This window comes from Amycolatopsis sp. lyj-23 (assembly GCF_046549135.1).
In the GTDB taxonomy this organism is placed as follows: domain Bacteria; phylum Actinomycetota; class Actinomycetes; order Mycobacteriales; family Pseudonocardiaceae; genus Amycolatopsis.
Genome location: NZ_JAJPWN010000014.1, coordinates 1 through 224,838, shown reverse-complemented (window position 1 = coordinate 224,838; position 224,838 = coordinate 1). Strand labels below are relative to the sequence as shown.

Genomic DNA, 224,838 nt, shown 5'->3' with positions numbered 1-224,838 from the left:
CTCGCCGTAGCGCCGGGTCAGCGTCGCGCTGTCGGGCTCCATCTCGTAGGCGAAGCTGCCCGAGGCGTCGAACTCGTGCCCGGCGACCTTGAGGCCGAGGCCGCCGTACTCGCCGTCGACCGCCGCCCGCGTCCCGGACTGCGCGGGCGTGCCGGGCCCGGTGTAGGTGTGGTCGTCGTAGATGTCACCCTTGCCGCTGTCCGGTTCGGACCGGCAGCAGTTGACGCCGGATTCGGCGTTCACCAGGCGCGAGGGATCCCACGACTTGACCTCGTCGGCGATCCGGCCGACCTCGTAGTCACCCCAGCCCTCGTTGAACGGCACCCACGTGACGATCGACGGGAAGCTGCGGTGCTGGTCGATCATCCGCTTCATCTCGGACTCGTAGTTGACGCGCGCGGCCGCGGACGGCTCGACGTCGTCCTTCATCGCCGGCATGTCCTGCCACACGAGCAGACCGAGCTTGTCGGCGTAGTAGTACCAGCGGTCCGGCTCGACCTTGATGTGCTTGCGCACCATGTTGAAACCGAGCGCCTTCTCCTGCTCCAGGTCGAACTTCAGGGCCGTGTCGGTCGGCGCGGTGTAGATGCCGTCCGGCCAGAAGCCCTGGTCGAGCGGGCCGACCTGCATGACGAACTTGCCGTTGAGCAGCATCCGCTGCTTGCCGTCGGCGGTCTTGCCGAGGCCGATCGTGCGCAGCCCGAAGTACGAGCCGACTTCGTCGCCGCCCGAGAGCTTCACGCGCAGCTCGTAGAGGAACGGGTCGTCCGGCGACCACAGGTGCGGCCGGTCCACCTTGAGCTTCAACGGCTGGTTCGCGTCGCCGCTCACGCGCCCGACCGGGCGGCCGTGGTCGTAGGCGACGGCTTCGACGCGCTGCTTCACCGGCCCGCCGACGACCGCGTTCACCGTCACCGAACCGAGGTCCGGCGTGACGTCCAGGCGGTCGATGCGCGCGGAGGCCACCGGCTCCAGCCAGACGGTCTGCCAGATGCCCGAGGACGGCGTGTAGAAGATGCCGTCACCGGGGGAGCGCTGCTTGCCGATCGGCTGCCCGCCCTGGTCGTTCGGGTCGGCGACGCCGACGACGACCTCCTGGCCGGCCTTCGTGGTCAGCGCGTCGGTGACATCCACCGACCAGGCGTCGTAGCCGCCGGTGTGGTGGCCGACGGTCTTGCCGTTGACGATCACCGTCGTTTCGTAGTCGACGGCCTGGAAGTGCAGCAGCAGCCGCTGCCCGTTCTTGCCGACCTGCCAGTTCTTCGGGACCTCGAACGTGCGGCGGTACCACATGTTCGTCTCGTGGCGCATGATCCCGGACAGCGCGGACTCCACCGGGTAGGGCACGAGGATGCGCTCGGCGAGGGTCTTGCCCACCGGCGCGGCCTCACCCGGGGTCGCCTTGGCGAACTCCCAGACACCGTTGAGGTTCTGCCACTTGTCCCGGGTCAGCTGTGGCCGGGGGTAGTCGGGAAGGGCGTTCGTGGGGGAGACGTCCTTCGTCCACGGCGTGGACAGCGGCGGGGTGAGCCGCTGCCACTGTGGCGTCTGCGGGGTGTCGGCGGCACTCGCGGCGGGTGCGGTGCCGAGGCCGGCCACCGCGACCGCGAACGCGGCGGCCGCGGTCAGCCATCTCCGGGATTTTCGGGCAGGGTGGAGCATCGTTGAACCTCCTGGTAGGGGAGCAGGGGTCAGCGGGTTCGGGAGCGCGCGAGCAGGCGCTGGATCACCACGACGACGAGCAGGAAGGCCCCGCTCACCACGGTCTGGTAGTTGGAGTCGAGGGTGCCGATCTGGTTGATGACGTTCTGGATCAGCGTGCGCAGCAGCACGCCGACGAGCGTGCCGACGATGGTCCCGGCGCCGCCGGTGAGCAGCGTGCCGCCGATGACGACGACGGAGATCGCGTCCAGTTCGGTGCCGACGCCGATCACCGTGACGCCGGACTGCAGGTACGCGGCGGTGAGGATGCCCGCGAACCCGGCGAGGGCGCCGCTGAGCGTGTAGAGGCTGATCTTGGTGCGCGCCACCGGAAGTCCCATCAGCAACGCCGACTGTTCGGCGCCGCCGATGGCGAACACGGACTGCCCGAACCGGGTGCGGCGCAGCAGCAGGCCGCCGAGGGCGAACAGGACCAGCGTCAGGTAGACCGGGACGCCGATGCCGAAGACCGTGCCCTGGCCCAGCCAGAGGAACGCCGAGCCGGCGGCCACTTTGTACGTCGTCGCGCCTTCGGACGTCAGCGCCAGCAGGAGCCCCCTGGCGAACAACAGCGACGCCAGCGTGACGATGAACGGCGCCATCCCGGTACGGGCGATGAGCACGCCGTTGACGAACCCGATCAGCGAACACACCGCCAGCGGCAGCAGGATCGCCACGACCAGCCCGTACTGCGCGCCGTACGCGGCCAGGACGCCGCCGAGCGCGTAGTTCGAGCCGACCGAGAGGTCGATGCCGCCGGAGATGATCACGAACGTCATGCCGAGCGCGATCACCGCGAGGAACGAGCTCTGCAGGACCAGGTCGCGCAGGTTGTCCGCGGACCCGAAGCGCGGGAAGGCGAACCACGCGGCGGCGATGCCGAGCACGAGCACGACGGCCGCACCCTGGCGTTGCAGAACCCCGGCGAAGGCCGCGTTGCGGGCGGTGATCGGGGTTGCGGACGGGGTTGTCGTCACTGGCTGCTCCGCTCGCGGGCGACGTAGACGGCGACGACGATGATGGCCGCCTGGACCATCTGCGCGGTCGAGTCCGGCAGGTTGTGCTTGATCAGGGTGGCGTGCACCAGCTGCATGAGCAGCGCGCCGAACACGGTGCCGAGCACGCGGACCCGGCCGCCGGTCAGCGGCGTGCCGCCGACGACCACGGCGGTGATCGCGGACAGCTCCATGAGCAGCCCGAGGTCGTTGGGGTCGCTGGCGCCCAGCCGCGACGTCGCCAGCACGCCGGCCACCGCGGCCAGCGCCCCGGAGATGACGTAGACGCCGACGAGCACGCGTTTCACCGGCAGCCCGGCCAGGGTGCTCGCGGCCCGGTTGCCGCCGACGGCGACCAGGTGCCGCCCGAACGTCGTGCGCTGCACGACCAGCCCGGCCAGGACCGCGAGAACCCCCGCGACCACGACCATGACCGGGACGCCGAGGACGTCACCGGTGCCCAGCTCCAGGAAGTCCCGGTTGTGCAGCTGGATGAGCTGGCCGTGGGCGATGACGAGCGCGAGTCCCCGGCCGCCGACGAGCAGCGCCAGGGTCGCGATGATCGGCTGGATGCCCAGGTAAGCCACCAGGTAGCCGCTGAACAGGCCGGACACGATCCCGGCGATGACGGCGACGACGATCGCCGTCGCCGAGCCCGCGCCGAGGTAGAGCGGGATGAGCGCGGCGGCGATCGACATCACCGAGCCGACCGACAGGTCGATGCCCTCGGTGCCGATCACCAGCGCCATGCCGAGCGCGACGATGCAGACCGGGGCGGCCTGCACCAGCTGGGTGCGGAAGTTGGCCGCGGACAGGAAGTTCTCGGTGAACACCACGTTGAACAGCAGCAGCACGACGACGGCCAGGTAGACGCCGTAGTTCTGCAGCCACGCGGTGACTTTCGCCCGGTCGGGACTCCGGGTCAGGGTGGCGCTAGACATCGTTGTCACCCTCGGCTGCGATGGCGGTCAGGACGTTCTCCTCGGTGATGCGGTCGCCGGTCAGCTCGCCGGCGACCGAGCCGTCGCGCAGGACGACCACGCGGTCGGAGCCGTCGATCAGTTCCTCCAGTTCGGACGAGATGAGCAGCACGCCGAGCCCTTCCTGCGCGAGTTCGTCGATCAGCGCCTGGACCTCGGCCTTCGCGCCGACGTCGATGCCGCGGGTCGGCTCGTCGAGCAGCAGGATCTTCGGGCCGGTGGCCAGCCACCGGGCCAGCAGTACTTTTTGCTGGTTGCCGCCCGACAGCTCCGACACCTTCTGCTCGGGACTGGCCGCCTTGATCCGCAGGCGCTCCATGAAGATCTTGACGATCCGGTCCTGCTTGGCCTTGCTGACCAGGCCGAACGGCGACAGCGTCGGCAGCGCGGCCAGCACGATGTTCTCCCGGACGGACAAGTTCGGGATGATCCCGTCGGTCTTGCGGTCCTCGGCCAGCAGCGCGATCCCGGCCCGCATGGCCGCCTTGATCTTGCCGCGCTTGAGCGGTTTCCCGGCCAGGAGGACACTTCCCCCGTCGAGGGGGAACGCGCCGACGATGGCCCGTGCGGTCTCGCTGCGGCCCGAGCCGAGCAGGCCGGCCAGGCCGACGACCTCGCCGGGCCGGATGCTCACCGAGACGTCGTGCAGCTTCCGCAGGCCGGACAGCCCTTCGGCCTTCAGCAGCGGCTCCCGCTCGACCTCGTGCTCCTCGCCGAACGCCGTGACGCCTTCCTCGCGGATCTGCTTGATCTCCCGGCCGAGCATCTTCGAGACGAGCTCGATCCGCGGCAGCGGCTTCAGCGGTCCACTGTGGACGACCCGGCCGTCGCGCAGGACGGTGACGCTGTCGCACACCCGGTACAGCTCGTCCATCCGGTGGCTGACGTAGACGATCGCGATGCCCTGCGCGTGCAGCCGGTGCAGCACCTCGAACAGCGTCTCGACCTCACGCGGCTCGAGCGACGACGTCGGTTCGTCCATGATGACGACCTTGGCGTCGGTCGAGACCGCGCGGGCGAGCGCGACCATCTGCTGCGCGCCGACACCGAGGGTGTGCAGCGGGCGCTTGACGTCGTCGTCGATGCCGTAGCCCTTGAGCAGCTCGCGGGCGTCGGCGTACATCTTCGACCAGTCCACGAGCCCGGCCTTGGTGCGCGGCTCGCGGCCGAGGAAGACGTTGCCGGCGATGCTCATCAGCGGGACGAGGTTGACCTCCTGGTAGATCGTGGAGATCCCGGCCCGCTGCGCGTCGATCGGCCGCTTGAACGTCACCGGCTCGCCGAGGTGGCGCACCTCGCCCTCGTCGGGCTGGTAGACGCCGGTGAGCACCTTGATCAGCGTGGACTTGCCGGCGCCGTTCTCGCCGACCAGGGCGTGCACCTCGCCGGGCGCCAGCGCGAAGCTGACGTCGTCGAGCGCGAGGGTGCCGGGGAACCGCTTGGTCACCCCGGACACCTCGAGCACCGGTGCGGTCGTCATGGCGACGTCCTCTTCGGTCGCTGCCGTCATCAGTACGCGTTCCCGACCTTCTGCGCGGCGTTGGTTTCGTCGTACTGGTCGTCGCTGATCACGATGCTCGCCGGGATGGCCTCGCCGCTCTCGAACTTCTGCAGCGTCTGGAAGGCCAGCGGGCCGAAGCGCGGGTTGGACTCGATCACGGCGTTGTAGCTGCCGTCCGCGATGAGCTGCACGGCGTTGCGCGTGCCGTCGATGGAGACGACCTTGACGTCCTTGCCCGGCGTCTTGCCCGCCGTCTTCAGCGCGTTGACCGCGCCGACACCCATCTCGTCGTTCTCGGCGTAGACGGCGGTGACGTCGGGGTGGCTCTGGATGAGCTGCTCCATCACGGACTGGCCCTTGGAGCGGTCGAACTCGCCGGTCTGCTCGGCGACCACGGACAGCCCGGGCGTCTTCGCGAGCTCGTCCTTGAAGCCCTGGGTGCGGTCGGTGGTCACGTTGTTGCCGGACGAGCCGAGCAGGATGACGACCTTGCCGGTGCCGCCGGTCGCCTTCACCATCGCCTGCGCGGCGCGCTTGCCCTGTTCGACGAAGTTGGAGCCGATGAAGGTCAGGTAGTCGGTGCACGGCTGGGACGTCACCTTGCGGTCGATGGTGACGACCGGGACCTTCTTGGCCTTCGCCGCGTCCAGCGCGGGCTGGAGGCCGTCGGAGTTCAGCGGCGCGACGACCAGCAGCTGGGCGCCGCGGTCGAGCATCGACTTGATGTCGCTGATCTGCCGGTTCAGGTCGCTCTGGGCGTTGGTGACGAGCAGCTTGTCCTTCGCGATGCCGAGCTTGGCGGCTTCGTCGCGAATGGACTGCGTCTCGGCGATCCGGAAGGGGTTGGCCTCCTTTTCGGACTGTGAGAAACCCACCACCGCGGTCTTGAGGTCGACCTTGGGGTAACCGGTCTTGTCAAGGGTGCAGCCGTCGGCGGACGGCGCCGCCGACTGGGCGCTGGCGGCGGGACCGCCGCCGCTGGAGGGGGCGGCCGGGGTCTCTTCCCGGCTGGTGCAGGAGCTGAGGGTCAGCGCGGCGGCGGCCGCGGTGGCCAGGACCAGGAGGGGACGGGTGGACAGCGGCACGGTGACTCCTCGGGCAGCGACGGTGGGGCCCGCTCACCGGGGTGATCGGGGTCACCGCGGGAGCCTTGGGATACTTTTTACATCGTTGGAACAACGTTGTAAACCGGCAAATCATCGCTATGCTTCGGTCTCACTATCCCGAAGGAGCCGCCCGTGACCGTGACGCTCAAGGACGTCGCCACGCTCGCCGGAGTGTCGGTGAAGACGGTGTCGAACGTCGTGAACGGCTACGCCTTCGTCAAGCCGGAGAACCGCCGGCGCGTCGAAGAGGCCCTGGCGGCGACCGGTTACCGGCCGAACGTCGGGGCCCGCAACCTGCGCCGCGGCCGCACCGGGTTCCTGGCGCTGATGGTGCCGGAGCTGTCCATCCCGTACTTCGGCGAGCTGGCCGGCCTGGTCATCACGGCGGCGCAGAAGCGCGGCTGGAGCGTCCTGATCGAACAGACGCAGGGGACGCGGCCGCGGGAGCGCGAGACGCTGTCGTCACTGGGGCCGCACCTGGTCGACGGGGCCCTGGTGCACCCGGAAGCCCTGGAGGCGGCGGACTTCCCCACGGATCCCGGCGGGATCCCGCTGGTCATGCTGGGCGAGCACGCGGTGGACGTCCCGATCGACCACGTGGCGATCGACAACGTCCTGGCGGCGCGCACGGCGGTGTCGCACCTGGCCTCGCTGGGGCGGAAGCGGATCGCGGCGATCGGGCGGAACCCGGCGCGCGGGACGTCGTCACAGCGGCTCGCGGGGTACCGCTCGGCGCTGACCGAGGCCGGTTTGTCCTATTCGGACGCTTTGGTGGCCCCGGCGGAGAAGTGGCACCGCTCGGTGGGCTCGGCGGCGATGAAGTCGCTGCTGGCCCTGCCTTCGCCGCCGGACGCGGTGTTCTGCTTCAACGACCTGCTGGCCATCGGCGCTCTGCGCGCGGTGGCCGAACTCGGGCTGCGGGTGCCCCAGGACGTGGCGATCGTGGGGTTCGACAACAACGAAGAGAGCGCATTCTCCCTGCCTTCGCTGACGACGATCGCCCCGGACAAGACGGCGCTGGCGGAGGCGGCGGTGGACCTCGTGCACCGGCGGATCACCGGGGACACGACGGCACCGCCGCAGGACATCCAGACCCCGTTCGCGCTGGAGGTCCGCGAAAGCACCGGCGGCCGCTGAGGCCCGGTCAGCGGGCGGGCCAGTGCCAGGACGGCCGGTCCAGCAGGCGCTGGCCGGCCACTTTCGTCTCGCCGTACTCCTTCTCCAGCTCCACCGTGGCCACGTCGGCCACCTCCTCGAGCGCGCGGATCAGGGGCCGGGCGTGGGACACCACCACCAGCTGGGTCTCCTTCGCCGCCGTCGCGATCAGCGTGGCCAGGGCCGGGAGCAGATCGGGGTGGAGGCTCGTCTCCGGTTCGTTCAGCACCAGCAGTTCCGGCGGGCGCGGGGTCAGCAGGGCCGCCACCCACAGCAGGAAGCGCAGCGTCCCGTCCGAAAGCTCCGCCGCCGACAACGGGCGCAGCAAGCCGTGCTGGTGGAACGAAACCGACAGCAGGCCTTCCTGGGACGTCGCTTCGACGGTCGAACCCGGGAAAGCCGCGTCGACCACCTCCGCGAGCTCCGCCGCGCGGCCGATTTCGATGATCGTCTGCAGGGCCGCCGCCAGGTCGGCACCGTCGTGGGACAGCACGGGCGTGCGGGTTCCGATGCGGGCTTGGCGGGCCGGGGCGTCGGCGTCGGTGCGGAACTGGTCGTAGAACCGCCACGACCGGATGCGCTCGCGCAGCACCACCAGCTCCGGGCACGCGCGCGGGTCCGCGAACTCGCTCAGCATGCTGTCGGTCAGCCGGATCTCGAACCGCTCGTCACCCCAGGCACCCGAGGCGACGCGCGTGCGGACCGACGGGCCGGCGCGGTCCGCCAGCAGGGCCGAGGGCCGCAGCGCCGGTCCCGACCACACGGCTTCCCGCTTGAACTCCGGGTCGAGGTTGAACGCCGTCTTCCTGCCCGGCACCGGCAGGCCGAGGTCGAGCGCGTAGCCGAACTCGTCGCCCGCGAAGCCGAGCCGCAGCCCGACGGCCTTCGTGTGCACCTTGCCCTCGACCCGCGTGGTGCCCCGCCGCACGCCGTTCTCCGGGCCGGCCCACAGCGTCGACGGCAGCCCGCCCTCCCGCGCCAGCGCGGCCACGGCGCCGTTGCGGGACGCGTCCGCCAGCAGCCGCAGGGCCCGGTACAGGCTCGACTTGCCGCTGCCGTTGGGCCCGGTGACGACGGTCAGACCGGCCAGCGGCAGCACCAGGTCGCGCAGCGAGCGGTAGTTCGCGACGGCCAGCGTGGTGAGCATCCCCAGAACTTAACCGCGCCCGGATATCACCCGTGTCGGGGAGGGCATCACACGTGACTGGGAGGGCCTCACTCGTGATCCGAGAGGCATCACGTGTGATTCGAGGGGCATCACGGCTGATGCCCGTCCGATCACGGGTGATGCCTCTCCGAACACGGGTGATGCCCGTCTGATCACGGGTGATGCCTGGTCTTGCTTGGCCGGGATCGTGGCTTCGGAGGTGTGGGTCGGTCAGGCGACTGGCTCGGCCAGCGGGACTTCTCCGTCGCTGAGCCACGAACCGCGCCACGCGAGGTCGCCCCTGGCCAGCGGCTTTCCGCACGCGTCGCACTTCGCGCCCGGCGCGGTCGCCTGGTCGCAGCGGGTGTGGATCAGTGTTGTCGGCTCGGCGTCCGATGCGGTGTGGTTGTGCCCCCACGTGCCGAGGGCGTGCAGCACCGGCAGCGCGTCCGAGCCGGCCTGCGTCAGGCGGTACTCGTGGCGGGTCCGGCCGCCGTCGCGGTAGGGGAGCTTGGTCAGCAGGCCGCGGTCGACGAGCTTGGCCAGCCGGGTCGTCAGCACGTTGTCGGCGATGCCGAGCTGGGCGCGGAAGTCCTCGAACCGGGTGGTGCCCGCGGTGGCGTTGCGCAGGATCAGCAGCGTCCACGGCTCGCCGAGGACGTCGGCGGCGCGGGCGATCGGGCAAGCGGCGTCCGCCCACGTGATGCGTCGGCTCATCTGTGACCCCTTCCACCTGACTTGCTCCAAGCAAGTTTACGCCGTACTGTCGTCCGTAGCTAACTTGCAACGAGCAAGCCAGGTGTGAGAGGAGTTCGTCATGGACATCACGGGTGCGGTGGCGCTGGTCACCGGAGCGAACCGGGGTCTCGGGCGGCGGTTCGCCGCGGCCCTGCTGGAGCGCGGGGCGGCCAAGGTGTACGCCGCCGCGCGGAACCCGGAGTCGATCGACCTGCCGGGCGTCGTCCCGCTGCGGCTGGACGTCACCGACCCGGAGTCGATCCGCGCGGCCGCCCGGACCGCCGGCGACGTCACGCTGCTGGTGAACAACGCCGGTTCGTCCACCGGCGCGTCCCTGCTCGGCGGGTCCCTCGAGGACATCCGGCTGGAAATGGACACGCACTACTTCGGCACGCTGGCCGTCACGCGCGAGTTCGCGCCGGTCCTCGAGCGCAACGGCGGCGGCGCGGTGCTCAACGTCCTGTCGGTGCTCTCCTGGTTCACCGCCCCGCAGGTGGCGGCGTACTCCGCGGCGAAGTCGGCGGCCTGGTCGCTGACCAACGCGCTGCGCCTGGAGCTGGCGCCGCAGAAGACGCAGGTGACGGCGCTGCACGTGGGGTACATGGACACCGACATGGCCAAGGACGTCGACGGCCCGAAGATCGACCCGGCGATCGTGGCGGGGCTCGCTTTGGACGGTGTCGAGCAGGGACGGTTCGAGGTGCTCGCCGACGACGTCAGCCGGAACGTGCGGGCCGGGCTCTCCGGTGACGTGACCGGGTTGTACCCGGCGCTGGTTTCCTGAAGGCGTTTTCTCGACCCCGGAATACCGCGGTCGCACCCGCGGGCGTATGAATGGACGGGTGGCGGAACGCGTCAAAGCGGGAATGGGCCGAACGAGGAACCGCTGGGGTGAAGGCGAACGGTTGCGCGGTGAGATCCTGGCCGCGGCCGGGCGGTTGCTCGCCGAGCTCGGCGGCGAGGACGGCCTGACGATCCGCGGCGTCGCCCGCGCCGTCGGCATCGCCCCGGCGAGCATCTACCAGCATTTCTCCGATCGTGCGGAATTGGTCCGCGGTTTGCTCGACCACGAATACGCCCGGCTGGCCGATTCCATGCGCGCGGCGGAGGCGGCAATCGGCGAATCCGACCCCGTCGGCCGGATCCGCGCGCAGATTCACGCGTACTGCGCGTTCGCGATGCAGAATCCGGGGCATTACCGGCTGATGCTCGCGAACGGCGCGTCCAATGTGGAGCCCGGCGCCCGCCCGGAAGGCCCGCTCCTCGACGTGATCGACCGGCTGACGGCCGGGTTCGAGCGGTGCGTCGAGGCGGGCCACGAGCTGCGGGTGACGCCGGGCCGCGCGGCGGCGGTCGTGTTCGTCGGCGCGCACGGGCGGGTCGCGCTGTTCCACAGCGCACTGAACCGGACCGGGGCCGAGCTGGTGGAGCCGTTCGTCGACGAACTCGTGTCGCTCGTGTTCGCCTGATCGGACGGTGGTGCGCGGCCCTCGGAATGCTTAGCATTGCTATGTAAATTTCCGGCAGCTCCGGGAGGTTCCGGTGGACGGCGTGCCCGCGTTTCCGATGACCCGGCGGTGTCCGTTCGACCCGCCCGCCGAACTGCGCGAGCTGCCCGGAGTGTCCCGGGTGCGCTTGTGGAACGACAGCACGCCGTGGCTGGTGACCCGCTACGCCGACGTCCGCGCGCTGCTGCGGGACCCGCGCGTCAGCGCCGACTCCGACCACCCGGGCTACCCGCACCAGAGCGCGGCTTCGGCGGCCCGCCGCCACCGGGCCAAGTCGTTCATCACCATGGACGGCGCCGAGCACGCCGGCCGGCGCAAGCTGCTGACCGGCGACTTCCTGGTGAAGAAGATGGAGGCGCTGCGCCCGGCGGTCCAGCGGATCGTCGACGACCTGGTCGACGGCTTGCTGGCCGGTCCGAAGCCGGTCGACCTGGTGACGGCGTTCGCGTTGCCGGTGCCGTCGCTGGTGATCTGCGAACTGCTCGGCGTGCCGTACGAAGACCGCGAGCTGTTCCAGGACATCACGAAGATCATGGTGTCGAGGACGGCGACCCCGGCGGAGGCGGTGCAGGCCACCGAGGAGCTGCTGGCGTACCTCGGCGCTCTGGTCGAGCGCAAGGTGTCCGCGCCGGGTGCGGACGTGCTGAGCAAGCTGGCGCGCACGCAGTACGCGACCGGGAAGATGACCGCCGAAGAGGTCGCGTCGACGGGCCAGCTGCTCCTGGTGGCCGGCCACGAGACGACGGCGAACATGATCGCCCTCGGCACGGTCGCGCTGCTGGCGCACCCGGACCAGCTGGAGCTGGTGCGCTCGGGCGACGCGGACCTGCTGCGCCGCGCGGTCGAAGAGCTGTTGCGCTACCTGAACATCACGCACACGGGCCGCCGCCGGGTGGCGACCGCGGACATCGAGCTGGGCGGCGAGACCATCCGCGCGGGCGAAGGCATCATCGCGGCCGGCGACGCGGCCAACCGCGACGAATCGGTGTTCGAGGACCCCGACCGCCTCGACGTGACGCGCGAGGCCCGCCACCACGTGGCGTTCGGCTACGGCGTGCACCAGTGCCTCGGCCAGACGCTGGCGCGGGTCGAGCTCCAGGTCGTCTACGGAACGCTGTACCGCCGGATTCCGGGACTGCGGCTTGCGGTGCCGATGGAGGAATTGGCGTTCAAGGACGACATGCTGGTGTACGGCGTGCACAGCCTGCCGGTCACCTGGTGATCACACCGCCCGCTGGGCCGCGTCGAGGTTCTCCGCCAGCCACTCCGAGACGAACCGCGCCCGGTCGGCGTCCGTGTCGTGGCGCGGCACCATTTCCACCAGCATGATCAGGCCCAGGTACACCCGGTACAACGTGAGCCGGCGGCGGGCGGGCGCGTCGAAGCGGGCCCGGCCGTACCCCTCGAGCAGGGGCGCGTCCAGGTCGTGGAACAGCGTCAGCGAGACGAACTCCGCCACCGGGTCGCCCCAGAACGCCCGCTCGGCGTCCACGATGCCCGAGACGCGGTCGCCGTCCACCAGGATGTTGCCCCGCCACAGGTCGAAGTGGACCAGGACCGGCGTGGTGACCAGCTCCAGCAGCGGCTCGTGGCGCCGCACGAGGTGGGCGATCTCCGCGGCCGGGCGCGGCAGGCGCACGCCGTACCGGACGGCGTCGGCCAGGATCGCGTCCACCATCGCCGTGAACGCCGAAAACCACGTCGGGTGCAGCGGGTCCTGGAGGTAGCCGAACCCGGCGCCGGTCGTCTCGTGCAGCGCCGCCACGATCGCGCCCAGTTCGCGGCGCAGGTGCGGGCCGGTGCCGGGCACCTGCGACCACGGCGTCCCCGGCACCTCCGTCATCAGCAGGAACCCCGGGCCCGCGCCCACCACCGACGGCAGCGGCCCGGACGCCAGGCGGTAGTAGGCCGCCTCCGTCGCCAGCAGGTCGTGCTCGTAGGTCAGGCCGGGCACGGACGGCGCGATCTTGAGCACCAGCCGCCGTCCGTCCGCCAGGCGCAGCCGGACCGCCCGGTTGTACGTCCCGCCGCCCAGGTCCTCGGCCGCCACCACCGAAGCCGGGTCGATGCCCGATGCCCTCAGTTGCCCCTCCACCCGGCCGAGTCTCCCAGCTTCTCCGCCGCGTCGGCCAGGTCTTCCGGGGTCGGGGCGTCGTCCTGGGTCAGCCTGCGCCGCCAGTAGCCGGTGAATTCGATGTCGCTCTTGGCCAGCCCGCGCTCCACGAGGTGCCGCCGCAGCGCGCGGACCGTCGACGCCTCCCCGGCCAGCCACGCCGCCGAGCCCGCCGGCAGCGTCACGCCGCGCACGGCCGCCAGCAGACGGCTCCCGTGTTCGGCGCCGTCGCGGTGCACCCACCGCACCCCGGGCAGCGGCTGCTCCTCGGCCGTGTCCGCGACCTCGACGAAGACCACGGCATTGTCCACTTCGGACAGAAGAGAGGCGATCGCGGGGATGGCCGTCTCGTCGCCCGCGCACAGCAGCGTGTCTGCTGTGGACAGTGGACGGCGGTAGGCCGGGTCCGGGCCGTACCGGCCGAGGACGTCCCCCGGGGCAGCCTGGAACGCCCACGCCGTGGCCGGTCCCGCCGGACCCGGGTGCAGCACGAAGTCGACGTTGATGGTCTCCCGCGTCCGGCCGCGCACGGTGTAGCTGCGCATGACCGGGCGTTCCTCGGCCGGGATCGCCAGGTACGCCTGGTACCAGCGCATGACGTCGTCGTCGGCCGACGGCAGCCGGACCGGGTGGCCCGGTGGCGGGAACAGGAGCTTGAGCTGCTGGTCCGGCCACGGCTGCAGGTCGGCCAGCCCGTCGCCGGTGAACGTCACGCGCACCACGCGCGGGGTCACCCGCCGGACCGCCGTCACTTCGAGCAGACCGGTCGGGTTCACGGCTTCCCCAGGTATTCGCGCAGGTGGCGGGCGGTCAACGTGGTGGCGTCGGCCACCAGCGAAGCCGGCGTGCCTTCGAAGACGACCCGGCCGCCGTCGTGACCGGCGCCCGGACCGAGGTCGATCAGCCAGTCGGCGTGGGCCATCACGGCCTGGTGGTGCTCGATGACGATCACCGTGTTGCCCGCGTCGACGATCCGGTCGAGCAGCGCCAGCAGCTGGTCGACGTCGGCCAGGTGCAAACCGGTCGTCGGCTCGTCGAGGATGTACGTCGACCCGCGTTCCGCCATCCGGATCGCCAGCTTCAGCCGCTGCCGCTCGCCGCCGGAGAGCGTGGTCAGCGGCTGCCCGAGCGTGAGGTAGCCGAGGCCGACGTCGGCGAGGCGGTCGAGGACCGTCCGCGCGTTGCCGCCGGCGAAGAACTCGCGTGCCTCGGCGACGGACATCGCCAGCACCTCGCCGATGTTCTTGCCGCGCAGCTCGTAGGTCAGCACCTTCGGGGTGAACCGCCGTCCCTCGCACTCTTCGCACACGGACGCGACCCCGGCCATCATCGCCAGGTCGGTGTAGAGCACGCCGAGGCCCTTGCACTTCGGGCAGGCGCCCTCGGAGTTGGCGCTGAACAGGCTGGCCTTGACCCCGTTGGCCTTGGCGAACGCCGCGCGGATCGGGTCGAGCAGGCCGGTGTAGGTCGCCGGGTTGGACCGGCGGGACCCGCGGATCGCCGACTGGTCGACCACGACGACGTCGTCGCGGTGGGCCAAGGAGCCGTGGACCAGCGACGACTTCCCGGAGCCGGCCACGCCGGTGACGACGGTCAGGACGCCGAGCGGCACGTCGACGCTGACGTCCCGCAGGTTGTGCAGTTTCGCGCCGGTGATGGACACGTGCCCGGTCGGCGTGCGGACCTCGTCCCGCAGCGTGACCCGGTGGTCGAGGTGGCGCCCGGTGAGCGTGCCGGACGCGCGCAGGCCGTCGACGCTGCCGGTGTAGCAGAGCCGCCCGCCGTCGGCGCCCGCGCCGGGACCGAGGTCGACGACGTGGTCGGCGATCCGGATGGTCTCCGGCTTGTGCTCGACGACCAGGATCGTGTTCCCCTTGTCCCGCAGGCACAACAGGAGGTTGTTCATCCGCTCGATGTCGTGCGGGTGCAGCCCGACGGTCGGCTCGTCGAAGACGTAGGTGACGTCGGTGAGGCTGGAACCCAGGTGCCGCACCATCTTCACGCGCTGGGCCTCGCCGCCCGACAGCGTCGCGGATTCGCGGTCGAGCGAGAGGTAGCCGAGGCCGATTTCGACCAGCGAGTCGAGCGTGTCACGCAGGTTGCCCAGCAGCGGCCGGATCGACGGCGCGTCGAGGGTGCGCACGAACTCGGCGAGGTCGCTGATCTGCATGGCGGCGCAGTCGGCGATGTTCCGGCCGTCGATCTTCGCCGACAGCGCGGCCTGGTTCAGCCGCGCGCCCCCGCACTCGCCGCAGGTGGCGAAGGTGGCGGCCTTCTCGATGAAGGCGCGCAGCTTGGGCTGCAGCGACTCGACGTCCTTGTGCAGGTAGAGCCGCCGGACCTTCACCGCGAGACCTTCGTAGGTGACGTTGGTCTTGCCGACCTTCACCTTGCAGGAGTCGCGGTGCAGCAGGGCGTCGAGCTGCTCCGGCGTGAAGTCCCGGATCTTCGTGTCCGGGTCGTAGAAGCCGGAGGAGAGGTAGGTCTGCACGTACCAGGTGTCCGGCGTGAACCCCGGCACCTGGATCGCGCCCTCGTTGAGGGAGCGGTCGAAGTCGAGGAGCGCGGTCACGTCGAGGTCCGAGACCCGGCCGAGGCCCTCGCAGGCCGGGCACATGCCTTCGGGCAGGTTGAAGCTGAACGCCCCGGACGTGCCGACGTACGGATCGCCGAGCCGGGAGAAGGCGATCCGCAGCATCGCGTAGGCGTCGGTCGCGGTGCCGACCGTCGACCGCGAGTTCGCGCCCATCCGTTCCTGGTCGACGACGATGGCGGCGCTCAGGTTCTCCAGCAGGTCGACGTCCGGGCGCGAGAGGCTCGGCATGAACGACTGGAGGAAGGCGCTGTAGGTCTCGTTGATCATCCGCTGCGACTCGGCCGCGATGGTGCCGAAGACCAGCGACGACTTGCCGGAGCCCGAGACGCCGGTGAACACCGTCAGCCGTCGCTTCGGGATGTCCAGGTCGACGCCGGTCAGGTTGTTCTCCCGGGCGCCCCGGACCTGGATCACGTCGTGGGTGTCGGCGGCCCGCCTGGGTGAGGTCATACCGTCCTTCTTTGATACTTTAGGCTGTAAAGTGATTCTTCAGGCTACATTACTTTAGGGTGTAAGGAGTCGGCAAGGTGGTCGTCTTCGCGGGTCAGGGCGACGCCCGGCGGTCCATGGAGCTGCTGTGGGGGCCGCGGGTGGTGGCCCCGCGCACGGGACCGGGCCCCAAACCGGGGCTGTCGGTCGAGGCGATCGTGGCGGCGGCGATCGAAATCGCCGACGCCGAAGGCATGGCGGCGCTGTCCATGCGCGCGGTGGGCGAACGCCTCGGCCGCACCGCGATGGCGCTGTACACGTACGTGCCGGGCAAGACCGAGCTCGTCGACCTCATGTACGACCGGACGCTGGGCGAGTTGCCGTCGTCGTACCCGGACGCCGCGGGCTGGCGCTCGGCGGCGCTGTCGCTGGCCGACGCGTTGTGGGACCTGCACCTGCGCCACCCGTGGCTGCTGCAGGTCTCGCCGGCGCGGCCGGTGCTCGGGCCGGGGGAGTTCCACGTCCAGGAGACGCTGCTGTCGGTCCTGGCGCCGACCGGGCTCCCGCTGCCGCGGGTGCGCTGGGTGGTGGCGGCGCTGTTCAACGTCGTCCGCGGCTCGGTCCAGGCGGCCGCGGAGTCCCGCCAGGCGGCGCGGGAGACGGGACTGTCCGAAGAGGACTGGTGGTACGCGCGTTCGGCCCTGCTGGAGGAACTGGTCCCGGACCTCCCGGCCCGGTTCCCGACGGTGGCCCGGCTGGGCGCCGAAGGGGCCTACGAACCGTCCGAGGAGCCGTATTTGGAGCGCGAAGCGCGGCTGTCGTTCGAGGCGGGCCTGGAGCTGCTGTTGGACGGCGTCGAAGCGGCGATCGTCAAGGCTTCCGGGCCTCGATGAGGAACCTCGTCGTGTGGGCGACGAACGGGCCGTCGCGCTCGATCAGCTCGTGCAGCTCACGCAGCTTGCCGCGGTACCGCTCGACCGTGAAGCCCGGGACCATCCAGATCACCTTGCGCAGGAAGTAGACCACCGCGCCGATGTCGAAGAACTCGGTGCGCAGCGACTCCGAGCGCAGGTCCGTCACCTCCAGGCCGGCCTGCGTGGCCGCCGCCACCGCCCGGTCCGGGTGGCGGCTGTTGCGGCCCTCTTCAGGTTGCGGACCGAGGAAGAACTCGACCAGCTCGAACACGCTCGCCGGGCCGACCTGCTGGGAGAAGTAGCTCCCGCCCGGGCGCAGGACGCGGGCGATCTCGCGCCAGTCGGTCGTCACCGGGTGGCGGCTGCTGACGAGGTCGAACGCGTTGTCCGCGAAGGGGAAGCCCGCGGTGGCCACGACGGTGGCTCCGCGCGGCCGCAGCCGGGCCGCCGCGCGGGGGACGTTCGGGGGCCAGGACTCGGTCGCGACCGTCAGCGGCGGCAGGGCCGGGCAGCCGTCCAGGACCTCGCCGCCGCCCGTCTCGAGGTCGAGGGCGGCCCGCACCAGGCCGAGGCGTTCGCCCAGCAGCCGCTGGTAGCCCCAGGACGGGCGGGCTTCGGTGGCCCGGCCGTCGAGCCAGGAGAAGTCCCAGCCGTCGACGGACACCGCGTCGGCCTCGGCCACCAGTTCGTCGAACATGCTCCGATGGTCACTCAGCCGGCGGTGGGCCGCCACCCGATTTCCGCACCGGCGGCGGCGGGACGGGCTTGGCGAGGGTCACGGCGGCCAACGCCACCACGACCGGGCCGCGCCTGGTGTCCACCGTGCACGTCGATTCGTCTCGGGCGACCAGGTCGCCGAGTGCGTCGGTGAAGCCGCCCTCGACGCGGTAGCGCACCACGACCCGCGTGCCCAGCGGCAGTTCCCGCAGCAGCTTCACAGGCGCGCGCTCAGCTCGGCGTCCGACGGCTCGACCAGGAACGAACCGTCCTCCCACACGATGGTCGGGATCCGGCGCGCGCCGTCCTGCAGCTCGCGGACCCGCTGCTCCGCGGCCGCGTCCGCTTCGACGTCCACATAGGAGTATTCGACGCCTTCGCGGTCGAGCAGCGCGCGGCTGCGCTTGACGTCCGGGCACCAGCTCGCGCCGTACACTGTCAGCTTCACGAAACCACCTCCGAGATTTCCGGCGACGGCGCCGGGTGGCCCAACTCTGCCAGCCAGCCGCGGAACACCCGGTGCAGGGCTTCGGCGCCCACGACCTCGCCCGGGAACGCCAGCTCGCGCGGGTGCACCACGAACCCGCGTTGCTGCGGCCCGCCCAGCCCGCCGTGCGAGCCCACGTGCGTCTCGAACGGCGATGCCTGGTCGGAGTCCGGGTCGTAGCGGCTGTTGATCATCACGTCCGCGCAGTGCGGGAACGTGTCGACCCGCCGGATCAGGTCCGCCGCGTGCGGGCCGTACGGCAGCAGCGGGTCTTCGCCGATGACGACGCCCGACGCCAGCCGGTGCAGGCCGTCGCGGCCCAGCACCACCGGGCCGAACTCGCGGCTCGAGACCAGCAGGAACCCGACACCCGGGTGGTCCACCAGGGACGGCAGCAGGTCGGGGAACTCCCGCTCGATCGTCTCCAGCTCGACGCGGCCTTCGTGCTCGGTGAACGAGACCATCGCCAGGTGCCCGGACACGACCACGACCACGCCGGGCGCCACGCGGGTGACCGCGCCGGGGGAGCCGGACGTCGTGCGCGGCGAGTCTCCGGCGCACTCGGCGTCCTCCACGCGGGCGCGCAGCCGGCGCGCGATCAGGCCGCCGCTCGTCGTCGCCTCCGCCAGGGCGGCGTTGATCTGCCAGCTCTCGGCCTGCCGCCGCTTCCCCGCCGACGGCGGCGGCGAACCACCGCACAGCCGTCCGACGTACGCCTCGATCGTCTCGCCGAACCGCTGCGAGAACGCCTGGCCCTGGGTCTGGCCGTGGTCCGACAGGACGACCAGGTGGTAGCGGCGCGGAGCCAGCCGGCTCGCCCGGTGCAGCCGGGCGATCTGCTGGTCGATCGAGCGCAGCACCGACAGCGTGTCGAACCGCTCGATGCCGGAGTGGTGCGCGACCTCGTCGTAGCCGAGGAAGTCCGCGTACACCACCGGCCGCCCGGCGAGCATGTCGCCGAGGATGGCCGACACGACGACGTCACGCGCGATCACCGTCGTGCCCGGCCGGGCCAGCGGGTACCAGCCGCCGCGCGGGATCCGCGGGACGACGCCGGCGCGGCGCTGGCGCACGGACGCGCTGATCTCGCGGAAGACGTCGGCGAGCGCGACGGCGAACGTGCGCAGCGCGTTGACCGGGTTCGCGAAGTAGGCGTAGTAGCCCGCGCCGAGCCGGTCGCGGTGGCGGCGCAGCAGCTTCTTCGGCACCAGCACCGGGATCGAGCTCATGGTGAGGCTGACGTGGGCGGCGTCGCCGGAGAACAGGTTGCCGCGGCTCGCGCCGTCGCCGGACAGCAGGCCGCGCCCGTCGGAGTGCCGCCGCTCGATCTCGGCCGCGTCGGCCGGGTGCGCGCACGCCATCACGTGGTCGCGGTCCTTTTCGTACCAGCGGAACCCGAGGATGTCGTGGTTGGAGCCGTGCAGGATGCCGCAGACGCTCGCGCCGGTCTGCGAGCTCCAGTCGGTGTGCCACCGGGTCAGCGCGTGGCTGTCCTCGGCGAGCCAGGCGGCGAACGTCGGCATGTCGCCGTCGCGGACCGCGCGGCGGACGGTGTCGTACCCGAGGCCGTCGATCTGCAGGAACAGCACGCCGGGCGGCTGGTCCGCGGCCTCGGCGGCGGGGGTGTGGCGGCGGTGGCGCCGTCGACGGCGGGCGGCGCGGCGGAAGAAGATCTCGTCTTCGTCGACGGCCAGCAGGCTGGAGATGAGCGCGCCGACGGCGGCCATGGCGAGGGTGACGATCACCGCCGTCCGGAACCCCGCGACCTCGACGCCGGGCACGGTCCGGAAGACGGCGAGGGTGCCGGCGCCGAGCAGCAGGAACCCGAAGAGGCCGAAGGTGAAGAACGCCAGCGGGTAGGCGATCCGCATGACCAGCGGCCAGCCGACGGCGGCGAGCAGGCCGAGCAGCAGCGCGCAGACCGCCGGCTGCCACCAGTGCGTCATCCGGAAGCCGGGCAGCAGCGCGTCGAGCAGGCGCAGGGCGCCGGTCACCGCGATCCACACCCCGACCGCGCGGGCGACGGCCCGGCCGCCGCGCAGCAGCCGGCCCTTCGGGGCGGACGTCGTCACACGCGCTCCTTGGTCCTGCGCCGCCACCGGGCGGCCAGATTCAGCAGCACGGTGACCAGCAGGACCAGCACCGTCGCCAGCAGCGTCGCGATGACGGGCGAGTCGAAGATGCCGCCGCTGACGATGCCGAGCACGGCGTACGCGCACGCCCAGAGCACGCACGCGCCGAGCGCGGCGGGCAGCAGGCGCCGCCACGGGTAGCTCAGCGCGGCCGCCGCGAGCAGCACCGGGATGCGCCCGGCCGGGACGAGCCTGCCGATCACCACGAGCTGCCAGCCGCGGCGGGCGAACTGCTCGCGGGCCTTCTCGAGCCGTTCGGCGGGCTGGCGGCGGCTGATCCAGCGGAACGCGGCTTCGCTGCCCAGGCGCGGGATGCCGAACGTCACGACGTCGCCGACGTAGGCGCCCAGGGTGGCGAGCACGATCACCAGCGGCAGGGACAGGTGGCCGGTGGTGGTGGCGACGGCGGCCGCGGCGCCGACCACCGCACCGGTGGGCACGACGGGGACGATCGAGCCGAGCAGCACGCCACCGAACACGGCCGGGTAGCCGATGGCGGCGGGGTCGGTCCAGTTCACGCGCGGTCCCGCGGCGCGGGCAGGGCGACGGCGGCGCCGGGTTCGGTGAAGAGCACTTCGGTGTCGCCGTCGGCTTCGGCGGCGAACACGCGCGGCGGGTCGGCGAGCAGCCGCCGCATCCGCGTGGTGCGCCGGAGGCCGGGGAGGGCGAGGGTGCCCCAGTGCACCGGGACGGCGGCCCGGGCCCGGACCAGCGCGGCGGCCCGCGCGGCGCGGGCGGGGTCGAGGTGGCCGGGGCCGAGGTTCGGCCCCCAGCCCCAGACGGGCAGCAGGGCGACGTCGACCGGGCCGAGGTCCCGCATGCCGTCGAAGAGGTCGGTGTCGCCGGCGTTGTAGACCTTGCGGCCGTCGCTCTCCAGCAGGTGGCCGAGGGCCGGGCTCTGCGGGCCGTGGGTCAGCCGCGGGCCCCACCGGTGTCCGGAGTGGACGGCCTCGGTGGCGGTGACGGTGAGGCCGCCGTCGGTGAGCGTCTCGCCGGGCGCGATCTCTTCGACGTGGGGGAAACCCTTCTTGGCGAGCCACTTCCCGGCGCCGCGCGGGACGACGATCCGGGTGCGCCTGCCCAGCAGCTTCAGCGACGGCAGGTGCAAGTGGTCGCCGTGCAGGTGCGAGAGCAGGACGAGGTCGACGTCGGCGTAGGTCTCGCGTGGCGGCGGCGGAACGATCCGGACGAGCCCGCCGACGCGCTTGGTGAGCACGGGGTCGGTCAGCACGACCCGGCCGCCGAGTTCCAGGCGGACGGTCGAATGGCCGAGGAACCGAAGGCTGAAGCCGCTCACGCCCCGAGTATCACCTCCGCCGGCCCCGAACGCCCGGCGGAGTGGCCAGGGCAACGCCCGCGTGTGACGGGCGGGTCGGCTCGCGTACTCGGACGGTCGGCTTGCGTACCTGGCGGGTCGGCTTGCGTGCCTGGAGGGTCGGATCGGTCAGTGACCGGTGGGCAGCAGGGCCGAGATGCGCAGCGAGGACGTGCCTAGGCCGGTCGGGCCGCCGAAAACCGTGTCGCGGACCGGGACCGGGACCGGCGCCGGGTGGTAGCCCAGTTCCGGCTCGGTGTAGCGGCCGGAGTTCTCGTGCCAGTGCACGGTCCCGGCCATCCAGTCGCGCAGCTCCCGGACGAACCCGAGCAGCGTTGCCTCGGTGGCCTCGTCGCGGTACAGGGCCGGGAGCTCGGTCGCCGCCGTGTGGTCGAACTCCGCCGAGCGGGCGTGGATCAGGTCGGTCACCACCTCGGCCGCGCGCTCTTCCGTGCAGTCCAGGAAGTTGCGCACCACCAGCACCGCGTTGTGCAGCTCGCCTTCGTACTGGATCTCCTTGCGGTAGGAGTACAGGTCGTTGGCCAGGGCCGCCACGTCCGCCGCCGCGTGCTCGAGCGTCTGCACCGGGCGCGTCCGGTGCAGCTCCGGCGGCACCGCGTGGCCGCGCGAGAGGCTCATCGTGAGGTCGGCGCCGAACGTCCGGCGGCGCATCTCGACGTAGTCGATCGGGTCCGGGATGCGGTTCTGGGCCTGGTTCGCCAGCTCCCAGAGCCAGCTCGACGTCATCGTCTCGACCGCCTGGCGCACGGCGGGCCGGCGCCCCGGCGCGGTCCGCGGCCAGAGGTCGGCCAAGCCCGCTTCCAGCGGCGTCGACGGCGTGGGCAGCGGCCCGCCGGCCACCGGCATGAACGCCGGCAACCGGAAGTTGGCCGCCTTCGCGCCCGCGAGGTCGCGGGTCGCGCCGAACACCAGGGGGAAGTAGTCGTCGGCGTAGGTGCGCCAGGTCAGCCAGTCGCTCGTGAGGTCGAGGTCGCCGGCCGTCGCGTCCGGGTGGATGCCCGCCGCGTACAGCGGCAGGTCGGCGGCCCGCAGCTTGCGCTCGTCCCACACCACGCCGTCGAGGAAGCCCTGCTGCCGCGCCCAGTCGACGTTGCGGGCGCGGGCCTCGGAGAGGTGCGGGCTGAGCCGCGGCGGCCACGGCAGTTCGAGCGACGCCCGCGGCACGTCCACCGCGGAAAACGGCGTCGAGCTGTAGGCCCGCAGCCGTTGCGGCGCGGTCGAGAGCGCCGAGGAGAAGATCCGCGCCGCCGACGTGCCCAGGCTCTCGGTACCCCCGAGATCCGGGCCGCCGCGGCCGGCCAGGGCGCCTTCGTTCATGTACCGGCTGGACCGCAGGTGCCATTCGTGCCCGCCGGCCTGCCAGTCCTGCAGGCCCTTGACGTAGGCGAACGTGGCCGCCCGCGCGGCCGGGTCGACGCAGTGGTCGTCCAGCAGCGCGGGCACCTCGGTGAGCGCCGTGTGCTCGAACTGGTGCAGCCGCGAGGTGATCAGGTCGTTGACCGCGTCGGCCGCCTGCTGGGTGCTCAGCCCGAGGAACTCCTCGAACACGAGCACGCCGTTGGACAGCTCGCCTTCGTCCTGCACTTCCCGCTGGTAGGAGAACAGGTCGTTGCGCAGGTGGACGCTGTCGGCGAAGCAGTCACGCAGGACCTCCATCGGCCGGGACGCGGCGATCCCGGCCGGGACCTCGGCGTGCACGGAGTGCTCGACCAGGTTCGCCGACCACGGCGCGCCGCCGACCTTCCGCCGCATCGCGACGTACTCGATCGGGTTCGCGAGCCGGCCTTCGTTGATGTTGGCCAGCTCCCACAGCGACTCGTCGAGCAGCGCCTTCGTGCTTTCGGCGAACCGGCGCCGCCAGCCCGCCGACCGGTGTGGGACCGTCCGGCCCCACAGGTCGGCGAGGCCGCGCTCGACCGGGTTTTCCGGCGTCGCGGTGATCTCGCCTTCGGCGGGCATGAACAGCTCGAGCCGGTCGAGGTAGCCGCGCGCGCTGTCGATGTCGCCGGTGCGCTTGTACAGCTCGAGGAAGTGGTCGTCGAAGTAGAAGACCCAGACGTACCAGTCGGTGATCAGGTCCAGCTCTTCGGCGCCGGCGTCGGGGTGGGTGTACGCGCAGAGCAGCGCGTAGTCGTGGGCATCGAGGTCGTGCTCGGTCCAGATCACGGTGCCGTGCTGCGGCACGTCGATCATGTCGAGCTCGCGCGCCCACGCCTTGCTGTGCTCGCGGGCCCGGTCCAGGTGCGGGTTCAGCCGCGCCGGGTGGGGCATGTAGAACTCGGGGAGGACGAACGGCTGCTCGGGCACACCGCGAGGCAACCAGCCGGCCGCGGTGTCCGCCAAGGGGAACAGCCGCGATGCACACGAACGGGACAGGTGCTTCCCCCGGCCGGCCCAGCGCGGCCCGGGTCCGATCGGCACGCGGTGGCGGGCCGTCGCACGATGGGGGAAGTCCCCGAGCGAGGAGCGCAGATGACCGACGAGAACCGGGTGGTCGACAACCCGGACGAAAACCGCTACGAGCTGTGGGCGGGGGAGAAGCTGGCCGGGATCGCGCGGTACGACCGGCGCGGTGACCTCACGGTGTTCACCCACACCGAGGTCGACGACGCGTTCTCCGGGCAGGGCCTCGGCAAGGTGCTGGCGGCGGGCGCGCTCGACGACGTCGTCGCCCACGGCCGGACGATCGTGCCGGTCTGCCCGTTCATCGCCGGGTACCTGCGGAAGAACCCGGGCTACGAGGACCACGTCCGCTGGCCGCGCGAGTAGGCCGGAAGCGGGACGACCGTTGGGCCGTCCGGGTGATCTGAGCGGTATGTCCGGTTCCCTTGGTTATTAACCAACCTTCGTCGGTAGTGCGTTGGTTGCCTGGCAACGAAAGTGTCGGCACAGGCTCCGAACGCCCACCCTGGAGGAAGTTTGATGACTCCCCGGAAGACCGCCCTCAGGACCCTCGCCGTCTTGTCGGCCGCCGCGCTGACCAGCGGTGTTTGTGCCTCGGCGGCCACCGCGTCCCCCCTGGCCCCCGCGGAACTGCAGGCCCGCGCGATCGCCGGCGCCACCCAGGTGGCGGACGCGCTCGGCGCCGCTTCGGGCGGCGTCTACCTGGAAAACGGCAAGGCCGTCGTGAACGTCGTCGACGACGCCGCCCTCCAGCGCGTGCAGGCCGCCGGCTTCACCGCGAAGAAGGTCAAGCACACCTTCGCCGCGCTCACGAGCGTCAAGGACCAGCTGGACGCGGTGAAGGACGTGCCGCAGACCGCGTGGGGCATCGACACGAAGAACAACCAGGTCGTGGTGAAGGTCTACGACGCGGCCAGCAAGGAGACCGCCGGCAAGGTCACCGCGGCCGCCGCGAAGTACGGCGACAGCGTCCGCGTCGAGCACCGCGCCGGCAAGCTGTCGCTGTACATCGCCGACGGCGACGCCATCCAGAACAGCCAGGGCCGCTGCTCGCTGGGCTTCAACGTGACTCGCGGCGGTGCGCCGTTCCTGCTCACCGCGGGTCACTGCACGAACCTCGGCGGCACCTGGTCCGGCGGTGACGTCTCGGGCGCCCAGGTCGTCGAAAGCGACTGCCCCGGCGCCGACTCCGGCCTGCTGACCCGTCCGAACGGCACCGGACCCGGCGAGATCAACACCGGCCAGCCGATTACGTCGGCGGCGGCCCCGACCGTCGGTGAGCAGATCCAGAAGCAGGGCTCGACCACCGGTGGCGGCAGCGGCGAGGTGACCTCGGTCGACGAGTCGGTCAACTTCGACGTCGGCGTGCTCGACCACGAGTTCGGCACCACCGCCCACACCGACCACGGCGACTCCGGCGGCCCGGCCTACGACGGCTCCACGGGCCTGGGCACGCTCTCCGGCGGCGACACCGTGACCAGCTACTTCTACCCGCTCACCCGCGAACTGCAGGCGTACGGCCTCGAGCTCGCCTGACCCGGGACGAGGGCCCGCGCACCTTCCGTCGGGGGAGGTGGGCGGGCCCTCGCGCGTTCACGCCTCGAGCCGCCGCGCGCGGTAGACGGCGTCGGTGTGGTGGCCCTCGCCGCGTGTCTCGCACGTCTCGACCACCCACTGCCAGGCGTCGCCGAGGTAGCCGGTGATCTCCTCGGGCTCGAAGTACAGCTCCTCCGGCGGCTTCTGGCCGTCGAACTGCCGCATGGCCCGCGGCGAGTGCCCGACGACCAGCAGCGAGCCACCCGGGCGGATGGCCGCCGCGGCCGCCGTGAAGACGTCGCGGCGCAGGTCGGGCGGGAGGTGCATGTACTGCGCCGAGACGAGGTCGTACTGCGCTTCCGGCTGCCATTCGAGGATGTTGCGGTGCCGCCAGTTCACCGTCACGCCCGCCTCGGCGGCGGCTTCTTCCGCGCGGGCGAGCGCGGTGGTCGAGATGTCGACACCGTCGACCGTCCAGCCCTGCTTCGCGAGCCAGATCGCGTCACCGCCTTCGCCGCTGCCGAGGTCGAGTGCGTGCCCGGGTTTCAGCCCTTCGACCTCGGTGCGCAGGTTGGCGTTGACGTTCCCGCTCCAGATCCGGTGCTCGTCACGCTGGTACATCGCTTCCCAGAAGTCCTGCTTGAGCATGGCGTCGACGGTCATCGGGTGGTCGTGGGGCATGGTTCCTCCTCAAGGACGTCCTCCGAGCATGCGGAAGACGTCCCCGAGAAGGCAAACTCCGTTGCCGGAATGGCAACTCCGCCGTCCGAACTACGCCGTGCCATACACCTGCAGCTCGTACAGCGAGTAGCCGTACGACGTGCCGCGCGTGACACCGTTCATCCGCACGTACCGGCCGCTGCCGGTCAGCCCGGTGAGGTCGTCCGTGCCGCCGTTGCCGGTCGTGGTGCTGTAGATCGTCGTCCAGGTCGAGCCGTCGGCGGACGTCTGGATGCTGTACGCCTTCCCGTACGCGGCTTCCCAGGTCAGCTTGACGTGGGTGACCGAAGCCGTGGCGCCCAGATCGACGCGCAGCCACTCCGCGTTGCTGCCTTCCTTGGACGCCCAGCGCGTGCTCGTCAGGTTGCCGTCGAAGGCCGCGCCGGCGGGGTAGGACGACGACTCGGTCGACGACGCCGTCGCGGGTTTGCCTTGCGACAGCAGGGTTTCCTGGCCACCGCTGCCGGTCACCGTGACGCCGAGGGAAGCCGTCTTCGTGCCGCCGGTGAGCGTGAGCGTCGCCGAGCCGGGGGACGCCGTGGCCGCGGCGGTGACCGTGACCGTCGAGGTCCCGCCGGCGGGCACCGACGCCGGGGAGAAGGCGACGGTGACGCCCGCGGGCGCGCCGCTCGCCGCCAGCGTGACGGCGTCGGTGGAGGTGACGGTGGCCGTCGCCGAAGCGCCCGGCGCGACCGACACCGACGACGGCGTCACGCTGAGGCCCGCGGTGCCGGCCGCGGTGAACGTCCAGCGGGCGGCGGTGCCGGAGCAGCTGCCCGCGGTGAGCGTGGTGCCCGCCGCGCGGAAGCACTTGCTGCTGGTCTGGATGTCGGAGATGGTGCCGTCGGGGTTGATCGACCACTGCTGGGCCGGGCCGCCGGTGCAGGTCTGCAGCACGATCGAGCTGCCGGAGATGCCGGCGCACTTGTCGTCGATGACGAGGAAGGCGCCGTGGAAGGTGAACCGCTGCGCGGCGCTTCCGGTGCACGCGGCCACTTTCAGCGTCGTGCCGCTGCCCGGGGCTTCGAGGCAGGTGCCGGTGGAGTTGTTCTTGTACTGGCCGACCGTGGTGTTGGGCTTCGCGCCGCCGTAGCACTCACCGGTGGTGGTGTCGAAGATCGGCGTGGCGTCGTACGGCTCGTTCGAGGGCGGATCGACGACGACCGGTTCCAGCACCGGCGTGTTGTCCGGGTTGTAGTGCGTGAGCGCGTCTTCGCAGTCGATCGCGTCGAAGGCGCTGCCGCCCTTGCCGCCGAGCCAGAGGTCGATGTGGCGCAGGCCGGGTCCGCCGTTCGGGCCCTTGCTGTTCCAGTCGTCGGAACACTCGTCGCAGCCGTCCTCCATGATGAAGTACTTCTTCACCCGCGGGACCCAGACCTTGGTGCCGGGCTTGAGTTCGTCGCTGCTGGTGGCGAAGGTGACCGGGTCGGCGTAGGTGCCCTTGCCGCCGGCCGTGCCGTGGATCTGCGGGTAGGAGATGTCCCCGCCGGGCGGGGTGTTGTCCCACCAGCCGTAGAAGGTGAGGAAGGTCGGCTGGGTGGTGGCCGCGTTCGCCGTGGCCGCACCGGCGAGGGCGGCGGCGACGGCGAGGAACAGGGTCACGACGAGCACGAGCGCGCGCCGGGTCATGCTGCCTCCGGGAGGGCTGGGGCGGACAACGACTGCGGCGTCGCTCCAGGTTCGCCGGGCGGCGGCGGCCCGTCAAGACCTATTCGTAAAGTTTCCTAACGAACCGGGGTTCGGTGTCCCGCTCGGCGGGAAAACCCGGTGCGGCGGGGAGTTCCTCGGTGAAGATGGCGGCATGAGCGAACAGCGGGAAATCGTGGTCACCGGGGGCGGCACCGGTATCGGGCTGGCGATCGCCGCCCGGTTCGCGGCGGCGGGCGAGCAGGTGACCGTCACCGGGCGGCGCACGGACGTCCTCGAAGCGGCCGCGGAGAAGATCGGCGCGCGGGCGGTGGCGTTCGACGCGAGCGACCCGGCGGCCGTGCAGGCCGCGCTGGCGGACCTGCCGGCCCGGGTGGACGTCCTGGTCAACAACGCCGGCGGCAACACCGACCGGGTCCGGGAGGCGCCCGCACCGGGTGACCTGAAGGGCCTCGCCGACGCGTGGCAGGCGAACTTCGAGGCCAACGTGCTGTCCGCCGTGCTCGTCACCGCGGCGCTGAAGCCGCGCTTCGCGGACAACGTGCGTGTAGTGACTCTCGGTTCCATCGCGGCGAAGCAGGGTTCCGGCTCGTACGGCGCGGCGAAGGCGGCGATCGAGGCGTGGAACACCGACCTCGCCCGGCAGCTGGGCGCCGGCGGGACGGCGAACGTCGTCGCGCCCGGCGTGGTCCTCGACACGGAGTTCTTCCACGGCACGGTGACCGAGGAGTGGGTGCAGGCCCGGGTTTCGGTGGCGGTCAACCAGCGGGCCGGCCGTCCCGAGGAGATCGCGGGCACCGTGCTGTTCCTGGCCGCGGCGGAATCCGCGCACCTCACCGGCCAGGTCGTGCACGTGAACGGCGGTGCCTACGGCGCCCGCTAGGTGTACTGCTAGGCCATCCGGGTCGCAAGTGGCGCGGCCGCCCCACGGCGGCCGCGGTCCTCTCCATGGTGGAAGTGACAGACCACCGGAAGAGAGAGGTGATCCGCCGTGACGGCCGCTCCCGCAAGCCCGGCCCTCCCGACCACCCGGACGGCAGGCTGCCCGTTCGACCCGCCCGGCGAGTACGCGTCCCTCCGGGAAACCGCGCCCACCTCCACCGTGCGCTGCCCGGCGGGCATGGACGCGCACCTCGTGACGCGGTACGCCGACGTCCGCGCGGTCCTCGCCGACCGCACGATGAGCTCGCGCGGCGCGTCTTCGGTGCACGTGAACCCCAACGCGGACCTGGACTTCGAGGTCAGCCCCGGGTCGATCATCCAGCTCGACGGCGCGGCCCACGCGCGGCTGCGCAAGAAGGTGATCGCGGAGTTCACCGTGCGGCGGGTGGAGGCGCTGCGCGGGTACGTCCGGCAGCTGGTGGACAGCCACCTCGACGCGATGCTCGCGCAGGGCTCGCCGGCCGATCTGGTGCAGCACTTCGCGTTGCCGATCCCGTCGCTGGTGATCTGCGAGCTGCTCGGCGTCCCGTACGCCGACCGATCGCACTTCCAGCAGCAGAGCACGACGCTGGTCAGCACGGACGCGACGCGGGAGGAAGGCGAGCAGGCGTACGACGCGCTTTCCGGCTACCTGGCCGAGTTGTTCGTCGCGAAGCAGCGGAATCCGCAGGACGACCTGTTCAGCAGGCTGTCTTCCGCCGAGGACGCCCTGACGATGGAGGAGCTGGTCGTGCTCGGCCTGAGCCTGCTGGTCGCCGGGCACGAGACGACGGCCAACATGATCGCGCTGAGCACGCTGGTGCTGCTGGAGCACCCGGAGCAGCGCGCGGGGGTGCTCGCCGCGCCGGAGCGGGCGGTGGAGGAGCTGCTGCGGTACCTGTCGGTGGTCCAGTTCGGCGTGCTGCGGTACGCGACCGCGGACGTCCGGGTCGGCTCGCGCGCGGTCCGGGCGGGGGAGTGGGTCGTGGCGGCGCTGAACTCGGCCAACCGCGACGAGTCGGTGTTCCCGCGCGCGGACGAGCTCGACTTCGGCCGCGAGTCGCCGCGGACGCACGTGGCGTTCGGGTTCGGGGCGCACCAGTGCGTCGGGCAGCAGCTGGCGCGGGTGGAGCTGCAGGAGGCGTTGACGGGGCTGGTGCGCCGGGTGCCGGACCTGCGGCTCGCGGTGCCGCGGGAGCAGCTGGCGTACAAGCACAACACGCTGGTGTACGGAGTTCGTGAGCTGCCGGTCGCCTGGGGTTGAATGGCCGGGTGTCTCAGGTCGTGACAGCTCGCCGCCTTTGGGCCGCCGTGGAACCGTTGCACGCCGTCGTCTACTTCGCGCCCGAGACGGCCGAAGCGGCGAAGGCGGCCGGCTTGCGCGGGTACTGGATGGGGTACTTCGCCGGGCGCCTGGCGCCGCTGGGCCCGATCGGTCCCGGCCCGGCGACGGCGGTGCTGTTCGGCTTCGCACCGGCGATGGTGGCACGGGCGCTGCCGGACGCGTGGTCGTTCGCCTCGCCGCCGGAGGTCGTCCGCACCCGGCTCGAGGCGGTCTCGTCGGCGCTGAGCCGGGTGGCGGGCGACGTCTCGGAACTGAACGCGCTGCTGTGGCGGGCGGTGGCCGCGTGCGAGTTCGGCGGCCGCCCGCTGGCGGCGGCGTGGGCGGCGGTGGCGGAACCGGCCGACCCACTGGCGAGGTTGTGGCTGGCGGCGACGATCCTGCGCGAGCACCGCGGCGACGGGCACGTCCTGGCGGCGGTCCACGCCGGGTTGGCCGGCCTGGAGACGACGCTGACCCACATCGGTGACGGAGTGATCGGCCGCCCGGACATCCAGCCCCACCGCGGCTGGTCGGACACCGAGTGGGAGGCCGCGGTGGACCGGTTGCGGACGCGCGGGATCCTCGACGCCGGTGGGGCTCTGACGGACGCGGGACGCGAGCTGCGCCGCAGGGTCGAGGCGGACACGGACCGCCTGGCGGCGGCGCCGGTGGTGGCGCTGGGCGCGGAGGTCGAGCGGCTGCTGGAGCTGGCGGTCCCGCTGAGCCGGGCGGTCATCGACAGCGGCGTGGTGCCGGTGCCGAACCCGATGGGGGTGCCGCGGCCCTGAGCCGTCGATTCCGGCCCCGGCCGTTCGACGCACCGGTGCACGCACCCGGACATCGGAGGACTCCATGAGTTTGCTCGACGGCAAGAACGCGATCGTCTACGGCGCCGCGGGGCGGATCGGCACGGCCGTCGCCACCGCGTTCGCCGGGGAAGGTGCGCGGGTGTTCGTGGCCGGCCGAACCCGGTCCCGCCTGGCCGAGCTGGCCGGCGGCATCCGGGCGGCGGGCGGCCGCGCCGAGGTGGCGGTGGTCGACGCCCTCGACGAACGCGCGGTCGACGAGCACGCGGCCGCCGTGGCGGCCGAGGGCGGCATCGACGTCTCGATCAACCTCATCGGCCACGGCGACGTGCAGGGGACACCGCTGGTGGAGATGGCGCTCGCGGACTACGAGCGCCCGGTGGTGACGGCGGTGCGCACCCAGTTCCTGACCGCCCGCGCGGCGGCCCGGCACATGATTCCCCGCCGGTCCGGGGCGATCCTGTTCTTCGGAGGCGCGGCCGAGCCGGTCCGCGAGTTCGCGGTCGGCGGGCTGCAGGTGGCGTTCCACGCGCTCGAAGCGATGCGCCGCCAGCTCGCGGCGGAGCTGGGCCCGCACGGGATCCGCACGGTGACGCTCCGGACGGGCGGCATCCCGGAGACGCTCCCGGCGGACTTCCCGGGCCGGGCGGAGCTGGAGGAGAACATCGCGGGCAAGACGATGCTCGGCCGCGCGGCCACCCTGGCCGACGTGGGTGCGGTGGCGGCCTTCGTGGCTTCGGACCGCGCCCGCACGATGACGGCGGCCACCGTCAACATCAGCTGCGGCGCCCTGGTGGACTGACGGACGTTCGTGACAGCCGGGCGGTCCGGTCGTCGGGAGCGGTGAGAGCTGCTCGAATCCGAGTGATTGTGTATTAATACTTTCGGGGGAATTGCAGATAGAGGTGAGCTCGAGGTCTTTTGATCAGGCACCATGGCGGGTTCGAACCGTCACGCGGGGAGCGGGAATGAACGGACCGAACGACTGGTTCCAGCAAAATCAAGATCGGTACAGACGGGAACAGTACGAACGTCAGCAGGCCTACTTGCGGCAGCCGCAAAGGCCGACGGGGCCGCCGGTCCGCCAACGACGGGCGGGCAGACGAGGCCCTTCGCCGCTGGTCGTGTTCGTCTTCAGTGCCGTGGGTCTGCTCGTCGGCGAAGCGGTCAACTGGTTCAAGGACGTCGGTCCGGTGTTCTCCTCGGTTTGTACCGTTGTCGCGGGCCTGATCCCCCTGCTGCTCGATTACTGGAAATCGGTTGCTGAAGAACCGGCCCCGGGCCGGGGCCGAGCGGGCGCTCCTTCGTACGACCGAGGCGGAACCGCGGCGGGCCGGGTTCTGGGAGTGCTGGTTTTCATCGTCGTAGCCGGAGCCGCGGCGTACGGGATCTCGTGGGGCGTCGGCTACGTGACCGGCAACGAGACCGTCCGGGCCGAGCGTCTCGTTTCTCCGGTCGCCGGCCGTGCTGATTCGATGACGATCACCGTCGAAGGCGTCGGCGTGACCGACCATTACACGAAGGTGCGGATATCCGCCGTCAGCCGAGCCCCGACCGCCGTGGATGTCGGAGTGGGCCACGATTGTCAACTGGTCGATGACGGCGGCCAGACCCTGCAGCCATCCACCGTTGCCAATGATCAAACCCTGCTCGTCCCGGCAAACGGCGTTACCGTCAGAGCGGTGATCACGTTCACGGGCAGGCCGGCGCCGACGGCCACAACGCTGACCCTCGATTTTTCCTGGTTCCTCGCGCACGACTTCGGGTTCGGTGCTCACTCGCTTCAAGTGCACGAAATAAAGCTCAAGGCGGATCCCGCCTGATTTGACGAGCCGGTCGGCGCTATTCCGCGAGGTCGGAGGTGAGCCGGTGCCCCTGGCTCGCCCGTGCTGTGCCGAGCCCGATCGTTGGTCGGCGCATCACCCGCCTCCTCCGCGCTGCTCCACCACCAGCCGCTGGTGCCGCGCCGCCCGGACCCGGTCTCCGCACGTCGTCGAACACCAGCGGCGGCGGGCGTGCTCCCGCACGTAGTACCTGATGCACCCGTGCGCCTCGCACGCGCGCACCATCGCCCCCAGTTCCCCGCTCACCACCTCGATCGCGTCGCGCGCCACCGCGCCCACCGCCGCGTCCAGGCCGCCCGGCCGGCTGCTGTGCCACTCGCGCGCAGGACCGTCGGCCCAGGTCAGCGTCAAGGCCGCCGTGTCCGCGCGGGCTTCCGCGTTCACCGTCTCCAGTGCCGTTGCCGCCGGGGTGCGGTCCTCCGCCAATGCCGCCAGCAGCTCGCGGACCGCCGCGCGCAGCTCCGTCAAGCGGCTCAGCGACGCCGCGTCGGGGACCTCCGCCGCCAGGCCGCGCTCGCGCAACCAGTCCGCCGCCGCGCCCGGGGAGACGAGGTCGTCCGCCTCCACTCGGCGGGTGTTGACCAGTGCCAGTGCGGGCGAGCGGTCCTCGCCGGGTGCCGCCGTGACCATGTCCGCCTCCCGTGTCCGTCCCCGAAGTGTCCCTGACGGTTGACAGCTTACGCGGTCTCATGGATAACTAACAAAATAACCATGAGACAGGAGATCACGATGGTCACCGTGCACCACCGCTACGCCACCGTCGCCGGGCACCGGCTCTTCTACCGGGAGGCCGGACCCGCCGACGCCCCCACGATCGTGCTGCTCCACGGCTTCCCGACGAGCTCGCACATGTTCCGCCACCTCATCCCCGCGCTGGCCGACCGCTACCACGTCGTCGCGCCGGACTACCTCGGCTCGGGCGCCTCCGACGCGCCGCTCACCGGCGAGTTCACCTACACCTTCGACGCGCTCGCCGAACTCACCCTCGCCCTGCTCGACCAGCTCGGCCTCGGCCGCTTCGCCCTCTACATCCAGGACTTCGGCGCGCCGGTGGGCCTCCGCATCGCCGCCGGGAACCCCGGCCGGGTGACGGCGATCGTCACGCAGAACGGCAACGCCTACGTCGACGGCCTCGGTGCCGGCCTGCCGCAGAAGCTCGCCGCCGGCACGCTGTCCGACGACGACCTGCGCGCCATGGTCACCCTCGAGGCCACCAAGGCGCAGTACCTCGACGGCGTGCCCGATCCGGCGCTGGTCAGCCCGGACGTCTGGATCCACGACCAGGCGCTGCTCGACCGGCCCGGCGCGGCGGCGATCCAGCAGGCGCTGCTCGCGGACTACCACCACAACATCGGCCGGTACCCGGAGTTCCACGAGTACTTCCGGACCAGCCGGGTCCCGCTGCTGGCCGTCTGGGGCGGCAACGACGAGATCTTCGTCGCCGACGGCGCCCGCGCCTACGCCCGCGACCTGCCGGACGCCGAGATCCACCTGCTCGACTCCGGCCACTTCGCCCTGGAAACGCACCTGGACGCGATCGCCGGGTACATCCGGGGCTTCCTCGGGCGCGTCCTGCCCGTTGACCGGGACGCCCGTTGACCACCGGGCCGGCGCGCTCGTAGGGTTTTCCCGACTCCGCCGTCGTCATCAGCCATGGAGGACGGTATGCGCAGATGGATTCTGGCGGGGGCGGTCGCGGTTGCGCTCGCCGTCGGGACGAGCACGCCGGCGGTGGCCGCGGATCCCTTGCTGTCACAGGGAAAACCGGTCACGGCCTCGTCGTCGGGTGGGTGCTGCCCGGCGGCGAACGCGGTGGACGGCGACTCCGCGACCCGCTGGGCCAGCGCGCCCGGCGTCGATCCACAGTGGATGTACGTCGATCTCGGCGCGGCCGTGCACGTGAGCCGCGTCCGCCTCCAGTGGGACGCTTCCTGCGCCACCGCCTACGAAATCGACACCTCGGCCGACCACGTCACCTGGACGAAGATCTACGCGACGGACGCGGGCAAGGGCGGCGTCGAGGACTTGACGGCCCTCGACGGCACCGGCCGCTACGTCCGGGTGTACGGCACGAAACGCTGCCGCACCGACGCCTCGAAGGGTTACTCCCTGCAGGAATTCGGCGTCTACGGCTCGGCGGGGGACGTCCGGCCGCCGTCACCGCCCGGCACGCCGACGCTCGCCGGGGTCACGCCCACCAGCGCGACCATCTCCTGGACCGCGGCCACCGACGACGTCGGCGTCACGGGCTACGACGTCTACCGCGACGGCCAGCTGTGCGCGAGCACGACCGGCGCGCTCACGGCGACCTGCGGCAACCTCGCCCCGAACGGCAGCTACGGCTTCTACGTCAACGCCCGCGACGCCGCTGGGAACGTGTCGCAGGCCAGCGGCACGCTGACGGTCAAGACGCCGCCGTCCGACGACCACACGCCGCCGTCCACGCCGGCGGACGTGCACACGACCGCGGTGAACAGCACTTCGATCGGCCTGGCGTGGACGGCCTCGACCGACGACGTCGGCGTCACCGGCTACCGGATCTACGACGGCAGCACGCAGATCGGGACGTCCGACACGGCGAGCACGACGCTCGGCGGGCTGACCCCGGCCACCACCTACCACCTGCAGGTGCGGGCGGTCGACGGGAACGGCAACCTCAGCGCGCCGAGCACGCCGGTCCTGGACGTCACGACCCCGGGCGGGTCGGGCTGTACGCCGTCGCAAGGGGTCTGCGGCGCCACCCAGGTCGGCACCGACGACGACGTCGTGTGGGGCCTGGTGACCCTGCCCGACGGCACGATCCTCTACAACGAGCGCGACGCGCACGACGTCGTCCACCTGAACCCGAAGACCGGCGCCAAGAAGACGATCGGGACCGTGCCGAACGTGCAGAGCACCGACGGCGAAGGCGGCCTGACCGGGCTGGAGATCGACCCGGTGTCGTTCGCGTCCGACCACTGGCTCTACCTGATGCACACCTCGCCGAGCGACAACCGGATCGTGCGGATCAAGTACGACCCGGCCGCCGACTCGCTGAGCACGGGCACCGAGCAGGTCCTGCTGACCGGCATCGCGCGCAACAAGTTCCACAACGGCGGCCGGCTGCGGTTCAGCCCGGACGGCCGTTACCTGTTCGCCGGAACGGGTGACGCGCAGAACGGCGCCAACGCGTCGAACACCAGCAGCCTCAACGGGAAGGTGCTGCGGATCAGCCCGGACGGCTCGATCCCCGCGGACAACCCGTTCCACAACGCCGTGTGGAGCTACGGGCACCGCAACGTCCAGGGCCTGGCGTTCGACTCGCAGGGCCGGCTGTGGGAGCAGGAGTTCGGCAACAGCGTCATGGACGAGACGAACCTGATCGTGAAGGGCGGCAACTACGGCTGGCCGTCGTGCGAAGGGACGTCGGGGTCGTGCGACGGGTTCATCGCGCCGAAGAAGACGTACCCGGTGGCGCAGGGCTCGTGCAGCGGCATCACGATCATCCGCGACGCCCTGTACGTGGCCTGCGAGCGCGGGGCGCGGCTCTACCGGGCGGTGCTCAGCGGCAGCTCGCTGACGAACTTCCAGGCGTTCTTCACCGGCACGTACGGCAGGCTGCGCACGGTCGAGCCGGCCCCGGACGGCCGGATGTGGCTGGCGACCAGCGTGGACGGTGACAAGGACAGCACGCCGCACAACAGCCACAACAAGATCCTGCGGGTGACGGTCGGTTAGGTCCGGCCGGCACGGTGGCCGGCGGAGCGTGGCACACTTCGTCGACCACCAAGCCCGGCAGGGGAGCACCGCGCATGACCGATCGTCCGGCGAGGCGAACGCAGGAGCAACGACGCGCCGAGACCGAGCGGCGCGTGCTGGACGCGGCCATGGCGCTCATCGCGCGCAGCGGGTCCCGCGCCGTCACGCTCGCCGAGGTCGGGGAGGCCGCCGGCTACAGCCGCGGCATCGTCTACCACCACTTCGGCAGCCGGGAACGGCTGCTGGAAGCCGTGCTCGACGCGGCGCAGCGGTTCGACGTCCCCGCCTACGACGGGGACGGCCTGGACCACCTGGTGCGGATCGTCGAGGCGTACCTGCGCAACGTCGTGCGGCGAACGCCGTCCGCGCGCGCCTTCCTGCAGCTGTGGGGCGAGGCGATCGCGGCCGACCCCCTGCTGGCGCCGCTGTTCGCCCGCCGGGACGCCGACTTCCGGCAGCTGCTGGCGGACGTGGTCCGCCAGGGCGTCGCCGACGGGTCCGTCCGGTCCGACGCGAACCCGGCCGCGGCCGCCGTGCTGGTCGTCGCCTTGGTCCGCGGGACCGGGCTGCAGCTCATCGCGCAACCGCCGGTGCGCAACGTCCCCACCCTCATCCGCGAGGCGACGCGCTCGGTGCGCGCGGCGTTCGCCGTCACGCCGTAGCTTCCGGGCGTGGTCGCCCGCCCCGGCCGCTGCTACACTTACTTGCATACATGCACGCAAGTTAGGAGTGGAGATGCCTGTTCCCCTGGTACTCGTGCACGGCAACCCGGAGAACTCGGGCGTGTGGGGACCGCTGATCGCCGCCCTGGGCCGCGACGACGCGGTGACGCTTTCCCCGCCCGGCTTCGGGGTGCCCGCGTCCGACGGCTTCTCCGCCACCGTCGAGGGCTACGGCGAGTGGCTCACCGCGCGGCTGGAGCAGTTCAAGGAACCGGTCGACCTCGTCGGCCACGACTGGGGCGGCGCGCACGTCGCCCGGATCGCGATGACCCGCCCGGACCTGGTCCGCAGCTGGGCGTCGGACGCACTCGGCCTCTTCGCGCCGGACTACGTCTGGCACGCGCGGGCGCAGGTGTGGCAACAGGAAGGAGCGGGCGAGGCCTCGGTGAAGGAGATCTTCGGCGGCTCGTTCGAGCAGCGGCTGGCGGTCGTCACCGCGCTCGGGATGACCGGCCCGGTCGCGGAGCGCGTGGCCGCCGGGATGGACGACGGCATGGGCCGGGCGGTGCTCTCACTGCTGCGGTCGGCCGCCCAGCCGGTGATGGCCGAGGCGGGCCGCGACCTCGCGAAGGCCCGGCAGCGGCCCGGCCTGGCCCTGATCGCGCTCGCGGACATCGACCAGGCCAGCGGAACGCCCGCGCAGCACCGGTTCGCGGGCGAGGCCGCCGGGGCCGAGATCGCCGAACTCCCCGGTACCGGGCACTGGTGGCCGGTGACCGACCCGCACCCGGTGGCGCACGCCCTGACCGCGTTCTGGTCCCGTTTGGACGGTCAGCCGGCGGCCGCTCGCTAGCCGTCGAGCAGACGCGAGAGCGCATCTCGCGCTCTCGCGTCGTTCTCCGCCAGTGCTGTCAGCTCACGCGCCAGCGCCGTCAGCCAGTCGTCGACCGCGGTCTCCTTGCGGCTGATCACCACTCCCCGGACCACCTGGTGGATCTCCGCCGCGACCCCGCCGTGCTTCCCGGCGCTCAGCACCAGCACGCGGTCCGGCGTCCGCACGCGCACCGCCGTCGCCTGCCCGTCGCGGCCGGCCACCCGGTCGGCGAACGTCCGGTGCCGGTCGACCTCGACCATGCCCGGCGGCAGCGCGCTGCCCAGCGTCTCCGACAGGACCCGGTGGTAGGACTCGACGTCCGCGCGGTCCGTGCGCAGGGCCGCCGCCACCAGGTGGAAGTCCAGCTCGGCGCCCATCAGTCGGTCAGGGGCAGCACGAGCTGCGGCTTGGCGATGTGGTGGTCGGCCCGCAACGGCTTCACGGCCGTGCCGATCGCGAAGAACTCCGTCGTGTGGCCGCCCCAGCGGTGCGGCAGCGACCGCAGCTGCACCCCGACGATGCCTTCCGCCTCCAGCTGCTCGGCCTCGGCCTGCATGCGTGACATCGCGAGCTCGCGCGCGTCGTACAGCGCTTCCGTGTACTGCGGGATCTCGACGTTCTGGCCGACGTTGCCCATCACCTGCCGGAACCGCTGGTGCGCGATGTGGTAGACGCACGTGCCCATCACCATGCCCAGCGGCGCGTACCCGGCCTGCACCAGCGTCCAGAAGTCCTGACCGGACAGGTCGCTGGTGAACGGCTTCCCCGTGTTGTTGCGCCATTCGCCGGGCTCGTCGGCCTTCACGGCGGTGCCGACGGCGACGAACTCGGCGAGGTCGCTGCCGAACTCCTTGAACTCGATCTCCAGCCGGACCGCGACGATCCCGTCGGCGCCGAGGACGTCCGCCTCCGCCTCCATCCGGGACATCGCGAGCTCGCGGGCGTGGTACATCGCCTGCGAAAGCCGGTCCAGCTCCTGGTTCTTGCTCCACCGCCCCAGCTGGAACCCGACGTGGTAGATGCTCGAGCCGAGCACCAGCCCGAGCGGCCGGAACCCGGCTTCCCGCACGAGGAGGAACTCGTTGACGCTCAGGTCCGAGGTGAACAGGCTGGTCTTCTGGCCCGGTCGCATCTCGGCGAGCCGGCGCATCGCATCCTCGGGGATGTGCTGCGCGGCGGGGTCCGCGGTGGTCACGAAGCCTCCTCAGTGGCGGTTCAACGGCAGGATCTTGAGCGCGCCGGCCGGCGCGGCCGGGCCTTCGCGGAAGCGGGCGATCGCGGTGCCGGTCACGGTGGCGAGCGCGATGACCGCGAACTCCTGCACCGGCCAGGCGGCCACGCGCAGGTCCGACACGATGCCGCCGTCGGCGCCGCAGTCGCGGATCGCGCGGCCGAACTCGGCGCGCGCGGCCGCCCGGGCGTCGGTAACGGCTTTCGTGGGTGCGTCGACTTCGACGTTGACCGCCCACGAGGTCGTTTGCCGGCTCATGTACGGGTCCCGCACCGCCCGGCCGGCGACGCCGATCGCGACGCGGGCCGGCACCCAGCCCGCCTGCACCAGCTTGCCGACGTCCTGGCCCGGCAGGTCGGTGGTGAACAGCCGCCGCGGCCGCTGCTCGGTCCGGGCGCGCACGGCGGTGCCCAGTGCGACGAACTCCTGGGTGACCTCGTCGAGGTCGGTGACCGTGAGCCCGATGCCGAGCACGCCGTCGGCGCCCAGCGCCTTGGCTTCCGCGGCGAGCCGCTCGAGCGCGGTCGCGTAGCCCCGGCGCAGGACGTCCTCCTGCACCCGGATGCTGTCGATGGCCCACCAGTTCGGGCCGCCCCAGCCGACCTGCTGCACGACGCAGCCCATGACCTCACCGACCGGCGTGAAGCCGGCGACCTCGGCCCCGACCGCGCCCGGCACGCTCAGCAGCGACGTCTTCGACCCGGACGCCTCGAAGCGCGCGATGCGAGCCCGCGCGGCCGGAGGCAGGTCCTGAACGTCCCGTTTGGGCACCGGGCCTCCTTCCGTCGCCGCTCTTCCCATCGTGGCACGGATTCACCTCCGGCGAGGCGAAGCCGGAAGATGTCCGGAAGGTCGTGATCGGGGGGTCCCTAACGCCAGCTGTCGTCGCCGAAGCCGAGGGTCACCGGGCCGCGGCGGGTGCCCGCCACCGTCTCCGACGGCAGCACCTCGTCCAGGAACGCGTAGTCCGGGCTGCGGGTGCGCGCGTGCCACTGGGCGATCTCGTGCCAGCCCGGTGCGGCCAGCGCGCCGCCGAAGTGCTGGACCGACAGGCTCGCCGTCAGGCAGGCGAACCGGAGGCGCTCCACCAGCGGCCAGCCCGTCAGCGTCGCGGCCACGAAACCCGCGCCGAACACGTCACCCGCGCCGGTCGCGTCCAGCACATCGACGGGAAGCGCCGGGACCGCCGCCGTCTCGCCGGTCGTGCCGTCCACCGCCAGCACCCCCTCGCCGCCGCGGGTGATGACCGCGATCGGGACCAGCTCCGCCAGCCTGCTCAGCGCCGCCTCCGGCGTGTCCGTGCGGGTGTAGCGCAGGGCTTCGACCTCGTTCGGCAGGAACGCGTGGCAGCAGGCCAGCTGCTCCAGCAGCGCCGGCGACCACGCCTCGGACGGGTCCCAGCCGACGTCGGCGAACACGAGGCTGCCCGACTGGTGCGCGGTGTGGACCCACTCGGCCGTGTCGAGGCCGATGTGCGCGACCGTCGCCCGGCTCGGCGGCGGCGAACCGGCCAGCTCCGCGACCGGGACGGGCGGCGGGTGGCCGTGGGTGACCATCGCCCGGTCGCCCGCGTATGCGAGGGAGACCGTCACCGGCGAGTGCCACTCCGGGAACTGCCGCGACCGGGACAGGTCGATGTGCTCCTGACGGGCCAGCACGTCCCAGCAGTAGCGCCCGTAGACGTCGGTGCCGAACGCCGCCGCCAGCGACGTCCGCAGGCCGAGGCGGCTCAGCGCGACGGCGAAGTTCGCGATGCCGCCCGGCCCCGAGCCCATGCCGCCCGTCCACACCTCGGTGCCCGGCGCCGGCGGGTGTTCGAGACCGGTGAACACCAGGTCGAAGAACAGCAGGCCGGACAGGAAGACATCGATGTCGGGTGCGGGCTCGGCCGGCACGGGCACCTCCACGTCGATCACTCGGGCCGCTCACTCGGGCCGATCATTCGGGCGGTCGGCCCGAGCCTGCGTCAGCGGCGCGCGATCCGCAAGAGGGGCGCGGCTTCGGCCACGGATCGCGTGGTGGCGGCTGCTAGGGTCGCCGGATGCGGCACAGCAGTCGTCCGGAGCCGCCCTCGGGGCCGGGGGCTCCGCCACCCGGAAACCCGGCGGGTCACCCGATCGGGGCCCGGCGATGAGGCTGGCGATCCTCGGCGGCGGCGGGTTCCGCGTGCCGCTGGTGCACGGGGCGCTGCTGGCCGGCGGCGAGGTCACCGAGCTCGTCCTGCACGACGTCGACGCCGGCCGCCTCGCCGCGGTCGAACGCGTCCTGGCCGAGCAGGCCGCCGGCGCGAGCGCCGCGCCGCGGGTGCGGACCACCACCGACCTCGCCACCGCCGTGTCCGATGTGGACTTCGTGTTCTCGGCCGTCCGCGTCGGCGGCCTGCGCGGACGGCGGCTGGACGAGACGATCGCGCACGCGGAGGGCGTGCTGGGCCAGGAAACCGCCGGTGCGGGCGGGATCGCCTACGGGCTGCGGACGGTCCCGGTCGCGATCGCCCTCGCGCGGCTCATCGGCGAGCGGGCGCCGCGCGCGTGGGTCATCAACTTCACCAACCCCGCCGGCCTGGTCACCGAGGCGATGGCCGCGCACCTCGGCGGCCGGGTGATCGGCATCTGCGACTCCCCGGTCGGGTTGTGCCGCCGCGTCGCCCGCGCCCTCGGGATCGACCCGGCGACGGCGAAGTTCGGCTACGCGGGGCTGAACCACCTCGGCTGGCTCCGCTCGGTCCGCGTCGGCGGCGAGGACGTCCTGCCCCGGCTGCTGGCCGACACCGCCGCGTGCGAGTCGTTCGAAGAGGGGAAGCTCTTCGGCGCGGACTGGCTGCGCACGCTCGGCGCGATCCCGAACGAATACCTGCACTACTACTACTTTCCCGAGGCCGCCGGTTCCGCGTCACGCGGGGAGTTCCTGCTGGAACAGCAACGCGGTTTCTACGCGGAACCTTCGCTGGCGTCGTGGGAACGCACGCGCCTGGAACGCGAAGCGACGTACATGGCCGAGACCCGCGAAGGGGAGCGCGACGACCTCGAAGGCGGCGGCTACGAGAAGGTCGCGCTGGCCCTGGTGCGGGCCCTCGCGCACGGCGAGCGCACGACGTTGATCCTCAACGTCCGCAACGGGTCCGCGCTCCCGGGCGTGCCGGGCGACGCCGTCGTCGAGGTGCCCTGCACGGTCGACGCCGAAGGAGCCCGCCCGCTCGCCACCGGACCGCTGGCGGACCACGCGCTGGGCCTGGTGACGACGGTCAAGGCCGTCGAGCGCGCGGTGCTCGAAGCGGCGGTGACGGGTTCGCGGGCGGCGGCGTTGCGGGCGTTCGCGCTCCACCCGCTGGTCGGCTCGGTGCCGGTCGCGCGGCGGCTGCTCGACGCCTACGTCGCCGCGCACCCGGAACTCGCCTACCTCGCCTGAGCGGCCGCCATCGCGTTGAACTCCGCTTCGGCTTCCCGCTCGACGTGGAGCTGCCACGCCCGGTCGGCGATGGCGTCCGGATCGAGCGTGCCCACGGTGAAGCCGTGGTCCTGCGCGGTGAAGACGCGGTGGATGTCGCCGCGCTCGATGAGGCCGCCGATGGTGAGGATCCCGGCGTGGACACCCGTTTCGCGCAGGGCCGCGTGCAGCGTCAGTACGTACATCCGCAGCGCCGCCGACGCCGGGGCGAGGCTGCCGAGCAGCGGCATCGGGTACTTGCCGCTCAGGCCGCCGGCGAACAGCAGCGACCCGGAACCGCGCGCCAGCAGGTCCGGCAGCACGGCCTGGACGAGGTTCGCCGCCGGCAGCACGGCGGAGTCGAACGACGCGCGCAGCGTGCCGGCGCCGGCTTCGGTGAGCGGCGTGATGCCCGGACCGGAAGTGGCGTCGGCGGGCCCGAAGTACACGGTGTCGAGCTCGCCGGCGTCGGCCGCGATGCGGGCGAGCACGTCGCGGAGCCGGGTTTCGTCGGTGACGTCGGCCGTGTAGGTGCGGACGTCGATTCCGGCCAGCGACGCGCGGTAAGCCGCGTGCCGGGTGTCGGTGCGGGAAACGAGCGCCGTTGTGAAGCCTTCGCGGCCGAAGCGGTGGGCGATCGACAGGCCGAGCCCGGGGCCGACCCCCAGGACGGCGAGCACTTTCGGCAAGGGTACCTCCTCAAGTTGAGTAAGTCCTCAACTTAGCCGCAAGTTGAGCGTGCCGTCAACTTGCGGTTCTTGTCCACAAAGGACGTCGTGCGGGTGAGGCCGTCCGGGCGGTTTCCGGCGGCCGGACGGGTTTCCCGTGGTCACGCACCTTCCGGGCCGCCCGGAGCGGCGCTCATCATCGGCGGCATGACCGCTGCCTACCCCGCCGAGAAGGACCACCCCGCCGTCCCGATGGGGGCGATCTACGCCGGGCACCCGCCGGCGTCCCGGATCGTGTTCCCCAGCGGCCACGAAGGCTGGCTGGTGACGCGCTACGACGACGTCCGCACGGTCTTTTCCGACCCGCGGTTCAGCCGCAACCTGCTGTACCCGGGCGCGCCGTGCGTGATCGAGCCGGGCGATTTCTCGACGGGCGAGCACAGCATCCTCAACATGGACCCACCCGACCACACCCGCCTGCGGCGGCTGTCGGCGCAGGCGTTCACCGCTCGCCGCATCGCGGCGCTACGGCCGCGGATCGAGGAGATCGCCGTCGACCTGCTCGAGACGATGGTTGCGCACGGCCCGCCGGTGAACCTGGTCGAGAAGTTCGCCTTCCCGCTGCCGACGGCGGTGATGTGCGAGCTGCTCGGCGTCCCGTTCGCCGGCCGCGAACGGTTCCGGCGGTGGTCGCTGGTGATCGTGACACCGATGCAGCACGAGCCCGCCGAGGTCGAGCAGGCCCGGCGCGACGGCGCCGAGGACATGGCGGCGCTGGTGGCGGAGAAGCGGGCGCGCCCCGCGGAGGATTTCTTGAGCGCGCTGGTGCAGGCCCGCGACGAAGACGGCGACCGCCTCACCGAGCCGGAGCTGATCGACCTCGCCACGCAGCTGCTGCTCGCCGGCCACGAGACGACGGTGAGCCTGATCGCGTGCGGGATCGTCCTGCTGTGCGGGCACCCGGAGCAGCTGGCGGCGTTGCGCGCCGACCCGTCGCTGACCCCTGGCGCGGTCGAGGAGATCATGCGCTACGACGGACCGGTGGACTCGTCCCTGCTGCGCGTGGCGCTCGAGGACGTGCGCCTGGGCGGGGTGCTGGTGCGTCGGGGAGAGGCGGTGCTGGCCCACGTCGGAGCGGCGAACCGCGACGAGAACGTGTTCCGATCGGCGGCGAAGTTCGACATCCGCCGCAGGGACGCCGCGCAGCTGGGTTTCGGCCACGGAATCCACTTCTGCCTGGGCGCGGCGTTGGCCCGGTTGGAGGGCGAGATCGCCCTGCGGACGCTGGTGGACCGCCTGCCGGGACTGGACCTGGCGGTCCCGGCCGAGACGATCGCTTGGCGGCCGCCGTTGTCGGTGCGCGGACCGGAGGAGGTCCCGGTGACCTGGCGGACCTGAACCCACGCGGCGGCTGGTGTCGGGCGCTCCGCTGCAAGGAGAAGCCCGGCGGCGGGTGTGCGGGTCGGCCCGCGGTCGGTTACACGGCTGCCCCCGGCGAAAGGTGCCGGCCGTGGGGGCGCTGGTCGGCCCGGTGTCGAAGGTGGCCTGGCGGGTCCAGCCGGTGCGGTGGTCGGGGCCCGGGGTGGTCGCTGGTGCCGGGCGGCCCGCGGGTCGTCCGGCGGCGGGCTGCCCGCGGTCGGTGGCGTGGCCGGTTCGGGTCTGCGCCGAATGCCCGTTCGCATTGGCGCCGCCGGGCGAGTGGCCCGGTCCGCGACTGCTCCAAGCGGGTAGAACATGTTCCAGTTCTGCGTCCCGTGTGGAGACCATGACCCTCGCCGTTCCCGCGAGCGAGGAGTCGCCATGGATGCCGACCTGACCCGCCGTCAGCTCCTCCGCGGCGGTGCCGCCGGTGTGGGCCTCGCGGTCGCCGCCGGGCTTGCCACCCCGGCCGCCGCGACGCCGGCCCGTGCCGCCGCCGCGCTTGGGGCTCCCGCCGCGGTCGCGCCGGTCGGTGAGTACGACGTCGTCGTGGTCGGGTCCGGGGCCGCCGGCATGACCGCCGCGCTGACCGCCGCCAAGCGCGGGTTGAGCGTCGTCGTGCTCGAGAAAGCGCCGACCTTCGGCGGGTCCGCCGCCCGGTCCGGGGCCGGCATCTGGATCCCCAACAACCAGGTGCTGCTCGCCGCCGGCGTGCCGGACACGCCCGCGAAAGCCGCGCAGTACCTCGCCGCCGTCGTCGGGGCGGATGTTCCGGCCGCGCGGCAGGAGGCGTTCCTGCGCAACGGCCCCGCCATGATCGACTTCGTCCTGGCGAACAGCCCGCTGCGGTTCCGCTTCATGGCGGGCTACAGCGACTACTACCCGGAGCTGCCGGGCGGCCTGCCGAACGGCCGGTCGATCGAACCGGACCAGTTCGACGGCAACCTGCTCGGCGCCGAGCTCGCCCACCTCAACCCGCCCTACCTCGCCACGCCGCCCGGGCTCGTCGTCTTCAGCGCCGACTACAAGTGGCTGAACCTCGCCCTGGTGAACGCCAAGGGTGCCGCGGTCGCCGCCGAGTGCCTCGCTCGCGGCACGGCCGCCGCGCTGGCCGGGCAGAAGCCGCTCACCATGGGGCAGGCGCTCGCCGCCGGGCTGCGCGTGGGCCTGCTCCGCGCGAACGTCCCGGTGCTGCTGAACACCCCGCTCGTCGACCTGAACGTCGAAAACGGCGCGGTCACCGGCGTCGTCGTGCCGCAGGGGCTGGTGCGGGCGCGGCGCGGGGTGATCGTCGGCTCGGGCGGGTTCGAGCACAACGCGGCGATGCGGGCGCAGTACCAGCGGCAGCCCATCGGCACCGACTGGACGGTCGGCGCGAAGGAGAACACCGGCGACGGCCACCGCGCCGGGCAGCGCGCCGGCGCCGCCCTCGACCTGATGGACGACGCCTGGTGGGGCCCGGCCATCCCGACCCCCGGCGACCCCTACTTCTGCCTGGCCGAACGCACCCTGCCCGGCGGCCTGATCGTGAACCAGGCCGGGCAGCGGTTCGTCAACGAAGCCGCGCCCTACAGCGACGTCGTGCACACGATGTACGACAAGAACCCGGCGGCGCCGGACATCCCGGCGTGGCTGATCGTCGACCAGAACTACCGCAACCGCTACCTGTTCCGCGACATCGCGCCGCTGCTGCCGTTCCCGGACGCCTGGTACGCGGCCGGCGCGGTCTTCAAGGCGTCGACGATCCAGGACCTCGGCACGCAGATCGGCGTCCCGCCAACTGTGCTCAAGTCCACAGTGGACCGCTTCAACGGCTTCGCCCGGTCCGGTGTGGACAGTGAGTTCCACCGCGGCGCCAGCGCGTACGACCACTACTACACGGACCCGGCGGTGACGCCGAACTCCTGCCTGGCGCCGCTGTGGGCGGCGCCGTACTACGCGCTGCGGCTCGTCCCCGGCGACCTCGGCACGAAGGGCGGCATGCGCACGGACGCCCGGGCGCGGGTGCTGCGCCCGGACGGCTCGGTGATCCCCGGCCTGTACGCGGCCGGCAACGCGAGCGCGGCGGTGATGGGACACAGCTACGCCGGTGCGGGCTCGACCATCGGCCCGGCGATGACGTTCGGCTACATCGCCGGGAACGACGTCTAGAACTCCTTTTCGACCAGTGGAAGCACCTCGGTGCCGAGCAGTTCGATCGCGCGCATGACTTCAGCGTGCGGGACGCCGGACCAGTCCATCTGCATGGCGTACCGGTCCGCGCCGGTGAGCTTGCCGACGGCGATCAGCCGCTCGGCGATCTCCTGCGGGCTGCCGACGAACAACGCGTTCGCGTCGCGGGTGAATTCGTCGTACTCCGCCCGCGTCGGGACTGCCCAGCCGCGGGCGCGGGCGCCGTACTTCATCGTCTCGAGCCAGTACGGGTAGAAGGTTTCCTTGGCGTCCTGAGACTTCTCGGCGACGAAGCCGATCGCGCCCATGGTGACGTGCAGGTCTTGTTGCTCTCCCGCTTCCCCGGCCCGGCGGTAGAGGTCGACCAGCGGGGCGAAGCGCTCGGGCTGCCCGCCGATCACCGCGTACACCACCGGCAGGCCGAGCAACCCGGCGCGGATCGACGACTCCGGGTTGCCGCCGGTGCCGACCGAGATGCGCAGGCGCCTGCCGTAGGGCCGCGGCAGGATCCGCGCGTTCTCCAGCGGCGGGCGGAACTTGCCCGACCAGGTCAGCGGGTCCTCGCGGTCGATGCGCAGCAGCAGGGCGAGCTTCTCCTCGAAGAGCTCGTCGTAGTCGCCGAGGTCGTGACCGAAGAGCGGGAACGACTCGGTGAACGACCCACGCCCGGCGAGCAGCTCGGCGCGGCCGTGGCTGAGCTGGTCGAGCGTCGTGAACTGCTGGTAGAGGCGGACCGGGTCCTCGGTGCTCAGCACGGTGACGGCGGAGCTGAGCGTGATCTGGTTCGTGACGCTCGCGGCGGCGGCCAGCACGGTGCCCGGGTTGGAAATCGCGTACTGGTCGAGGTGGTGCTCGCCGAGGCCGTAGAAGCCGAGGCCCAGCTCGTCGGCGAGCTTGATCCGCTCCAGGGTGTTGGCCAGCGTCCGCGCGACGGTGGGCTGCTCGCCGGTGCGCGGGTCCGGCGCGCGGTCGCCGAAGCTGTAGATGCCGAGTTTCATACAACGCTCAACTATCTCGGGGCCGGATTCGTTCCCCGGCGCTCAGCCGAGTCGGGCCCGGAGGTGCTTCTCCGAGGGCTCTCCGCCAGGAACCGCCTGCCGTGGAATCTGCCTGCCGCCGGCACCTGCTGCCTCGGGAACCGCCTGCCGCCTTGAACCGCCTCCACCTGACTCCCGGCAAGAGCTGGCTGCTTCCGGAGAACCGCCTCCGGAACCGGCTGCCCTGGGCAGGGATCGCCGCACCCGCCGCGGTCCGGCAGTCCCGGTGCCTTCCTCACACCGTCCACTCGGGATCGCGTCCGAGGTACCGCAGCAATGTCGCCACCGCGTCATCACCGGGGGCCGTCGGCAGAGCCGGTGCGTACGCGAAGCCGCGCAGGGGCTCGGCCAGGTGTCGGGCCACCGGGAGCAGTTGCTCGGCCAACTCCGGCGTCAGCGGGGACTTCCCGCCTGTGGCCTTGGCGATGTCCCACGCGTGCACCGCCGCGTCCAGGGCTGCCGCTCCGGCCGCCAGTGGGGCCGGGAGGGCTCCCTGCGGCAACGGCGTCGGGACCTCCGTCGCGTCGCTGGACACCGTTGCGAAGGCTGCCGCCGCTGCGGTCAGGGTCGGCTCCAAGAACTCCGCGGGTGCCACCTCCAGGGCACCCGACGGGGCGAACGGGTTGAAGTCCGGGCCGCCCGAACCCGTGATCGCCGCCGCGTAGCCCAGCTGGTCGCCCGCTGCGTGCTGGAGGACCTGGGTCACGTTCCACTCCGCGCACGGCGTCGGGGCCGTCCAGTCTTGAACGCCCGCGATCGCCGAGCGCAGGGCCTCGTGGGCCGACGTCAAGATCGGCCAGGACGAGCCGCTCGCCAGGCCGGCGAAGAACCGGCGGATGTCGCCCACCAGGACCTCGGTGGCCTCGTGTGCCGCGTAGTGGCCCGCCGCGTTGCGGGGGCCGCCGGAGGCTGCCGCCGGGTCGTAGCTGTTCCAGCTGACGATGTTCGCGTGGTCGCGGTCGGCGAACCGCCTGATCGACCGGAAGTCGCCCGCGAACATCGCCAGGGCCGTCGGGACCGTCGTCGGGCCCTCCGGGCGCGGGTTCGTGTGCGCGTTCTCGTAGTAGAAGCGGATCGACGAGCCCGCCGTGCGGGTCAGCCAGTACAGCGCCACGTTCGCCAGCACGAACTCCGGGTCCAGGTGCTCGCCGAACAGCTGCGCGTTCCACGCCAGCAAGCCGAGCGGCGAGTCGGCGAGCGCGAACGCCAGCGTGTGCGGCTGCTGGCTGTGCAGGACGTTGAAGGAGAACATGTTCTCCATGAACCACTGCAGGTGCGCCAGCGCGGCCTGGTCGGCTTCGCTCAGGTCCGCCAGCTCGGCCGGGTCGCCGGACGGGAACGAGAACAGCTGCGTGACGTGCACGCCGACCACCTTCTCCGGCGCGAGCCTGCCGATCTCCGGCGAGATCATCGACCCCGCGTCGTTGCCCACCGCGCCGTAGGACTCGTAGCCCAGGCGGCTCATCAGCTCGGCCCACGCCGCCGCCGTGCGGTGCGTGCCCCAGCCCGCCGACCGGGTCGGGCCCGAGAAGCCGAACCCGGGCAGCGATGGGATCACCAGGTGGAACGCCGGCTCGTCCGCCGACTCCGGCTCGGTCAGCGGGCCGATCACGTCGAGGTACTCGACGATCGAGCCCGGCCAGCCGTGCGTCAGCACCAGCGGGGTCGCCTCCGCCCGCGACGAGCGGACGTGCAGGAAGTGGATCGGCTCGCCGTCGATCTCGGTCACGAACTGCGGGTACGCGTTGAGCCGCGCCTCGAACGCCCGCCAGTCGAACTCCTCCAGCCAGTACTCCGCCAGCGCGCGGACGCGCTCGTTCGTGACGCCGTACTCCGCGGGCAGCTCGTCCGGCCACAGCGCCCCGCGCAGGCGGTTCGCCAGGTCGTCGAGAGCCGCCTGGGGGACTTCGGCGCGGAACGGGCGGAGAGCGGGGGTGGTCATGACTGGCTCCTTCGTATTGGAACGGAATGCTTCGTTCCGAACAGTACCAGACCGGAATGATCCGTTCCAGTGCTAATCTCGTGCCATGTCCGAGACAGCCCCGCCGGAGACAGCACCGCCGGAGACAGCTCTGCCCGGCCGCCGCGGCCAGGCCGCCCGCAACAACATCGTCATCCTCGACGCCGCCCGCCACGTCTTCCTCGGTGACCCGAAGGCGCCGATCTCGCAGGTCGCCGAGCGCGCCGGCGTCGGTATCAGCGCCCTCTACCGCCGCTACCCGAGCAAGGAAGCTCTGCTCTGCCGCATCTGCCACGACGGGCTCCTCATGTACATCGGCGAAGCCGAGTTCGCCGCGGAGGAGCGGGACGGCTGGACGGCGCTGACCAAGTTCCTCACCCGGGTCGTCGACCTCGACGTGCACTCGCTGACCGTCCACCTCGCCGGCACGTTCACCCCGACCGACGAGATGAGCCGGGACGCGCGGCGGGCGGGCGAGCTGACGAAGCAGCTGGTCGAGCGGGCGCGCGAAACCGGGCGCCTGCGCCCGGACGCCGTCGCCGAAGACATCGGCATGATCCTCGAGTGCTGCGCCGCGATCCGCGTCGATGACGAAGAGCGCACGGCCCAGTTACGCGGCCGGTACCTGGCGCTGCTCATCGAAGGCTTGTCGGCGCACGGTCCGGAACTACCCGGCCCGCCGCCGCGCCCGGGTGAGATGAACGGGCGCTGGCGTCCCTCCTGACGGCGGTGCCGCAACGCGTCCGGATGGCGGTAACGAATTCTCCTGGCGCGACGACTGATCAGCGTCGGCTGTCCACAAAAGACCTACGCGAGATCTGTCAGAGCGGCATTCCCCGGACCGGAACAGCGAGATGACGACTATGCAAAGAAGCTGGCGACGGACCACGATCCTGTCCTCGGTGGCCGCACTGGCCACGGCGTTCATCGCAATCGCCCCCGCCGCCCAGGCGGACACGCCCACCAGTTCCGTCGGAGTCAGTCCGACGACGGTGCTGCCGGGGCAGACTTTCACGGTCACGCAAACCATTCACAACCCCACCGATTTCACGGTGACTTTCGCGAAGGGCGCCATTTACGGCACCCCGACCGCGATCACCGACGTCGTCGACATCGTGTCCTGCACCAACACGACTTCGGTCGGCTGCTTCCAGGCCGGCAGCAGTTACCGGGCCGCGTTCGGCGATCTCGAAGCCGGCGGCACGAAGACCACGGTGTGGACCTTGCGCGTCAAGGACACCGCGGCACCGGGGCAGTTCACGCTGCAGCACCAGTTCGTCGGTGACAACTACGCTTTCGACATCCTCGACGGCCCGGTGATCACCATCGCGAACCCGGTCACGCAGGCCGACGTCAAGGTCGCGCTGGGCGCCACCGGGCACGGCGGGCTGAACGCGCGCATCGACTACACGGTGACCGTGACGAACTCCGGCCCGTCCGCCGCGACCGGGATCCGGGTCGTGGCCACGTATCCCGCGGGGCTTTCGTTCGCGAGCGGCTCCGGCTGCACCCCCGTCGGCGGTACCCGGACCGTGAACTGTGACGTCGCTTCGCTGGCCAGCGGCGCGTCGGCGACGCCGAAGTTCTCGGTGAACGGCGGCCTGCTCGCGCTCGGTTCGTACACCACGACGGCGGTGCGGACGGCGAGCTCGCCCGCGGACCCCAACGCCGCCAACGACAGCGCGTCGAAGACGTGCTCGGCGCTCACCGGGCTCATCGTGACCTGCTGAAGGTTCGCGAGAGGCGAACCGGGCTCGTGTCCTCCGCCAGGGACGCGGGCCCGGTTTCGCATTCCGGGAACTAGCCCGTCACCGACGCGTACAGCTTCGCGATGTCGTCGTCGAAATAGGCGCTGTAGGAAACGTCCGGGGTGTCGCCGCCGAGCTGGTAACCGCCGATCACGCCGATGACCGCGCCGTCGGTCACCCACGGCCCGCCGCTGGTCCCGTCCGGGAAACCGGCGCACGCCACGCGCATCTGGTAGGTGTCGGACTGCGTGGTGTTCCCGTCGCAGACCACCGGGGAATCGGTCGTGTCGGGGTAGCCCGTGAGGGTGATCCGGTGCTCGAACCCGCGGTTCGTGCCGAGCACGTTCGCGCCGGTGAGGCTCTCCAGAGACGCCGTGCTTCCCGCCTGCCGGACGGTGAGGAACGCGAAATCGAGGTCCGGGTCCGCCGAGGCCTTCCAGCCGTCGGCGACGGCCACCGAAGTCACCGTCCAGCTCCCGAACGGCGAGACACCGTCGTGGTAGCCGGGTGCGAAGCTCATGCCGTCCTTGACGCAGTGCGCGGCGGTCAGCACGAGGTCCCCGGCTGCCGAGTGCACGACGCTCGCCGTGCAGTAGTGGCTTCCGCCCGCGAACAGCGCCCCCACCGCGGAAGTAGCGGACTTCGCCGGCGCGGCGGGAGCGACAGGAGCGGCGGGAGCGGCCGGAGCGATCGAAGCAGCGGGAGCGGGCGCCGCGGTGGTGACCGGGGCCGCCGTGCCCGCGGCGTAGGCGTCGTCGCTCGTCGTGCCGGTGCCGAGGACCAGCCCGGTCCCCATGACCAGCAACGTCGCCGCGGTCGTCAGCGCGGTGCGGGGAAACTTGATCGCCACCAATCCAGGTCACCACAGCGGCGCCGGTTCCGCAGCGCGCGGAGCCCGATGCACAGCCCGCTCATAGTGACCTCACAGCGCCGCACAGCACCCGAGAACTCCGCCGGCAGCCGCCGGCCGCGGCTCAGCCCGCAGCGGCCGCGAACCCGGCGACCGCGGCCACGGCCTCCCGCGTCTCCCGGACGTTGTGGGCCCGGAACACCGCGGCACCCGCGTGCGCCGCGATCGCCGTCGCCGCCAGGGTGCCCGCCAGGCGGTCGTGGGCTTCGACGTCCAGCGTCTCGCCGATCAGGTCCTTGTTCGACAGCGCGACCAGCACCGGCCAGCCGGTCGCCACCAGGCGGTCGAAGTGGCGCAGCAGCTGCAGGCCGTGGCGGGTGCTCTTGCCGAAGTCGAACGTCGGGTCGATGAGCACTCCGCCGCGCGGCACCCCCGCGGCGACCGTCCGCTCGGCCGCCGCCGTCAGCTCGGCGACCACGTCCGCGACGACGTCGTCGTAGCGGGGCCAGAACGGCCGCTCCGGGGTCGGCGCCGGGTACGGGTCGGTGCGCAGCGGCATGCCCCCGACGTGCGAGCACACGTACCCCGCGCCGAACTCCGCGGCCACCTCGACCAGCTTCGGGTCGGCGCCGGCCCAGGTGTCGTTGAGCAGGTCGGCGCCCGCTTCGCAGACCTGGCGGCCGACCTCGTGGCGCCAGGTGTCCACGCTGATGACCAGCTCCGGGTGGCGCCGGCGCACTTCGGCGACGAACGGCACCACCCGCCGGCTCTCCTCGTCGACGCCGACCTCGGGGCCCTCGCCCGCCTTCACCCCGCCGATGTCCACGATGTCGGCGCCCGCGGCGACCGCGCGGTCCACCGCGGCCATGGCCGCGGTGCCGGCGAAGGTGGCGCCCTTGTCGTAGAACGAGTCGGGCGTGCGGTTGACGATGGCCATGACCAGGGCGCGGTCGCCGGGCATGCGACGGCCCCGGAAGACCACCTCCGGCCGGTGTGACGTCATGCGCCCAACCCTGCCAGGTCACGGCCCGGTCCGGAACGCCGCGTCCGCGCCCCGCGCCGGTTATCCTCGGGCGCGAACCGATCAGGGGGGCGAAGATGAGCGAGGAACCAGGCCGCGGCGACGCCGAAGCGATGGTCGCGGAGGCCAAGAAGGCCCTGTGGGTGATGGTCGGCCTGCTGGCCGTGCTGTGGGTGGTCCAGCTCGTCAACGCCCCGGGTGGCTACGACCTGAGCCGCGAGTTCGGCATCGAAGCGCGCAACCCGGCGTCGCTGCCGGAGATCCTCAGCTCGCCCTTCCTGCACTACAGCTGGGGCCACATCGAAGGCAACTCCGGGCCGCTGTTCGTGTTCGGGTTCCTCGCCGCCTACCGCGGGGTGAAGAAGTGGCTCTGGGTGAGCCTGCTGATCATCGTCGCCAGCGGACTGGGCGTCTGGTTCATCTCGCCGTCGAACTCGGTCACCGTCGGCGCCAGCGGCCTGGTCTTCGGCTACTTCGGCTACATCATCGTGCGCGGGCTGTTCGACCGGCACCTGATCGACATCGTCATCGGGCTGGTGATGGCGTTGTGCTTCGCCTACCAGTTCACGTCGCTGCTGCCGACCCAGGAAGGCGTCAGCTGGCAGGGCCACCTGTTCGGCTTCGCCGGCGGCATCATCGGCGGCTGGCTGTTCCGCGACCGGCGGCCGAGGGTGGCCGCCGCCCCCGACCCGGCGACCGTCCTGCTGCCGAAGAACCCCGGCTAGCGTCGCGCGGCTGAAGGTCGGTTGACAGCGGCCGGGCTCAAGCGCCCCAAGGCGGCCTTGGTTGCTCCATCCATGCCCCCGCCGCCACCCTCAACGGAGGCGCTTCGCGTCGCAGTGCTGATTCAACGCACCGAAGGCCACATGGGGCGCTCGGGACCTGTGCTGTCCACTGTGGATGAACGCGGCGGAGGGATCCGCGAGCGGGGGACCGGCTCGGCGGAGCGGGTCACCCTTTCGACCTCGGCCGCGAACCGCGGGCCATGGCGTACAAAGGACGAAGAGGTGATGCCGGATGACGCCCTCGGTGGTGCGGCACGAGAAGCGGCGCCGATGGGCGGTCGTCGCCGTCGTGGCCGCGGTGCTCGTTTCCGCGCCCTCGGTCGTCGCCGCGCTCGCGCCGGCCGGGGCCGCCGCGGACCCGGGCCGGCTGCGCGCGCTCGTCCTGGAATCCGCCGGACGGCCGTACCAGGGTTACGCCGAAAGCACCGGCTCGCTAGCCCTTCCGGAGCTGCCGAACCTTTCCGCCGTCACCGCGCTCTTCTCCATGCGGACGCCGATGCGGGCCTGGTACGCCGGGCCCGACCGCTACCGCGTCGACATCCTCGGCACCGCCGGCGAGCACGACGTCTACCGCCTCCCGGACGGCGAATACACGTGGGACTACGGCGACAACACGCTGACCGAGCTGATCGGCGAGCCGGGCCTGCGGCTGCCGCGGGCCGGTGACCTGCTGCCGCCCGAGCTCGCGCGGCGGGTCCTGCGCGCGGCCGGCGGCGACGAGGTGAGTGCGCTGCCGGGGCGGAACGTCGCCGGGGTCGCCGCGTCCGGCCTGCGGCTCGTCCCCGCCGATCCGGACACGACCATCGGGCGCGTCGACGTCTGGGCCGATCCGGTGACCGGTGTCGCGGTTCGCGTCGAGGTGACCGCGCGCGGGCAGGAAGCGCCGATCCTGGTCACCGAGTTCCGGCAGCTCGAGCAGACGACCCCGGTCGTCGAGGCCCCGCGGCCGGTGCTCGGGTCCGGGTTCGGCGTCACCAGCGCCCCGGACGTCGCCGACACGCTCGGCGCGTTCAGCCAGGTCCCGCTGCCGTCGTCGCTGGCCGGGCGGCCGGTGGTGTCGGAGAACTTCGGTGGCGTGCAGGGCGCGGCGCTCTACGGCCGCGGGCTGGCCGCCTTCGCCGTGATCGCCGTGCCGCGGACCGTGGCCAACGCGGCGGGCGACGCCGCCGGGAAGGCCGGTGCGGTGCAGGTCAAGCTGGCCGCGGGCAGCGTCGTGCAGCTGTCGATCACGCCGCTGTCGCTGGGCATCGTGCGGTCTTCGGTGTCCCGGCGCTCCTACCTGCTGGCCGGGACGGTCACGCCCGGCGTCCTGAAGTCCGTGGCCGACGAGCTGTCCCGGCTGCGCCGGAGCGGCCCGTGATCGTCACGCGCGCGCTGACCAAGCGCTACGGCCGCACGGTGGCCGTCGACGGGGTCGACCTCGAAGTCCGCGAGGGCGACCGCTACGGCTTCCTCGGCCCCAACGGCTCGGGCAAGACCACGCTCGTCCGGATGCTGCTCGGCCTGGTCTACGCGACCGCCGGCGAGATCGAGGTGCTCGGCAAGCCGGTGCCGAAGCGGGTCGCCGAGGTGCTGCCGGACGTCGGCGCGCTCGTCGAGGGCCCGGCCGCGTACCCGCACCTGTCCGGGCGCCGGAACCTGGCGCTGCTCGACGCGGCCGGCCGCGGCGGTGGCCGGCGCACCCGGCGCCGTCGCGTCGACGAAGCACTCGAACAGGTCGGCCTGGGCGGCGTCGACCAGCGGCCGGTGAAGGCGTACTCGCTCGGCATGCGGCAACGGCTCGGGCTGGCCGGCGCGCTGCTGCGGCGGCCGCGGCTGCTGATCCTCGACGAACCGACCAACGGGCTCGACCCGCAGGGCATCAAGGAGATCCGGGAGCTGCTGGTGGCGCTGAACGCGGGCGGCACCACGGTGTTCCTCTCCAGCCACCTGCTGGCCGAGGTGGAGCAGCTGTGCACCCGCGTCGGCGTCGTCGACCGCGGTCGGCTGGTGCTGGAGGAGGACCTGGCCACGCTGCGGGCGGCCACCGGCCGGGTCCTCGTCGGCACGCCGGACGCGGCGGCGGCCGCCGCGGTCCTCGACGGGCAGCTCGAAGCCCGTGACGGCGACCGGCTGGTCATCCGGCACGGCGACCCGGCGGCGCTGAACGCGCTGCTCGTCGAGGCGGGGGTGCGCGTGACGTCGATCCAGGCCGAACAGCGGACGCTGGAACAGGTCGTCCTCGACGTGACGGGTCCGGGGTCGGACCGGTTCGGGGCGGCTCGGTGATCGGCGTCGAGCTGCGCAAGCTCGCGCTGCGGCCGCGCGTGTGGTTCAGCGTGCTGCTGCTGTGCCTGCTGCCCGCGATCGTCGGCGTCTTCCTCGCCACGGCCGACTTCGCGCCGCCGCCGGGGCAGGGCGGGGCGTTCCTCTCGGCGGTCGTCAACGACGGCGCGCTGTACCCGGCCGCCGCGCTCGCCCTGGTGCTGCCGCTGTTCCTGCCGATCGCGGTCGCCGTCACCGCGGGCGACGCGATCGCGGGCGAGGCCTCGGCCGGCACCCTGCGCTACCTGCTGGTGCGCCCGGTCGGCCGGACCCGGTTGCTGGCGGCCAAAATGGTGGCGCTGGCCGTGTACGTCACCGCGGCGATCGTCATCGTCGTGCTGACGTCGCTGGTGCTCGGGGTGATCCTGTTCGGCACCGGCGGCACCCCCGGCGTGGCGGGGCCGGGCGGGCAGCCGACCGGCGTGACGTCGTTGTCCGGGCAGTCGCTGAGCTCGTCCGCGCTGGGCTTGCGGCTGCTGGGCGCGGTGTCCTACATCGTCGTGTCGATGCTGGGGTTCGCCGCGATCACGGTGTTCCTCTCGACGGTGTCCGACTCGGCGCTGGGAGCCGCGCTGGGCGGGCTCGCCGTGCTCATCACCAGCACGGTGCTGGAAACCCTCGACGCGGCCGCGTCCGTGCGGCCCTACCTGCCGACGCACTACTGGCTGTCCTGGATCGACTTCTTCCGCGATCCGGTGCTGTGGCGCAACATCGACCACGGGCTGCTGCTCCAGGCCGGCTACATCGTGGTGTTCTTCGGGGCGGCGTGGGCGAACTTCGCGACGAAGGACGTCACGAGCTGAGGCACTCCGCGGGCGCTTCGAGCGGGGTGGTACCGAGGGCCTGCAGGACGATCTCGGTGACGGCGGGGTCGGTGGGCAGGTCGCCGTGGCCGGCCGGGTTGCCGGGGCAGACCTGCTGGAGGGAGACGTTGACGGCGCCGTCGAGGCGGGCGGAGTCCGGCGGGGTCACGGTTTCGTCGTGGTCGGTCCAGAGCGACAGCCACGGCAGGCCCGGCGGGAGCGGCTGCTTGGCCAGCTCCTGCAGGAGGCTGCTGCCCGGCGCGAGCTGGACGCAGGCGGTCGGGCAGCCGCCCGGCACCAGCGCGCCGCCCGCCGTCGCGAGGCCGGTGCCGTGCATCGGCGCGCCGAGCGTCACGACCCGGCGGGCCTGGTGGCCGCCGCCCTCGCGGTCGACCCACAGCCGGGCCACGACGCCGCCCGCGGAGTACCCGACGACGTCGACCGAAGGCGCGCCCTGTTCGTAGGCCTTCTCGACGGCTTCGGCGAGGACGGCGGCCTGTTCGACGAGGTCGCCGGTGCCGTCGCCGGCCAGCGCGAGGACTTCGGCGGGCCGCCCGGTGGCCTGCCGGATCCGCTCGGCGAGGGTGTCCAGCGCGTCCCGGCCGCCGCCGTAGCCGGGGACGAGCAGGACGGGACCGGGCTTGTTCTGGTCCGGCGTCCCGGTGTCGGGCGCGGCTTTCGCCCCGGCGGAGACGATGGCGGTGGCGACGACGACCGCGGCGACGACGGCGGCGACGCTGCTCAGCATCAGCCGCCGCCGCGGGCTGAGCCCGCCCCACCAAGCCGTGATCCGCACCCCTCCATGATGCCCCGGCCCCGTGACGGAACCCCGAACTCGCGTGATCGAGCCCGTAACTCGCGTGATTGGGCCCGGTACGGCTTGAATCACGCGAGTTACGTCTCCGATCACGCGAGTTACGGGGTCAGCCGGCGCCGTAGCAGACGTAACTGGAGGCGGCGGGGGAGTCCGGGAGCTCGGACTGGGCGCGGGCCAGTGCCGCGGCCGGCGTGAGGCCTGCCGCGAAGTGGCGGTGATGGCGGACCATCAGGGCGCGGCCCGCGTCGTCGGGGATCGGGAGGACCGTGGCCACCAGGCTCGTCGTGCCCAGGGCCAGCAGCGCCGACGCCAGGCCGAGCAGTTCGTCGCCCGCGTGGACGGCCGAGCGGCCCGAGTCGCAGCCCGACAGCACCACCTGACGCGGCGGGCGGGCCAGCCGTTCGAGGTCGTACACCGTCAGCGGCCCGTCGGCGAGCCGCAGCGCCGAAAACAGCGGGTTGTCCGTGCGGAACACCCCGTGCGCGGCGATGTGCCCGAGCGCGGCGCCGTCGAGCGCGGCGAGCACCGGCTCGACCCGGGCCGTGCGGCCGGTGAACCGCCGGGCGCCCGGGTAGCGCCGGGCGAGCGCGGCGGCTTCCGCGGCCGCGTGCGGCAGCCCCGGACCGGCCACGACGACGTGGTCGCCGCCCGCGTGCCCGGGGGCGGTCGCCGCGCGGTGCCACAGCGCCGCCGACGGCGCCAGCGACACCGGACGCCCGTGGCAGCCCGGCAGCGCCGGCCACGGCAGCTCGTGCAGCCGCCCGGTCGGCACGACGACCAGCGGGCCGTTGCCCAGGGCCAGCGGCCCCAGCAGGAGGTCGTCGAGCCGGCGGGCCGTCCGCGCGGCGAGGCCGGCGAAGGAACCGAGGCCGAACGCCGTCCGCCGCAGGGCGAACCGCAGTTCCTCCAGGCGTTCCGCGGCTTCGGCCGCCGGACCCAGCTCGCGGCGCCGCAGCCGGCCGCCGGCCAGGACGAGCGCCGTCAGCCGCCCGTCCAGTTCGAGGTACTCCACCAGCGTCGCCGGGCCCAGCGCCGCGGCGAGCTCCGCGCGCGACGGGATCCGCGTGTCCGAAGTGGACACTCCGGGCGCGTGCCGGGCGCGGTCGCGCACCGCCTTCTCGAGCCGGGCCTGCCGGCGCAGCAGGGCCGGCGCCTGCCCGGTGCCTTCGGCGAGGTCGACGGCGGTCTGGCGGAGGGCGGCGAGGTCCGCGGCCAGTCCTTCGTCGTCCGGCGGCCGTGCGGGCCGCAGCCGCAACGCGCCGGCGTGCCGGTGCTCCGCCCAGCGCAGCACGGCTTCCGGGTGGCCCGCTTCGACGGCGAGCCGCAGTCCCAGCCCGGTCAGCTCGCTCGCGTGACCGGACGCGTGGGCGCGCAGTTCGCTGGCGCCCAGCCCGGCCCGGAACCGGCCGATCACCCGGACCCCGGCGCGCACCGCGGCGCCGGCGCCCCGGCGGTCGCCGTGGACCAGCCGCAGCAACGCCGTCGCGTACCAGGCGCGGGCCCGCAGCTCGGCCGGCCCGCCGCGCCCGGCCCGGCCGACGGCCGTCAGTTCCGCCTCCGCGAGCGCGGGACGCCCCAGCTCCAGGGCCAGCGACGCGACGATCAGCCGCGCGTCCAGCGCCGCGACCACCCAGCCCGCGTCGGTCAGCGCCGCCACCGTGCGCTGCCCGGACCGGAGCATCGCCGTCGTCCGGAGCCCGCTGTCGCGGCGGGCCCGCAGCGCCAGGTAGCCGCCGAGCGCGGCCCAGCCCGGCCGGTGCTGCCGGGCCGCGGACCGCCGGGCCGCGGAGGCCTCGCGCAACGCCGTTTCCGGGTCGTCGTCGAGCAACGCCACCTTGGCCAGCAGCAGCCGCGCCTGGACGAGGTCGACGGCGTTGCGTCGCCGTTCGTAGTCCGCGACGGCGGCCGTCGCGGCTTCGCGGGCTTCGGCGATCAGCCGGACGGACAGCAGCGTTTCGGCGCGTTCGATCGGCAGCAGTCCCGGGTCGGTTCCGGCCTCTTCGTAGCGCGAAGCGGCTTCGTCGTAAGCGGCGAGCGCGGCCGGGACGTCGCCGCGGACGGTGGCGGCGAGCCCGCGGTTCTGCCACACCATCGCCGTGCGGCCGAGGTGGCCGGTCGCGGCGAACCCGCGCTCGGCCCGGCGCAGGTCGTCCTCGGCACCCCGCCAGTCGCCGAGCCGGGCCAGCACGATGCTGCGGTTGGTGCGGATGGTGGCGTCGATCAGGGCGTCCCCGCCCGCCGCGTGCAGGGCGTCCAGCGCGGCCGCGAACTCCGCGGCGGCGTCACCGAACCGGCTGATTTCGGTGAGCACGACGGCCCGCTGCATGCGCAGCCGCGCCGCCGCCGTCCCGGTCAGTTCCGGCATCGCGCGGTCCAGCTCCCGCAGCGCCTCGGCGGTGCGCCCGGTGAGCGTCAGCACGTAGCCGAGCACCCCGCGGGTCTGGGCGGCCCGCGCGCGCAGCCCGGCGCCGTCGGCCAGCCGGACGGCGGCCCGCAGCCGGGTCTCGGCGTCGGCGAGCCGCCCCGTGGACACCCCGGCGAGGCCGAGCGCGTGCTCGGCGACCGCGGCGGCCTCGGCGTGGCCGTTCGCCTCCGCGAGCGCGGCTCCGGCGAGCGCCCGCGCCTTGGCGGGCGCGGTGAAGGCGAGGTCGGCCGCGGCGACGGCTTTGGCCAGTGCACCGGTCGTCACCGCTGGTGCCCGTTCCGGTGGCCGGGTGGCGATCCGGCCGGAAGCGGACCGGTCCCCGCGCGACACGCAACCGTCGTCGCGGAGCCATCCGGCCGTGGCTGTGGTCGGATGGCTCCCGATCGGCGCGACATCTCCCGGAGTCGTTCGCCGATCGGGTTTCCGACCCGTTCACCCATGACCGGTCCCGGAGGGGAACGCATGACCCGATACCGCCATCGAGCCGGCGAACTGCTGGTCCATGCCGACGATTGTGCCGCGCTCGGTCCCGAACTGGCACGGTTCGGCTACCACCCGGCCGGCGCCGCGGGGACGCTGCGCCGCTTCACCGGCACGCGCCCGGTCCCGGAGGTGCTCGCCGCACTGCGCGAGCCGCACCGCGCGGGGCCGAACCACCTGTTCGGGGCCGACCGCATCATCTGGGGCGACCTGCGCCCGAGGCCGACGGACAAGGACCTGACCCCGGTGCCGGCGGGCGACATCCGGCACTGGGCCGGCGTGATCGACACCGGGATCGTGCTCCGGGAGGGCCGCCCGCACGAGTTCCTCGGCGGACGCGTCCGCTACGACCCGGAGGACACGGTCCGGGTCGTCCGCGGCGAAGACGGGAACCCGGCCGGTTCCGCCGGGCACGGGACCTTCGTCGCCGGAGTGGTGCTGAAGCAGGTCGGGCCGGCCGTGGGCGTCCGGATGAAGGGGGTGGTCGACGAGCAGAGCGGCGACACCGAAGACCTCGCGGTGGCGAACGCGCTCGACGACCTGCGCGAGGAGGGGATCACGCTGATCAACATGTCGTTCTCGGGTGAGACCTTCGAAGACACGCCGCCGAAGGCGATCGAGGCCGCGCTGCAGCGGCTTTCCCCGGACACCGTCGTGGTCGCCTCCGCGGGCAACCGGGGGATGCGGCAGCGGGTCTACCCGGCCGGGATCAGACCGGCGCCCACGGTCCCCGGCCAGGTCGACGACGAGCACGCGCTGGTGCTGCCGGTCGGCTCGGCCGACTCCTCGCTCACGCCCCGCGTCGCGGACTTCAGCAACTTCGGCCCGTGGATCGCGGCCTACGCCGACGGGGTCGACGTGGTCGGCCCGTACTTCCACGCGGGCTACCCGGGGCAACCGCCGCAAGAAGTACCGAAGTTCAACGGATACGCGGTCTGGAGCGGCACCTCGTTCTCGGCCGCGGTCGTCACCGGCCGGATCGCCGCGGTTATGGCGACCGGGAAGAGCGCCCGGGACGCGGCGGGCGAAGTGCTCGGGGCCGCCGGCCGGATCACCGTGTTCGATGTGAACGGCAGCAGCGAAGTGCCGCACGTCCAGGGGAACTAGAGGCTCGCCCAGCCGGTGGTGACCGTCGTGCCGTCCGCGGCGGTCACCGTCACCCGGGTCGCGCCCCGGGGCAGGTCCGTCGCCGTGAACCAGCCTTCCGGGCCGATCGGGCTCGGGTGCCGCTCGCCCGCCACCTCGATCACCGCCTCGCCCGTCGCGCCGGTGATCAGGCCGCGCAGCGAGACGCGGCCGCCCGCGTACTCCACCTGCAGCTCCACCGACACCCGCGGCGACTCGAACGACAGCAGCCGGACGTCGTCGCCGTCGGCGCGGACCGAGCCCGCCTCTGCCAGGTCCGAATCGAAGGCCAGCTCCGCCAGTTCGGCGTCGAGGTCGCGGGTGGTCAGCGCCGCGCGGGCCTGGCGCAGGACGAGGTCCGGCACCGGGTCCGCCCGGTCCGCGGCCGCGCGCAGGAGGTCCATGAGCTCGTCGTCGGCGGTCACGCCCGGTCCTCCGTCCCGAGTCCGGCCTGGCCGGCCCGCTCGCGCAATCGGCCGAGACAGCGTTGCCGGGTCGGGCCGATGCTGCCGACCGGCATGTCGAGGGCGTCCGCCACTTCCGCGTACGACGGCGGGGGCGTCGCCATGAGCACGCGCAGCAGCCGGCGGCACTGGTCCGGCAGCTTGTCCAGCGCGCGCCAGAGCGCGGCGTCGCGCTCGCCGAGCAGCAGGGCCGCGTCGACGGCCGGTCCGGGCGCCGGCTCGCTCTGCCAGACCTGCTCGTCGGCCGGCCGCTCCCGGTCGGTGCGGCGCAGCTGGCGCAGGCACTCGTGCCGGGCGGTCGTGGCCAGCCAGCCGGGCAGCCGCTCCGGGTCCTTGATCCGCCCGAGGTTCTCGACGAGCTTCAGCCACGTCGTCTGGACGACGTCGGCCGCGTCGGCGTCGGACAGCCGGTGCGCGCGGGCGACCGACCAGAGCAGGCTGGCGTACCGGTCGACCAGGGCGTCCCAGGCCGTCTGGTCGCCGCGCGCGGCCGACTCCAGCAGGGTCGTGGTGTCCACTTCACCTCCGGTTGACCCGCTCAGCCTAGCCAACAGCAGCCCTTCGGACCCGCACGCCATCGGGGAACTCCTTCGCGTCTTCCCCCCGCTCAGCCGATCCGGTGAGAGCGCGGGAAATACCTGAACCGGGCCGCCGTCCCCGCTCGTGTGCCCGGTGGGAGTGGTGGAGACGGATCGGGGTGAGCCGGTCATGCGGCTGCGGCTGGTGCTCGTCGCGGGGGTGTTCGTGGTGGAACTGGTCGCTCACGGGCAGCCGGTGGTGGTGACGGGGCGGGCGGTGCCGGTGCCGTCCGGCACCGGCGCGCCGGGGTGCGCGTTGCTCGGGGAGACACCGGTGGCGCCGGAGGGCGGCCGCCGCTGGGCGGCCACGACGGCGGACAGCACGACCGCGGCGCCGAGCAGCTGCCACGCCGTCAGCCGCTGGCCGAGGACGAGCCAGCCGAGCAGGGTGGCGACCAGCGGGCTCAGCAGCCCGAGGAACGTCACGTGCGTGGCGGACAGCGCGCGGATCCCGCGGAACCACAGGGCGTACGCGAACGCGGCGCCGATCAGCGCGAGGTAGGCGTAGCCCGCGAGGTTCGCGCCGGACAGCGACGCGGGCGGCGCGCCTTCGACGGCCAGCGCGACGGGCACGAGCACCAGCCCGCCCGCGACGAGCTGCCAGCCGGTCGTCGCCAGCAGCGGAGCGGGAGACGTCCAGCGCTTGCTCAGCACGACGCCGGTGGCCATCACGACCGCGCCACCGGCCGCGGCGGCGACGCCGATCCCGTCGAGGCGCGCGGAGGACTGCAGGACCAGCAGGCTGACGCCGGCGACCCCCGCGACTCCCGCGAGCACGGTCCGCCGGGTCAGGCGTTCGCCGAGCAGGCCGGTGGACAGCCCCGCGACCAGCAGCGGCTGCAGGGCGCCGAGGGTGGCGGCGACCCCGCCGGGCAGCCGGTAGGCGGCGACGAACAGCAGGGCCAGGAACGCGCCGATGTTCAGCGTGCCGAGCACGAGCGACCGCCACCACCAGTCGCCCTTGGGCAGGCGGCGGGTGATGGCGACCAGCAGCAGCCCGGCGGGCAGCGCCCGGACGACCGCGGCGAGCAGCGGCCGGTCCGGCGGCAGGAACTCGGTGGTGACGAGGTAGGTGGTGCCCCAGATGGCCGGGGCGAGCGCGGTGAGGAGCAGCTGTTTGTTTAGCACTAAGACAGATTACCTCAGTGCTAAGGTAACTGGCTACCCGTTCACTTACCGCTAAGGCAGCGGCTACGCTGGGACGATGGCCGACCACGTGGACCGGGTACTGGCGCAGTGGCACGCCGAGCGCCCCGACCTCGACGTGTCCCCGATGGCGGTGATCGGCCGGCTGTCGCGGCTCAGCGCCCTGGTCGACGCGGAACTGCGCCGCACCTTCGCCCGCCACGGGCTCGACCGGGCGACGTTCGACGTCCTGGCGACCTTGCGCCGCAGCGGGCCGCCGTACCGGCTGACGCCGACGGAGCTGATGCGCTCGGCCATGGTGACGTCGGGGGCGATCACCCAGCGGCTGGACAAGATGGAGGCGCGCGGCCTGGTCGAGCGCACGCCGGACGAGTCGGACGGCCGCGGCGTGCGGGTGCGGCTGACCGAGGCCGGCGGGGAGCTGGTCGACCGGGCGCTGCCCGAGCACGTCGAGACCGAACACCGGATCCTGGCCGCGCTGGACGCGGGGGAGCGGGCGGAGCTGGCCGCGACGCTGCGGACGCTCCTGGAAAGCCTGGGCGGCGCCGGTTCCTGAAGCACGCCACATTGGGTGCGTGCGACGCACCGAAAGGCCGCCTTGGGGCGCTTGAGGCGGGGCGGGCTAGGAGATCTGCCGGACCGGTTCGCTGCCCAGCAAGGAATCGAGGTCGATGCGGCCGCCCGCGGCCGCCAGGACCGCGTCGATCGCCAGGTCGACGTCGAGCTTGCGGCCGTGCTGGTCCGCGTACGCGCGCATCAGGTTGCCGATGTGCCGCTCCGGGTTGCGCCACGACGGCCACCGCAGGGACGCCTGCTTCGCCAGCGTCGCGAAGTTGGACTGGCGCACCGTGGCCGCCAGCAGCCACTCCAGGTAGACGCGCATCGCGTGGAACGCCGTGTGCGCGGGCGTCGCCACCGGGCCGTGGCCGGGGACCACGGTGCGGGGGCGGAAGGTGTCCTGGAGCCAGTCGAGCGCGTCGAGCCAGCCCGGGATCGAGCCGTGCACGGCCATCGGGGTGTCGCCGATGTACACCAGGTCGCCGGTGAACAGCGTGCCCGACCGCCGCTCGTGCACCACCAGGTCGCCCGCCGTGTGCGCGACGCCCGGCACCGCCACCACGTCCGCCGTCGCGCCGCCCAGGTCCAGCTCCTGCCAGCCCGGCACCGGGCGGACCGACTCCGGTTCGGGCGGCTCCAGCACGCCCCAGCGCGTGTAGGTGAAGACGTTGCCGTACGTCTGCGGCCCGGCTTTGACCAGGTCGAGGCTGCCCGGGGCGGCCAGTGCGGTGCCGCCGTCGCGCAGGGCGACGCCGACCCCGTTGTGGTGCTCGCCGTGCGCGTGCGTGACCACGACCGTCAGCTCCTGGCCGCCCGCGTACTTGCGGACGTCGCGCAGCAGTTCCAGGGTGGCCTGCTCGGTGCCGCAGGTGTCGATCAGCGCGACGCCGTCGGTGCCCTGGATCCAGCCGCTGTTCGCGACGAACCACTCGGCCGGGCTCTTCACGTACGCCACCACGCCGGGCCGCGCGTGCCGGAGCGGGACGATGTTCGATCTGACGGCCGGCATGTTTCCTCCCCTGGACGGACGATGCGGTTAACGACGCCGGCCGGGTCAGGTTGCGGACGTTCCCGCGGAATGTTCCCGCCCATTTCTGTCGGCTGACCGGTCGAAGATTTTTCGGATTCTCTGCGCCGGAAGGTCTTGACAGTCGATCACGACCGTCCATACTGGTATATACCTTTATGGGAGGGTCCGGGAGAAAAATCCAGGGGGACTTCGCGCTCGTGGGCCGACGGAAGGTCTGAGGGGTCCGTCCGTCGGCCGCGCGAAGGCCCGCCCACCGGCCGTGTTGACACAGATACTGGTACGAACCAGTATGACTTCTGCCGGCCGGGAGGAGAGACATGACTGGGGCGCATCTCCGGATCGACAACCGGCTGATCCACGGGCAGGTCACCCTCGCGTGGACCCGCCGCCTCGGCGTGCGCCGGCTGGTCGTCTGCAACGACGACGTCGCCGCCGACGACCTCCAGCGGGCCCTGCTCCCGCAGGCCGCCCGCGGACTGCCCACGGACGTGCTGTCGGTCGAGGCCGCGCTGGCCGCCGAAGCCGGGGCGGGCGTCATGATCATCGCCAAGGACCCCGGCGACGCCTTCCGCCTCGTCGAGGGCGGGCTCCGGCCCGAGGTCGTCAACGTCGGCAACGTCGCGCCCCGGCCGGGCGCGGCGTACACGATGGTCACCCGCTCGGTCGCGGTCACCGCCGACGAGGCCGACGCCTACCGCAAGCTCGCCGCCACCGGCGTCGCGCTGGTCACGCAGCTGCTGCCGCACGACAAGCCCGCCGATTTCGTCCCGCTGCTCGACCGGAAAGGGCTCTAGCTCCAGCATGCTCGTCGCGTTGGCCCTGACCCTGTGGGCGATCTACTGCACCTACGACGGGCTCGGCCCGTTCCTCGTCTACGCCCAGCGCCCGCTGATCGCCGGCTCGGTGGCCGGCCTGATCGTCGGGCACCCGCTGCTCGGCCTGCTGGTCGGCGCCACGCTGGAGCTGGCCGCCCTGGGTGTCTACACCTACGGCGGCGCCACGATCCCGGACTACCAGACCGGCGCGATCGTCGGCACCGCGCTGGCCGCGGGCGCCGCCGGGGACGCGGCCGCGCAGGCCGCGATCGGCATCGGCGTCGGGCTGCCGGCGGCGATCCTGCTCTCGGCGCTGGACCCGGTCGGCAAGATGGTGACCACCGGGCTGGTGCACCGCGCCGACGGCTACGCCGCCGACGGCAACGCGCGCGGCCTGGCGATGATCCACTGGGTGAGCCTGGTCCCGTGGGTGGCCGTGCGCGCGATCCCGACGTTCCTCGCCGCGCTCGCCGCGTCCGGCGGGCTGGTCAAGGACATCACCGCGAGCATCCCGGCCGGGTTCGTCCACGGCATGACGCTGGCCGGCTCGCTGCTGCCGGCGGTCGGCTTCGCGCTGCTGCTCGGCATGATGGAGCTGTCGCGCTACTGGTACCTGCTGCTCATCGGGTTCGTCGGGTTCGCCTACCTGCACCTGCCGGTGCTGGGCATCGCGCTGATCGGCGTCGCGGTCGCGATGCTGTTCGTGACGCTGAAGCGCGACGAACCGGTGCTCGTGGTCCCCGAAGCCGCGGACGCGGCCGCCGACGAGTCCCTCGCGGATCCGCGGCTGACCAAGCAGGACCTGCGGCGGGTGTTCCGCCGGTACTTCTGGTCGAGCCAGATCTCCTGGAACTACGAGCGGATGCAGGCGCTCGGGTTCGCGTACTCGATGGAGCCGGTGCTGCGCCGGCTCTACCCCGAGAAGGCCGACTACGTCGCCGGCCTGCAGCGGCACCTGCAGTTCTTCAACACCTCGGTGCTGGTCGGCGGCCCGCTGATCCTCGGCTCCAGCGTCGCGCTGGAGGAAGCCGGGACGCCGAAGTCGGCGGCGAGCACGAAGGTCGCGCTGATGGGGCCGATGGCCGGCATCGGCGACACCGTCGTCTTCGCGCTCTACAACAGCATCGTCTTCACCATGGGCGCATCCTGGGCGCTGCAGGGCAACTGGCTCGGCCCGGCGTTCGCCGCCGTCATGGTGCTCGTGCCGTACGCGCTGGTGCGGCGCTGGCAGTTCTCCTTCGCCTACCGCGAGGGCAAGCGGCTGGCCGGCCACCTCGCCGCCGGGGCGCTCGCCCGCGTCGCCCAGGGGGCGACCGTGCTCGGGTTCGTCGTGCTCGGCGGGTTCATCCCGTCGATCGTCAAGGTCGTCACCACGCTCACCTACCGGCAGACCACCACGGTCCAAGGGCAGCCGGTGACGCAGTCGGTGGCGATCCAGGACCGGCTCGACGACCTGCTGCCGTTCCTGCTCCCGGTGCTCGTCACCGCCGGGGTGTACCTGCTGACGGTCAAGGCCCGGCTGCGGCCGGTCTGGGTCATCGGCATCGTCGTCGTCGCCGGGGTCGTCCTGGGGTGGCTCGGCTGGTTCGCGCCATCGGCCCCCGCGAAGAGTTAGGAGTCCGCCATGTCCGTTCCGATCATCCTCGCCGGCCACGGCAGCCTGCCCTCCGGCGTCGGGGAAGCCGCCGAGATGATCCTCGGCCCGCAGGCCCGGCTGAAGGTCTGCGAGCTGAGCCCGCGCGACAGCCCGGAGGAGTTCGGCGCCCGCGTGCTCGCGCTGGCCGGCGCCGCCGAGGGCGTGCTGGTGCTGGCCGACCTGCACGGCGGCTCGCCGTTCAACGCCGTCCGCACGCTCGCGGCCGGGCACCCGCGCCTGCAGCTGGTGTCCGGGCTGAACCTGCCGATGCTGCTGGAGGTCCTGCTGCACACGACCGACGACGTCACCGAGCTCGCCGGGGTGGCCCGCGCCGCCGGCCGCGACGGCGTCGTCGACGTCCTGGAATCGACCTGGTGACCGCCGCGCTCCTGCTCGCCGCGCAGGACGTCCGGATCACGCCGGGGCCCGGGCACCCGCTCGGCGGCTACCTGGCCCGGCACGGCGTCGCGACCGGCACGCACGACGACCTCGAGGCGTCGCTGATCTGGCTGTCCACCGAGGACGACCCCGGCGTGGTGTGGGTGGCGCTGGACGCCCTCGCCGTCGACGCCGGCCTGACCCGCACCCTGGCCGACGCGGTCGCCGCGGCGGTGGGCATCGACCCGGACCGGGTGCTCGTCTGCGCGTCGCACACGCACTCCGGCCCCGAGGGCTGGACCGGCCAGCTGCACCCCGGCCTGCCGGGGCGGCGCGACGCCGGGCTCGTCGGCGGCATGGCGGAGAAGGTGACCGGCGCCGCGCTGCGGCTGCGCGCCGGCCGCGGCCGCGTCCGGGCCCGCTGGCACGCGGGTTCGACCGAAGCCGTCGGCGGCAACCGCTACCGGCCCGACGGGCCGCACGACACGTCGTTCGGCGTGCTCGAGCTGCGCCGCGACGACGGCACCCCGGCCGCGCTGCTGTTCGACTACGCCAGCCACCCCACGGTGCTGGGCCCCGACAACCTCGCGTGGTCGGCGGACTGGCCGGGCGCGACCCGCCGCGAGCTGGCCACGCTGGTCGGCCAGCCGGTGGCGGCGTTCCTCCAGGGCGCGGCGGGCGACGCGAGCTCCCGGTTCGTCCGCCGCGGCCGCGACCACGCCGAGGTCCGCACGCTCGGCGGCCACCTGGCGACGTCGATCGCGCGCACGCTGGCGACGGTGTCGTCCCCGCCCGCGACGGCCGGTCCGGTCCGGCTGACGCGCTCGACGCTGCACCTGCCGTACCGGGAAATCCCGTCGCTGGAGGACAGCCTCCAGCTGCGGCAGACGGCCGAGGCGGAGTGGCAGCGCGAGCTGGCCCACCACGGCGAGGACCACCCGGCGGTCCGGATCGCGCAGACCCGCTACGAGGGCTGCGCGATGCTGGCGACGATGGCGGCGACCGGGCGGCCGACGGGCTGCGCGGACGTGCCGGTCAGCGTCGTGTCGTTGGGCGAGATCGCGTGGCTGCACACGCCGTTCGAGCTGTTCGCGTCCCTGGGCCTGCGCATCCGGCAGGGCAGCCCGTTCCGCCACACCCGGGTCATCGGCTACACGGACGGGTACCTGGGCTACCTGCCGGACGCGGCCGGCCACCGCGACGGGATCTACGAGTCGTACGTGACGTTGTTCGGCCCGGAGGCGGCGGACGAGCTGGTGGAGCACTGCCTGAAGGTGCTGCGGGCGCACCAGGGCGGGCTCAGGACGCCGCGCTGCGCCGAGCCTGCGTGAACACCGTGTAGCGGTCCGCCCGGTACAGGGACCGGCCCGCTTCGATGACGCCGCCGTTCTGGTCGTGCAGCGTGCCCTCGATGATCAGGCACGGCTGGGTGGCTTCGATGCCGAGCAGGGCGGCGTCGTGGCTGTTCGGCAGGACCGCGGAGATGGCGGTGTCGTTCCACTCCGGGCGCACGCCCCAGCGTTCCTCGATCGTGCGGTGCAGGGACTGGGTTTCCCAGTCGAACAGCTCGATGTCCGGGAACCGGTCGACGGACAGGTTGGTGCGCTCCACCGCGAACGGCTCGTCTTCGACGTACCGGAGCCGTTCGAGCCGGAACACCCGGGCACCGGGCGGCACGTTCAGCCGTCCGGCGATCCGCGGGCCGGCGCTCTCGACCTCGGCGTGCAGCACCTTCGTCTTCGGGACGACGCCGCGGGCCTGCATGTCCTCGGTGAACGAGGTCAGCATGTCGATGTGCGCCGCCTGCCGCTCGGCGGTGAAGGTGGCGGTGCCGTGCTGGCGGTACAGGACACCGTCGGCGACCAGCCGGTTGACCTCCTGCCGCACGGTGCCGCGCGCGACGCCGAAGTGCTCGGCGAGGAACCGTTCGGACGGCATCAGCCGCCCGGGCCCGGCCTCGGTGGCGACGCTTTCCAGGATTTCCCGCAGCTGGTCGCCCTTCGGCCGCCCCGGCTGCAGCGCGTCCGGGAGGCGCAGATCGCTCGCGGGAACGTGTTTCGGACGGGGCATGGCTTCAGTATGTCCCGCGGCGGCTGAGGAGGTAACACCCGGCGGGTCCGTTGCGGGCGCGGGGAATGGCGGGGGAGACGCCGGGGCCGGTGCGGTGGTGGGGGGTGCGGTGGGGTGACGCGGCTGGTGGGCGGGCCGGGAGGTGCGGGGGAGCGCGCGGCTGGTGCAGTGGTCGTTCAGCCTGTCGGGCGGCAGGCCGCCGCCGTTCGGCCGCTCGGCGCTCGTTTCGGCGCCGCGAGGTCGCCGCCGTCCAGCCTGCGGCGTGGCCTTTCGGTACCGCGAGCACCAAAACCGCGGCACCCGACTCCCCGCCGCTGCCCGTTCAGCGCGGCCACCCGGCTGGCCTTTCGGCACCGCGGGCACCGAAAACCGGGCCCTACCCCGAGCCCGCCACACCTCAGCCCGTGGCGCGGTTGCTCAACCTGGCCAGGAACTCCGCCGCCACCGCCTGGCCCGTCACGTGGCCCACCGCGCCGTACAGCGCCTCCGACTCCCGGGCCGTTCCCTCCGCCAGCATCGAGCGGCCCGCCGCCGCCTGGACCGCCGCCAGTCCCAGCAGGGCCTCCGCCTCCACCACGCGGAACCCGCCCGCCCGGGCCGCGTCCAGTGCCGTGCGGGCGGGTTCGCCCGCCTCGGCCGCGCGGCCGTCCGCGGCCAGGACCCGGGCCAGCGTGGCCGCCGCTTCCGCCAGCTGGCCGCGCAGGCCCGATTCCGCCGTCAGCGACCGGGCCTCGCGCAGGACGCGCTCCGCCGCGCCGAGGTCGCCGCGGGCTTCCTCCGCGCGGCCCAGCGCGATCAGGGCCGCCGCCTCCACCTGGCGGTCGCCGTCGCGGCGGACGGCCGCCAGGGCCGCCTCCGCCGTGGCCGCCGCCGTGGCCGCGTCGCCGCGGGCGATCTGCAGGGCGCTCACCACGTTCAGCGCCGTTGCCTCGCCGAAGCTGGAGCCGAGCTCGCGGAACACCCGCAACGCCTGGTCGAGGACCTCGCCGGACTCCGCCAGCCGGCCCGCGGCGAGCAGGATCGAGCCGAGGTCGGCGAGGTTGGCCGCCTCCCAGAACGCCAGGTCCTCCTTGCGGGCCAGCGCGATCGCCTCGACCAGGCAGTCCTCCGCCTGCTCCAGCCGGCCCAGCTGCCGGTAGTGGCAGCTCAGCGAGTTCAGCGCCAGTGCCTCGCCCGACCGGTTGCCCAGCTCGCGGAACAGCTGGATCGCGCGCCGGCTGTGCTCGACGGCCTCCGACAGCCGTCCCGTCCACTCGAGCATCGCCCCGAGGTTCGCCACCGCCGTCGCCTCGCACTGCCGCCAGCCGCACGCCCGGCTGGCCAGCACCGCCTTCTCCGAGTGCCGGATGCCCGCTTCGTGCTGCCCTTCGCGGAAGTACGCGCCGCCGATGGACAGCTGGACCAGGGCCTCCGCGGGCCGGGCGCCGCGGTCCTGCGCCGCGCGCAGCACGATCGGGGCCAGCTCGAGCCACTCCGCGCGACGGCCGTGGTCGTGGAAGAACCGCCGCAACGCGTCGGCGAGGTACCAGGCGCCGGGGTACGGCCCGCGTGCCGCGGCCTGGCGCAGCGCCGCCGACAGGTTCGGCACCTCGACGTCCAGCCAGGCCACGGCCGAGGCGGCGTCGGCGAAGACGACCGGGCTCGGCGCCGAAGGTGCGTCCTCGCGGGGCAGGGCGACGATCCGCGCGCCCAGCAGCGCGACCGCCGCGTCCGCCGCCGCGCAGTAGCCGGTGAACAGCCGCTCCCACGCCTGTTCGCGCGCGGGCTCGTCCTCCTCGGCGCGGACGCACTGCTCGGCGTAGCGGCGGGCGAGGTCGTGGAACCGGTAGCGGCGGGGTGCGTGCGCCTCGAGGAGGTTCGCCGCGGTCAGCCCGCGCAGCCGCCGGGTCGCCTCCCCGGCCGGGACGTCGAGCAGCGCCGCCGCGTCGACCGCGGTGAAGTCGGCCCCCGGCACCAGCGCGAGCAGCCGGAACGCCTGCCGCAGCCCGGGCGGCAGCGCCTGGTACGACACCGAAAACGCCTTGGCGACGGCACTCTCGCCGTCGAAGCCGAGGTGGGCCAGCGGGTCGCCGCGCAGCTCGTCGACCAGCTCGCCGATGCTGGCGACACCGGTGTTCGCTGCGGCGATCCGCAGCGCCAGCGGGTGGTGGCCGCAGAGCCGGGCCAGCTCGGCGGCCGCTTCCGGCTCGGCGGCGGTCCGGTCGCCGAGCAGGGCGGTCAGCAGCGCCCGGGAGTCCTCCTCGCGCAGCTGCGCCAGGACCAGCGACCGCGCGCCGACGCGGGCGACGAGCTCGTCGAGCCGGTGCCGGCTGGTCACCAGCACCCGGCCCGACGACGGCAGCAGCGGCAGCACCTGCGCGGTGTCGCGGGCGTTGTCCAGCACCACCAGGGCCTGCCGGTCGGCCAGCAGCGAGCGGTAGAGCTTGCTCTGGTCGTCCAGGCCCGGCGGCACGTCCCGCAGGTCGACGCCGAGGGTGCGCAGCAGCTGCGCGAGCGCGGCGGCGGGGGTGAGCGGCTCGTCTTCGGCGTCGAAGCCGCGCAGGTTCACGTACAGCTGCCCGTCCGGGTAGCGCGCCCGCGCGGTGTGGGCCCAGTGCACGGCCAGCGCGGTCTTGCCGACGCCGGCGGTGCCGGTGATCACCCAGACGTCCCCGGGCTCGTCGAGCGCGGCCAGCTCGGGTGCCCGGCCGGCGAATCCGCGGACGTCCAGCGGCAGCTCGGCGGGCTTCGGGGTGGCCGCGGGCGGGGCCGGTTCCCCTTCGCCGCGCAGGATCCGCAGCCGCAGGTCCTGCAGGGCCTGGCCCGGCTCGATGCCGAGCTCGTCGACCAGCAGGTCGTGCACTCGCGCGTACGTTTCCAGGGCTTCGGGGGTGCGGCCGCAGCGGTGCAGCGCGAGCATCAGCGCGGCCCGCAGGCGCTCGCGGAACGGGTGCTCGTCGACGAGCCGCCGCAGTTCCCCGGCCACCTCGCCGTGCCGTCCGGCGGCGAGTTCCTGCTCGTACAGCTCCTCCAGCGCGACGAGCCGGCGTTCGGCCAGCGCCGGCCCCTCGTACTCCGCCAGCGCCTCGCTGACGCCGCCGAGCGGGGTGCCCTCCCACAGCGCCAGCGCGGCCCGCAGGTGCGCGACGGCGTCCGCCCCGGAGGTGGCCCTGGCCTTGGCGACCTCCTCGTCGAAGACGTCGAGGTCGCGATCGCCCGGTGCGACTTCGATGAGGTAGCCGGGCGCCCGCCGCACGATCGCGTCCCGGCCGAGCAGCTTCCGCAGTTCCGAGACGTGCACCTGCAGCCGCCCGCGCACGCTCGGCGGCGCGTTCTCGCCCCAGGTCAGGTCGATGAGCCGGTCTTCGGTGACCACGCGGTTGGGGTTCAGCAGCAACGCGGCGAGCACGGAGGTCTGCTTCTGGCCACCGGGCCGGACCAGGCCCCGGTCGCCGAGGATCGTCACCGGTCCGAGCAGGCGGTAGCGCACGTATTGCCCCCGAAGGCGGACCGAAGCGAAACGGAAGTGCCGTGATCAATTCTACTGTGCCGGTGGTTGCCGATCCGACCGGCAGTCACGGCGGAACAAGGTGCCGGTGAGCGGTCGACTCCGGTCCGTTTCCGCCTGCTTTCGGCCGGATCGGCAACGGCGGGCAGGTCGAAGGGGAGGCCACGGGTGGACCGAGACGACGTCGAGCGTCTGTTGTTCGTCTGCTTCCCGGACGCCGGGGAAGCCGCCGGGCGCTACCGGGCCTGGCGCGATCCGCGGATCGCCGTGCAGGTCGTGGAGCTGCCCGGCCGGGGCGAGCGCCGGGACGAACACCCGTACCGGGACATGTGGCTGCTCGTCGAGGCCTTGGCCGCGGAACTGGCCGGGGTGCTCGAGAGCCCGCACGTGCTGTTCGGCGCGGGGCTCGGCGCCCTGGTCGCCTACCGGCTGGCCCAGCGGCGGGTGGCCGCGGGACTGGGGGTCTCGCGGGCACTCGTCGTGGCGCACCAGGCGCCGCCGGACCGGGCCGCGCGGGCGGTGCCGGAGCAGGCGGACCGCGCCGACGTCAGCCTGCTCGGCAGCGACGCACACTTGCCGGTGGCGCCGCCGCTGCCGTGCCCGATCCGCGGGTTCGGCGAGCCGCACGTGATGACCGGCTGGGGCGAGCACACGAGCGCCGGGTTCGTGCTGACGCCGGCGCGGGCGCGGGACAACGCCGCCCTGCTGCGGGACGCCGTGCTGCGGTCGGCGCACCTGATCACCGCACTGGCGGGGCAGGTGCGTGCCCCGAAGCCGGCCGGGGCATAACCGCCGCCGACCACAGGCCGGATATCCATAAGCGCTGTTATAATTCCGGCGTGAGCCGGCCATGCCCCTGACCCACGCCTTCGTCGACCTCGCCCCGCTGCGCACCTCGCGGCCGTTCCGGCGGCTGTGGCTCGGCCGGGTCTTCTCCGGCTTCGGCAGCCAGATGACGCTCGTCGCCGTGATGTTCCAGGTCTGGGAACAGACCCGCAGCACCGTGTGGACCGGGGCCGTCGGGCTCGCGCAGGCGCTTCCCATCGTCGTGTTCGGGTTGTTCGCCGGTTCGCTCGTCGACCGCGCCGACCGGCGGAAGGTCGCCCTCGTCGCCACGACCGGCCAGGCCGTCTGCTCGGTTCTGCTCGCCGTCCAAGGGTTTCTCGGTGCCGTGCCGGTGGCCGCGGTGCTGGGCCTGGTGGCCGTCCAGTCCGGGTTCGTCGCGTGCGGCGGGCCCGCCGCACGCACCTTCGTCCCGCGGCTGCTGCCGCCGGCGCAGTTGCCCGCCGGGCTCGCGCTGAACCGGATCGCCTTCCAGGGCGCGATGCTGCTCGGCCCGGCGCTGGGCGGGCTCGTCCTCGGGCGGTTCGGTGCCGGCGGCTGCTACGTCGTCGACGCCCTCACCTTCTGCCTGGCGTTCTACGGCCTCTTCGGCCTTCCGGCGATGCGGCCCGAAGGCGGCGAACCGTCCCGGCCGGGGCTGTCCGGCGTGCTCGACGGGCTCGCCTTCCTCGTCCGGACCCCCGTCGTCCGCGGTGCGCTGCTCACCGACCTGGCCGCCACGGTGCTGGCCATGCCGCTCAGCCTGTTCCCGCTGATCAACGCCGCGCGCTTCGGCGGCGACCCGCGCACGCTCGGGCTGTTCCTCTCGGCCGTCGCGGTCGGCGGGGTCGTGGCGTCGGTCTTCTCCGGGACGTTCACCCGGCGGTCGCGGCCGGGCCGGGTGATGCTCGCGGGCTCGGCCGGCTGGGGTGCCGCGTTGACGGCGTTCGGCCTGGCGCCGGACGCGTGGCTCGGCTTGGCCTGCCTGGTCGTCGCCGGCGCGGCCGACACGGTTTCGGTCGTCTCGCGCAGTGCGCTGGTCCAGCTGGCGACCCCCGACGCCCTGCTCGGCCGGGTGGCCGCCGCCGAGCAGATCGTCGGCCAGGCGGGCCCCGATGTCGGCAACCTGCGCGGCGGCCTCGTCGCCGGAGTGACGTCCGGCGCGTTCGCGCTGGTCAGCGGGGGCCTGCTGAGCGTGGCGGCGGTCGCGGCGATCGGCGCGGCCACGCCCGGCCTGCGACGGTTCCGGACCCCGGCGGAGACCGCCGCGAGCTGATTCTCCGCGGCCGTCGTCGATTTCGGCGAATGCACGCGGGGTGCCGCCGGAGCGCCGCGAGGAATCGTTCTCCGAGGCGGACCGGCTCCGGTTGTCGCCACCCGGCTTTCGTTGTCGCGCGGCTGGTTTGCCGTGATGAGCCGATCGGCCGCTCATGCGTACGGCCGGATGGACCTGCGGGTGGGCGGCCGTGAATGGCGGTTCCCGGCACCGGGATTCTCGAATTCGAATCGTCCGACGCGTATTTATTGATCAATTCCGGGCGTCTCGTCTTCCGGCGCTTATTACGGGGCGGAAATCGATTTTACGGCCGGACGGGTGGAAACAAACGGGATGTTCGCGACCGAGTGGACTTTCTCGCCGGAGTGGGCCGCCGTCGTACCGAGGCCGCAAGGTGAGGGTCACGAAGGTGTCACAGCGGTCACTACCTGGGGTGGCAAGATCACGAAACCCCGGCGGCTGACGTAGGTTTCTTTCCGTCGACCGTGGCGACCCTGTGAGTGGGTAACCCGTTGACCCTCTTGTCACTCTTTCGCGTGAACATGTCGTGACATATTTCTCGGCAACGTATTTGCGACCCGGGAAATCGTCATCTACAGTCCGGCTGATCACGGCCGAACGAGCCGTATTCCGTGATCCCCAGAATCTTCTCCGAGGAGTGGCATGCTTCATCGCGCCTCGACACGCCGGCTCGCCGTGCTCGCTCTGGTCGCCGTCCTGCTGACCGGGTGCAGCCAGCTCAAGGGCTCCACCACCGCCGGCGCCGTCGAAAAGCCGTCGATCCGGGTGGCCATCCTGACCACCGTCGACCTCGCGCCGCTGTGGCTGGCGCAGGAGGGCGGGTACTTCAAGGCCGAAGGTCTCCAGGTGCAGACCGACGTCGGGGCCAGCGGCCAGGAAACGCTGAGCCGGATGGCCAGTGGCCAGGACGACCTCGCGCTCTCGACGTACACGCTGTTCTTCCTGGCCAAGAGCAGCGGTTCCGCGGACGTGAAGCTGGTGACCGACGGCACGTCGGCGAGCCCGCGCAGCAACGAGGTCGTCACCGTGCCGAACTCGCCGGTGAAGACGGTGGGCGACCTGCAGGGCAAGCGGATCGCCATCAGTTCGAAGAACGCCGCGTCGGACGTGCTGACCCGGTCGGTGATGCGCGACCACGGCGTCGACCCCGGCAAGGTGCAGTGGGTGCCGATGCCGCTGCCGGAGATGAGCGCCGCGCTGGCGCAGGGCCGGGTGGACGCGGCCTACCAGCCGGAACCGTTCCTGACCCAGGCCGCCCGGACGGCCGGGGCCTACCCGGTCATCGACGCGGCCAGCGGCAGCACCCAGAACTTCCCCCTCACCGGCTACGGCGCCACCGCGAAGTGGGTCCAGGACCACCCGAAGACCATGCAGGCGTTCCAGCGCGCGATGCTCAACGCCACGCGCGCGGCGGTCGACCGGGCCCGGATCGAACCGCTCGTCGTCCGCAACGCCAAGGTCGACCAGGACATCGCCAGCCTGATGGTGATGCCGACCTTCGGGTCCAACCTGGACGCCCGCCGCATCCAGCGGGTGCCGGACCTGCTGCAGCAGCTGGGCGTGGTCCAGACGCGGATCGACGCCTCTTCGATGATCGCCCCGCAGACCGGTACCGGCTGAGCCCGGCCCCAGTGGAGAAGGGCGGGCGCGCTTCGGCGTGCCCGCCCTTTCCCGTGCCGCCGGAACTTCCCTGAACGGAAGCGGTTTTCGAAATTTTCAGACCGGTGGCCGCCGGTCCGGTTTCGGTGATTCGCACCTTGACACGACCGCCGCCGCAGCCCACCCTCTTCATACCGACCGCGCGGTACGGTCCGGTCCACATGGTGGGATAGGAGAGTCATCGATGACGCTTCCCGGTGCAGGCCTGCTCGTGGTGGACGGGCTCACCGTGCGCTTCGGCGGGCTCACCGCCCTGCACGACGTCCACCTGAGCGTCGACGCCGGCACGGTCGTCGGGGTCATCGGGCCCAACGGCGCGGGCAAGACGACGCTGTTCAACGTCGTCTGCGGGTTCGTCCGGCCCCAGGCGGGCCGCGTGCTGTGGCGCGGGGAGCACCTCTCCCGGCACCGCCCGGAACACCTCGCCCGGCTCGGGATCGTCCGGACGCTGCAGGGCCTCGGGCTCTTCCCCGGGCTGACGGTCCTGGAGAACGTGCTGGCCGGCGCGGGCCGCCACGCCCGCACGGGCCTGCTCCCGGCCCTCGCCGGCGCCGGCCGCGCGGCCCGCGACGAGGCCGACCTGGCCGCCCGGGCCCGGGAGACCCTGGGCGAACTCGGGATCGCCGACCTCGCCGGCCGCCTGCCGGGCGTCCTGCCCTACGGCGTCCGGAAACGGGTGGCGCTGGCCAGGGCCCTGGTGGCCGAGCCGGATCTGCTGCTGCTCGACGAACCCGCGAGCGGGCTGTCGGCCGCGGAGCTGGTCGAGCTGTCGACGTTGATCCTCTCGCTGCGCCGCCACATGGCGGTGGTGCTGGTCGAGCACCACATGGACCTGGTGATGCAGGTCTGCGACCGCGTGGTGGTCCTGAACTTCGGCGAGGTGATCGCCACGGGTACGCCGGCGCAGATCCAGGCCGACCCCCGGGTGGCCGAGGCCTACCTCGGCGACCCCGCCGAGGAGGTGTCCGGTGCTTGAGATCGCAGAGCTGTCCGTGGCCTACGGCGCCGTCCAGGCGCTGGACGGGGTCGGCCTCAGCGTCGAACGCGGCGGGATCACCGCCGTGCTCGGGGCCAACGGCGCCGGGAAGACCACCCTGCTGCGCACCATCAGCGGCCTCCAGCCCGCCCGCAGCGGCCGGATCGTCTGGGACAACAGGGAACTCACCGGGCTCGCGCCGGACCGGATCGCGCGCGGCGGGGTTGCCCTCGTGCCCGAAGGCGGTGGGGTCATCACCGAGCTGACCGTCGACGAGAACCTGCGGCTGGGCGCGCTGTGGCGGCGGGACCGGGCCGATCGGGCCGCCGCGCGGAAGGAGGTGTACGAGCTCTTCCCCGCGCTGGAAGAACGTTCGGCGAAACCCGCCGCCACGCTCTCCGGTGGCGAACGGCAGATGCTCGCCATCGGCCGGGCGCTGATGAGCCGGCCGTCGCTGCTGCTGCTCGACGAACCGTCGCTGGGCCTCGCGCCGCTGATCACCGCGCGGATCATGGGGATCCTGCGCGACCTGCGCGCGGCCACCGGGCTCACCGTCGTGCTCGTCGAGCAGAACGCGCACTCCGCGCTGTCCATCGCCGACTGCGGGTACGTCCTCGCGCTCGGCCGGGTCGTGGCCGTCGACACCGCGGCGGAACTGCTGGCCGACGACGGCCTCCGCCACGCCTACCTCGGTTTCTGACCGTCCAAAATGGAGGTGAACGGTTCGGTATGCAGGACTTCTTCGACCTGACCCTCGGCGGGATCTCGGCCGGCGCGGTGTACGCGGCGCTCGGGCTCGCCCTGGTCATCATCTACCGGGCCACCCGGGTGGTGAACTTCGCGCAACCCGCCCTCGCCCTGATCTCGACCTACCTCGCGTACTCGGTGACGAAGGCGACGGGCAGCTACTGGCTCGGCTTCGCCGTCGCGATCGGCGCCGGAACCGTGCTGGGTGTCGCCACCGAACGGCTGCTCATCCGGCCGCTGCGGCACCGCTCCGAGCTGAGCTCGATCATCGTCACCCTCGGGCTCCTGCTGGTGCTGCAGGCGGTCGCGGGCATGATCTGGTCCAACGAGCCGCTGGCGTTCCCGTACGCCTTCGACTTCCGCGGCCGGTTCTCCGCCAACGACCTGTTCGTCGTGCTGGTCGTGCTCGCCATCGCCGCGCTCGTGCTGGTGCTGTTCAAGTACACGCCGCTGGGCCTGCGGATGCGCGCGGCCGCGTTCGCCCCCGAAGTCGCGCGGACGCTCGGGGTCCGGGTCGGGCTGATGCTCACCGCCGGCTGGGGACTGGCCGCCGCCGTCGGGTCGCTGGCCGGGCTGCTCGCCACCCCGCCGTTCCTCTTCCCGAACGTGCTCGACGGCGTCTTCGTCTACGCGCTCACCGCGGCGGTGCTCGGCGGCCTCGACAACCCCCTGGGCACCATCGCCGGCGGGTTCGTCCTCGGCGTCGGACTGTCCTATGTGTCCGGCTACTTCGGACCGGAGATGGTGACGATCGCCGCGCTCGCCATCCTGGTCGTCGTGCTGACGCTGCGGCCCAGCGGGCTGTTCGGCCGGGCCAAGGTGAGGCGGGTATGACCGTGCGCACGAAACCGGCGGTGACCCGGGAGACGCCGGTGAAGCGGCGCCGCACGCTGCCGCCGTTGCTCGTCCACGCGCTCGCCGCGCTGGCCGCGCTCGTGGTGGTCGTGCTGCTGACCCTGGTCACCGACGAGTTCACCAACCTGCGCATCGCGACCATCGGGTACTACCTGATCGCGGTGGCCGGGCTGACCCTGTTGACCGGCCTCACCGGGCAGGTGTCGCTGGGCCATGGCGCCTTCGTGTTCATCGGCGCCTACACGGTGGCCTTGCTGGTGAAGCACGTGCCGTCGTTGCCGCTGTGGGCCGATCTGCTGCTGGCCTCGGCGGCCGGCGGGCTCGCCGGGCTGCTCGCCGGTGCGGCGGCGGCTCGGCTCCGCGGCCCGTACCTGGCCGGGGCGACCCTCGCGCTGGCCGTCGGGCTGCCCGCGCTGACCCGGAAGTTCCCGGACTTCCTGGGCGGCAGCAACGGGCTCAGCTTCACCGTCCACAGCAGACCGGCCGGCGTCGGCGTCCCGGAGCTGCGCTGGCAGACCTGGATCGTCTGGCTCAGCGTGCTGCTGGCCCTGGTGCTGGTGGTGAACATCGTCCGCGGCCGGCTCGGCCGGGACTTCCGCGCGGTCCGCGACGACGAGGTCGCCGCCGCGCTGAGCGGGATCGCCGTCGGGCGCACGAAAATCCTCGCGTTCCTGGTCAGCGCGGTGTGCGGCGGGCTCGCCGGTGGCCTGCAAGCGTTCCTGCTCGGCACCGCCGCACCCGGCTCGTTCACGCCCGCGCTGTCGCTGAGCCTGCTGGCCGCGGTGGTGCTCGGCGGGCTCGGCTCGCTGTGGGGCGCGCTGTGGGGCGCGGTCGCGCTCGTCTACTTCCAGGCGTGGTCCGAAGACCTCGCCGACGTCCTGCACCTGAACACCGACGTGGCCAACAACCTCCCGCTCGCGGTGTACGGCGTGATCCTCATCGTCGTCGTGCTCGCCTTCCCGCGCGGCATCCAGGGCGGGTTCCACCGGCTTCGCGCACTTCTCCGCAAGCCCGCCGAGAAAAAGGAGAACCATGAGAACCACTAGGTACGGCGCCGGGTTGCTCGCCCTCGCCTTGGCGCTGACCGCGTGCGGCGGCGCGGGGGAGAGCGACGGCGGCGGGCAGCAGGCCGCCGATTCGGCCGTCGGCGTCACGAAGGACACCGTCGTCATCGGCACCCACCAGCCGCTCACCGGCCCGGCCGCGCCCGGGTACAGCAAGATCTCCGTCGGCGCCCGGGCGGTGTACCAGGCGATCAACGACGGCGGCGGGATCAACGGCCGCAAGATCGATTACAAGGTCGAGGACGACGGCTACAACCCGACGAAGACCGTCGAGGTCGTCAAGAAGCTCGTCCTGCAGGACAAGGTGTTCGCGATCGTCGGCGGGCTGGGCACGCCGACGCACTCCAAGGTCGTCGACTACCTGAACTCCGAAGGCGTGCCCGACCTGCTGGTCTCCTCGGGCGCGCTCGCCTGGGACAACCCGCAGAAGGACCCTATGACCTTCGGGTACCAGGTGGACTACACCCGGGAAGGCAAGATCCAGGGCCAGTACGTCAAGGAGAACTTCGCCGGCAAGAAGGTCGGCTACTTCACGCAGAACGACGACGTCGGCCGCGACACCCAGGCCGGGCTGGACCGGTTCGTCAAGGACCAGGTCGTCGTGCGGCAGGGCTACGACAGCGCGAACACCGACGTCACGCCCCAGCTGTCCGCGTTGAAGGGCGCCGGCGCCGAGGTCGTCGTCTGCGCCTGCATCCCGGCGTTCACCGCGCTGGCCATCCTGGCCGCGGCGAAGATCGGCTACCACCCGCAGTTCGTGGTCAGCAGCATCGGCGCGGACCCCGCGACGCTGTCCGGGCTGCTGCAGGACTTCGCCAAGCGCGGGGGCGTCAGCGTCTCCGGCGGGCAGCTGCTGGCCGGCCTGATCGGCACCGGCTACCTGCCGGACGTCGCCCAGACGGCCGACCCGTGGGTCGCCTACTTCAAGGGCATCCACGACAAGTACATCGCGAAGGAGCCGTTCACCAACACCGTGCTGTTCGGCATGGTGCAGGCCTACACCTTCGGGCAGGCGCTGAAGGCGGCCGGGCCGGACCCGACGCGGCAGAAGGTCGTCGACGCGATGAGCTCCGGCGCGCTCAAGGGCCCGGGCCTGACGCCGTTCGGGTTCTCGAAGGAGTCGCACTCCGGTTACACGGGCGCGTACGTGTTCAAGATCAACCCGGACGTCACGACGACGGTGGTCCAGCCACCCGCCGTCACCGACCGTGGCACCGGTGCGATCACGCCGTACTCCGGTGAACGGGCCACTCCGGAGCAGGTCGGCCTGGTGGGCAAGTGACGACCGGGCCGGTCCGTGGGCGCCACGGGCCGGCCCGCCCGCTCACCTAGGGTGGTCACATGAACGTCAGGGAGAAGGTCGTGCGGGCGGCGGTCCGGCTGTTCGCCGAGAAGGGCTTCGAGGCGACGACGGTCCGCGAGATCGTCGAGGAAGCCGGCGTCACCAAGGGCGGGCTGTACCACTACTTCGAGTCCAAGGACGACCTGCTCTTCGAGATCTACGCGGCGATGCTGCGGATGCAGACGCGGCGGATGGTGACGATCGCGGAGTCGGACCTGCCGCTGCCGGAGCGGCTGCACGCGATCATCGCCGACGTCGTCGTGACGAGCATCGCCGACCTCGACGCGGCGACGGTGTTCTTCCAGTCGTTCCCGCTGCTGGAGAAGTCCAAGCAGGTCCAGGTGCGCGCGGAGCGGCGGACCTACCACGAGCGGGTGCGCGACCTGGTCGCCGAGGGCCAGCGAGCCGGCCTCTTCCGCGCCGACGTCCCGGCCGACCTGGTGATCAACTACCACTTCGGCGCCATCCACCGGCTCGGCATGTGGTACCACGACGGCGGCGAGCTGTCGGGGGAGCAGGTCGGGAAGCACTTCGCGGACCTGATGCTGAGCAGCCTCCGTCCTTAGTGGACTCCGGCCGCGGCCGGTGTTTGACTTCGCCGCCCCCGTGGTACTGACCGGGTTCAACGCTGTCCCGCTCTTGGAGGGTGCTCGTGCAGATCCAGGTCAACACCGACCACAACATCCACGGTGGCGAACGGCTGGCCGGCTTCGTGTCCACCGACCTGGAACAAAGCCTGTCCCGGTTCGGCACGTGGCTGACCCGGGTGGAGGTGCACCTCAGCGAGGACGGCGGCGCCGGACCCGAGGACAAGAAGTGCGTCATCGAGGCGCGGCCCGGCGGCAAGCAGCCGGTGGCGGTCACCCACCACGCGGCCACTGTGGACGACGCCTACGCCGGGGCGTCGCACAAGCTGGTGCGGGCGCTGGAGACCCGGTACGACCGCGCCCACGACCACAAGGGTGCCGAAAGCATCCGGCACATGCCCGCGCCCGTAGACGCGGGCCCGGCCGAAGACCCGCAGGACGCGACGCCGGGGATCGGCTAGCGGGCGAAGACGCCGCGGGCCCGCTCACGGCCTACGTCCGCCGGCGCCGGACGTAGTGGGCGATCAGCAGCCCGATGGCCACCACCGCGACGGCACCGGCGACCATCCGCACCGGCGTTCCCAGGTTCACCAGCGGGCCGGCCGCGTTGACCGCGCCGCTGACCACCAGGACCAGCCACAGCAGGACCGGGCTCGAAGAACGTGTCGAAACGTTGTCGTTGTTCATGTCTGCAACGCTAAAGCCCGGCCGGGACGGCGAGAATGCCGTGCGCACCCGGATGCGGGGTAGTGCCTGCGCTACCCCGCATCCCGGCCCAGGTACGCCAGCACCGCCAGCACCCGGCGGTGGCCGGCGCCTTCGTCGGACGGCAGCCCGAGCTTGGCGAAGATGTTCCGGATGTGCTTGAGCACGGCGCCGTCGCTGACGACCAGGAGCTCGGCGATCGTGCTGTTGTTGTAGCCCTCGGCCATCAACGCGAGGACTTCGCGCTCCCGGGCGGTCAGCGATTCTAGGGGGTCCGCGGTGCGGCGGCGGGCCATCAGCTGGCCGATCACCTCGGGGTCCATCGCCGTGCCGCCCTTCGCGACCCGCCGGAGGGCGTCGAGGAACCGCTCGACCTTCCCGACGCGCTCCTTGAGCAGGTAACCGACTCCGCCGACGCCGTCGGCGAGCAGCTCGACCGCGTAGCTCGTCTCCACGTGCGCCGAGAGCACCAGCACCGGCAGCGCCGGGTGGATCTCGCGGGCGCGGACCGCCGCCCGCAGCCCCTCGTCGCGGTGGGTCGGCGGCATGCGCACGTCCATCACCACCGCGTCCGGGCGGTCCTGCTCGACGAACGCCAGGAAGTCCTCGGCGTTGTCGACCGCCTTCACCACCTCGATGCCCGCCGTCTTCAGCAGCAGGGCGAGGCCTTCGCGCAGCAACGCGTCGTCCTCGGCGATCACGACCCGCATGGCAGCTCCACTCGCAGCACGGTCGGCCCACCGGGTGGGCTGGACAAGGTCAGGGTTCCGTCGAAGGCCTCGGCGCGGCGGCGGATGCCGGCCAGCCCGCTGCCGCGGGACTCGTCCGCGCCGCCGCGGCCGTCGTCGCGGATCTCCAGGCGCAGCAGTGACGCCGTGCCGCCGAGGGTGACGTCCACCTGGGACGCGTCGGCGTGCTTGGTGACGTTGGCCAGCACTTCGGCGACGACGAAGTACGCGGCGGCCTCGACCGCGGCCGGGCGGCCCGCCTCGTATTCGACGTCGACGGCGACCGGGACCGGGCTGCGCTCGGCGAGCGCGCGCACCGCCCCGGCCAGCCCGCGCTCGCTCAGCAGCGGCGGGTAGATGCTGCGGACGACCGTGCGCAGCTCGGCCAGCGCGTCGGTCGCCGTGTCCTGGGCTTTGACCAGCAGGTCGCGCGCGGTGGCCGGGTCGCGGTCGTACAGCTGACCGGCGATGCCGAGCTGGAGCACGACCGCCGCGATCCGCGCCTGCGTGCCGTCGTGCAGGTCACGCTCGATGCGCCGCAGTTCGGCGCCGTGCGCTTCCAGCGCCGCGGCCCGGGTCGCGGTCAGTTCGGCGACGCGGTCGGCCAGCACGACGCCGGGGGCGGGCGCGAGCAGCTTGCGCGCGGTGCGGGCCTGCCACCGGGCCACGCGCGGCAGCTGCAGGGTCGCCGCGATCATGGCGGCGGCCACCAGGAGGTCCAGCCCGGCCCGCGGCCAGGAGTCCACCACGATCCCGACCGAGCCCTCGATCCCGCCGGGGACCAGCGGCCAGACGAAGGACGTGATGACCTGCTGGACCGCGCCCAGCGGCAGGCCGAACGCGAGCACGCCGATGATCGTCCCGGTCGCCGCGTGCAGCGCGAGCCACGCGAGGTCGCGGCGGGTGGCCGGGTCCTTCAGCGGCGAGCCGTCGCGGTACGGCTCGGGGATCGGCTCGCCGAGCCTGCGCGCGGCCCGGCGGCGGTCGAGCCGCACCGGCCACCGCGACAGCCGGATCATCGGCACCAGCGACGGGATCCCGACGCCGAACGGGCACAGCAGCACGACGGCGAACAGCCCGGCGAGGGCGAAGAGCGAAAGCATCGAGGTGCCGGCGCCGACCACCAGGTAGCGAACCGCCGACCAGCACTGACGCAGGCGGGTCGTCACGCCGACAGTCTCCCACCCCACCACCGTGGTGGTGCTGGCGCTACCCCCGATCCACCTCTCCACGGGATCGAACCCGGGCCCGCGCCGACCTAGTTTTCTCTCTGACGCGAGAAACAGTCTTAAGGGGACAGTGAGATGACCACAGCGAGCGCGTACGCGCTGGAGCTGACCGGGGTGCGGAAGGTGTACGGCTCCGGCGACGGTGCCGTCACCGCGCTGGACGGGGTGTCCGCGGGGGTGGCGCGGGGCACGTTCACCGCCGTGATGGGCCCGTCCGGCTCGGGCAAGAGCACCTTTCTGCACTGCGCGGCCGGCCTCGACCGGCCGACGTCGGGGCGGGTGCTGCTCGGCGGCACCGAGATCGGCCGCCTGAAAGAAGCGGAGCTGACCCGGCTGCGGCGCACCCGGATCGGGTTCGTCTTCCAGGCCTACAACCTGCTGCCGTCGCTGAACGTGCTGCAGAACATCACGCTGCCGCTGCGGCTGGCCGGGCGGAAGCCGGACCCGCAGTGGCTGCGGGAGATCGTCGAAGGCGTCGGGATCGCGAAGCGGCTGGAGCACCGCCCGGCGGAGCTGTCCGGCGGCCAGCAGCAGCGCGTCGCGATCGCCCGGGCGCTCGTCACCCGGCCCGAGGTGGTGCTGGCCGACGAGCCGACCGGCGCCCTCGACACGCGTACCGGGCGGCAGGTGCTGGACCTGCTCCGGGCGATCGTCGAGCAGATGGGCCAGACCGTGCTGATGGTGACCCACGACCCGGTCGCGGCGTCGGCCGCGCACGGCGTCCTCTTCCTGGCCGACGGCAAGCTGGCCGGGCACCTGCCGCACCCCACGCCCGAGCGGGTGGCGGAGCGCATGACGCACCTCGGGGAGTGGTGAGCGTGCTGACCCTCGCCTGGCAGACCATCCGGACCCGGCTCGGCGGGTTCGCCGGCGCCTTCATCGCGATCCTGTGCGGCACCGCACTGGTGGCCGCCTGCGGGGTCCTCATGGAATCCGGCCTGCGGGCCGGCGTCCCCACCCAGCGGTACGCGGCCGCGGCCGTCGTCGTCGGCGGGGCCCGGTCGGTGCACCCGCCCGGGGCCGACGCGCTGTCGACCGAGCAGGTCGGCGAGCAGCCGCCGGTGCCGGCGTCGCTGGCCGGGCGGATCGCCGCGGTGCCCGGGGTGCGCGCGGCGGTCCCGGAACAGAGCTTCCCCGCCCACGTCGTGACCCGCGACGGGCGGGTGCTCGCCGACCGGGAGTCGCTGGGGCACAACTGGGACGCGGCCGTGCTGGCGCCGTTCACCCTGCGCGGCGGCACCGCACCCGCGGCCGCCGACGAGGTCGTGCTGGACGCCGACCTGGCGCGCCGGGCCGACGTCGGCATCGGCGGGCAGGTGCGGATCACCACCCGGTCGGGTCCGGTGCCGTTCAAGGTCAGCGGCGTCGTCGACGGCCTCTCGCGGCAGTCGGCGATGTTCTTCGCCCCCGGCCGGGCCGCGGAGCTGGCCGCGCAGCCGGGCCGGGTCCACGCGATCGGTGTCCTCGCCGATCCCGGCGTGGCGCCGGAGACGCTCGCCGAGCGGATCCGCGGGGTCGCCGGCGACGCCGAGGTGGCCACCGGCGTCGAACGCAGCAGCGTCGAGTTCCTCGACGTCGGCCAGACGCGGGTGCTGCTGCTGGCCATCGCCGGCTCGTTCGGCGGGTTCGCGCTGCTCGTCGCGGTGTTCGTGGTGGCGAGCACGCTGGCGCTGACGATCAACCAGCGGCGCCGGGAGTTCGCGCTGCTGCGTGCGGTCGCGGCCACCCCGCGGCAGATCCGCAAGCTCATCGGCACCGAGACGACGCTGGTCGCGCTGGTCGCCGGCGTGCTGGGGAGCGTGCTCGGGCTGTCGGTCGCGTCCGGGCTGCGGGACGCGTTCGCCGCGATCGGCGTGGTCCCGGCCGACTTCGGCCTGGCGATCAGCCCGTTGCCGCTGGCGGCCGCGGTCGTGCTCGGCCTGGGCGCGGCCCGGCTGGCGGCCTGGGCGGCGGCGCGGCGGCCGTCGTCGATCCGGCCCGTCGAGGCGCTGGGCGAGGCCGCGGTGGAACGCCGCGAGCTCGGCCGCGGGCGCCTGCTCACCGGCTGGGGCCTGGTGGCGGCCGGTGCCGGCGGCGCGCTCGTCCCGCTCTTCGTGCGCGGTGAAGCCGCCGCCGCGGTCTCGACGATGGCCACCCTCGTCGTCGTCATCGGGCTGGCGGTGGTGGGCCCGCAGGTGACCGGGCTGGTGACGCGGGTCCTGGTGCCCGTGCTCGCGCGGACCTGGCGGATCAGCGGGTACCTCGCGGGCGCGAACGCCCACGCCAACGCCCGGCGCGTCGCCGCGGCGGTGACCCCGCTGATGCTGGCGGTGGCGTTCGCGCTGGCCACGTTCTACGGGCCGACGGCCATGACGTCGGCGGCGCAGCAGGAGTCGGCGCGGTCGACGACCGCCGACTACGTGCTGACCGCGCCGGGCGGTGTCCCGCCCGAGGTCGCCGCGGCGGCCGGCCGGGTGCCCGGGGTCGCGGCGGCGACGCCGGTGGTCCGCACGTCCGTGGTCACCGCGACGAAGGTGAGCGACAGCGTGGAGGTCCAGCGGACCCCCGCGCAGGGCCTGGCGGGCGACCGGGCCGGCGCCGCCCTCGAGCTGGGTGTCGACGCCGGGCGGCTGACCGACCTGACCGGGAACGCGGTGGCGCTGAGCCGCTCGGAAGCGGACTGGCTGGACAAGAAGCTCGGCGACGAAGTGGAGTTCTACTTCGGCGACGGCGTCCCGGCGAAGCTGCGGCTGGTCGCCACCTACACGCACGACCTGGCCTTCGGTGACTTCGTGCTGCCGGTCGCGCTGGCCCGCGAGCACATCGGCGGCCGGCTCGACGACTCGGTGCTGGTCCGGCGGGAGCCCGGCGCCGACGCGAGTGCGGTGGCTTCGGCGCTGAAGGCCGTGTCCTACCCGGGTCTGGTGGTGGCCCCGGCGGCCGCCGCCGCGTCCGGGGCGGGCGGGGAACAGCAGGCGCAGTTCTACCTCAACCTGGTGGCGGCCGGCGTGATCGTCGGGTACCTGGCGATTTCGGTGGCCAACACGCTGGTCCTGACGACCGCGCAGCGCGGCCGCGAGTTCGCGCTGCTGCGGCTGGTGGGCACGACCCGCCGTCAGGTGACCCGCATGATGCGGCTCGAAGCACTGACCACGGTGGGGATCGCGGTGGTCATGGGGACGCTGGTGGCGCTGGTTCCGTTGGCCCTGCTGAACTTCGGGCTGCGGGGCAGCCTGGTGCCGGCCGGCTCGCCGCTCGTCTACGCCGGAACCATCTCCGGCGCGGCCGCGCTCGGGATGGTGGCGATCGGGGTGGCGACGTCGGTGGCGCTGCGGGCCCGGCCGATCGACGCCATCGGCTTGCGGGAATAGGGGGTGCGGGGTGGCTCCGGCCACCCCGCACCCGTTTCGCGAAACCGGGAAAATTCCGGGAACCGTCCGGCGAATCCGGTGCGGGGCAACGAAACTTTCCGAAAGTTATTGCCGGACCAGCGGGACTGCTCGCATGCTTTTGCCACCCTGGCTCGCCTGCCAGCCTCGACGAGGAGGAAGCATGCTCACCAAGAAACGCGGCCGCAGCAGGATGTTCGCCGGCGGCGCCGTCCTTGCGCTGATCGCCGCATTCCTGCCCGGCACCGCCTGGGCCGACACGGTCGTCACGGCCAACCAGACCGGCTACAACAACGGGTACTACTACTCGTTCTGGAGCGCCGGCGGCGGCTCGGTCTCCATGACGCTCGGTTCCGGCGGGAACTACCGCACGAACTGGAGCAACGTCAACAACTTCGTCGCCGGCAAGGGCTGGGGCAACGGCAGCCGGCGGACGGTGAACTACTCCGGCAGCTTCAACCCCTCCGGCAACAGCTACCTGTCGCTCTACGGCTGGACGTCCAACCCGCTCGTCGAGTACTACATCGTCGACAACTGGGGCAGCTGGCGGCCGACCGGGACGTACAAGGGCACCGTGACCAGCGACGGCGGCACGTACGACATCTACGAGACGACCCGCTACAACGCGCCGTCCGTCGAGGGCAACAAGACGTTCAACCAGTACTGGAGCGTCCGGCAGCAGCGGCGGACCGGCGGCAGCATCACCACCGGCAACCACTTCGACGCGTGGGGCCGTGCCGGCATGCCGCTCGGCAGCTTCAACTACTACATGATCCTCGCGACCGAGGGCTACCAGAGCAGCGGCAACTCGAACATCAACGTGGGGTGACCATGCGCCGGCTGAGCACTTTCCTGGCCACGGCGGCCATCGCCGTGGCGAGCACGATCGCCGTGGGCGCGCCGGCGCAGGCCGCCGCGTGCGGCGGGTACGTCGGCCTGACCTTCGACGACGGACCGTCGAACGCCCACACCCCGGCCATCCTGAACGCGTTGCGGCAGAACGGGTTGCGGGCCACGATGTTCAACGAGGGCCAGTACGCGGCCGCGTACCCGGCCCAGGTCCGCGCCGAGGTGAGCGCGGGGATGTGGGTGGGCAACCACAGTTACACGCACCCGCACCTGACCCAGCTGAGCCAGGCCCAGGTGGATTCCGAGGTTTCCCGGACCCAGCAGGCGATCGCGGCCGCCGGCGGTGGCACGCCCCGACTGTTCCGCCCGCCGTACGGCGAAACGAACGCGACGGTCCAGGCGGTGGAGGCCAAGTACGGCCTGCGCCAGATCATCTGGGACGTCGATTCGGGCGACTGGAACAACGCGAGCGTCGACGCGATCGTCGCGGCGAACGCCCGGCTGACGAACGGCCAGGTCATCCTGATGCACGAATGGCCGGCCAACACGCTGTCCGCCATCCCGCGCATCGCGCAGACGCTGGCGAGCCGCGGGCTCTGCGCCGGGATGATCTCGCCGCAGACGGGGCGGGCGGTCGCCCCGGGCTGAGGCGGGCGGTGGCGCGGCGGTTGCACCCCGCCGCGCCACCTCTACTCGACGTACCACTCCACGGGGGCCGAGTCCGCGGCCTGCTCTGCGGTCAGCACCCTCGGCATTGTGCCGGTCAGTTGTGGATTTCATGGAGATTCCGCGACATTTTTCCGGAATGGCGGGGAATAGGAGCTCGATTTCGGCTGAGGTTTTTACCGGGATTGCGCTCGTCGCGAAGGCAAGCTAGCGGTTAACTCGGACATTTCACCGTCGCGGCGACGGCCGGTCGGCTCGCGTTCCCGCAGCGTTCACTTCGCGCGCCCGCCGCCTTCATTTGCGGTGCCTAAGTTTCTCCGCGTGGACGCACCTTTGGCAGTGAGAGCCCGCGGGATCACCAAGTGCTTCGGTGACGTCGTCGCGCTCGACGGCATCGACTTCGACGTGGCGCCGGGGCGGATCCACGGCCTGGCCGGCCCGAACGGCGCCGGCAAGACGACGCTGCTCGGCCTGCTGCTGAGCCTGGCCGTCGCCGACGAAGGGCGGCTGGAGGTCCTCGGGACACCCGTCGGCCGGGCGCTCGCCGCGCCCGCCGGGGTCGCGGGGTTCGTGGACGGGCCCGGGCTCTACCCGTCGCTCACGGCGCGGCAGAACCTCACCGCGCTGGCCAAGCTGGGCGGTCACCGCGTCGGCAACGTCCTGGCGGAGGTGGGGCTCGCCGACGTCGCCGACGACCGGGTGCGCGGCTTCTCCCTCGGCATGCGCCAGCGGCTCGGCCTCGCGGCGGCGTTGCTGACCGAACCGTGGCTGCTGGTGCTCGACGAGCCGGCCAACGGCCTGGACCCGGCGGGCAAGAAGCACGTCCACGGGGTCCTGGAGCGCCTGGCGGCGGCCGGCACGGCGGTGGTGCTGTCCAGCCACCGGATGGACGACCTCGAGGCGCTGTGCGCCGAGGTGACGATCCTGTCGGCCGGCCGCGTGGTCTTCACCGGCCCGCTCGCGAAGCTCTCGGCGGAGAACGGCGAGCTGGAGTACCGCCTGCGCACTTCGGACCCGGACGCGGCCCGCCGGGTGATCGCGGACACGCGCGGGATCCGGCCGGTCGAGGCCCCGCGGCCCGACCCGGAAGTGCTGGTGGTCCGCGCGCAGGTGCCCGCCCTCGATGAACTGGTCCGCGGCCTGGTGCAGGCGCAGGTGGCGGTGCGGGAGCTCGCACCCGTCGTGTCGCCGCTGGAATCGGCTTTCCTCGCACTGACCGGGCAGGAGGCCCGCCGATGACCGCGACCCTCTCCGCCGCGCCGGCCCGGCCCGTGCCGCTGGCCCGGGCCTACCGCTTCGAGCTCGTCAAGCTCTTCGCCGCCTGGCGGATCCGGCTGCTCGTGCTCGCCTGCTGGCTGGCCCCCGCCGTCTTCGTCGCCGCCGTCAGCGAACAGAGCTCGCTGCCCGTCGACACGCTCTTCGGCCGGTGGATGAACGCCAGCGGGTGGGCCGGTCCCCTCGTCATGCTCGGCTTCGCCGGGACCTACGCCTTGCCGCTGCTCACCTCCGTCGTCGCCGGGGACGTGTTCGCGGCCGAAGACCGGCTCGGGACCTGGCGGCACCTGCTGGTCGCCGTGCGGTCCGCGAGGCGGCTCTTCGCCGCGAAAGCGCTGGCCAGCCTCACCGTCCTCGTCGTGCTCGTCGCCGGGATGGCCGTCTCCGGCACCGCCGGCGGGCTTCTCACCGCCGGCCACCGGGCCCTCGTCGGCTTCGACGGGCACCTGCTCAGCCCGGGTGACGCCGCCGGGCGCGTCCTGCTCGCCTGGGTGAGCGTGCTCGCCCCGACCCTCGCGCTGGCCGCGATCGGGCTGCTCGGGTCCGTCCTCTGGGGACGGTCGCCGATGGGGCTGCTGCTGCCCGCCGTCGTCGCGCTCGCGATGGCGCTCGCCCAGCTGCTGCCGCTGCCCGTCGCCGTCCGCCTCGCCCTGCCCAGCTACGCCTTCATCGCGTGGAACGGCCTGTTCACCGACCCCGCGCAGCTCGGGCCGCTGCTCATCGCGGCCGGCGTCAGCCTGGTGTGGGCGGTAGCCGCGACGGCGCTCGCGTACCGGCTGTTCGTGCGCCGCGACTTCACCAACCCGGCCCACGACGACTCGGGGCGCCGGGCGCTCGCCGTGCTGCCGCTGGCCGCCCTCTTCGCCGTCACCGCCGGGATCATCGCCGCGGCGACACCCGCGCTGGGGTCCGGGATCACCCAGGACAAGGTGCAGCAGTCGGTCGCCACCGCGTTCGCGCACCTCTACCGCCTGCAGGCCGGGCAGCTGCACCGCCCCGACGTCACCGAAGCGCAGCTGGCCGCCACGGCCGCCTGCACCAAGGGCGACGGCCTCGTCGACTCCGCCGGGCCCGGCAACGACTGGCGCTGCGTCGTCACGTGGCACCTGCCCGGCGTCGCGGCCACCGGCACCGCGATCTACCAGCTGGACGTCACCGCGGACGGGCGGTACGTCGCCGACGGCGACGGCCCGAAGGAGGTCAACGGCTACTTCCGGGTGCGGACCCCCGACGGGGACCAGCCCAACCCCCTCTGGCAGTTCGACGCCAACGTCGAGCTGCTCCCCACCACGAAGGGATGAATCCCATGCAGGTAACACGCCGCAGGCGGCGGCCCGGGAAGGACGGCCGCCTCGCCCACCGGTTCCGGTTCGCGACGGCGGGCTCGATCACGCTCGTGCTCGTCGCGGCCGGCACCGGCGTCGGCGTCGCGTCCACGCGGCAGTTCGGCGAGGACCAGGTCGGCCAGGTGACTGCGGACGGCCAGGTCGTCGCGGCCGACCAGTACCTCGACCCGATCGGCGACCGGCTGGTCGTGAACAACGGCAAGATCATGGCGTCCTCGGTCAGCCCGGACGGCAGCCACCTCGCCGCGCTGACCACCGACGGCGGGATCGCGCTCACCGTCGTCGACCTGAAGAGCTGGAAGGTGCAGCAGCTCGTCGGCAACTCGGCGACGGCGAACCTGCGCATCGCCGGCAACGACGTCGGCCAGGAAGGCCCGTCGTACTCGCCGGACGGCAAAACCCTGTGGCTGGCCCAGACCGACGGCTACACCAAGTTCACGGTGAACCCGGACGGCAGTGTCGCGGCTCCGGTGTCGGTCAAGATCCCGGCCGACGGCGAGAAGCACGCGCTGGTGGCCCAGGCCGTCTTCTCGGCCGACGGGTCCACTGTGTACTCCGCGGTCAACGGCCAGAACCGGGTGGTCGCGCTCGACGCGGCGACCGGGGCGGTCAAGCAGAGCTGGGCCGTCGGCAACGCGCCGCGCGACCTGGTCCGCGTCGGCGGCAAGCTGTACGTCAGCAACGAAGGCGGGCGCCCGGCGCGGCCCGGCGAGCCGACGCTGAACTCCTACAACACCCAGGTGCCCGCCAGCCGGTTCACCGGCGCCACCACGAGCGGCACGGTCAGCGTGATCGACCTGGCGAACGCGGGCGCCGCGCCGAAGAGCATCGACGTCGGCCTGCACCCGACCGCGGTGTACGCCAAGGACGGTGCACTGTTCGTCACGAACACCGCGAGCAACACGGTCTCGGTCATCGACACCGGCCGCGACCAGGTCGTCCAGACCATCGCGACCCAGCCGTGGCCGGAAGCGACGGTCGGGTACGAGCCGGACGGCGTCACCCTCACCGGCGACGGCCACCTGCTGGTGACGCTCGGGCGCGCCAACGCCGTCGCCGTCTACCGCTACCACCGGGCGCAGGAGCCGGTGAGCTACGTCGGCCTGCTGCCGACGGACTACTTCCCGACGGCGATCGCCACCGTCGGCCCCGACGTCCTGGTCTCCAACACCCGCGGCATCGACGCCCGCCGCCCGACCACCGCGGCCGGGCACGGCACCCACGACACGACGTCGAGCCTGCAGAAGTTCCGGCTGCCGAACGACCCGGCGATCCGCGGCTACACGGCGAAGGTGTTCCGGCAGAACGGCTGGACGCCCGGCTCGGTCCAGGTGGCGCACGACAACGGTCACCGCAGCCCGGTGCCGGTCCCGGCGCGGCTCGGCGACCCCTCGACGATCAAGCACGTCTTCCTGCTGGTCAAGGAAAACCGCACCTACGACCAGGTGTTCGGGGATGACTCGCGCGGCAACGGCGACCCGTCGGTGACGCAGTTCGGCGAGAACGTCACGCCGAACCAGCACGCGCTCGAGCGGCAGTTCGGCCTGTACGACAACACCTACGACATCGGCACGAACTCCGCCGAGGGCCACAACTGGCTGATGCAGGCCGACAACCCGGAGTACACCGAGTCGTCGGCGGGGGAGTACCTGCGCAGCTACGACACCGAGGACGACGCGCTCGGCCACCAGAGCTCCGGGTTCCTCTGGACCGGCGCGCAGGCGGCCGGGAAGTCGGTGCGGGACTTCGGCGAGTTCCAGCAGTTCCTGACCAAGCCGGCCGGCGCGAGCTGGCAGAACCTGTACTGCGACGCCAAGAACATGGCCGCCACCGGCGAGCCGACGGCGTACCCGCTGGTGTCGTCCTCGCCGATCCCGTCGCTGAACGACGTTTCGGTGCCGGGCTTCCCGAAGTTCGACACCTCGGTGCCGGACGTCTACCGCTACCAGATCTGGAAGGACGACTTCGAGAAGCACGGGCCGGCGAACCTGAACATGTTCTGGCTCTCCAGCGACCACACCGGCGGCCCGCCGAACGCGGCCGCCCAGGTCGCCGACAACGACCTCGCGGTCGGCCGGATCGTCGACACGATCTCGCACAGCCCGTACTGGAAGGATTCGGCGATCTTCGTCGTCGAGGACGACTCGCAGGCCGGGCTGGACCACGTCGACGGTCACCGGGCGCCGGTGCAGATCATCAGCCCGTACGCCCGCCACGGCGTCGTCGACAGCCACTACTACTCGCAGATCACGATGATCCGCACGATCGAGCAGATCCTCGGGGTCAAGCCGATGAACCAGAAGGACAGCGCGGCGACGCCGATGAGCGCGGCCTTCCAGCAGAAGCCGGACTTCACGCCGTTCACCGCGCTGCCGAACCGGACGTCCTTGACGGACGGCCTGAAGTCCCTGCCCTCCTGCGGCGCCGACACCCCGGCGGCGCCGAACCCGGCCGCGGCCCCGGTGCCGTCGTCGGCGGTGGCGGCGGGCAAGGAGCAGGTGGCGGCCCAGTGGCAGGAGTGGACGACGCACCAGCGCCTCACCGGCCCGGACGCCGTCGCCGACTACGCCAACCCCGCGCAGATGAACCACTTCACGTGGTACCAGACGCACGGGTGGCAGCTGCCCTACCCGGGTGAGAAGCAGGTGTACGCCCCGGAGCAGGTGCCGGGCGCGTTCCTCCCGTCCGCGGAATCGGACGGCTGACCGGTGCACCGGGAGGCTCCCTCGCGGGGCCTCCCGGTGCTTGCTCAGCGGGCCGGTCGCAGGTGTTCGGTGCGCCAGTGGCGGCCCCGCCGCGGCTCCCGCCAGTGGCGTCCCCGCAACGGGCGCGCCGGGCCGCGGGCCGCGTTGAACGCCGGCTGGTGCGCCGCGAACGCCGCCGCCGTGAGGCCCATCAGCACGGGGTAGCGGACCTCGCCGCGGCGCAGTTCGGTGTCGCGGGGGCGGCCCTCCTCGCGGAAGCCCACCTCGCCGTGCAGCGCCAGCGAGGCGAAGTTGCTGCCGTTGATGCTGACCTCGCACTTGCGGTACCGCCGCAGCTCGAACATGAACGCCAGCAGGACCGTGACGGCGTCGGCGGCGTACCCGCACCGGCGGTACTGCGGGCCGATCCCGATCCCGTAGCTGAAGTGGCCGGTGGCCGGGTCGGCCTGGATCCAGATCGACCCGACCAGCGTCCGGTTGTGCAGGGTTTCGATCGCGAAGTGGAAGTCGTCGCCCGCCGTGTCGCGGTGCGTCGCCCAGTGGCGGTAGCCGCCGATCTGCCGGTCCGAGTCGCGGTCGAACCCGATCAGGGTGCGCCGGTCCGCCGGGCGGACCTCCCGCAACCGCACTTTCCACCCCGCCCAGCTCATCGGCAGTGATGGTACAGCCCGGTCACCAGTAGCACTGGGTGGTCATGTCGTCGAGCCGCACGAACCGGGACGAACCGCTCGCCCCGACGATCGCCCCGACGATCGCCTTGACGAACACCGGGTTGACGCCGTTGAGGTTCCAGCGCGCGGTGTTGACCGCCTGGTAGGCGCCGCTGCCGTTGAGCCAGGGGTAGGTGCTGTAGAGCAGGTGGGCGTTGGCGTCCCAGATCTCGATGCCGACCTGCGCGCCACCCGCCGTCTGCATGTAAAACTGCGAAGCGCATTGGGCGTAGGCGGGCACCGAGTTGGTCGGCACCCAGTAGCCCTCGAACGCCCAGCCGTTGCTGGCGAACAGCCAGCCGTTGTTCCGCCCGGAGCGGGCGGTCCCGGCCCCGACGTCGAACCCGGCCGACGCCGACCCGCCGGTCGCCACCAGCCACGAGCCCTGCGGGTTGACCTCGAAGCCGTCCTGCACCTGCGAGAGGGAGGCGTGCGCCACCCCGGACGTGGCGGCCAGCAGCGTGGCGGACAGGGCGGTGGCCAGCGTGACGCCGCGCAAGCGACGCCGGAGCGTGGAAAACGTAGTGGACATCTCGGTTCCTTCCCTCGATCCGTTGCACTCCTGGAGAGCGCGCGGGACCGGGCGGTGATACGTCCGGCACCGGCTTCGCCGAACCGGCTGTCACAACCGCCGTCCCGCCGGTGTCTGGAGGTCGTTCCCCCCGACGACACAGTGAGGACGAAGCCATGGACACCCGCCTCGACCTGTTCGGCACCGACACCGGCGCCCGGCTGACCAAGCGGTTCGCGAGCCTCGGGCAGGTCATCGACCGGTCGCCGCTGCCCGCTCGGACCCGGGAGCTGGTCAGCCTGCGGGCCAGCCAGATCAACGGGTGCGGCTGGTGCCTCGACATGCACGCCAAGGAGGCCGCCGCGGCCGGGGAGTCGGCCGTCCGGCTCGCGCTCGTCGCCGCGTGGCGGGAGTCGACCGTGTTCAGCGAGGCCGAGCGGGCCGCGCTCGCGCTGGCCGAGGAAGGCACCCGGCTCGCCGACGCCGCCGGAGGCGTCTCCGACGAGACCTGGGCCCGCGTGCGCGAGCACTACGACGACGAGCAGGCCGCCGCGCTGGTCGCGTTGGTCGCGCTGATCAACGCCGCCAACCGGCTCGCCGTGATCGTGCACCAGAAGGGCGGTTCCTACGAGGCCGGGATGTTCGCCGCCGCGGCCGGACGCGGCTGAGCGCGCCCGATCAGCGCGGCGAGGGCCGTGCCGAGCACGACGAGAGGGGTGATCGCGAGGAACGCCCCGCCGATGTGCCCGGCCACGTCCTCGCCGAGCAGGCTGCCGAACACGGCGACCCCGAACGCGGCGCCGATCGACCGGGCGAAGGTGACCACCGCGCTCGCCGCCCCGAGGTCGGACGGCGGCACTGCGTTCTGCGCTGCCGTCAGCACCACCATCGGGACCATGCCGATCCCGGCGCCGGTGACGGCGAAGTACGCGATCAGCGCGAGCTGCGCCGTGCCCGGAGCCAGCGTGCTCAGCAGGAGCAGCCCGGCGACGTTCACGGCCATGCCGGTCACCAGGACGGCCCGCAGCCGGGCCGGGTCGGCGACCCAGCGCCCGGCCAGCGACTGGGTCACCACCAGCCCCAGCACCAGCGGCAGCAGGTGCACGCCGGAGAGCGTCGCCGAGACGCCGTCGACGACCTGCAGGTACGTCGGCAGGTAGACCAGCGCGCTGAACATCGCGACGTTGGCGAGGAACCCGACGGAGGCGGCGACGACGACCGTGCGCGAAGCGAACATCGCCGGTGGCAGCACCGGTGCCGCGGCCCGGCGCTCGACCGGGACCACCAGTCCGATCAGGACGATCGCGCCGGCCGCGAGGGCCACTGTGCCCGGGGACGTCCAGCCCCACCGCGGGCCGAAGGAGGTGATCAGCACCAGTGCCGTGGCCGCGCCGGCCAGCAGAAGCGCGCCGGCGTAGTCGATGCGGGCGCGCGGCCGCCGGACCGTGGCGGGCAGCGCCCGCGCGGCGAGCACGAGCGCCACCAGCCCGACGGGCACGTTGACCAGGAAGGCCCACCGCCAGGAAAGGGGGTCGGTGAACAGGCCACCGAGCAGCGGCCCGGCGATACTGGCGACGCCGTAGACCGAGCCGAACCGGCCCTGGTAGCGCCCGCGCTCGGCGGGCGCGGCGATGTCGCCGACCAGCGCGAACGTCAGGACGATCATCCCACCGCCGGCCAGGCCCTGCAGGGTGCGCGCGGCGACCAGCTGGGGCAGGTTCCCGGCGAGGCCGCAGAGCGCGGACGCGACCAGGAACGCCGTCGTGGCGAGGAGGTAGAGGCGCTTGCGCCCCAGCATGTCGCCGAGCATGCCCCACAGCGGCGTCGCGGCGGTCGAGGCGAGCAGGTAGGACGCGGTGATCCAGGCGATGTCGCGGAACCCGCCGAGGTCGCGGGCGATCCGCGGCAGCGCCGTGGCGACGATGGTCTGGTCCAGCGCGGCCAGCAGGACCGCGAGGACCAGTGCCGCCATCGCCGGCCGCGCCGCGGGTCTGAGCGGGACGTCGAGGGTCATCGGGCGGCCGGAACCGTGATGGTCTTGTACTCGGTGTAGGTGCCGAGCCCGACAGCGCCGTACTCGCGCCCGAGACCGCTGGCCTTGAACCCGCCGAAGGGGCCGTCGAAGCCGATCGGGGCGCCGTTGACCGTGACGGTGCCGGTCCGCACGCGCCGCGCGACGGCGAGCGCGTGCGCCGGGTCCGCCGACCACACCCCGCCGGACAGGCCGTACTCGGAGTCGTTGGAGATGCGGACGGCGTCGTCCTCGTCGTCGTAGGCGATGACGACCAGGACCGGGCCGAAGATCTCCTCCTGCGCGATGCGCATCGAGTTGTCGACGTCGGCGAACAGCGTCGGTGTGACGTAGTTGCCCGCTTCCAGTCCCGCCGGCACTTCCGGGCCGCCGGTGACGAGCCGTGCGCCTTCTTCGATGCCGGTGCGGATGTAGCCGCGGACGCGCTCCTGCTGGTCGCGGCGGATCATCGGGCCGATGAACGTCCCGTCGTCGGCCGGGTCGCCGACGCCGAGGGACTCGATCAGCTCCTTCAGGCCGGCGACCACCTCTTCGTAGCGGCTGCGCGGCGCGAGGACGCGGGTCTGGGCGATGCACGACTCGGCGTTGTTGAGCAGGGAACCGAACTTCAGGCCCCGGACCGCCGCGTCGAGGTCGGCGTCGGGGAGGATGATCGCGGCCGACTTGCCGCCGAGTTCGAGGCTGACCCGCTTGAGCTGCGCCCCGGCCAGCGACGCGATGCGGCGCCCGGCGCGGGTGGACCCGGTGAAGGCGATCTTGTCGACGTCGGCGTGCTCGACCAGGTACTCGCTCGTCTCGCGGTCGGCGGGCAGGACGCTGATGACGCCTTCGGGCAGGCCGGCGTCGGCGAGCAGTTCGGCGAGGAGGTTCATGCTCAGCGTGTTCTCGGGCGAAACCTTGAGGACGACGGTGTTGCCGGCGAGCAGCGCGGGGATGATCTTGGCCGAGGCCGAGGAGAACGGCGAGTTCCACGGGATGATCGCGGCGACCACGCCGATCGCCTCGCGGCGCACGACGGACCGGAACGGCGCGGCCGGATCCGACGGTTCGAGGGTCTCCTCCCAGCCGAATGCCTCGGCCGCCTTGAGGTAGGCGTCGGCCTGCCGGGTCAGGCTCGGCTGACCGGCCTTGGTGAACCAGAGCGCGGACCCGTTCTCGGCGGAGATGAGGGCCGCGATCTCGTCGGCGCGCTCCTCGCGCAGCGCGGCCAGCTTGCGGATGACGGCGATCCGCTCCGCGGGCGAGGTGTGCGGCCACGGGCCGTCGTCGAAGGCCCGCCGCGCGGCGGCGACCGCCCGGTCGACGTCCGCGGGCTGCGCCTGCACCGCGCGGCCGATGACCGCATTGTCGTGCGGGGAACGGATGTCCAGCAGCTCCGGGCTGCTCGGGGTCGTCCACGTGCCGCCGATGAAGAGTTCTTCGTGCGTGATCACTGGGTGCCTCCTGGACTGGTATCTGCCACATAAAAGTAGCACTTGAGTGCTGCAAAGAGCGCACGTGTGAGTCACTGCACAGGGACGGTAGCTTCGAGGAATGTCTCAACGCTGTGGCGGTATGGTGGGGGAGTGAGAGCCGACGCCGCGCGCAACCTCGAACTGCTGCTGACCACGGGCGCCCGCATGCTCGCCGAAGACCCGGCCACGAGCATCGCGGCGATCGCGGCGGAAGCCGGCGTGGACCGGCGCACGGTCTACCGGCGGTTCACCGGCCGCGAAGAACTGCTGGCGGCGGTCTACCAGGCCCGCCTGGACGCGATCGAAACGGCGATCGAGGCGGCCCGCCTGCGGGAGGCGCCGGTGCCGGTGGCCCTGCACCGGTACGTCGAGGGCATCGTCGGGGTCAACCGCACCTGGCCGGCCGAGATCAGCAGGATGCGCTCGGACCCGGAGATCTGGGCCCGGCGCCTGCGGGCGGTCGAGGAGGTGGACCGGTTCCTCCAGCGGGCCACGGACGAAGGGTTCCTCCGGCCGGGCCTGCCCGACCGCTGGCCGGGCAACGTGCTCGGCTCCCTGGTGCACCTGTCCACCCGGGACCTCCCGGACCTGAGCGACGCCCAGGCGGCCGACGTCATCGTCGACACGTTCCTGCGCGCCTTCGGCAAACCCGAGCCCTCCTGACGCACTGCGGCATACCCGAAGGGTCGGTCCGCGTACCCGGACGGTCGGCTTGCGTACCTGGCCCGTCGGTTTGCGTACCTGGACGGTCGGTTTGCGTACCTGGACGGTCGGTTCGCGTACCCGATGGGTCAGTTCGCGTGCCTGCCCGGTCGGATCACCCGTCCGCCCAGGCCGACCCTCCAGGTACGCAGGCCGACTTCCTGGGTACGCAAGCCGACCCTCCAGGTACGCAGGCCGACCGTCTGGGTACGCAGGCCGACCCTCGGGGTACGCGGGCCGACTCTTCGGGTGCGGCGTGGGTCAGGAGCGCTGGTTCTCGCCCGGGGCGTTGGTGCCGGTGTCGGAACCCGAGAGGTGGCGTGCGGTGTTGACCAGCCCGACCATGCTGAACGCCTGCGGTGTGTTGCCCACCTGGCGGCGCGCGTCGGTGTCGTACTCCTCCGACAGCAGCCCGACGTCGTTGCGCAGCCCCAGCAGCTGCTCGAACAGCCCGCGCGCCTCGGCCGTGCGGCCGGTCGCGTGGAGTGCGTCGGCGAGCCAGAAGCTGCACGCCAGGAAGCTGCCTTCGCCGCCGGGCAGCCCGTCGACACCGCCGTCGGCTTCGGCGTCGTAGCGCCGGACGAACCCGCCGTGGGCCAGCTCGGCCCGGACCGCGTCCACCGTCCCGCGGACCCGGGGGTCGTCGGCGGGCAGGAAGCCGACGCGGGGGATGAGCAGCAGCGCCGCGTCGAGGCCGCGGGAGCCGTAGAACTGGGTGAACGTGTTGCGGTCGGCGTCGTACCCGTGCGCGCAGACGTCCTGGTGGATCTTCTCGCGCAGCGCCCGCCAGTCGTCGACCGGCCCGTCGAGGCCGTGGGCGCGCACGGTGTGCACCGCGCGGTCGACGCCGGCCCAGGCCATCACCTTGGAGTGCACGAAGTGCCGGCGCGGCCCGCGGACCTCCCACAGGCTGTTGTCCGGCTGGTCCCAGTGGCCTTCGAGGAAGTCGAGCAGCCCGCGCTGCAGGTCCCAGGCCGGGTGGAACGTCGGGAGCCCGGCTTCGCGGACCAGGTGCAGCCCGTCGAGGACCTCGCCCCAGACGTCGAGCTGGAACTGGTCCGCCGCGGCGTTGCCGACCCGGACCGGCGTGGAACCTTCGTAGCCCGACAGCCAGTCGAGCGTCGATTCCGACAGCCGGCGGGTGCCGTCGAGGCCGTACACGATCCGCAGGTCGGCGGGGTTGCCCGCGACGGCGCGGACGAGCCATTCGCGCCACGCCTTGGCTTCGTCGTGGTAGCCGGTGCCGATCAGGGCCTGCAGGGTGAAGGTCGAGTCGCGCAGCCAGCAGTAGCGGTAGTCCCAGTTGCGCGGGCCGCCCAGCTGTTCCGGCAGCGACGTCGTCGCCGCGGCGACGATCCCGCCGGTCGGGGCGTAGGTGAGGGCCTTGAGGGTGATCAGGGCGCGCCGGACCGCGGGCTGCCATTGCCCGTCGTAGCGGCAGCGGCCGATCCAGTCCGCCCAGAAGCGTTCGGTGCCGGCCAGCGCGGCCTCGGCGTCGGCGAACCGTGGGCGCGGCCGGTAGGACGCGCTGTGGGTGAGCACGAACGGCACCCGCTCCCCGGCGGAGACGGTGAACTCGGCGCGCGTGGCCAGGTCTTCGCCGTGCAGTGGCACCGGGGTGCGGACCCAGATGGCGTCGGGCCCGGCGACCGCCACGAACTCGCCGTTTTCGTTGCGCACCCACGGGATGACGGAGCCGTAGTCGAGCCGCAGCCGCAGCAGCATGCGCATCGGCACCCGCCCGGACACGCCTTCGACGATCCGGACGACGTCGGCGGCTTCCCCGCGCGGCGGCATGAAGTCCAGGACGCGGACCGTGCCGTCGGGCGTGTCCCACTCGGTCGACATGACCAGCGAGTCGCCGCGGTACGAGCGCCGGGTCGCGGGGCCGCCGCTCGCCGGCGCGAGCCGCCAGGTGCCGGCGTGCTCGTCGCCCAGCAGCGCGGCGAAGCAGGCCGGGGAGTCGAAGCGCGGCAGGCACAGCCAGTCGATCGCGCCCTCGCGCGACAGCAGGGCGGCCGTGTGCAGGTCGCCCAGCAGGGCGTAGTCCTCGATCGGGGCCATCTCAGCGCCCGCCTTCGAGGTCGATGACGACCTTGACGTCGTCGTCGGAGGCTTCGAAGGTGTCGGCGGGCCGGGCCAGGGGCACCCGGCCGAGTGATTCGTGCCCCAGGACCAGGCGGTCCCGGCCGGGTGGCGCCCAGCCGTACTCGCCGCGGGCGGGGCCCCGCACGAGCAGTTCGCCGGGCGTCGGCTGCGGGTCTTCGATCGTGTCGACCCGCAGGGAGCCCTTCTGCTCCGGCTCAACGGTCAGTGCTCGCATTGCTCCGCTCCTTTCCGCGACGGCGTGGCCGCCGGACCGTTCGCCCACGGTTTGCCCGAGTTGCGTTGCGCAACACCTGCACGGTGGCAGCAATCAACGGGCAAACCCGGCGATCGGTGCGGAAAGGCCCGGGTGGGGCCGGGACGCGGCCCCACCCGGGCGGGCTCAGCCGGCGGCGACGATGCGCCACCGCTGGTTCGCGCTGCTGCTGTCGCCGTACTGGGCGAGGTCGGTGCCGCTGCCGGTGCGGCCCATGCCGTCGAGGTACTCGCCCGTGCTGCTGTTGCGGATGCGGACGTTGTTCGCGTCCGTCACCACCGACCACTGCTGGTTGCCGCTGCCGCTGCTGTCGTACTGGCCCACCGCGGCGCCGTTGGTGGTCCGGCCGGCGCCGTCGAGGTACAGGCCGGTGGCGCGGTTCTTGATGCGCACCCGGTTGCCGGCGTTCTCGATGACCCACTGCTGGTCGAAGCGGGCGGGGTCGCCGCTCGCCTGCCCCGCCGCGGAGCCGGTGGCGGTGCGCCCGAGGCCGTCGACGTAGAGACCGGTGGCGGCGTTGACGATCCGGACGTACGTGCCGCCGCCGGTGCCGATGCCCCACGCGTACTGCAGCCGGGTCAGGCCGCTGGGGTTCGACAGCGTCAGCCGGATGCCGGCGCCCGTCCCGGTCTTGGTCGTCAGGCTGTACCAGTCGCCGTCGCGCAGGCCCGGCCAGTACACGCTGCCGACGCCGAGGCTCCGCAGTTTCGCGCTGACGCCCCGGATGTAGTCGGCGAAGAACGAGCCGCTCGGGACGCTGTAGTCGATCGTGTCGTAGTGGACGCCGTTCTTGCTGCCGGGCGACATCGGGCCGCCCCACTCGGTGACCACGGTCCGGTCGGCGTACGCGCCGATGTAGCCGCCGAGGTGGTCGGCCCACTCGGTTTCGCTTTCGTAGCCGGCGAAGAAGGAGTAGTCGTGGGCGGCCAGCAGCGTTCCGTCGAGCCGCCGGTCACCGCCGACCGCGGGGACGTTCTGGGCGTCCCCGGTGCCGTCGAGGATCACCCGGCCGCGCGGCACGCCGGGGTAGCGCGCCAGCCAGGCGGTGTAGAAGTCGTCCAGGGCGCTCGCGCTGTAGGCGTACGGCTCGTTGACGACCTCGAAGTAGGCGTTCGGGTTGCTGCCGTACTTGGCGACGATCGTGTCCCACATCTGCTGGAAGCGAGCCGTGTCCGGCGGCTTGCCGCCGGTGTAGGCCCAGTACGCCAGGATGACCTTGCCCTTGGCGAGCGCGGTGTCGATCGCCCCGGTGTAGGTGCCCCAGTAGCCGGCGACGGTCGGTTCGTTGACCGGCATCCGGACCGTGTCGGCGCCGGTGATCGAGTACAGCTGGCCGACCACCTGGTTCGCCGTCGCGGCGGCCGAGGCGTAGGTGTCCGACGCGCCGAGCCCGGACACGTAGAGCTCGCCGTTGACGAAGTTGTCCCGCGGGTCGGCCCAGTTGACGCCCTTGAAGGCGGCGGTGGACGCCTGGGCCTGCGGCGGGACGGCGCTCAGCAGGCCCGCGGCCAGCGTGGTCAGCGCCACCAGCCGGAACGCTTTCTGCAGCGTCCTGCGGAACGCGGAGTGGGTCGGTCTCATCGGTTCGTTCCTTCCCGGATCCCTGCGCAGCTCGCAACACTGGTAACACCTCGCGCGGGGAATCGGCCAGAGTTCCGAAGCGAAACGCTCAGGATCGGTCAGGAAAGAACACGCGCCGCATCGGACAGCGGCCCGCTGTCCGATGCGGCACGCGTTCGCCGCGTCAGCCGAAGTTCACGTCACTGCACCACATGTACGTCTGGTCCTGGTGCGAAGCCTGCCAAATCGTGAAGAGGACGTGGTGGCCCCGGTAGGCGCCGGACGTCTGGACGGTGAAGGTGATGTCCTTCGCCGGGGCGTAGCGGCCGGTCTGCGTGACCTGGTCGAGGTTGCCCCAGCCGAGCCGCTGGGTGGTGGGGTCGTAGCCGTTCTTGCTGACGTAGACCCGGATGAAGTCGGCGCCGTGGCTGGCCTGGTCGTACAGGTGCATCGAGAAGGTGCTGCCGATGCCGGTGGTCCGCCACGCGCCGGGGGTGTTCAGGGAGTTGTTGCGCGCCAGGCCGTTGCTGCACAGCTGCCCGTCGGGCGTCGAACCCTGGAAGTTGCCGTGCAGCCCGTCCCGCAGGGCGCTCATCCAGTTCCACATGGTGTCGGCGTTGGCCTGGAAAGCCTGGTAGCACATCGGATCCTGCTGCTGCATGGCCGGGTTGGTGTGCTGGCTGCCCCAGTCCCGCCAGCACTGGTAGGCGCGGGTGGCGGGATCGACGATGGTGCCGTGCGCCGAGGCCGCCGGGACGCCGGCGAACAGGCAGGCCAGCCCGGCGGCGACGAGGGCGACGAGCCCTCGCCGTCCGGCTCCGGAGAAAGTGCGCTTGCGCATGGATGAGCCTCCATTCTCGGGATGAGCGAGCGGTGGTGGTTCATCTGGGAGCGCTCCCAAGATATCGGCAGCCTATCCCCGATCCGGACAAACTTCAACCAACTGCCGAAAAGGTTCCGCGGTTTTTCCCGGCCGTCCGATGAGAAAGGGTGCCGGTTTCGAAAAGAACGGATTTCCCGGCGAAACTTTCGGTTCTCCGGTCAGCCGCGGTCGTGGAGGGTGATCCGGTAGCCGTCGGGGTCGGCGAAGGTGAACGTCCGGCCGAAGGGGCCGTCGACCGGTGCGGAAACGATGGGGTGGCCGTCGGCGGCCAGTGCGTCGTGGATGGCCTGGACGTCCGTGGCGTGGAGCCAGATCGCGGCCCCGATGCCGGGCTGCGGCACGGAAGCGAGGTCGGTGCCGGGGACGACGTCCCGCAGGGCGAACGCGATCGGCTTCGTCTCGAAGACGACGGCGTGCGGCGGTCCGGCCGGCGAGCGGACGAGACCGAGGTACTGCTCGTAGAACGCCTGCGAAGCGGCGAGGTCGCTCGCCTGGAGGGAGAGGAAGTCGGGGCCGGTGACGGGCATGGGGTGCTCCTTTCGTGTCAGGTTCCTGACAAACACAGCGTATGTCAGGAACCTGACACAAGTCAACCGGCGGAGCCGCTCGACCGGGCCGCCGTGGCCCGCGCCGAGGCTGTCGGTCCTAGGCGGTCAGCTCCAGCAGCCGGCCGGTGAGGTCCAGCTGCTGCTCGACGCTGTCGGTCAGGTACGTCAGATCGACGAACGTGTGGTCCGGGGCCACCAGTTCGACGATCCGGTTGACCGCCTCCGCGATGGCCTCCACCTTCGTGCCGGCTTCGGCGTTCACGCGCAGGGCGACGCCGAGCGCCTGGGGGTCGCGGCCGGCGCGCTCGGTGTCGGCGCGGAGCTTCGCCAGGGTCGAGGTGATCACGTCCGCCGGGAACTGTTCGGGCACCGACCACACCGGCAGCCAGCCGTCGGCCCGCTCGGCGACGCGGCGCAGCGACCGCTCGCCGAAGCCCGCCAGGTGGATCGGCGGCTTGCGCACCGGCTTGAGGTTCACGTGGGACTCCGCGATGGTGTAGCCGGCGCCTTCGTGGGTCACCGTGTCCTGCGACCACCACTTCTCGAGCAGGTCCAGCAGGTCGTCGAGCCGCTTGCCGCGCTCGGACATCGGGACGCCGACGGCGTCGTACTCGTCCGGCGACCAGCCGATGCCGAGCCCGGGAAGCAGCCTGCCGTTGCCGGCCACGTCGATGCTGGTCAGCAGCCTGGCGAAGTTCGCGGGCTGGTACTGGGTCGCGTTGATGGTGCTGGAGCCGAGCACCGCGGTCTCGGTCACGGCGGCGGCGATGGCCAGTGCGGTGAACGGGTCCTGTGCCGTGTGGAACTCTTCGGGCATGGTCTCGTAGCCCGGGTACGGCACGACCGGGGCGACCGGCGACAGCAGCCGGTCGCCGACCCAGAGGCCGGCGGCGCCGGCCCGTTCTGCTTCGCGCGCGTACCGCGCGATCCCGCCCGGTGTGGTCGCTGCCTTGCCGAAGACCGGAAGGTTGAACCCGAGTGGCATTGCTTCTCCCCTGAAGAGTGAACGGACGCGGTCGGTCCTGCTGCCACAACTACCCGGATTCGGTTGCTTGGGCAAGCAGTCTCGTGTCTGTCGCCGGGAGCCGGGATGGCCTATGCTGGGGGCAACGGTCGAGCCGACGGCCGCAACGACTTCCCCCTGCGCTCGGGGCATCAGTTGTCGCGCGGTCCTCTCCGCGATTTCACGTCAGCGTTGTACCTAGGGTGTGGCCGACGAAAAGCAGGCCACCATGACCACCTGTCCTCCCGCGCTGCCCGCAGTCGCCGCCACGGTCGAACTGCCGGACGCGCTCCGCCTGACCACCCACCGGCCCGCCCCGGGCGTCGCCGTCGTCGAAGTCGCCGGGGACCTGGACCTCGCCACCGCCCCGCGGTTGCGCGAGCTGCTCGACCTCACCGCCCTTAGCACCCGCACCCACCTGGTGATCGACCTGCGCGGCGTGCAGTTCCTCAGCGCGACCGGCCTGGCCGCGGTCGAGCACGGCTACCTGCTCGCCACCGGGCGCGGCATCGCCTGCACCGTGCGGGTCAGCCCGGACGGCGGGGCGCTGCGCCTCATCCGCCTGCTGCCGCCGCGCTTCGCCGAGGCGCTCGAAGCGGCCTGACCCGGACGGACCGGGGCTCGCCCGACTCACCGTAACGGACACGACTCGCTGCGCGACTGACCGGACGCGGGTATCCGCACTTTCCCGCCGACGTCGGTTCCGACGAAGTGGGGGAACGCCGTGCGAGCACCGGGTCCGGAACTCCAGCCGCTGGTCGACCGGCTTTCGCGCCGCCTGCCCGGTGTCGCGGTCACCGCCTACGACGGCAGCCGGAGCGGGCCCGCCGACGCGTCGACGACGATCGCGATCCGCACGCCCGCGGCGTTCGCGCGGGTGCTGCGCGCGCCGCGCGGGCTCGGCCTGGCGCGCGCCTGGGTGGCGGGCGACATCGAGATCTCCGGCGACATCGCCCCGGTGGCGGACCACGAAACCGACCTCCACGACCCGGCCGTCGCCGCCGTCGTGCTGACGACCGCCGTGCGCGTGACGGCCCGGCGCGGGTTCCGCGACCTGGTCGCGGCCGGCGCGACGGCGAGCGAGTACCGCGCGGCGCGCCCGGGACGGCACACCGTCGGCCGCGACCGGGCCGAACTCGATTTCCACTACGGCCTGACCGCCGATTTCTACGCCCTGCTGCTCGGCCCGTCGATGACGTATTCCGGGGCGATGTTCGCCGGTCCGGGTGATTCCCTCGAAGCCGCCCAAGCCCGCAAACACGCGCGGATCGGCGAAAAACTCGAACTCGGCCCGCATTCGACCGTCCTCGACATCGGCTGCGGCTGGGGCAGCTTCCTCGACCACGCCGCCACCGCGTACGGTTCGGCCGGAATCGGGTTCACCGCTTCACGGGAACAATTTTCCTACGCCTCCCGGCGATTTTCCGATCGCGCCGGGATCGAGATCGGCTACGGCGATTACCGGCAGCTGCTGCCGCGGCCCGGGATCACCGCGGCGGCCGGCGTCGGGATGTACGAACACGTCGGGCAGCGCCGTTCGCCCGCGTTCTTCTCGCTCGTCCGCCGCTCGCTGCCGGCCGGTGGCCGGTACCTCAACCAGGCGATCACCCGCCGGGAAACCGGGCCGCGCCGGTTGCGCGCCAACGCCTTCGCGCAGCGGTACGTGTTCCCGAACGGGCAGCTGCTCCCGCTGTCGCGCCAGCTCGCCGACCTCGACCGGGCCGGGTTCCGGGTGCTGTCCACCGAGAGCTTCGGCGAGAGCTACGCGCGGACCACCGGCGCCTGGCTGGACAACCTGGAACGGAACTGGGACGCCTGCGTCGCGGCCGCCGGGCTGCAGCGGGCGCGCGCCTGGCGGGCCTACCTCGCGGGGTCCCGGCGGCGGTTCGAGGACGGCACCATCGACGTCACCCAGGTCCTCGCGGAGGCGAGGTGACGGCGTGCCGGTGTCGCTGGACAGCCTCAAACCGCAGCTGATCGGGCGGTCGTTCGGCCGCAACCGCCTGCTCACCGGATCGACGCGGCCGCTGCGCGCGAAGGCCGGGTTCAACTCCTTCGGCGTGCTCGCGAGCCTGGTGGTCCTTGCGGTGGCGGGGCAGCAGCAGGTGCTGATCAGCACGTCGGACGAGCCGTCGGCGATCACCGCCGTCCTGCGGGCCCCGGCGCGGTTCGACGGCATCGGGATGCCGCTGCTGCAGGACCCGGTGGCGCTCGTCGTCCTCTTCACGGCGCTGGCCACGCCGTTGTTCTGCCTCGAGCAGGTCGAGTCCATCCGCGACTTCATCCCGATGACCGTGCGCAACGTCGGCGACGGCGTCCCGCACTTCGACCCGCGCGAAGTCCAGGTCCTCATCATGCGGGCCAACCGGCGGTTCCGGCGGATCGGCGCGAAGAAGGTGTCGCTCTCGCTGTTCCTGCTCAGCTGCGTCGGCGCGTACTTCCTGCTGAACTACCTCCGCGCGAGCGGGCTGCTGGCCGGGTGGAACCCGGTGCCGGGGCGCACGGAGCCGTGGCGCGCGGCCGTCTACGCGGGCTGGTGGGCGAACGCCGAAGCGCACCCGGTGATGGCCGTGCTCCTCTGGCTGCTGGGCGCGTACATGTTCTACTTCGTGCTCAAACAGCTGCTCATGGGCCTGATCTTCGCGATCTTCGCGCAGACGGCGACCACGGTCGGCTTCGGCGTCACACCCAACCTGCGCGCGAACAACGACGGCTACTGGGGCCTGCGGACGCTGCGGCGGTTCATGCAGTGGACGTACGGCTCGACGCTCGCGCACTTCGTGACGACGCTCGGCGTGTGCATCGTGTGGCTGCCGTTCACGCAGTGGACGTTCTTCATCGTCACCGCGGTGATGGTCGTCAACAGCGCGCTCGTCATCTACCCGACGATGATCGCGCACAAATCGGTGCTGCAGGCGAAACAGAATTACGTCGACGACCGCCTCCTTTCCGCGCAAACAGCGGAGGAGCAGAAAGAAGCGGCCGAAGAAGCGGAAAAGGTCTGGCAGAACCCGGATCTGCCGTTCCGGACACGGGCGACGTTGACGGCGGTATTCGTCTACCTGCTCGCCCCGATCGTGCTCGCGCTTGTTTCGTGGCTGTTGAAGCGTTAGGATCCGGCAAACGCCGGCGAGGAGGCGGGTCGTGGCCGAAATTCCCAGCCTGCTGGAGCCGATCACCGAATTCCGCCCCGGCCGTCCGCTGGTGTTGTTCCTGCCGGGAATGAGCGGCAACAAAAAGCAATGGGACTTCGTGCTCCGCCGGCTCGACGGCGTGGCGGCCGACCTGGCCTACGGCGCCCCGGTGCTGGCCCACGCGGCCTTCGGCAACGCCCGCCCGACGGTCTCCCGGCTGGGCCGCGCGCTGGCCGGAGAGCTGGCGGCGGCCGGCCGCGACCGCGTCACGGTGGTGTCCCACTCCGTCGGGGCGTTCGTGGCGCTGGCCGTCGCCTACGAGCTCCCGGCGGCGGTGCGGGCGGCGGTCCTGGTCAACGGCGGCCTCTCGAGCGTGGCGCGGTTCATCGACGAACCGCTGCGCCGGGTCCCCGGCGCCACGACGTCACGGCTGTCCTACCTGCGGTTGTTCGCGCTGGTCGGCACGCCGGTGCCCGGGCCGGTCAAGCGGGCGATCGCGAGCCGCGAATGGTCGAGCAGGCTCGTCGTCGGCCGCCGGCTCGTCTCCCGCCCGGCGCTGGCGTCCCGCGAGGCCCGGGATTCGCTGATGGAGGAGGCGGGCAACCTGCAGACGGTCGCGGGCCTGTGGCAGAACCGCCACTACTGGCGGGAATTCGAGCGCACGGCGGCGGAGATCCCGGCCAAGGTCGTCTTCCTGGTCGGCGGCCAGGACCCGATGACGAGCGCCGCGGACACCGGCGTGATGGCGGACCTGCTGCCGCACACCGAGATCCGCGTCCTGCCGGGCGTGGGCCACGCGGCACCGCTGGAAGCACCCGACGCGGTGGCGGCGGCGGTCGAGGACGCCTTGGCGCTGTCGTGACGCCGCTGGTGGTGACCCTGGCGGTCGACGAGCGGGCCCAGGCCGCGTGGAACGCCCTGCGCCGCCGGTGGTTCCCGCCGGAGCGCCTCCAGGTCGACGCCCACCTGACGCTGTTCCACGCGCTGCCGGGCGAGCACCTGGCGGCGATCCTCACCGGCAGCGCGGAAGTGGCGGGCGGCACGGCGCCGTTCGAGCTCACGGTGACCGGCGCGCGGTCGCTCGGCCGCGGCGTCGCGCTGGAGGTCGGGTCGCCGATCCTGCTGCGGGTGCACGCCGCGTTGCGGACGCGCTGGTCGCCGTGGCTGACCGCGCAGGACGCCCAGCCGCTGAAGCCGCACGTGACGGTCCAGAACAAAGTGGACCCGGAGACCGCGGCGGAGACCCTCCGCGCGGTGCGGCGCGACCCCGGACCACCCACGGCGACCGCGACCGGCCTGACCGTCTGGCGGTACGTCGGCGGCCCGTGGGAGTTCGCGGCCGCGGTGCCGTTCGCCGGGGCGCGTCGATTTCCGCGGTCGCCGTTCGACGCGTAGCCGAGACAGCGGCACACCGGGAGATCGAGGACGAAGACCATGACCAGCTGACCCCCGACCGTGCCGCGGCAAGCGATCGTCGGGCACACCCGCCGCCTGGCGGAGGCGGCCACGGCGGCCGGTCCCGGCGCCGCCGTCCCGACCGCTCCGAAGTGGACCGTCGCCGATCTGGTCGCGCACCTGGGCCGGACGCAGCACTGGGTCGCGGAGATCATCGAGCGCCGCATCACCGATCCGGCGCGCCTGCCCACGGAACTGGCCGCGGTCCCCGCCGGCTCCGGCGAGTGGGAGGCGTGGCTGACGGAGTCCGCGCAGCGGGTCGCCGCCGCGTGCTCCGCCGAAGCGCTCGAGGCCCCGGTGTTCAACGCGTCGGGCGACGAGCGCTCCGGAACGCAGTTCTGGTTGACGACGATGCTCAACGAGGCGGTCGTCCACGGCGCCGACGCGGCCATCGCGGCGGCCCGGCCGCCCGCCGTCGAAGCCGACGTCGCCGCCGCGCTCATCACCAACCACTTCTCGATGCTGACCTCGCCCACGTGGGGAACGCAGCGCCCGGAGTCCGCGCAGGCCCTGCGAGGCACGGGCCAGACCCTGCAGTGGCAGGCCACCGACCGCATCGGCGCGTGGTCCGTCGAACGCGGCCCCGAGGGAGCGAAGTGGCGCCCCGGAAGCGGCCCGGCCGACGTGACGGTGACGGGCCCGGCCGCGGCACTGCTGCTGACGTTGACCCGCCGGCTGCCCCTCACCGAGGTTGGCGTGGAGGGTGACACCGGTCTGGCCGAGCACTGGCTCGACAACACCGCTCACGTCAGCGGCTGAGCCGGTGGGGCGGATGTAGCGATCGTGTAGCCGTGGCCAGCACGCTTTCCCCATCCGTGCTGGACGAGGAGGGACGTGAGCAGGTCACCTTTACCGCCGGTGCCGGCCGGGCGGCAGGACATCGACGTCGACGTCGACGTGCTGTTCGGGTCGGTGCCGAGCCGGCAGCTCGACGCGTCGCTCGAGGCCGCCGCCGCGTTGCACGCCAAACACCGGATCCGGCGGGGGCTGGTCTGCTCGTTGCGGGGGGCGTTGTTCGACGCCTGCTCCGGCAACGACGAGACGCGCAAAGCCGGTGAACGCGAGGCGCTCGTGCCGGTCGGTGCCGTCGACGTGCGCGACGCGCTGACCGCCGAGACCGAGATCGGGCGGCTGGCCTCCTCCGGGGTGCGGCTGCTGCGGCTCTTCCCGCCCGAACAGTGGGTCGAACCGGACTCACCCGGCCTCGCGCACGTCGTGGACGTTGCGGTCGCGCACGGGATGGTGCTGCTCACCAGCGGCGACTTCAGCCGGTTCTGGCGGCCGTTCGCCGGGCGGGGCGCGCGGGTCTGCTTCCTCGACGTCCACGCCTACCGGGTGGCGGACTTCGTCGTGCTCGCCCGGCGCGAACCCGGGTTCGTGGCCTCGACGCGGATGCTGTGCGGCCCCGACTCCATCGAGCGGATCGCCGGCGAGGTCGGTGCCCACCACCTCGCCTACGGGTCGCGGGCGCCGCTGCACGACGTCTGGTCCTCGGCGCTGCGGCTGCGCACGGCCGGGCTCGACGAGCAGGCGTGGCGGCAGGTGGCGGGCGGCACCGCCACGGCGTGGCTGGCGGACCCGGCGTGATCATCGACGTGCACGCCCACGCCGGGCCGTGGTTCTTCAGCACCGACGTGGGGAGCGTCGAGCTGAACCTCGCCCTGATGGACCGCTACGGCATCGACCGGCAGATCGTCTCCGCGTCCGAGGCAGTCACCTACGACATGGTGGCGGGCAACCGCTGGCTGGCGGAGGTGCTCCAGACCCAGCCGCGGCTGCTCGGCTACGTCGTGCTCAACCCCAACGACCTCGCCGCCGCCGCGCGGGAACTGGAGGAGTACCGGCCCACCGGCCGGTTCGTCGGGGTCAAGGTGCACACGACCTACCCGGAGCAGCCGCTGCTGTCCGGGGCGGTCCGGGACGCGCTGGCGCTGGCCGCCGACGCCGGGCTGCCGGTGCTCGTGCACACCTGGGACGAAAGCGTCCTGGGCCTGGTCGACGTCCTGGAGCGGCTGCCGCGGCTGCGGGTGATCGCCGGGCACATGGGCGGCCCGGCGTGGCGGGCAGCCGTCGAAGCGGCCCGCCGCAGCGATAGGCTCTACCTGGAACCGTGCTGCTCGATCACCGATCGTGGCCGGTTCCGGTACGCACTCGACCGGGTCCCCCTCGCGCAGCTGCTGTTCGGCACGGACAGCACCCTGGTCGACCCCGCGATCGCGATGGGCGTGGTGCTGGAGGCCGACCTGACCGACGAGGAGTACGAGCACGTGATGTGGCGCAACGCGGCCCGCCTCTTCGGCATCGGCACCGGACCGGGAGCCACCGCGTGAGGACGCCGGCGCTGCTCATGACGGCCGTGCTGACCGCGGCCGCCGTCGTGGCCTGCGGGTCCGGCGACAGCGCCGCGGTGACGCTGTGGATGTACCCGGTCATCACCGACCAGGCCCGCAGCGTGGCCTTCTGGCACCGGGTCGAAACCGGCTTCGAACGCGAGACCGGCATCGACCTGGACGTCGAACTGCAGCCGTGGGCGAGCCGGCAGGAAAAGCTGGGTGCCGCCCTGATGGCGGGCAACGGCCCCGACGTCGTCCTGCTGCAGCCGGACATGATCCCGCAGTACGTCGGGGAAAAGGCGCTGCTGCCGGTGTCCGACGTGCTCGCGGGCAGCAAGCCGCCGTTCCCGCCGCGGGTGGTCGAGGCGCTCACGGTCGACGGGCAGGCGTACGGCGTGCCGCTGTACCGGACCGTGACGACGACCGTCTACAACCGGAAGCTGTTCGCGGAAGCGGGGATCACGGACCTGCCGCGGACGTGGGACGAGGTGAAGGCGGCCGCGCCGAAGCTCGCCGCCCGCGGCGTCCCGGTGCTCGACTACGCCGGGTCCACCGAGGAGACGCTGAACCTCACCTTCTACCCGCTGCTGTGGCAGGCGGGCGGCCGCGTGTTCACCCCGGACGGCCGCAAGAGCGCGTTCGCCTCGCCGGAAGGTGTTGCGGCGCTGCGGTTCCTGGTCGACCTCGGGCGGGTGCACGGCCTGCCGCCGGACGCCGCGACCCGGCGCAGCGCGGTGGCCGGCGACGCCGTGGCGACCGGCCGGGCGGCGATGGCCCACGCCATGACCGAGTCGGCCGCGCGCGGGGTCATCGCCGCGTTCGGCGCGCAGAACGTCGCGATCGGGCTGCCGCTTCAGGACAAGTCCCGCGTGACCTTCGGGACACCCGGCGGGTTGTCGTTGCTGCGCCGGGCCAAGAACCCCGACGCGGCCCGGAAACTGCTCTCCTACCTGAGGTCGCCGTCCGTCGTCGGCGAGCTGTGCGCCGAATCCGGCTACTTCCCGCCCTGGGACGGCTCCTCGCCGCCGGCCGACCAGGTGGACCAGGACTTCGCGCAGGCGCTCCCGTTCGCCTCCGCCGGGGACAACCACCCGCAGGCGCGCAAGGTGATGGGCCTGCTCGCGCCGCACCTGCAGGCCGCGCTCCTGGGCCGCGCGACCCCGGAACAGGCGCTCGCCGACGCCGCCGGAGAGGCCGACGCCCTGCTCGGCAGCGGCCGATGAGGCGGTGGCGCGAGCCGCTGACGGTGCTCGTCTTCCTGCTCCCGGTGCTCGTGCTGTTCGCGATGTTCCGGTTCGTGCCGATGCTGGGCGCGGCCGGGCTGAGCCTGACCGACTACCACCCCGGCGGGGACTGGCGGTTCGTGGGCGCGGAGAACTACCGCAGCCTCGCCCGGGACGCCGTCTTCCTGGGCAGCCTGCGCACCACGCTCGGCTACGCCGCCCTCTACGTGCCGCTGACCGTGGCCGTGGCACTGGGCACGGCGTTGCTGCTGCACGCCGTGCCACGCGGCCGCGGTCTCTTCCGCGCCGCGTTGTTCGCGCCCTACGCCACCAGCCTGGTGCTTTCCGCCGTCGTCTGGCGGTGGGTGCTCGAACCCACCGGCTTCCTCGAACGGCCGTCGCTCGTGCTGCCCGTGCTGGCCGTGGTGGGCGCCTGGAAGGGGTTCGGCTACGCGATGCTGATCCTGTTCGCGGGGATCCGCAACGCGCCGGCCGACTGCCTGGAGGCGGCGAAGGTCGACGGCGCCAGCGCCGGGCAGCGCTTCCGGCACGTGCTGCTGCCCGCGCTGCGGCCGGCCTTGTTCTTCGTCGTCGTGGTGGAAACCGTGGGGGCGCTCCAGGTCTTCGACACCGTCTACGTGCTGACCGGCGGCGGCCCGGTCCGGGCGAGCTACACGCTGGGCTACGCGGTGTACGACTTCGGTTTCCGCTACTTCGACGTCGGCCGCGCCGCGGCGGCCGAGGTGGCGCTGTGGGCCATCGTCCTGCTGGTGTCGCTCACCCAGCGCCGGGCCTTCGGCCGGAACCCGTGACGCGCCGCCTCGGGCCCGCCGTCCTGCTGGCGCTGGCCTCACTGGTGGCGATCGGCCCGTTCGCGCTGATGCTGCTCGTGGCGCTCTCGCCGCCCAACGCCCCGACGCTCCCGGACCGGCTGCCCGCCTCGCTCACCCTCGGCAACCTCACCGCGGTGCTGTCGACCGGGAGCATCCTGCGCTGGACGGCGAACACGGTGGTCTACTCGGTGGTGTCGGTCGCGGCCGTGCTGCTTTCGGCGTCGATGGCCGCGTACGTGTTCGCCCGCAAGCGCTTCGCCGGCCGGGACGTGCTGCTGTGGTCGTTGCTGTCCACGGTGATGGTGCCCTTCCACGCCCTGCTGATGCCGTCGGTGGTGGTGATCTCCCGGCTCGGCTGGTCGGACACCTACTGGGGCCTGATCGTCCCGACGCTGGCCAACGCCCAGGCCGTCCTGCTGCTGCGCCAGTTCATCCGCGCGCTGCCCGGCGAGGTCTTCGACGCCGCCCGCGTCGACGGCGCGGGGGACTGGCGGGTGTACCTGAGCATCGTGCTGCCGCTGTGCCGCCCGGTGCTCGCCACGCTCGGCGTGTTCGTCTTCCTGTGGCACTGGAACGACTTCCTGTGGCCACTGGTGGCCGCGAGCTCCGACCGGATGCGCACGCTGACCGTCGGCTTGTCCACTTTGGACTCCGGGAACCCGGCCATCGCCGAGACCATGTCCGTGGCCACCATCACCGGGCTGCCCTGCCTGCTGGTCTTCGTCCTCGTGCAACGCCACCTGACCGGCACGATCACCTTCACCGGCTCGGGACGCTGAGGCCGAGCAGGCGCTGGGCGGCCGTGGCCCGTTCCCGGTGCAGCGTCATGCCGAACCGCTCGGACAGCCGCGCCGACCGGTCGAAGCGGCCGGCGGCTTCGTCCGGGCGCCGGTTGCCGTGCGCCACCCAGCCGAAGCTGTACTGGGCGCAGGCGTCGGCGACGCTGTCGTCTTCGGGCGAGAAGACCGCCAGCGACCGGGCCATCAGCGTCGACGCCCGGTCCGCGTCGCCCTGCTGGGCGCAGGTGGCGGCGAGCACGTGCAGGGCCAGCGCTTCGTCGCGCGGGCAGGACGCGGCGTGGAACAGCTCGATGGCTTCGGACAGCGTCCGCTCGGCCGCTTCGCGGTCACCGCGGGCCTTGTGGTGCAGCCCGAGGCTGAACGACACGCAGGCCTGGCCGTACCGGCTGCCCAGCCGGCGGAACGTCGCGAGCGCCTCGTCCAGGCACCGCGCGGCTTCTTCGAGCCTGCCCTGGTCCCGCCGGACGATGCCCAGTCCCTGCAGGGCGAAGGCCCGGCCCCCGGCGTCCGCGCAGCCGTCGAAGCCCGCCCGGGCCCGTTCGAGCGCGGCGGCCGCTTCTCCGTGGTCCCCGTGGAACAGGTGCACGCTGCCGAGGCCGAGGTTCGCGTACGCGCGCCCCCGGTGCTCGCCGAGTTCGCCGAACCGGACCTGCGCCCGGGCGAAGTGCTCGCTCGCTTCGTCGTAGCGGCCCTGGTAGAACGCCAGCGCGCCGAGGCCCTGGTGCAGGATCGCCCGGCTGCGCCGCGCCCCGGCGCCCACGGCGGCCGCCAGCGCGAGTTCGTGGGTGTGCCGCCACAGGTCGTAGTGGCTGCGCAGGTCGAAGAACGTGGTCAGCGCGCAGGCGATGTCGCAGGCCACGCTCGTCATGCCGAGGCCGAGGGCCTGTTCGAGCACGGCGACGAGGGCGTCCCGCTCGGCGTCCAGCCAGGCGAGCGGCTCGGCAGGCGGCGGTCCGACGCTGCCGGGGCCGGTGAGCCGCACCTTGAGGAACCGGCAGGGCAGGCCGGCCTCCGCGTGCACGGCCCGGTCCAGCCAGGCGCCGAACGCCCGGCGCAGCGCGGCCGTCCGCTCGGCGGGAGAGTCGGCGGAACCGGCGCGTTCCCGGGCGAACACCCGCAGCAGATCGTGGAAGCGGTAGCGGACCTGGCCGGCGGCATCGGTGCCGGCGACCTCCAGCAGGTGCACGTCGGCCAGGCTGTCGAGGACGTCTTCGGCCACCGGCAGCCCGACCTCCAGCAGCGCGGCGAGGACCCAGGCGGGGAAGTCGGGGACGTCGAGCAGGCCCAGCAGGCGGAACGCCCGCTGCTGCACCTCGTCGAGCGCCTCGTAGCTCCACGCCAGGCTGGCCCGCGCCTCCAGGTCGTCGATGCGCAGTTCGTTGAGCCGGGTGCCCTCGTCGGCGAGCCGGCCGGCCAGCCTGCCCACCGTCCACTGGCCGCGGCGGGCCAGCCGGGACGCGGCGATGCGCAGCGCCAGCGGGAGGTGGCCGCAGTAGCGGGCCACCGCGGCGGCGGCGTCCGGTTCCGCGGTCACCCGCGCCGGACCGGCGATCGAGGACAGCAGCCGCACCGATTCCGCCGGGCACAGCACATCGAGGCACACCGTGTGCGCGGCCACCAGCTGCCCGCGGCTGGTGACGAGCACGGCCGAGCCCGCCGAGCCCGGAAGCAGCGGGCGGACCTGGGCCATGTTCGCGACGTCGTCCAGCACGATCAGCACCGGCCGGGCCGCCAGCTGCGAGCGGTACAGCGCGGCGCGGGCCTCGAAGTCCTCCGGCACCGCGTGCGGGTGCACGCCGAAGGCGACGAGCAGGGTCGCGAGCACCGCGGACGGGTCCCGCGGCGACGAACCGGTGCCACCCATCCGGACGTAGAGCTGGCCGCCGGCGAAGTGCGCCCCGACGTCGTGCGCCACGCGGACGGCCAGCGCCGTCTTGCCGACCCCCGCCTTGCCGGTGATGGCCGCGACCACCGAACGGGCCGGGCGGGTCAGCAGGCGGCGCAGTTCCGCGGCTTCGGCCGTCCGGCCGGTGAAGTCGTCGATGTCGGGCGGCAGCTGCATCGGCCGCACCGCGGTGCCCGCCTCGGGTGGCGTCCCGCCCAGGACCACCTCGTGCAGCTCCCGGACCTGGTCGCAGGGCTCGACGCCGAGCGCTTCGACGAGCACGTCCCGCAGCTCCCGGTAGGTGTCCAGGGCCTCGGCCCGCCGGCCGGCCCGGTGCTGGGCGAGCATCAGCCGCTGCCACAGCCCCTCCCGCAACGGCAGCCGCCGCACCAGTGCCGTCAGTTCCGGGATGAGGGTGCTGTACTGGCCGGCCGCCAGGCGCGCGTCGGCGAAGTCCTCGCGGGCCGCCGCGGCCAGCTGCTCCAGCCGCACCACCTCGGTCTCCAGCCAGCCGGCGCAGGGGACGTCCTCGAGCGGGTCACCTCGCCAGCAGGACCAGGCCGCTTCCCAGATGGCCACCGCCTTGACGGCGTCACCCGAGGCCAGCGCGGCGCGCGCCTCGTCGGCCGTGGTCCGGAAGACCCGGCTGTCGTGCTGGTCGGGTTCGACCAGCAGCCGGTACCCGCCACCGTCGGTGACGACCAGGTCGGGCAGCCCGATCTCGGCCAGGTCGCGGCGCAACCGGCTCACGTAGGTGTGCACGTTCGCGACGGCCGAGGCAGGCGGGCGTTCGCCCCACAGCGCGTCGACGAGCGCGCCGAGGCCGACCGGCTGTGGGGTGCGGACCAGCAGCGCGGCGAGCAGGGCCCGTTGCCGCGGCGCCGACGGCTTCAGCGGCCGGCCGGCGTTCGTCACCTGCAGCGGACCCAGGATCCCGAATCGTGCGGTGTCCCCCAAGGCTCCCCACCCCCTTGCCCGACGACTACGCAGCGTAGCAGAGGTCTCCGGATCTCCGGTGGGCCGAACGGGGGACATGCGCTGTAGGGGCCGTGTAGGGGACGTATGGGTCCGGCTCCATAAATTGCCTTCTGATCGGTCCTCGCCCCCCGCGAACCGAGGAGGACGCATGAGGAAGTTTTCCGCGGCGGTCGCCGTGGGCGGGGTGCTGTGGGCGGGAGTGGTGGCCCCTGCGGCCGCCCACGCCGAGACGGCCACGGCGGCGGTCTGGCCGGCCAGTGCCCCGGCCGGTGGCCGGTGCGCCGCCTACGGCATCGTGCGGACGATCACCTCGGTGGTCGACGTGCACACCGGTACCGGCACGGGCTACCGCGTCGTCAAAACGCTGTACCGGGGCACCCACGTGAGCTGCCGTCCCCTCACCGCGGGAGCGCCGGACGCCCGGTGCGGCCCGTCGTGCCGCCCGCCATCACCTCGGAGGAACGCATGAACCGCAGTGCCGCCGCCGCCGTCGTCCTGGCGCTGGCCGGGACCGCCGTCGCGGGCACCCCGGCCGGCGCGAGCGCGGCCGAGTTCGGCCCGGTCGTCGTCACCGGGGTGCCGCGCGCGCCGGAGAGCGGCGTCAAGCCGGTGCAGAAGGTCGTGCCGCTGGCGACGGTCGAAACGCAGCTCGCCGCCGGCGCCATCGCCTACGTCTACTCGGAACTGCGGGCCTACGACGCCGATCAGGTGAACCTGATCGACAACGAGATCCGGTGCACGGGTGCCGGTGCGGAGAACGTGGTGCTGGGCGAAAACGTCCTGCCGTCGGACCACCCCGACCCGGCGCGGCGCGACATCACGATCGTCAACCGCTTCCTCGTCACGGCGTCGAGGAGCGGCACGCTGAGCTGCACGCTGTACCTGCGCACGGCCTCGACGTCGACTTCGGAGGCCCGCGAAACGGTCGAAGGAAGCCTGCGGTTCGCCTCGGCGGCGATCGGCGGCGACCTGACGGGCGCGGCCGTGCAGCAGCTGCTCCCGGAGGGCAACCTCCCGGTCACGACCACCACCGTGGCGCCGTCGATCACCGCGACGCTGCCCGCGGGCACCCGCGAACTGGCGGTCATCGCCGACGTCGAATACCACCGCGGCGCGGAACCCACCCCGGACAGCAAGATCCACTACTCCACGGCCCGGTTCACCCTCACGGCCACCACGGCGGGCGGCCCGGACTGCGCGAGCGCGCCGGTCGCGCAGACGGAGGAAACCGTGCCGCGCGGGGTCAACCACGCCGCCGTCCCGCTGTACACGAAGGTGCCGATCAACCCCGGGTGCACCCGGGTGAGCGCCAAGGTGACCACCACGCACCTGGGCGGCAACCCGGGCTCCGTCGGCGGCGCGGCCCCGGGCCTGACGGACGAAACCGGCCGGACCGGCTCGCTGCCGAACCACACCTCGGCGATGACGCACCTGTTCGTGGTGCCGAGCTGATCCCCGGTAATCCGCTGGCCGCGGGACACGCAGTGCCCCACACTGACCGGCGATGACCGAGGACGAGTGGCACTACGCGCCCGCCAAGACGTTGCGGGGAGCTCTGCAACGCGGCCAGGGCACGGCCGGCGCCTGGGTCGCGGCCCACCGGGTCGCACCGGAACTGGTGCTGGACTGCGTGCGCCGCGACTACCGCTGGGACCGGCAGGTCGACGAGCGGACGACCTACCTCGTCCGGCTCGTCCTCGACGTCGAGCTGCCCGTGGCCGGAATCGTCGAACAGCTCTGGCGGACCGGGCGGAGCACCGGCTACCAGGGCAACCGGTTCGGGCAGAGCGTCGACCTCCTGGCCGCCCTCGCCCGGGTACCCGTGTCCGCGGCGAAGGACGCTCTGCGCCGGTACGTGAGCGAGGGCGACCGCTGGATCGAGGTCCTGGAGGCCGTCGCCGCCACCTGGCCCGGCGACTGGTGGGACGACCTCGCGCCGGTCGTGGCCGGCCGGGCGGCGAAAGCTGCTCCGGAGGAGGTTTTCGCCGGTCAGGAACCGTGGTCGACGTGGGCGGGCCGCGACCGCCGGATCGACGGTCTGCTCGAGCGCGCCCGCCCCCCGGCTGTGTCGTGGCGGTGTCCGGGCCTGCCCCACCGCGGCACTCCGGTCGCCGGGTTGCTCGGCCTGCTCGCCGACCCGGACGCCGACCCCGAAGTGCTCTCGGCGGTGCTGCACGAGTTCGCTCGTCACCGCGACCCGGAGCCGCGGTTGCTCGACGTCGCCGACCGGCTGGCGGCTCGTCCGGACGCGGCGAGGATCGGGTTGGTCCACGCGCTCGCGAAACTGGGCCCGCAGACGCTGGGACACGCTCGGCAATGGGCGCGCAGTCCGGCTCACCCGCTGTGGTGGCGGGCGGTGGGCACGCTCACCGAACACGGGGACGCGACCGACGTTCCCGCCCTGCTGGCCGCCCTCGACCGCCTGGACGACGACAGCGACGACTGGTGCGGGTACGACGACTTGGCCCGGGGCTTCGCACGCCTCGGCGTCACCGAGACGGTGCCGAGGCTTCGCTCGCTGTGGCACCGAAGCCCGCACTCGTACGAACGGGCCGCCTACGTGGAAGCGTTGCTGGCACTGGATCCCGACGCCACCGAGCAGGCGCTGCCCGACGCGCTCGCGGACTGCGAGGGCGGTGTCCGGCTGGTGGCCGCCCGGCACGCGCCGCTCACCGGCGAGGCCCGCCGATGGCTCGCCCGGCTGCGTGATTGCCCGGTCGAGCACGCCGACGTGCGTGCGGAAGCCGCCCGCCGCTTGACGGCCTGACGAGTACCCGGATCAGCGGCCACCGGCCATGATGTTCCGTCAGCCGGCTCCCGGACGCAGGCCGAGGGCACGGGTGAGGGTTGCCGTCCACCAGCGGAGCTGGGGGCCGGCGCCGGTGGCCGCCCGGCCGGTGAGGCCGGCGCTGCGGCGGAAGGCCGGCCCGTACAGCGGCTCGGTGGCGAGGGCCTGGTGCAGCGCGGCGACGGCGAGCCGGGTGTCTTCGACGGGGACGTCGTCGCGGTCGGGGCGCAGGGCGTGGAGCGCGTCGACGACGGGCGCGAGCATCCCCGATCCTTCGTCCCGCCACCCCGCCGCGTGGAGGGAGACGGCGAGGTCGCCGTAGCCGAGGCGGTAGAAGGCGGCCAAGGCCTCGACCAGTTCGCCGAGATCGGCGGGGCGGCCGAGCCAGGAGTCCAGCACCGCCGCGACGCCGTCCCGGATCTTCCGGCCGCCGTGGCGCAGCAGCGCTTCCAGAAGCCCTTCGCGGGTGCCGAAGTGGTGGCTGATCCCGGCGTCGGTCATACCGACCCGGGCGGCGACCGCGCGCACCTGGACGGCCGCCGCGCCTCCCTCGGCGAGGAGTTCCTCGGCCGCGTCCAGGATGAGGCGTCTCGCTTCGCCGGCCGGGCGGCGCACCCGCGGACCTGTCACCCGGACGACCTTACCTTGACGAGTCAAGGCAAGGCCCTTACCTTGGCACTACAAGGTAAGGAGCCGTCGTGGCCGATCCCTGTTCGCCGCGGTTGCGGCGCCTCGCCCGCCCGGACACGGTCCTGCGCGGAGCGGAGGCGGGCCGCGGACCGGCTGTCCTGCTGCTGCACGCCGGCGGTGAACGCCGCGGGGTGTGGACGCCGGTCGTCGCGAGCCTGACGGCGGCCGGGTTCCGGTGCGTGGCCTACGACCAGCGCGGGCACGGCGAAAGCGGCGGCTCGGCGCGCACTTTCGAGTCCTATGTGGACGACGTCGGCGCGATGCTCGGCGCCGAGCCGCCGGGGTGCGTGGTCGTCGGCGCTTCGCTGGGCGGCCTCGCCGCCGTGGCCGCTCTCGGCGATCCCGCCGTGCGGGCGCGGGTGGCGGGGCTGGTGCTGGTGGATGTCGTGCCCGGGCTCGAGCGGCGCCGGGTCCGCCGGTTCCTGGCCGCCCTGGGCGTGCTGGAGGTGCACGCCGCACTCGTCGACGACATCCTCGGCCAGGTTCCGCGGCTGTGCCGGGCCCTCGCGCGGCTCGACCGGCCCGTGCTGCTCGTCCGCGGCGGCCCGGGCTCGGCCGTCACCGACGACGACGTCGCCGGGTTGCTGCGCCTGGCCCCGCACGCCACGGTGACCGCCGTCCGGGACGCCGGGCACCTCGTCGCCCGCGACCGGCCGGAGGCGCTGGCCGGGATCCTCGCCGATGCCACCGCCGGATGGCCGGCACTGGCGCTGCTGCGCGCGCTGGGCGCGGATCAGCTCGGCCACCCCGGCGGGAACCTCCTCGCCCACAGCCGGCGGGTGTGCGAGCTGGTGACGGCCTGGGGCGGGAGCCGGCGAGCCCGGCTGGCCGCGCTCTGCCACGCCGTTTACGGCACCGACGGGTTCCCCCGCCGGCTGCTCGCGCCGGAGCAGCGGACCCGCCTGCGCGCGGCGATCGGGGACGAGGCCGAGGCTCTCGTGTACCGGTACGGCGCCTGCGACCGGCGGACGACCTACCCGCGTCTCGGCGCGGTGCCGCTCCCGCTCACCGATCGCTTCACCGGCGAAGTGGTGGCCGTGGCCGGCGAGGAGCTCGCCGACTTCGCGTTGCTGACCATCGCCAACGAGCTCGACGTCGCCCGAACCGCCCGGCCGTCGCGTGAGCTCCGCGACGGCCTCCGGGCACTGATCACCGCGATGGCTGGGCACGCACCCGGCGCCGCCGCCCGCGCGCTCGCCGACCCGTCCCTGCGGTGAACGAGCGTGTGTTGCCGGAGCTTTCCCGGTCGCTGTCGGCGTTCCGGCCGCCGAACGCCCGAGCGGCCGCCGGGAGCCTTGACTCTCAAGCCGGTCGAGATCGCATAGTGGCGGTATGGACAGGCTCTACCCCATCGGGGATGTCGCTCGCCGCACCGGGTTGAGCGTGAGTGCGATCAGGTTCTACGCCGACGAGGGGGTCGTCGCGCCCACCGCGCTCACCGAAGGCGGCTTCCGGCAGTACGACGTGCAGGCCATCGCCCGGCTCGAGCTCGTGCGGACCCTGCGCGACCTGGGTGCGGGCCTGGCGGACATCCGCCGCGTGCTGGCCGCGGAGAACACGCTGCCGGAGCTGGCCGCCCGGCACCTGCGGCTGGTCGAGGACCAGCTGCGGCAGTTCCGGGCGCGCCGGGCCGTGCTGCGGACCATCGTGCGGCAACCCACCACCGCGGCGCAGGTGAGCTTGCTGCACAAGCTCGTGTCGATGTCCGACGACGAGCGCGCCGGGCTCATCAGCCGGTTCTGGGACTTCGTGACCGAAGGCCTGGACGTCCACCCCGGCTACCTGGACCGGCTGCGCAGCCGGCGGCCGCACCTGCCGGAAGAGCCGTCCACCGAGCAGCTCGAGGCGTGGATCGAACTCGCCGGCATCGTGCAGGACGAACAGTTCCGCACGGCGGTGCGGGCCTACTTCCACCGCGCGTTCGGCACCGAGCAGGGCAAGCTGATGGCGACGCCGGAGATGCTCGCGCGCGCCGAGCGGCGGCGGGTCCTCTACCTGGAGGCACAGGCGGCGCAGCAGGCGGGCGTGCCGCCGGATTCCCCGCAGGCGCGGGACATCGCCGAGCGGATGGTGGCCGACTCGGCCGGTTTCGTCGCCGCCATGACCGGTGAGCACGACGCCGGCAAGGCCCGCCGCAGCATGGCCGGTTTCGACCGGACCGCATCGGCGCAGCGGCGCGCCCGGCTGCCGGGCACGGACCTGATGGGCCGGTACGGCACCCTCGTGGCCAGGATCAACGGCGCACCCGAGCCGGACCCGGCCAGGTCCGCGGCGGTCCAGGAATGGCTGGCCGCCGCCCTGCGCCAGGACGCCGGCTGACGCGGTCAGAGGGCCGGCTTGCCCGGCTGGTAGAGCCAGGTCCGGAAGAACGAGCCGAGGTCGCGGTGGGTCAGCCGCTCGACGAACTCGATGAAGTCCCGCGTCGAGACGTTGCCGTACCGGTGCGTCGCCGGCCACAGGTTGAGCACCGCGAAGAAGGCGCGGTCGCCGATCTTCGTCCGCAGCGCCTGCAGGGTCATCGCGCCGCGGTTGTAGACCAGGTCGTCGAAGATGTGGTCCCGGCCGGGGTCGGCGACTTCGCCGCTCCAGTCCTTTTCGCCGGCGTAGGTCTCGGCGAAGGTCTGCTGCACGGGGATGTGGTTGAACTTCTCCTGGTAGAGCCATTCCGAGTAGGTCGCGAACCCTTCGTTGAGCCAGATATCTGACCAGTGCACCGGGGTGAGGCTGTCGCCGAACCACTGGTGGCCGAGTTCGTGGGCGAGCAGGTCGCCGTCGACGTCGCTGGTCTTCTGGTCGTAGACCGGCCGGCTCTGCGTCTCGAGGGCGTAGCCGACACCGACGTCGGCGAGGATGCCGCCGGTCGAGTCGAACGGGTAGGCCCCGTACACCGAGGACTCCCAGTCGACGACCTGTGCCGTGGTCCGGTTGAACACCTGGCCCTGACCGGGTTTCGTGTCGATGGACTTGCCGATCGCGGTGATGTCCGGCAGGCCGCCGGCCGTCACGCCACGGGTGACGTCGTAGCCGCCGATCGCGAGCATGCTCAGCTCGCTGGCCATCGGGCGGTTCATGGACCAGCGGAAGGTGGTCCGGTGGTCGTGCGTGGTGGCAGGGCCCGGTTCGCCGTTGGCCAGCACGGTGAGCCCGGCCGGCACGGTGATGGTCTGGGTGTAGGTCGCTTTGTCGTCGGGTGTGTCGTTGACCGGGTAGTAGGTCGCCGCGCCGATCGGCTGGTTGAGCGCGATCGCGCCGTCCTCGGTGGCGACCCAGCCGGAGACACCCAGCGCGGGGTCGTCGATCTTCTGCGGGACGCCGGCGTAGCTCACCGAGACGACGAACGGGCTGCCGTTGCGCAGGCCGTACGGCGGGGTGATCACGAGCTCCTGGGCGCCGCTGCGGGTGAAGGCGGCGGTCAGGCCGTTCACCGAGAGCCTGCTGATCGTCAGCGGCCCCTGGAAGTCCAGGTCGAAGCGGGAGAGGTTCTGGGTGGCCGTGGCGAAGATCGTCGTGGTCGCGTCGATCGCCCCGGTGCCGGGGCTGTAGTCCAGCCGGATGTCGTAGTGGCCGACGTCGTAACCGCCGTTGCCCATGTCGGGGAAGTATGGGTCCCCGGCGCCCGGCGCACCGGGGGAGTAGAGCGGTGCCGCCTCCGCCGCCGGGCTCGTCGCCGCCAGCAGCCCGGCGCACAGCGCACCGGAGATGATCACCACGCGGCCACGGCTGCGGTGGGTGCCTCGCATCGGTCCTCCTGGGCATCGAACTCGGCATCGACCTGGGCATCGACGCTGAAGCGTAGGTCCGACCGGACGCGCGGATCAACCCTCGGAGCCGCGGCCGGTGGCCTTGGCTCGTCTCGCCGCCACCGGCCGCCGGTTTCCTTGCCGCAGCCGGTGATCAGCGGGCGAGGACGGTGTCGAGCCAGTCGAAGGTGCGCTGGCTGAACAGGGAAAGCGCGCCTTCCTGGCAGTGTTCGCCCGCTCCCTCGTCCTCGCGGAAGAGGATCAGTTCCTTCTCGCAGGTCAGCTCGTCGAACACGCGCTGCGGCTGGCCGGCGAAGAACACGTCGTTTTCGGCGTCGAGGACGAGGGTCGGGCAGGTGATGCGGTCGGCGATGCCGGCCATGGTGTAGGCCTTGCTCGCCTCGGCCAGCTCCTCGAAGCTCGCCTTCCCGAAGGTCCACATGCTGTTGCGCACCACCCAGCGCGCCATGGTGTTCTGCGCGATCACCGCGTCGAGGCCGCCCGGGGTCGAGGCGGCGCGCTGCGCGACGGCGGCAACGGGTTCGTAGAGGTCGTACACCCCGTCGTAGAGCACGCACGCGGCGATGCGGTGCTCGAAGGCGGCCGCGCGCCCGGCGAGGTAGCCGCCCAGGCTCATGCCGATCAGCACGATCTTGTCGTTGTCCACTTCGGGCAGGGTCAGGGCGAGGTCGACGGCGGGCGTGACGACGGCTTCCCAGTCGGGCCGGAAGTGCAGGCCCTGCCGGCGCAGCGGGGCGCCCTGGCCCGGGCCGTCGAAGGCGAGGACGTGGTAGCCGCGCCGCAGCGCGCCCACCGCGATCGCCACGTAGTACTCCTCGAGGGTGGAGTCGATCCCGCCGTGGAAGACCACGGTGGGCCGCGGGGCGCCCGAGTCGTCGACGAGGAACAGGTACGCGGGCAGGGTCGTGTCCTCGTACGGGATCTCCAGGGCGCGGACCGGGGTGTCCAGCAATGGGGCGGCGTCGGCGAAGGTCTCCTGGGACGCCTTGGCCAGCCGCGCCGACTCCGCTTCGTGGACGCCGTCGGTGCGGAGGTAGAAGTCGGCGACCCGGTAGTAGTTCGACGCCCGCAGCAGCGCCTCTCGGGCGCTGACCCGGTGTCCGGCGGCCAGCGCCGCGCGGCCGATGCCTTCGACGCGGGCGGCCGTCGCGGCCCACTGCGCCGCCCAGGCGTCTTCGTCGCCTTCGGGGATCTGGCGGCAGGTCACCAGGACTTCGCCGAGGTCGGCACCGCCGTGAGCGGCGTAGCCGGCGGCACGCAGGGCCTCGAAGGAGAAGGACTCGTCGTCGAAGAGGAATTTCATCGCGGAACTCCTTGATGGCGAACGGAACGGTCTCGTTCCGTTATAGCGACCTTGGCAATGGAACGCAACCGTTCCGTTCGCTAGACTGCGCGACATGTCCACGAGCGAAGAGAGCGCCCGGCCGGCGAGCGGCGGGGCGGTGCTGCGGCCGCAGGTGACGGACGCGATCACCGAGGCGGCGTTCGCCGAGCTGGCCGACACGGGGTACGCGCGGACGTCGATGGACGCGGTCGCCCGGCGCGCCGGGGTCGGCAAGGCGGCGCTGTACCGGCGGTGGCGTTCGAAGCAGGCGATGCTCGCCGAGCTGATCCGCGCGAAGGTCGCCGGCGCGCTGCCGCCCACGCCGGACACCGGCGCGCTGCGCACGGACCTGCGCGAGCTGTTCGCCACCTTCCGCGGTCAGCTGGCCAATCCGCTCATCACCCGGATCGGCGCCGGGCTGCTGGCCGAGGCCGAGCACGACGCCAACCTCGCCGAGGTGCTGCGGACCGGGGTGGCCGAGCCGCGCCGGGCGGCGGCCCGGGCGATCCTGCAGAACGCCGTCGACCGCGGCGAGCTCCCGGCGGGCTTGGACCTGGAGCTCGGCACCGACCTGCTGATCGCCCCGCTGGCCTTCCGGATGCTGGTCACCAGGGGCCCCAGCGGCGACGAATACCTGGAAGCCCTGACGCGCGCGGTGGAGGCGGCGCTGACGGCGTCATCGTGAGTCGTTCCCCGGCGCCGCGCCGGGGGACTCGGGGCCCGCCGGCCGGCTGGCTCGGGCCTGGTCACGCGGGGATGATGACCCGATGGGCAACGAGCGCCGCGTCGCACCGCCCTGCGGCGACGGTGACGCCGTGGGCCAGGCTTTCGAGCAGCTGCCGATCAGCGTCGGCACCGTGCACGGGGACGACTACGTGTTCGTGGCCGCGAACGCGGCCTACCGCGCCTTTTCCGCCGACCGTCCCATCCTGGGGTTGCCGGCGCGTGACGTGTTCGCGGAGGCGTTGTCGCAGCAGGTCTTCGAAATCCTGGACCGGACCTACGCCACCGGGGTCGCCCACAGCGGCCGCGAGTGGCGGATCCAGCTCGATCGCGGCGCCGGGCTGGAGGACATCTACATCGACTTCACCATCAGCCCCCTCCTCGGCGGCGACGGCGGGGTGCAGGGGCTGAACATCCTCATCACCGAAGTCACTGAGCAGGTCCGGGCCCGCCTTGAGGCGCAGGAACGTGCCGCGGAGGCGGAGCGCCGGTACGAAGCCGCCCGCGATGTCGTGCTCGAGCTGCAGCGGGAGCTGCTGCCCTCCGGGGTGCCGGTGGTGCCGGGGCTGGAACTGGCGGCCAGCTACCTGCTCGCCGGCACCGGCACGGTGGCCGGGGGCGACTGGTTCGAGGCGATCGCGCTGCCCGGTGGGCGGGTCGGCCTGATCGTGGGCGACGTCGTGGGGCACGGCGTCGCGGCGTCGGCCACGATGGGCCAGCTGCGGGTGCTGCTGGCCGAGCGGCTGGCCGCGACCGGGGACGTCCTGGCGGCGATCGAGGCGGGGGACGCGGCCACCGACCGCCTCCGGGGCGGCCGGGCGGCGACGGTGTGCGTGGCGGTGGTGGATCCGGGCACCGGGGCGGTGGAGTACTGCACCGCCGGCCACCCGCCGCCACTGGTGGTCGACGGCGGCGACGCGGCCCGCTACCTGCCGCCCACCGGTGCCGGCCCGCTGGGGGTGGCGCCCGGTCGTGACCGGTCCGTGGTCGGCACGGCCGAGCTTGCCGTCGGGGACCTGCTGCTGCTCTACAGCGACGGCATCCTGGAGCGGCCCGGCCGCCCGCTCGGCGAGAGCACCGCCGAACTGGCGTACGTCGCCGCCGACGCCGCCGCGGACCGCATCATGCCCGGTGACGTCGGCTCGGCCGCGGAGCGCGTCTGCACGCAGACCGTGGAGCTGCTGACCCGGGCCACCGGGCACGCTGACGACATCACGGTGCTGGCCGCGCAGCGCGTCCCACCGCGCACGGCGCTGGAGCTGACGGTGGTGGCCGACGCGCGCTCGCTGGAACCGGTCCGCGTCGCGGTGGACGGCTGGCTGGCCGAGGCCCGCGTCGCCGCCGGCGACGGCGACGCGGTGCGCCACGCGGTCGTCGAGCTGGTCACCAACGCGGCCGACCACGCGTACCTCGGCGCCGCCGTCAGGACGGCAGGCACCCACCCGGTCACGGTGACCGCCGAGCTGACGACGGCGGGGTGGGTACGCCTCCGCGTCGCCGACCGGGGCCGCTGGCGCGAGCCCCGCCCCTCGCGCGAGCGGGGCCTGGGCTTGCGCATGGTCGAGACGCTCATGGACACGGTGCGGATCGCGCACGACGAGCACGGCACCACGGTGACGGCAGGGCTGCGGCTGACCCGCCCGGCCCGGCTGCTCACCGCCGGCCAGGGCGCGCCCCGGCCTGCTCCCGCCGCCGGCAAGCAGTCGGATCCGTTGCTGGTACTGGAACAGCCGGGCACGGCCACCCCCCGGATCAGGGTGGACGGCCCGATCGACGAAGCCACGGCGGCGACGGTGTACCAGGAAGTGCTGACCGCGGGGTCAACGGGAGCGAGGTCGCTGACGGTCGATCTGACCGGCCTGACCCACCTGGCCAGCGCGGGAGTCGCCACGTTGCACCGGCTGGCCGCCGTGCACCGCGAGAACGGGACGGAGCTGGTCCTGTACGCGCCGCCGGGCACACCGGCGGACATGGTGTTGTCCCTGGTGCAGCTGGCCCACCTCCGCACGGACCCGGACTACCCCCTCGACGGCTGACCCGCGGCCGGCTCGGCGACCTGGAGGACGACCTTGCCGCCGGCGTGTTGCGACTGGCTCAGTTCGATGGCTTCGCGCCAGCCGGGCAGCGGGATGACGCGGGCGATGGGGATGGCGAAGCGGCCCTGGGCGGCGAGCCGGGCGCACTCTTTGACGACGTCGTAGCGGTGGCCGAGCGGTCCTTGGGTGAACGCGTCGCGGGCGCCGGATTCGCGCGCCTGGGCGAGGTTGCCGATGGTCAGGACGTGCTGGGGGTCGGTCACCGTGCGCAGGAGTTCCGGGATGGTGGCGTCGTCGGGCGGTGAGACGTCGAGGACGACGTCGACGGGGCCGCCCGCCAGCTCGCGGATCCGCTCGGCCATGCCGGTGCCGTAGGGGGTGACCTCGGCGCCGGTGGCGCGCAGGGCTTCGGTGTGGGTGGGCCCGGCGGTGGTGAGCACCCGCGCTCCGGTCCGGCGGGCGAGCTGCACGGCGGCGAAGCCGGTGGTGGTGCCGCCGCCGCTGACGAGCAGGGTCGTGGCGGGGGTGAGGCCGAGCAGGTCCAGGCCGAGCTGCGCGGTGTCCACGGCCATCGGCAGGGCGGCGGCGGCCGCCGGGGGGAGGGCGGGCGGCCGCGGGAACCAGACGTCGAGCAGCGCGTGGCCGGAGGCGCCCGCGGTCGGTCCGGTGAACGGGACGGGACCGAACACGGCGTCCCCGGGCTGGACACCCGTGACGTCGTCGCCGACGGCGTCGACGGTGCCGGCGACCTCGAGCCCGATTCCGCGGGGCAGGTCGCCGGGGTAGAGGCCCCGGCACAGGGCCAGGTCGGCGGGGTTGACGGTGCAGACCTCGACGGTGACCCGGAGCTGCCCCGGAGCCGGTTGGGGCGGCTCGGCCTCCTCGAGCCGCAGGACGTCGAGGGGCTCACCGGTGTGGTGGAAACGCAGGGTGCGCACAGCTGATCTCCCGGTTCTCGGCGGGGTGACAGCAGATGCTGTCATCACTCGCCACCATAGTGACGACAGCATCTGCTGTCACTATGCTGGGCGCATGGCTCGTTGGGAGGGCAACACCCGTGAGCGGCTCGAGCGCGCTGCGCTGGAGCTGTTCCGCGATCAGGGCTACGACCGCACGACGGTGGCGCAGATCGCCAAGCACGCCGGCTTGACCGAGCGATCGTTCTACCGCTGGTTCGCCGACAAGCGAGAGGTGCTCTTCGCCGGCGACGAGCTGCAGGCCTGCTTGGAGGCGGGCATCGCCGAGGTGCCCGCCGGAACCGGCGCGCTCGCGACGCTGATGGCCGCGTTCACCGCGGTACCGCAGGTGCTGCGTCCGCGCGAACTGCTGGTCGAGCTGCGCGCCGTCATCGTGGCCAACCCGCCGCTGCGGGAACGCAGCCTGATCAAGGAAGCGATGCTGTCCGAAGCGACGGCGGCGGCGCTGTGCCGCCGGGGGCACGACGAGCAGACCGCGCGGCTGGCCACCGCGCTCGGCATGGCGATCCTGGGGACGGCCACCAGGCGCTGGGTGCTCGGCGACGAGGGCGGCTTCCCCGCCCTGCTGGCCGAGAGCGCCGCCGACCTCCTCGCCGTCGCCGCCGACCTCCCGCCGGCCCACCCCCCGGCCGGCCACGCGCCGCGGGCGGGGAAGTAGCCGGAGGCCACGGCTCAGAGTTCGCCGTTGGCCACTCTGACCAGGCACCACTCGCCGTCGATCACCCCGGCCGACACCACCACCCGCATGCCTTCGGCCGCCAAGGCGGCGACGGCCGGTGGCAACTCGACCGGACCGACGGTCACCAGACCTTCCCGCCAGTCGCTGAGGAACGTGACCGACGTGGGGTCGCAGTCGCAAACCTCGACGTCCAAGTCGATCACGGCCGGCTCGGCCTCGTTGTAGAGCAGGAATTCCATGTATTCCGAAGAGTCGATCTGCTCCTGTGCGGCGTCCGCGAAGCGTTGCGCGTCGACGCACCTGCCGAAGCGGGTCATGACTTCCTCGATCACCGGCGGCGCTTCGGTGTCGAGGTGGCCGCGCTCGTCGAACCACGCCAGCAGCTCGGTCAGCACCGTCCGAGTGTCTTGGAGCGTGGTGAGATCGTGCGTGGGTTCACCGTCCGAGTCACCATCGAGCAAAACTTCGCCGAGCTTCGGAAGCAACTCGATGATTCCGGCCGCGGGGCAGAAGTCGAGCTCGCCGAATTCGCGCAGGCCGACCCGGTGCAGTGTGGAACCGACCGTTTCGTACGTCGTCAGGGTGTGCGTCGGCAGCCGGCTCGCCCGGTCGGCCAGGAAGTCCCGCCACTCCGATCCGACCGAAGGCCCGACCAGGCTGTGTGCCAGTTCGCCGGCCCGGGTGGTGACCTCGGCGAACTCGGGATCCGCGGGGTCGGCCGCGGTCCAGGTCAACCGGTGGGGGTGAGCGGCCCGGTGCAGTTGCTGCCAGAGGGCCTGGTCGGTGTCCGGTGGTTGCTCCTGGGCGGCCCCGCGGATGACGTAGCCGCTGTTCACCGCGATCCGGACCACGGACGGCCGGGTGAGGCACTTCAAGGCTGCTACGACGGCGAACAGTTGCGTGCGGTCCGGGCCGGCGCCGATCAGCGAGCCGGACTCCGCTCGGCGGTGCTCGCCGTAGGCGAGCGACACGGCCCAAGCACAGGCGCTGTGGTCGTGGTTGACGACCCCGTCCGCGTAGATCCGTACGACATGGCCCCCAGTCACAGTGTCAGCCTATCGAGTGGCGGACGCCCGGACACCGACTTCGAGAAGCCGGGGTGCTGAGCTGGAACCTCGACCGGCGCTATTTCCGGTTCAGCAGGTCGCGGGCGAGCGTGAGCGCTGCGGCAGCCCGTTGTTCCGCCGTTCCGCCGAGTTGCGCGCCGCGCGTTTCGGCCATGACCAGGGTGCTCAGGGCGAGCCGGGCGAGCATGCGGCCGTCGATGTCGGCGCCCGGGCCGAGTGCTGCGGTCAGGGCGTCGAGGTGGTGGAGCAGCTCGGCCGCGGCCGGGAGGCCGGCGAGCGCGTGCTCGTTGACCCGGGCGCACACGAGCAAGGCGCCGTGCTCGCCCCGGATGAGCGCGGCGAACCGGTCCAGGGCCTCGCGGCGCCGGGGCCAGGGGGCCGGCGCGGGCTGCAGGGACTGCGTGAGCTCGGCCAGCTCGGGCAGGAGCCGGCCGTACGAGCTCGTCAAGACGGCTTCCTTGCTGCGGAAGTGGTGGTAGACCGCCGGGCGGGTGATGGCGAGCCGGTCCGCGACTTCGGCGAGCGAGGTCCGCTCGTACCCCTGCGCCGTGAACATCGCTAAGGCGGTGGCGCGGATGCGCTCGCGGGTGTCGGTACGCCGCCCGTCGACGCGTTCGGTCATGTCGTCAGCATTCCACTCGGCCAACTGACTTACACGTAAGTCAGGTATCTTCGGTGGCATGGAATCCGATCGAGGCGTCGACCACGAAGGACTGTCCGGCCGCCGGGTGCTCGTGACCGGCGGCAGCCGCGGACTGGGAGCGGCGATCGTCCGGCGCTTCGCGGCCGCCGGCGCCACCGTCCTGGCCTCCGCCCGCACGCCGCCGGAGCCGGGTGAGCTGCCCGCGACGTTCTTCGCGGGCGACCTCAGCACCGCCGAAGGGGCCGAAGACCTGGCCCGCCGGGTGCTCGACACCGCGGGCGGCGTCGACGTCCTGGTGGACAACGCCGGCAGCGCCTCGCCACCGGCGGACACCCTGGTCCGCAGCGACGAGAGCTGGGAGGCCGACCTGGCGCTCAACCTGCTCGGCGCGGTTCGCCTCGACCGGCACCTGGTACCCGGGATGGTCGAACGCGGACGCGGCGTGGTCGTCCACGTCTCGTCGATCGCCGGCCGGTTGCCGCAGCCGGGTCAAGTCGCTTACGCCGCAGCGAAAGCCGCGCTCAACACCTACAGCCGCGCGCTGGCCGCCGAACTCGGCCCGAGCGGCGTGCGGGTGGTGAACGTGCTGCCCGGCTTCATCCCCACCCCGGGAGCGATCGCCCACCACCGCGAGATCGCCAAGAGCCGCGGCGTCAGCCTCGAGCAGGCCCAGCGGGACCTCGCCACCAGCCTCAACGTCCCCATGGCCCGGCCCGGCGCACCCGAGGACGCGGCCGAACTGGTGGCGTTCCTCGCCTCGGACCGCGCCCGCTGGCTGACCGGCGCGCAGTACCGGGTGGACGGCGGGATCCTGCCCGTCGTCTGAACGGACTCGGCGGGTCGGTGAGGCGAAAGTCTTCCCGCCCGAAGGCGAGAGCTACGCGGGCGGACGGCGCAGCCCGGCCAGCACGAGGGTGATGACGCCGTCGGCTTCGGTCCGCCAGCCGGGGCGGTCGTGGGCCGCGCCGATGCCGTGCAGGGCCATCATGACGGCCCCGGCACTCACGTCGTCGCGGATGGTGCCGTCCTGCCTGGCCGCGGTGACCAGGTCGGTGACGGCCTGCTCCAGCGCTCGGCCGCCTTCGGCGAGGGTGCCCGAGCCGGTGGCCATGAGCGTGGCCAGCGTCCGGGCGAGGCCCTCGTGGGCGGCGATGTGGTCGACCATGCTGCGCAGAAACGTCGCCAGCGCCTCCGCCGCGGGCAGCGTGGCCTGCAGTTCACGAGCGCGGTCGCACAGCGTCGCGACTTCGCCGCGGTAGACGGCCTCCGCCAGCGCTTCCCGCGTCGGGAAGTGGCGGTACAGCGTGCCGGTGCCCACTCCGGCCAGCTGGGCGAAGTCGTCGAAGCGCAGGTCGAAGAAGTTGCCGGCGTCGAAGACCTCCCGGGCCTTGGCGAGCAGGGCCTCGCGCTTGCGCCGGGCGTCGGCCCGCAGCGGCTTGTCGGCGGTCATGAACTCCCTCGCGTTGACAACTGGAGATGATCTCCATATTTTGAAACTGGAGATGATCTCCAATTCGATCGTACCCCCACGAGGTGCCGCGTGAAGATCCTGATGTTCGGCCGAGGCGTGATCGCCACCATCTACGGCTGGGCCCTGCACCAGGCCGGACATGAGGTCGAGTGCTACGTCCGGCCGGGTCGCGCGGCGACGTACGGCGACGCGGTGGAGCTCGACCTGTTCGATACGCGGCGCCGGGTGTGGGGGCAGCGCGTCGCCGAGAAGTGGCCGGTGCGCTACCGCGAGGCGCTGGAGCCGGACCACGGCTTCGACCTGATCGTGCTCAGCGTGCCGCACCACCGTCTCGCGGAGGCGACGGCCTTCCTGGCTCCACGGGTCGATCAGGCGACGGTGCTGATCTTCGGCAACATCTGGACCGAGCCGGCAGCCGCGATCCGCCCACTCCCGCTCGACCGGATCGCCTGGGGCTTCCCCCAGGCCGGCGGCGGTTTCGGCGCGGACGGCGTGCTCCACGGCGCACTGCTGCCATCGGTCGTCTTCGGCACACTCGGCCGGCCCCCGACCGACCGGGAACGGGCCGTGCGCCAGACGTTCCGCGAAGCCGGGCTCCGGATCAAGGAACAGCCGGACTTCCGCGGCTGGCTGTGGGTCCATTTCGGATCGGACGCCGGCTTGTCCTCGCAGGGCCTGCGGCGCGGTTCCCTGTCCGAACTGGCCGGAGCAAGGCACGACCTGCGCGAGGCGCTCCTGGCCGGCCGCGAGCTGCTGCCCCTCCTGCAGGCCCGCGGTGTCGACCTGCGACGGCACCGGGCCGGAACACTGCTGTTCCGGGCGCCGACCTGGCTGACGGCGCCGGTGCTGGCTTGGCTGACTGCGCATGTCGCGATCGCGCGCGTGAGCCTCACGGCGCACTCCGACCCGGACGCCGAGGAGCCGCGGGAGGTCTGCCGGGACGCGCTGGCGGAAGCGCGAAGGTTGGGTGTTGCGGTGCCGCGGTTGGAAGCGGCGGAACCGTTCTTCGCCCGGGAGGGGACAGAATAAGCTCGAACCCACCCGTATCCGTGGTTCATCGGCGATCAGTGGTCGTGATGTCCGTGCGGGGGTTGAACTGTAGGCAAAGTCGAGCGCAGTGGCCGCGCGAGTGCCTGCACGACGGGGCCGGGGAGGCCCAACGTCGGCATCGACTGCAACTCGGCCTCCAGCCCGGAATCGTCGTCCACGCAACCGCAGTCCAAGTACTCCTCCGCGGTGAAGCATCGACTGGCCAACTCCGACTCGAAGTCCGGCGGCGCGAGCCGGGCCAGCAGCCGGATCATCGGCGCGGTGACCGCGGACGGCCGGGCGCGCAGGTCGTCCGCCAGCAACCGGGCGATGAAGTCCACGGCCTCTTCCTTGCCCGGGACGGAAATCTCGTGCCGAGCACACACGGCGGCGACCAGCGGATCGGTGTCCCACCCGCTCGCTCGACGGCTCAGCCCGGCCAGCTCGGCGATCTCGGGGTCCTCGTTGCCTTCCAGCAGCAGGCTCACCGCGACGGCCGGCCAGTCACCCGGCTCGAGGCAACCACGGGATTCGGCCGCCCTCGCCACCAGGAACGTCGTCCGCAGTGCAGCATCGTCCACCTACCGACTCTAACGTCCGCTCGTCGGCGCTGATGCGATCGCGGCTGCGTGGTGTGTTCGTCGTGGCGCCGGCCGACTGCGCGCGCCGGTCCCCGTTGGCCTGTGAACAAACACCGGTCAACGCCGCAGGCGGGGGAACAGCTCCGCGGCGGTGCCGGACAGCACGCGCTCTCGGGCCGTGGCGCCGAGGGCGTCGCTCGCCGCGAGCAGTTGCGCCAGGTCGTGGGCGACCCAGTCGGCGGTGACGGGTAGTCGCTGCCGTAGCGCAGCCGGTCCGGACCGACCAGCTGCAGCAAGGCCGGCAAGGCGCGCGGGAGGGCGAAACCCGCGACGTCGTAGTAGAGCGTCACCCTACCGCCATGATGATTTCGTCAACTATGAGCGAAGCGTCAAGGAAGGGGGAAGTGGTGGGTGGCCCGACGTGTGTAGCCTCGGCAGCTGTGAGCTGGCTGCCCGACGACTTCGTCCACCCCGTCCACACGCCCGTGCCCGGCACCGGCCTGCACCTGCGGCCGATCCGCGAGGCGGACACCGCGCTCGACTACCCCGCGGTGATGGGCTCCCGGGAGCGCTTGTGGACGATCTTCGGCCCGGCCTGGTCGTGGCCCAAGGAAACGATGACCTACGAAGAGGACCGCCTCGACCTGTTGCGGCACGAGAAGGAAATCGCCGCGCACCAGTCGTTCAACTACGCACTGCTGGACGACGAAGAGACCGCGATCCTCGGCTGCGTGTACATCGACCCGCCCGAGCGCACCGGTTCCGACGGCGAGGTGTCCTGGTGGGTGGTGGACGACCTCGTCGGCAGCGAAGTGGAGCGCGCGCTCGATGCGCTGGTGCCGCAGTGGATCGCCACGGACTGGCCCTTCCGCCGGCCCCGCTTCCTGGGCCGCGACATCACCTGGCAGGACTGGCTCGCATTGCCGCCGATCTCCTGACGCGGCCTCGCGTTGAAGTCCGGTCCGGTGGAGGCCGTCTCGACGGTGAACGACAACGTGGCGGGCATCCACCTGTACGCCACCCCGCACGCGACTTGTGTGCAGGGCCGGGTGATCGGGCCGCCGGGCGCCGAGATCTGGCTGGACCGGTGCAACCTCGGGCGGCGGGAACTGCACCGGGTTCATCGGCTACCGGACCGCGGGCGGTGACGGGTTCATGGACACCGGCATCTGGAACGACGACGGCTTCCTGGCCCGGGCCTGCGGCTCCTCCGGCGCCAACGACCACGACATCGTCTGCACCCCTTACGCCTGAGCGGGTTCCGGCCGGACGTCACCCCGGGATCACCGGTTGATCCCGGGATGCGGCCGAGGTGTCCGTACGCCGTCGATCAGGTCGCGTCGGACCGCACGGACGTGCAGTTGTCCGGCCCGCCCGACAACTCGCGGCAGAGGTGCCAGTAGACGACCCGGTGACTGCCGACGTTCACCGGGTAGGAGTACGCCACGCCGATGCCCTGGTCGACTCCCTGGTTGATGCGCGATCCATCGCCCAGGTTGCTGTCCCAGTCGTAGACCACGTAGCAGTAGTGGCCGTCTTCGGACACGTCGGCGATGTGGAACTCGTTGGCCGCGCTGTGCCAGTCACCCGCACATCGGTCGATGCCATTCGCATAGACGTCGACTCGGGGTGAATCGGCGTAAGCCGATCCGGCAGGAGCGAGGAAACCTCCCGCTACACCCAAGGCGAGCAACGAAGCAGCCAGCTTTTTTCTCACGGTTCCTCCCGGGCAGAAATTGCGTGGTTTCCGGTCGCGCCACGGAGTGCTCCGCGACCCCCGGAGGCTCGCGTCGGCCCCTGCCGCGCCGCATTCTCGAAGAGGTAGACCGCGGCCGCCCGGCAAAGGAATCGGCCACACCAGCGGCGGTCAAGGACGGGCCGGACGTCGGCAGCCTGCTCGCAACGCCGTCCGCCGACCGGTCAACGCGCCGCGATCGGTGCCTCCAGCACGGTGCGCAGGCCGGGTAGCGCCAGCTTCCGCCACGTCCCGGCCAACCAGGCCGGGTCGTGGCAGAAGTCGTGCGCGACCCACCAGCCCAACAGGCCGAGCGTCGTGGTGGTGTAGTGCTCGACGACCAGGTCGACCGGCAGCTCCGAACCGGATGCGGCCAGCGGTTCGCTCAGGTGCTCGGTCAGCACCCGGCCGACCATCCGTTGCAGGTGGCCCGCAACCAGGTTGCCGCCCTGCCGCCCGCACAGCGCCCGGTACACCGTGCGGTGTTCGTAGGCGTGCTCGTAGAGCAGTTCGGCGGGCCGCGAGGTGTCGGTCGGGGACAGCGTGCCGACCGCGTCGCGCAGCCGGCCGAGCATCTCCTCGAAGCAGCTGAACAGCAGCGCGTCCTTGTCCCGGTAGTGCGCGTAGAACGTGGAGCGGACCACGTCCGCGCGGTCGAGGATCTCCCGGACGCTGACTGCTTCGTAACCCTTTTCCAGCACCAGCTCGATCAACGCCTCGTGCAACGCGCGCCGGGTGCGCCGGACGCGCCTGTCGTCGGGCATCGCAGCCTCCCGGATTCCGGACAGTTTCGGCGATCTGTTCGTTTCCGTACGGTCGGCCCGGATCGCACGTTGACGACCGCCCGGTTCCGAACACCATACTCGAACAAGTTGTTCGATAGCAGACTGATTGTTCGATGAGGGGTGCGTCATGGTCGTGTGGATTCTGGTGCTCGTCGGGTCGGTGGCCACGCCGTCGGTGGCCGCCGTCGCGCTGTACCGCGGCGGCCCGGCCGCGGGGCTGTCGCCGCGCAGATCAGCCGGCGTCGCGGTGCTCGCCGGCGCGGTGTGGGGTGCGTGGGTCGTGGCGAGTGCGGTGCTGGCCGCGAACGACGCCTACCACGACCCGGACGCGGTGGTGCCCTGGCTGGGGGTGGCCGCGCTGGGCGCGTTCGTCGCCGCGTTGCTGGCCGCGCGGATTCCGGCGCCGGCCCGCATCCTGGCCGCCTCGAGCACGACAACGCGGCCGGCGTGGCCGCACGCGGTGCGGGTCCTGGGTGTCCTGTTCCTGATCGCGATGGCCCAGGGCACGCTGCCCGCCGCGTTCGCGCTGCCCGCCGGGCTGGGCGACATGGCGATCGGCGTCGCGGCCATCCTGCTGGCCCGCCGCTGGAACCCGCGCCGTGCCTTCTGGTTCAACGTGTTCGGCCTCCTCGACCTCGTCGTCGCGGTCACGCTGGGTCTGCTCGGCGGCCTGGCCACCCACCCGGTCCTGGCGGTTTCCCCGTCCACGGCGGCCATGTCCCTGCTGCCGCTCGCCCTGATCCCGACCACGGTGGTGCCGCTGGACGCGGCGCTGCACGTGCTGTCGCTTGCCCGGCTGCGTCGCGCGACGCGCTCGGCCACGCTGCCGGTACCGGCCGTCAACGCGTGACGCGGCACCGTATTTCCGGCGAATGAGCCCGGCCTGCGCTGCGGGAATTGCGGCGTTGCGCTGCGACCGTCGAGTTCCGACCGGCGCCTCAGCTCGGGCTGGGGTGCCGTTCGGCGAGCAGGTCGAGCAACGCCGTGGTGGCCGCGTCCGGGCGCCGCGCCGAAGCCGTGGCGACCGCGAGCCGCCACCGCAGTTCCCGGTCCGCGACCTGCACGGTGGCCAGGCCGGTCAGGTCGTGCACCAGCCGCTCGCCGAGGAACCCGATGCCCAGCCCCGCCCGGATGAAGTCGGTGATGGTTGCCACGTCCGGCACCTCGAGGGTGACCTCCCGCTGCACGCCCGCCGCGGCGAACGCCTGGTCGGCGAGGGTGCGGTTGGTGAAGCCGGGTGGGGAGTCGATGAACGGGAACTCGGCCAGCCGCGCCAGTGACGCGCGGCCCTCCCCGGCCAGCGGATGCGAGCTGGGGACGTAGACGACCATCGGAGCCGAGGCCAGCAGCCGCGTGTCGAGGTCGGCCGGCGGCGGACCGGGCAGGGAGAGCAGAGCGACGTCGAGCCGGCCTTCCCGCAGGTGCTGGGCCAGGCCCGCCGATCCCTCCATCGCGGTCCGGAGCCGGACCGTGACCCCGGGGTGGCGGGCGCGCAGCTCGGCCAGCAGTCCGGGCATGCCGACGAAGTCGACCGAGATCTGCGTGCCGACCATGACCGTGCCGTGCAACGTGCCTTGGGTCCGGTGAACGGCGTCCTTGGCCGCGCGGGCCGCGTCGAGGGTTTCCCGCGCCCGGGGCAGCAGGGCGTGTCCGGCCGCCGTCAGGGTGACTGCCTGCGGGCTGCGGGTGAACAGCGCCGAGCCCAGCTCGCGTTCCAGGGCCTTGATCGTCGCCGACACCCCTGACTGCACGACGTGCAGCGTTCTGGCCGCCGGGGTGAAACCGCCGGTGTCGGCGACCGCGACGAAGTACTCGAGATGGCGTAGCTCCACGCGTCATTATCACTGATCGTGCTGGCATTCATCAACAGAGATCGTTGGACATGATGTCGTTCTCCGCATGAAGGTGGACGTGAACCTGCAAGTTGTGACGAGGAGACCGGCGTGACTGTCGACGAAACCAAGGAATCCCCCTGGCGCTACACCGAACTGCCCGACCGGGCCCGGCAGGCGATCAAGGGCTTCGTGCCGCCGGACGCGCTCCTGGCCGAGCGCCTTGAGCGCTACGCCGACGTGCAGCCCCGGCCGGCGGACCACGACGGGGACACCGAGGTGCTCGACGGCGAGGTGTTCACCCACCACTTCGCGGACACCCCGGGTGACCAGGAAACAGTGCGGTGGCACTACGTCGAGACCGGCTCCGGCGAGCCGGTGGTGTTCCTGCACGGCATGCCGGACTCGTGGTTCATGTGGCACCACCAGATGGCCGCGCTGTCGGACTCGTACCGCTGCATCGCGGTGGACCTCAAGGGCTACGGGCAATCCGGCAAGGATCGAGGCGACTACCGGCAAGCCGGCGCCGCCGCGCAACTCGTCACGTTGCTCGACACGATCGGAGCGGACCGGTTCGTCCTGGTCACGCACGACCGGGGAACCGTGCAGGGCGACCACATCGCGGCCGCCCACCCGGCGCGGGTCCGCCACTACGTGCGCGGCGAAGGGCACCTGTACCACTTCCACCCCGACCTCGCCCCGCACGACGAACTGCTCGCCGAAGCTCCGTGGACCGGGTTGCTGGAGGACCCGAAACGGTTCGTCCTCTGGGCCTACACCATGCTCGGCGAACTGCCGGTGGCCGACGAGGACATGCGCCGCGTCATCCAGGAGTTCTCCTACCCCGGCATCACCCGGGCGGTCCCGCGCTACAGCATGGCCTCCACGTTCCGCAAGGAGTGGATCGAGCGGCGCAGCGAGCTGATTTCCCGCTGGCGCAGCCCGGTGACGATCATCCAGGGCTGGGACTCCCGGACCCAGCCCCGCGAGTTCTTCACCGACGCCGCCGAACGCATCCCCCATGCGGCTCGCGTCGAGGTCCGTTACGTCGACGGCGGGCACTTCTGGCCGTTGGAGAGCCCCGGTCAGGCCGGCACGGTCCTGCGGGAGGTCCTCGGTGCCGAGCCGGCACCGGACGTCGCCCGCACGACGAACTGAGCCGGAGTGCCCCGGTCCGGTGCAGCACCTCTCGGCGATCGACGAAACCGCCTATTATGCCCGATGAGTTCGCCGCGGCAGGCGGAGCGGTTTCGCCTTCGAGGGGGTGGCTGTGGGCATCGGCCAGATGAACCCGTACGAGCTTGCGGCGTGGCAGGACGTCGAGCGTTGGCGTGACGAGCGGTTGGCCGTCAGCGAGCGCCGTCTGGTGCCGCCCCGGGTTCGTGCTCGCGTGGTCAAGGGTGGCCAGCTCGCCAAGGGACGGCTCGAGCAAGTGCCCGGCGCGGAACAGCTGACCGAGATCGTCGGCAACGCGATCGACGGATTGCTGCGGTTGGTGAACAAGACCAGCGAGGCGACGTTGCGGCGCAAGGCGGTTGTCGCGGCCTATGCCAAGCGTGGGCACACCGTCGACGAGCTGAGCGACATCCACCAGCTCGAGTTGGTCGACATCGACAAGGCCAAGCCCCGTCTGGGGCTGCGCTACACGGCGTTCAGCGCGGTCGAGGGCGCGGGCGCCGGGCTGGCGGTCTCCGGCGGTGAATTGCTCACGACAGCCGGCGGCATCTTCGGTGCGGGTGCCGGCGCGGCGCCTGGTGCCGGCACGGTCGCCGCGGCGATGGCGGCTGACGCCGTGCTGGTACTGGGCGCGATGACGCGGGCGATCGCCCACACCGCCGCGTATTACGGCTACGACACCGAGTTGCCCCAGGAGAGGGTCTTCGCGCTCGGAGTCCTCAACTTCGGGATGGCCCAGCAAGCCGGCAAGACCGTCGCGTACGTCCAGCTGAACAAGCTCGTGAACGACCTCGCCCGCAAGGCGGCATGGGACCAGCTGAACAAGAACGGCGTCACGAGGATTGTCAAAGCGTTCTACGAGCGCTTCGCAGTGCGGCTGACGAGGCAGAAGCTCGGACAGGCCGTGCCGGTGGTCGGCATCGTGATCGGCGCCGGACTCAACGCGCGGTTGCTGCACAACCTCACCGAAGACGCCGAGTACCTTTACCGCGAGCGGTTCCTGCGCGAGAAGCACGACCTGAGGACGGTCGATGTCACCGCGTCCATGAAGGACGGCGACCTTGCCCCGGACGACGACACGATCCACATCGCGGAGATCGTCGAGGAAGCGACCGCTGCCGAGCAGCAACCCTCGACGGGCTGACTGACGGCCGACCCGACCGTGCCGCCGGACCGGCGTAACAAGCGACCTTGGCTCACGAACCCGTCTCCGTGTCGAGGGGGGCGTGCTGATTCGGATCGGTGACCGACATCGGCGGTAGAGCGGCGCGGCAGGCCCGGTCCGCGCCAAAGGAATAGCGGCGTCCGAAGCGGCCGGCAGGTCAGCGTGGTTCCGCGGGTGCCGGGAAGGCGGCCAGCCCTGCTTCGGCCAGCCGGGCGGCGCGGCGGACCTCCCGGCTCACGGCCTCGATCGCGTCCGGCAAGGGGTGGCCGGGGCGCACGTGGGTCCGGAGGGCGCGGAACTGGACCCGCCACAGGCCGAGGAGCGTCGCCGCGGCGATCTGCGGCTCGGGGTCGTCGGGGCGCTGTCCCGTCCGGGTGGCGAGTGCTTCGGCGGCGATGTCGACGAACCGGTCGGCGATGTCGCTCTGGTAGGCCCGCAGGGACGGGGTGCTCCGGATCAGGTCGCCGAACTTCCGGTACCGCGCCAGTGCGCGGTCGGCGTTGGCGTCGGCGGCGAGACCCTTGGCGAGGCCGTCGCGTTCGCCGTCGAGAACGGTCAGCATCGCGTCCGCCGGGGTCAGCGCCGGGTCCGGCAGGTGGGTGCGCAACGCGTCGGCCGTGGCCTCGAGCCGGTCCAGGAGCAGCGCCTCCTTGCTCGGGAAGTAGTTGAAGACGGTCTTTTCGGACACTCCGCACGCTTCGCCGACGTCGGCCACCCGGACGGCGTCGAAGCCGCGTTCGAGGAACATCCGCGCGGCGGTGTCCGACAGCTGCCGGCGCATCGCCCGCTTCTTGCGCTCCCGCAACCCTTCGACGGGCGGCCGGCCGGTTCCCGTGGTCGTCATGCGGCCATCCTACTTCAGCAACCCGAAAAGTTCTGCTACAGTAAATTTATAGCCACAAAAGTTAAGGAGCCGGCCGTGTCCGAGATCCACATCGTCCGCGACTACCCGCACCCGCCCGTGAAGGTCTGGCGGGCCATGACCGACCCGGAGCTGATCCCGTACTGGACTTCGACCGGGCAAGGCGCCCGCGCCGACGGGTTCGAGCCGGTGGCCGGGAACAGGTTCCGGTTCGTCGCCAAGCCGATGCCCGGCTGGCGGGGCATCGTCGACTGCGAGGTGCTGGAGGTCCGCGAGCGGGAACTGCTGCACTACACCTGGGTCGGCGCGGAAGGGGAGACGCCCAGCCACGTCCGCTACCGGTTCGAGCCCACCGCCGGAGGAACCCGGTTCACCTACCACCACACCGGGTTCACCGGCATCGGCGGGTTCGCCATGGCCAAGCTGCTCGGCGCGGTCCGGACCAAGATGCTCACCGTGGGGGTGCCCGCTCTGCTGGCCGAGCTGGACGAGACCGGCGCGCTGCTCCCGGACGCGTCCCGGCGACTGACGCGGTCCCGGTGAACATCCCCGCCCAGGTCCTCGCGCTGGCCGCGGCGCTGGTGCACCTGTGGATCTTCACGATGGAAAGCGTCCGCTTCGCGCGCCCCGAAGTGCACGCCATGTTCGAGGTGCGCGAGGCGGATGTCGACGTCGTCCGCCCCTGGGCGTTCCACCAGGGCTGCTACAACGCACTCCTGGCCCTGCAGGTGTTCGCCGGGCTGATCGCTGTGCATTCGGGCGCGATCGCGGCAGGCGAAGCCCTCGTCCTGGCCGCCGGCGCGGCCATGCTCGCGGCGAGCGTGGCGCTGATCGCCTTCGACCCCCGCCGGGAGCGGATCAAGGGCCTGATCGGCCAGGGCGCACCCGCACTGGCCACCATCATCGCCGTGCTGGCCTGAGCCGCCCCCGGCGCGGGGACGGGCACGGACCGCTTCAGGTGACGCGGAAGACCGGCCAGCCGATCTCGGTGCGCCACGCGGCGGGATCGCTCGCCTCACGGGGGCCGACGACGTAGACCTCCCGCACCGGCCCGGCCACCGACATCGCGTTCTCCACCACCCACGTCCCGAGTTCGCCGTAGGTGACCTCGACGCCGTCGTGCTCGCCGACGTGGGTGGTGACGGCCAGTTCCACGGCCGGGAGAACGGCGGGGTGCACGCGTCCGGTGCGCGGTGGCGCAGCGGTCGGCAGGTAGACGAGCGCGTGACCGCGTTCCTGCTCGAAAAGGGCGTTGTCGTAGCAGCCGCCCGGTGGTCCGGTCACGGCGGCGCCGACGGCCGCCTCCAGTTCGGCCATCGCGCCGGCGAACCAGGTCTCGACGTCGCGGTGCCCGACCACGGCCTCCACCGCCGCGACCGTCCGGGCGGGCTCGGCACGCAGCTCGACCTCGATCGGCGCGGGGTCGGGCCGGAGCAGGCGCCGCAGCGACACGACCGCGGCCCGGGTGCGGTCGAGCACGTCCTCGAGGCGTTGCAGGTGGTCCGCGACCAGGGCCGCTCGGACACCGGGGTCGGGGGTCCGCAGGATCCGCTGCACGTCGCTCAGGGGGACGTCGAGTTCGCGGAGCCGGTGGATGACCTGCGCGGCCGGGATCTGGTCGACGCCGTAGTAGCGGTAACCGGTCGTCTCGTCCACCACGGCGGGCTCCAGCAGGGCCGCCTCGTGGTACCGGCGCAGGGTCCGCACGCTCAAGTGGGTCAGCCGCGAAAACTCCCCGATGCTCAGCACCCCGCCATTCTGGACTCTCTCCCCGGGGGAGAGTCCACGGCTTGACCCTCCCACGCCGCGAGCTCACACGATGGGCTCATGACACAGCACACCGACCTCCCGTCCGATCTCCTCCCGGCCACCGTGCGCGACTTCTTCGCCGCTCACGTCGTCCGCGACGCCGACACCGCCTCGTCGTTCCTCACCGAGGATGCGGTGGTCGTGGACCAGGACGAGACCTTCCGCGGCCGAGAGGCGATCCACGCGTTCCTGCGGGACGCCGGGTCCGAGTTCGAGTACACGACCGAGCAGCTCGGCGCTCACCGCGTCGACGACGCCCACTGGGTGGTGACCGTGCGGCTCGAGGGCACCTTCCCGGGCGGCGTCGCCGAACTCGACTACCGGTTCGCCTTGCGGGACGACCTCATCGCCGAACTCGTCATCGCCAACCACACCGCCTGACCTACGTCGATTCTCAGTGGAGAAAAAAATGTCTGGTTCGGATCGCGATCGTCTCGACGGTCGCCGGGCGCTGGTCACCGGCGGTTCGAAGGGCTCGGGCAAGGCCGTCGCGGAGAGGCTGCGAGAGCTGGGTGCCGACGTGTACGTGACGGCGCGAACGATGCCCGACGGGTACGAGCACCCCGACCGGTTCATCGAAGCCGACATCACGACGGCCGACGGCACCAACGCGGTGGCCGCCCGAATCGCCGAGGCCGGCGGCGCGCTCGACATCCTGGTGCACGTCGTCGGAGGCGCGTCGACGCCGGCCGGTGGGTTCGCGGTCATCACCGATGACCAGTGGCTCACCGAGCTGAACCTCAACTTCCTGGGGGCGGTGCGGCTCGATCGGGCTCTGCTCCCGGCGATGATCGAGGCCGGGGCCGGGGTGGTGCTGCACTTCACCTCGATCCAGCGTGAGCTGCCCCAGCACGACGCGTCCCTGGCGTACGCAGCAGCGAAGGCCGCTCTGCGCACGTACAGCAAGGGACTCGCCAACGAGCTCGCGCCGCGCGGCGTCCGGGTCAACGCGATCAGCCCCGGCGGGATCGAGACCGAAGCCTACGAACGGTTCGTGGACCGGATCGCCGAGGGCAACGGACTCACCCGCGAGGCGGCCAAGCAGACCATCTACGACTCCCTCGGCGGCGTACCGCTGGGACGGTTCGCGAACACCGAGGAGATCGCGGACCTGGCCGGGTTCCTGGTCTCGGACCGCGCCTCGGCGATCGTGGGCGCCGAGTACGTGATCGACGGCGGAACCGTTCCGACCGTCTGAACCGGGAGCCGCACATGACAACGCAAGTTACGGACCGGTCGACCGCCCGGCCGGTCGGACCGCCACCACCCTTCGACCCGGAGCTCGCCCCCGTCGTCGAGATGCTGACCAGCGTGCGCCCACCCGACGCGTACCGTCCGGACAACATCGTCGAAATGCGCAAGCCCGTCCCCGGGGTGGAGACCCCGACCGACGAGGTCCTCTCGCGCGGCGGCGCCTACAGCGTGGCGGAGCGGGCGGTGCCAGGGCCGGACGGGGAGCCGGATGTTTCGCTGCTGATCTGCCTCCCGAAGCACGCGGCGACCCCGACCGCGGCGATCTACCACGTCCACGGGGGCGGCATGATCGTCGGGGACAACCGGTTCGGCCTGGCCGAGATGGTGGACCTGGCCGAACCGCTGGGCATGGCCGTGGTCTCGGTCGAGTACCGGCTCGCCCCCGAAACACCCCACCCGGGTCCCGTCGAGGACTGCTACGCGGGCCTGGTGTGGGTGTCGGAACACGCCCACGAGCTCAACATCGACCCCGGGCGCATCGTCATCGGCGGTGCGAGCGCCGGCGGCGGCCTCGCGGCGGGGGTCACCTTGCTGGCACGCGACCGCAACGGCCCGGCCGTCCTGGCCCAGCTGCTCCTGTCGCCGATGCTCGACGACCGCAACGACTCGCCCTCTGCCCGGCAGATGCGCGGCCTCGGCATCTGGGACAGCTCCTCGAACGAGACCGGCTGGAACGCGCTCCTCGGCGACGGCGTTCGCGGAGGACCGGACGTGTCGCCGTACGCTGCGCCGTCCCGCGCCGCGGACCTCTCCGGCCTGCCGCCCGCGTTCGTCGACGTCGGGTCGGCCGAAACGTTCCGGGACGAGGACGTCGCCTACGCAGGCCGCATGTGGCAGGCGGGCGGCCACGTCGAGCTGCACGTCTGGCCCGGCGGGTTCCACGGGTTCGACGTCGTGGTTCCTCATGCCGTGCTCTCGCGGGACGCCATCGCTGCTCGAATGGCATGGCTACGCCGTCAGCTGGGGGCGCCGGAAGCCTGAAGCAGGGAAAAACGCCGCTCCCGGGTGTACCCGCGACGGCAGGGGGAATCTGAGTGCGGTCAAGGGCCGCCTTCGGCAGCGGCGTTCCGGCAACCGCGATGACGGCCGATCCCCGGTCGTCGAGCGTGCCGCGCGCAGCCGACCACCGGGCACCCCACGAATGAGCAGCGACGGTTCGGACTCGGCTGGAGCCCGAACTGCTGCCCAGGACGGCCAGGAGGCCGGAGATGACGGCGAAGGTTCGGTTCGCGGAACTGGCGACCGTGGCGGGGGTCGGAGTGGCGGGCATCCGCGCGGTGCGGCGGGCGCTGTCCGGTCGTCGGCAGAAGGACGACGAGGCCGCTGACCGGTGGCTGGTCGTCACGATCCTCAAACCGCCCGATGAGGTCGTCTCGGACGGGGGGTTGCCCGCACCGCTTGCGGAGCTGGGCGACCTGGTGGAGGTCCAGGTGCGGCCCGCGCCGGGCGACAAGGGCACCGAGTTGGCCGCCCGGCTCACCCGTCACGGACCGACCTCGGTGTCCGCCCGCTGGGAGGGCAAGGATCCGCGCCAGCGCGTGCGCACCGCGTTGCGCGAGGCCAAATGCCTGCTCGAGGTCGGCGAGATCGTCCACCCCGACGCGCCCGCGACCACCCACCCGGGCCCGGCCGGCCGGCTGGTGCGCCGGGCCACCGACCTCGCGCAAGGAGAGGGCCGGCTGTGAAGGCACTGTGCTGGGAAGGCACCGACAAGCTGCGGGTCGAGCAGGTGCCCGATCCCGAGATCCGCAACAGCGGCGACGCGATCGTCAAGGTACGGGCCAGTGCGGCCTGCGGCTCGGACCTGCACCTGCTCGGCGGGTACATCCCGGCCATGCAGGCCGGTGACGTGCTCGGGCACGAGTTCCTCGGCGAGATCGTCGAGGTCGGCCCGGGCGTGCGGAACCGCAAGGTCGGCGACCGGGTCGTCGTGTGCTCGTTCGTCGGCTGCGGCAGCTGCTGGTACTGCACCCACGACCTGTGGTCCCTGTGCGACAACGCCAACACCAACTCGGGCATCACCCAGGCCCTCTGGGGCTCCGACGTGGGCGCCTGCTTCGGCTACTCCCACGCACTGGGCGGCCTGGCCGGCAGCCACGCCGAGTACATCCGGGTGCCCTTCGCCGACCACGGCAGCTTCCCGGTACCGGAGGACCTGGACGACGACCTGGCCGCCGTGTTCGCCTCCGATGCCGGCCCGACCGGGTGGATGGGCGCCGACCTCGGCGGGGTCAAGCCGGGTGACGTCGTCGCGGTGTGGGGAGCCGGGGCGGTCGGGCAGGTCGCCGCCCGCGCCTCGGCACTGCTCGGCGCCGAGCGGGTGATCGTCATCGATCGCCTTCCCGAACGGCTGCGCCAGGCCCGCGAGCACATGGAGGTGGAAACCCTCGACTACACGCAGACCGACGTCGGCGCCGAACTGCGCGAGCTCAGCGGCGGTCGCGGACCCGACGTGTGCATCGAGGCCGTGGGGATGGAGGCCCACAGCCCCGGCCCCGAGTACGCCTACGACCGGATCAAGCAGCAGCTGCGGCTGCAGAGCGACCGGCCCACCGCCCTGCGCGAGGCCATCCAGGCGTGCCGCAAGGGCGGGTCGGTCTTCTGCCTTGGCGTGTTCGCCGGCGTGGTGGACAAGTTCCCGCTCGGGGCGCTGATGAACAAGGGACTGGTCTTCCGCGGCGCCCAGCAGCACGGGCAGCGCTACATCCCCGGACTGCTCGACCGGATCGCCCGCGGCGAGCTGCCGACCCGCCACCTCGCCACCCACCCGGTGACGCTCGACGAGGGGCCGGAGGCCTACGAGATGTTCAAACACAAGCAGCACGGCTGCGTGCGACCCGTCTTCCGGTTCTGATCGGACACCCTCGAGAGGAGTCGCCCATGCTGTCGCTGCGCACTCGCCGCCGCCTGCGAAGCGAGCTCTGGATCGTTCCCCTTCTCTGCGTGCTCGCCGCGATCGTGCTGTCGCTGATCACCGTGGCCATCGACCGGGCGGCCGGCTACCGCCTCGTCCCGGCCGGCCTCACCGGGAAACCCGATGCGGTGTCTTCCATCCTCAGCACGATCGCGTCGGCCATGGTCACGCTGACCACGCTCGTCCTGACCGTCACCACCGTGGCCGTGCAACTCGCCATGGGCCAGTTCTCGCCGCGGATCGTGCGAGCCCTGCTCCAGGACCGCGCCAGCCAGCTCGCTTACGGGCTGTTCGCCTCGACCTTCACCTTCGCCATCCTGGCGCTGCGCGAGGTGGACACCACGGGCGGCGGAACCGTGCCCGGCCTGACGGTCCTGGTCGCCTACGTGCTCATGCTGGCCAGCATCGCCGCCTTGTTCCTCTACATCCACCACGCCGGGAGTTCGCTGCGCGCCGCCGGCTTGATCGACCTGGTCGGCGACCACCTCCACGAACAGATCGACCGGCTCTACCCGGCCGAGGCTTCCGCACCGGCCCCACCCGACGTCGTCGTCTGCCCCGAGCCCGGCATCGTGGTCGAGCTCGACCAAGCCGCACTGGTCGCCGCCGCCCGCACCGCCGGCTGCGTGCTCGAACTGATCCCCGTCATGGGTGACTTCGTCCCCGCCGGCGCGCCCCTGTTCCGCATCCACGGACAAGCGGCCCGCCTGGATCACGCCCGGCTCGCCGGCTTGGTCGTGCTCGCCGCCGAACGCACCCACGGCGACGACCCCGCCTACGGCTTCCGCAAGCTCGTCGACATCGCCGAACGCGGGATCGCCCAGCCCTTCACCGACCCCACCACCGCCATCATGGTCATCGACCGGCTCCACGACAGCCTCCGCCAGCTCGCCACCCGCAGCTTCCCGACCGGCCGGCACGAAGACGAGCACGGCGACGTGCGCCTCATCGAACGAACCCTCGGGTGGGACGGGTACGTCCGCCTCGCGTTCGACGAACTTCGCCTCGCCGGCGCCGCCTCACCGCAGGTCCCGCGCCGGATCTTCGCCGCGCTCGACGACCTGAAAACCGTGGCGCCCCCGGAACGGCAGCCGGCGCTCGACCGTCAGCTCGACCTCCTGACCGCCGGGGTCGAGCACCACTTCGACGACGGACCCGATCGGCGCGGCCCTCGTTCCCGACCAGCAGGGCATCGGTTCCGGGGCCGACCTCGAACGGGAGAACCAGACCACCGTCCACTGAGCCGGCGCCCCTCTTGACCGCTGCGGCAACGAGGTGCGAGCCGGCGACGTCCACCGGAAATCTCGTTCTGACCCCGGCTGACCGAGAACACGGCGAAGGAGAACACCGCGATCGTCGGGATCAGGGCCGGGTGCGCGGGATCTCCCACCGGCGCCAGGTGGCCAGGAACACCAGCGCCGCTGCGATGGAACCGGCGGAGGCGAGCGAGTTCGCGGCCAGGTAGACGACCCACGTGTTGTCGCGCAGGGTTTCCGCGTAGCCGCCCTTGACCAGCGCCGCGCCGATGAGGAAGGCGCCGAGGGCCAGGGCCGTGAACCCGCTGAGCGCGGCGATGGTCACGACCAGGACCCGCGGGATCCGGCGCGGTCCGTCGTGGTGGCGCACGACTCCGCGCCGGGCGAGCCACCACGACGCCAGGCAAGCCAGGCCGAGCGCGATCGCGTCGGCGGCGAGCGTGTCGGAGAGGCGGTGCCACTTCGCCGTCACCGTGTACGCCCCGATGCCCACCGCCCAGGAGAGCAGGAAGAACAGGGTCACGCCGCGCCAGCGGTAGGGCACCACCAGCAGGGCGGCGAACAGCACGGTCATCGCGATCGTCGTGTGCCCGCTCGGCAGGCTGTTGCCCGCGTAGTGCCCGGACACCGGCACGAGCGGCGGCCGGGTCAGCAGCCACCGCTTGAGCACCTGCGTCACGACCTGCCCGGCCACGATCACCCCGACCGCCGCCAGCGCGAGGTCCACGCGGCGGCGCAGCAAGCCGGCCAGTGCGACCAGCACCACCGCGGCGGCCAGGGAGTAGACCGTGATCCGGCCCAGGCCCGCGTCGGCGGCGGCGCGGTCGGGGTCGGCGGCCTGGTCGGCGCCGCGGAGGGCGGCGTTCTCCAGCTCCTGGCCCGGCACCGTGCGCACCGCCAGGAAGTAGACGACGACCACGACCACCGCGCACACCGAGGCGACGATCAGCCAGCGACGGGCGGGAACCAAGCGGGCAACCTCTCTTTCCGGGCGAGCAGTGCTCCGGACAGCGTAGTTGCGATGCGGGCCGCGAACGGATCGTCCACAGTGCACTTTCGTGTGAAGCACGGACGTTCGCGTGATCAGCGGCAGGTCTCGGCGGTCAGTCTCCGGTGAGGTCCGCCGACACCGTCCAGAGGCGTTCGGCGGTGGCTGGGTCGAGGGCCCAGTGCTTGACTCCGTGGGGATGGTCGGCGAGTTCGGCGTCGTCGGGCACCGTGTAGGCCTCTTGGGCGTCGTCGAGGTAGTGGCCGCCGGTGTGGGCGAACTGCGGGGCGACTGCGGCGACGACGCTGGTGGCCGCTCCCTGTTCGACCGTCTTGTAGGTGAAGATGCCGGCGGCTTCGGCCGCGGCGAGGGATTCCTTCTGGGCCGTGGTGAAGTTCCGCTGCAGTCCGGTCGCGACGCCGCCGGGGTTGACGGCGTTGGCGTAGATCCCGTCGGCCGCCCAGCGGCGGGTGGCTTCCACCGCGAACAGTGAGTTCGCCGTTTTCGATTGCGCGTAGGCGAGTTGGGGGTCGTAGGCACGGCGGGTGAAGTGCAGGTCGGCGAAGTCGATGCCGGCGCGCATGTGCGCGGTGGAGCTGACCGCGACGATCCGCGCCTCGCCGCGCTCGGCGGCGCCGCGGGCGAGTGCCGCGTGCAGGCGGGTGGTGAGGGCGAAGTGGCCGAGGTGGTTCGTGGCGAACTGCAGTTCCCACCCCGCCGCGGTGTAGGCGGGTCCGCCGGTGACGATGCCCGCGTTGTTCACCAGCAGGTGCAGCGGCCCGGTCCACTCCTGCGCGAACCGGCGGACGGACTGTGGGTCGGCGAGGTCGAGCCGGGCGACCCGGGAGCGGGGGCCCGCGGTCGCGGCGGCGGTGTTGCGGACGGCCAGGGTCACCTCGGCTCCCGCGGCGGCCAGCGCCCGCGCGGTTTCGGCACCGATCCCGGACGCCGCCCCGGTGACGATCGCGCGGACGCCGGTGAGGTCGGCACCGGCCAGGACGTCGTCCGCGGTGCTGGCGGCGGTGAACGGTGTGGTGATGAGCGGCTGTGTGGTCACCCGACGGACTATACAGACTGAACGAAAGTTGTATAGTTCGGTTGGAGTCCGTAGAGTTGCTGGCATGACCGTTTCCGAAGTTCCGGACGCTGCCGAGGCCGGTCGCCGGGAGGCGGTGCTCGAGTCGGCGCTGCTGACGTTCGCCCGGCACGGGTACCGAAAGACCTCGATGGAGGAGGTCGCGCGCGCGGCTCGGATTTCGCGGCCGGGGCTGTACTTCCTGTTCGCGTCCAAACAGGACCTGTTCCGGGCGGCGGTCACCCGGGCGATCGAGCAGGACCTGGCCGCGGCCGGCGAAATCCTCGCCGACGCCGGAAAGCCGTTGCGGGAGCGGCTGGCCGGGGCGTTCGACCGGTGGGCCGGCCGCTACGTCGGGCCGATGAGCCGTGACGTCCCGGAGGTCATCGAGCAGAACCCGGACCTGCTGGGGCCGATCACCCGCACGGCCCCGAAGCGGTTCGAAGAACTCGTCGTCGCCGCGGTGGGCGGGAAGGCGGCAACCGGTGTGGCGCAGACTTTGATCAGCGCGTCGGTCGGGTTGAAGCACCAGGTGGAGACCCGGGAGGAGTACCTCGGCCGCATGGCCACCGCCATCGGCCTGCTCGTCCCCTGAATGTGCCTGGGCATGTTCAGCTGGAGTGTCATCCAACGCTTCCGGGCATCGGCGCTCAGGGCTGGAGCGACTGAGTGCCGCAGACGGCGGCGAGAGCCAGGCGGCCGGCGTCTTCGGTGCCGGGCTCGGCGGTGTAGACGGTGATGCGCAGATCGTCGAGAGCGACAGCCGCGGCGCTCAGCGCTGCTGGCCGCGATGGCCCTCGAAGACAATTGGGCACACCTGCGCGACGGCGCGTTCGTGGTCAAGACCAAGCCGGTGGAGGTGCCGCCGATCGCCCACGACCGGCCTCGCGAGCAGCGCCTGTAGGAGGCGACCGTCGAGCTGTTGGACCGTGCGGGCGCGTCGCTTTAGCGGAGTATCACCCGAACCGCGGCCCGCTCGGAAGATCGGTGGCCCCTGGGCTTTGCCGAATCGACCCCCCCGTGCACTCGGCCGACGTCCGCCGAGGTGTGGCCGGCTTGCCGGTCGGTGCTGCCCGACCAAAGCATCAGACCTCATTTCTTGACTTCCAATCAAGAAGCTTCTAGCCTTCGCGTCCACCGGATCTTGATTGCAAGTCAAGAGCGGCACGAGTGAGCTGACTGAGGCAGGCGATGGAAACTTCGGCGGAGAAGGACAGCCACACCGCGTCGGTGCGGCGGGACGTGTGGTTCGAGTCCGGGGGCATGCGGTGCGCGGCGTGGCTGTACGTGCCGGCAGCGAAGGGCGGCCCTCGGCCGCTGGTGGTCATGGCGCACGGCCTGGGTGCGGTCCGCGAGTGGCGGTTGGACGCGTTCGCGGAGCGGTTCGCCGCGCAGGGGTGGGTGGTGCTGGTGTTCGACTACCGGTACCTGGGGGCCAGTGAGGGATCTCCTCGGCAGCTGCTCGACATCGGTGACCAGCTCGACGACTGGCGGGCGGCGCTGGCCTACGGCCGGTCCCTGCCGGAGGTCGACCCGGACCGGATCGCGGTGTGGGGGACCTCGTTCGGCGGCGGGCACGTGCTGCGGATCGCCGGCGAGGACCACGCTCTGGCCGCGGTGGTGGCCCAGTGCCCGTTCACCGACGGTCCGGCGTCGTTGCTCTCCCGGTTCCGGTCCAGCCCGTTGAGCATGGTGGGGCTCGTCATCGCCGCGCTGCTCGATGTCGTCGGGTCGGTGTTCGGGGCGAAGCCGGTGCTGGCTCCGGTGGTCGGGGTGTGGTGGATGCCCGCCTTCCTGGTGTCGCCGACCGCGATCGCCGCGGCGTCCAAGCTGATCCCGGCCGGGTCTCGGCTCTCGCCTCGCACCGCCGGGGTCCTGGCCCGGATCCCGGCCGTGGGCAAGGGGTTGTCCGCGACCGTCGAGACGGGCGGGCAGCCGTTCCGCCCCGGCGACACCGCTGTCGGCCGCGACACGATCTGGGGTGTCATGAGTGGCCCGGACGGTGGCGGCGACAGCGCCAACGCGATCGCGGCCCGGCTCGCGTTGCGATTGCCGCTGTACCGGCCGGGCAAGGACCTGCGCAAGATCGCCGCGGCGACCCTGTTGTGCGTGTGCGACGACGACCGCGCCGCCCCCGCGAGCACCACGGCCCGCCTCGCGGCCGGGCACGACCACGTCCAGGTCGACCACTACGGCGGTGACCACTTCGACATCTACGTCGGTGACCTGTTCGAGCGTGCCGTCGCAGACCAGATCCGGTTCCTCGCGGCGCGGTTCGGCCGGTAGCCGGCCTGCCGCATCACCTGGCGTCGGGGGAGCTCGGCACGGCGGCGATGCCGCGGGCACTGCGCACCAGCGTCTCGACGACGGCGCGATCGCCTACGGCATCGCCGGCGTGGGTCAGCATCCCTTCGACGACGAACACCCCGATCCGGGTCATCGCGTCCTGCTCGCTCTCCGGCACGCCCAACGCGGCCAGGTGCCACCGCAGGATCGCCTCCACCTGCGCGTGGAAGCCGTCGTGCCACACCCGCAGTGACTCCGACGCCGCGACCCTGGCGTGCACCGTCGTGATCAGCCGATCGACCCGCCGCAACTCGGTGACCGCCCACAGCAACTGCTCGACCGGCGGTTCGGCCGAGCGTTCCGCCACGCCCGCCAGGAACTGCGCGAACAGCGCCTCCAGCACAGCGACCAGTACCTCGTCCTTGTCCTTGAAGTACCAGTAGACGGTGTTGGAGGTCACCCCCGCCTCGCGCCCGATCCGCGCCACCGTCGTGGGGTCGTAGCCTTCCTCCACGAACAACCGGGTAGCCGCGGCGACGATTTCACCACGCTTCTCTTCCCGGTCCTGCGGGCGTCGGTTACGCGGCATCCCCCACCTGGCCAAATCGGTCACGCTGAAACCCCACTGTAAAGGGACGCGGCGCCACAGGCGGTCTCGACCCGGACCCCGCGCGGTCGCGTGCCGGGAGCCAGGGGTCCGTTACCCGTTCTCGCCAGCAGACACGACGGTGCTGCGGCTTGCCGGTAACCCGGGACGTCTGGCCGTAAGCGGCGCGACCAGCGGCTTGAGTGCGCGTAATCTCCGCGGTCGAAACCTCCTACGTCGCCCCCGAGGTCGAGCAGCAGCTGCTCGACGATCTCAAGCGCCGCTGGCACATGGCGGCCCCACCAGCAGCACAACATCACGCCGCAAGCCGATCACTGGAGATGAACCCCCAGCTGTGCCCCAGCGAAATCGGTGAGAGAACCGCCCGAGTTCGAATCGAACAAACGTGTCTCGCCACGCGGCCCGGGCTTGGAGCCAGTCGAGCCGCGTCAACGAGCGGTGCCGTGCAGACTGAACCCGTACTGACGAGCTAAGTCAGACCGGCAACTGCCCAGGGACGGGGTGTGGGTCAGTCCCGTGCGGGTGGTGTGGAATGGCCGAGGTAGGACTCCACTGCGGCTCGCAGTCTGTCGGCAGCGCGGGCGATGGTGTCCAGTTGCGTTGCCGTGAACTCGCCGAGCAGTTCCTCGAGCTGCTGCTGCAACGGATCGAAGAACTCGTCGGCGGCGGCGTTGATCGCAGCGGTCGAGCGCAAGGTCACGATCCGCCGGTCGCTGCCTTCCCTGGTGCGCTCCACGTACCCGGCTTCTTCGAGGCGTCCGAGCAGGATCGAGGTGGCCCCGGGAGAGAGGCCCACGCGTTCCGCGAGGCGTGCGGGTGTCAGCGGCCGGCCGAGCTCCTCGGCTTCGATGATCTGCACGACCGCGGCGGCGTCGGTCGTGTGCATGCTCATGCTCCTGGCGAAGAAACGCGACAGTTCGTTCTGCGTAGCGCTGAACGCGGTGAAGCTCCGCAACACGCGCGCGCACGCGTCGGCCGGCACGGCCTCGGTCATCCTCCGGCTCCCTCCGTTGTGTGACACAGACTACCACTTGACACAAAATAGTTTTGTAGCAAAATAACTTTGGGACAGCAGGTTGCTGTGCGACGTCAGCCGTGCGCGTCAAGACGTTCACGACAAGGTGGGAGCAACACATGGACCGCTCGATCACGATCATCGGAGCCGGGCTGGCCGGATTGACCCTCGCCCGGGTCCTGCACATCCACGGCATCCCCTCGACCATTTACGAGGCCGAAGCCTCTGCGATGTCCCGTACGCAGGGAGGCCAACTCGACATCCACGACTTCAACGGCCAGGTCGCCCTCGACGAATGCCGGCTCCTCGACGAGTTCCGCTCGATCATCAACTTCGGCGCGGAATCCATGAGGTTCCTGAGCCCGGATGGGAAAGTGGTGGGCGAGGTGCCCGATGACGGGAAGCTGAGCAACCCCGAAGTCCTGCGCGGGGACCTGCGTCGCATCCTCATCGAGTCACTGCCGGACGGCACGATCCACTGGGGCCGCAAGGTCGCCTCGATCGGCACTCCCGACGGTGGCGTGCCGTTCACGGTCACGTTCGCCGACGGGTCGACGGTCGGCACCGACGTCCTGGTCGGCGCGGACGGCGCTTGGTCGCGCGTACGGGCGTTCCTCTCCGGGGCCTCGCCGGAATACCTGGGCACCGTGTGGGTGGAGACCTTCCTGCACGACGTCGACCGGCGCCACCAGCGGAGCGCTGCGTTGGTCGGCCGAGGCGCGATGCTGGCGATGCAACCCGGGCGAGGGATCTTCGGCCACCGCGAAGCCAACGACGTGATTCACACGTACGTCGTCATGAAGAAGCCGCTCGACTGGGCGCGCTCGACCGATTTCCCGGGCCGTGAGCAGGCGCTGACCGACCTCGCTGCAGAACTGGGCGACGGGTGGGCTCCCGAACTCCTGGAACTGATCACGAGCGGCGAGACCACGCCGGTCGTCCGGCCGATCTGGGGACTGCCACTCGGGCACACGTGGGACCGGGTGCCGGGGGCCATGCTCATCGGTGACGCCGCCCACCTGACACCGCCGGATGGGGACGGAGCGAACTGGGCCCTCTACGACGGCGCCCAACTCGGAAAGGCAATCGCTGCGTCACCTGACGACATCGAGTCTGCTTTCGCGGGTTTCGCCGCCGAGATGCTGCCGCGTAGCGCTGCCTCATCGAGGGAGGGGTACCAGTCGTTCGAGCAGACCTTCGGCTACAACGCACCCGAAAACCTCCGGAACATGATGGACCGCGCGGCGACATACGGTCGCCGCCACCACCGCTGACTCACCGCCCGGCGCAGCCACGAAACGGATCGGCAGCCGACACCGCGAGCCTGATCACTGCCCGACGTTGCCCGATGCAGCCCTCAGCCCTGGCCAACCTGATCGCGCGTCGGCGACCATGAGGGTCTGAACCGCGGCGACGAGCTTGTCGGCGGTGTTGGGGCTGGATCTGGCGCAGGATCCGCCAACTCGCCCGGCACCGGTATGAGTTCGTGTTCACCGCGCCGGGCGGGACGTGGTTATGGCGCTCGACGTTCCTACGACGGGTCTTCCGCCTCGCGGTCGACGGCAGCGAGGCGTCCGGGACGAAGGCGGGCTGCGCGGCGGTCCGGCCCGGGCTGACCTTCCACGGACTGCGGCACAGCCACACGACCTGGCTGATCGCCGGAGGCGCACCGGAGATCGTCCAGGCCCGCCGGCTCGGTGGTGCTCCAGTTCTGCCCCAGCAGTAGCACAAGATCGCGCCGTAAGCCGATCACCGAAGATCGGACCCGGAATGCAGAAACCCCTCCGATCAGCCGAAAGGCTGAAACAAAGGAGTTCCTGACGATGTGGAGCTAAGGGGACTCGAACCCCTGACCCCCTCACTGCCAGAGGGCCTCCTGACCTGCGGCTTTCGTGAATCCGCAGGTCGACTGGGGCAGTTTGGGGCAGCCGCGTGCACTTCAGGGCGGTTCGGGGAGGGGGTTGCCCCAGCTGTGCCCCAGTGAAATTAGTGAGAGGAATGGCCGCGTTCGTCGCGAACAGCCGTGCGATCGGCGCGCGACTTCGGGTCCGGAGCCGGCCGAGCAGTATCGAATCGAGCGGTGCCGTGTAGCCGGAACCCTGCAGTGACGCAGACGTCAGTTGCGTGTTCGGCCCCGCGTCGAGCTCGAACGTGACGTGCCGAGACGCACGCTCCGGTCGCCGCGGGCGTCCCCCAGTGCTCTGCTGGCTGTGCCGCTGTGGCCGTCTTCGGTTCGCCGGACCGCTCGGCGGAACCGAATTGAAGTCAACAGCCGCCCAGCCGGACCTGCAGAGCCGGCCTCGGCGATCGGATCGAGGTGTACCACCTGCGGGCGCCGGCGGTACACCTCGCGGGTCACTCGGCGGGGTGGAGACTCGTGTTGCGTCGTTGGGCTTCGTGGAGCTGGTCTTCGAGGGAGATGATGCGGCAGGCGGCGTCGATGGCGGTGCCTTCGTCGACGAGGTGCCGTACTCGGGCGGCGATGCGCAGCTGGTGGCGGGAGTAGCGGCGGTGGCCGCCGGCGGAGCGCTGGGGGGTGATCAGGCCGGCTTCGTCGAGGCTGCGCAGGAAGTTCTGCGTGGTGCCCAGCATTTCCGCGGCCCGGCCCATGGTGTAGCCGGGGTAGTGCTCGTCGTCGAACTTGTCGGCCGCGGGCGTGGCCGGGTCGTGTTGGTCAGGGATCATTCCACCTCCACATCACAAGGGACCCCGGGTGCCATGCACGGCACCCGGGGTCCCAGGGTTTGGGTTTCACCATTGTCAACCGACGCGACCGCCGGCTTCCTGTACTCGCGTCGCCTGGCCAAGAGGCGGACGAGGCGAGGATCGCTTACTCGTAACCGAGAACCACCTGCCAATCCGATGGGACTACGGTACCCGCGCGGCACTACTGCCCAGCCGCTGCGGGCGATCCAATGATGTGCCCTTTCCCTTCTCTCCTGTGTTTCCTTTTTGGTGCTGCATACTGCTTCCGCGGTCACCACCGGCTGGAACCCTTCCACTGATCGGCCCCAGCACGTCTGATACCGCGAGCCACTGCCCGGAACCCCTTACCTTGATCGGCTCCGGCCACCTGGCTGGTACTGCATACTGCGATCTATCCACCTACGGGTACTGCTGATACTGCCAACTAACTGATTACTGCTACTGCATTGCTTCTTGTTGCTGCGTACTGCTCCGGCCACCAGCCGAGACCTGTTCACTGATTGGCCCCGTGCTGCCTGACCGCTTGTCTCACTTCGCGGGTAGTTACGTCCTCTCCCGCGCCTGCTTGACGTTGTCTTTCTCGGTACGAGGAGGACTCTACACACACCCGGCGTCGAATGTCTAACCCGGTCGACATAGATTTTACGCCACGACCCGATCGGGGTACCTCACTTCCACGGAACCGCAGGTGAGAGGACAGTGCGATGAGTGACCAGGTCGCCGGGCAAGAGCCGGTCGAGCTCGCCGCGGTGCGCAACCGCGAGGACTACGCCGACGCCCTCACCCGGCTGATCGATCGAGGTCGCCGGGAACGGTGCATCGCCCTGTTGTCGGGCACCGAGGCCTACGCCGTGGCCGAGCTGCTCGGGCAGTACGCCCAGCTCGACCCGACGGACAAGCTGCACCAGCTCGCCGCCAGCATGGCCAGCCGGATCTACAGCCGCCTCGGCGCCTGAGCGCAGGCCCTGGATGCGCTCCCCGGGGCTCGGCCGCCGGTCGGTTCGGCGTGGCACCGCCCGCTCCGCGCGGGTGGTGAGTGGCTCGCCGCAGGGATGCTTGCTGCGACCGTCACCCCCCGGTGTTTCCCTCATCGGGAGCGCAGGTAGGGCCTCAACCGCTCGGCCAATGACTTGCGGGTCGCCACGGTCGCGGGGACGGGTCCCTCCTCGCCGGTGTGGTGTCCGGCGGCCGCCTCGGCGACGAACCGCGCGACCGCTCCCGGGCTGGGCACGAGGTCGGCACCGCCATGGCGGGCGATGACGATCGGGTTCTCGGCAGGATCGGTTTCCACCGCGAGCGACCATCCCCGCCGTTCGCTCCACACGAGCATGACGTCGTGGTCGGGCCGGTCGAGCCATCGCCGAGGCAGCCCGAGGTAGGCGGTGGCCGTGTCGCTGATCTCCACCGTGGTGCTCTCGACCGGGACGCCGACCGCGGCCGCGACCGCGCGCACGTACCCGCCGAGGCTGCGTTCGAGGGTTCGGGTGTCGGGTTCGGAGTGCTCCATGCTCGTCACGCTAGAGGGCTGCCGATCGGGGTGCCGGACGGCGGCCGACCGGCGAGGCGCGTTCGAAGCGCCATCGGTGTCCACCCGGCTCGGTTCCGTTTAGCGCAAGCGATCACGGGAATCCGAGGCGGGCAGGGATGCGTGGTCGCCCCGACTCCCGGCGGCACAGGATGGGAAGGGGCTTGATGGTTACGTCTCCGGCGAACGTCGACGAGGACACCCACACGACGTCGCGTAACGACTTCGGCGATCTGATGCGTCTCGTGCGGAGTGATGGCTTGCTTGACCGCCGTTATCGCTACTACGCGGTGAAAATCAGTCTCACGCTGCTCGCGCTGGCCGCCGGGTGCGTGGCGTTCGCGGTGCTGGGTGACTCGTGGTGGCAGCTGATCACGGCGGTGTTCTTCGCGGTGCTGTTCGCGCAGATCGCGTTTCTCGGTCACGATGCCGGGCACAACCAGATCTTCCGCACCGGGCGGGCGAACGACCGGGCGGGCTATGCGTTCGGCGCCGTTGTCGGCATGAGCTACGGCTGGTGGATGGGCAAGCACAGCCGGCACCACGCCAATCCCAACCACGAGGGCGATGACCCCGACATCGACATCCCGCTGCTGGCCTTCACCCGACGGCAGTCGGCCGGGAAGCGCGGATTCGTCCGTTGGACGTCGAAGCATCAGGCGGCGTTGTTCTTCCCGTTGCTGTTGCTGGAAGGGCTGAGCCTGCACGGGGCCGGCATCCGTGCGGTGTGGCGCGGCGACATCAAGGCCCGGTGGCTGGAAGCGGTGTTGCTGGCCGCGCACTTCGGGATCTACCTCGGCGCGGTGTTCACGGTGCTGTCCCTGCCGGTGGCGGTCGCGTTCATTGCCGTGCACCAGGGACTGTGGGGTGTCTACATGGGATGTTCGTTCGCGCCGGGGCACAAGGGCATGCCGACCTTCACCGACCGGAAGAAGCTCGACTTCCTGCGCAAGCAGGTGCTGACCAGTCGCAACATCCGCGGCGGCCCGTGGGTCGACTTCACGCTCGGCGGGCTCAACTACCAGATCGAGCACCACTTGTTTCCCAGCATGCCGCGCGCCAACCTGCGTCGTGCGCAGCCTTTGGTGCGGCAGTTCTGCGCCGACCGGGGGATCGACTACGCCCAATGCGGGCTGCTGAAGACCTACTCCTACGTCCTTCGGCACCTGCACGACGTCAGTGCACCTCTCCGTGAGAAGCACGCACCTGCCGGCTGAGGATGGTTCGCGACCGCCGGCCACGCCTGCTCTGCACGTACCACCGGGTCGAGGCAAAATTGCAGCATGTTCGAGACGAACGGTTCGGGGACCGGGAATGCCGGTGGCGAAATGAACGGGGTAGAGCTCGAGACGCTGGGCGACGCGCTCGTCCTGCGAGTAACCGGAGCTCTCGACCTCACGCTGGCGCCGAAGGTCCGTCAGCTCGTCGACCGCGCGCAGCGGCAGGCCGGCTCGGTGTTGGTCATCGACTTGACCGAGGTCGACTTCCTGGCGTCGGCGGGGATGGCGGAGCTCGTGCGGGCTCACCGCCTCAGCCCGTCGATGGCCGTACGGGTGGTGGCCACGGGACGTGTCACTTTGCGTCCGCTCGAGCTCACGCGGCTGACCGACGAACTGGTGATCGTTCCCACGCTTGAGGCCGCCCTGGATCGCGTGTGACCGGACACCGTGGATCCGACGACCTGATCGACGCGTTGCGCGGCGCCTTCGTCGACCGCGACGGCGACCGGGTCGACGTCGAGATCCGGCAGTTGGACGACACTCAGCTGCATCGCCTGGTCGAAGGTGACCCGGACCGGGATCCGGCCGTTGTCGTCCCCGGCCGGGCGGTGCTGGCCGACCTGCTGCCCGGGGTGGCGGTGTCCGCGGCCGTGGGCGTCGTCAGCCGTGGCCAAGGCGTGCTGATGTTCGCCACCGCCCCGGTCGGCCATCGCCATCGGACCCTCGTGGAGGGCGCCGTCATGGTGACCGGCCCGGTCACCGAGCTGATCCGGGAACTGCAGGCCGAAGCGGCCGTCTTGGACCTGATGCACTCGGTGGGACGCGAACTGACCGCTCAGCTCGACCTCGGCCGGATGGTGCAGGACGCGACCGACGCGGCCACGAAAGCGACCGGTGCCGCGTTCGGCGCGTTCTTCTACAACCTGGTCGACGAACTGGGCGAGTCCTACACCCTGTACACGATCTCCGGGGTGCCGCGGGAGGCGTTCGCCCGGTTTCCGATGCCCCGGAACAACGCGGTCTTCGCTCCGACGTTCGACGGTGCCGGCACCTTCCGCAGTGCCGACATCACCCAGGACGCCCGCTTCGGCCGGAACGCGCCCTACTACGGGATGCCCGAAGGCCACCTGCCGGTGCGCAGCTACCTCGCCGTCCCGGTGACCAGCCCGACGACCGAAGAGGTCCTGGGCGGCTTCTTCTTCGGCCACCCGCAGCCGGATCGGTTCACCGCCCGTCACGAATTCCTCGCCGAAGGCATCGCCCGCTACGCCGCCATCGCCATGGACAATGCGCGGCTGTACGAACGCGAACGCACCCTGGTCACCGAGTTGTCCCGCAGCATGCTGCCGGCCGTTCCCGAGGTCCCAGGAGCGGACGTGGTGACGCGGTACCTGCCGGCGGCGATCGGCAGCAAGATCGGCGGCGACTGGTACGACGTCATCCCGCTCACCTCCGGAGCCACCGCCTTCGTCATCGGTGATGTCGTCGGCCACGGTGTCACCGCCGCGACCATCATGGGCCAGATCCGGACCGCCATCCGGTCCTACGCCCTGCTCGAACTGTCGCCGTCCGAGGTGCTGCGCAACGTCTCCCAGCTGACCACCGGACTGGCCGAAGCCGGCTTCGTCACGTGCTTCTACGCCGTGCACGATCCCGGGCAGCGCAGCCTCACCTACGCCAACGCCGGCCACCTCCCGGCCATCCTCATCAAGCCGCAAGGCGAAACCCAGCAGATCGGGGAAGCACTGGCCCCACCGCTGGGCGTGGGCGCCGAGTTCCCGCAGCGGTCGACGCCGTTCCCTCCCGGGGTGGACCTGGTGCTCTACACCGACGGCCTGGTCGAAAGCCGCACCCGGGACCTGACCCTCGGCATCGAATGGCTGCTGGACGGGATCACCCGGGTGTTCGATGCGGCCGACCTGGAGACGGCATGGGACGAGCTGATCTCCGAGCTCACCCTCGGCCGCCACGACGACGACATCGCGCTCATCCACGTCCGCCGCCACGCCGACTCCCCGGCGGCCGAATTCCACCAACGCGCCGACGCCACGGTCGACCAGCTCGCCGGGCTGCGCAGCGGCCTGACCCGGTGGGCAGCAGGCCTCGGGATGAGCGCCGAGCGCCACGAGGACCTGGTCTTGGCCAGCTACGAGGCCATGTCCAACTCCGTGGAACACGCCTACCGCGACCATCCACGGCCCGGCGTCCTGGAAGTGCACGGCGAACGTCACCGCGGCGAGGTGACGGTCACCGTCACCGACTACGGCGCCTGGAAGGCCCCGGACGCCACCGACACGCTGCGCGGGCGCGGCCATCTGCTGATCGACGCCTTGGCCGACCACACCTCGACCATCCACCGGGACAACGGCACCACCGTCACCCTGACCTGGACCCTTCCCGGTGCAACCGCAGACCGCGCCCACGGCGAGGACGACACCGCCTGACCGGCCGGTCACCCGGCTCGCCGAGACGCTAGGCGGGCGAGGCCGTGTCCATGTCGGCGCCGTTGTCGGCTTGGCGTTCGGTGCGGCCGGTTCCGTGCCAGTCCAGGCACAGCACGGTGGCGTCGTCCTGCAGGTGACCGTGGCAGGCGTGCGTCACCGCCACGGTTGCGGCCCGGACCAGCTCTCTGGTGTGCAACCCCGCGGTCCGGCGGATCAGGGCGGGCAGGTCGGCGCCGGCGGCGTCGCGTTCGAACATGCCGTCGGTGAGCAGCACCAGCCGGTCACCGGGGCGCAGGTCCAGCCGGTGCACCCGGTACCGGTACGGCCGGACGCCGAAGAGCAGGTCGGAGTCCAGCTCGATCGGCTTCACCTCGCCGTCGCGCAACAGCAGGGGTGGGGGATGTCCGGCGTTGACCAGTTCGACCTGTCCCGTCTGCAGGTCGACGCGCAGCAGCTGTCCGGTCGCCAGCGCCACCTCGCCGCCGTGGTCGAGCAGTGCCTGGTTGGCGTGTGCCGCCTGGCCGGCCAGGTCGCGGCCGGCTCGCCGGGCCCCGCGCAGCGCGCCGACCAGCAGGGTCGCGGTCAGGGCCGAGGCCACGTCGTGGCCGGCGGCGTCGGTGATCGACAGGTGCAGGGTCTCGCGGTCGAGGGCGTAGTCGTAGGTGTCGCCACCGATGTCGTCGGCGGGCACCAGGGCGCCGGCGACGGTGAACTGGGCGGCCTCGCAGCAGGACGCCGAGGGCAGCAGCTGGTGCTGGATCTCCGCGGCCAGGCTCATCGGGGTGGTGCGCCGGCCGATGTGGTAGCGGTCGGTGAAGCGGCGGTCGGTGACGATGACGTAGGCCAGCGCGTGGGCGGCCTGCGCCAGCTGGGCCAGCACTTCGTCGTCGCAGAAGGGCACGGTGGCTTCGAGGACGCCGACGCAGTCGCCGCGGTTGGTGACCGGCAGCACCGCGCGCACCCCGGCGTCGATCTCCTCCCGCGACGGTTGCTGGGTGCGCAGCACCTTCTCGTAGACGCTGTCGGGCAGGTCGACGGGCTCGGGGGCGCGCCCGTCGGGGTCCTGTGCGGTCGAGGTCAGCCGCACCAGGTGTGCCTCGACGAGGTCGACCAGCAGGAAGGACACGTCGAAGGCGCCCAGCCGTTTCGCCAGGTCGCGCGCGACGACCTCGACGGATTCCACGGGCGGGGCGGTCTCGGCCGCCGCCAGCACATCGCCCGCTCCCAGCACCCCACCGTCCACGGCCACCTCCGACCATTCGGACTCCACCCAACCACATCACCGGTCACTGCGCGGACGCAAGACCACCGGCGCCGCGAGCCGTCCGATCGGGCTTTGGTCCGCACGGCCCACCCGGCCACCACACCGCCCGGCCTACTCGGCGAGCTTCGTGCCGAGGCGCACTGTGATCTCTTCGTCGGACTCGGTCGCGTCGACGCCGACGCTTTCTTGCTGTCATGGTTTGACTCGTCCGAAGCCTGGGCATCCGGGCCAGCGTCTCTTGTGGCTGCCGCGCGGCGTTCGTGTGCGCAGGGAAAGGACCGAAGCCAATGGCCAGCAGAGCGGGCATGAGCCGGTGAACGACGACCTGGCCGACCGAACGCAGCTCGACGACGCCTTGCGGATCTCCCTGCGAGCCGAGGAGTCCTCGGCCGCACTGGTGCTGGCCGCGGCCGGGGAAGTCGATCTGCTCACCGCCGAGCAATTGGCCGACGCGGTCACCGCCGCCCTCGTCCGCCGACCTCCGATGCTCGTGATCGACCTGACCGCGGTGACCTTTCTCGACTCCTCCGGTCTGTCGGTGCTGGCCCAGGCCCACACCACCGGCAGTCAGGACACCACGGTGCGGGTCGTCACGGCCGAAGACAGCCTGGCCCACCGCGCGATCACCCTGACCGGGATGGACCGGCTGCTCCCCGTGTTCACCAGCTGCGCGGACGCGCTCGCCGCAGCCCGCACGCGATGACCTGCTCAGCCGACGACACCGCGACCGCACCGGATCTGCAGCGCCAGGACGTGCCCGCCGAGCCGGCCCAGCTGGCCCCGCTGCGTGACCAGCTCGCCGTCTGGGCCCCCGGCGCCGGCCTGCCTCCCGGCCGAGTCCAGGACCTGCTGCTCGCCGTGTACGAAGCGATGGCCAACGTGGTTGTGCACGCCTATCCCGACTGCCTGGGCACCTTCACCTTGCACGCCCGCCGAGACGGTGACGCCGTAACCGTTACCGTCCGCGACCACGGCCGGTGGCAGTCCGTTCCCCGCTCCAGCCTCCTGGGTGGCCGCGGGCTGCCCCTGATTCACAGCCTGGCTGATCAGGCCCTGATCGAGACCAGTGCCGCCGGCACCACGGTGACCATGACTTGGACGTGCGGCAGCCTGCCGCTCGTGACTGCCGCGGCAGCGTGGCCATCGCGGCCTTCAAGGTGACGTGGTTCGAACCGCGTAAACCCGGAATCCTCGACCGCGAGCTGACCGGCGACCGTGACCGGGTCCTCGGCGCCTCGGCCGGAGCTGTCGATCGAGTGCGCGCGGTAAGCCTCCGCGTGGCCAGCTCGCTCGGTGTGGGCGCTCGCCTAGCCCAGCATCTGCTTTAGCTCCTTCAACGCGCGGGGGACGCGCATCGACCGGCCGGTGTCGCGGGCGGACCTCGCCCATGATGGTCGGCACGGCGAAAGACAGGAAATCGGCACCCCGCTCGGGGTCGTAGCGGTCCACCGCGCGGATGAGGCCGGTCCGCGCAACACGAAGCAGGTCGTCGAACAGTTCACCGCGGCCGCTGAAGCGCCGTGCGCCGTGCGCCTCCAGTGGCCGTCCACTGGCGAGGACGTCGCGTACTACGAGGTGCTCTGCCGCGCGATGGGCGTCGTCTACTGGACGCCCATCGGCCGTGCCGCTCCGACCGAAAGTCGTCCGGCTACATCGTCGTGGTCAGGTCGCGTGCCAGAGCCTGCGCCCACGTCGGTTCCGCGAAGTGGGCGCAGGCTCAGCGAACTGCGGTCAGAAAGCGGTCAGCACGGATCGTGCGGCGGCCGCCGGCGACACGGGAGCTTCGGCGGTTCGGCGGGCGCCGCCGGTGATCGGCAGGCCGCCCGTCGGGGCGAACATGCCCATGTTGAACGTCGCGCCGCTCGGTGCCGAGGCGATCGGGACGACCGGGAAGGCGTTGCCGCCGGCCCGGACCGAGGTGGAGATGTAGTCGCCGAACATGCGGCCCTGGGAGGTGTTCGGGATCCAGGACAGGTTCATCGGGCCGGCGACTTGGGTGGCGGTGCTCCAGCTGGTGCCGCCGTTGGTGGAGGAGATGAACCCGACGTCGAGCTGGCAGGTGGCGGCGGTGCAGTTGGCGGTGGGGTAGAAGTAGTAGGTCAGGCCGATCCGGGCGCTGGCGCCGGAGGTCGACGGGTCGATGCCGATGCCGGGCACGAAGTGGTCGACGGTGCTGGTGGTGGCGTCGATCGGCACCCGCGTCGGGGCACCCCAGGTGGTTTCGCTGGTGGACTTGCTCAGCACGATGTCGTTGCTCGGGCAGCCGGAACGGAACCGGCAGTCGGACCAGGCGACGTAGGCGGTGCCGGCGCTGTCGATTTCCGCGCTGGGCAACGCTTCTTCGCGCAGGCCGCCGGCGGCGTCGTGGTGGCTGATGCTCGAGACGAGGACGGTGGAACGCCAGCTGGCGCCGCCGTCGATGGAGCGGAACGAGCGGATCTGGTCGTTGAGCGAGAGGTAGGGCACGAGGACGGTCCCGTTCGGCCGGACGACGGGCTGGCCGCCGAGGCCGGTGGCGCTGTCGCCGGTCGCGCGGGCCGGGCCCCAGGTGAGGCCGCCGTCGCTGGAGGTCTTCATGCGGATGGAGTCGCCGGAGCTGGTGATGTCGTATTCGGTGTAGCAGTTGCCGAAGAACGGGCTGGACGTCGTGTTGTCGCAGACGATCCAGTTCTTGTCCAGCGAACCGGGTCGCCGTGGTGACCGGGTTGCCGAAGGTCTTGCCAGATCAGCGACGCCGCCGTCGCCTTCGACGCCAAGCACAACGTCTGGCTGATTTCCTCCCTCGGCGTCAACTGCCCAGCGGTTCATGCACGTGGAGAACTGCGTCGATCAGGACCGCAAGGGCAACTACGTCGTCACGCAGAAGTTCGCCACCGAGCTGTGTGGGGGGTGGGGGCCACACCGATTTCACTGGTGATCGATGGTGCTTACTGAGAGACCGTTGAATTGCGCTATTGCGATGACCTCGGACGAGAGGCGTCCTCGATCAGCGATCTGGTAGCCGTTGTCGAGGGAGTCGAGCCAGGCGGGGGCGAATTCGGCGATGGTAGTGCGGCCGTTTCGGGGTCGATCCAGGTTGCGGTGCGTTGTTCGTGGAGCATCGTGCTGATGTGGTCGTCGGCGGCGTCGGCGGTGGGGAAGCCGGAGATGGCGCCTTTGGTGCCGTCGGTGCGGCGGTAGCGGACTCGCCAGGTGTCGTCGCCGGCGGTTCGGTCCAGGGCACGGTGAACTCCTGCGCTGTGGTGAGGGGGTCGCGTGGTGGTGCGTGTCCAGGACCGCTCCGTAGGCGACAGAGGGGAAGCGTGTTCGGCGAAGAACCTCGGTATGCGGCCTGAACGGGTGCTAGCGACGAGAACGACGGCGGCGTCCCGGGCGGCTGGTCTGGTCGCGGTTGCGCGGTCCGCGGTGGCCAGCGGCGACGATGGCGCGAAGGTCGTCTTCGGTGAAGCGCAGGTGCTTGCCGACGAACGTGCAGGGGACGAGGCGCCGCCCTGCTTTGCGGCCGAGCCAGGATTCGCCGACGGTCAGCCGCTCGGCCGCGGCTGCCGGCGTGTAGAGAAGCTGGCCTGCTTCGTCGGTGTAGGAGTTGGCGGGCTGGAAGTGGCTCGGTGGCTCGAGTGCTACGGGGTCGGATCGCCGCAGGGCTTCATCGTCGGTCTGCATGGCTGCCTCGCAGTGAGCGACGGGTCGTGGTCGCTGCTAACTCCGTCCAGCCGCATCGGAGAGACAGGACTGCGGTGATGCGCGGCGAACCGCTTCGAGCCGAGACTCGCCGAGAGAGCTGAGCTTGCCGCCGATGGCACGAAGGTGCGCGCAAAGAACCTCTGGCGTCCACCTGTCCGGGGGACGCTGCTGGGGCACTTTTCGTGACCCCATTTCACCGCCATCCGGCCGGTGCCCCAGTTTTGCCCCAGCTACCGACCGGTAGCTGAACTTCTACTTGACGAATCTCAAGATTCGGCCCAACGAAAAAACCGCCCTACCTGGAACTTTTGTTCCAGTGGGCGGTGTTTCGTCAGAGTGGAGCTAAGGGGACTCGAACCCCTGACCCCCTCACTGCCAGTGAGGTGCGCTACCAGCTGCGCCATAGCCCCGAGGCGAAGGTGAACTCCGCATCTCGTATGCCCATACAGTACACGCCGCCCAGACCCCCTCCACGCGGGGGTCCCCTCAGTCTCACCCAACCACCCGCAGCTCCCTGACCTGCACATTCACACCTTATTTTTAGTCCTGTATTGACGCCCCGCTGTGGCCGCCGTTACATTTTGCGCGGTTGTGACGCCGAGGTCCCCGCCCGTTACGCCGCGTCTCCAACTCCGGGCACACCTCTCGATGACGCCGCGCGTGCGGCAGAGGAGGTTTCGATGACGAGACGCCGGGTGATCACGCTGCTGGCAGCAGCGTCGGTCCTGGTCGGATGCCTGACGGCGACGACAGCGGCAGCCGCCGTTACCCCGGACGGGTGGTACACCGTGACCGCCGCCAACAGCGGGAAGTGCGTCGACGCACGGGCGGCCGGCAGCGCCGACGGCACCGTCGTCCAGCAGTACTCCTGTAACCAAACCGCCTCGCAGCAGTGGCAGTTCCAGGCCACCGGGGACGGCTACTTCCGGGTCAACGCCCGGACCAACCCGGCCGCCGCCTGGGATGTCACCGACGTCTCCACCGCCGACGGCGGGCTCGTCCAGCTCTGGACCTACGGTGGCGGCGGCAACCAGCAGTGGCAGGCCGTCGACGAAGGCAACGGCCGCTACCACTTCGTCAGCCGCAACAGCGGGAAGTGCCTCGATGTCCCTGGTGCTTCGACCGGCGACGTGCAGCTCCAGCAGTACACCTGCAACGGCACCGCCGCCCAGTCCTTCATGCTGAGCCCCGTGAACACGAGCCAGCCAGGCCAGCCGGACTTCGGCCCGAACGTCGTGATCTTCGACCCCTCCATGCCGAGCTCGACCATCCAGAGCCGGCTGAACAGCATCTTCTCCCAGCAGGAAACCAACCAGTTCGGCAGCCAGCGCTACGCCGTCATGTTCAAGCCCGGCACCTACGCCAACGACGTCAACGTCGGCTTCTACACGCAGGTCCTCGGCCTCGGGTTGAGCCCCGACGCCGTCACGGTCAACGGTGCCGTGCACGTCGAGGCCGACTGGTTCCCGCCGCAGAACGCCACCCAGAACTTCTGGCGGGGCGCGGAGAACCTGTCCGTGAACCCGACCGGCGGCGCCGACCGCTGGGCCGTCAGCCAGGCCGCGCCCTATCGCCGCATGCACGTCCGCGGCGACCTGCAGCTCGACGACGGCGGCTGGGCCAGCGGCGGCTGGATCTCCGACAGCAAGATCGACGGCCAGGTCCGCTCCGGCTCGCAGCAGCAGTGGATCTCGCGCAACTCGCAGTTCGGCAGCTGGAACGGCTCGAACTGGAACATGGTCTTCGCCGGCGTCCAGGGCGCCCCGGCCAACACCTTCCCGTCGCCGCCCTACACGACCGTTCCGCAGACGCCAGTGACCCGCGAGAAGCCGTTCCTCTACCTCGACGGCGCGGGCAAGTACCAGGTCTTCGTGCCGAGCGTGAAGACCAACGCGACCGGCACGAGCTGGGCGAACGGCGCCGCGCCCGGCACGTCGCTGTCCATCGACCAGTTCTACATCGCCAAGCCCGGCGCCACCGCCGCGGACCTGAACGCCGCGCTCGCCGCCGGGAAGAACCTGCTGGTCACGCCCGGTGTCTACCACCTGAACCAGGCGCTGCACGTCACCCGTCCGGACACCGTCGTGCTCGGGCTCGGCATCGCCACGCTGGTCCCGGACAACGGCGTCACCGCGATGACCGTCGACGACGTCGACGGCGTCAAGGTCGCCGGCCTGCTGATCGACGCCGGCACGACCAACTCGAACACCCTCATGCAGGTCGGCCCGGCCGGATCGGCCGCGGACCACACGGCGAACCCGACGTCGCTGCACGACGTCTTCTTCCGGATCGGCGGCGCCGCCGTCGGGAAGGCGACGAACAGCCTGGTCGTCAACAGCAACAACGTCATCGGCGACCACATGTGGATCTGGCGCGCCGACCACGCCGCCAGCAACGCCTACGTCGGCTGGACCACCAACACGGCGGACAACGGGCTCACCGTCAACGGCAACAACGTGACGATGTACGGCCTCTTCGTCGAGCACTACCAGAAGACGCAGGTGGTCTGGAACGGCAACGGCGGCCGGACCTACTTCTTCCAGAACGAGATGCCCTACGACGTGCCCGACCAGGCCAGCTGGATGAACGGCTCGACGCCGGGCTTCTCCGCCTACAAAGTCGGCCCGAACGTCACCAGCCACGAAGCGTGGGGGCTGGGCAGCTACTGCTACTTCAGCACCAACCCGTCGGTCGCCAGCGCGCACGCGTACGAGGCGCCGAACACGCCGGGTGTCCGGTTTCACGACATGGTGACCGTGTCGCTCAACTACCAGGGCACCATCACGCACGTGATCAACAACACGGGACCGGCGACGCCGTCGGGCACCAAGGCCGTCAACCTGGTGAGTTACCCCTGAATCACCGGCGTGCGCCGTGGTGGCGGCCGCGGCGCACGCCGGTCCTTTGTGGAATACCCCGAACGGGGTGTTCCGGAAGCCGGACGGGGGTAAACGTCGCAAACTGAGGTCCCCAATCGATCCGGGAGCGGCAGATGACCTCTTTCGCAGCGTTCACCGTCGTCGAACCCCGCAGGGCCTGGCCGCTGGTGGCCGTCCGCGGTGTGTTCGCCGTGCTCTTCGGGCTCTTCGCGCTGATCTGGCCCGGCGCCACCGTCCTCGTGCTGGCCGTCCTGTACGGCGTGTACGCGATCATCGACGGCATCGGCGGCCTGATGCAGGCGTTCCGCCCGGGTGACACCGGCCACCGGGTGGCCTACGGCGTCCTCGGCGCGCTCGGCATCGTCGCCGGGGTCCTCGTCCTGGTCTGGCCCGGCATCACCGTCCTGCTGCTGGCGCTGCTGGTCGGCTTCTGGGCGATCATCACCGGCATCGCCGAGATCGCCGCCGCGGTCCGGCTGCGCAAGCAGATCAAGGGCGAGGCGTTCCTCATCGCGGCCGGCGCGATCTCCGTGCTCGCCGGCGTCCTCATCGTCATCAACCCCATCGCGGGCGCGTACGGCATCGCGCTGCTCGTCGGGATCTACGCCCTCCTCTACGGGATCGTGCTGCTGGTGCTGGCCTTCCGGCTGCGGAAACTGGGGAGCACGACCCCGGCCGCCTGAGTACCGTGCGAGGGTGTCGACCCGCGAACTGGTGGTGCTGGGCACCGCGAGTCAGGTGCCCACGCGCCACCGCAACCAGAACGGCTACCTCCTGCGCTGGGACGGCGAGGGCCTCCTCTTCGACCCCGGCGAAGGCACCCAGCGCCAGATGCTGCGGGCGGGCGTGGCCGCCACGGACATCACGCGGATCTGCGTCACGCACTTCCACGGCGACCACAGCCTCGGCCTGCCCGGGGTGATCCAGCGGCTGTCGCTGGACAAGGTGCCGCACCCGGTCCACGCGCACTTCCCGGCATCCGGCGCGCACTACTTCGCGCGGATGCGGCACGCGACGGCGTTCTACGAGCAGGCCGACCTGCAGGAACACCCGATCGCCGAGGACGGCCCGATCGCCGCCGGCAGGTTCACCCTCGAGGCCCGGCGCCTGAGCCACCCCGTCGAGGCGTTCGGCTACCGCCTGGTCGAGCCGGACGGCCGCACGATGCTGCCGGAGGAACTGCGCGCACACGGCATCGCGGGCCCGGACGTCGGCAAGCTCCAGCGTGCCGGCCGCCTGGGAACCACGAGGCTGGAGGACGTCAGCACACCGCGACCCGGCCAGCGGTTCGCGTTCGTGATGGACACCCGCCTGTGCGACGCGGTGTACGCCCTCAGCGAAAACGCCGACACGCTCGTGATCGAGTCGACGTTCCTGGCCGAGGACAGCTCCTTGGCGGAAGACTTCGGCCACCTGACCGCCCGGCAGGCCGCGCGGGTCGCCGCCGAGTCCGGCGTCCGGCAGCTCGTCCTGACCCACTTCTCGCAGCGCTACCCCGATCCGGAGCGCTTCGAAGCCGAAGCGCGCGCCGAGTTCGACGGCGAGATCGTCGTGGCCCAGGACCTGGAGCGGGTCCAGGTACCGAAAAGACGTTCTTCGCCAGCGGGGCGCCGCGCGCCGTAGGCTGCACTTCGTGAGCCAGCCGATCCTGATGACCGTCGACGACGATCCCGCCGTGTCCCGCTCGGTCGCCCGTGACCTGCGGCGGCGCTACGGCAAGGACTACCGCGTCATCCGCGCCGACTCCGGCGCGGACGCCCTCGACGCGCTGCGCGAGATCAAGCTGCGCGGCGACGCCGTCGCGGCGATCCTCGCCGACTACCGGATGCCGCAGATGGACGGGATCGCCTTCCTCGAGAAGGCGATGGACCTGTTCCCGCACGCCCGCCGCGCCCTGCTGACCGCCTACGCCGACACCGACGCCGCGATCCAGGCGATCAACGTCGTCGACGTCGACCACTACCTGCTCAAGCCGTGGGACCCGCCGGAGGAGAAGCTCTACCCGGTGATCGACGCGCTGGTCGAGACCTGGAAGGCGGTCGGCGACCGGCCGGTCGAGGAGGTCAAGCTCATCGGCCACCGGTACAACTCGCCGTCGTTCCACCTGCGCGACTTCCTCGCGCGCAACGCGGTCCCGTACCGCTGGTACTCGGTCGACGACGACGAGGGCGGCCGGATCCTGCAGGCGGCGGAGGCGACCGACAAGGACATCCCGGTGGTCGTCACGCCCGGCGGCACCGTCCTGAAGAACCCGTCCGGCAGCGAGATCGCCGACGCGGTCGGTTTGTCGACCCGGCCGGCGCAGGAGTTCTACGACCTCGTCGTCATCGGCGGCGGCCCCGCCGGCCTCGGCGCCGCGGTGTACGGCGCCTCCGAAGGCCTGCGCACGGTCCTGGTCGAGAAGAAGGCGACCGGCGGGCAGGCCGGCACGAGCTCGCGCATCGAGAACTACCTCGGCTTCCCGGACGGCGTGTCGGGCGCGCAGCTGACCGACCGGGCCCGGCGGCAGGCGCAGAAGTTCGGCGCCGAGGTGCTGACCGCGCGGGACGTCGTCGGCCTGGAGGCCCGCGGCTCGTCGCGGGTGGTCACCTTCGGCGACGGCACCGAGATCGCCGCGCATTCGGTGATCCTCGCCAGCGGCGTCAACTACCGCGCGCTGGACGCCGAGGGCGTCGAGGAGCTCACCGGCCGCGGCGTCTACTACGGCTCGGCCGCGACCGAGGCGCCCGAGTGCAAGGGCGAGCACGTCTACATCGTCGGCGGCGCCAACTCCGCCGGCCAGGCCGCGGTGTTCTTCTCCCGGCACGCCAGCGACGTCACGATCCTGGTGCGCGGCGAGTCCCTGGAAGCGTCGATGTCGCACTACCTGATCGAGCAGATCGCCGGCATCGACAACATCCACGTCCGCACGCACACCACGGTCAAGCAGGTCCACGGCGACGGGCACCTCGAGCGGATCACGCTCTGCGAGAACGGCGTCACCGAGACGGTCGACTCCGGCCACCTGTTCATCTTCATCGGCGCCGCCCCGCGCACCGACTGGCTCGGCGACGCGATCCGCCGCGACGACCACGGCTTCGTCTGCACCGGGCCCGACCTGGTCTCGGCCGGGCAGCGGCCGGCCGGCTGGCCACTCGACCGCGATCCGCACTACCTCGAGTCGTCGATCCCGGGCGTGTTCGTGGCCGGTGACGTGCGGTCGCAGTCGGTCAAGCGGGTGGCCTCCGCGGTCGGCGAAGGCGCGATGGCCGTGACGCTGGTACACCGGTACCTGGAGGAACAATGAGCGCACTGCCGCGGGAAGAGCTTCGCGGGCTCTTCCTTTTCGAACACCTATCCGAAGACCAGCTGGACTGGATCGCCGGCAACGCCGTGCTCGAGGAGTACGCGGCCGACTCCACCGTCATCAGCGAGGGCGGCGAGGCGACCTGCTTCTACGTCCTGCTGAACGGCGCGATCCGGATGACGCGGCTGGTCAGCGGCACGGAGGTGGAGACCAACCGGTCCGACCAGCGCGGAGCCTACTTCGGCGCGACGCAGTTCTTCGTGCACCAGGAGAGCGAGCACACCTACAACACCACGGTGCGCGCGCTGTCCGACGTCACGTTCCTGACGCTGCCCTCGAAGGAGTTCTCCTTCGAGTTCCGCCGGTGGTTCCCGATGGCGACGCACCTGCTCGAGGGCATGTACCTCGGCTGGCGCAACAGCGACACGGTGATCGGGTCGCGCCGCCGTCTGCTGGCGCTGGGCGAGCTGTCGGCCGGCCTGACGCACGAGCTGAACAACCCGGCCGCGGCCGCCGTCCGGGCGACGTCCGCCCTGCGCGAACGCGTCGCCGGGATGCGGCACAAGCTCGCCTTCCTGGCCAAGAAGGACATCGAACCCGAGCTGCTCTACCAGCTCATCGACGTCCAGGAACGCCTGGTCAAGCAGGTCGCGCAGGCCGAGAAGCTGACCGCGATGCAGCAGGCCGACCGCGAGGACGAGATCGGCGACTGGTTCGAGGACCGCGGCATCGACGGCGGCTGGGACCTCGCCGACATCTACGTCCGCGCCGGGCTGACCACGGCCGACCTGGACAGCGTGCTGGAGCAGGTCGGCGACTCCCTCATCGACGGTGCCGTCCGCTGGCTCGCCTACGCGCTCGAGACCGAGATGCTGATGGGCGAGATCGAGGACTCCACCACGCGGATCTCCGCGCTGGTCGGCAAGGCCAAGCAGTACTCGCAGATGGACCGGGCGCCGCACCAGTGGGTCGACGTCCACGACGGCCTCGACTCCACGCTGGTGATGCTGTCCGGCAAGCTCGGCGCCGGGATCCGCGTCGTCAAGGAGTACGACCGCGACCTGCCGAAGATCCCGGCGTACCCGGCTGAGCTGAACCAGGTCTGGACGAACATCATCGACAACGCCCTCGGCGCGATGCAGGGCGAGGGCACGCTGACGCTGCGGACGTGGGGTGAGAACGAGCAGGTCCGCGTGGAAATCGGCGATACCGGCCCGGGCATCCCCGCGGACATCAAGCCGCGGATCTTCGAGCCGTTCTTCACGACCAAGCCGGTCGGCGAGGGCACCGGGCTGGGCCTGGACATCTCGTGGAAGATCGTCGTCGAACGCCACCAGGGCGACCTGCGCGTCGAGTCGGAGCCGAGGAACACCCGGTTCGAGGTCTGCCTGCCGACGGTCGAGCAGGCCTCGCTCTGATGGCTGCCGTCCCGACGGTCACGACCGAACTCGGGGCGCTGGTGGGGCTGGCGGGCGAGGGCGTCCGCGTCTGGCGCGGGATCCCGTACGCGCGTCCGCCGGTCGGCGAGCTGCGGTGGAAGGCGCCGCAGCCGCCCGCGTTGTCCGGTGGCGTGCACGTCACGACGGAGTACGGGCCGCACGCGATGCAGTCGCCCGACCCGATGAACCCGGCCGCGGTGTGCGACGAGGACTGCCTGTACCTCAACGTCTGCACGCCCGAGGGGCCCGCGCCGGAGCGCGGCTGGCCGGTGCTGTTCTGGCTGCACGGCGGCGGGTACCGCGTCGGCCACGGCGAGCAGCTGGGCGACGGGGAGGAGTTCGCGCGCGCCGGGATCGTCGTGGTCACCATCAACTACCGGCTCGGTTCGCTCGGCTTCCTGCACCTCGGCGGGATCTTCGGTTCGGCCGAACCGGACGCCGGGGTGTGCGGGTTCCTGGACCAGGTCGAGGCCCTGAAGTGGGTGCGCCGCAACATCTCCGCGTTCGGCGGGGACCCGGCGCGGATCACCGTCTACGGCGTTTCGGCCGGTGCGAAGAGCGTCGGGAACCTGATGGGCAGCCCGCTGGGTGCGGGGCTGTTCGCGCGTGCGATCAGCAGTTCCGGCGGCGCGGACCACGTGGCGACGCCGGAAGCGGGGACGGCCCTGGCGCGTCGGCTGCTGGACGAGGTCGGCTGCCACGACCCCGCAGCGTTGCGGGCGTTGCCCGCCAAGGAGTTCGTCGAGGCGCAGGAACGGATCCTGAGCGGGTTCCAGGCGTTGTGGCTGTGGCGCCCGACGTTGCACCCGCGCGTGCTGCCCGAGGTGCCGATCGCGCCGATCCGGCGGGGGAGCGCGGCCGGGGTACCGCTGCTGATCGGCTGCAACAGCAACGAAGGCAGCACGTACGCGATGATGCTCGGCGACGACGTCGCCACCGCGCCGGCTTCCGAAGTGCTCACGGGCATCCTCGGCGAGGCGGGTGCTTCGCGGCTGCTCGAGACCTACCTCCGCCGGGTTCCGGACCTCAAAGCCGCGCGGATCGCCGCGATGGGCGACGAGCGCTACGGCATTCCGACGCAGCGGCTCGCCGACGCCCAGTCCGCGCACGCGCCCGTTTACCGGTACCGGATCGACATCGCCGCGCCCGGGGTGCCGGAGCAGCTCGACGGCGGCCACGGGACGGAAACCACGATGGCGTGGAAGGTTCCGCTGCCGCTGGCCGCGCAGGGGACCGCCGTGAACCCGGCGCGCGAGCGGGCGGCGCTGCTCATCCACCGCTGCTGGGCGGGGTTCGTGCGGGACGGCGTCGCGTCCGCCGATGGGCCCGAATGGCCGTTGTACGGGCCGGAACTTCGGCCGGTCATGGTGTTCCGGGAGGACACGGACCTGGTGCTCGACCCGCGTGCCGAAGAGCGGGCGGCCTGGGGTGACGTCGAGTGGGCCTCGGGCACCTGGTTCCCGGTTTCCTTGCCTGGCAACGGTTTTCGGATGTACCCTTGTGAGTGATGTGTTCGAACGCGCGTTCGAGTAACTTGGCTGTTGTGAGCCTATATTGGCTTACTTCGGCGAAGGGGGAGCTATGGACGCGTACCGAGTTTCGGCAGGGTCAGGGTCATGGCCGCGGTGGTCAGCCAGCTCAGCAGGTCCGGCAGGGGAATGCGGGAAAGGCGCTCCGGCCATTCCTCCGCCACTGTGTGCAGCACGAGTTCGTCGTGCCGCGGCTCCACCTTCGTCAGTTTCAGCCCGCGCGGGAGTTCCGGCAGGGGAAGCACGATGGGGCGGAAGCGGCGGGGTAGCCGGAGCTGCCGCTGTCCGATGTGGAGGGTCTGCGGCACGAGCAGCACGCCGTCGGCCGCCACCTGCGGGCGGAGGGTCAGGTGGCCCCAGTGCGGTCGCTTGGCCCAGTGGATCCGCAGCAGGCCACCGTCGGCCGGGCTGGCGACGATCCCGGGGCGGGCTTTCGCCACCCGGTCCCGCAGCACGTCGGCGGAGACAGCGATCGCCAGCTGCACCCGCGCGGGGTTGGCGGCCGGCGTGGGCAGCGAGCGGAGGCGGACGTCTTCGGCGAGCACGGTGACGCGGCGCAGGGGAATGCGGCCGCCGTCTTCGGGCTCGGGCCAGTCGACGTCCTCGGCGACGATCCGGACGTCGCCGAGGCGGCCGGTGGCCAGCCGGAGGCTGTCGGCGGGGTAGTCGAGCGCGGCGAGGGTGAGGCCGACTTCGCGGTCACCCACCTTCGCGGTCAGCCGGCGGCCGACGAGCTGTTCGGTGACGGTGCGCACCAAGGCGGCCGGCGTGACCGGGACGTTCGGCAGCAGCGAACGCCCGGCCGCGGCCAACCCGGCCAGCTCGGGCCACGGTGACCAGCCGTCGAACCACCTGCCGTCGCTCATCCGTCCAGTGTCGCCCACGGACACCGGCGGCGGCGACGGCGGGTGGTTCCCGGCCAGGGCAGCGGATCGCCTCCGGTCACCGGCCCGCGAAGCGGGCGATGATGCCGGTGACGACCAGCCAGAACACCGCGGCCAGGCCGTAGTCGAGGATGACGGCCAGGCTGGGGCTGTCCACCGGGAAGAGGCCAGGCCAGAACAGGGCGAGAGGAACCGCCAGTGACTTGATGAACTGGAAGAAGGCGTTGCCGGCGTTCGCGCCGGCGAGCACCATGATCATGTAGAGAACTTCGATCCCCGCGAAGATCGCGCCGATCGCCGTGATGACCCGCACGGCCGTGTTCCGTCTGGTGGTGGTTCGCCAAGGAGACATGCCGCGAAAATTCCCGGATCGGGTGACTGATCAAACGCCCTGAAGCCCAGATTGCGCCGTTCGGCCGCTTCCGTTGCTCTCCGCGGCCTGCCTGGCACAGGTGGTGACGGGTCGGAACCCCCTCGGTGCCCGCCCGCCTGGGTGCTGCCGAAGCCTGGAAAGGCTCCTCAGCGAGGACCGCGGTCGGCTCCGAAGTCTGGAGCAGTCGGCCTCTCCTCATGCGAATAACCACCCTGCCCGGTCCTACACCTAACGGCGCACCGAAGTTTCACCGAGCAGCCGGCCCACAGCCCAGTCCTGCACAGCAAGCCCAACCAACTTGAACCCGTCTCGCCCACGCGAACTCGCCACAGCACTGTCCGTGGGCCCGTGCGTCCGTCAACAGCTCCACCACAGTCCTTGCCGGGACCGCTCGGCGGCGGCCCGGTCCGGGCGCTGGCGCACTCAGCGGCGCCTCCAGTCGGCTCAGCGCCCCCGATCGGCTGGTCTCAGCGGCGCATCACGGCCTCACCGAGCAGCCGGCCCACGGCCCAGTCCTGAACAGCAAGCCCAACCGACTTGAACACGGTCCGCCCCCGAACCACCGGCGGCGTCCCCAAAGCCGACCCCCAGCTCGATCAGCTCACCAACGTCCAGCACTCCGGTCGCCACCGCGTGGATCACTTCCCCGGCCTCCTCGAGCGCGGCACCGACCTGGTCCACCACCACACACCCCGCGGTGGCGAGCAGCTCGGCGGGCAGTTCCCGCATGGAAGGCAGGTAAGACCCGATCGCGTTGACGTGCACCCGAGCAGGCAAGTCATCCACCGCGAAGAGAGGAGTACTCGACGAAGTAGCACAACAGACGACCTCCGCATCGGACACCGCGTCCGCGGCGCTCGCAGCCACCCGCACCGCCACCTCCGGGAACTCGGCCCGCAACCGCTCCGCGAACCCCGAAGTGCGCAAGGGGTCCCGTCCGAACACAGCCACGCGGCGCACCGGACGCACCGCCGCCACGGCACGGACCTGGTCGGCGGCCTGCGCGCCGGTGCCGAGCAGGGCCAAGCGGCTCGCCGACGGCGGGGCGAGCAGGTCCGTGGCCACGCCGGACACCGCGCCGGTGCGCAGGGTGGTCACCTCGACGGCGTCGGCGACCACCTGACCTTCGGCCGTGTTCCACACCAGCGTGCCCAGGATCATCGGCGTGCGGCCGGGCACCAGGTTGAGCGTCTTCACGACGGTCGTCGAGGACGGCGTGTGGCAGGCGGTCATCACGAGCGTCGTGGCTCCCGCGAACGACAACCGTTGCGGCACCACGAAATGCCCGGCGGCGAGGTCGAGGAACGCCTCGCGCACCGCGTAGACGGCGGCCGGCATCGGCACGGCCCGGCGGACGTCATCGGCGTCGAGCATGCGCGGTCCCTCCGGCATCGGAACTGCCGCTAGCCTGGCGGCATGTCCGAGGCCACGCAAGAGGAGCAGCGGTTCGTCCGCGACGACTGGTACGGCGCGGAGCTCACCGGCCGGCACTACGTGCGCTGCGAGTTCCACGAGACCGACCTCTCCGAGGCGGTCACGCTGAACTCGGTGTTCACCGACTGCGTGTTCGGCAACGTGCGCTTCAACGCGTCGCGGCACACGGACTCGGCCTTCACCGGCTGCACCTTCAAGCGGTGCAACTTCTTCGACGCCGAGTTCACCGGGTGCAAGTTCGTCGGCGCCACGTTCACCGAGTGCGAGCTGCGGCCGCTGCGGGTCACCGGCGGGGACTGGTCGTTCGCCGGGCTCGCGGGCGCCGACCTGCGGGCGGTCACCTTCCAGGGGGTCCGGATGCGGGAAGCCGACCTCACCGGAGCGAACTGCGGCGGCGCGACCTTCGCCGACGTCGACCTGTCCGGGGCGGTGCTGCACGCCGTCAAGCTGCCGAAGGCCGAGCTGCGCGGCAGTGACCTCTCGGCGCTCGACCCGCTGAACGCCGAGCTGACCGGGGCGATCGTGTCACCCGAACAGGCTGCGGTGCTCGTCACGTCGCTCGGGCTGCGGGTCCGGGCGTAGGCTCGTCGCGATCGCCGAAGGGAGTGCCGCATGGGTGTCGTGACGCCGGGTTTCCAGGGCCGCGCCCGCAGCGGCAACCCGCGGCTGCCGCCGGGGCAATACCTCGCCGAGGACTTCCCGGTGCTGTCGGCGGGCCCGACCCCGCGCGTGCGCACCGAGACGTGGGAGTTCACCGTCACCACCGAGACGGGGGACAAGCACACCTGGAGCTGGGCCGAGCTGATGGCGCTGCCCAGCGAGAAGCCCACAGTGGACATCCACTGCGTCACCCAGTGGTCCAAACTGGACACCCGCTGGCGCGGCGTCTCGGTCGACACCCTCGTCGGCGGGCTCGCCACCGAGGCCGACTACGTCATGGTGCACGCGTACGGCGGGTACACGACGAACCTGCCGCTGGCCGACCTGCTCGACGGCCAGGCCTGGATCGCCTACGAGTACGGCGGCCAGCCGCTGACCCCCGAACACGGCGGTCCGGCGCGGCTGCTCGTGCCGCACCTGTACTTCTGGAAGTCCGCGAAGTGGGTCCGCGGGCTGGAGCTGAAGACCCGCGACGAGCCGGGCTTCTGGGAAAACGCCGGCTACCACGACTACGGGGATCCATGGCGCGAACAGCGGTATCAGGGCGACTAGCCTGGCGGGTCGCCCGCCTGGCCGAATTCCGTGACGAGACGCCGACGGCGCGCACGCTCGTCTTCGACCTGCCCGGCTGGCCGGGGCACCTGGCGGGCCAGCACGTCGACGTCCGGCTCACCGCCGCGGACGGCTACCGCGCGCAGCGCAGCTACTCCCTCGCCGCGCCGGCGGACGGCGACCGGGTGGAGCTGACGGTCCAGCGCGTCGCCGACGGCGAGGTGTCCGAGCACCTCACGGGCCCGTACGCCATCGGTGACCCAGTCGAGATCCGCGGCCCGATCGGCGGCTGGTTCGCCTGGCGGCCCGCGGACCCGGCCCCGGTCCTCCTGATCGCGGGCGGCTCGGGGATCGTCCCGCTGATGGCGATGATCCGCGCCCGCCGCGCGGCGGGCGTCCGCACGCCGTTCAAGCTGATCTATTCGCTGCGCACCCCGGCGGAGCTGTACTACGCGGACGAGCTGCGCACGCCGGTGGCGGGCGTGGACGTGACGTACGTGTACACCCGCGAGCTGCCCGAAGGCCGCGCGGGAATTCCCCGCCGCATCGACGTGGCCACGATCAACACGGCGGGCTGGCCGGCCGAGTTCGGCGCCTCCTGCTTCGTGTGCGGCCCGACGGGCTTCGTGGAAACGGTGGCGGACATCCTGGTCGCCCTCGGCCACGACCCGCACCGCATCCGCACGGAACGCTTCGGCCCCAGCCGCGACTGACCCGCCGAGCAGCACCGCGCGGCGGAGGTCCCGGTAACTGCCCAGACCTCCCGGACCCGCCCCACAAGCATCCGATGAATAACCGACGCCGTGCCCCGATGAGCGGGAAATTGTCGACATCCGGCATGAGAGATCCTATCTTTCCTTCATGCTGACCAAGTGGGGCTCGACGCGGCGCCGCACCGTGGTGACCGTTCTCCTCGGCGTGGGGGCGCTGCTCGCCACCGGTCCGGTGGCCGCGGCCGCGCCCGAGGCCGCCAACCAGGACGTCTACGTCTCGCCCGACGGCTCCGACCGGGCGCCCGGTACCGCCGGTCACCCCGTCCGGACCCTCGACCGGGCCCGCGACCTCGTGCGGCAACGCGCGCCGCACCTCACGCGGGACCTCACCGTGCACCTCGCGCCCGGGGTCTTCCGGCTGGCGGCCCCGCTGCGGCTCGACGCGAGGGACTCCGGCGGCAACGGCCACCGCGTCATCTGGCAAGGCAGCGGCGACACCGAGCTGAACGGCGGCGTCCGGGTCACCGGCTGGCGCCCGGTGCCGGGCCGTCCCGGGCTGTTCGCCGCGCCCGCGCCCGCCGGGCTCGGCAACACCCGGCAGCTCTACGTCGACGGCGTGCGCGAGCAACGGGCTCGCGGCCCCCTGCCGGTGACCGTCAAGGCCACCGCCAGCGGCTACACCGCGAGCGCCGACACGCTCGCCCACTGGCGCAACCCCAAGGACGTCGAGTTCGTGTACGTCGCGGGCGAGGCGCTGTGGAACGTCCAGCGCGACGGCCTCGGCCAGTGGACCGAACCGCGTTGCCCGCTCGCCGCCGCCGAAGGCACGACGATCACCATGGCCGACCCGTGCTGGGACAACTCGACGAAACGCGTGCTGTTCCCGGACATCCCCGGCCGCAGCGTCAACATGGTCGGGCCCGCCGACCTCACCAACGGGCGGCACCCGACCTACGCCGAGAACGCGTTCGAGCTGCTCGACACGCCGGGCGAGTGGTACCTCGACCGGTCCGCGCACGTCGTCTACTACCTGCCGAAGCCGGGCCAGGACCTGCGCCGCGCGGACGTCGAAGTGCCGGTGCTGGAGAAGCTGCTCGACGCCCGGGGCCTCCACGACGTCGCGTTCCGGGGCCTGCGCTACTCCTACGCGACCTGGCTGACGCCGTCGTCGCCCGAGGGCTTCTCGGAAATCCAGGCCGGGTACACCATCACCGGCGCCGACGGCTGGGCCGTTCAGGGCTTGTGCCAGTTCGTGCCCGGCGGCACCTGCCCGTACGCGTCATGGACGCGGGAACCCGCCAACGTCTCCGTTTCGCACGGCCGGCGCGTCGAATTCAGCGACAGCGTGTTCGCCCACCTCGGCGGCGCCGGGCTCGATCTGGTCGACGGCACCAAGGAGTCCCAGGTGCGCGGCGACGTCTTCACCGACATCTCCGGCAACGGCGTGCAGATCGGTGGCGTCGACAAGCCGGTCACGAACACCGACGAAGATGTCGTCCGGGACGTCCAGGTCACGAACAACCACCTGTACGGCCTGCCGCGCGAATTCCACGGCGGCGTCCCGATCGTCGACGGCTACACCGTGCGGAACACCATTTCCCACAACCAAATAGACCACGTCGGCTACTCGGCGATCTCACTGGGCTGGGGCGGCTGGCCGGACAAGATCAAGCGCCCCGCGACGCCGAACCTCTCGCACGACAACGTCGTTTCGGACAACCTGATCTTCGACTACATGCAGATGCTCGACGACGGCGGCGGCGTATACACGCAAGGCATCACCGGCAGCTCGCTGGACGACGGCGAAAAGGTGACGGGCAACGTCATCCACGACCAGTGGGGCCTGGGCAAGGGTGTGTACACCGACAACGGCAACACGTACGAGACGGTCCGTGGAAACGTCCTCTACAACATGGCGTACGCCAACGTCGGCACGGTGCACGTCGACTACCGCGACGACCTGGGCAACAACGACCCGACACTGATCGAGGGCAACTTCTGGCAGCAGGGCGACCGCGACAAGACGGACAAGGGCGCGATCACCCGCGGCAACCAGCTCCTCGCCCACCCGGCGGACGCCCCGCCCACGATCGTGGCGAACGCGGGCCTGGAACCGCCGTACCGCAAGCTCCTCACCCAGCAGATCGGCGGTCGCGCACCGGCCGAAGCCCCATCCCGGGTGGCCACGTTCGCCGTCGCGGGAAAGTTGTACGCAACTTGGAACCCGACATTCGCGTTCAACAACGCACCAGTGACGGATTACGTCCTGACGGCATCAGGCGGCGGCCGCACGTATACGGCAACGGTAACCGCGGCCGACTTCGCCAAGCGCGCGTACGCCGAAGTGCCCGGACTGACGGACGGAACGCTGTACACGCTGACAGTCGCGGCCCGCAACGCATTCGGCACGAGCGAGCCCTCGCTGCCCGCGGCACCGGTGACACCGGGCCCGAAATCCGGAGCACTACCCGGAATCCCGACGAGCGCCCGCGCACTCCCGAGCACAAACGCGGCCTCAATCCGCTGGAACCCCCCAACCACAGCGGGCGACACCCCGGTGTTGGCCTACGTACTGACGATCTCGGACGGCCGCACAATCCCGGTGCAGGGCCGCGACGCCCTGGTAACGCAGCCAACGACCAAGGGAATGACGAGAGTGGTGGACGGCCTGAACCCGGCAACGACGTACACGTTCACGGTGGCCGCGGTAACGGCAACAGGAACCGGCCCAGCGGCCAGTTTCACCGCAACAACGGCGGCCGCCTGAGCAACCGGACCTCGTTGTCCACAGCCGGACTCCGATGTGGACAACGAGGCCCGCCAATCGCCTTTCCCGCCATTTTGTCGCCCACCCCCGATAGACTGGACCTGGGGACGCCCCCCCCGGAGAGGGCGGGGTTCCGGCAAAGTCTTCTGGCCTGGTTGCAGCGAAGACAAACATCACCGGGTCGGCGACGTCACCTACAACGAAGACCAATCCCGAATCGGCACCGGACCCCGAGCCCTGGCGAGCCTCCGCAACCTCGCCACCAGCGCACACCGACAAGCTGGATATACCAGCATCACCAAAGTGCTCCGCCACACCGCCCAAGCCCTCACCCTGCTCGGAACACCCACCTAAGCAGCACGACGACTTTGCCGGAACCCTGCCGGAGAGGGCGGGGGCTGGATCGGGGTCGGTTGGGGCCCGTCCGTGGTGCATACGCCGAGCTGATCGCCCGGCCTGGAAACGGCAGCCGGCGGTCGGCTCGGCTCCGCCCTGCCGTGCAGCGGGCCGTTCGACCGCAGGATCAGCCGTCCCCTGTGCGTACCGGCATGACGGTACGGGGTCAGTCACCTCTAGCAGGCGGGCCCCCAACTACCTCGCGGACGTCTCCACGTCCGCGGCGCTCAGGCACGCAAGCGAGTGGCTGCGGCTCCTGAACACCCAATCGTGGCTAGCATTCCCGGGAGCCACACAAGGGGCCGGCTAAGGCGCATCCGGGCGTGCCAGCAACTCCCGCAGCGTAGCCAGCAGCTCCCGCCGATCCGCCGCCCCGAGCTTCCCCCGGATCCGCGCCATGTGGTGCTCCACCGTCTTCCCGGAAATGAACAACTTGCTGCCCGCCTGCTTGTACGTCAGCCCCTCCACCACCAGCCGGGCCACTTCCAGCTCGCGCTCGCTCAACGCCGCCAAGCCCGCTCCCGCCGCCGGCTCCGCGGACGCGCCCGGTTCTCGGCGGGCCGCCGTTCCCTGGAACTGGCGGGCCGCCTCCAGGAGCTGGACCATGGCCTTGCGGTCGGACGTGCGGATCGCCGCCTGGCCGGCCAAGCGGGCCGCGTCCCAGCGCAGGCCCAGGTCGTGCAGCTCGGCTGCCGCTGCGGAGATCGTGGCCGGGTCGGCCGAGCCACCCAGTACCGCCAGCCAGCCCTGGGCCGCCGTGGCCAGGGCGCGGGGGTAGCGGCCGCAGTGGGCGTGCGTTGTCAACGTTGCCAAGTGGGCCTTGACCGCGTCCGCGTCCTCCACCGTGATCGCCGCGTGCAACTCGTGCCAGACCAGCGAAACCGTCCACAGTGGAGGCTCGCCGAGGCGGGCCAGCAGCGTGTGGGCGCGCTCGAACTGGCCCGACAGCTTGGCGAACGCTCCCGTGCGGGCCGCGGCGATCGCCAGCTCGCCCAGCGGGAGCAACGTGAACAGGTCCGTCTGCTGCCGCATCGAGGCCTGGTACGCCCGGTTCCACGACCGCTGCAGCCCGACCAGGTCGCTCGCCCGCCGCGCCAAGCCGAGCTCCAGCGTCGCGAAGAACAGCTCGTCGCGCGCTTCCAACGCGCGGTCCGCTACGGCGTCGCGGTGTTCCGCGGCCGTCGCGAGGTCGCCCGCCGTCATCGCGACCCAGCCCAGCAGCAACCGGTGCCGCACGGCCAGCAGGTCGCCGCCGGTGCCGCCGTCCAGTGCGCGGGTGAGCACGGACTCCGCCAGCGCCAGCTCGCCGGTGTGCAGCGCGACGAGCGCGGCCAGCGCCGCCGGGCTGTCCGGCAGCAGCATGCCGCCCAGGGCCGGCTCCAGCATCGTGGCCGCGCCCAGCAGCGTCGACAACGTCTCCGTCGCGCAGCCGGACACCGAATCCACGATGCCGCGGGCCATCCGGGTGGCCGCGCCGGCGAACAGCGTCGGTGCGACGCCCGGGGTGGGGGAGTCGAGGAGACGCCGGGCGCCCTCGAGGTCGCCCGTCCCGAGCAGCGCCGTGGCCGAGAACGCGTCGGCGCGGCCCGCCCAGTGGTACAGCTCGGCGCTGCGGGCCAGTTCGCCGCGGTGGGCCAGCACGGTCGCCGCGATCTCCGCGCCCGCCGCGCGGGTTTCCGCGTCGGGGGCGCCGAGCATCCCGTCACCGAGCCGCAGCGCGGTGTCGAGGTCGCCGGACAACGCCGCCGCGCGCGCCCAGCCCGCCGTCACGGTCGCGGAGCGGTCGCCCGCTTCGGCGGCGGCTTCGAACAGCTGCGCCGCCAGGCGCGCGTCGGACGGCAGGGCTTCCGCCGCCGCCGCGGCGAACGCGGCCGCCGCGGACGCGCCGGAAGTGCCCGTTCCCAGCAGGGAACGGGCCAGGTCGAGCACCGGCAGGCCGTTGGCCAGCTGGAGCTCGACGAGCCGCTGCACCGTCGTCAGCCGGCGCGCGGGCGGCCCGAAGTCGCGGATCGCGGCGGCCGCGAGCGGCAGCAGCGTGTCGTCGGGGGCGAGCAGGCCGGTCGCGCGGGCCGCCTCGACGATGGCCGGCAGCCGGTCGGGGCCGCGGTCGAGCAGCGCGCACAGCAGGTCGAGGTTGCGCCCGGCGCCGGCCTCGGCCGCGATCAGGTAGCGGAGGACGTCGTCGTCGAGCTCGTCGAGCTCGGGCCGGAACTCCTCCAGCCGCCCGAGCAGCGCGCGCTCGGCCAGCCGCGGCACGCCGCCGCTGCGGGCGTGCAGCTCGGCCGCGGCGGCCGGGTCGGCGGGCGCGCCCGTCACCGCGGACATCAGCCGCGCCACGTCTTCGACGCCGAGCGGGCCGAGCTGCAGCAGCGTCCAGCCGGGCGCCACCGCGGCCGGCCGGTGCGCGACCACGATCGGCCCGTCCGCGCCGGCGAGCAGCTCCTCGAGCTGGTCGCGGCCGAGCCGGTCGGCGTCGTCGACCAGCACGGCGTCGACACCCGCGTCGCGGTAACGGCGGTCGAGCTCGGCGAGCAGCACGCTCTTGCCGTAGCCGCCGGGGGCGACCACGGCGAGGCGCAGCGGCGCGGCCGGCTCGGCGGCGACGCGGTCGAGCAGCTGCCGCGCCGCCGGGTGCACGAGGACGCTGTGCGGCGGGGGAACCTGCGTGAGCAGTGTGTTCAACAGTGACCTTCACCGGAGGGGGCGCAGTGGGCGGGGACGGGAGCGGGGCCGGCGGTGGCTTCGCGGGCGGTGACGGTGATCACCACGGCCGAGGCGGCCGCGGCGAGCACCAGGATCGCGGCGGCGAGGGGACGCCGCCGCCGGAACAGGTTCAGCGGGCCCGTGCGCTCGGGCAGTTCGAACGGCGTGATCTCGACCGGCGGCCGGGGCGGCCGCTCGCCGAGCTCACCGAGCGTGTCCACCTTGGGGAGCAGGGTGGTCTCGACGGCGGGCGGTTCCTGCGGGGTCCCCCGGTGGTCAGCGCGCAGCGTCGCGAGGGTGGCCGCGCCGAGCGCGGCGGTGGCCGGCGGAACCGGTCCCGCGAACATCGGGCACGGCGGCCGGGCGGGCAGCGCGTGCGGCGGGACGTCGCCGCAGAACACCACCCCGGCGAGCCCCTTGGGGGACGTCGAGGCGGCTCCGGCGAGGGCGAAGAGCGTGCTGAGGGCGGCCGCGGGGGCGACGCCTTCGGCGCTCGGGCCGAGCTGCCAGCCACTCGCGCCGCTCGCCGTCGCCAGCGTCACGTGCACGCCGTCGCTGCCGAACTCGCACACGCCGGCGACCTGCGCGCCGGGGCCGGGCACGGGCAGGTGCGCGCCGAGCGCGGCGAGCGGGCCCGGGACCAGCGTGACGGCGGTGAAGCCGGCGTCGGCCAGTGCCCGGCGCAGCACGTCACGGCGGTAGCCGCCCCAGTCACCGGGGTGGGTCAGCACCAGGTGGTGCGGGGGCTCGCCGAACAGGTTCGCGGCGTGCTCGGCGATCCCTTCGACGAGCACGGTGGTGAGCGTCTCGGGCGGGAACGCCTCGCCCTCGACGAGCATCGGCACGTCGTCGCCGATCCGCCGGTGGAAGCCGGTGAGCAGCCGGGACGGGACCCGGGCGCCCGCCTGGGCGGCGGCGTCACCGGTGAGCAGGTACCCCTCGTCGTCGAGGAACAGCGCAGACGCCGCGGCCGGGGACCGCTCGCCCAGCCAGAGGGGTTCGGGCTCACCCCAGCCGGGGCCCTGGCGCTGGCACGTCGCGGCGTGGGTCCGGCCCTGGGCCACATCGATCCCGAGGACGTAGGGCAACGGCGCTTTCCTCCTCACCTCGTGGCGGCCGATCGGGGGCAGGCAATCCCCCTAGGGTTCGGGGCATCCCCACCCAAACGGGTTAGTCAGGCAAGCCTTTGGAGGGATTTAACCCAACCGAGCGCGTCTCGGATGAGCCCCTAACTCCCTAACGATGACATATCGATCCCCTATCGGCTGACCGGACTGCGACTCGGAGTGATCCCCGATGTGCGCTGGGGGACGGTCTCCCTACCTTGATCACGGAGCAGCGGTCCCTGCGGTCGCTGCCGTCCCCCGAACCACCGGACCAGGAGAACTCCATGGAATCCGTGCAGACGTTGCACGACTTCGCGCTCAACCTGCTCAACGACCCCACCGCGCTGGCGGCCTTCGGGACGGACCCGCAGGGCGTCCTCGCCGCCGCCGGTCTCGGTGACGTGAGCGCCGCCGACGTGCACGAGGTCATCCCGCTGGTGCTCGACTACGTGCCGGTCGACAGCCTCCCGGCCGTGGGCGGGCTCCCCGTCGTCGGCGACCTGGGCGGCGTCGGCACCGACGCCCCCGGCATCCAGGGCGCGATCGACCAGCTCACCGCCCTCACCGCGGGCCTCGGCCTGCCGGCCGTCTCGGACCTGCCGGGCGTCGGCGACCTGGGCGTCGGCGAGCTGCCGGGTGTCGGCGGCCTCGGCCTGCCGGGCGTCGGTGGCCTGGGCCACCCGCTGAGCACCGTCACCGACGTGACCAACAACGTCGCGAGCGTGACCGCGCTCGCCGGCAACACCACCAGCTCCCTCGGCCTGGGCGGCGACCTCGCGCACGGCATCGACGCGGGCGCCCTCGGCCACCTGGGCAGCGCCGTCACCGGCGCCGTCACCGGCGCGGTCGAGAGCGGCAACGTGGTCGGCCAGGCCGACCAGGTCGTCACCGGCGTCACGGGCCACGTCGCTTCGCCGGTGCACGCCGGCGACCTGACCGGTGCCGTCACCGGCGCCGTGAGCGGCGCGACCGACGTCACCAGCCACATCGGCGACTTCACCGGCACGCTCAAGAACGTCGGCGACCTCGACGTCAAGCACGTCGGCGGCAACGTGACCAGCGCGGTCCAGCACAGCATCGGCGACATCACCCACAACACCGTCACCACGGTGACCGGGGCGGCCGGGATCGACCACAACGCGGTCGGCGAAATCGGCAGCAGCAACGGTGTCGACGCGGTGCACGACGTGGTGTCGGGCGTCACGGACAACCTCAGCCACAACGCGCTGGGCAACCTCCACGTCGGCGACCTCGGCCACAACGACATCCACATCGGGCACTGATCCCCGAACCGGTCACCGGTGCCCGTCCCGCGGTCTGGGTGCAGCCGCGGGACGGGCACCCGGTGTGCGCACGGGGAGTGAACCGGGGACACTCGATCACCGTGACCGCACCGGCTTGGCTCGAAGTGCTCAACGAGACGCTGGACGCGTGCCGCACCCACGGCCGCGCCGATCTCGCCGAGCGCCTGCGCAGACGCCGGGACGCCCCGGCCGGGCAGATCCGGCTCGGCGTGCTCGGCTTTCCCAAACAGGGCAAGGGCTACCTGCTCAACGCCGTGCTGAACGCGCCGGTGTGCGCGGTCGGCGACGCCCCGACCCCCGCCGTGCCCACCGAAATCGCCTACGCCCCCGAACCCGCCGCGACGCTGGTCGGCCGGTCCCGCGAACGGATCCCCGTCCCGGTCGAACGGCTCACCGGCGAACTCGGCGCCCGGCCCGCCGGCACGCTCAGCCGCGTCGAGGTCGGCGTGCCGCGTGAACTCCTCTCGGCCGGCCTCGTCCTGGTCGACACCCCGCCGGTCGGTGACCCGCGGTCACCGCGCACGGCCGCCGCCTTGGACCTGCTCGCCGAAGCCGACGCGGTGATCCTCGTCTCCGACGCGACGGCCCCGCTGAGCCCCGCCGAACTCGCGCTCGCGCGGCACGTGCGCACGTGGTGCCCCCACGTCGTGCTCGCGCTGACGAAGATCGACGCCAGCCCGGGGTGGCGGGCGATCGCCGAACGCGACCGGGCCATGCTCGGCGAGGCCGGGGTCGACGCGCCCGTCCTGCCGGTTTCGGCCGTCGTGCGCCAGGCCGCCGCGAAGACCGGCGACGCCGAACTCAACGCCCGCTCGGGTTTTCCGGAGCTGCTGGGCTGGATCGCCGAGCAGGCCGCGCGCCCGCCGGAGCAGTCCCGCGCGCTGCTCGCCGCCGTCGGCGTCCGCGCCGCGGCCGCCGAACTCGTGGAGTCGCTGCGCGACCGCATCGACGCCGCGGGGCAGGACGCCGGGCTCGGCCAGGCCGCGCTGCTGCAGCGGGCCCAGCGCCGCGCCGACGACCTGCGCCGGCAGAACACCCGCTGGCAGAACCTGCTTTCCGACGAGATCACCGACCTGCTCTCCGACGCCGAGTACGACCTGCGCGAGCGGACCCGCAAGATCGTCAACACCATCGACCGGACCTTCGACGAGGGCGACCCGGCGAAGGTGTGGGACGAATTCGCGCCCTGGCTGGACAACGCGCTGGCCGAGGCCGTCGACACCAACTACACGTGGCTGGCCGACCGGGCGGAGTGGATCGCGCAGGCGGTCGCCGCCTGCTTCGGCGCCCAGTACGACCGCGCGCTGCCCGACCTGCGGCTCGACGGCTCGGGCCTGGAGCACCTCGACGACGTCGGGCGGCCGAAGATCGAGAAGTTCAAGATCGGCCAGCAGGCGTTCACCGGCCTGCGCGGGTCCTACGGCGGTGTGCTGATGTTCGGCCTGGTCACCAGCCTCGCCGGGCTGCCGCTGATCAACCCGGTCTCGCTCGGCGCCGGTGCGGCGTTCGCCGCGAAGACCATCAAGGACGAAGGCGGGATGCGGCTGCAGCGGCGCCAGGCCGTCGCCAAGCAGGCGGCGCAGCGGCACGTCGACGACGTCTTCCTGCGGTTCAGCAAGGAGTGCCGGGACGCCATCCGCGTCGTCCAGCGGCGGCTGCGCGACCACTTCACCGGACTGGCCGAAGAACTCGCCGACGAGCTGACCTACGAACGCGAGGCGATCCTGGCCGGCACGGCCGAGCGCGAGCGGCGGACCGGGCACTTCCGCCGCGAGATCGACCGGCTCGCCGCCCTGCACCAGCGCGCGGGCGAGCTCGGCACGATCGCCGGGCGGCAGCAGCGGCGGGAGCTTTCGGCGTGACGCAGGACGTCCGCGACCTGCTGCACGCCGCGGCCGGGCTCTACCGGGACGACCCGCGGGCTTCGGCGCTGCTGCACGACTGCCTCGACCGGCTGGAGCAGCCGCTGCGCGTCGCGTTCACGGGCGCGCCTTCGTCGGGGAAGACGACGCTGGCCGCCGCGTTGGGCGAATGGCGGACGCGGGCCCTGCGTGACCTGGTGCTGCTCGACGACCCCGGCCCGGCCGACGAGGTCCCGGACGCGACGGTCCGGCTCGTGCGCCACCTCGAGCCGGACGAGCTCGCGGCGGCGCACGCGCCGGGCGGCTCGGCGTTCGCGCGGCAGAGCGCGGTGAACTCGGTGCTGGTGCTCTCCCGGGCCGACGAGGTCGGCGCGGGCCGGATCGACGCGCTGCTCACGGCGAAGCAGCTGGCGCGGCGCGCGTGGCGGGAAGACCCGCTGTGCACGGGTTTCCTCGGCGTGATCGCCGTCGCCGGGCAACTGGCGTACGGCGGCCGGTCGTTGCGCGACGACGAGTTCGACCTGCTGGCCGCGTTCGCCGCGGTGCCGCGGGGGGAACTGGAACGGCACGTGCTGTCGGTGGACTCGTTCACCGACCCGGCGTTCCCGGGCCCGATCCCGGTCGAGACGCGGCGGTCACTGGTGGTGCGGTTCGGGATGTTCGGCGTCCGGCTGGCGCTGACCCTGATCCGCACCGGCTGCGACGACCGCGTGAAACTGTCCGCGGAACTGGTGCGCCGCAGCGGGTTGGGCGAGTTGCGGGACACGCTCGCGGGGTGCTTCGTGGCCCGGGCCGGCGCGCTGCGGGCGCGGACGGCGATCATCCGGCTGGAGGCGCTCCTCGCGGCGCACCCGCGGCCGGGCGGGGACCGCCTGGTGTCCCGCGTGGAGCGGTTCGCCGCGGCGGCCCACGACTTCCGCGAACTGCGCCTGATCGCCGACATCCGCGGCGGCCGCACGGCGCTGTCCGGCGAGCCCGCGGAGGAAGCGGTCCGCCTGCTGGGCGCGCAGGGCACGGCTCCGGCCGACCGCCTCGGCCTGGAACCGGACGCCGACCCGAACGAAATCTACGACGCCGGCCTCGACGCGCTGCGGCGCTGGCGGCACGAAGCCGAACGCCCGGACCGTCCGCACGCGGAACGCGCGGCGGCGCACGTCGTGGTGCGGTCGGCCGAGGGCCTGCTCGCGCTGTTCGCCTAGCGCGACCGGCCGCGACACCGGCGGCGTAAGGAAAACACCGATCGGCGCCCCGGTGTGCGACCGGTTGTCCGGTGTTGACGCGCCTTCGGGCCGCCGCGCACCATAGAGCGGTCTATGGTCCAGTGCCGGCCCGAAGGGAACTCCCATGCCCGAAGACGTCCGCCCGCGGGTCCGGTTGTTCGGCGAGCTCCTGGCGCACTGGGCGCGGGAACGCCCGGCCGGCACCGCGCTGATCTTCGGCGACCGGACGTGGACCTGGGCGGAGTTCGACGAGCGGGTCCGGCGGCTGTCCGGGGCGCTCGCGGCCGCCGGGATCGCCCGGGGCGACCGGGTCGCGTTCGTCGACAAGAACCACCCCGCCTGCCTGGAGACGACCTTCGCCGCGGCCGGGCTCGGCGCGGCGAACGCGGTGGTCAACTGGCGGCTGTCCGGTGACGAACTCGCGTACGTCCTCGCGGACGCGGGCGCGAAAGTCGTCTTCGTCGGCGCCGAACTGCGGCCCGCGCTCGACGCGATCCGCGATCGCCTGCCCGCCGTGGAGCGCGTGGTCGTCGTCGGCGGGGAGGCCGACGAGTACGAAGCCTTCCTGGCCTCCGGTGAGCCGCGGGCCGGCACCGACGTCGGCGAAGACGACGGCGTGCTGATCATGTACACCAGCGGCACCACCGGCTTCCCGAAGGGTGCGGTGCTGACCCACCGCAGCGTCCTCGCGCACGGACTGGCCGCCGGCACCGCGTTCCCGATCGACCCGGGTGACGTCAACCTCGTCGCGATGCCGCTGTTCCACGTCGGCGGCAGCTGCTACGCGGTTTCCGGGTTCCTCTACGGCGAGCCGTCCTACCTGACCCGCGAGCCGGACGCGGCATCGCTGTTCGCCGCCCTGCAGGCCGGGATCACGCACGCCTTCCTGGTGCCCGCCGTCGTGGCCGGGATCGCGCAGGCCGGTGAGGCCGCGCTCCAGGCGTTCTCCCGGCTGAAGTACCTCTGCTACGGCGCTTCGCCGATGCCGCTCCCGCTGCTGCGCACGGTGCTCGCCGCCTGGCCGGACGTCAAGTTCGCGCAGGTCTACGGCATGACCGAGCTCTCCGGCGCGGTCACCGCGCTCGACGAGGAGGCGCACCGGGACAGCACCCGCCCGGAACGACTGGCTTCGGCGGGCACCGCACTGTCCGGAGTGGACATCCGGATCGTCGACCCGGTCACCTTGGAGGACGCCGAGGACGGCGGGGCCGGTGAGGTCTGGGTGCGCACGGAACAACGGATGGCCGGTTACCTCGGCAAGCCGGAAGCCACCGCGGAGACCGTGGTGGACGGCTGGGTCCGCACCGGTGACGTCGGCCGCCTCGACGACGGCGGGTTCCTGTTCCTCGAGGACCGCGTCAAGGACATGATCATCACCGGCGGCGAGAACGTCTACTCGCCGGAGGTCGAACGCGTGGTGGCGGAGTTCCCGGGCGTCACCGAGGTGGCCGTGATCGGCGTGCCGGACGAGCGGTGGGGCGAGCAGGTCAAGGCCGTCGTCGCCGGCGAAGGCCTCGACGCGGAGAAGATCGTCGAGTTCTGCCGCGAACGGCTGGCCCACTACAAGTGCCCGCGCAGCGTCGAGGTCGTGGAAGCGTTGCCGCGCAACGCGACCGGCAAGATCCTCAAGCGTTCACTGCGTGCGCCCTATTGGCGGGACCGGGACCGGAACGTCTGATGCCGCCGGTCACCCGGCAGGGGTATTTCGAGGCCGCGCTGGACGTGCTGGCGCGGCACGGGTTCACCGAGCTGAACGTGGGCGCGCTGTGCCGCGGCCTCGGCGTCACCAGCGGTTCGTTCTACCACCACTTCGGCGGCTGGCCGGGGTTCGTGGCCCAGCTGCTGGGCCACTGGGAGAACCGCCAGGTGCTGATCCTGCGGGAGCGCGGGTTCGGCAGCGGCGGCCCGGCGGCCGACTTCGCCGCGCTGATGGACCTCACGCTCGGCCTGCCCCACGAGGCCGAGGCGGCCATCCGGGCGTGGGCCCGCAACGACGAGACCGTGCGCGCGGTGCAGAAGCGCGTCGACGACGCCCGGCTGCGCACGGTCGGCAAGGCGGTCCGGGGCATCGTCGGCGACCGGGCACTGGCCCGGACGCTGACGTCGCTCGGGATGGCGCTGCTGGTCGGCCACCAGCAGCTGGCGTCGGCGGGGGAGCACGGCGAGCTGGCGGAGCTGCTCGCGGAGTACACGCGGCTGGTGCACTCCCGCGCGGCTTAGGCGTTGCCGAGCACGCGGGTCACGGTGATCTCCAGGACCACCCGGTGCGGGTTCGGCTGGGGGACGCGGTAGCGCGCGGCGTAGCGGGTTTCCGCGTCGCGGACGGACTCCGGGTCGTCGCGCAGCACGACGCGTCCCTCCAAAGTGGACCACGTGCGGCCCTCGACCTGGCAAACCGCCGCGGGGAGGCCTTCGGCGCCCGCCTTCCGGGCGAGCCGGGCCTTCACCGAGCCGTCCCGGGTGATCACCCGGGCGGTGCCGGTCTCGAAGTCCACCGTCACGCCGACCGCGACGACGTGCGGTGTGCCGTCGGGCCGGACGGTGGTCAGGGTGGCCAGCCGGCGCTCGGTCCAGAACGCGCGGAAGTCCGCGCCGCGATCGATCTCCATGCCCGTCACGCTAGTCCGTCCGGGTGCGCGGGGCCGCCGGGACCCACTCAGGGTAATAGTAAGGAAAGTTTCCTAACACTCTTGACCAGGTCTTGAACCTTCTGCCACGCTTCGACCACCTTCGCCGCAGCCAACGATGTCTTAACGGAGGAACCATGAAGAGAGTCGTCCGGGCGGTGGTGGTTTCGGCCGCGCTCGCCGCGGGGCTGGTGAGCGTGCCGGCGGCCGCGTCCGCGGCGGGCACGCCGTACGTGCCGGGAACGCTGCGGCCGTCCGTCTCGCAGGCCACGCAGGACGCCGCGCTCCAGAAGTACTACGACTTCTGGAAGAAGAACTTCCTCACGACCAAGTGCGGCAGCGGCACGTACGCGGTGCTGTCCAAGGACGCCGACCACTCCTTCGTCGCCGAGGGCGAGGGGTACGGCATGACGATCTCGGCGATGATGGCGGAGAAGGACCCGCAGGCGCGCTCGATCGTCGACGGGATACTGAAGTTCGTCAAGGCGCACCCGTCGGTCAACAACAAGGACCTGCACGCGGCCGAGCAGGACGCGAACTGCAAGAGCGTCAACGGCCGCGACTCCGCCACCGACGGCGACCTCGAGATCGCCTACGGCCTGCTGATCGCGGACAAGAAGTGGGGCAGCGGCGGTTCGGTCGACTACAAGGCCGAAGCCGTCCGGATCATCAACGCGATCAAGAAGAGCGAGGTCAACGGCAGCACGAAGTTCACGCTGCTCGGCGACTGGGGCAACGACGCGGAGTACAAGAACAGCTCGCGTTCGTCGGACTGGATGCCGGGCCACCTGCGCGCGTTCGCCGCGGCGACCGGGGACAGCTTCTGGACTTCGGTCCGCACGCGTTCGGAGACGGCGGTGAGCCAGCTGCAGTCTTCCTACGCGCCGAACACGGGACTGTTGCCGGACTTCGTGGTCAACACGAACACGACGCCCAAGCCGGCGCCGTCGAACTTCCTCGAGGGCCCGTACGACGGCAAGTACAGCTGGAACGCCTGCCGCGACCCGTGGCGCCTGGGCGTGGACGCGATTTCCTTCGCCGGCAGCGCGGCGGCGGCGCAGGTCCGGAAGATGAACACGTGGATCAAGTCGGCCACGGGCGGTGATCCGGCGAAGATCCAGAGCGGGTACTCGCTGTCGGGCTCGAAGACGGAGAGCGGTCAGCACCCGTGCTTCACGGCGCCGTTCGCGGTGGCGGCGATGGCGGACCCGGGCAGCCAGGTGTGGCTGGACAAGCTGTGGACGGCGGTCTCGTCGTGGTCTCCGGACGCGACGGACTACTACGGAACGGGCATCACGATCCAGGTGCTGCTGATTCTGAGCGGTAACTACGTGGCGGCGTAGCGCCCTCGGCCGTCCCGCGCCCGGCGCGAATTCGGGTGCGGGACGGCCGGGTCGTGGGCGAGACTGGCGGCATGACCGGTCACCCGCGCAGTGTCGAGGAGCTGACCCGCGCCCTCGACGCGGGGCAGCGGTTCAAGTACGTGTACTTCTGGGGCCACCGGCCACCCCGCGGCGGCGGGGTGGGTGCCGGCTGCTTCAGCCAGTGGTGGCCGTCGCCGTTCGCGGTCGACGAGGTCCGCTTCGCCACGGCCGAGCACTACATGATGTGGCGCAAGGCCAAGCTCTTCGGCGACGAAGAGGTGGCCGCGCAGGTGCTCGCGGCGGTCCACCCGAAGCAGGCCAAGGACTTCGGCCGCCGGGTGCGTGGCTTCGACGAGTCGACCTGGGTGGCCCACCGCTACGGCATCGTGGTCGACGGCAATGCGGCGAAGTTCGGCCGGCACCCCGAGCTGGGACGGTATCTGGCCGGAACCGGAAAGCGGGTGCTCGTCGAGGCGAGCCCGGTCGACCGGGTCTGGGGAATCGGCCTGGCCGCCGACGACCCGCGTGCGGAGAAGCCGCGGGCGTGGCGGGGGTTGAACCTCCTCGGCTTCGCGCTCGCCGACGTGCGGGCTCAGCTCTGTCGTGGTTCAGCTCTGTCGTGACTCGGCTCTGCCGTGGCTCGGCTCTGCTGTGGCAGGCGAGGTCTGGTGACGTCGTTGGCCGGCTTACGTCGCCGGCTGGCGGTTCGTTCGTGTTGACGTGTTCCTCAAGGTTGCGCTGAGGCGGCCGTTCAGCTCGGTTCGCGCAGCGGCAGTCTCGCCGCCCGGTAGATCTCGTCGATCACGGTCATCGTCTCGACCGCGTCGGCCGGCGAGGTCTTCACCGGGGCGCCCTCCATGACCGCCGCCGCGAACGCGTCCAGCTGGTACGCGTAGGACGCCCGGCGGGGGAACTTCTCCGTGCGGCGGGTGTTGCCGATGCGGACCGAAACGCGGTGGTACGCCTGCGGGGCCACCGGGTTGAGCACCCGGATGGATCCGCGTGAGCCGATCACCTTCGCGCTGAGCTTCAGCAGCGACGACGACCACATCGAACACTCGATCCGCCCGGTGTGGCCCGCGGGGAACCGCAGCTCCGCCGTCATCGCCCGGTCGATCCGGGGCGAGCGCAGCTTCGCCGAAGCCGACACCACCGATGGCGTCTCGCCGCCGAACACCCGGGCCATGTGGACCGCGTAACACCCGGCGTCCATCGTGGCCCCGCCCGCCAGGCCGTAGTCGTAGCGGATGTCGGAGAACTTCGGCAGCGGGAAGCACAGCGCGGTCTCGACGCGCTCCACCGTGCCCAGCTCGCCCGACGCCACGATTTCCTCCACCCGCAGCGCCAGTGGGTGGTAGCGGTAGTGGAACGCCTCCATCACCACGCGGTCCGTGGTCGCCGCCAGCGAAGCGATTTCCCGCGCTTCCGCCGCGTTGGCCGTGAACGGCTTCTCGCACAGCACGTGCTTGCCCGCCTCCAGCGCCGCCCGCGTCCAGCGTCCGTGCAGGCCGTTCGGCAGCGGGTTGTACACCGCGTCGATGTCCGGGTCCGCCAGCAGCTCCTCGTAGCTCGCGAAGACCCGGTCGATGCCGTGCCTGGTCGCAAACGCTTGCGCGCGATCGCGGGACCGCGCCGCGACCGCCGTGACCGACACCGACGGGACCGATGCAGCGGGCTTGACCAGGGCCGTGGGCGCGATGCGAGCTGCCCCCAGGATGCCGATCCGCAGGCTCATGTCCGCGAAGCTAGCACCGGACAAGATTTCAACAGCGAGTTGACCTCTTCAACAACGAGTTGTAGCGTTCCGGCCAGTCGAACAGTGGAGGTCCGTTATGTCCCGTTCTCGTGCCGTGCAGGCGGTGTTGCTCGCGAGCGTTGCCGTGCTGGTGACGGCTTGTGGTGGCGGTCCGGACGGCGCGGGCGGCGGGACGTCGCAGGCCGCCGGGGCGCCCGCGTCCGGCATCCCGGACACCGCGGCGATCGTCCGGGGCGTGCAGAAGGACGCCCAGCTCAACGCCGCGCTGCCGGACGCCGTCAAGCAGGCCGGCCTGCACCTGGCGTCCAACCTGCAGTCCGCGCCCAACAACTTCTACGCCGCCGACGGCAAGACCCCGATCGGCTACGAAGTCGACCTCGCCAAGGCCGTCGCCGCCAAGCTCGGCGTGCCCGTCACCCACCAGGACATGGCCTTCGGCTCGCTCATCACGAGCCTCCAGTCCGGCCGCGTCGACCTGACCATGGCCGGCATGAACGACACCAAGGCCCGCCAGGCGCAGATCGACTTCGTCGACTACTTCACCTCGGGCATCACGATCATGATCCGCAAGGGCAACCCGGACGCCATCACCGGCCCGGACGCGCTCTGCGGCAAGAACGTCGCCGTCGTGCAGGGCACCAGCCACCAGAAGTTCGCCACCGAGCAGAGCACCAAGTGCACGCAGGCGGGCAAGCCCGCGATCACCGTCACCGCGACCGACAGCGACAACCAGAACCAGAACCAGCTGCGCACCGGGCGCGTGCAGGCGATCCTCAACGACCTGCCCAGCGCCGTCTACATCTCGCGCACCGCGGGCGAGGGCAAGTTCTTCGAGGTCGTCCCGGGTGAGCCGATCGACGGCGGCCCGTACGGCATCGGCGTCAACAAGACCAACACCGCGCTGCGCGACTCCGTGCAGAAGGCGCTGCAGGCCCTGATCGCCGACGGCACCTACGGCAAGATCCTGCAGGCCTGGGGCGTCGAGCAGGGCGCGATCAAGGAGGCCGCGGTCAATGGCGGACAGTGAGGTCGCGGCGACCGGACCGCTCCCGATCGTCCGGCTCCGGCACTGGGGCCGCTGGGTCGCCGCCGCGATCATCCTCGCGCTGCTGGTCCTGCTGGGCATCGCGCTCGGCAACGCGCAGATCGCGTGGGACCAGGTCCCGGACTTCGTCTTCTACAAGGTGATGGCGACCGGCCTGCTCAACACCGTCGTCCTCGCCGTGCTGTCCCAGGCCGTCGCGATCGTGCTCGGCATCGTCATCGCCCTGCTGCGCCGCAGCGCCAACCCGGTCGCCCGCTGGTTCGCCGCCGGCTACATCTGGATCTTCCGCGGGCTTCCGGTGCTGCTGCAGATCCTGCTCTGGTACAACCTGGCGCTCGTCTTCCCGGTGATCGACGTCCCGTTCCTCGTCCACGAGCAGACGAACGTGCTGATCAGCGCGTTCACCGCGGCTTTCCTCGGCCTCGCGCTCAACGAAAGCGCGTACATGGCCGAGATCGTCCGGGCCGGGCTGAACAGCGTCGACAGCGGACAGACGGAGGCCGCGAAGTCGATTGGCATGACACCGGCCGCCACGCTGCGCCGGGTCGTGCTACCGCAGGCCATGCGCGTGATCATCCCGCCGACCGGCAACGACTTCATCAACATGCTCAAGGGCACGTCGATGGCGTCGGTGATCGGCGTGACCGAGCTGATCCACGCGGCCAACAACATCTCGTCCAACAACCTGCTGGTCATGGAGACACTGCTGGCCGCGGCCGTCTGGTACATGGTCGTGGTGACCGTCGCCGGCGTCGGCCAGCACTACCTGGAACGCGCGTTCGGGCAGGCCGACCGCGGGCCGCTGGCCCGCGCGGGCAAGGCGTTGCGCGGCGTGCCGCTGGTGAGGAGTGCCCGTGTCTGAGCCGCTGCTGCGTGCCGTCGGCGTCCGGAAGTCCTACGGCCACACCGAAGTCCTCGGCGGCATCGACCTGGAGGTCCACAAGGGACAGGTCGTCTGCCTGCTCGGGCCGTCCGGCGCCGGGAAGAGCACGTTCCTGCGCTGCATCAACCACCTCGAGACCATCGACGCCGGCCAGATCTGGGTCGACGGCGAGCCGATCGGCTTCCGGCAGCGCGGCGGCAAGCTGTACGAGCTGCGCGAGCGTGACGTCGCCCGCCAGCGCCGGGACATCGGCATGGTGTTCCAGCGGTTCAACCTGTTCGCGCACCGGACGGCGCTGGAGAACGTCGTCGAGGGGCCGATCCGGGTGCTGGGGCTGAAACCGGACGACGCCCGCAAGCAGGGTCTCGAGCTGCTCGACCGCGTCGGGCTCGCCCACCGCGCCGACGCCTACCCGGCGCAGCTGTCCGGCGGGCAGCAGCAGCGCGTGGCGATCGCCCGGTCGCTGGCGATGAAGCCGAAGCTGATGCTGTTCGACGAGCCGACGTCGGCGCTGGACCCGGAGCTGGTCGGCGAGGTCCTCGAAGTGATGAGTACGTTGGCGGGGGAGGGGATGACCATGGTCGTCGTGACGCACGAGATGAGCTTCGCCGCGGAGGCCGCCGACGAGGTGGTGTTCCTGGCCGACGGCGCCGTCGTCGAGACCGGGCCGCCTTCGGTGGTGCTCAGCGCGCCGAAGCACGAACGCACCCGGCAGTTCCTGGCGAGGATCCTCGCGTGACGCGGATTTCGCCCCGGTACCTGCTCCAGTTCGACGAGCCCGCCGGCTACCTCGACTTCGCCCGCTTCGGCCCGCCGTCGCACGCGGTGCTCGACACGACGGCCGCTCTGCTCGACCAGGCCACCACGGCCGGGCCGTCCACAGTGGACGAACTGATGCGGCAGGAGGTCCGGGCGAAGGCCGCCGCCGCGCGGCTGTCCGGCTCGGACACCGACCACACCGTGCTGCTGCCGCACACCAGCCTTGGGTTGTTCCAGGCCGCGTTCCACAGCACCGGAGAGGTGCTCGTGTCCGCGTCGGAGTTCCCGGCCAACACCTACCCGTGGGCCCGCGCCGAGCAGGCCGGCCGCCTGCGCGTCCGGCGGCTGAGCAGCGGTTACGTGACGCCGGAGCGGGTGGCGGAGGCGTTGACGCCGGAGATCACCACGGTCAGCGTCAGTGCCGTCGACTTCCGCACCGGCCACCGCGCCGACCTCGCCGGGCTGCGCGAAGTCGTGGGCGGCCGGCTGCTCGTCGTCGACGGCATCCAGGGCTTCGGCGTTGTCGACGAGCCGTGGGAGGTCGCCGACGTCCTGGTGGTCGGCGGCCAGAAGTGGCTGCGCGCGGGCTGGGGGACCGGCTTCGCGGTGCTGTCCGACCGCGCCCTCGACCGGATGGATCCGGTGCTGTCGGGCTGGACGGGCGCGCGCGACCCGGGCCTGTTCGACGACGAAATCCACCCGCCGGACACGACCGCGCAGGCGTGGTCGATCTCCAACCTCAGCCCGATCACCTCCGGCGCGTTCGCCGAGGCCCTCGAACTGGTCGAGGACGCCGGGGTCGGCGCCATCGCGGCGCGGATCGCCGAGCGGCTGGCCTCCTTCGAAGAGGTACTGGCCTCCTGCGGCGCCGAAGTCGTCTCGGCGGTCGAGCGGCGGGCCGGGATCCTGGCGTTCACCCTGCCCCGCCACCCCGCCGAGCAGGTCGGGGCGGCCCTGGCGAACGCCGGCATCGCGGCGACCGTGCGGCCCGAGCACGTCCGGCTCTCGCCGCACGCCTCGACCCCCGCGGCGGCCGCCGGCCTCCTCCGGGAAGCGCTGGAGACCCTGACGCGGCCGCGCGAACCGCTGGTCGTCCCGGCCGCGGGCGCGACGACGCACGAGGTGCTCACCGCGCTGGTCCCGGCGATCCCGGGGCTCGCGGCGATGCTCGGGCCCGGCAACGAAGTCCTGCTGCACGACCTGAGCCGGCTGCCGGACTCGATCGTCGCCATCGCCGGTGACCTCACCGGCCGCAGCGTCGGCGGCCCGATGACCGACCTGCTGCTGGGGCTGGTCCGCCGCGGCACCACCCAGGACCTGACCAACTACCGCACGCACGGCCCGGACGGCCGCCCGATCCGCTCCTCGACGCTGTTCCTGCGGGACGCCGACGGGGTCGCGGTCGGCTGCCTCTGCGTCAACAGCGTCGAGGAGGCCGCGTCCCCCGGCGGGAACGGCGAGCCGGAGACTTTCCCACCGGACGTCGACAGCCTCCAGCGGTTCCTCGTCGACCGCGCGGTCACCAAGGCCGGGATCCCGGTGGACCTCATGAAGAAGCGGCACAAGGCGGCGGTGGTCCGGGAACTCGACGAAGCCGGTTATTTCCTCATCAAGGACGCGGTCGACCACCTGGCCGGGCGCCTCGACGTCACGCGCTACACGATCTACAACTACCTCAACGAGATCCGCGCCTGACCCTGCCCGATCGGACCTTGTCACCCGCGCTTCCCGGGCGGACCATGGCGCCCATGACCGAATCGGACACGCGGGCCCTGGTCCGGCTCGAAGCGGACGGCGAGGCGGACGCCGAAGAGTTCGACGTGCTCGCCCGCCGCCTGCGCGCCGAACTCGGCGAACTGGACGTGGACGTGCTGCCGGTGCCGGGCGAGCTCCCGCCGGGCGCGAAGGCCGCGGACCCGGTGACGATCGGCTCGCTGGTGGTCGCCTTCAGCGCAGCCGGTGGCGTGTTCCCGGGGCTCGTCGAGACGTTGCGCGAGTGGCTGGGCCGGCAGGCGGGCCGGCACCGGATCAAGGTGACGGTCGACGGCGACACCGTGGAGCTCGAGCGGGCGACGTCGGCGGAGCGGCAGCAGCTGATCGAGGCGTTCGTCCGGCGCCATGGCTAGCCGGCACGCGCTGCTGATCGCGACCGAGACGTACGCCGACCCGGCGTTGCGGCGCCTGACCGCGCCCGGCGGCGACGCACGTGAGCTGGCCGCGGTGCTGAGCGACCCGGCGATCGCGGGTTTCGAGGTGACGACGCTGGTCGACCAGCCCCACCACGTCGTGGGTGAAGCGATCGGCGAGTTCTACCGGGGCCGGCGCCGCGACGAGCTGACGTTGCTGTACTTCACCGGCCACGGCGTCAAGGACGACGACGGCAGCCTGTACCTGGCGATGGCCAACACCCGCCGCGACAGCCTGATGTTCACCGCGCTCGCGGCGGAGCTGGTCGACCGGGCGATGGCGGGCTGCCCGTCGCGGCAGAAGGTGCTGGTGCTGGACTGCTGCTACAGCGGCGCGTTCCCGGCGGGCAAGCTGGCGAAGGCGGGCACGGACGTGCACACGCTGGAGCGGTTCCAGGGCCGCGGCCGCGCGGTCCTCACGGCGTCGGACGCGACGCAGTATTCGTTCGAAGGCGACGCGGTGGTGGGCTCGGCGGCCCGTTCGGTGTTCACCCGGCACCTGGTGGCTGGCCTGCGCGACGGCAGCGCGGACCTCGACGGCGACGGCGACGTCACGGTGGACGAGCTCTACAGCTACGTCCACGAGCGCGTGGTGGCCGAGCTGCCGCGGCAGCGGCCGAAGCACCAGTCCGATGTGGAGGGCCGGATCGTGCTCGCGCGGAACCCGCGCTGGCAGCTGCCGGAGTACCTGCGGCACGGCCTGGCCAGCCCGATCGCGTCGGACCGGCTGAACGCCCTGGAGGGGCTGAAGCGGCTGAACCAGGTGGGCAACGGCCTGGTGCGGGAGCGGACGGCGGAGGAGATCCGGCGGCTGGCGGACGACGACAGCCGGACGGTCTCGGCCGCGGCGGCCGCCTGGGTGGCCCAGGCCGACGGGCCGGTCGAGGTGGTGCCGCCGGAACCTCCGGTCGAGGTCGCGGCGCCGGAGCCTCCCGTCGAGGTGGTGGCGCCACCGGCTCCAGCAGAGCCGGAGCCTCCGGCCGCCACCGAGCCGCGGACCGCGCCGGTGCCGGTGGCTCCGGAACCGGTCGCGGCCGAGCCCGAGGCGGCCGCCACCGAGCCGGTGACGGCCGCCGAGAGCGACGAAGCTCCTGAGAAGAAGAAGCTGTCCCGCCGCGCGAAGATCTGGCTCGCGGTGGCGATCGCGGTCCTTGTCGCCGCCACCGTCCTGCTGATCGTCCTGCTCACGCTGAACGGCTCCGGCAGCAGCGGCAGCAGTCACTCCTCCGGCGGCGCCGCCTACAGCAGATAGGACTCCACGGCGTCCGCGGCGACGGAAATCCCGCCGTGCCGCCGGATCTCCGCCTTGAGCTCCGCCAGCCGCGAAGCCACCGAAGCCGACGAGGTCACCTCCTCGACCGCCTCCCGCAGCGAGGAAGCCGACACCGAGGAAGCGGGCAGGTGCTTGCCCACGCCGAGCGCTTCCAGCCGGTCCGCGTTCCCGAACTGGTCCGCTGCCTGCGGGATCGCCACCGTCGGCACCCCGAACCACAGCGCTTCCGTGGCCCCGCCCATCCCGGCGTGCGTGACGAACGCCGAGGCCGCCTCCAGCACCGCCAGTTGCGGCACGCTCTCGAACACCTCCACGGATTCGGGCAGCGGCCTCAGATCCGACGGCCGAACGTGCTTCCCGATCGACATCACGACGTGCCAGTCGGACGCGAACGCCGCAACGCAGTCGCGGTACACCGGGAGCTGGTCGTTGTACGCCGTCCCGAACGAGACCAGCAGCACCGGGCGGCCCGACGACGGCGGCGTCCACGACCGGTCGGCCAGCCGCGCCGGGTCCAGGCACGGCCCGACGAACCGCACGTGCGACCCCACCCGGTCCGCGTGCGGCTGCATCGCCCGCGGGATCAGCGAAAGGACCCGCGACGGGTGCCCGATCCACTCCCAGGGGTCGGCCGAAACGCCGTGGGAGGCCAGCCAGGCCGCGTACGTCTTGGCATAGTCCACTCCGGACGGTGAGGTCTTGATCGGCGCCAGCACCGGGGCCATTTCCTCGTCGTAGCCCTCCCACGCCACCAGCGTCGGCGACAGCTGGACGGCCGGGACGCCGTACCGCAGCCCCAGCAGCGGCGCACCGAGCCCGCCGATGTCGTACAGGACCAGGTCCGGCCGGTCGTCGTCGAACCGCGCGGTCAGCTGCGGGTGGATCGCGATGGCTTCGTCGAGGAAGACGCGCATGGCCTCGGCCGGCTCGTCCGGCCACGCGGCGGCCTCGCCGAGCGGGAACGACGTCGGGTGCGTGACGACTTCCGCGCCCGTCGGCGCCACCAGGGACGCCAGCGGTGCGCCGACGACGTAGGACACCCGGTGCCCGCGGCGGACCAGCTCGGCGATCACGCCCAGCGACGGGTGGACGTGGCTCGGCGCGGTGCAGCCGACCACGAGGATGTGTTTGCGCAGCACGGTGCTCCTTCAAAAGCGAGAAAGAACAGACGGCGCGCAGGTGAAGGGGCCCGTCCGATCCGCGGGGGCCCGGCGGTCACGCCGTCTCAGCGGAGGCGGAGCCGGATGAAGAAGATCATGAAACCGACCGTACGGGATCCCGGAACGCCCGTGCCACCCGATTTCCACCTTTAGTAGGGCATTGGCGGGCGCGCACCCGTTTGACCGTCCCGCCGGGCGTGCGCCGGGTCTAGGGTTCTCCCGCCCGAAGTCGCAGGGGAAAGGGAGAAAACAGTGAGACGAGCCGTAATCGCCGCGGTCGCCGCCGCCGCGATGGCGTCCGCGCTCGTGGCCGCCCCGGCCGCGACCGCCGCACCCGCCGGACCGGCGTCGATCGCCTGGGGCCCGTGCACCAATCCCACGCTGGTCGCCGCCGGCGCCGAATGCGGGTACCTTTCGGTGCCGCTCGACTACCGCAAGCCGGCCGGGGAGCAGATCCAGCTGGCCGTCAGCCGCGTCAAGCACAAGGTGCCGGACGCGCAGTACCAGGGCGTCATGCTGACGAACCCCGGTGGCCCCGGCGGGTCCGGTCTGCTGCTGGCCACCCGCGGTCCGCGCGTGCCCAACCACGCCGGCGACGCCTACGACTGGATCGGCTTCGACCCGCGCGGTGTCGGGGCCAGCAAGCCCGCGCTGTCGTGCGACCCGAACTACATGGACTACAACCGGCCGCTGTACGTGCCGTTCACCCCGCAGCTCGAGAAGACCTGGCTGGACCGCTCGAAGGGGTACGCCGAAGCCTGCGCGAAGAAGAACCCGCGCGCGCTGCTGGAGAACATGAAGACGACCGACACGGTCCGGGACATGGACTCCATCCGCCAGTCGCTCGGCCAGAAGCAGCTGAACTTCTACGGCTACTCCTACGGCACCTACCTCGGGCAGGTGTACGGCACGCTGTTCCCGCAGAACGTCCGCCGGATGGTGCTCGACTCGACGGTCGACCCGCGGGGCGTCTGGTACGGCGACAACCTCGACCAGGACGTCGCCTTCGACCGGAACATCCTGATCTGGTTCGGCTGGGTCGCCCAGCACGACGACGTCTACCACCTCGGCAAGACCCAGGCCGCGGTGCAGCGGGTGGTCAACGAGCAGCTGCTCAAGACGTCGTTCAACCCCGCCGGCGGGGTGATCGGGCCGGACGAGATCCTCGACGTCATCCAGCAGGCCAGCTACTACCAGCTGCGGTGGACGCTGCTCGGCGACGCGCTGTCCCGGTTCGTCAACCAGGGTGACTGGCAGAACTGGAAGACGCTCTTCGAGGCCTTCGGCGGCCGCGGCGACGACAACGGCTACGCGGTGTACCTCGCCGTGCAGTGCACCGACGTCCAGTGGCCGCAGAGCTGGAACCAGTGGAAGCGCGACAACTGGCAGACGTTCACCAAGGCGCCGTACTTCACCTGGCAGAACGCCTGGTTCAACGCGCCCTGCCTGTACTGGCCCGCGAAGCCGGGCAAGCCCACGAAGGTCGACGGCCGGGGCGTGCAGAGCGTCCTGATGATCGACGAGACGCTCGACGCCGCGACGCCGTACGAAGGCAGCCTCGAGGTCCGCAGCCGGTTCCCGGGCGCTTCGCTGATCGCGGAGCCGGGCGGCACCAGCCACGCGATCACCCCGCGCGGCAACGCGTGCGTCGACAACAAGATCGCCGACTACCTGGCGACGGGTGCCCTCCCGGCCCGCAAGCCGGGTCGCACGGCGGACGTCGAGTGCGCCCCGCTGCCGCAGCCGACGCCGCCGGTGCCGACGGCCGCCAAGGCCGCCGACGCCGACGCCGCCCCCAACGCCGACGCCGCCGCCGCGACGTCGGGCTTGGCCGCCGGGCGGTTCCTCGGCTGACCTGCGGGTCGCCCCAAGCGCCCCAAGGCGGCCTTCGGTGCGTCTGACGCACCGAAGGCCACATTGGGTGCGTCAGACGCAACCAAGGCCGCCTTGGGGCGCTCGGGTTTCCGGCGCCGGGGGCTTTGAGTACGCGTGGACTTTGTGTTACAAAGTGCGTAGCAACTTTGCGGTACAAAGTCCACGAAAGGAGGACGCCATGACTGGGGGACCGGCGTTCGCGCTCCACGGCCTCACCAAACGGTTCGGGCCGGTCACGGCGGTCGGCGGGGTGTCCGTCGAGGTCGCGCGCGGCGAGGTCGTCGCGCTGCTCGGGCCGAACGGCGCGGGCAAGTCGACCACCGTCGACCTGCTGCTCGGCCTGACCAAGCCGGACGCGGGGGAGGTCACCGTCGCCGGCGGCAGCCCGCGCGAAGCCGTCGACCGGGGGCTGGTCGGCGCGATGATGCAGAACGGCGCGCTGCTGCCGGACGCCACCGTCGGCGAGCTCGTCGGCCTGGTCGTTTCGACGCACGAAAAGCCGCTGCCCGCGAGCGAGGTGATCGCCCGGGCCGGCCTGGAGAAGCTCGTGAAACGCCGCTGCGGCAAGCTGTCCGGCGGGGAACGCCAGCGCGTCCGGTTCGCCCTCGCGCTGGCCGGGAACCCGCAGCTGCTCGTCCTCGACGAGCCCACCGCGGCGATGGACGTCGACGGCCGCCGGGCGTTCTGGGCCGCCATCCGCGAGTTCGCCGCCGGCGGGCGGACAGTGCTGTTCGCGACGCACTACCTCGCCGAAGCCGAGGACTACGCCGACCGCGTCGTGCTGATGCGCCACGGCGTCGTCGTCGCCGACGGCCCGGTCGCCGAAGTCCGGGCCGCGGTGTCCGGGCGGGTGCTCAAGGCCGTCGTCCCGGACGCCACCGAGACGGACCTGGCGCACCTGCCGGGCGTGACGAGCGTGCAGCTGCGCGCCGGGCGCGCCGAGCTGGCCTGCGACGACTCCGACGCCGCGATCCGCGCCCTGCTCGCGGCCCACCCGGCGGCGTCCGGCATCGAAATCACCGCGCTGGGCCTCGAAGAGGCCTTCCTGGCGCTGACCGCCGAGGAGGCCGCCGCGTGAACACGACGTACCTGGTCCTGGAGATCAAGCGGATCGTCCGCAGCCCCCAGTTCACCCTGTTCACCATCGGCATGCCGGTCGCGATGTACCTGCTCTTCGGGGCCATCTTCGGCGACTACGTGCTGGACAACGGCATGCATTCGAGCACGCAGACGATGATCGGCATGGCCGCCTACGGCGCCAGCAGCGGCGCGTTGTTCACCGGCACGCGGGTGGCGCAGGAACGCACCGACGGCTGGCAGCGCCAACTGCGGCTGACGCCGATGCGCGGCCCCGGCTACCTGGCCGTCAAGGTCGCTTCGGCGATGGCCGTCGCCCTGCCGGTGCTGGTGGCCATCTTCTTCGTCGGCTTCCTGCGCGGCGAACCGCTCACCGCGGCCCAGTGGGGCACGCAGCTGGTCGTCCTGTGGGCCGCCACGCTCCCGTTCGCCGTCCTCGGCCTGGCGATCGGCCTGTTCGGCAAGGGCGACACGGTCGGCGCGGTCACCGGCGCACTGACGATGCCGCTCGGCATGCTCGGCGGCCTGTGGATCCCGCTGGAAATCCTGCCCGGCTGGATGTCGACGCTGGCGCACTTCCTGCCGACCTACTGGCTGCGCCGGGTCGGCCTCGACCCGCTGACGCACACGTCCGGGACGTGGGTGGCGGCTTTGGTGCTGGCCGGCTGGCTGCTGGTGCCGGCGCTGGTCGTGGTGCGCCGGTTCCGGCTGGACACGGCCCGGTTGTGAATGCGTGTTAGCTTCCGTGCAGTCGAGGGAGCTGCGCGGGAGGGTGGATCAGGTGGATGACGAGCCGATGTCGGCGGAGGAGTCGTTGCACCTGATCGCCCAGCAGAACCGGCGGACCCGCCGGGAACTGGGCGGGGGCCCGGCGCGGATCCTCGCGGCCTGGGCCTTCGCCTGGATCGTCGGCTGGGGGTTCACCTACGTCACGACGTTGCCCGGCGTTTCGGTGCCCGGCTGGGTCGCCGGCGCCGTCCTCGTCCCGCTGCTGTTCCTGCTGGCCGTCGGCTACACGACCTACACCAGCATCCGCAGCGGCCGCGGGATCCGCGGTCCGTCCCGCACGATCGGCGCGATGTACGGCTACGGCTGGGCGCTGTCTTCGATCGGGCTGATGGTCGTCGACATCCGGATCACCGGCTTCCAGGCGCTGTCCACGGACCAGGTGTCGTTGCTGTGGACCGGGACGTGGCTGCTGCTGACCGGCGTGATGTACCTGGCGGGCGGCATGGTGTGGCAGGACAAGCTCATGTACGGCCTCGGCGCGTGGATGATCCTGTCCGCGGCGCTGAGCGTGCTCGTGGGCTACCCGGACAACTTCCTCGTCCTCGCCGTCTGCGGGGGCGGCGGCTTCCTGCTCGGCTCGATCGTCTACGTCGTCCGCGAGAAGACCGGCCGATGAGCGAACTGCCGCAGCTCGACCCGGTCATCCACGCCCAGGCGCGGTTGCGGGTCACCGTCGCGCTCGCGGGGCTGCGGGCCGGCGACCAGATCACGTTCCCGCGGCTGCAGCAGCTGCTGGACATGACGGCGGGCAACCTCTCGACGCACCTGCGCAAGCTCGAGGACGCCGAGTACGTCGAGATCACCAAGGCCTACGAACACCGCACGCCGGTCACCCTGGTCCGGCTCACCGCGGCCGGCCGGGCGGCGTTCGAGAGCTACACGAAGGCGCTCCACCAGCTGCTGGACGCCACCGGCGGGGACTGACGTGAGCCGCTGGGTGATCCACCTCGACCTGGACGCCTTCTACGCGTCGGCCGAGCAGCTCACCCGCCCGACGCTGGCCGGGCGCCCGGTGCTCGTCGGCGGCACCGGGCCGCGCGGGGTCGTCGCGGGCGCGAGCTACGAGTCGCGGGCGTTCGGGATCAAGTCGGCGATGCCGATGGCCCAGGCCCGGCGGCTGCTGCCGGCGAACGGCGTGATCGTGCCGCCGCGGTTCCGCGTCTACGAACGGCTCAGCCAGGAGGTCTTCGCCGTCGTCACCGAAGTGGCGCCGGTGCTGGAGAAGATCTCCCTCGACGAAGCGTTCGCCGAACCGCCTTCGCTCGTCGGCGCGTCCTTCGAGGAGGTGACGGCGTTCTGCGCCACCCTGCGGGCCCGCATCCGGGCGGAAACCGGCCTGGTGGCGTCGATCGGAGCGGGCAACGGCAAGCAGATCGCGAAGATCGCCTCCGACGAAGCCAAACCGGACGGGCTGCTGGTGGTGCCGCAGGGCACCGAGCGCGAGTTCCTCGCGCCGCTGCCCGTGCGCGCGCTGTGGGGCATCGGCCCGGTCGCCGAGGGCAAGCTGCGGTTCATCGGCGTCCAGACGCTCGGGCAGCTGGCGGCCCTGTCCGAACCGGACGCGGTGGCCACGCTGGGCGGCGTGGTCGGCCGTGACCTGCGGCGGCTCGCCACCGGCGCCGACGACCGCCCGGTGGCCGGGCGCGCCGAGACCAAGCAGGTCAGCGCCGAGACGACGTTCGACACCGACATCAAGGACCTGCCGACGTTGCGGGCGGAGGTCCGCCGGATCGCGGTGAGCGCGCACCAGCGGCTGGTGAAGGCCGGCCGCGTGGCGCGGACGGTGGTGATCAAGCTGCGCCACACGGACATGCACACGGTGACCCGCTCGGAGACGATCTCCGCGCCCACGGACGACCTGGCCGAGCTGTCGGCGACGGCGGAGCGCCTGCTGATCGACCCGGCGGAGTTCGGCGGCATCCGCCTGGCGGGCGTCGCCTACAGCGGGCTTTCCGTCCCGCACCAGGACGCGCTGTTCTCCCTGGCCACCCCGTCGGTGCCTTCGACGTCGACGGTGGTCGCGGCCCCGGCCCCCGCGGCGCCTTCGGAGTGGCGGCAGGGCGACGACGTCGTCCACGAGGAGTTCGGCACGGGCTGGGTCCAGGGCGCGGGCCACGGCCGGGTGACGGTCCGCTTCGAGCACCGGTCGTCGGGCCCCGGTGTCGCGCGGACGTTCCCCCAGTCGGACCCGGCCCTGACCCGCGGCGACCCCGGCGACTGCCTGAAGTGAGCGCCTACTCCGCCGAGCAGCCCTGCAGCTTCGCCACTTCCTGACCGGCCAGCAGGAACGCGCCCACGCCGTACGCCGCGGTGTCCGTGGCCGTCGCCGTGGCTGGGCGGTCGCCCACCGGCTGGACGTACCCGACCAAGCCGTTGGGCTGCAGCGCCTTCGTCGACAGGGCCGTCCACGCCTTGTCCACCACCGGCCGGAACCGGCCCGCGTCGAGGACGCCCGCGTTGACACCCCAGCCGAGGCCGAACGCGAACAGGGCCGTGCCGCTGGACTCCGGACCGCCGTGGTCCCACGGGTTCAGCAGGTCGGCGTTCCAGAATCCGTCACGCCGCTGGATCAAAGCCAGCGTGGTCGCCATCCTCTTGAATACGCGCAAGTACTCCGGCCGCCGCGGGTCGTCCGTCGGCAGCACCTGCAGCACCTTCGCCAGCGCCGCCAAGGCCCAGCCGTTGCCGCGCGACCAGAACACGCCCGAGCCCTTGAACCGCGCGTCGCGGTACCAGAGGCCGGTGAACTCGTTGAACAGCTTGCGTTCCGAGGACCGGAACAGCTCGTCCATGGTGTCCAGATAGGACGGGTCGTGGTCGATCAGGCTCATCCGCGCGAACGACGGCATCGCCATGTTCAGCGCGTCGACGTAGTTCCAATAATCGCGGTGACCCGCCTGTACGGACGCCACCTCGTCGCGGATCCGCGTGCGAATCGAATCGAGGGGGATTTCCGGGTGGAAGTACGTGTACAGGTCCAGGTACGCCTCGCCGGCGGCTTGGTCGTCCGGGAAGAACGGCCGCTTCGGGTCGTCCGGCAGCAGGTACTTGTTGGCCTGCGCCCACGGGTACGTCTTGTGGTTGGACTGGCCGGTGGTCCGGACCAACGCGAGGTTGCCGACGTGGAACGTCGCGTTCTGCCAGTCCGGCGCGTCGAGGTTCGTCCCGTTGCTGACCCAGTAGTTGCCCGCGGACACCATCTCGTCGGCGATGGTGCAGCTCGCGGCGGCCGCCACCGGGGCCGTCAAGAGACCGCCCGCCACCGCCGCGGCCGCGAGCACGCCGAAACCACGAATTCCCGGGAAACGCATGGAAGCGTCCTCCTCAGCACTCATGGCGGCGGTCGTCCGCAGCGAGTCAAGCGCGTCCCGATAATCGTGTCAAGGTACCGATCACCGGTACGCCGCAACGGTTTCCAGCAACCGGCGCGCCGCGGATTCGGCGCCGTCGGCGTTCTTCGCGAGGACGAGCGTCAGCACCCGGGAATGCGCCACCAGCTCCAGCTGCTCGCCCTGCGCGCGCAGAGCCGCGACCACCGGCACCTGCAGCTGCGCGATCAGCGTGTTGCCCGACGCCCGGACCAGCGCCGCGTGGAACCGCGAATCGGCGTCCCGGAACGCTTCGGCGTCCTCGTGCTCGACGGCGTCGGCCATCTGCGCGTAGGCCGCCGCCATCGCCGAAAGCTCGTCCGGACGCCGGTGCCGCGCCGCCATCCGCGCCGCCGGGGGCTCGATGGCCAGCCGCAGCTCCAGCAGCTCGCGCAGGTGCTCGCGGCCGCCGGGCCCGCCGACGCGCCAGGCGATGACGTCCGGGTCGATGGCGTCCCACGCCTCGGGCGGCAGCGTCCACGTCCCGACGCGCGGCCGCGCCGTCACCATGCCCTTGCTCTCCAGCACGCGCAACGCCTCGCGGACCACCGTCCGGGACGCGGAGAACCGGCGGCCGAGCTCCTCGGGGACGAGCGGCTGCCCGTCCCCGAGGACGCCCTCGACGATGAGCCGGCCCAGTTCGTCGACGATGCGGGCGTGGAGGTTCACTCGGGCAGGCCGACGCGCCGCTCCCCGCTGCGCAGCTGCTGCAGCACGACCGCGATCACCAGCAGGGCGCCGTGGGCGACGTTCTGCCAGAACGGGTTGATGCCCAGCCCGGACATGCCGTTGTCGAGCACGCCGAGGATGACCACCGCGAGCACGGTCGAGATGATCGACCCGCGGCCGCCCTTGAGCATCGTGCCGCCGAGCGCGGCGCCGGTGACGGCCTGCAGCTCCAGGCCTTCGGACCCGGACGTCGGCTGGCCGGAGCCGGTGCGGGCGGTGATCAGCACGCCCGCGATCGCCGCGACCACGCCGACGAGGGCGTACACGCCGATGATGTACCGGTTGATGTTGATGCCGGCCAGCCGCGCGGCGGTGTCGTTGCCGCCGATGGCGTAGACGTTGCGGCCGATGTCGGTGTACTTGAGCAGGAAGTGCAGCAGCGCCGCGACGATCAGGAACACCCACACCAGCGACGGCAGGCCGAGCACGGATCCTTTGGCCAGGAAGATGAACAGGTCGTCGCCGCCGGTGTAGCCCTGCGCCTTGCCGTCGGAGATGACCTGCGCGATGCCCTTGTAGGTGGCCAGCATGGCCAGCGTCGCGACCACGGGGTTGACCCGGCCGAAGATGATGATCATGCCGTTGACCAGGCCGCAGAGGATGCCGACACCGACCGCGGCGAGGATGCCGACCTCGGCGTTGCCGGTCGAGGTGAACACCATCGCCGAGATGACCGAGGCCAGCCCGGCCATCGAGCCGACCGAGATGTCCAGCGCACCCAGGATGATCACCAGGGTCTGCACCAGGGCGAGCAGGCCCATGATGGTGATCGCGCTGCCGATCAGCAGCAGGTTGTTGGTGCGGAAGAAGTTCTCGTTCAGCACGCTCAGCAGGATCACCAGCGCGATCAGCGTGATGATCAGGCTGGAGTTCTGCACGCCGATGCCGGTCAGGACACGCCGTGCGGCGCTCGGCTGCGGCGGCGCGGCGGGCGCCGAAGTTTCCTTGGTGGGGGTACTCATGCGCCGGCCTCGCTGACGCTCGGCGCGGCTACAGCTGTGTCATTGGATTCGTTCACAGGCTCACTCATGCGCCGATCTCCTGGGCGTCGTCCACGGCTGGTTCGGTTTCGGGGATGGCGAGGGTCAGCACGGCTTCCTCGGTCGCCTCTTCGCGGCCGAGCTCACCGGCCAGGCGTCCCGCGCGCATGACGAGGATGCGGTCGGCCAGCGTGAGCACCTCGGGCAGGTCGGAGGAGATGACCAGCAGCGCGATGCCCTCGGCGGCGAGGCCGTCGATGATCCGGTAGATCTCGGCCTTGGCGCCGACGTCGACCCCGCGCGTCGGCTCGTCGAGGATCAGCAGCTTCGGCCGCCGCGCGAGCCAGCGCGCGAGGACGGCCTTCTGCTGGTTGCCGCCGGAGAGCTTGCGGACTTCCTGCTCCATCGACGGCGTCCGCACGCGAAGCTCGCTGATGTACTCCTCGACAAGCGCGCGTTCCTTCGCCCGCTTCACGACCCGGAAGCGGCGAAGGCGATCGAGAACGGCGATGGAGACGTTGTCGCGTACGGACCGCTGCATGAGCAACGCGTCCGTCTTGCGCTCTTCGGGCGCGAAGCCGATGCCTGCTTTGACGGCGTCACCCGGGTTGTGCGCGCGCAGCCGTTTGCCGCCCAGCTCGACGGTCCCGGACCGGATCGGCAGGTCGCCGACGATCGCGCGGGCCAGCTCGGACCGGCCGGCGCCGACCAGCCCGGCGAGGCAGACGACCTCGCCCGCGCGGACCTGCAGCGAGATGCCGGTGACGTCGTCGGTCGTGACGTCGTCCAGCTTCAGCACGACGTCGCCGGTGTCCTGGGTGACCCGCCGCTCGAGCGCCGAGAGGTCGCGGCCGATCATCATCCGGACCAGGCCGGCCTCGTCGGTCTGCGCGGCCTGCTGGACGCCGACGAGCTTCCCGTCGCGCAGCACGGCGACGCGGTCGGCGAGCTGGAAGATCTCCTTCATCCGGTGCGAGACGTAGACGACCGCGACCCCGCTGTCGCGCAGCCGCCCGATCAGCCGGAACAGCGCCTCGACCTCGTGCTCCGACAGCGACGACGTCGGCTCGTCGAAGGCGATCACGCGCGGCGGGGTGGCGGCGGTGAGCACGCGGAGGATCTCGACGAGCTGGCGCTGCGCCGGGGAGAGGGCGACGCCGAGCGTGGCCGGGTTCAGGACGCCTTCGAAGCCGTACTCGGCGAGCGCGTCGTGCGTGGCCTTGGTGAGCGTGCGGCGGCTGAAGACCCGGGCCTTGGCGGGGAGTTCGCCGACGAAGACGTTCTCCGCCACCGAAACGTGCGGGATGATCTCGGGTTCCTGGTAGATCACGCGCACCCCGGCGGCCATCGCCGTGCGCGGGGTGTCGAAGGCGACCTCGGTGCCGTCCAGCAGGAGCCGGCCCTCGTCCGGGCCCTGGTCGCCGGACAGCACGCGCAGCAGCGTCGACTTGCCGGCGCCGTTTTCGCCCATCAGCGCGAGCACCTCGCCGGAGCGGAACTCCAGCGAGACGTCGTCGAGGGCGGTGACCCCGGAGAAGCGCTTGCCGATGCCCTCGACGGCGAGCGCGGGTGAAGAGGAGGACATGATCGCCTTCCATCCGGCGGAACGCGGCTCCGGGCACTTTCACGGGAAAGTGCCCGGAGCCGGGAGCGGTCAGGTGCAGTTGACGCCGGCCTGCTTGTAGTTGTCCTTGTTGACGATCGTGGTCTTGGCGATCGTCTCCGCGGGCAGCGCCTTGCCGTTCTTCACCTTGTCGACCAGCACCTGGATCGCCGAGCGGCCGACTTCGGCGCCGGAGATGTAGAGCGCGGCCTTGTTGCCGGTGTCCTTGCCCGCGGCCCAGTCCTTGCAGGTGAGGTAGGCGCCGAGCCCGACGCCGATGATGTTGCTCGCCTGCACGCCGGAGTTGGCCAGCGCGGTGACGACACCGGTTTCGTTCTCGTCGTTGCAGCCCCAGACGACCCAGTGCTTGACGCCCGGGTTGGAGCCGATCACCGCGCCGGAGCGGTTCTGCGCGTCGACGGGGGAGTTGTCGGTACCGACGTTGATCACCGGCACGTCCGCGCCCGCGGACTTGGCGAACGCGCTCTTGGCGGCGTTGACGCGGTCGGTGCAGACGGTCAGGTCCTGCTTGAACGCGCTGATGATCTTCGTGTCGGCGGCGGTCCAGCCGGCGGCCTTGAACAGCTTCCCGGCTTCGGTGCCGACCGAGTCGCCCATCTGGCTGCCGTTGAAGCCGACGAACGGGGCCTTCGCGCCCGAGCCGTCCTTGATGACGTCGTCGGAGGCGATCAGCGGGATGCCCGCGCTCTTGGCCTTGTCGATCACCTGCGGGCCGATCGCCTGGTCGGGGACGACGATGGCGACGCCGTTGGCGCCCTGGGCGACCGCGGCGTCCAGTTCGGTGATCGCCTTGTTGGCGTCCTGGCCGAGGTTGACCACCTTCAGCTCGACGCCGAGCTCCTTCGCCTTCTCCTGCGCGCCCTGGGCCTGCTCGACGAAGTACTGCTGGTCGCCCTGTTTCTGCAGGTAGTACAGGGTGACCTTGCCGTTGGCCGGCGCCTGCTGCTGCGGCGCGGCGGTGTCTTTGCCGGAGGAGCAGGAGGCCAGCAGGGCTCCGGAAATCAAACAACAACCAACAACGCTCCAGGTCCGGAACCTGTGCGGGTATGTGGACATCGAGTGCTCCCATGGGGCCAGAGTCGAGTGGTACGGGTCGGGTGCCGCGGAGTGACTCGTATTACAAAACACCCGTTCGAGGAGCGTCAAGGCGCAGTTAGCGGAGTGAGACCTACTCTAAGTAGTTGCATCGTGGCAAGGATCCCCGCATTTATCGTATTTTTTCGGGTCTGTCCTGCGCGTTGTCCGGTTTTGTCCTGTGCGAATGTTCTGATCGGTGTTGTCGACTGTGGTGGAAGTTTCATCGGGAACCGGACGGCGTCGATGTCCGATTCGCCCGGCTGGCAGGATGGCCGGACCACGTTAGGGGGACCGATGACGAAGCACCGCGTCGCCGCGCTCGCCGGCGTCGCCGTCCTGGCGGCCGCCTGCAGCAGCCCGCCGCAGCAGTCCGGGCCGGCGCCGACGCCCTTTCCCGAGACGGGCTCCTCGAGCGCGCCCGCCGCCCCCGACGGGTCGTTCAGCGTCGTCGCTACCGGTGACGTCCTGATCCACCCGGCGCTGACCGAGCAGGCCGAGGCCGACGGCGGCGGGAAGATCGACTACCGGCCGCTGCTGGCCGGGATCAAGCCGCTGATCTCCGGCGCCGACCTCGGGATCTGCCACCTCGAGACACCGCTGGCGCCGGAGGGCGGCCCGTACAGCGGTTACCCGTCGTTCAGCGCGCCGCCGGAGATCGCCGACGCGATCAAGGACACCGGTTACGACACCTGCTCGACGTCGTCCAACCACACGATCGACCAGGGCGCCGAAGGGGTCACCCGCACCCTGGACAAGCTCGACGCGGCCGGCGTCAAGCACACCGGCTCGGCGCGGTCGGCCGCCGAGGCTGCAAAGCCGCTGATCCTCGACGTCCACGGCGTCAAGGTCGCCCAGGTGTCGTACGCCTTCGGGTTCAACGGCATCAAGGTGCCGGCCGGAAAACCGTGGCTGGCCAACCAGATCGACGTCGAAGACGTGCTGGCGGCGGCGCGCAAGGCCCGCGAAGCCGGCGCGCAGGTCGTGATCGCGAGCCTGCACTGGGGCGTGGAGTACCAGCACGCCCCGACGGCCGAGCAGCGGTCGCAGGCCAAGAAGATCCTCGGTTCGCCCGACGTCGACCTGATCGTCGGCCACCACGCCCACGTGGTCCAGCCGTTCGAGAAGATCGGCGGCAAGTGGGTGGCCTACGGGCTCGGCAACAGCGTCGCCCGCCACTCCGAACCCAAGGGCGACACGGAGGAAGGCGCGGCGGCCCGCTTCCGCTTCGTCCGCGACGGCGACCGCTGGAAGGTCGACAAGGCCGAGTACGTCCCGACCCTGATCAAGCTCGACACCCCGATCCGCCTGATCGACTTGTCGACATCCCCGCCGTCCACCCAGGTCACAAAGGCCCTCCAGAACACGGACAAGAACATCCTGAGCCTCAACGCGGACAAGTCCGGCCTGACCCGCCCCGGCAAGTAACCCGCAACTGACGTGACTGGAGCCGTAACTCGCGTGATTGAAGCCGTAACTCGCCAGTTCCGGCTTCAATCACGCGAGTCACGTCCCTGATCACGCGAGTCACGTCCCTGATCACGTCAGTTACGGGTTTCAGTGGGTGCGGGTGGTGACCAGGTGGGCCAGGGAGGCCAGTTCCGCGGCCGCGCGGGTGGGCGGGGCGGCCACCGCGAGGTCGCGCAGGGCCTTGGCGAGCAACGCGTCCGCCTGGGCCTGGCTCCATTGGCGGCCGCCCGCGGCGTCGACGAGGGACGCCGCGTGGGCCAGTTCGGTCTCGTCCAACGGTTCCGGCCGGGCGTAGAGCGCGGCCAGGTCCACGCCGGCGGGCGTGCCGGAACACAGGGCCGTCACCACCGGCAGCGACTTCTTGCGGTTCTGCAGGTCCGAGTACACCGGCTTGCCGGTGGCGGCCGGGTCGCCCCAGATGCCGAGCAGGTCGTCGATGTGCTGGAACGCCAGCCCGAGCGCCCGGCCGAACGCGCCGAAGCAGTCGGTGTCGGCCGGCCCGCACGCCGCCCCGAGCGCGCACGCCGCGCCCAGCAGGGCCGCCGTCTTGCCCTCCGCCATCCGCACGCACTCGGCGGGCGTGACGTCGTCGCGCTGCTCGAAGTCGAGGTCCGCGGCCTGGCCTTCGAGCAGTGCCAGCGTCGCGGCCGACAGCAGCCGCGCGTTCGCGGCCCCGCTCGGCGCCAGCACCTCGAACGCCAGGCTCAGCAGCGCGTCCCCGGCCAGCACCGCCGGCCCGGTGCCGAACACCGTCCACGCCGTCGCGCGGTGCCGCCGGGTGGTGTCGCCGTCCATGACGTCGTCGTGCAGCAGCGAAAAGTTGTGCACCAGTTCCACGGCGACGGCGGCGGGCACGGCGTCGGCCGCCTCCCCGCCCGCGGCTTCCGCGCACAGCAGCGCCAACGCCGGCCGCAGCGCCTTGCCGCCGTCCGCCGAGGCCGGCCGTCCGTGGGCGTCCTCCCAGCCGAAGTGGTAGGCGGCGATCCGCCGCATCGCCTCCGGCAGCCGCCCGGCGGCCGTCCGCAGCGCCGGGTCGACGAGTCCCTTGCTCCACGCGAGGACGTCGGCGAGGGGACGGGCCGCGGTCCGCGTGTTCATGGTCGTCATCACTGGCCGATTTGGACGTCGTCGAGGATGCCGAGGGCGTCGGGGACGAGGACGGCGGCGGAGTGGTAGGCGGAGACGAGGTAGGTGGTGATGGCTTGGTCGTTGGTGCCCATGAACCGGACGTT

The 224,838-nt window shown here is 72.0% G+C and carries 211 protein-coding genes, 1 tRNA gene and 2 pseudogenes (1 of these 214 only partly in view); 124 read left to right on the top strand and 90 right to left on the bottom strand.

Going from position 1 to position 224,838, the window contains the following annotated elements:
* The 5 genes in view from ACLJPY_RS32935 to ACLJPY_RS32915 are tightly spaced (at most 29 nt apart) and all read right to left on the bottom strand, a layout consistent with a single transcriptional unit that may run on beyond the window.
* Positions 1-1,662 carry the 5' portion of a LamG-like jellyroll fold domain-containing protein gene (locus ACLJPY_RS32935; RefSeq protein ID WP_410594481.1) on the bottom strand. It extends 840 nt beyond the left edge of the window, so the window shows 1,662 of its 2,502 coding nt (coding positions 1-1,662); it begins with the start codon at positions 1,660-1,662; the stop codon falls past the left edge of the window.
* 29 nt (positions 1,663-1,691) lie between these two features.
* Positions 1,692-2,678, bottom strand: a complete 987-nt coding sequence (locus ACLJPY_RS32930; protein WP_410594479.1) for an ABC transporter permease — start codon at positions 2,676-2,678, stop codon at positions 1,692-1,694.
* A complete protein-coding gene (locus ACLJPY_RS32925; RefSeq protein WP_410594477.1) occupies positions 2,675-3,637 on the bottom strand; it encodes an ABC transporter permease in 963 nt (320 codons plus the stop codon). The genes ACLJPY_RS32930 and ACLJPY_RS32925 overlap by 4 nt, the downstream gene beginning before the upstream one ends.
* Positions 3,630-5,186 (bottom strand): sugar ABC transporter ATP-binding protein, encoded by a 1,557-nt coding sequence (locus ACLJPY_RS32920; RefSeq protein WP_410594475.1) that lies wholly within the window; start codon positions 5,184-5,186, stop codon positions 3,630-3,632. The genes ACLJPY_RS32925 and ACLJPY_RS32920 overlap by 8 nt, the downstream gene beginning before the upstream one ends.
* Complete coding sequence (locus ACLJPY_RS32915; protein ID WP_410594473.1) at positions 5,186-6,262, bottom strand: ABC transporter substrate-binding protein; 1,077 nt, start codon at positions 6,260-6,262, stop codon at positions 5,186-5,188. Before ACLJPY_RS32915 ends, ACLJPY_RS32920 begins: the two co-directional genes overlap by 1 nt.
* Positions 6,263-6,415: 153 nt before the next feature.
* Between ACLJPY_RS32915 and ACLJPY_RS32910 the strand changes: the two genes are divergently transcribed.
* A complete protein-coding gene (locus tag ACLJPY_RS32910; RefSeq protein WP_410594471.1) occupies positions 6,416-7,420 on the top strand; it encodes a LacI family DNA-binding transcriptional regulator in 1,005 nt (334 codons plus the stop codon).
* A gap of 7 nt (positions 7,421-7,427) precedes the next feature.
* Here ACLJPY_RS32910 and ACLJPY_RS32905 read toward each other — a convergent pair whose 3' ends face one another.
* Positions 7,428-8,585, bottom strand: coding sequence for an AAA family ATPase (locus ACLJPY_RS32905; RefSeq protein ID WP_410594469.1), 1,158 nt, complete (start codon positions 8,583-8,585; stop codon positions 7,428-7,430).
* Positions 8,586-8,816: 231 nt separating this feature from the next.
* Complete coding sequence (locus ACLJPY_RS32900) at positions 8,817-9,302, bottom strand: winged helix-turn-helix transcriptional regulator (protein WP_410594467.1); 486 nt, start codon at positions 9,300-9,302, stop codon at positions 8,817-8,819.
* A 100-nt stretch (positions 9,303-9,402) separates the two neighbouring features.
* Here ACLJPY_RS32900 and ACLJPY_RS32895 point away from each other — a divergent pair, with 100 nt between their 5' ends.
* The 3 genes from ACLJPY_RS32895 to ACLJPY_RS32885 all read left to right on the top strand — a co-directional run bounded on the left by ACLJPY_RS32895 (position 9,403) and on the right by ACLJPY_RS32885 (position 12,053).
* Entirely contained in the window at positions 9,403-10,107 is a 705-nt protein-coding gene (locus ACLJPY_RS32895) for an SDR family oxidoreductase (RefSeq protein WP_410594465.1), read from the top strand.
* A gap of 121 nt (positions 10,108-10,228) precedes the next feature.
* On the top strand, positions 10,229-10,792 hold the full coding sequence (locus ACLJPY_RS32890; protein WP_410594463.1) for a TetR/AcrR family transcriptional regulator: 564 nt from the start codon (positions 10,229-10,231) through the stop codon (positions 10,790-10,792).
* Positions 10,793-10,889: 97 nt separating this feature from the next.
* On the top strand, positions 10,890-12,053 hold the full coding sequence (locus ACLJPY_RS32885; RefSeq protein WP_410594635.1) for a cytochrome P450: 1,164 nt from the start codon (positions 10,890-10,892) through the stop codon (positions 12,051-12,053).
* Here the strand turns inward: ACLJPY_RS32885 and ACLJPY_RS32880 are convergent, their stop codons facing one another.
* From ACLJPY_RS32880 to ACLJPY_RS32870, 3 genes are read right to left on the bottom strand one after another with little or no spacing between them, the layout of a single operon-like run.
* Positions 12,054-12,926, bottom strand: coding sequence for a phosphotransferase family protein (locus tag ACLJPY_RS32880; RefSeq protein ID WP_410594461.1), 873 nt, complete (start codon positions 12,924-12,926; stop codon positions 12,054-12,056).
* A complete protein-coding gene (locus ACLJPY_RS32875; protein WP_410594459.1) occupies positions 12,911-13,720 on the bottom strand; it encodes a siderophore-interacting protein in 810 nt (269 codons plus the stop codon). Before ACLJPY_RS32875 ends, ACLJPY_RS32880 begins: the two co-directional genes overlap by 16 nt.
* On the bottom strand, positions 13,717-15,990 hold the full coding sequence (locus ACLJPY_RS32870; protein ID WP_410594457.1) for an ATP-binding cassette domain-containing protein: 2,274 nt from the start codon (positions 15,988-15,990) through the stop codon (positions 13,717-13,719). Before ACLJPY_RS32870 ends, ACLJPY_RS32875 begins: the two co-directional genes overlap by 4 nt.
* 77 nt (positions 15,991-16,067) lie before the next feature.
* Between ACLJPY_RS32870 and ACLJPY_RS32865 the strand changes: the two genes are divergently transcribed.
* Positions 16,068-16,862 carry a TetR/AcrR family transcriptional regulator gene (locus ACLJPY_RS32865; protein WP_410594455.1) on the top strand — a complete coding sequence of 265 codons (795 nt, stop codon included), beginning with the start codon at positions 16,068-16,070 and terminating at the stop codon, positions 16,860-16,862.
* Here ACLJPY_RS32865 and ACLJPY_RS32860 read toward each other — a convergent pair.
* From ACLJPY_RS32860 to ACLJPY_RS32830, 7 genes are all read right to left on the bottom strand, one after another.
* Positions 16,840-17,580: a class I SAM-dependent methyltransferase gene (locus tag ACLJPY_RS32860; protein WP_410594453.1), complete on the bottom strand. Its 741-nt coding sequence runs from the start codon at positions 17,578-17,580 to the stop codon at positions 16,840-16,842. The genes ACLJPY_RS32865 and ACLJPY_RS32860 overlap by 23 nt on opposite strands.
* 10 nt (positions 17,581-17,590) lie before the next feature.
* On the bottom strand, positions 17,591-17,821 hold the full coding sequence (locus ACLJPY_RS32855; RefSeq protein ID WP_410594451.1) for a ferrous iron transport protein A: 231 nt from the start codon (positions 17,819-17,821) through the stop codon (positions 17,591-17,593).
* Positions 17,818-18,048 (bottom strand): glutaredoxin domain-containing protein, encoded by a 231-nt coding sequence (locus ACLJPY_RS32850; RefSeq protein ID WP_410594449.1) that lies wholly within the window; start codon positions 18,046-18,048, stop codon positions 17,818-17,820. The genes ACLJPY_RS32855 and ACLJPY_RS32850 overlap by 4 nt, the downstream gene beginning before the upstream one ends.
* Positions 18,045-20,159, bottom strand: a complete 2,115-nt coding sequence (locus ACLJPY_RS32845; RefSeq protein ID WP_410594447.1) for a phage holin family protein — start codon at positions 20,157-20,159, stop codon at positions 18,045-18,047. The genes ACLJPY_RS32850 and ACLJPY_RS32845 overlap by 4 nt, the downstream gene beginning before the upstream one ends.
* The gene (locus ACLJPY_RS32840) at positions 20,156-20,737 is read right to left on the bottom strand and encodes a DedA family protein (RefSeq protein ID WP_410594445.1); all 582 of its coding nucleotides are present in this window, start codon (positions 20,735-20,737) and stop codon (positions 20,156-20,158) included. Before ACLJPY_RS32840 ends, ACLJPY_RS32845 begins: the two co-directional genes overlap by 4 nt.
* Positions 20,734-21,516 (bottom strand): MBL fold metallo-hydrolase, encoded by a 783-nt coding sequence (locus ACLJPY_RS32835; RefSeq protein ID WP_410594443.1) that lies wholly within the window; start codon positions 21,514-21,516, stop codon positions 20,734-20,736. Before ACLJPY_RS32835 ends, ACLJPY_RS32840 begins: the two co-directional genes overlap by 4 nt.
* A 147-nt stretch (positions 21,517-21,663) precedes the next feature.
* A complete protein-coding gene (locus tag ACLJPY_RS32830) occupies positions 21,664-23,826 on the bottom strand; it encodes a terpene synthase family protein (RefSeq protein WP_410594633.1) in 2,163 nt (720 codons plus the stop codon).
* A gap of 201 nt (positions 23,827-24,027) precedes the next feature.
* On the opposite strand from ACLJPY_RS32830, the gene ACLJPY_RS32825 reads away from it, so the two are divergent.
* Together ACLJPY_RS32825 and ACLJPY_RS32820 are read left to right on the top strand one after the other, a co-directional pair.
* The gene (locus tag ACLJPY_RS32825) at positions 24,028-24,324 is read left to right on the top strand and encodes a GNAT family N-acetyltransferase (RefSeq protein WP_410594441.1); all 297 of its coding nucleotides are present in this window, start codon (positions 24,028-24,030) and stop codon (positions 24,322-24,324) included.
* 153 nt (positions 24,325-24,477) lie between these two features.
* Positions 24,478-25,494, top strand: a complete 1,017-nt coding sequence (locus tag ACLJPY_RS32820; RefSeq protein ID WP_410594439.1) for a S1 family peptidase — start codon at positions 24,478-24,480, stop codon at positions 25,492-25,494.
* 57 nt (positions 25,495-25,551) lie between these two features.
* Here the strand turns inward: ACLJPY_RS32820 and ACLJPY_RS32815 are convergent, their stop codons facing one another.
* Together ACLJPY_RS32815 and ACLJPY_RS32810 are read right to left on the bottom strand one after the other, a co-directional pair.
* Positions 25,552-26,175 carry an SAM-dependent methyltransferase gene (locus tag ACLJPY_RS32815; RefSeq protein ID WP_410594437.1) on the bottom strand — a complete coding sequence of 208 codons (624 nt, stop codon included), beginning with the start codon at positions 26,173-26,175 and terminating at the stop codon, positions 25,552-25,554.
* Between the two features lie 90 nt (positions 26,176-26,265).
* A complete protein-coding gene (locus tag ACLJPY_RS32810; protein WP_410594435.1) occupies positions 26,266-27,843 on the bottom strand; it encodes a discoidin domain-containing protein in 1,578 nt (525 codons plus the stop codon).
* Positions 27,844-28,015: 172 nt separating this feature from the next.
* Between ACLJPY_RS32810 and ACLJPY_RS32805 the strand changes: the two genes are divergently transcribed.
* The 5 genes from ACLJPY_RS32805 (at position 28,016) to ACLJPY_RS32785 (ending at position 32,735) form a co-directional block, all read left to right on the top strand.
* Positions 28,016-28,744 carry an SDR family oxidoreductase gene (locus tag ACLJPY_RS32805; protein ID WP_410594433.1) on the top strand — a complete coding sequence of 243 codons (729 nt, stop codon included), beginning with the start codon at positions 28,016-28,018 and terminating at the stop codon, positions 28,742-28,744.
* Positions 28,745-28,852: 108 nt separating this feature from the next.
* Positions 28,853-30,046 carry a cytochrome P450 gene (locus tag ACLJPY_RS32800; RefSeq protein WP_410594431.1) on the top strand — a complete coding sequence of 398 codons (1,194 nt, stop codon included), beginning with the start codon at positions 28,853-28,855 and terminating at the stop codon, positions 30,044-30,046.
* Positions 30,047-30,066: 20 nt separating this feature from the next.
* Positions 30,067-30,894 (top strand): SCO6745 family protein, encoded by an 828-nt coding sequence (locus ACLJPY_RS32795; RefSeq protein ID WP_410594631.1) that lies wholly within the window; start codon positions 30,067-30,069, stop codon positions 30,892-30,894.
* 64 nt (positions 30,895-30,958) lie between these two features.
* On the top strand, positions 30,959-31,714 hold the full coding sequence (locus tag ACLJPY_RS32790; RefSeq protein ID WP_410594429.1) for an SDR family NAD(P)-dependent oxidoreductase: 756 nt from the start codon (positions 30,959-30,961) through the stop codon (positions 31,712-31,714).
* A gap of 166 nt (positions 31,715-31,880) precedes the next feature.
* Positions 31,881-32,735 (top strand): hypothetical protein, encoded by an 855-nt coding sequence (locus ACLJPY_RS32785; protein ID WP_410594427.1) that lies wholly within the window; start codon positions 31,881-31,883, stop codon positions 32,733-32,735.
* Between the two features lie 96 nt (positions 32,736-32,831).
* Here the strand turns inward: ACLJPY_RS32785 and ACLJPY_RS32780 are convergent, their stop codons facing one another.
* Positions 32,832-33,386: a CGNR zinc finger domain-containing protein gene (locus ACLJPY_RS32780; protein ID WP_410594425.1), complete on the bottom strand. Its 555-nt coding sequence runs from the start codon at positions 33,384-33,386 to the stop codon at positions 32,832-32,834.
* 99 nt (positions 33,387-33,485) lie between these two features.
* Here ACLJPY_RS32780 and ACLJPY_RS32775 point away from each other — a divergent pair, with 99 nt between their 5' ends.
* From ACLJPY_RS32775 to ACLJPY_RS32760, 4 genes are all read left to right on the top strand, one after another.
* Entirely contained in the window at positions 33,486-34,355 is an 870-nt protein-coding gene (locus ACLJPY_RS32775) for an alpha/beta fold hydrolase (RefSeq protein ID WP_410594629.1), read from the top strand.
* Positions 34,356-34,421: 66 nt separating this feature from the next.
* Entirely contained in the window at positions 34,422-36,473 is a 2,052-nt protein-coding gene (locus ACLJPY_RS32770; RefSeq protein WP_410594423.1) for a PQQ-dependent sugar dehydrogenase, read from the top strand.
* Positions 36,474-36,547: 74 nt separating this feature from the next.
* The gene (locus tag ACLJPY_RS32765; RefSeq protein WP_410594422.1) at positions 36,548-37,156 is read left to right on the top strand and encodes a TetR/AcrR family transcriptional regulator; all 609 of its coding nucleotides are present in this window, start codon (positions 36,548-36,550) and stop codon (positions 37,154-37,156) included.
* Positions 37,157-37,229: 73 nt separating this feature from the next.
* A complete protein-coding gene (locus tag ACLJPY_RS32760) occupies positions 37,230-38,009 on the top strand; it encodes an alpha/beta fold hydrolase (RefSeq protein WP_410594420.1) in 780 nt (259 codons plus the stop codon).
* On the opposite strand, the gene ACLJPY_RS32755 is transcribed toward ACLJPY_RS32760, so the two are convergent.
* The 4 genes from ACLJPY_RS32755 to ACLJPY_RS32740 all read right to left on the bottom strand — a co-directional run bounded on the left by ACLJPY_RS32755 (position 38,006) and on the right by ACLJPY_RS32740 (position 41,156).
* A complete protein-coding gene (locus tag ACLJPY_RS32755; protein WP_410594418.1) occupies positions 38,006-38,407 on the bottom strand; it encodes a hypothetical protein in 402 nt (133 codons plus the stop codon). The two genes, ACLJPY_RS32760 and ACLJPY_RS32755, sit on opposite strands and share 4 nt — an antisense overlap.
* Positions 38,407-39,225 (bottom strand): heavy metal-binding domain-containing protein, encoded by an 819-nt coding sequence (locus ACLJPY_RS32750; RefSeq protein WP_410594416.1) that lies wholly within the window; start codon positions 39,223-39,225, stop codon positions 38,407-38,409. The genes ACLJPY_RS32755 and ACLJPY_RS32750 overlap by 1 nt, the downstream gene beginning before the upstream one ends.
* A 9-nt stretch (positions 39,226-39,234) precedes the next feature.
* On the bottom strand, positions 39,235-40,032 hold the full coding sequence (locus tag ACLJPY_RS32745; RefSeq protein WP_410594414.1) for a GNAT family N-acetyltransferase: 798 nt from the start codon (positions 40,030-40,032) through the stop codon (positions 39,235-39,237).
* 98 nt (positions 40,033-40,130) lie between these two features.
* The gene (locus ACLJPY_RS32740; RefSeq protein ID WP_410594627.1) at positions 40,131-41,156 is read right to left on the bottom strand and encodes a carbohydrate kinase family protein; all 1,026 of its coding nucleotides are present in this window, start codon (positions 41,154-41,156) and stop codon (positions 40,131-40,133) included.
* Between the two features lie 235 nt (positions 41,157-41,391).
* Here ACLJPY_RS32740 and ACLJPY_RS32735 point away from each other — a divergent pair, with 235 nt between their 5' ends.
* The gene (locus tag ACLJPY_RS32735; RefSeq protein ID WP_410594412.1) at positions 41,392-42,669 is read left to right on the top strand and encodes a 6-phospho-beta-glucosidase; all 1,278 of its coding nucleotides are present in this window, start codon (positions 41,392-41,394) and stop codon (positions 42,667-42,669) included.
* Here ACLJPY_RS32735 and ACLJPY_RS32730 read toward each other — a convergent pair.
* Positions 42,657-43,367 carry an SDR family oxidoreductase gene (locus ACLJPY_RS32730; RefSeq protein WP_410594625.1) on the bottom strand — a complete coding sequence of 237 codons (711 nt, stop codon included), beginning with the start codon at positions 43,365-43,367 and terminating at the stop codon, positions 42,657-42,659. The two genes, ACLJPY_RS32735 and ACLJPY_RS32730, sit on opposite strands and share 13 nt — an antisense overlap.
* A gap of 195 nt (positions 43,368-43,562) precedes the next feature.
* Here ACLJPY_RS32730 and ACLJPY_RS32725 point away from each other — a divergent pair, with 195 nt between their 5' ends.
* Positions 43,563-44,753 carry a cytochrome P450 family protein gene (locus tag ACLJPY_RS32725; RefSeq protein WP_410594410.1) on the top strand — a complete coding sequence of 397 codons (1,191 nt, stop codon included), beginning with the start codon at positions 43,563-43,565 and terminating at the stop codon, positions 44,751-44,753.
* A gap of 402 nt (positions 44,754-45,155) precedes the next feature.
* Positions 45,156-46,925, top strand: coding sequence for a 3-oxosteroid 1-dehydrogenase (gene kstD, locus ACLJPY_RS32720; protein WP_410594408.1), 1,770 nt, complete (start codon positions 45,156-45,158; stop codon positions 46,923-46,925).
* On the opposite strand, the gene ACLJPY_RS32715 is transcribed toward kstD, so the two are convergent.
* Positions 46,922-47,944, bottom strand: coding sequence for an LLM class flavin-dependent oxidoreductase (locus ACLJPY_RS32715; protein ID WP_410594406.1), 1,023 nt, complete (start codon positions 47,942-47,944; stop codon positions 46,922-46,924). The genes kstD and ACLJPY_RS32715 overlap by 4 nt on opposite strands.
* 274 nt (positions 47,945-48,218) lie before the next feature.
* A complete protein-coding gene (locus ACLJPY_RS32710; RefSeq protein WP_410594404.1) occupies positions 48,219-49,925 on the bottom strand; it encodes a TIGR03086 family metal-binding protein in 1,707 nt (568 codons plus the stop codon).
* Positions 49,926-50,010: 85 nt separating this feature from the next.
* On the opposite strand from ACLJPY_RS32710, the gene ACLJPY_RS32705 reads away from it, so the two are divergent.
* Complete coding sequence (locus ACLJPY_RS32705; RefSeq protein WP_410594402.1) at positions 50,011-50,667, top strand: TetR/AcrR family transcriptional regulator; 657 nt, start codon at positions 50,011-50,013, stop codon at positions 50,665-50,667.
* A 178-nt stretch (positions 50,668-50,845) separates the two neighbouring features.
* Positions 50,846-51,673 carry a hypothetical protein gene (locus ACLJPY_RS32700; protein WP_410594400.1) on the top strand — a complete coding sequence of 276 codons (828 nt, stop codon included), beginning with the start codon at positions 50,846-50,848 and terminating at the stop codon, positions 51,671-51,673.
* A gap of 70 nt (positions 51,674-51,743) precedes the next feature.
* Here ACLJPY_RS32700 and ACLJPY_RS32695 read toward each other — a convergent pair whose 3' ends face one another.
* Positions 51,744-52,544, bottom strand: coding sequence for a trypsin-like serine peptidase (locus tag ACLJPY_RS32695; protein ID WP_410594398.1), 801 nt, complete (start codon positions 52,542-52,544; stop codon positions 51,744-51,746).
* Positions 52,545-52,665: 121 nt separating this feature from the next.
* Positions 52,666-53,544, bottom strand: a complete 879-nt coding sequence (folP, locus tag ACLJPY_RS32690; protein WP_410594396.1) for a dihydropteroate synthase — start codon at positions 53,542-53,544, stop codon at positions 52,666-52,668.
* A 95-nt stretch (positions 53,545-53,639) separates the two neighbouring features.
* Here folP and ACLJPY_RS32685 point away from each other — a divergent pair, with 95 nt between their 5' ends.
* The 4 genes from ACLJPY_RS32685 (at position 53,640) to ACLJPY_RS32670 (ending at position 57,454) form a co-directional block, all read left to right on the top strand.
* A complete protein-coding gene (locus tag ACLJPY_RS32685; RefSeq protein WP_410594394.1) occupies positions 53,640-54,287 on the top strand; it encodes a rhomboid family intramembrane serine protease in 648 nt (215 codons plus the stop codon).
* A 292-nt stretch (positions 54,288-54,579) separates the two neighbouring features.
* Positions 54,580-55,707, top strand: coding sequence for a hypothetical protein (locus ACLJPY_RS32680; protein WP_410594392.1), 1,128 nt, complete (start codon positions 54,580-54,582; stop codon positions 55,705-55,707).
* Positions 55,704-56,615, top strand: a complete 912-nt coding sequence (locus tag ACLJPY_RS32675) for an ABC transporter ATP-binding protein (protein WP_410594390.1) — start codon at positions 55,704-55,706, stop codon at positions 56,613-56,615. Before ACLJPY_RS32680 ends, ACLJPY_RS32675 begins: the two co-directional genes overlap by 4 nt.
* Positions 56,612-57,454, top strand: coding sequence for an ABC transporter permease (locus ACLJPY_RS32670; protein WP_410594388.1), 843 nt, complete (start codon positions 56,612-56,614; stop codon positions 57,452-57,454). Before ACLJPY_RS32675 ends, ACLJPY_RS32670 begins: the two co-directional genes overlap by 4 nt.
* On the opposite strand, the gene ACLJPY_RS32665 is transcribed toward ACLJPY_RS32670, so the two are convergent.
* Positions 57,444-58,250 (bottom strand): lipase family alpha/beta hydrolase, encoded by an 807-nt coding sequence (locus ACLJPY_RS32665; RefSeq protein WP_410594386.1) that lies wholly within the window; start codon positions 58,248-58,250, stop codon positions 57,444-57,446. The genes ACLJPY_RS32670 and ACLJPY_RS32665 overlap by 11 nt on opposite strands.
* Positions 58,251-58,377: 127 nt before the next feature.
* Positions 58,378-60,960: a CHAT domain-containing protein gene (locus ACLJPY_RS32660; RefSeq protein WP_410594384.1), complete on the bottom strand. Its 2,583-nt coding sequence runs from the start codon at positions 60,958-60,960 to the stop codon at positions 58,378-58,380.
* 198 nt (positions 60,961-61,158) lie between these two features.
* Here ACLJPY_RS32660 and ACLJPY_RS32655 point away from each other — a divergent pair, with 198 nt between their 5' ends.
* Positions 61,159-62,283 (top strand): S8 family peptidase, encoded by a 1,125-nt coding sequence (locus tag ACLJPY_RS32655; protein ID WP_410594382.1) that lies wholly within the window; start codon positions 61,159-61,161, stop codon positions 62,281-62,283.
* On the opposite strand, the gene ACLJPY_RS32650 is transcribed toward ACLJPY_RS32655, so the two are convergent.
* The 3 genes from ACLJPY_RS32650 to ACLJPY_RS32640 form a co-directional block, all read right to left on the bottom strand.
* Entirely contained in the window at positions 62,280-62,726 is a 447-nt protein-coding gene (locus tag ACLJPY_RS32650) for a hypothetical protein (RefSeq protein ID WP_410594380.1), read from the bottom strand. The genes ACLJPY_RS32655 and ACLJPY_RS32650 overlap by 4 nt on opposite strands.
* The gene (locus ACLJPY_RS32645; protein WP_410594378.1) at positions 62,723-63,283 is read right to left on the bottom strand and encodes an RNA polymerase sigma factor; all 561 of its coding nucleotides are present in this window, start codon (positions 63,281-63,283) and stop codon (positions 62,723-62,725) included. The genes ACLJPY_RS32650 and ACLJPY_RS32645 overlap by 4 nt, the downstream gene beginning before the upstream one ends.
* 243 nt (positions 63,284-63,526) lie before the next feature.
* On the bottom strand, positions 63,527-64,471 hold the full coding sequence (locus ACLJPY_RS32640) for an EamA family transporter (RefSeq protein ID WP_410594376.1): 945 nt from the start codon (positions 64,469-64,471) through the stop codon (positions 63,527-63,529).
* A 76-nt stretch (positions 64,472-64,547) separates the two neighbouring features.
* Between ACLJPY_RS32640 and ACLJPY_RS32635 the strand changes: the two genes are divergently transcribed.
* Complete coding sequence (locus tag ACLJPY_RS32635) at positions 64,548-65,045, top strand: MarR family winged helix-turn-helix transcriptional regulator (RefSeq protein WP_410594374.1); 498 nt, start codon at positions 64,548-64,550, stop codon at positions 65,043-65,045.
* A 66-nt stretch (positions 65,046-65,111) separates the two neighbouring features.
* On the opposite strand, the gene ACLJPY_RS32630 is transcribed toward ACLJPY_RS32635, so the two are convergent.
* Positions 65,112-66,056 carry an MBL fold metallo-hydrolase gene (locus tag ACLJPY_RS32630; RefSeq protein WP_410594372.1) on the bottom strand — a complete coding sequence of 315 codons (945 nt, stop codon included), beginning with the start codon at positions 66,054-66,056 and terminating at the stop codon, positions 65,112-65,114.
* A 338-nt stretch (positions 66,057-66,394) separates the two neighbouring features.
* Here ACLJPY_RS32630 and ACLJPY_RS32625 point away from each other — a divergent pair, with 338 nt between their 5' ends.
* The 4 genes from ACLJPY_RS32625 to ACLJPY_RS32610 are packed head-to-tail and all read left to right on the top strand — an operon-like array spanning position 66,395 to position 70,237.
* The gene (locus tag ACLJPY_RS32625) at positions 66,395-66,871 is read left to right on the top strand and encodes a PTS system mannose/fructose/N-acetylgalactosamine-transporter subunit IIB (RefSeq protein WP_410594370.1); all 477 of its coding nucleotides are present in this window, start codon (positions 66,395-66,397) and stop codon (positions 66,869-66,871) included.
* A 19-nt stretch (positions 66,872-66,890) separates the two neighbouring features.
* Positions 66,891-68,507, top strand: a complete 1,617-nt coding sequence (locus tag ACLJPY_RS32620) for a PTS system mannose/fructose/sorbose family transporter subunit IID (protein ID WP_410594368.1) — start codon at positions 66,891-66,893, stop codon at positions 68,505-68,507.
* Between the two features lie 9 nt (positions 68,508-68,516).
* Positions 68,517-68,906, top strand: a complete 390-nt coding sequence (locus tag ACLJPY_RS32615; RefSeq protein WP_410594366.1) for a PTS sugar transporter subunit IIA — start codon at positions 68,517-68,519, stop codon at positions 68,904-68,906.
* The gene (locus tag ACLJPY_RS32610) at positions 68,903-70,237 is read left to right on the top strand and encodes a hypothetical protein (RefSeq protein WP_410594364.1); all 1,335 of its coding nucleotides are present in this window, start codon (positions 68,903-68,905) and stop codon (positions 70,235-70,237) included. Before ACLJPY_RS32615 ends, ACLJPY_RS32610 begins: the two co-directional genes overlap by 4 nt.
* Here ACLJPY_RS32610 and ACLJPY_RS32605 read toward each other — a convergent pair.
* Positions 70,206-70,976 (bottom strand): GntR family transcriptional regulator, encoded by a 771-nt coding sequence (locus tag ACLJPY_RS32605; RefSeq protein WP_410594362.1) that lies wholly within the window; start codon positions 70,974-70,976, stop codon positions 70,206-70,208. The genes ACLJPY_RS32610 and ACLJPY_RS32605 overlap by 32 nt on opposite strands.
* A 397-nt stretch (positions 70,977-71,373) precedes the next feature.
* On the bottom strand, positions 71,374-74,445 hold the full coding sequence (locus ACLJPY_RS32600; RefSeq protein ID WP_410594360.1) for a BTAD domain-containing putative transcriptional regulator: 3,072 nt from the start codon (positions 74,443-74,445) through the stop codon (positions 71,374-71,376).
* 186 nt (positions 74,446-74,631) lie between these two features.
* Here ACLJPY_RS32600 and ACLJPY_RS32595 point away from each other — a divergent pair, with 186 nt between their 5' ends.
* The 10 genes from ACLJPY_RS32595 (at position 74,632) to ACLJPY_RS32550 (ending at position 84,273) form a co-directional block, all read left to right on the top strand.
* A complete protein-coding gene (locus ACLJPY_RS32595) occupies positions 74,632-75,252 on the top strand; it encodes a thioesterase II family protein (RefSeq protein ID WP_410594358.1) in 621 nt (206 codons plus the stop codon).
* A 61-nt stretch (positions 75,253-75,313) separates the two neighbouring features.
* The gene (locus ACLJPY_RS32590; RefSeq protein ID WP_410594356.1) at positions 75,314-76,561 is read left to right on the top strand and encodes an MFS transporter; all 1,248 of its coding nucleotides are present in this window, start codon (positions 75,314-75,316) and stop codon (positions 76,559-76,561) included.
* Positions 76,562-77,224: 663 nt separating this feature from the next.
* Positions 77,225-78,202, top strand: a complete 978-nt coding sequence (locus ACLJPY_RS32585; protein WP_410594354.1) for an ABC transporter substrate-binding protein — start codon at positions 77,225-77,227, stop codon at positions 78,200-78,202.
* A 223-nt stretch (positions 78,203-78,425) separates the two neighbouring features.
* Complete coding sequence (locus tag ACLJPY_RS32580) at positions 78,426-79,217, top strand: ABC transporter ATP-binding protein (protein WP_410594352.1); 792 nt, start codon at positions 78,426-78,428, stop codon at positions 79,215-79,217.
* The gene (locus ACLJPY_RS32575; RefSeq protein WP_410594350.1) at positions 79,210-79,917 is read left to right on the top strand and encodes an ABC transporter ATP-binding protein; all 708 of its coding nucleotides are present in this window, start codon (positions 79,210-79,212) and stop codon (positions 79,915-79,917) included. The genes ACLJPY_RS32580 and ACLJPY_RS32575 overlap by 8 nt, the downstream gene beginning before the upstream one ends.
* A 29-nt stretch (positions 79,918-79,946) precedes the next feature.
* The gene (locus ACLJPY_RS32570) at positions 79,947-80,798 is read left to right on the top strand and encodes a branched-chain amino acid ABC transporter permease (protein WP_410594348.1); all 852 of its coding nucleotides are present in this window, start codon (positions 79,947-79,949) and stop codon (positions 80,796-80,798) included.
* Positions 80,795-81,865, top strand: a complete 1,071-nt coding sequence (locus ACLJPY_RS32565; protein WP_410594346.1) for a branched-chain amino acid ABC transporter permease — start codon at positions 80,795-80,797, stop codon at positions 81,863-81,865. Before ACLJPY_RS32570 ends, ACLJPY_RS32565 begins: the two co-directional genes overlap by 4 nt.
* The gene (locus tag ACLJPY_RS32560) at positions 81,852-83,165 is read left to right on the top strand and encodes an ABC transporter substrate-binding protein (RefSeq protein ID WP_410594344.1); all 1,314 of its coding nucleotides are present in this window, start codon (positions 81,852-81,854) and stop codon (positions 83,163-83,165) included. The genes ACLJPY_RS32565 and ACLJPY_RS32560 overlap by 14 nt, the downstream gene beginning before the upstream one ends.
* A 59-nt stretch (positions 83,166-83,224) precedes the next feature.
* Positions 83,225-83,791, top strand: coding sequence for a TetR/AcrR family transcriptional regulator (locus tag ACLJPY_RS32555; RefSeq protein WP_410594342.1), 567 nt, complete (start codon positions 83,225-83,227; stop codon positions 83,789-83,791).
* A gap of 86 nt (positions 83,792-83,877) precedes the next feature.
* The gene (locus ACLJPY_RS32550) at positions 83,878-84,273 is read left to right on the top strand and encodes an HPF/RaiA family ribosome-associated protein (protein ID WP_410594340.1); all 396 of its coding nucleotides are present in this window, start codon (positions 83,878-83,880) and stop codon (positions 84,271-84,273) included.
* 31 nt (positions 84,274-84,304) lie between these two features.
* Here ACLJPY_RS32550 and ACLJPY_RS32545 read toward each other — a convergent pair whose 3' ends face one another.
* The 3 genes from ACLJPY_RS32545 to ACLJPY_RS32535 form a co-directional block, all read right to left on the bottom strand.
* Complete coding sequence (locus ACLJPY_RS32545; protein ID WP_410594338.1) at positions 84,305-84,499, bottom strand: hypothetical protein; 195 nt, start codon at positions 84,497-84,499, stop codon at positions 84,305-84,307.
* 71 nt (positions 84,500-84,570) lie between these two features.
* A complete protein-coding gene (locus tag ACLJPY_RS32540) occupies positions 84,571-85,227 on the bottom strand; it encodes a response regulator (RefSeq protein ID WP_410594336.1) in 657 nt (218 codons plus the stop codon).
* Positions 85,215-86,414 carry a sensor histidine kinase gene (locus tag ACLJPY_RS32535; RefSeq protein ID WP_410594335.1) on the bottom strand — a complete coding sequence of 400 codons (1,200 nt, stop codon included), beginning with the start codon at positions 86,412-86,414 and terminating at the stop codon, positions 85,215-85,217. Before ACLJPY_RS32535 ends, ACLJPY_RS32540 begins: the two co-directional genes overlap by 13 nt.
* Positions 86,415-86,549: 135 nt before the next feature.
* Between ACLJPY_RS32535 and ACLJPY_RS32530 the strand changes: the two genes are divergently transcribed.
* The 7 genes from ACLJPY_RS32530 to ACLJPY_RS32500 all read left to right on the top strand — a co-directional run bounded on the left by ACLJPY_RS32530 (position 86,550) and on the right by ACLJPY_RS32500 (position 96,683).
* Positions 86,550-87,290, top strand: a complete 741-nt coding sequence (locus tag ACLJPY_RS32530) for an ABC transporter ATP-binding protein (protein WP_410594333.1) — start codon at positions 86,550-86,552, stop codon at positions 87,288-87,290.
* On the top strand, positions 87,284-89,824 hold the full coding sequence (locus ACLJPY_RS32525) for an ABC transporter permease (RefSeq protein WP_410594331.1): 2,541 nt from the start codon (positions 87,284-87,286) through the stop codon (positions 89,822-89,824). The genes ACLJPY_RS32530 and ACLJPY_RS32525 overlap by 7 nt, the downstream gene beginning before the upstream one ends.
* Before the next feature lie 181 nt (positions 89,825-90,005).
* On the top strand, positions 90,006-90,671 hold the full coding sequence (locus ACLJPY_RS32520) for a glycoside hydrolase family 11 protein (RefSeq protein ID WP_410594329.1): 666 nt from the start codon (positions 90,006-90,008) through the stop codon (positions 90,669-90,671).
* Between the two features lie 2 nt (positions 90,672-90,673).
* Positions 90,674-91,339 carry a polysaccharide deacetylase family protein gene (locus ACLJPY_RS32515; RefSeq protein ID WP_410594327.1) on the top strand — a complete coding sequence of 222 codons (666 nt, stop codon included), beginning with the start codon at positions 90,674-90,676 and terminating at the stop codon, positions 91,337-91,339.
* 357 nt (positions 91,340-91,696) lie between these two features.
* Positions 91,697-92,596 (top strand): ABC transporter ATP-binding protein, encoded by a 900-nt coding sequence (locus ACLJPY_RS32510; RefSeq protein ID WP_410594623.1) that lies wholly within the window; start codon positions 91,697-91,699, stop codon positions 92,594-92,596.
* A complete protein-coding gene (locus ACLJPY_RS32505; RefSeq protein ID WP_410594325.1) occupies positions 92,593-93,933 on the top strand; it encodes an ABC transporter permease in 1,341 nt (446 codons plus the stop codon). Before ACLJPY_RS32510 ends, ACLJPY_RS32505 begins: the two co-directional genes overlap by 4 nt.
* A gap of 5 nt (positions 93,934-93,938) precedes the next feature.
* Complete coding sequence (locus ACLJPY_RS32500; RefSeq protein ID WP_410594323.1) at positions 93,939-96,683, top strand: alkaline phosphatase family protein; 2,745 nt, start codon at positions 93,939-93,941, stop codon at positions 96,681-96,683.
* 44 nt (positions 96,684-96,727) lie between these two features.
* Here the strand turns inward: ACLJPY_RS32500 and ACLJPY_RS32495 are convergent, their stop codons facing one another.
* Positions 96,728-97,333: a GNAT family N-acetyltransferase gene (locus ACLJPY_RS32495; protein WP_410594321.1), complete on the bottom strand. Its 606-nt coding sequence runs from the start codon at positions 97,331-97,333 to the stop codon at positions 96,728-96,730.
* A 22-nt stretch (positions 97,334-97,355) separates the two neighbouring features.
* A complete protein-coding gene (locus ACLJPY_RS32490) occupies positions 97,356-97,925 on the bottom strand; it encodes a hypothetical protein (RefSeq protein WP_410594319.1) in 570 nt (189 codons plus the stop codon).
* Between the two features lie 155 nt (positions 97,926-98,080).
* On the opposite strand from ACLJPY_RS32490, the gene ACLJPY_RS32485 reads away from it, so the two are divergent.
* Positions 98,081-98,572 (top strand): carboxymuconolactone decarboxylase family protein, encoded by a 492-nt coding sequence (locus ACLJPY_RS32485; RefSeq protein ID WP_410594317.1) that lies wholly within the window; start codon positions 98,081-98,083, stop codon positions 98,570-98,572.
* Here the strand turns inward: ACLJPY_RS32485 and ACLJPY_RS32480 are convergent.
* Together ACLJPY_RS32480 and ACLJPY_RS32475 are read right to left on the bottom strand one after the other, a co-directional pair.
* Positions 98,530-99,918, bottom strand: coding sequence for an MDR family MFS transporter (locus ACLJPY_RS32480; protein WP_410594315.1), 1,389 nt, complete (start codon positions 99,916-99,918; stop codon positions 98,530-98,532). The genes ACLJPY_RS32485 and ACLJPY_RS32480 overlap by 43 nt on opposite strands.
* Positions 99,915-101,369 (bottom strand): aldehyde dehydrogenase, encoded by a 1,455-nt coding sequence (locus ACLJPY_RS32475; protein ID WP_410594313.1) that lies wholly within the window; start codon positions 101,367-101,369, stop codon positions 99,915-99,917. The genes ACLJPY_RS32480 and ACLJPY_RS32475 overlap by 4 nt, the downstream gene beginning before the upstream one ends.
* A gap of 132 nt (positions 101,370-101,501) precedes the next feature.
* Between ACLJPY_RS32475 and ACLJPY_RS32470 the strand changes: the two genes are divergently transcribed.
* Entirely contained in the window at positions 101,502-102,053 is a 552-nt protein-coding gene (locus tag ACLJPY_RS32470; RefSeq protein ID WP_410594311.1) for a TetR/AcrR family transcriptional regulator, read from the top strand.
* Positions 102,054-102,353: 300 nt separating this feature from the next.
* Here ACLJPY_RS32470 and ACLJPY_RS32465 read toward each other — a convergent pair whose 3' ends face one another.
* The 6 genes from ACLJPY_RS32465 to ACLJPY_RS32440 all read right to left on the bottom strand — a co-directional run bounded on the left by ACLJPY_RS32465 (position 102,354) and on the right by ACLJPY_RS32440 (position 108,430).
* Positions 102,354-104,156, bottom strand: a complete 1,803-nt coding sequence (locus tag ACLJPY_RS32465; RefSeq protein ID WP_410594309.1) for a glycoside hydrolase family 15 protein — start codon at positions 104,154-104,156, stop codon at positions 102,354-102,356.
* A gap of 1 nt (position 104,157) precedes the next feature.
* Positions 104,158-104,415 carry a hypothetical protein gene (locus ACLJPY_RS32460; RefSeq protein ID WP_410594307.1) on the bottom strand — a complete coding sequence of 86 codons (258 nt, stop codon included), beginning with the start codon at positions 104,413-104,415 and terminating at the stop codon, positions 104,158-104,160.
* Positions 104,416-104,580: 165 nt separating this feature from the next.
* Entirely contained in the window at positions 104,581-106,035 is a 1,455-nt protein-coding gene (locus ACLJPY_RS32455; protein ID WP_410594305.1) for an RICIN domain-containing protein, read from the bottom strand.
* Between the two features lie 163 nt (positions 106,036-106,198).
* The gene (locus tag ACLJPY_RS32450; RefSeq protein ID WP_410594303.1) at positions 106,199-106,855 is read right to left on the bottom strand and encodes a lytic polysaccharide monooxygenase; all 657 of its coding nucleotides are present in this window, start codon (positions 106,853-106,855) and stop codon (positions 106,199-106,201) included.
* A gap of 200 nt (positions 106,856-107,055) precedes the next feature.
* The gene (locus ACLJPY_RS32445; protein WP_410594301.1) at positions 107,056-107,424 is read right to left on the bottom strand and encodes a VOC family protein; all 369 of its coding nucleotides are present in this window, start codon (positions 107,422-107,424) and stop codon (positions 107,056-107,058) included.
* A 118-nt stretch (positions 107,425-107,542) separates the two neighbouring features.
* Complete coding sequence (locus tag ACLJPY_RS32440; protein ID WP_410594299.1) at positions 107,543-108,430, bottom strand: TIGR03619 family F420-dependent LLM class oxidoreductase; 888 nt, start codon at positions 108,428-108,430, stop codon at positions 107,543-107,545.
* Positions 108,431-108,677: 247 nt separating this feature from the next.
* On the opposite strand from ACLJPY_RS32440, the gene ACLJPY_RS32435 reads away from it, so the two are divergent.
* From ACLJPY_RS32435 to ACLJPY_RS32385, 11 genes are all read left to right on the top strand, one after another.
* On the top strand, positions 108,678-109,052 hold the full coding sequence (locus ACLJPY_RS32435) for an STAS domain-containing protein (RefSeq protein ID WP_410594297.1): 375 nt from the start codon (positions 108,678-108,680) through the stop codon (positions 109,050-109,052).
* A 120-nt stretch (positions 109,053-109,172) separates the two neighbouring features.
* Positions 109,173-110,384 (top strand): class I SAM-dependent methyltransferase, encoded by a 1,212-nt coding sequence (locus ACLJPY_RS32430; RefSeq protein WP_410594295.1) that lies wholly within the window; start codon positions 109,173-109,175, stop codon positions 110,382-110,384.
* Between the two features lie 4 nt (positions 110,385-110,388).
* Complete coding sequence (locus ACLJPY_RS32425; RefSeq protein ID WP_410594293.1) at positions 110,389-111,561, top strand: hypothetical protein; 1,173 nt, start codon at positions 110,389-110,391, stop codon at positions 111,559-111,561.
* Between the two features lie 31 nt (positions 111,562-111,592).
* A complete protein-coding gene (locus ACLJPY_RS32420) occupies positions 111,593-112,444 on the top strand; it encodes an alpha/beta fold hydrolase (protein WP_410594291.1) in 852 nt (283 codons plus the stop codon).
* Complete coding sequence (locus ACLJPY_RS32415) at positions 112,441-112,977, top strand: 2'-5' RNA ligase family protein (protein ID WP_410594289.1); 537 nt, start codon at positions 112,441-112,443, stop codon at positions 112,975-112,977. Before ACLJPY_RS32420 ends, ACLJPY_RS32415 begins: the two co-directional genes overlap by 4 nt.
* A gap of 60 nt (positions 112,978-113,037) precedes the next feature.
* Positions 113,038-113,796 carry a maleylpyruvate isomerase family mycothiol-dependent enzyme gene (locus ACLJPY_RS32410; RefSeq protein ID WP_410594287.1) on the top strand — a complete coding sequence of 253 codons (759 nt, stop codon included), beginning with the start codon at positions 113,038-113,040 and terminating at the stop codon, positions 113,794-113,796.
* A gap of 75 nt (positions 113,797-113,871) precedes the next feature.
* Entirely contained in the window at positions 113,872-114,624 is a 753-nt protein-coding gene (locus tag ACLJPY_RS32405; RefSeq protein ID WP_410594285.1) for a hypothetical protein, read from the top strand.
* Positions 114,621-115,367 (top strand): amidohydrolase family protein, encoded by a 747-nt coding sequence (locus ACLJPY_RS32400; protein WP_410594283.1) that lies wholly within the window; start codon positions 114,621-114,623, stop codon positions 115,365-115,367. Before ACLJPY_RS32405 ends, ACLJPY_RS32400 begins: the two co-directional genes overlap by 4 nt.
* The gene (locus ACLJPY_RS32395; protein WP_410594281.1) at positions 115,364-116,593 is read left to right on the top strand and encodes an ABC transporter substrate-binding protein; all 1,230 of its coding nucleotides are present in this window, start codon (positions 115,364-115,366) and stop codon (positions 116,591-116,593) included. Before ACLJPY_RS32400 ends, ACLJPY_RS32395 begins: the two co-directional genes overlap by 4 nt.
* The gene (locus tag ACLJPY_RS32390; RefSeq protein ID WP_410594279.1) at positions 116,590-117,405 is read left to right on the top strand and encodes a carbohydrate ABC transporter permease; all 816 of its coding nucleotides are present in this window, start codon (positions 116,590-116,592) and stop codon (positions 117,403-117,405) included. The genes ACLJPY_RS32395 and ACLJPY_RS32390 overlap by 4 nt, the downstream gene beginning before the upstream one ends.
* On the top strand, positions 117,402-118,205 hold the full coding sequence (locus ACLJPY_RS32385; RefSeq protein WP_410594277.1) for a carbohydrate ABC transporter permease: 804 nt from the start codon (positions 117,402-117,404) through the stop codon (positions 118,203-118,205). The genes ACLJPY_RS32390 and ACLJPY_RS32385 overlap by 4 nt, the downstream gene beginning before the upstream one ends.
* On the opposite strand, the gene ACLJPY_RS32380 is transcribed toward ACLJPY_RS32385, so the two are convergent.
* Positions 118,186-121,068: a BTAD domain-containing putative transcriptional regulator gene (locus tag ACLJPY_RS32380; protein WP_410594275.1), complete on the bottom strand. Its 2,883-nt coding sequence runs from the start codon at positions 121,066-121,068 to the stop codon at positions 118,186-118,188. The two genes, ACLJPY_RS32385 and ACLJPY_RS32380, sit on opposite strands and share 20 nt — an antisense overlap.
* Before the next feature lie 169 nt (positions 121,069-121,237).
* Here ACLJPY_RS32380 and ACLJPY_RS32375 point away from each other — a divergent pair, with 169 nt between their 5' ends.
* From ACLJPY_RS32375 to ACLJPY_RS32365, 3 genes are read left to right on the top strand one after another with little or no spacing between them, the layout of a single operon-like run.
* Positions 121,238-121,558 carry a hypothetical protein gene (locus ACLJPY_RS32375; protein WP_410594273.1) on the top strand — a complete coding sequence of 107 codons (321 nt, stop codon included), beginning with the start codon at positions 121,238-121,240 and terminating at the stop codon, positions 121,556-121,558.
* Entirely contained in the window at positions 121,555-122,541 is a 987-nt protein-coding gene (locus ACLJPY_RS32370; protein WP_410594271.1) for a hypothetical protein, read from the top strand. The genes ACLJPY_RS32375 and ACLJPY_RS32370 overlap by 4 nt, the downstream gene beginning before the upstream one ends.
* 52 nt (positions 122,542-122,593) lie before the next feature.
* Positions 122,594-123,856 (top strand): hypothetical protein, encoded by a 1,263-nt coding sequence (locus ACLJPY_RS32365; protein WP_410594269.1) that lies wholly within the window; start codon positions 122,594-122,596, stop codon positions 123,854-123,856.
* 39 nt (positions 123,857-123,895) lie between these two features.
* On the opposite strand, the gene ACLJPY_RS32360 is transcribed toward ACLJPY_RS32365, so the two are convergent.
* On the bottom strand, positions 123,896-124,507 hold the full coding sequence (locus tag ACLJPY_RS32360; protein WP_410594267.1) for a TetR/AcrR family transcriptional regulator: 612 nt from the start codon (positions 124,505-124,507) through the stop codon (positions 123,896-123,898).
* Between the two features lie 68 nt (positions 124,508-124,575).
* On the opposite strand from ACLJPY_RS32360, the gene ACLJPY_RS32355 reads away from it, so the two are divergent.
* Both ACLJPY_RS32355 and ACLJPY_RS32350 read left to right on the top strand, forming a co-directional pair.
* On the top strand, positions 124,576-125,784 hold the full coding sequence (locus ACLJPY_RS32355; RefSeq protein WP_410594265.1) for an alpha/beta fold hydrolase: 1,209 nt from the start codon (positions 124,576-124,578) through the stop codon (positions 125,782-125,784).
* Positions 125,785-125,899: 115 nt separating this feature from the next.
* On the top strand, positions 125,900-126,886 hold the full coding sequence (locus ACLJPY_RS32350; RefSeq protein WP_410594263.1) for a MerR family transcriptional regulator: 987 nt from the start codon (positions 125,900-125,902) through the stop codon (positions 126,884-126,886).
* 5 nt (positions 126,887-126,891) lie between these two features.
* Here ACLJPY_RS32350 and ACLJPY_RS32345 read toward each other — a convergent pair whose 3' ends face one another.
* Positions 126,892-128,307 carry a M1 family metallopeptidase gene (locus tag ACLJPY_RS32345; RefSeq protein ID WP_410594261.1) on the bottom strand — a complete coding sequence of 472 codons (1,416 nt, stop codon included), beginning with the start codon at positions 128,305-128,307 and terminating at the stop codon, positions 126,892-126,894.
* A 154-nt stretch (positions 128,308-128,461) separates the two neighbouring features.
* Positions 128,462-129,631, bottom strand: a complete 1,170-nt coding sequence (locus ACLJPY_RS32340) for an alpha/beta hydrolase family protein (protein ID WP_410594259.1) — start codon at positions 129,629-129,631, stop codon at positions 128,462-128,464.
* A 94-nt stretch (positions 129,632-129,725) separates the two neighbouring features.
* Between ACLJPY_RS32340 and ACLJPY_RS32335 the strand changes: the two genes are divergently transcribed.
* Both ACLJPY_RS32335 and ACLJPY_RS32330 read left to right on the top strand, forming a co-directional pair.
* Positions 129,726-130,337: a TetR/AcrR family transcriptional regulator gene (locus tag ACLJPY_RS32335; RefSeq protein WP_410594257.1), complete on the top strand. Its 612-nt coding sequence runs from the start codon at positions 129,726-129,728 to the stop codon at positions 130,335-130,337.
* A gap of 82 nt (positions 130,338-130,419) precedes the next feature.
* Positions 130,420-132,411 carry a SpoIIE family protein phosphatase gene (locus tag ACLJPY_RS32330; protein WP_410594255.1) on the top strand — a complete coding sequence of 664 codons (1,992 nt, stop codon included), beginning with the start codon at positions 130,420-130,422 and terminating at the stop codon, positions 132,409-132,411.
* On the opposite strand, the gene ACLJPY_RS32325 is transcribed toward ACLJPY_RS32330, so the two are convergent.
* Positions 132,393-133,349 (bottom strand): NADP-dependent oxidoreductase, encoded by a 957-nt coding sequence (locus ACLJPY_RS32325; protein WP_410594253.1) that lies wholly within the window; start codon positions 133,347-133,349, stop codon positions 132,393-132,395. The two genes, ACLJPY_RS32330 and ACLJPY_RS32325, sit on opposite strands and share 19 nt — an antisense overlap.
* A gap of 94 nt (positions 133,350-133,443) precedes the next feature.
* Here ACLJPY_RS32325 and ACLJPY_RS32320 point away from each other — a divergent pair, with 94 nt between their 5' ends.
* Positions 133,444-134,046, top strand: coding sequence for a TetR/AcrR family transcriptional regulator (locus ACLJPY_RS32320; RefSeq protein ID WP_410594251.1), 603 nt, complete (start codon positions 133,444-133,446; stop codon positions 134,044-134,046).
* Positions 134,047-134,060: 14 nt separating this feature from the next.
* On the opposite strand, the gene ACLJPY_RS32315 is transcribed toward ACLJPY_RS32320, so the two are convergent.
* Both ACLJPY_RS32315 and ACLJPY_RS32310 read right to left on the bottom strand, forming a co-directional pair.
* A complete protein-coding gene (locus ACLJPY_RS32315) occupies positions 134,061-135,113 on the bottom strand; it encodes an RNase H family protein (protein WP_410594249.1) in 1,053 nt (350 codons plus the stop codon).
* A gap of 79 nt (positions 135,114-135,192) precedes the next feature.
* A complete protein-coding gene (locus ACLJPY_RS32310) occupies positions 135,193-135,756 on the bottom strand; it encodes a TetR/AcrR family transcriptional regulator (RefSeq protein ID WP_410594247.1) in 564 nt (187 codons plus the stop codon).
* A gap of 58 nt (positions 135,757-135,814) precedes the next feature.
* Between ACLJPY_RS32310 and ACLJPY_RS32305 the strand changes: the two genes are divergently transcribed.
* Positions 135,815-136,603 carry an oxidoreductase gene (locus tag ACLJPY_RS32305; RefSeq protein WP_410594245.1) on the top strand — a complete coding sequence of 263 codons (789 nt, stop codon included), beginning with the start codon at positions 135,815-135,817 and terminating at the stop codon, positions 136,601-136,603.
* A 51-nt stretch (positions 136,604-136,654) separates the two neighbouring features.
* Here ACLJPY_RS32305 and ACLJPY_RS32300 read toward each other — a convergent pair whose 3' ends face one another.
* Positions 136,655-137,227: a TetR/AcrR family transcriptional regulator gene (locus tag ACLJPY_RS32300; RefSeq protein ID WP_410594243.1), complete on the bottom strand. Its 573-nt coding sequence runs from the start codon at positions 137,225-137,227 to the stop codon at positions 136,655-136,657.
* Positions 137,228-137,317: 90 nt separating this feature from the next.
* On the opposite strand from ACLJPY_RS32300, the gene ACLJPY_RS32295 reads away from it, so the two are divergent.
* The gene (locus tag ACLJPY_RS32295; protein WP_410594241.1) at positions 137,318-138,277 is read left to right on the top strand and encodes a ketopantoate reductase family protein; all 960 of its coding nucleotides are present in this window, start codon (positions 137,318-137,320) and stop codon (positions 138,275-138,277) included.
* Between the two features lie 35 nt (positions 138,278-138,312).
* Here the strand turns inward: ACLJPY_RS32295 and ACLJPY_RS32290 are convergent, their stop codons facing one another.
* Complete coding sequence (locus tag ACLJPY_RS32290; RefSeq protein WP_410594239.1) at positions 138,313-138,858, bottom strand: hypothetical protein; 546 nt, start codon at positions 138,856-138,858, stop codon at positions 138,313-138,315.
* A gap of 440 nt (positions 138,859-139,298) precedes the next feature.
* Here ACLJPY_RS32290 and ACLJPY_RS32285 point away from each other — a divergent pair, with 440 nt between their 5' ends.
* The gene (locus ACLJPY_RS32285; protein ID WP_410594237.1) at positions 139,299-139,796 is read left to right on the top strand and encodes an N-acetyltransferase; all 498 of its coding nucleotides are present in this window, start codon (positions 139,299-139,301) and stop codon (positions 139,794-139,796) included.
* Positions 139,797-139,841: 45 nt separating this feature from the next.
* Entirely contained in the window at positions 139,842-140,006 is a 165-nt protein-coding gene (locus ACLJPY_RS32280) for a hypothetical protein (protein ID WP_410594235.1), read from the top strand.
* A gap of 182 nt (positions 140,007-140,188) precedes the next feature.
* On the opposite strand, the gene ACLJPY_RS32275 is transcribed toward ACLJPY_RS32280, so the two are convergent.
* Together ACLJPY_RS32275 and ACLJPY_RS32270 are read right to left on the bottom strand one after the other, a co-directional pair.
* On the bottom strand, positions 140,189-140,404 hold the full coding sequence (locus ACLJPY_RS32275; protein ID WP_410594233.1) for a hypothetical protein: 216 nt from the start codon (positions 140,402-140,404) through the stop codon (positions 140,189-140,191).
* 374 nt (positions 140,405-140,778) lie between these two features.
* Positions 140,779-141,357: a TetR/AcrR family transcriptional regulator gene (locus tag ACLJPY_RS32270; protein WP_410594231.1), complete on the bottom strand. Its 579-nt coding sequence runs from the start codon at positions 141,355-141,357 to the stop codon at positions 140,779-140,781.
* Between the two features lie 148 nt (positions 141,358-141,505).
* On the opposite strand from ACLJPY_RS32270, the gene ACLJPY_RS32265 reads away from it, so the two are divergent.
* The gene (locus ACLJPY_RS32265) at positions 141,506-142,228 is read left to right on the top strand and encodes a hypothetical protein (protein ID WP_410594229.1); all 723 of its coding nucleotides are present in this window, start codon (positions 141,506-141,508) and stop codon (positions 142,226-142,228) included.
* 88 nt (positions 142,229-142,316) lie between these two features.
* Here ACLJPY_RS32265 and ACLJPY_RS32260 read toward each other — a convergent pair whose 3' ends face one another.
* A complete protein-coding gene (locus ACLJPY_RS32260; protein WP_410594227.1) occupies positions 142,317-143,210 on the bottom strand; it encodes a LysR family transcriptional regulator in 894 nt (297 codons plus the stop codon).
* A gap of 111 nt (positions 143,211-143,321) precedes the next feature.
* Here ACLJPY_RS32260 and ACLJPY_RS32255 point away from each other — a divergent pair, with 111 nt between their 5' ends.
* Positions 143,322-144,368, top strand: a complete 1,047-nt coding sequence (locus tag ACLJPY_RS32255; RefSeq protein WP_410594225.1) for an alpha/beta fold hydrolase — start codon at positions 143,322-143,324, stop codon at positions 144,366-144,368.
* Positions 144,369-144,480: 112 nt separating this feature from the next.
* Positions 144,481-145,530 carry an EcsC family protein gene (locus ACLJPY_RS32250; RefSeq protein WP_410594223.1) on the top strand — a complete coding sequence of 350 codons (1,050 nt, stop codon included), beginning with the start codon at positions 144,481-144,483 and terminating at the stop codon, positions 145,528-145,530.
* Positions 145,531-145,708: 178 nt separating this feature from the next.
* Here the strand turns inward: ACLJPY_RS32250 and ACLJPY_RS32245 are convergent, their stop codons facing one another.
* On the bottom strand, positions 145,709-146,395 hold the full coding sequence (locus tag ACLJPY_RS32245; protein WP_410594221.1) for a TetR family transcriptional regulator: 687 nt from the start codon (positions 146,393-146,395) through the stop codon (positions 145,709-145,711).
* 75 nt (positions 146,396-146,470) lie between these two features.
* Between ACLJPY_RS32245 and ACLJPY_RS32240 the strand changes: the two genes are divergently transcribed.
* On the top strand, positions 146,471-146,956 hold the full coding sequence (locus ACLJPY_RS32240) for an SRPBCC family protein (protein ID WP_410594219.1): 486 nt from the start codon (positions 146,471-146,473) through the stop codon (positions 146,954-146,956).
* Positions 146,953-147,333 carry a DUF1304 family protein gene (locus tag ACLJPY_RS32235; RefSeq protein WP_410594217.1) on the top strand — a complete coding sequence of 127 codons (381 nt, stop codon included), beginning with the start codon at positions 146,953-146,955 and terminating at the stop codon, positions 147,331-147,333. The genes ACLJPY_RS32240 and ACLJPY_RS32235 overlap by 4 nt, the downstream gene beginning before the upstream one ends.
* A gap of 34 nt (positions 147,334-147,367) precedes the next feature.
* Here the strand turns inward: ACLJPY_RS32235 and ACLJPY_RS32230 are convergent, their stop codons facing one another.
* Positions 147,368-148,162 (bottom strand): MerR family transcriptional regulator, encoded by a 795-nt coding sequence (locus ACLJPY_RS32230; RefSeq protein ID WP_410594215.1) that lies wholly within the window; start codon positions 148,160-148,162, stop codon positions 147,368-147,370.
* Between the two features lie 78 nt (positions 148,163-148,240).
* Between ACLJPY_RS32230 and ACLJPY_RS32225 the strand changes: the two genes are divergently transcribed.
* From ACLJPY_RS32225 to ACLJPY_RS32200, 6 genes are all read left to right on the top strand, one after another.
* On the top strand, positions 148,241-148,603 hold the full coding sequence (locus ACLJPY_RS32225) for a nuclear transport factor 2 family protein (RefSeq protein ID WP_410594213.1): 363 nt from the start codon (positions 148,241-148,243) through the stop codon (positions 148,601-148,603).
* A gap of 28 nt (positions 148,604-148,631) precedes the next feature.
* A complete protein-coding gene (locus tag ACLJPY_RS32220; RefSeq protein WP_410594211.1) occupies positions 148,632-149,420 on the top strand; it encodes an SDR family oxidoreductase in 789 nt (262 codons plus the stop codon).
* Positions 149,421-149,434: 14 nt separating this feature from the next.
* Positions 149,435-150,457 (top strand): alpha/beta hydrolase, encoded by a 1,023-nt coding sequence (locus ACLJPY_RS32215; protein WP_410594209.1) that lies wholly within the window; start codon positions 149,435-149,437, stop codon positions 150,455-150,457.
* A 227-nt stretch (positions 150,458-150,684) separates the two neighbouring features.
* Positions 150,685-151,161, top strand: coding sequence for a hypothetical protein (locus ACLJPY_RS32210; protein WP_410594207.1), 477 nt, complete (start codon positions 150,685-150,687; stop codon positions 151,159-151,161).
* Positions 151,158-152,330: a zinc-dependent alcohol dehydrogenase gene (locus tag ACLJPY_RS32205; protein ID WP_410594205.1), complete on the top strand. Its 1,173-nt coding sequence runs from the start codon at positions 151,158-151,160 to the stop codon at positions 152,328-152,330. The genes ACLJPY_RS32210 and ACLJPY_RS32205 overlap by 4 nt, the downstream gene beginning before the upstream one ends.
* 26 nt (positions 152,331-152,356) lie before the next feature.
* A complete protein-coding gene (locus ACLJPY_RS32200) occupies positions 152,357-153,649 on the top strand; it encodes a DUF2254 domain-containing protein (RefSeq protein WP_410594203.1) in 1,293 nt (430 codons plus the stop codon).
* Positions 153,650-153,752: 103 nt separating this feature from the next.
* On the opposite strand, the gene ACLJPY_RS32195 is transcribed toward ACLJPY_RS32200, so the two are convergent.
* Together ACLJPY_RS32195 and ACLJPY_RS32190 are read right to left on the bottom strand one after the other, a co-directional pair.
* The gene (locus ACLJPY_RS32195) at positions 153,753-154,616 is read right to left on the bottom strand and encodes a phosphatase PAP2 family protein (RefSeq protein WP_410594201.1); all 864 of its coding nucleotides are present in this window, start codon (positions 154,614-154,616) and stop codon (positions 153,753-153,755) included.
* A gap of 133 nt (positions 154,617-154,749) precedes the next feature.
* The gene (locus ACLJPY_RS32190) at positions 154,750-155,691 is read right to left on the bottom strand and encodes an SDR family NAD(P)-dependent oxidoreductase (protein WP_410594199.1); all 942 of its coding nucleotides are present in this window, start codon (positions 155,689-155,691) and stop codon (positions 154,750-154,752) included.
* 64 nt (positions 155,692-155,755) lie between these two features.
* Between ACLJPY_RS32190 and ACLJPY_RS32185 the strand changes: the two genes are divergently transcribed.
* Both ACLJPY_RS32185 and ACLJPY_RS32180 read left to right on the top strand, forming a co-directional pair.
* On the top strand, positions 155,756-156,304 hold the full coding sequence (locus tag ACLJPY_RS32185) for a TetR/AcrR family transcriptional regulator (RefSeq protein WP_410594197.1): 549 nt from the start codon (positions 155,756-155,758) through the stop codon (positions 156,302-156,304).
* A 596-nt stretch (positions 156,305-156,900) separates the two neighbouring features.
* Positions 156,901-157,995, top strand: a complete 1,095-nt coding sequence (locus tag ACLJPY_RS32180) for an alpha/beta hydrolase (protein WP_410594195.1) — start codon at positions 156,901-156,903, stop codon at positions 157,993-157,995.
* 13 nt (positions 157,996-158,008) lie between these two features.
* Here the strand turns inward: ACLJPY_RS32180 and ACLJPY_RS32175 are convergent, their stop codons facing one another.
* Both ACLJPY_RS32175 and ACLJPY_RS32170 read right to left on the bottom strand, forming a co-directional pair.
* Positions 158,009-158,584: a TetR/AcrR family transcriptional regulator gene (locus tag ACLJPY_RS32175; protein ID WP_410594193.1), complete on the bottom strand. Its 576-nt coding sequence runs from the start codon at positions 158,582-158,584 to the stop codon at positions 158,009-158,011.
* A gap of 526 nt (positions 158,585-159,110) precedes the next feature.
* The gene (locus tag ACLJPY_RS32170) at positions 159,111-159,596 is read right to left on the bottom strand and encodes a MarR family winged helix-turn-helix transcriptional regulator (RefSeq protein WP_410594191.1); all 486 of its coding nucleotides are present in this window, start codon (positions 159,594-159,596) and stop codon (positions 159,111-159,113) included.
* Positions 159,597-159,736: 140 nt separating this feature from the next.
* On the opposite strand from ACLJPY_RS32170, the gene ACLJPY_RS32165 reads away from it, so the two are divergent.
* Both ACLJPY_RS32165 and ACLJPY_RS32160 read left to right on the top strand, forming a co-directional pair.
* Positions 159,737-160,891 carry an FAD-dependent oxidoreductase gene (locus ACLJPY_RS32165; protein ID WP_410594189.1) on the top strand — a complete coding sequence of 385 codons (1,155 nt, stop codon included), beginning with the start codon at positions 159,737-159,739 and terminating at the stop codon, positions 160,889-160,891.
* Between the two features lie 212 nt (positions 160,892-161,103).
* Complete coding sequence (locus ACLJPY_RS32160) at positions 161,104-161,343, top strand: hypothetical protein (RefSeq protein ID WP_410594187.1); 240 nt, start codon at positions 161,104-161,106, stop codon at positions 161,341-161,343.
* A gap of 629 nt (positions 161,344-161,972) precedes the next feature.
* Here the strand turns inward: ACLJPY_RS32160 and ACLJPY_RS32155 are convergent.
* A complete protein-coding gene (locus ACLJPY_RS32155; protein WP_410594185.1) occupies positions 161,973-162,302 on the bottom strand; it encodes a MerR family transcriptional regulator in 330 nt (109 codons plus the stop codon).
* A 725-nt stretch (positions 162,303-163,027) separates the two neighbouring features.
* Between ACLJPY_RS32155 and ACLJPY_RS32150 the strand changes: the two genes are divergently transcribed.
* Positions 163,028-163,279 (top strand): hypothetical protein, encoded by a 252-nt coding sequence (locus ACLJPY_RS32150; RefSeq protein ID WP_410594183.1) that lies wholly within the window; start codon positions 163,028-163,030, stop codon positions 163,277-163,279.
* A 131-nt stretch (positions 163,280-163,410) separates the two neighbouring features.
* Here the strand turns inward: ACLJPY_RS32150 and ACLJPY_RS32145 are convergent, their stop codons facing one another.
* A complete protein-coding gene (locus ACLJPY_RS32145; RefSeq protein WP_410594181.1) occupies positions 163,411-163,830 on the bottom strand; it encodes a DUF6292 family protein in 420 nt (139 codons plus the stop codon).
* Between the two features lie 185 nt (positions 163,831-164,015).
* Here ACLJPY_RS32145 and ACLJPY_RS32140 point away from each other — a divergent pair, with 185 nt between their 5' ends.
* The 3 genes from ACLJPY_RS32140 to ACLJPY_RS32130 all read left to right on the top strand — a co-directional run bounded on the left by ACLJPY_RS32140 (position 164,016) and on the right by ACLJPY_RS32130 (position 167,512).
* On the top strand, positions 164,016-165,065 hold the full coding sequence (locus ACLJPY_RS32140) for a fatty acid desaturase family protein (RefSeq protein WP_410594179.1): 1,050 nt from the start codon (positions 164,016-164,018) through the stop codon (positions 165,063-165,065).
* A gap of 66 nt (positions 165,066-165,131) precedes the next feature.
* On the top strand, positions 165,132-165,506 hold the full coding sequence (locus ACLJPY_RS32135; RefSeq protein ID WP_410594177.1) for an STAS domain-containing protein: 375 nt from the start codon (positions 165,132-165,134) through the stop codon (positions 165,504-165,506).
* Complete coding sequence (locus ACLJPY_RS32130; protein WP_410594175.1) at positions 165,503-167,512, top strand: SpoIIE family protein phosphatase; 2,010 nt, start codon at positions 165,503-165,505, stop codon at positions 167,510-167,512. Before ACLJPY_RS32135 ends, ACLJPY_RS32130 begins: the two co-directional genes overlap by 4 nt.
* Before the next feature lie 28 nt (positions 167,513-167,540).
* On the opposite strand, the gene ACLJPY_RS32125 is transcribed toward ACLJPY_RS32130, so the two are convergent.
* Positions 167,541-168,782, bottom strand: coding sequence for a PP2C family protein-serine/threonine phosphatase (locus ACLJPY_RS32125; protein WP_410594173.1), 1,242 nt, complete (start codon positions 168,780-168,782; stop codon positions 167,541-167,543).
* 307 nt (positions 168,783-169,089) lie between these two features.
* Between ACLJPY_RS32125 and ACLJPY_RS32120 the strand changes: the two genes are divergently transcribed.
* Both ACLJPY_RS32120 and ACLJPY_RS32115 read left to right on the top strand, forming a co-directional pair.
* On the top strand, positions 169,090-169,479 hold the full coding sequence (locus ACLJPY_RS32120; RefSeq protein WP_410594171.1) for an STAS domain-containing protein: 390 nt from the start codon (positions 169,090-169,092) through the stop codon (positions 169,477-169,479).
* Positions 169,476-169,937, top strand: a complete 462-nt coding sequence (locus ACLJPY_RS32115) for an ATP-binding protein (protein WP_410594169.1) — start codon at positions 169,476-169,478, stop codon at positions 169,935-169,937. The genes ACLJPY_RS32120 and ACLJPY_RS32115 overlap by 4 nt, the downstream gene beginning before the upstream one ends.
* A 164-nt stretch (positions 169,938-170,101) precedes the next feature.
* On the opposite strand, the pseudogene ACLJPY_RS32110 reads toward ACLJPY_RS32115, so the two are convergent.
* The 4 genes and pseudogenes from ACLJPY_RS32110 to ACLJPY_RS32095 all read right to left on the bottom strand — a co-directional run.
* A pseudogene (locus ACLJPY_RS32110) lies at positions 170,102-170,345 on the bottom strand (sigma factor); the annotation flags it as partial.
* A 162-nt stretch (positions 170,346-170,507) separates the two neighbouring features.
* Positions 170,508-171,536 (bottom strand): hypothetical protein, encoded by a 1,029-nt coding sequence (locus tag ACLJPY_RS32105; RefSeq protein ID WP_410594167.1) that lies wholly within the window; start codon positions 171,534-171,536, stop codon positions 170,508-170,510.
* Between the two features lie 582 nt (positions 171,537-172,118).
* Positions 172,119-172,439 carry a DNA-binding protein gene (locus ACLJPY_RS32100; RefSeq protein ID WP_410594165.1) on the bottom strand — a complete coding sequence of 107 codons (321 nt, stop codon included), beginning with the start codon at positions 172,437-172,439 and terminating at the stop codon, positions 172,119-172,121.
* Between the two features lie 358 nt (positions 172,440-172,797).
* Positions 172,798-172,870, bottom strand: a tRNA-Ala gene (locus ACLJPY_RS32095).
* A 270-nt stretch (positions 172,871-173,140) separates the two neighbouring features.
* Between ACLJPY_RS32095 and ACLJPY_RS32090 the strand changes: the two genes are divergently transcribed.
* The 6 genes from ACLJPY_RS32090 to ACLJPY_RS32065 all read left to right on the top strand — a co-directional run bounded on the left by ACLJPY_RS32090 (position 173,141) and on the right by ACLJPY_RS32065 (position 181,572).
* Positions 173,141-175,318, top strand: coding sequence for an RICIN domain-containing protein (locus ACLJPY_RS32090; protein WP_410594163.1), 2,178 nt, complete (start codon positions 173,141-173,143; stop codon positions 175,316-175,318).
* A 134-nt stretch (positions 175,319-175,452) separates the two neighbouring features.
* Positions 175,453-176,022 carry an HdeD family acid-resistance protein gene (locus tag ACLJPY_RS32085; protein WP_410594161.1) on the top strand — a complete coding sequence of 190 codons (570 nt, stop codon included), beginning with the start codon at positions 175,453-175,455 and terminating at the stop codon, positions 176,020-176,022.
* 13 nt (positions 176,023-176,035) lie between these two features.
* Positions 176,036-176,962, top strand: coding sequence for a ribonuclease Z (locus tag ACLJPY_RS32080; RefSeq protein ID WP_410594159.1), 927 nt, complete (start codon positions 176,036-176,038; stop codon positions 176,960-176,962).
* Positions 176,963-176,972: 10 nt separating this feature from the next.
* Positions 176,973-178,625, top strand: coding sequence for an FAD-dependent oxidoreductase (locus ACLJPY_RS32075; RefSeq protein WP_410594157.1), 1,653 nt, complete (start codon positions 176,973-176,975; stop codon positions 178,623-178,625).
* On the top strand, positions 178,622-180,043 hold the full coding sequence (locus ACLJPY_RS32070) for an ATP-binding protein (RefSeq protein WP_410594155.1): 1,422 nt from the start codon (positions 178,622-178,624) through the stop codon (positions 180,041-180,043). The genes ACLJPY_RS32075 and ACLJPY_RS32070 overlap by 4 nt, the downstream gene beginning before the upstream one ends.
* Positions 180,043-181,572: a carboxylesterase/lipase family protein gene (locus tag ACLJPY_RS32065; RefSeq protein ID WP_410594153.1), complete on the top strand. Its 1,530-nt coding sequence runs from the start codon at positions 180,043-180,045 to the stop codon at positions 181,570-181,572. The genes ACLJPY_RS32070 and ACLJPY_RS32065 overlap by 1 nt, the downstream gene beginning before the upstream one ends.
* Before the next feature lie 71 nt (positions 181,573-181,643).
* Here ACLJPY_RS32065 and ACLJPY_RS32060 read toward each other — a convergent pair whose 3' ends face one another.
* The 3 genes from ACLJPY_RS32060 to ACLJPY_RS32050 all read right to left on the bottom strand — a co-directional run bounded on the left by ACLJPY_RS32060 (position 181,644) and on the right by ACLJPY_RS32050 (position 184,224).
* Positions 181,644-182,459, bottom strand: coding sequence for a hypothetical protein (locus ACLJPY_RS32060; RefSeq protein ID WP_410594151.1), 816 nt, complete (start codon positions 182,457-182,459; stop codon positions 181,644-181,646).
* A gap of 76 nt (positions 182,460-182,535) precedes the next feature.
* On the bottom strand, positions 182,536-182,790 hold the full coding sequence (locus tag ACLJPY_RS32055; RefSeq protein WP_003083120.1) for a hypothetical protein: 255 nt from the start codon (positions 182,788-182,790) through the stop codon (positions 182,536-182,538).
* A gap of 546 nt (positions 182,791-183,336) precedes the next feature.
* A complete protein-coding gene (locus tag ACLJPY_RS32050) occupies positions 183,337-184,224 on the bottom strand; it encodes an ornithine cyclodeaminase family protein (protein ID WP_410594149.1) in 888 nt (295 codons plus the stop codon).
* 42 nt (positions 184,225-184,266) lie between these two features.
* On the opposite strand from ACLJPY_RS32050, the gene ACLJPY_RS32045 reads away from it, so the two are divergent.
* From ACLJPY_RS32045 to ACLJPY_RS32030, 4 genes are all read left to right on the top strand, one after another.
* On the top strand, positions 184,267-184,866 hold the full coding sequence (locus ACLJPY_RS32045; protein WP_410594147.1) for a pentapeptide repeat-containing protein: 600 nt from the start codon (positions 184,267-184,269) through the stop codon (positions 184,864-184,866).
* Between the two features lie 30 nt (positions 184,867-184,896).
* Positions 184,897-185,496, top strand: a complete 600-nt coding sequence (locus ACLJPY_RS32040) for a sulfite oxidase-like oxidoreductase (RefSeq protein ID WP_410594145.1) — start codon at positions 184,897-184,899, stop codon at positions 185,494-185,496.
* Complete coding sequence (locus ACLJPY_RS32035) at positions 185,466-186,209, top strand: ferredoxin reductase (RefSeq protein ID WP_410594143.1); 744 nt, start codon at positions 185,466-185,468, stop codon at positions 186,207-186,209. Before ACLJPY_RS32040 ends, ACLJPY_RS32035 begins: the two co-directional genes overlap by 31 nt.
* Before the next feature lie 148 nt (positions 186,210-186,357).
* Positions 186,358-188,976 carry a fibronectin type III domain-containing protein gene (locus ACLJPY_RS32030; protein ID WP_410594141.1) on the top strand — a complete coding sequence of 873 codons (2,619 nt, stop codon included), beginning with the start codon at positions 186,358-186,360 and terminating at the stop codon, positions 188,974-188,976.
* Positions 188,977-189,678: 702 nt separating this feature from the next.
* Here ACLJPY_RS32030 and ACLJPY_RS32025 read toward each other — a convergent pair.
* Together ACLJPY_RS32025 and ACLJPY_RS32020 are read right to left on the bottom strand one after the other, a co-directional pair.
* Positions 189,679-192,054: a LuxR C-terminal-related transcriptional regulator gene (locus ACLJPY_RS32025; RefSeq protein WP_410594139.1), complete on the bottom strand. Its 2,376-nt coding sequence runs from the start codon at positions 192,052-192,054 to the stop codon at positions 189,679-189,681.
* Positions 192,051-193,163 carry a molecular chaperone DnaK gene (locus tag ACLJPY_RS32020; protein WP_410594137.1) on the bottom strand — a complete coding sequence of 371 codons (1,113 nt, stop codon included), beginning with the start codon at positions 193,161-193,163 and terminating at the stop codon, positions 192,051-192,053. The genes ACLJPY_RS32025 and ACLJPY_RS32020 overlap by 4 nt, the downstream gene beginning before the upstream one ends.
* A gap of 302 nt (positions 193,164-193,465) precedes the next feature.
* On the opposite strand from ACLJPY_RS32020, the gene ACLJPY_RS32015 reads away from it, so the two are divergent.
* From ACLJPY_RS32015 to ACLJPY_RS31995, 5 genes are all read left to right on the top strand, one after another.
* Positions 193,466-194,464, top strand: coding sequence for an IniB N-terminal domain-containing protein (locus tag ACLJPY_RS32015; RefSeq protein WP_410594135.1), 999 nt, complete (start codon positions 193,466-193,468; stop codon positions 194,462-194,464).
* Positions 194,465-194,565: 101 nt separating this feature from the next.
* Positions 194,566-196,347, top strand: a complete 1,782-nt coding sequence (locus ACLJPY_RS32010; protein WP_410594133.1) for an isoniazid inducible protein IniA — start codon at positions 194,566-194,568, stop codon at positions 196,345-196,347.
* Positions 196,344-197,546, top strand: coding sequence for a GTPase (locus ACLJPY_RS32005; RefSeq protein ID WP_410594131.1), 1,203 nt, complete (start codon positions 196,344-196,346; stop codon positions 197,544-197,546). Before ACLJPY_RS32010 ends, ACLJPY_RS32005 begins: the two co-directional genes overlap by 4 nt.
* 145 nt (positions 197,547-197,691) lie before the next feature.
* On the top strand, positions 197,692-199,245 hold the full coding sequence (locus tag ACLJPY_RS32000; RefSeq protein WP_410594129.1) for an acyl-CoA synthetase: 1,554 nt from the start codon (positions 197,692-197,694) through the stop codon (positions 199,243-199,245).
* Positions 199,245-199,787, top strand: coding sequence for a TetR/AcrR family transcriptional regulator (locus tag ACLJPY_RS31995; protein WP_410594127.1), 543 nt, complete (start codon positions 199,245-199,247; stop codon positions 199,785-199,787). Before ACLJPY_RS32000 ends, ACLJPY_RS31995 begins: the two co-directional genes overlap by 1 nt.
* Here the strand turns inward: ACLJPY_RS31995 and ACLJPY_RS31990 are convergent.
* Positions 199,784-200,176: a TIGR03618 family F420-dependent PPOX class oxidoreductase gene (locus ACLJPY_RS31990; protein ID WP_410594125.1), complete on the bottom strand. Its 393-nt coding sequence runs from the start codon at positions 200,174-200,176 to the stop codon at positions 199,784-199,786. The two genes, ACLJPY_RS31995 and ACLJPY_RS31990, sit on opposite strands and share 4 nt — an antisense overlap.
* 155 nt (positions 200,177-200,331) lie before the next feature.
* Here ACLJPY_RS31990 and ACLJPY_RS31985 point away from each other — a divergent pair, with 155 nt between their 5' ends.
* Together ACLJPY_RS31985 and ACLJPY_RS31980 are read left to right on the top strand one after the other, a co-directional pair.
* Positions 200,332-201,537 carry a glycosyl hydrolase family 8 gene (locus ACLJPY_RS31985; protein WP_410594123.1) on the top strand — a complete coding sequence of 402 codons (1,206 nt, stop codon included), beginning with the start codon at positions 200,332-200,334 and terminating at the stop codon, positions 201,535-201,537.
* A gap of 71 nt (positions 201,538-201,608) precedes the next feature.
* The gene (locus ACLJPY_RS31980; protein ID WP_410594121.1) at positions 201,609-202,181 is read left to right on the top strand and encodes an NADAR family protein; all 573 of its coding nucleotides are present in this window, start codon (positions 201,609-201,611) and stop codon (positions 202,179-202,181) included.
* A gap of 128 nt (positions 202,182-202,309) precedes the next feature.
* On the opposite strand, the gene ACLJPY_RS31975 is transcribed toward ACLJPY_RS31980, so the two are convergent.
* On the bottom strand, positions 202,310-203,293 hold the full coding sequence (locus ACLJPY_RS31975) for a Gfo/Idh/MocA family protein (RefSeq protein ID WP_410594119.1): 984 nt from the start codon (positions 203,291-203,293) through the stop codon (positions 202,310-202,312).
* Between the two features lie 97 nt (positions 203,294-203,390).
* Here ACLJPY_RS31975 and ACLJPY_RS31970 point away from each other — a divergent pair, with 97 nt between their 5' ends.
* The 6 genes from ACLJPY_RS31970 to ACLJPY_RS31945 are packed head-to-tail and all read left to right on the top strand — an operon-like array spanning position 203,391 to position 209,439.
* Positions 203,391-204,341 carry an ABC transporter substrate-binding protein gene (locus tag ACLJPY_RS31970; protein WP_410594117.1) on the top strand — a complete coding sequence of 317 codons (951 nt, stop codon included), beginning with the start codon at positions 203,391-203,393 and terminating at the stop codon, positions 204,339-204,341.
* On the top strand, positions 204,328-205,221 hold the full coding sequence (locus ACLJPY_RS31965) for an amino acid ABC transporter permease (protein ID WP_410594115.1): 894 nt from the start codon (positions 204,328-204,330) through the stop codon (positions 205,219-205,221). Before ACLJPY_RS31970 ends, ACLJPY_RS31965 begins: the two co-directional genes overlap by 14 nt.
* Positions 205,214-205,981, top strand: a complete 768-nt coding sequence (locus ACLJPY_RS31960; RefSeq protein WP_410594113.1) for an amino acid ABC transporter ATP-binding protein — start codon at positions 205,214-205,216, stop codon at positions 205,979-205,981. Before ACLJPY_RS31965 ends, ACLJPY_RS31960 begins: the two co-directional genes overlap by 8 nt.
* Positions 205,978-207,696, top strand: coding sequence for an aminotransferase class V-fold PLP-dependent enzyme (locus ACLJPY_RS31955; RefSeq protein WP_410594111.1), 1,719 nt, complete (start codon positions 205,978-205,980; stop codon positions 207,694-207,696). The genes ACLJPY_RS31960 and ACLJPY_RS31955 overlap by 4 nt, the downstream gene beginning before the upstream one ends.
* Positions 207,697-207,749: 53 nt before the next feature.
* Positions 207,750-208,127: an effector-associated constant component EACC1 gene (locus ACLJPY_RS31950; protein WP_410594109.1), complete on the top strand. Its 378-nt coding sequence runs from the start codon at positions 207,750-207,752 to the stop codon at positions 208,125-208,127.
* Positions 208,120-209,439, top strand: coding sequence for a caspase domain-containing protein (locus ACLJPY_RS31945; RefSeq protein WP_410594107.1), 1,320 nt, complete (start codon positions 208,120-208,122; stop codon positions 209,437-209,439). The genes ACLJPY_RS31950 and ACLJPY_RS31945 overlap by 8 nt, the downstream gene beginning before the upstream one ends.
* On the opposite strand, the gene ACLJPY_RS31940 is transcribed toward ACLJPY_RS31945, so the two are convergent.
* Entirely contained in the window at positions 209,427-210,599 is a 1,173-nt protein-coding gene (locus ACLJPY_RS31940) for a macrolide family glycosyltransferase (RefSeq protein ID WP_410594105.1), read from the bottom strand. The genes ACLJPY_RS31945 and ACLJPY_RS31940 overlap by 13 nt on opposite strands.
* 312 nt (positions 210,600-210,911) lie before the next feature.
* On the opposite strand from ACLJPY_RS31940, the gene ACLJPY_RS31935 reads away from it, so the two are divergent.
* The 6 genes from ACLJPY_RS31935 (at position 210,912) to ACLJPY_RS31910 (ending at position 216,591) form a co-directional block, all read left to right on the top strand.
* On the top strand, positions 210,912-212,474 hold the full coding sequence (locus tag ACLJPY_RS31935; protein WP_410594621.1) for an alpha/beta hydrolase: 1,563 nt from the start codon (positions 210,912-210,914) through the stop codon (positions 212,472-212,474).
* A gap of 199 nt (positions 212,475-212,673) precedes the next feature.
* The gene (locus tag ACLJPY_RS31930) at positions 212,674-213,573 is read left to right on the top strand and encodes an ABC transporter ATP-binding protein (RefSeq protein ID WP_410594103.1); all 900 of its coding nucleotides are present in this window, start codon (positions 212,674-212,676) and stop codon (positions 213,571-213,573) included.
* Entirely contained in the window at positions 213,570-214,301 is a 732-nt protein-coding gene (locus ACLJPY_RS31925) for an ABC transporter permease (protein WP_410594101.1), read from the top strand. Before ACLJPY_RS31930 ends, ACLJPY_RS31925 begins: the two co-directional genes overlap by 4 nt.
* A 52-nt stretch (positions 214,302-214,353) precedes the next feature.
* A complete protein-coding gene (locus ACLJPY_RS31920; RefSeq protein ID WP_410594099.1) occupies positions 214,354-214,977 on the top strand; it encodes a hypothetical protein in 624 nt (207 codons plus the stop codon).
* Positions 214,974-215,285, top strand: coding sequence for a transcriptional regulator (locus tag ACLJPY_RS31915; RefSeq protein WP_285988840.1), 312 nt, complete (start codon positions 214,974-214,976; stop codon positions 215,283-215,285). Before ACLJPY_RS31920 ends, ACLJPY_RS31915 begins: the two co-directional genes overlap by 4 nt.
* 1 nt (position 215,286) lies before the next feature.
* Positions 215,287-216,591, top strand: a complete 1,305-nt coding sequence (locus ACLJPY_RS31910) for a DNA polymerase IV (RefSeq protein WP_410594097.1) — start codon at positions 215,287-215,289, stop codon at positions 216,589-216,591.
* 4 nt (positions 216,592-216,595) lie between these two features.
* On the opposite strand, the gene ACLJPY_RS31905 is transcribed toward ACLJPY_RS31910, so the two are convergent.
* From ACLJPY_RS31905 to ACLJPY_RS31885, 5 genes are all read right to left on the bottom strand, one after another.
* Positions 216,596-217,672 (bottom strand): glycoside hydrolase family 88 protein, encoded by a 1,077-nt coding sequence (locus ACLJPY_RS31905; protein WP_410594095.1) that lies wholly within the window; start codon positions 217,670-217,672, stop codon positions 216,596-216,598.
* An 81-nt stretch (positions 217,673-217,753) separates the two neighbouring features.
* The gene (locus ACLJPY_RS31900; protein WP_410594093.1) at positions 217,754-218,398 is read right to left on the bottom strand and encodes a FadR/GntR family transcriptional regulator; all 645 of its coding nucleotides are present in this window, start codon (positions 218,396-218,398) and stop codon (positions 217,754-217,756) included.
* Positions 218,395-219,420: an ABC transporter permease gene (locus ACLJPY_RS31895; RefSeq protein WP_308675722.1), complete on the bottom strand. Its 1,026-nt coding sequence runs from the start codon at positions 219,418-219,420 to the stop codon at positions 218,395-218,397. Before ACLJPY_RS31895 ends, ACLJPY_RS31900 begins: the two co-directional genes overlap by 4 nt.
* Before the next feature lie 64 nt (positions 219,421-219,484).
* On the bottom strand, positions 219,485-221,023 hold the full coding sequence (locus tag ACLJPY_RS31890; RefSeq protein WP_410594090.1) for a sugar ABC transporter ATP-binding protein: 1,539 nt from the start codon (positions 221,021-221,023) through the stop codon (positions 219,485-219,487).
* A gap of 69 nt (positions 221,024-221,092) precedes the next feature.
* Complete coding sequence (locus tag ACLJPY_RS31885; protein ID WP_410594088.1) at positions 221,093-222,067, bottom strand: substrate-binding domain-containing protein; 975 nt, start codon at positions 222,065-222,067, stop codon at positions 221,093-221,095.
* A gap of 366 nt (positions 222,068-222,433) precedes the next feature.
* Here ACLJPY_RS31885 and ACLJPY_RS31880 point away from each other — a divergent pair, with 366 nt between their 5' ends.
* Positions 222,434-223,564 (top strand): CapA family protein, encoded by a 1,131-nt coding sequence (locus ACLJPY_RS31880; RefSeq protein ID WP_410594086.1) that lies wholly within the window; start codon positions 222,434-222,436, stop codon positions 223,562-223,564.
* Between the two features lie 129 nt (positions 223,565-223,693).
* Here ACLJPY_RS31880 and ACLJPY_RS31875 read toward each other — a convergent pair whose 3' ends face one another.
* Positions 223,694-224,713, bottom strand: coding sequence for a family 2 encapsulin nanocompartment cargo protein polyprenyl transferase (locus tag ACLJPY_RS31875; protein WP_410594084.1), 1,020 nt, complete (start codon positions 224,711-224,713; stop codon positions 223,694-223,696).
* Positions 224,713-224,838: pseudogene (locus ACLJPY_RS31870) on the bottom strand (hypothetical protein); the annotation flags it as partial. The gene ACLJPY_RS31875 and the pseudogene ACLJPY_RS31870, both read right to left, overlap by 1 nt.

Excerpts from the sequence above, each read along its gene's own strand:
- ACLJPY_RS32585 (WP_410594354.1), top strand. The coding sequence starts at position 77,225 with ATGCTTCATCGCGCCTCGACACGCCGGCTCGCCGTGCTCGCTCTGGTC.
- ACLJPY_RS32625 (WP_410594370.1), top strand. The coding sequence starts at position 66,395 with ATGACTGGGGCGCATCTCCGGATCGACAACCGGCTGATCCACGGGCAG.
- ACLJPY_RS32900 (WP_410594467.1), bottom strand. The coding sequence starts at position 9,302 with ATGAGCCGACGCATCACGTGGGCGGACGCCGCTTGCCCGATCGCCCGC.
- ACLJPY_RS32810 (WP_410594435.1), bottom strand. The coding sequence starts at position 27,843 with ATGACCCGGCGCGCGCTCGTGCTCGTCGTGACCCTGTTCCTCGCCGTC.
- ACLJPY_RS32060 (WP_410594151.1), bottom strand. The coding sequence starts at position 182,459 with ATGAGCGACGGCAGGTGGTTCGACGGCTGGTCACCGTGGCCCGAGCTG.
- ACLJPY_RS32090 (WP_410594163.1), top strand. The coding sequence starts at position 173,141 with ATGACGAGACGCCGGGTGATCACGCTGCTGGCAGCAGCGTCGGTCCTG.
- ACLJPY_RS31975 (WP_410594119.1), bottom strand. The coding sequence starts at position 203,293 with ATGAGCCTGCGGATCGGCATCCTGGGGGCAGCTCGCATCGCGCCCACG.
- ACLJPY_RS31970 (WP_410594117.1), top strand. The coding sequence starts at position 203,391 with ATGTCCCGTTCTCGTGCCGTGCAGGCGGTGTTGCTCGCGAGCGTTGCC.
- ACLJPY_RS32465 (WP_410594309.1), bottom strand. The coding sequence starts at position 104,156 with ATGGCCCCGATCGAGGACTACGCCCTGCTGGGCGACCTGCACACGGCC.
- ACLJPY_RS31915 (WP_285988840.1), top strand. The coding sequence starts at position 214,974 with ATGAGCGAACTGCCGCAGCTCGACCCGGTCATCCACGCCCAGGCGCGG.
- ACLJPY_RS32925 (WP_410594477.1), bottom strand. The coding sequence starts at position 3,637 with ATGTCTAGCGCCACCCTGACCCGGAGTCCCGACCGGGCGAAAGTCACC.
- ACLJPY_RS32435 (WP_410594297.1), top strand. The coding sequence starts at position 108,678 with ATGACCACCTGTCCTCCCGCGCTGCCCGCAGTCGCCGCCACGGTCGAA.
- ACLJPY_RS32340 (WP_410594259.1), bottom strand. The coding sequence starts at position 129,631 with ATGAAATTCCTCTTCGACGACGAGTCCTTCTCCTTCGAGGCCCTGCGT.
- ACLJPY_RS32830 (WP_410594633.1), bottom strand. The coding sequence starts at position 23,826 with ATGCCCCACCCGGCGCGGCTGAACCCGCACCTGGACCGGGCCCGCGAG.
- ACLJPY_RS32310 (WP_410594247.1), bottom strand. The coding sequence starts at position 135,756 with ATGACCGAACGCGTCGACGGGCGGCGTACCGACACCCGCGAGCGCATC.
- ACLJPY_RS32215 (WP_410594209.1), top strand. The coding sequence starts at position 149,435 with ATGACAACGCAAGTTACGGACCGGTCGACCGCCCGGCCGGTCGGACCG.
- ACLJPY_RS32320 (WP_410594251.1), top strand. The coding sequence starts at position 133,444 with ATGGCTCGTTGGGAGGGCAACACCCGTGAGCGGCTCGAGCGCGCTGCG.
- ACLJPY_RS32345 (WP_410594261.1), bottom strand. The coding sequence starts at position 128,307 with ATGCGAGGCACCCACCGCAGCCGTGGCCGCGTGGTGATCATCTCCGGT.
- ACLJPY_RS32775 (WP_410594629.1), top strand. The coding sequence starts at position 33,486 with ATGGTCACCGTGCACCACCGCTACGCCACCGTCGCCGGGCACCGGCTC.
- ACLJPY_RS32870 (WP_410594457.1), bottom strand. The coding sequence starts at position 15,990 with ATGACCTCACCCAGGCGGGCCGCCGACACCCACGACGTGATCCAGGTC.
- ACLJPY_RS31880 (WP_410594086.1), top strand. The coding sequence starts at position 222,434 with ATGACGAAGCACCGCGTCGCCGCGCTCGCCGGCGTCGCCGTCCTGGCG.
- ACLJPY_RS32735 (WP_410594412.1), top strand. The coding sequence starts at position 41,392 with ATGAGGCTGGCGATCCTCGGCGGCGGCGGGTTCCGCGTGCCGCTGGTG.
- ACLJPY_RS32085 (WP_410594161.1), top strand. The coding sequence starts at position 175,453 with ATGACCTCTTTCGCAGCGTTCACCGTCGTCGAACCCCGCAGGGCCTGG.
- ACLJPY_RS32145 (WP_410594181.1), bottom strand. The coding sequence starts at position 163,830 with ATGGAGCACTCCGAACCCGACACCCGAACCCTCGAACGCAGCCTCGGC.
- ACLJPY_RS32015 (WP_410594135.1), top strand. The coding sequence starts at position 193,466 with ATGGAATCCGTGCAGACGTTGCACGACTTCGCGCTCAACCTGCTCAAC.
- ACLJPY_RS32860 (WP_410594453.1), bottom strand. The coding sequence starts at position 17,580 with ATGTTCGACGAACTGGTGGCCGAGGCCGACGCGGTGTCCGTCGACGGC.
- ACLJPY_RS32140 (WP_410594179.1), top strand. The coding sequence starts at position 164,016 with ATGGTTACGTCTCCGGCGAACGTCGACGAGGACACCCACACGACGTCG.
- ACLJPY_RS32500 (WP_410594323.1), top strand. The coding sequence starts at position 93,939 with ATGCAGGTAACACGCCGCAGGCGGCGGCCCGGGAAGGACGGCCGCCTC.
- ACLJPY_RS32770 (WP_410594423.1), top strand. The coding sequence starts at position 34,422 with ATGCGCAGATGGATTCTGGCGGGGGCGGTCGCGGTTGCGCTCGCCGTC.
- ACLJPY_RS31985 (WP_410594123.1), top strand. The coding sequence starts at position 200,332 with ATGAAGAGAGTCGTCCGGGCGGTGGTGGTTTCGGCCGCGCTCGCCGCG.
- ACLJPY_RS32165 (WP_410594189.1), top strand. The coding sequence starts at position 159,737 with ATGGACCGCTCGATCACGATCATCGGAGCCGGGCTGGCCGGATTGACC.
- kstD (WP_410594408.1), top strand. The coding sequence starts at position 45,156 with ATGGATGCCGACCTGACCCGCCGTCAGCTCCTCCGCGGCGGTGCCGCC.
- ACLJPY_RS32185 (WP_410594197.1), top strand. The coding sequence starts at position 155,756 with ATGACCGTTTCCGAAGTTCCGGACGCTGCCGAGGCCGGTCGCCGGGAG.
- ACLJPY_RS32895 (WP_410594465.1), top strand. The coding sequence starts at position 9,403 with ATGGACATCACGGGTGCGGTGGCGCTGGTCACCGGAGCGAACCGGGGT.
- ACLJPY_RS32825 (WP_410594441.1), top strand. The coding sequence starts at position 24,028 with ATGACCGACGAGAACCGGGTGGTCGACAACCCGGACGAAAACCGCTAC.
- ACLJPY_RS32555 (WP_410594342.1), top strand. The coding sequence starts at position 83,225 with ATGAACGTCAGGGAGAAGGTCGTGCGGGCGGCGGTCCGGCTGTTCGCC.
- ACLJPY_RS32210 (WP_410594207.1), top strand. The coding sequence starts at position 150,685 with ATGACGGCGAAGGTTCGGTTCGCGGAACTGGCGACCGTGGCGGGGGTC.
- ACLJPY_RS32515 (WP_410594327.1), top strand. The coding sequence starts at position 90,674 with ATGCGCCGGCTGAGCACTTTCCTGGCCACGGCGGCCATCGCCGTGGCG.
- ACLJPY_RS32760 (WP_410594420.1), top strand. The coding sequence starts at position 37,230 with ATGCCTGTTCCCCTGGTACTCGTGCACGGCAACCCGGAGAACTCGGGC.
- ACLJPY_RS32100 (WP_410594165.1), bottom strand. The coding sequence starts at position 172,439 with ATGCAGACCGACGATGAAGCCCTGCGGCGATCCGACCCCGTAGCACTC.
- ACLJPY_RS32580 (WP_410594352.1), top strand. The coding sequence starts at position 78,426 with ATGACGCTTCCCGGTGCAGGCCTGCTCGTGGTGGACGGGCTCACCGTG.
- ACLJPY_RS32490 (WP_410594319.1), bottom strand. The coding sequence starts at position 97,925 with ATGTCCACTACGTTTTCCACGCTCCGGCGTCGCTTGCGCGGCGTCACG.
- ACLJPY_RS32170 (WP_410594191.1), bottom strand. The coding sequence starts at position 159,596 with ATGACCGAGGCCGTGCCGGCCGACGCGTGCGCGCGCGTGTTGCGGAGC.
- ACLJPY_RS31950 (WP_410594109.1), top strand. The coding sequence starts at position 207,750 with ATGACCGAATCGGACACGCGGGCCCTGGTCCGGCTCGAAGCGGACGGC.
- ACLJPY_RS32150 (WP_410594183.1), top strand. The coding sequence starts at position 163,028 with ATGAGTGACCAGGTCGCCGGGCAAGAGCCGGTCGAGCTCGCCGCGGTG.
- ACLJPY_RS32765 (WP_410594422.1), top strand. The coding sequence starts at position 36,548 with ATGACCGATCGTCCGGCGAGGCGAACGCAGGAGCAACGACGCGCCGAG.
- ACLJPY_RS32630 (WP_410594372.1), bottom strand. The coding sequence starts at position 66,056 with ATGCCGGCCGTCAGATCGAACATCGTCCCGCTCCGGCACGCGCGGCCC.
- ACLJPY_RS32520 (WP_410594329.1), top strand. The coding sequence starts at position 90,006 with ATGCTCACCAAGAAACGCGGCCGCAGCAGGATGTTCGCCGGCGGCGCC.
- ACLJPY_RS32115 (WP_410594169.1), top strand. The coding sequence starts at position 169,476 with ATGACCTGCTCAGCCGACGACACCGCGACCGCACCGGATCTGCAGCGC.
- ACLJPY_RS31980 (WP_410594121.1), top strand. The coding sequence starts at position 201,609 with ATGACCGGTCACCCGCGCAGTGTCGAGGAGCTGACCCGCGCCCTCGAC.
- ACLJPY_RS32815 (WP_410594437.1), bottom strand. The coding sequence starts at position 26,175 with ATGCCCCACGACCACCCGATGACCGTCGACGCCATGCTCAAGCAGGAC.
- ACLJPY_RS32780 (WP_410594425.1), bottom strand. The coding sequence starts at position 33,386 with ATGGTCACGGCGGCACCCGGCGAGGACCGCTCGCCCGCACTGGCACTG.
- ACLJPY_RS32705 (WP_410594402.1), top strand. The coding sequence starts at position 50,011 with ATGTCCGAGACAGCCCCGCCGGAGACAGCACCGCCGGAGACAGCTCTG.
- ACLJPY_RS32000 (WP_410594129.1), top strand. The coding sequence starts at position 197,692 with ATGCCCGAAGACGTCCGCCCGCGGGTCCGGTTGTTCGGCGAGCTCCTG.
- ACLJPY_RS31945 (WP_410594107.1), top strand. The coding sequence starts at position 208,120 with ATGGCTAGCCGGCACGCGCTGCTGATCGCGACCGAGACGTACGCCGAC.
- ACLJPY_RS32175 (WP_410594193.1), bottom strand. The coding sequence starts at position 158,584 with ATGCCGCGTAACCGACGCCCGCAGGACCGGGAAGAGAAGCGTGGTGAA.
- ACLJPY_RS32715 (WP_410594406.1), bottom strand. The coding sequence starts at position 47,944 with ATGAAACTCGGCATCTACAGCTTCGGCGACCGCGCGCCGGACCCGCGC.
- ACLJPY_RS32485 (WP_410594317.1), top strand. The coding sequence starts at position 98,081 with ATGGACACCCGCCTCGACCTGTTCGGCACCGACACCGGCGCCCGGCTG.
- ACLJPY_RS32065 (WP_410594153.1), top strand. The coding sequence starts at position 180,043 with ATGGCTGCCGTCCCGACGGTCACGACCGAACTCGGGGCGCTGGTGGGG.
- ACLJPY_RS32655 (WP_410594382.1), top strand. The coding sequence starts at position 61,159 with ATGACCCGATACCGCCATCGAGCCGGCGAACTGCTGGTCCATGCCGAC.
- ACLJPY_RS32305 (WP_410594245.1), top strand. The coding sequence starts at position 135,815 with ATGGAATCCGATCGAGGCGTCGACCACGAAGGACTGTCCGGCCGCCGG.
- ACLJPY_RS32920 (WP_410594475.1), bottom strand. The coding sequence starts at position 5,186 with ATGACGGCAGCGACCGAAGAGGACGTCGCCATGACGACCGCACCGGTG.
- ACLJPY_RS32680 (WP_410594392.1), top strand. The coding sequence starts at position 54,580 with ATGACGCCCTCGGTGGTGCGGCACGAGAAGCGGCGCCGATGGGCGGTC.
- ACLJPY_RS32265 (WP_410594229.1), top strand. The coding sequence starts at position 141,506 with ATGGTCGTGTGGATTCTGGTGCTCGTCGGGTCGGTGGCCACGCCGTCG.
- ACLJPY_RS32155 (WP_410594185.1), bottom strand. The coding sequence starts at position 162,302 with ATGATCCCTGACCAACACGACCCGGCCACGCCCGCGGCCGACAAGTTC.
- ACLJPY_RS32440 (WP_410594299.1), bottom strand. The coding sequence starts at position 108,430 with ATGCCACTCGGGTTCAACCTTCCGGTCTTCGGCAAGGCAGCGACCACA.
- ACLJPY_RS32820 (WP_410594439.1), top strand. The coding sequence starts at position 24,478 with ATGACTCCCCGGAAGACCGCCCTCAGGACCCTCGCCGTCTTGTCGGCC.
- ACLJPY_RS32370 (WP_410594271.1), top strand. The coding sequence starts at position 121,555 with ATGAACCGCAGTGCCGCCGCCGCCGTCGTCCTGGCGCTGGCCGGGACC.
- ACLJPY_RS32530 (WP_410594333.1), top strand. The coding sequence starts at position 86,550 with ATGACCACAGCGAGCGCGTACGCGCTGGAGCTGACCGGGGTGCGGAAG.
- ACLJPY_RS32790 (WP_410594429.1), top strand. The coding sequence starts at position 30,959 with ATGAGTTTGCTCGACGGCAAGAACGCGATCGTCTACGGCGCCGCGGGG.
- folP (WP_410594396.1), bottom strand. The coding sequence starts at position 53,544 with ATGACGTCACACCGGCCGGAGGTGGTCTTCCGGGGCCGTCGCATGCCC.
- ACLJPY_RS32135 (WP_410594177.1), top strand. The coding sequence starts at position 165,132 with ATGTTCGAGACGAACGGTTCGGGGACCGGGAATGCCGGTGGCGAAATG.
- ACLJPY_RS32455 (WP_410594305.1), bottom strand. The coding sequence starts at position 106,035 with ATGAGACCGACCCACTCCGCGTTCCGCAGGACGCTGCAGAAAGCGTTC.
- ACLJPY_RS31965 (WP_410594115.1), top strand. The coding sequence starts at position 204,328 with ATGGCGGACAGTGAGGTCGCGGCGACCGGACCGCTCCCGATCGTCCGG.
- ACLJPY_RS32590 (WP_410594356.1), top strand. The coding sequence starts at position 75,314 with ATGCCCCTGACCCACGCCTTCGTCGACCTCGCCCCGCTGCGCACCTCG.
- ACLJPY_RS32560 (WP_410594344.1), top strand. The coding sequence starts at position 81,852 with ATGAGAACCACTAGGTACGGCGCCGGGTTGCTCGCCCTCGCCTTGGCG.
- ACLJPY_RS32245 (WP_410594221.1), bottom strand. The coding sequence starts at position 146,395 with ATGACGACCACGGGAACCGGCCGGCCGCCCGTCGAAGGGTTGCGGGAG.
- ACLJPY_RS32905 (WP_410594469.1), bottom strand. The coding sequence starts at position 8,585 with ATGCTCACCACGCTGGCCGTCGCGAACTACCGCTCGCTGCGCGACCTG.
- ACLJPY_RS32785 (WP_410594427.1), top strand. The coding sequence starts at position 31,881 with ATGAACGGACCGAACGACTGGTTCCAGCAAAATCAAGATCGGTACAGA.
- ACLJPY_RS32045 (WP_410594147.1), top strand. The coding sequence starts at position 184,267 with ATGTCCGAGGCCACGCAAGAGGAGCAGCGGTTCGTCCGCGACGACTGG.
- ACLJPY_RS32540 (WP_410594336.1), bottom strand. The coding sequence starts at position 85,227 with ATGCGGGTCGTGATCGCCGAGGACGACGCGTTGCTGCGCGAAGGCCTC.
- ACLJPY_RS32200 (WP_410594203.1), top strand. The coding sequence starts at position 152,357 with ATGCTGTCGCTGCGCACTCGCCGCCGCCTGCGAAGCGAGCTCTGGATC.
- ACLJPY_RS32460 (WP_410594307.1), bottom strand. The coding sequence starts at position 104,415 with ATGCGAGCACTGACCGTTGAGCCGGAGCAGAAGGGCTCCCTGCGGGTC.
- ACLJPY_RS32040 (WP_410594145.1), top strand. The coding sequence starts at position 184,897 with ATGGGTGTCGTGACGCCGGGTTTCCAGGGCCGCGCCCGCAGCGGCAAC.
- ACLJPY_RS32270 (WP_410594231.1), bottom strand. The coding sequence starts at position 141,357 with ATGCCCGACGACAGGCGCGTCCGGCGCACCCGGCGCGCGTTGCACGAG.
- ACLJPY_RS31875 (WP_410594084.1), bottom strand. The coding sequence starts at position 224,713 with ATGACGACCATGAACACGCGGACCGCGGCCCGTCCCCTCGCCGACGTC.
- ACLJPY_RS32445 (WP_410594301.1), bottom strand. The coding sequence starts at position 107,424 with ATGCCCGTCACCGGCCCCGACTTCCTCTCCCTCCAGGCGAGCGACCTC.
- ACLJPY_RS32225 (WP_410594213.1), top strand. The coding sequence starts at position 148,241 with ATGACACAGCACACCGACCTCCCGTCCGATCTCCTCCCGGCCACCGTG.
- ACLJPY_RS32180 (WP_410594195.1), top strand. The coding sequence starts at position 156,901 with ATGGAAACTTCGGCGGAGAAGGACAGCCACACCGCGTCGGTGCGGCGG.
- ACLJPY_RS31935 (WP_410594621.1), top strand. The coding sequence starts at position 210,912 with ATGGCGTCCGCGCTCGTGGCCGCCCCGGCCGCGACCGCCGCACCCGCC.
- ACLJPY_RS32375 (WP_410594273.1), top strand. The coding sequence starts at position 121,238 with ATGAGGAAGTTTTCCGCGGCGGTCGCCGTGGGCGGGGTGCTGTGGGCG.
- ACLJPY_RS32505 (WP_410594325.1), top strand. The coding sequence starts at position 92,593 with ATGACCGCGACCCTCTCCGCCGCGCCGGCCCGGCCCGTGCCGCTGGCC.
- ACLJPY_RS32755 (WP_410594418.1), bottom strand. The coding sequence starts at position 38,407 with ATGGGCGCCGAGCTGGACTTCCACCTGGTGGCGGCGGCCCTGCGCACG.
- ACLJPY_RS32390 (WP_410594279.1), top strand. The coding sequence starts at position 116,590 with ATGAGGCGGTGGCGCGAGCCGCTGACGGTGCTCGTCTTCCTGCTCCCG.
- ACLJPY_RS32805 (WP_410594433.1), top strand. The coding sequence starts at position 28,016 with ATGAGCGAACAGCGGGAAATCGTGGTCACCGGGGGCGGCACCGGTATC.
- ACLJPY_RS32450 (WP_410594303.1), bottom strand. The coding sequence starts at position 106,855 with ATGCGCAAGCGCACTTTCTCCGGAGCCGGACGGCGAGGGCTCGTCGCC.
- ACLJPY_RS31905 (WP_410594095.1), bottom strand. The coding sequence starts at position 217,672 with ATGCGTTTCCCGGGAATTCGTGGTTTCGGCGTGCTCGCGGCCGCGGCG.
- ACLJPY_RS32495 (WP_410594321.1), bottom strand. The coding sequence starts at position 97,333 with ATGAGCTGGGCGGGGTGGAAAGTGCGGTTGCGGGAGGTCCGCCCGGCG.
- ACLJPY_RS32615 (WP_410594366.1), top strand. The coding sequence starts at position 68,517 with ATGTCCGTTCCGATCATCCTCGCCGGCCACGGCAGCCTGCCCTCCGGC.
- ACLJPY_RS32335 (WP_410594257.1), top strand. The coding sequence starts at position 129,726 with ATGTCCACGAGCGAAGAGAGCGCCCGGCCGGCGAGCGGCGGGGCGGTG.
- ACLJPY_RS32545 (WP_410594338.1), bottom strand. The coding sequence starts at position 84,499 with ATGAACAACGACAACGTTTCGACACGTTCTTCGAGCCCGGTCCTGCTG.
- ACLJPY_RS32605 (WP_410594362.1), bottom strand. The coding sequence starts at position 70,976 with ATGCCCCGTCCGAAACACGTTCCCGCGAGCGATCTGCGCCTCCCGGAC.
- ACLJPY_RS32350 (WP_410594263.1), top strand. The coding sequence starts at position 125,900 with ATGGACAGGCTCTACCCCATCGGGGATGTCGCTCGCCGCACCGGGTTG.
- ACLJPY_RS31995 (WP_410594127.1), top strand. The coding sequence starts at position 199,245 with ATGCCGCCGGTCACCCGGCAGGGGTATTTCGAGGCCGCGCTGGACGTG.
- ACLJPY_RS32070 (WP_410594155.1), top strand. The coding sequence starts at position 178,622 with ATGAGCGCACTGCCGCGGGAAGAGCTTCGCGGGCTCTTCCTTTTCGAA.
- ACLJPY_RS32885 (WP_410594635.1), top strand. The coding sequence starts at position 10,890 with ATGACCCGGCGGTGTCCGTTCGACCCGCCCGCCGAACTGCGCGAGCTG.
- ACLJPY_RS32220 (WP_410594211.1), top strand. The coding sequence starts at position 148,632 with ATGTCTGGTTCGGATCGCGATCGTCTCGACGGTCGCCGGGCGCTGGTC.
- ACLJPY_RS32035 (WP_410594143.1), top strand. The coding sequence starts at position 185,466 with ATGGCGCGAACAGCGGTATCAGGGCGACTAGCCTGGCGGGTCGCCCGC.
- ACLJPY_RS32300 (WP_410594243.1), bottom strand. The coding sequence starts at position 137,227 with ATGACCGCCGACAAGCCGCTGCGGGCCGACGCCCGGCGCAAGCGCGAG.
- ACLJPY_RS32685 (WP_410594394.1), top strand. The coding sequence starts at position 53,640 with ATGAGCGAGGAACCAGGCCGCGGCGACGCCGAAGCGATGGTCGCGGAG.
- ACLJPY_RS31930 (WP_410594103.1), top strand. The coding sequence starts at position 212,674 with ATGACTGGGGGACCGGCGTTCGCGCTCCACGGCCTCACCAAACGGTTC.
- ACLJPY_RS32570 (WP_410594348.1), top strand. The coding sequence starts at position 79,947 with ATGCAGGACTTCTTCGACCTGACCCTCGGCGGGATCTCGGCCGGCGCG.
- ACLJPY_RS31895 (WP_308675722.1), bottom strand. The coding sequence starts at position 219,420 with ATGAGTACCCCCACCAAGGAAACTTCGGCGCCCGCCGCGCCGCCGCAG.
- ACLJPY_RS32710 (WP_410594404.1), bottom strand. The coding sequence starts at position 49,925 with ATGACCACCCCCGCTCTCCGCCCGTTCCGCGCCGAAGTCCCCCAGGCG.
- ACLJPY_RS32725 (WP_410594410.1), top strand. The coding sequence starts at position 43,563 with ATGACCGCTGCCTACCCCGCCGAGAAGGACCACCCCGCCGTCCCGATG.
- ACLJPY_RS32565 (WP_410594346.1), top strand. The coding sequence starts at position 80,795 with ATGACCGTGCGCACGAAACCGGCGGTGACCCGGGAGACGCCGGTGAAG.
- ACLJPY_RS32030 (WP_410594141.1), top strand. The coding sequence starts at position 186,358 with ATGCTGACCAAGTGGGGCTCGACGCGGCGCCGCACCGTGGTGACCGTT.
- ACLJPY_RS31890 (WP_410594090.1), bottom strand. The coding sequence starts at position 221,023 with ATGTCCTCCTCTTCACCCGCGCTCGCCGTCGAGGGCATCGGCAAGCGC.
- ACLJPY_RS32480 (WP_410594315.1), bottom strand. The coding sequence starts at position 99,918 with ATGACCCTCGACGTCCCGCTCAGACCCGCGGCGCGGCCGGCGATGGCG.
- ACLJPY_RS31990 (WP_410594125.1), bottom strand. The coding sequence starts at position 200,176 with ATGGAGATCGATCGCGGCGCGGACTTCCGCGCGTTCTGGACCGAGCGC.
- ACLJPY_RS32330 (WP_410594255.1), top strand. The coding sequence starts at position 130,420 with ATGGGCAACGAGCGCCGCGTCGCACCGCCCTGCGGCGACGGTGACGCC.
- ACLJPY_RS32635 (WP_410594374.1), top strand. The coding sequence starts at position 64,548 with ATGGCCGACCACGTGGACCGGGTACTGGCGCAGTGGCACGCCGAGCGC.
- ACLJPY_RS32365 (WP_410594269.1), top strand. The coding sequence starts at position 122,594 with ATGACCGAGGACGAGTGGCACTACGCGCCCGCCAAGACGTTGCGGGGA.
- ACLJPY_RS32050 (WP_410594149.1), bottom strand. The coding sequence starts at position 184,224 with ATGCTCGACGCCGATGACGTCCGCCGGGCCGTGCCGATGCCGGCCGCC.